At 66.7% G+C, this 170202-nt stretch carries 125 protein-coding genes, 2 tRNA genes and 2 pseudogenes (1 of these 129 running past the window's edge); 59 read left to right on the top strand and 70 right to left on the bottom strand.

Going from position 1 to position 170202, the window contains the following annotated elements; all coding sequences use genetic code 11:
- Positions 1–240 (bottom strand): annotated as a pseudogene (locus G474_RS0106155) (IS110 family transposase); the annotation flags it as partial.
- A gap of 147 nt (positions 241–387) precedes the next feature.
- On the opposite strand from G474_RS0106155, the gene G474_RS23245 reads away from it, so the two are divergent.
- The 5 genes from G474_RS23245 (at position 388) to G474_RS0106140 (ending at position 3864) form a co-directional block, all read left to right on the top strand.
- Positions 388–696, top strand: coding sequence for a hypothetical protein (locus G474_RS23245; RefSeq protein ID WP_156919176.1), 309 nt, complete (start codon positions 388–390; stop codon positions 694–696).
- 820 nt (positions 697–1516) lie between these two features.
- Complete coding sequence (locus G474_RS0106150; RefSeq protein ID WP_026686203.1) at positions 1517–1951, top strand: hypothetical protein; 435 nt, start codon at positions 1517–1519, stop codon at positions 1949–1951.
- Between the two features lie 101 nt (positions 1952–2052).
- A complete protein-coding gene (locus G474_RS0106145) occupies positions 2053–2271 on the top strand; it encodes a hypothetical protein (protein WP_026686202.1) in 219 nt (72 codons plus the stop codon).
- Positions 2272–2501: 230 nt separating this feature from the next.
- Positions 2502–3071: an ankyrin repeat domain-containing protein gene (locus G474_RS22640; protein ID WP_084513596.1), complete on the top strand. Its 570-nt coding sequence runs from the start codon at positions 2502–2504 to the stop codon at positions 3069–3071.
- Between the two features lie 256 nt (positions 3072–3327).
- The gene (locus G474_RS0106140; protein WP_026686201.1) at positions 3328–3864 is read left to right on the top strand and encodes a DUF2058 domain-containing protein; all 537 of its coding nucleotides are present in this window, start codon (positions 3328–3330) and stop codon (positions 3862–3864) included.
- Positions 3865–3924: 60 nt separating this feature from the next.
- Here G474_RS0106140 and G474_RS0106135 read toward each other — a convergent pair whose 3' ends face one another.
- Positions 3925–4656 (bottom strand): helix-turn-helix domain-containing protein, encoded by a 732-nt coding sequence (locus G474_RS0106135; RefSeq protein WP_026686200.1) that lies wholly within the window; start codon positions 4654–4656, stop codon positions 3925–3927.
- A 165-nt stretch (positions 4657–4821) separates the two neighbouring features.
- On the opposite strand from G474_RS0106135, the gene G474_RS0106130 reads away from it, so the two are divergent.
- Positions 4822–9666 carry a BadF/BadG/BcrA/BcrD ATPase family protein gene (locus G474_RS0106130; protein ID WP_026686199.1) on the top strand — a complete coding sequence of 1615 codons (4845 nt, stop codon included), beginning with the start codon at positions 4822–4824 and terminating at the stop codon, positions 9664–9666.
- On the opposite strand, the gene G474_RS0106125 is transcribed toward G474_RS0106130, so the two are convergent.
- Entirely contained in the window at positions 9667–11550 is a 1884-nt protein-coding gene (locus G474_RS0106125) for an SEL1-like repeat protein (RefSeq protein WP_026686198.1), read from the bottom strand.
- Positions 11543–13141, bottom strand: a complete 1599-nt coding sequence (locus G474_RS0106120; RefSeq protein WP_026686197.1) for a M48 family metallopeptidase — start codon at positions 13139–13141, stop codon at positions 11543–11545. The genes G474_RS0106125 and G474_RS0106120 overlap by 8 nt, the downstream gene beginning before the upstream one ends.
- A 150-nt stretch (positions 13142–13291) precedes the next feature.
- On the opposite strand from G474_RS0106120, the gene G474_RS0106115 reads away from it, so the two are divergent.
- The 5 genes from G474_RS0106115 (at position 13292) to G474_RS0106095 (ending at position 19519) form a co-directional block, all read left to right on the top strand.
- Positions 13292–14035 carry a hypothetical protein gene (locus G474_RS0106115; protein ID WP_026686196.1) on the top strand — a complete coding sequence of 248 codons (744 nt, stop codon included), beginning with the start codon at positions 13292–13294 and terminating at the stop codon, positions 14033–14035.
- A gap of 177 nt (positions 14036–14212) precedes the next feature.
- A complete protein-coding gene (locus G474_RS21915; protein ID WP_051281962.1) occupies positions 14213–16330 on the top strand; it encodes a methyl-accepting chemotaxis protein in 2118 nt (705 codons plus the stop codon).
- A gap of 117 nt (positions 16331–16447) precedes the next feature.
- Positions 16448–17743, top strand: coding sequence for a thioredoxin family protein (locus tag G474_RS19790; protein ID WP_051281961.1), 1296 nt, complete (start codon positions 16448–16450; stop codon positions 17741–17743).
- 86 nt (positions 17744–17829) lie between these two features.
- Positions 17830–19260, top strand: a complete 1431-nt coding sequence (locus G474_RS0106100; protein ID WP_026686195.1) for a permease — start codon at positions 17830–17832, stop codon at positions 19258–19260.
- A gap of 19 nt (positions 19261–19279) precedes the next feature.
- Positions 19280–19519: a thioredoxin family protein gene (locus tag G474_RS0106095; RefSeq protein ID WP_026686194.1), complete on the top strand. Its 240-nt coding sequence runs from the start codon at positions 19280–19282 to the stop codon at positions 19517–19519.
- Positions 19520–19746: 227 nt separating this feature from the next.
- Here the strand turns inward: G474_RS0106095 and G474_RS0106090 are convergent, their stop codons facing one another.
- The 9 genes from G474_RS0106090 to can all read right to left on the bottom strand — a co-directional run bounded on the left by G474_RS0106090 (position 19747) and on the right by can (position 26926).
- A complete protein-coding gene (locus tag G474_RS0106090) occupies positions 19747–19977 on the bottom strand; it encodes a thioredoxin family protein (RefSeq protein WP_026686193.1) in 231 nt (76 codons plus the stop codon).
- A gap of 11 nt (positions 19978–19988) precedes the next feature.
- On the bottom strand, positions 19989–21029 hold the full coding sequence (locus G474_RS0106085; RefSeq protein WP_051281959.1) for a permease: 1041 nt from the start codon (positions 21027–21029) through the stop codon (positions 19989–19991).
- Between the two features lie 74 nt (positions 21030–21103).
- Positions 21104–21652 carry a sigma-70 family RNA polymerase sigma factor gene (locus G474_RS0106080; RefSeq protein ID WP_043463360.1) on the bottom strand — a complete coding sequence of 183 codons (549 nt, stop codon included), beginning with the start codon at positions 21650–21652 and terminating at the stop codon, positions 21104–21106.
- The gene (gene arsA, locus G474_RS0106075) at positions 21645–23390 is read right to left on the bottom strand and encodes an arsenical pump-driving ATPase (protein WP_043463358.1); all 1746 of its coding nucleotides are present in this window, start codon (positions 23388–23390) and stop codon (positions 21645–21647) included. The genes G474_RS0106080 and arsA overlap by 8 nt, the downstream gene beginning before the upstream one ends.
- 9 nt (positions 23391–23399) lie before the next feature.
- Entirely contained in the window at positions 23400–23762 is a 363-nt protein-coding gene (gene arsD / locus G474_RS0106070) for an arsenite efflux transporter metallochaperone ArsD (protein WP_026686189.1), read from the bottom strand.
- Entirely contained in the window at positions 23749–24834 is a 1086-nt protein-coding gene (gene arsB, locus G474_RS0106065; RefSeq protein ID WP_026686188.1) for an ACR3 family arsenite efflux transporter, read from the bottom strand. Before arsB ends, arsD begins: the two co-directional genes overlap by 14 nt.
- A complete protein-coding gene (locus G474_RS0106060; protein WP_043463356.1) occupies positions 24831–25334 on the bottom strand; it encodes an arsenate reductase ArsC in 504 nt (167 codons plus the stop codon). Before G474_RS0106060 ends, arsB begins: the two co-directional genes overlap by 4 nt.
- Positions 25331–25669, bottom strand: coding sequence for an ArsR/SmtB family transcription factor (locus G474_RS0106055; RefSeq protein WP_026686186.1), 339 nt, complete (start codon positions 25667–25669; stop codon positions 25331–25333). Before G474_RS0106055 ends, G474_RS0106060 begins: the two co-directional genes overlap by 4 nt.
- 114 nt (positions 25670–25783) lie before the next feature.
- Complete coding sequence (gene can / locus G474_RS0106050) at positions 25784–26926, bottom strand: carbonate dehydratase (protein ID WP_026686185.1); 1143 nt, start codon at positions 26924–26926, stop codon at positions 25784–25786.
- A 180-nt stretch (positions 26927–27106) separates the two neighbouring features.
- On the opposite strand from can, the gene G474_RS19785 reads away from it, so the two are divergent.
- Positions 27107–27793: a hypothetical protein gene (locus G474_RS19785; RefSeq protein ID WP_051281956.1), complete on the top strand. Its 687-nt coding sequence runs from the start codon at positions 27107–27109 to the stop codon at positions 27791–27793.
- Here the strand turns inward: G474_RS19785 and G474_RS0106040 are convergent.
- From G474_RS0106040 to G474_RS0106025, 4 genes are all read right to left on the bottom strand, one after another.
- Positions 27786–28925 carry a methyltransferase gene (locus G474_RS0106040; RefSeq protein ID WP_026686184.1) on the bottom strand — a complete coding sequence of 380 codons (1140 nt, stop codon included), beginning with the start codon at positions 28923–28925 and terminating at the stop codon, positions 27786–27788. The genes G474_RS19785 and G474_RS0106040 overlap by 8 nt on opposite strands.
- A 66-nt stretch (positions 28926–28991) precedes the next feature.
- Positions 28992–29489 carry a NuoB/complex I 20 kDa subunit family protein gene (locus G474_RS0106035; RefSeq protein ID WP_026686183.1) on the bottom strand — a complete coding sequence of 166 codons (498 nt, stop codon included), beginning with the start codon at positions 29487–29489 and terminating at the stop codon, positions 28992–28994.
- A gap of 32 nt (positions 29490–29521) precedes the next feature.
- Positions 29522–30202, bottom strand: coding sequence for a helix-turn-helix domain-containing protein (locus tag G474_RS24405; RefSeq protein ID WP_281171706.1), 681 nt, complete (start codon positions 30200–30202; stop codon positions 29522–29524).
- A 289-nt stretch (positions 30203–30491) separates the two neighbouring features.
- Positions 30492–31424: a DMT family transporter gene (locus G474_RS0106025; protein WP_026686181.1), complete on the bottom strand. Its 933-nt coding sequence runs from the start codon at positions 31422–31424 to the stop codon at positions 30492–30494.
- Between the two features lie 106 nt (positions 31425–31530).
- On the opposite strand from G474_RS0106025, the gene G474_RS19780 reads away from it, so the two are divergent.
- The 5 genes from G474_RS19780 (at position 31531) to G474_RS23240 (ending at position 37603) form a co-directional block, all read left to right on the top strand.
- Positions 31531–32406 carry a LysR substrate-binding domain-containing protein gene (locus tag G474_RS19780; RefSeq protein ID WP_051281954.1) on the top strand — a complete coding sequence of 292 codons (876 nt, stop codon included), beginning with the start codon at positions 31531–31533 and terminating at the stop codon, positions 32404–32406.
- 144 nt (positions 32407–32550) lie between these two features.
- Positions 32551–33843, top strand: coding sequence for a Fic family protein (locus G474_RS19775; protein ID WP_051281953.1), 1293 nt, complete (start codon positions 32551–32553; stop codon positions 33841–33843).
- Between the two features lie 84 nt (positions 33844–33927).
- Complete coding sequence (gene ada, locus G474_RS0106010) at positions 33928–35001, top strand: bifunctional DNA-binding transcriptional regulator/O6-methylguanine-DNA methyltransferase Ada (protein WP_026686180.1); 1074 nt, start codon at positions 33928–33930, stop codon at positions 34999–35001.
- Between the two features lie 98 nt (positions 35002–35099).
- Positions 35100–36005: a DNA-3-methyladenine glycosylase 2 gene (locus G474_RS0106005; RefSeq protein ID WP_026686179.1), complete on the top strand. Its 906-nt coding sequence runs from the start codon at positions 35100–35102 to the stop codon at positions 36003–36005.
- A gap of 329 nt (positions 36006–36334) precedes the next feature.
- Positions 36335–37603 carry a hypothetical protein gene (locus tag G474_RS23240; protein WP_156919174.1) on the top strand — a complete coding sequence of 423 codons (1269 nt, stop codon included), beginning with the start codon at positions 36335–36337 and terminating at the stop codon, positions 37601–37603.
- Positions 37604–37676: 73 nt separating this feature from the next.
- Here the strand turns inward: G474_RS23240 and G474_RS19770 are convergent, their stop codons facing one another.
- Positions 37677–39875, bottom strand: coding sequence for a YgiQ family radical SAM protein (locus tag G474_RS19770; protein ID WP_211228067.1), 2199 nt, complete (start codon positions 39873–39875; stop codon positions 37677–37679).
- 195 nt (positions 39876–40070) lie between these two features.
- On the opposite strand from G474_RS19770, the gene G474_RS19765 reads away from it, so the two are divergent.
- The 3 genes from G474_RS19765 to G474_RS19760 are packed head-to-tail and all read left to right on the top strand — an operon-like array spanning position 40071 to position 43533.
- Positions 40071–40415, top strand: a complete 345-nt coding sequence (locus G474_RS19765) for an STAS domain-containing protein (RefSeq protein ID WP_051281951.1) — start codon at positions 40071–40073, stop codon at positions 40413–40415.
- Positions 40415–41383, top strand: a complete 969-nt coding sequence (locus tag G474_RS0105985) for an MBL fold metallo-hydrolase (protein ID WP_026686177.1) — start codon at positions 40415–40417, stop codon at positions 41381–41383. Before G474_RS19765 ends, G474_RS0105985 begins: the two co-directional genes overlap by 1 nt.
- A complete protein-coding gene (locus G474_RS19760) occupies positions 41383–43533 on the top strand; it encodes a CHASE2 domain-containing protein (protein WP_051281950.1) in 2151 nt (716 codons plus the stop codon). The genes G474_RS0105985 and G474_RS19760 overlap by 1 nt, the downstream gene beginning before the upstream one ends.
- Here the strand turns inward: G474_RS19760 and G474_RS0105975 are convergent.
- The gene (locus G474_RS0105975) at positions 43520–44107 is read right to left on the bottom strand and encodes an OmpA family protein (RefSeq protein ID WP_026686176.1); all 588 of its coding nucleotides are present in this window, start codon (positions 44105–44107) and stop codon (positions 43520–43522) included. The two genes, G474_RS19760 and G474_RS0105975, sit on opposite strands and share 14 nt — an antisense overlap.
- Positions 44108–44111: 4 nt before the next feature.
- Entirely contained in the window at positions 44112–44561 is a 450-nt protein-coding gene (locus tag G474_RS0105970; RefSeq protein ID WP_026686175.1) for a FecR family protein, read from the bottom strand.
- Here G474_RS0105970 and G474_RS0105965 point away from each other — a divergent pair.
- Genes G474_RS0105965 through ettA form a run of 5 tightly spaced genes read left to right on the top strand, consistent with a single transcriptional unit; the run spans position 44560 to position 49921 of the window.
- Positions 44560–45003, top strand: a complete 444-nt coding sequence (locus G474_RS0105965) for an ATP-binding protein (protein WP_084513592.1) — start codon at positions 44560–44562, stop codon at positions 45001–45003. The two genes, G474_RS0105970 and G474_RS0105965, sit on opposite strands and share 2 nt — an antisense overlap.
- A gap of 25 nt (positions 45004–45028) precedes the next feature.
- On the top strand, positions 45029–47641 hold the full coding sequence (locus G474_RS19755; RefSeq protein ID WP_043463355.1) for a glycosyltransferase: 2613 nt from the start codon (positions 45029–45031) through the stop codon (positions 47639–47641).
- A gap of 55 nt (positions 47642–47696) precedes the next feature.
- Entirely contained in the window at positions 47697–47927 is a 231-nt protein-coding gene (locus G474_RS0105955; RefSeq protein WP_026686173.1) for a type II toxin-antitoxin system CcdA family antitoxin, read from the top strand.
- Positions 47927–48238 (top strand): CcdB family protein, encoded by a 312-nt coding sequence (locus G474_RS0105950; protein ID WP_026686172.1) that lies wholly within the window; start codon positions 47927–47929, stop codon positions 48236–48238. Before G474_RS0105955 ends, G474_RS0105950 begins: the two co-directional genes overlap by 1 nt.
- Positions 48239–48256: 18 nt before the next feature.
- On the top strand, positions 48257–49921 hold the full coding sequence (gene ettA, locus G474_RS0105945) for an energy-dependent translational throttle protein EttA (RefSeq protein ID WP_026686171.1): 1665 nt from the start codon (positions 48257–48259) through the stop codon (positions 49919–49921).
- Positions 49922–49964: 43 nt separating this feature from the next.
- Here ettA and G474_RS0105940 read toward each other — a convergent pair whose 3' ends face one another.
- The gene (locus G474_RS0105940; RefSeq protein ID WP_026686170.1) at positions 49965–50375 is read right to left on the bottom strand and encodes a winged helix-turn-helix transcriptional regulator; all 411 of its coding nucleotides are present in this window, start codon (positions 50373–50375) and stop codon (positions 49965–49967) included.
- 85 nt (positions 50376–50460) lie between these two features.
- Here G474_RS0105940 and G474_RS0105935 point away from each other — a divergent pair, with 85 nt between their 5' ends.
- Positions 50461–51312: an SDR family oxidoreductase gene (locus G474_RS0105935; RefSeq protein WP_026686169.1), complete on the top strand. Its 852-nt coding sequence runs from the start codon at positions 50461–50463 to the stop codon at positions 51310–51312.
- Between the two features lie 3 nt (positions 51313–51315).
- On the opposite strand, the gene G474_RS19750 is transcribed toward G474_RS0105935, so the two are convergent.
- The 3 genes from G474_RS19750 to G474_RS22635 form a co-directional block, all read right to left on the bottom strand.
- The gene (locus tag G474_RS19750; RefSeq protein WP_084513590.1) at positions 51316–52065 is read right to left on the bottom strand and encodes a penicillin-insensitive murein endopeptidase; all 750 of its coding nucleotides are present in this window, start codon (positions 52063–52065) and stop codon (positions 51316–51318) included.
- Between the two features lie 34 nt (positions 52066–52099).
- Positions 52100–52471 (bottom strand): lysozyme inhibitor LprI family protein, encoded by a 372-nt coding sequence (locus G474_RS23750; protein WP_169729499.1) that lies wholly within the window; start codon positions 52469–52471, stop codon positions 52100–52102.
- 203 nt (positions 52472–52674) lie between these two features.
- On the bottom strand, positions 52675–52956 hold the full coding sequence (locus tag G474_RS22635) for a hypothetical protein (protein ID WP_084513588.1): 282 nt from the start codon (positions 52954–52956) through the stop codon (positions 52675–52677).
- Positions 52957–53185: 229 nt separating this feature from the next.
- Between G474_RS22635 and G474_RS0105915 the strand changes: the two genes are divergently transcribed.
- The 4 genes from G474_RS0105915 to G474_RS19745 all read left to right on the top strand — a co-directional run bounded on the left by G474_RS0105915 (position 53186) and on the right by G474_RS19745 (position 56952).
- A complete protein-coding gene (locus tag G474_RS0105915) occupies positions 53186–53530 on the top strand; it encodes a TfoX/Sxy family protein (RefSeq protein ID WP_026686167.1) in 345 nt (114 codons plus the stop codon).
- Complete coding sequence (alkB, locus tag G474_RS0105910; protein ID WP_026686166.1) at positions 53527–54180, top strand: DNA oxidative demethylase AlkB; 654 nt, start codon at positions 53527–53529, stop codon at positions 54178–54180. Before G474_RS0105915 ends, alkB begins: the two co-directional genes overlap by 4 nt.
- Before the next feature lie 91 nt (positions 54181–54271).
- A complete protein-coding gene (gene glk / locus G474_RS0105905) occupies positions 54272–55237 on the top strand; it encodes a glucokinase (protein WP_026686165.1) in 966 nt (321 codons plus the stop codon).
- A complete protein-coding gene (locus G474_RS19745; RefSeq protein ID WP_043463352.1) occupies positions 55234–56952 on the top strand; it encodes an ABC transporter ATP-binding protein/permease in 1719 nt (572 codons plus the stop codon). Before glk ends, G474_RS19745 begins: the two co-directional genes overlap by 4 nt.
- A 15-nt stretch (positions 56953–56967) precedes the next feature.
- Here the strand turns inward: G474_RS19745 and G474_RS0105895 are convergent, their stop codons facing one another.
- The gene (locus G474_RS0105895) at positions 56968–58086 is read right to left on the bottom strand and encodes a glycoside hydrolase family 5 protein (protein WP_026686164.1); all 1119 of its coding nucleotides are present in this window, start codon (positions 58084–58086) and stop codon (positions 56968–56970) included.
- A gap of 85 nt (positions 58087–58171) precedes the next feature.
- Positions 58172–59065, bottom strand: a complete 894-nt coding sequence (locus G474_RS0105890; RefSeq protein ID WP_026686163.1) for an alpha/beta hydrolase — start codon at positions 59063–59065, stop codon at positions 58172–58174.
- Positions 59066–59188: 123 nt separating this feature from the next.
- On the opposite strand from G474_RS0105890, the gene G474_RS0105885 reads away from it, so the two are divergent.
- Positions 59189–59452 carry an acyl carrier protein gene (locus G474_RS0105885; RefSeq protein ID WP_026686162.1) on the top strand — a complete coding sequence of 88 codons (264 nt, stop codon included), beginning with the start codon at positions 59189–59191 and terminating at the stop codon, positions 59450–59452.
- Between the two features lie 7 nt (positions 59453–59459).
- On the top strand, positions 59460–61418 hold the full coding sequence (asnB, locus tag G474_RS0105880; protein WP_026686161.1) for an asparagine synthase (glutamine-hydrolyzing): 1959 nt from the start codon (positions 59460–59462) through the stop codon (positions 61416–61418).
- Here the strand turns inward: asnB and G474_RS0105875 are convergent, their stop codons facing one another.
- The 19 genes from G474_RS0105875 to fabD all read right to left on the bottom strand — a co-directional run bounded on the left by G474_RS0105875 (position 61419) and on the right by fabD (position 115986).
- On the bottom strand, positions 61419–62171 hold the full coding sequence (locus G474_RS0105875) for an enoyl-CoA hydratase/isomerase (RefSeq protein ID WP_026686160.1): 753 nt from the start codon (positions 62169–62171) through the stop codon (positions 61419–61421). It abuts the gene before it with no gap.
- Positions 62172–62326: 155 nt separating this feature from the next.
- Complete coding sequence (locus G474_RS22630; RefSeq protein WP_169729498.1) at positions 62327–62977, bottom strand: SMI1/KNR4 family protein; 651 nt, start codon at positions 62975–62977, stop codon at positions 62327–62329.
- Between the two features lie 4 nt (positions 62978–62981).
- Positions 62982–63455 carry a GFA family protein gene (locus G474_RS21910; protein ID WP_051281946.1) on the bottom strand — a complete coding sequence of 158 codons (474 nt, stop codon included), beginning with the start codon at positions 63453–63455 and terminating at the stop codon, positions 62982–62984.
- 20 nt (positions 63456–63475) lie between these two features.
- On the bottom strand, positions 63476–63694 hold the full coding sequence (locus G474_RS22625; RefSeq protein WP_084513586.1) for a DUF2199 domain-containing protein: 219 nt from the start codon (positions 63692–63694) through the stop codon (positions 63476–63478).
- Positions 63695–64318: 624 nt separating this feature from the next.
- Positions 64319–64597, bottom strand: coding sequence for a hypothetical protein (locus tag G474_RS23235; protein WP_156919172.1), 279 nt, complete (start codon positions 64595–64597; stop codon positions 64319–64321).
- A gap of 66 nt (positions 64598–64663) precedes the next feature.
- Positions 64664–65191 (bottom strand): hypothetical protein, encoded by a 528-nt coding sequence (locus G474_RS23230; RefSeq protein WP_156919171.1) that lies wholly within the window; start codon positions 65189–65191, stop codon positions 64664–64666.
- Positions 65192–65407: 216 nt separating this feature from the next.
- Positions 65408–65707, bottom strand: coding sequence for a DUF705 domain-containing protein (locus tag G474_RS21905; RefSeq protein ID WP_051281944.1), 300 nt, complete (start codon positions 65705–65707; stop codon positions 65408–65410).
- Positions 65708–65787: 80 nt separating this feature from the next.
- Positions 65788–66048: a hypothetical protein gene (locus G474_RS23225; protein WP_156919170.1), complete on the bottom strand. Its 261-nt coding sequence runs from the start codon at positions 66046–66048 to the stop codon at positions 65788–65790.
- Between the two features lie 672 nt (positions 66049–66720).
- On the bottom strand, positions 66721–67263 hold the full coding sequence (locus G474_RS24560; RefSeq protein WP_084513585.1) for a DUF3916 domain-containing protein: 543 nt from the start codon (positions 67261–67263) through the stop codon (positions 66721–66723).
- Between the two features lie 89 nt (positions 67264–67352).
- Complete coding sequence (locus G474_RS23220) at positions 67353–68144, bottom strand: DUF5984 family protein (protein WP_156919169.1); 792 nt, start codon at positions 68142–68144, stop codon at positions 67353–67355.
- Positions 68145–68494: 350 nt separating this feature from the next.
- On the bottom strand, positions 68495–69694 hold the full coding sequence (locus tag G474_RS0105845; RefSeq protein WP_051281942.1) for a beta-ketoacyl synthase N-terminal-like domain-containing protein: 1200 nt from the start codon (positions 69692–69694) through the stop codon (positions 68495–68497).
- Positions 69675–69920, bottom strand: coding sequence for an acyl carrier protein (locus G474_RS0105840; RefSeq protein ID WP_026686157.1), 246 nt, complete (start codon positions 69918–69920; stop codon positions 69675–69677). Before G474_RS0105840 ends, G474_RS0105845 begins: the two co-directional genes overlap by 20 nt.
- A 28-nt stretch (positions 69921–69948) precedes the next feature.
- The gene (locus G474_RS0105835) at positions 69949–71214 is read right to left on the bottom strand and encodes a hydroxymethylglutaryl-CoA synthase family protein (RefSeq protein WP_026686156.1); all 1266 of its coding nucleotides are present in this window, start codon (positions 71212–71214) and stop codon (positions 69949–69951) included.
- Positions 71211–72452, bottom strand: coding sequence for a cytochrome P450 (locus G474_RS19740; RefSeq protein ID WP_051281940.1), 1242 nt, complete (start codon positions 72450–72452; stop codon positions 71211–71213). The genes G474_RS0105835 and G474_RS19740 overlap by 4 nt, the downstream gene beginning before the upstream one ends.
- A gap of 12 nt (positions 72453–72464) precedes the next feature.
- Positions 72465–73271: an FkbM family methyltransferase gene (locus tag G474_RS0105825; protein ID WP_026686155.1), complete on the bottom strand. Its 807-nt coding sequence runs from the start codon at positions 73269–73271 to the stop codon at positions 72465–72467.
- 85 nt (positions 73272–73356) lie between these two features.
- A complete protein-coding gene (locus G474_RS23215) occupies positions 73357–91293 on the bottom strand; it encodes a non-ribosomal peptide synthetase (protein ID WP_026686154.1) in 17937 nt (5978 codons plus the stop codon).
- An 18-nt stretch (positions 91294–91311) separates the two neighbouring features.
- Complete coding sequence (locus G474_RS0105815; RefSeq protein WP_026686153.1) at positions 91312–92613, bottom strand: flavin-containing monooxygenase; 1302 nt, start codon at positions 92611–92613, stop codon at positions 91312–91314.
- Complete coding sequence (locus tag G474_RS24400) at positions 92610–113642, bottom strand: SDR family NAD(P)-dependent oxidoreductase (RefSeq protein ID WP_026686152.1); 21033 nt, start codon at positions 113640–113642, stop codon at positions 92610–92612. Before G474_RS24400 ends, G474_RS0105815 begins: the two co-directional genes overlap by 4 nt.
- A gap of 4 nt (positions 113643–113646) precedes the next feature.
- A complete protein-coding gene (fabD, locus tag G474_RS0105805) occupies positions 113647–115986 on the bottom strand; it encodes an ACP S-malonyltransferase (protein WP_026686151.1) in 2340 nt (779 codons plus the stop codon).
- A 410-nt stretch (positions 115987–116396) separates the two neighbouring features.
- Between fabD and G474_RS21900 the strand changes: the two genes are divergently transcribed.
- Positions 116397–117176, top strand: coding sequence for a 4'-phosphopantetheinyl transferase family protein (locus G474_RS21900; protein ID WP_156919168.1), 780 nt, complete (start codon positions 116397–116399; stop codon positions 117174–117176).
- A complete protein-coding gene (locus tag G474_RS0105795; RefSeq protein ID WP_026686150.1) occupies positions 117173–118051 on the top strand; it encodes a thioesterase domain-containing protein in 879 nt (292 codons plus the stop codon). Before G474_RS21900 ends, G474_RS0105795 begins: the two co-directional genes overlap by 4 nt.
- An 18-nt stretch (positions 118052–118069) precedes the next feature.
- On the opposite strand, the gene G474_RS19730 is transcribed toward G474_RS0105795, so the two are convergent.
- From G474_RS19730 to G474_RS0105770, 5 genes are all read right to left on the bottom strand, one after another.
- Positions 118070–118987 (bottom strand): ADP-ribosylglycohydrolase family protein, encoded by a 918-nt coding sequence (locus tag G474_RS19730; RefSeq protein ID WP_051281936.1) that lies wholly within the window; start codon positions 118985–118987, stop codon positions 118070–118072.
- Positions 118988–119135: 148 nt separating this feature from the next.
- Positions 119136–120905 carry a PHA/PHB synthase family protein gene (locus tag G474_RS0105785; RefSeq protein ID WP_084513584.1) on the bottom strand — a complete coding sequence of 590 codons (1770 nt, stop codon included), beginning with the start codon at positions 120903–120905 and terminating at the stop codon, positions 119136–119138.
- Positions 120906–121046: 141 nt separating this feature from the next.
- Positions 121047–121439, bottom strand: a complete 393-nt coding sequence (locus tag G474_RS0105780; RefSeq protein WP_043463349.1) for a Fur family transcriptional regulator — start codon at positions 121437–121439, stop codon at positions 121047–121049.
- A gap of 79 nt (positions 121440–121518) precedes the next feature.
- Positions 121519–122127, bottom strand: coding sequence for a hypothetical protein (locus G474_RS0105775; RefSeq protein ID WP_156919167.1), 609 nt, complete (start codon positions 122125–122127; stop codon positions 121519–121521).
- Between the two features lie 476 nt (positions 122128–122603).
- Positions 122604–122696, bottom strand: a tRNA-Ser gene (locus tag G474_RS0105770).
- A gap of 11 nt (positions 122697–122707) precedes the next feature.
- Between G474_RS0105770 and mltF the strand changes: the two genes are divergently transcribed.
- Positions 122708–124192, top strand: coding sequence for a membrane-bound lytic murein transglycosylase MltF (mltF, locus tag G474_RS0105765; RefSeq protein ID WP_169729496.1), 1485 nt, complete (start codon positions 122708–122710; stop codon positions 124190–124192).
- Here the strand turns inward: mltF and serS are convergent.
- Positions 124176–125465, bottom strand: a complete 1290-nt coding sequence (gene serS / locus G474_RS0105760) for a serine--tRNA ligase (RefSeq protein WP_026686145.1) — start codon at positions 125463–125465, stop codon at positions 124176–124178. The genes mltF and serS overlap by 17 nt on opposite strands.
- A gap of 175 nt (positions 125466–125640) precedes the next feature.
- Between serS and G474_RS19725 the strand changes: the two genes are divergently transcribed.
- Both G474_RS19725 and G474_RS0105750 read left to right on the top strand, forming a co-directional pair.
- A complete protein-coding gene (locus tag G474_RS19725) occupies positions 125641–126534 on the top strand; it encodes a M14 family murein peptide amidase A (protein WP_051281932.1) in 894 nt (297 codons plus the stop codon).
- Positions 126535–126590: 56 nt separating this feature from the next.
- Positions 126591–127778: a phospholipase A gene (locus G474_RS0105750; RefSeq protein WP_051281929.1), complete on the top strand. Its 1188-nt coding sequence runs from the start codon at positions 126591–126593 to the stop codon at positions 127776–127778.
- A gap of 6 nt (positions 127779–127784) precedes the next feature.
- Here G474_RS0105750 and G474_RS21895 read toward each other — a convergent pair whose 3' ends face one another.
- Together G474_RS21895 and G474_RS0105740 are read right to left on the bottom strand one after the other, a co-directional pair.
- Positions 127785–128252 carry a hypothetical protein gene (locus G474_RS21895; RefSeq protein WP_026686143.1) on the bottom strand — a complete coding sequence of 156 codons (468 nt, stop codon included), beginning with the start codon at positions 128250–128252 and terminating at the stop codon, positions 127785–127787.
- 1 nt (position 128253) lies between these two features.
- Complete coding sequence (locus G474_RS0105740; protein ID WP_026686142.1) at positions 128254–129576, bottom strand: replication-associated recombination protein A; 1323 nt, start codon at positions 129574–129576, stop codon at positions 128254–128256.
- 361 nt (positions 129577–129937) lie between these two features.
- Between G474_RS0105740 and G474_RS0105735 the strand changes: the two genes are divergently transcribed.
- Positions 129938–132226, top strand: a complete 2289-nt coding sequence (locus G474_RS0105735) for a TonB-dependent receptor (protein ID WP_026686141.1) — start codon at positions 129938–129940, stop codon at positions 132224–132226.
- Positions 132227–132296: 70 nt separating this feature from the next.
- On the opposite strand, the gene G474_RS0105730 is transcribed toward G474_RS0105735, so the two are convergent.
- Positions 132297–134069: a SagB/ThcOx family dehydrogenase gene (locus G474_RS0105730; RefSeq protein WP_043463408.1), complete on the bottom strand. Its 1773-nt coding sequence runs from the start codon at positions 134067–134069 to the stop codon at positions 132297–132299.
- Between the two features lie 129 nt (positions 134070–134198).
- Between G474_RS0105730 and G474_RS23205 the strand changes: the two genes are divergently transcribed.
- Both G474_RS23205 and G474_RS0105720 read left to right on the top strand, forming a co-directional pair.
- On the top strand, positions 134199–134522 hold the full coding sequence (locus G474_RS23205; RefSeq protein ID WP_026686139.1) for a thiosulfate sulfurtransferase GlpE: 324 nt from the start codon (positions 134199–134201) through the stop codon (positions 134520–134522).
- A complete protein-coding gene (locus G474_RS0105720; RefSeq protein ID WP_026686138.1) occupies positions 134519–134902 on the top strand; it encodes a hypothetical protein in 384 nt (127 codons plus the stop codon). The genes G474_RS23205 and G474_RS0105720 overlap by 4 nt, the downstream gene beginning before the upstream one ends.
- Before the next feature lie 88 nt (positions 134903–134990).
- On the opposite strand, the gene rlmF is transcribed toward G474_RS0105720, so the two are convergent.
- Positions 134991–135962 (bottom strand): 23S rRNA (adenine(1618)-N(6))-methyltransferase RlmF, encoded by a 972-nt coding sequence (rlmF, locus tag G474_RS19715; protein WP_051281927.1) that lies wholly within the window; start codon positions 135960–135962, stop codon positions 134991–134993.
- A gap of 158 nt (positions 135963–136120) precedes the next feature.
- Between rlmF and G474_RS0105710 the strand changes: the two genes are divergently transcribed.
- From G474_RS0105710 to G474_RS23165, 15 genes and pseudogenes are all read left to right on the top strand, one after another.
- Positions 136121–137815 carry an AAA family ATPase gene (locus tag G474_RS0105710; RefSeq protein WP_026686137.1) on the top strand — a complete coding sequence of 565 codons (1695 nt, stop codon included), beginning with the start codon at positions 136121–136123 and terminating at the stop codon, positions 137813–137815.
- A 67-nt stretch (positions 137816–137882) separates the two neighbouring features.
- Positions 137883–138716, top strand: coding sequence for a class I SAM-dependent methyltransferase (locus G474_RS0105705; protein WP_026686136.1), 834 nt, complete (start codon positions 137883–137885; stop codon positions 138714–138716).
- 472 nt (positions 138717–139188) lie between these two features.
- Positions 139189–140895: an AIPR family protein gene (locus tag G474_RS22440; protein WP_156919165.1), complete on the top strand. Its 1707-nt coding sequence runs from the start codon at positions 139189–139191 to the stop codon at positions 140893–140895.
- A gap of 84 nt (positions 140896–140979) precedes the next feature.
- The gene (locus G474_RS23200; protein WP_156919164.1) at positions 140980–141372 is read left to right on the top strand and encodes a hypothetical protein; all 393 of its coding nucleotides are present in this window, start codon (positions 140980–140982) and stop codon (positions 141370–141372) included.
- Entirely contained in the window at positions 141365–142111 is a 747-nt protein-coding gene (locus G474_RS0105700; protein ID WP_156919163.1) for a hypothetical protein, read from the top strand. The genes G474_RS23200 and G474_RS0105700 overlap by 8 nt, the downstream gene beginning before the upstream one ends.
- Before the next feature lie 315 nt (positions 142112–142426).
- Entirely contained in the window at positions 142427–142681 is a 255-nt protein-coding gene (locus tag G474_RS0105695) for a hypothetical protein (protein WP_026686134.1), read from the top strand.
- Positions 142682–142767: 86 nt separating this feature from the next.
- On the top strand, positions 142768–143253 hold the full coding sequence (locus G474_RS23195) for a hypothetical protein (RefSeq protein WP_156919162.1): 486 nt from the start codon (positions 142768–142770) through the stop codon (positions 143251–143253).
- A gap of 33 nt (positions 143254–143286) precedes the next feature.
- The gene (locus G474_RS23190) at positions 143287–144018 is read left to right on the top strand and encodes a hypothetical protein (protein WP_156919161.1); all 732 of its coding nucleotides are present in this window, start codon (positions 143287–143289) and stop codon (positions 144016–144018) included.
- An 84-nt stretch (positions 144019–144102) separates the two neighbouring features.
- Positions 144103–144552 (top strand): DUF6756 family protein, encoded by a 450-nt coding sequence (locus tag G474_RS23185; protein ID WP_156919160.1) that lies wholly within the window; start codon positions 144103–144105, stop codon positions 144550–144552.
- Between the two features lie 512 nt (positions 144553–145064).
- Positions 145065–145519 (top strand): annotated as a pseudogene (locus G474_RS19710) (transposase); the annotation flags it as partial.
- Between the two features lie 214 nt (positions 145520–145733).
- Positions 145734–146033, top strand: a complete 300-nt coding sequence (locus G474_RS24555) for a YHYH domain-containing protein (protein ID WP_084513580.1) — start codon at positions 145734–145736, stop codon at positions 146031–146033.
- Positions 146034–146163: 130 nt separating this feature from the next.
- Positions 146164–147027 carry a hypothetical protein gene (locus G474_RS23180; protein ID WP_156919159.1) on the top strand — a complete coding sequence of 288 codons (864 nt, stop codon included), beginning with the start codon at positions 146164–146166 and terminating at the stop codon, positions 147025–147027.
- A gap of 129 nt (positions 147028–147156) precedes the next feature.
- Positions 147157–147465 carry a hypothetical protein gene (locus G474_RS23175; RefSeq protein ID WP_156919158.1) on the top strand — a complete coding sequence of 103 codons (309 nt, stop codon included), beginning with the start codon at positions 147157–147159 and terminating at the stop codon, positions 147463–147465.
- 120 nt (positions 147466–147585) lie between these two features.
- Positions 147586–147975 (top strand): hypothetical protein, encoded by a 390-nt coding sequence (locus G474_RS23170; protein ID WP_026686130.1) that lies wholly within the window; start codon positions 147586–147588, stop codon positions 147973–147975.
- Between the two features lie 17 nt (positions 147976–147992).
- On the top strand, positions 147993–148238 hold the full coding sequence (locus G474_RS23165) for an Imm32 family immunity protein (RefSeq protein ID WP_026686129.1): 246 nt from the start codon (positions 147993–147995) through the stop codon (positions 148236–148238).
- 19 nt (positions 148239–148257) lie between these two features.
- Here G474_RS23165 and G474_RS23160 read toward each other — a convergent pair whose 3' ends face one another.
- From G474_RS23160 to G474_RS0105635, 7 genes are all read right to left on the bottom strand, one after another.
- A complete protein-coding gene (locus G474_RS23160; RefSeq protein ID WP_211228062.1) occupies positions 148258–148767 on the bottom strand; it encodes a L,D-transpeptidase family protein in 510 nt (169 codons plus the stop codon).
- Positions 148764–149513 carry an SIMPL domain-containing protein gene (locus G474_RS23155; RefSeq protein ID WP_026686127.1) on the bottom strand — a complete coding sequence of 250 codons (750 nt, stop codon included), beginning with the start codon at positions 149511–149513 and terminating at the stop codon, positions 148764–148766. The genes G474_RS23160 and G474_RS23155 overlap by 4 nt, the downstream gene beginning before the upstream one ends.
- A gap of 112 nt (positions 149514–149625) precedes the next feature.
- Positions 149626–151782 (bottom strand): ABC transporter substrate-binding protein, encoded by a 2157-nt coding sequence (locus tag G474_RS0105655; protein WP_026686126.1) that lies wholly within the window; start codon positions 151780–151782, stop codon positions 149626–149628.
- A 25-nt stretch (positions 151783–151807) separates the two neighbouring features.
- Positions 151808–153262, bottom strand: coding sequence for an efflux transporter outer membrane subunit (locus G474_RS19705; RefSeq protein WP_051281925.1), 1455 nt, complete (start codon positions 153260–153262; stop codon positions 151808–151810).
- Positions 153263–153290: 28 nt separating this feature from the next.
- Positions 153291–156386, bottom strand: coding sequence for an efflux RND transporter permease subunit (locus tag G474_RS0105645; RefSeq protein ID WP_026686125.1), 3096 nt, complete (start codon positions 156384–156386; stop codon positions 153291–153293).
- Positions 156383–159499, bottom strand: coding sequence for a multidrug efflux RND transporter permease subunit (locus G474_RS0105640; RefSeq protein ID WP_026686124.1), 3117 nt, complete (start codon positions 159497–159499; stop codon positions 156383–156385). Before G474_RS0105640 ends, G474_RS0105645 begins: the two co-directional genes overlap by 4 nt.
- 4 nt (positions 159500–159503) lie before the next feature.
- On the bottom strand, positions 159504–160715 hold the full coding sequence (locus G474_RS0105635) for an MdtA/MuxA family multidrug efflux RND transporter periplasmic adaptor subunit (RefSeq protein ID WP_026686123.1): 1212 nt from the start codon (positions 160713–160715) through the stop codon (positions 159504–159506).
- A 381-nt stretch (positions 160716–161096) separates the two neighbouring features.
- Between G474_RS0105635 and fabI the strand changes: the two genes are divergently transcribed.
- Positions 161097–161894, top strand: coding sequence for an enoyl-ACP reductase FabI (gene fabI / locus G474_RS0105630; protein ID WP_026686122.1), 798 nt, complete (start codon positions 161097–161099; stop codon positions 161892–161894).
- Positions 161895–161984: 90 nt separating this feature from the next.
- Here fabI and G474_RS0105625 read toward each other — a convergent pair whose 3' ends face one another.
- A complete protein-coding gene (locus G474_RS0105625; RefSeq protein ID WP_026686121.1) occupies positions 161985–163859 on the bottom strand; it encodes a SurA N-terminal domain-containing protein in 1875 nt (624 codons plus the stop codon).
- Between the two features lie 63 nt (positions 163860–163922).
- A tRNA-Asp gene (locus tag G474_RS0105620) sits at positions 163923–163999 on the bottom strand.
- A 194-nt stretch (positions 164000–164193) separates the two neighbouring features.
- Between G474_RS0105620 and G474_RS0105615 the strand changes: the two genes are divergently transcribed.
- From G474_RS0105615 to G474_RS0105605, 3 genes are read left to right on the top strand one after another with little or no spacing between them, the layout of a single operon-like run.
- Positions 164194–164631 (top strand): DUF2846 domain-containing protein, encoded by a 438-nt coding sequence (locus tag G474_RS0105615; protein ID WP_026686120.1) that lies wholly within the window; start codon positions 164194–164196, stop codon positions 164629–164631.
- Between the two features lie 10 nt (positions 164632–164641).
- Positions 164642–165103 carry a hypothetical protein gene (locus G474_RS0105610; protein WP_026686119.1) on the top strand — a complete coding sequence of 154 codons (462 nt, stop codon included), beginning with the start codon at positions 164642–164644 and terminating at the stop codon, positions 165101–165103.
- Between the two features lie 46 nt (positions 165104–165149).
- On the top strand, positions 165150–165419 hold the full coding sequence (locus G474_RS0105605; RefSeq protein ID WP_245589310.1) for an MbtH family protein: 270 nt from the start codon (positions 165150–165152) through the stop codon (positions 165417–165419).
- Between the two features lie 121 nt (positions 165420–165540).
- Here G474_RS0105605 and G474_RS22425 read toward each other — a convergent pair whose 3' ends face one another.
- From G474_RS22425 to G474_RS0105580, 6 genes are all read right to left on the bottom strand, one after another.
- Positions 165541–166239 carry a hypothetical protein gene (locus G474_RS22425; protein ID WP_084513579.1) on the bottom strand — a complete coding sequence of 233 codons (699 nt, stop codon included), beginning with the start codon at positions 166237–166239 and terminating at the stop codon, positions 165541–165543.
- Entirely contained in the window at positions 166232–167506 is a 1275-nt protein-coding gene (locus G474_RS0105600) for an AAA family ATPase (protein ID WP_211228061.1), read from the bottom strand. The genes G474_RS22425 and G474_RS0105600 overlap by 8 nt, the downstream gene beginning before the upstream one ends.
- 175 nt (positions 167507–167681) lie before the next feature.
- Complete coding sequence (locus tag G474_RS0105595; RefSeq protein ID WP_026686116.1) at positions 167682–168437, bottom strand: class I SAM-dependent methyltransferase; 756 nt, start codon at positions 168435–168437, stop codon at positions 167682–167684.
- Positions 168438–168486: 49 nt separating this feature from the next.
- A complete protein-coding gene (locus G474_RS0105590; RefSeq protein ID WP_026686115.1) occupies positions 168487–168780 on the bottom strand; it encodes an RNA polymerase sigma factor in 294 nt (97 codons plus the stop codon).
- On the bottom strand, positions 168780–169133 hold the full coding sequence (locus G474_RS0105585) for an STAS domain-containing protein (RefSeq protein WP_051281924.1): 354 nt from the start codon (positions 169131–169133) through the stop codon (positions 168780–168782). Before G474_RS0105585 ends, G474_RS0105590 begins: the two co-directional genes overlap by 1 nt.
- Positions 169130–170202: the 3' portion of a SpoIIE family protein phosphatase gene (locus G474_RS0105580; protein WP_169729495.1), read on the bottom strand. The gene runs 1345 nt beyond the window's last position; 1073 of the gene's 2418 nt are visible here — the last part of the coding sequence; the start codon falls outside the window, past its right edge — the gene reads right to left on this strand; its stop codon occupies positions 169130–169132. Before G474_RS0105580 ends, G474_RS0105585 begins: the two co-directional genes overlap by 4 nt.

The raw sequence follows: 170202 nt of genomic DNA, 5'->3' as shown, positions 1-170202 counted from the left end.
TCGGATGTAGGCCGCCGGCAGCAACTTCACCGGGATGCCCAGTCGATTGAGCCAGCGCCCCCAGTGGTGGGCGGAGCCGCAGGCTTCCATCACCACCAGCCCAATGCTCCGGTTCTGGAACCAGCGCTCGAACTGGTGTCGGGTCAGCCGCTGCTGCTCGACAAGCTTCCAATTGCCATCTGCAATAGCGATTTGGAATACACTCTTGGCCAGATCCACTGCAACGGTAGTAGCATGCATTTCGGACTCCTTTCGTCGAAACCCGATCCCCATCCCCATGAGCACCGGAGGCGCTTATTCCGCGCCAAAAAGACGGGGGAGTCCATCCCATCATTCCGACCTGCGCGAAAAGCCGCGCAGGCCTGTGAATTCAGACGTTAGGTAACCATGAATCTGCCCCTGTTTGCTGCTGGAGCCTTAATTCTGGTTGTGGCGACGATGAACATCGTTGCGACTGTTCGCCTTGTTCGTGCGCCGTGGTTCTCGCGGAATCAAAAAGTCGCGCAGCTCGTATTTCTTTGGCTCATGCCTGTTGTTGGCTTTGCCGTCGTATGGCACTTTCTGAATGAAATGGCTCCACCAAGAGTTACAACCGATCTCCGCACATGGCTAGAGTCAGATGACATCGCTCGTCGCTTGTCCAATGTTAAGCGCGAAGAAAACATACGCAACAGTGATCATGGAGGTGTCGATTGATGGCGCATTGTTCAGAGTGGAGTTGTTACCTAAACGATTAAGGTTAGGCACTCATGAACTCGAAGCGCCCCGACCGCGATTACTACCGCCGACTTCGCAGGAGAGCCGACAGTTTCGGTGTCGATCTCGCGGCGAAGCGATGGTGCGATTTGTGGCACACGCATTTTGATTGGGAGGGTTTCGGTAATCTTGGCTGGGTGCATCGTCGTCGGCATCTCAACGCTCTGCTAAGAGCGCTCGGTCGCGCACGAGCCGAGTTGGCTACTGTCTCCAATCCGCATCAGCTGTTTGCACTTGTGCATCCTGGCAGTTCCGCTGACGATGCAATCTACGTCCACACGCCAAACCCCAATGGGACTGAGTTTCCCTGCGCATTTTCCCACGCTGTGCCCGTTTCGGAATTACCGCCTTTGCTTGTCGGCCGCGTAGACTTGTCGAGGTATTCTGTTCTCCTGCAAAGGTACGGCAGCGCGGTGTCCTATGTTATTCAACCCCGTGCCTAATCGGGTAGCCGGGGGTTTCTCCTATCTCTGGAAACAATGGGGACCGGCCGGCTACCGGGAACTGCGCAAGCGTGGCGTTACCGTCCGTGAAGCGTGGAACACCAGCAAATCGGCGCATGGTCCGTGGCAGCTGCCCAAGACACCGGCATTGGCCTTTGCGTTACCATTACGCTACTTCAATAACTTGGGACTACCCAGCCTTGCGCCACGGTAGGAATTCAATTCATCGAACCGCCGGATACGTGACCCGTTCGTCCGGTGGTGTGGGAGGGAGGGGCCGTGAGGCTTCTTCCTATCCCGATTAGCCATCGCCAAGCATGGAAGCCTTTTTCCGCCAATACGCCTTTCTTATCGTGGGTTCAGTCCTTGGCATAGCTTCCCTATTTTTGTTCCTGCGTCGTGTCTTGCCTGCGTGGCGTGCGGCCCGAATGCAACGTACCTCATCGCCTTCCTTTTCTTTTCAGCTTCCTATTTCGGCACTACTCGGGTTCTCTCTTGACATTATTGTCATGCCGTTCTTGAGTGAAGGTGCTTTGCTTGCTACGGTTTTCCTGCTCATGCTGCTCTCTATATTGCTTGGCTGGGTGCTCATCATTACCAACCGTGCTGTCCGGCTTGCGGGCTGGCAAAAACTCGTTCCTAGCCGCATGGTTAAGCCGCTTCCAGCATCAATGGTTTCTCTGGCACTACTTTTTTTTGCTAGCGGCATCGCGGGCATTGCCATCAGAATTCTTATTCTGACCAATGGCTAACATTGCGCTCAACCCCGTTCGCTTCGCTCTCTGTATTCTGCGCGATAAAGCCGCGCAGCGCCGGTAGCTCTACGTTAGAGCCCCAACACTCGGAGACCATAATGTCGCTGACCGAGCTCATCAAAAATCTACTTCTCCCTACCCTCTTCGCCATTACCTTTGCATTTCTTGGCGCGGAGGTCTTTTACCAAATTCAGGGTTACCGGCTGTCGCTGGGCTATTGGTTCGGAATGTTGTTTGTCTGTGGCTTTGTTGTCGTCCCAGCAATCCTGCGGAGGCTTTCTCGCGCCAAACAGCCCGACCGGGGTAGCGACGCATGATGAGAAACCAATCCCACAGCAGGTCCGTCACACGCCGAGCGGAGCTTCCTCTTGCGGTCAGCGTAGTCCATCGGTGTGGCACTCAACGAGCATGCCGGGGCTCTAACCCGCCGCTACAGGGGGACGTCCTGCCGGCCATGCCGGCAGGTTCCCTCTGAGCTAGCACGTTATGCATTCTGAGAGCGCCTATGGACTTCTCTAGGAAACGCAAAACCATTACCCAAACAACCATGAGCGAACTACAAAGCTTGATCGAAAACGCCTACGCAACGGCGAAAACCGGCGATTGGGATCGCCTTCTATCGGAGTGGGAGAACTCCCCTGTCCTCGCCAAACGCTGCAGTCGCTACATAAAGCCCGGTTCGTCGTGGCGCTTTCTGCATCAGGCAGCGTACTTTGGCCACGAGCAAGCATGTCGTGCGTTGATTGGCCTTGGCGCATCGACCGAGGCACAGACCCACGACTCGCTGACCCCGGCAGATGTTGCTGCCCAGAATGGGCATCACGAAATCGCGACATTCATCAGGAACGCATCGACCGGCAAAGGCACACTATGGGAACCGCCTATTGATCCCGACGTTCTGCCCAGCAGCAACCGTTGGAGTGAGGCCACGGAATTGAGAGCCCGCACTGAGTTGTTTGTTGCGTATGGTGGTGGGCTGGTCAGAATTCCCAAGGGCGCAACGTACTTCACGGACTCACTTTCTCGTATCTTGGTTGGTTGGCATGGGACATTCAACCCGCCCCGTGGCATGGATTGTGAGTCGTTGCTTTCTCGACCGCTACAGAATCTCGACTGAGTTAACCACGTAATCTCATTTCATCTGACCAGGCGATATCGACGTGTTGACTAGGTGACGACAGACGTTCCTGAAGGTCCGCTTATCAAGAACCGGCAACTGCCGCTTAGAGTCGCTAACTGCCCTCCAACCTGCCCCCCCCACCAAAGCCAGTCCAGCCCGGCTCCCCCGCGCCAACTCAACCTCCCCCCGAAGCTTTGCTATGCTTGCGGCCGTCCCGGGCCCGGACAGGGTCCTTATTTACACGGAGCAGCCCATGGCCTCTTTGCAGGATCAATTTTTGAAAGCCGGCCTGATCGACAAGAAGAAGATCAACAAGGCCAAGCAGGACAAGAGCATTCAACAGAAGGTGGAACGCCAGACCGGCACCAAGAGCGTCGATGAGGCCCGGCTGGCGGCCCTGGAGGCCCAGCGCAAGCAAGCGGAGCGGGCCCGGGAGCTGAATGCCCAGCGGGATGCGGCGGCTCGGGAAAAAGCGATCCAGGCGCAGATCGTCCAGATGGTGCAGCAGAGCCGCCAGAGCAAGGGCGGGGGCGACATCGCCTACAACTTCACCCACGACAACAAGATCAAGCGCGTGCATGTGTCGGCCAAGGTCCAGGCGGAGCTGGTTGCCGGGCGCCTGATGATCGTCTGCCTGGATGGCGGTACCGAACTGGTGCCGGCGGTCATTGCCGAGAAGATCGCCGAGCGGGACCCGTCCCTGGTGGTGCGGGTCTCCAGGAGCAGCACCCAGGTGGATGAAGACGATCCCTACGCGGATTACAAGATTCCCGACGACCTGATGTGGTGATGCCCCGGGTCCGGCCTGCTGTCGGGTCCGACACCAGGCCTCGGGCGGGCTACCCTGCCCTCAGCGGCTGAGCCGGTCAAAGACGTCGGCCCGCCAGGGCCGGAGGGCGATCAGCAGGCTGTAGCCATGCCGCTGGACATAGGGGAGCTGCCGGTCCTCCTGGTTCAGTTCGGCAAACTCCGCCGCCAGCTTCTCCAGCTTCTTCCGTATCACCTCGTTGCTGCTGCGGGAAAGCATGCCGGGGAGGAACATCAGTTTCTCGTCGGCATTGCAGAAGGGGCAGGCCAGGAACTCCTCCAGCAGGTGGGAGATGAAGTAACGCTGGATGGGCCCATTGGGACGCCAGGTGAAACGGGAAGACACCCGCAGGCGGATGCGGTTGCCCGGCATCAGCTCGATCAGCCCGAGCCGGTCCAGACGGGTGAGACAGCCCAGGAGCGCCGGCTCCTCCAAGCGGAAACGCTGCAGGATTTCCCCGTAGGTCCAGCCGTGGATGACCACGAAGGCCACCAGCAGCAGGACTTCGTCGGCCACCAGTTCGGCCTCCTGGGTCTCGCTCAGGGCGCTGAGCTGGCGCTGCTCCCGTTCCATTTCCTGGACCAGGTCGGCAAAGCCCAGGTCCATCAGGGCGCAGATTTCCCCCAACCGCTCCAGGGAAAAGGACTCGGCTGCGAACCAGCGTTTGACGCTGGCCTCGCTGGCGCCCAGCTGACTGGCCAGCTCCCGGTAGGTGATGCCGCGGCTGCGCAGGATTTTTTTCAGGGCGCCCACCAGGGCGGAAGTCTGAGACATGGGCGCTCCAGGCCAGGAAAAAGTATCGCTGCATGATACCTGACAGCCCATTTGCTACAACTTTGTTGCAATTGCTTGAACAAGCGCATCCCATGAGGATAAATGACGGGGTCAAACCCGCTGCTGCACTCCGGCGCCGGGTCGTCACCGCAAGGAAACAGCCCCATGAAGACCGTCCAGCCCCTCTGGTATCGCCATCCCCTCCCTGCTTCTGCGCCCACTTCCGCAAGCCCCCCGGCACCGGCCCGGGACCCTGCCGCCGCCCAGCTGCAGCTGTTCGTGGATGCCGGGGTCGGCCACATCCGCTTCCTGACCCTCGATACTGACGGCCGCATCCATGGGGACGAATGCTTCCCCAGCAACACCGACCTGCCGCAGCTGCTGCGTGAGCGCAAACTCGGCGTGCATTTCGGCGAGGGCGCCGCCGCCCGCATCTACATCGCCGGCAAGCTGGCGCCCCTGGTGCATGAGGCGCTCGGTTACGGCAAGACCTTCCTGTCGAGCGCCACCGCCTGGCTGGCCGCCAGCCGCCTGCTGGCGCGGGAACCGCGGGCCGATATCCGCAGCCAGGCGGTGGTGGAACTGTCCGCCTCCGGCTATCTGGTGGTCGGTGTCGACCGCGACGGCCAGCTGCAGGACGACTTGCTGGTGGTGAATCCCCGCTGCGGCGCCGGTTCCGGCGTCAATCTCGACCGGGTGCTGCAGAAGCTGGGGCTCGGCCGCGAGGACGTGGATCGCATCCTCGCCGGCTATCTGGGCGAGGAACACCGCGAGAAGCGCCTGCAGGTGAGCACCCGCGCCGACCGTTGCGGGGTGTTCAGCGCCTCGGCCACCATTTCCGACAAGAACCAGGGCATCCCTTTGGCGGTGGCGCTCGCCACCACCCTCAAGTCAGAGGTGCAGAAAGCCTGCCGCAAGTTGCCCACCGGTTTCCAGCAGGTGTGCCTGACCGGCCGCGTCTTCCACTGGCAGTTCGCCCGCGATTGCGCCGAGGACCTGCTGCGCGAGCAGGGCGTGCAATCGATCCAGTGGGACCCGGACAACACCGAAGCGCTGCTGGCGTTGCAGGAACTGGTGCAGCGGGTCGGCCACGACGGCATCGCCCAGCCCGAACACCGCCTGCTGCAGCCGGAGACCGAACAGACCTACCCGCCTTTCGCGCAACTGCGCCGCAGTTACGAGGCCGACCTGCGCTTCACCCGCCAGGACAGCGAGGAAGGGCGCGGCAGCCTCGTGGCGCTGGCCGGGCGGCGGCTCGACATCGGCCTTGACGTCGGTTCGACCATGGCCAAGCTGCTGGTGAGCGACGCCGACAGCGGCGAGGTGCTGGCGGTGCGCGCCTGCAGCAATGCCGGCGACACCATGGAGACGATCAAGCGCATCTGGCGCGACTTCCAGGAAGCCGGCCTCGCCGAGGTGCGCATCCACGGCATCGGCATCACCGGCTCGGCCCGCTATCAGGTGCAGCAGGCGCTCGAACGCATCTACCCGGAGCTGGCCGGCCGCGTACCGGTGCTGGTGGAGAACTACGCGCACGCCCGCGGTTCCATCCGCCTTGCCCGTGAGCACGTGGCCAGGCTGGCGGCCGACGGCGTGGCGGTGAATCAGGACTTCTGCGTGCTGGTGGATATCGGCGGCGAGGACACCAAGATTTCCACCATCGCCCTCAAGGAGGCCGAGCTCTTCAACAACGCCATGAACCTCAAGTGTTCGGCGGGTACCGGCAGCCTCATGGACACCCTCGCTGCGTTGTTCGGCATGGACGGCGTCGCCGCCGCCTGTCAGGAGGCCTACGGCGCCGCCCGCAGCCGGGCGATCAACGCCACCTGCGCGGTGTTCCTGATGGAAAACGCCCGCAAGCTGCAGGCGCGCGGCGTCCCCCGTGCAGAAATCCTCGCTTCCGCCAACTGGGCCATCGTCGAGAACATGGCGCGCACCCTCTGGAATCAGGTCGAGCTGCCCGCCAACACGGTGGTGCTGCTGCACGGCCAGACCATGCTGTCCGACCCGCTGCCCCTGGCGGTCACCCACCGCCTGCAGGACAGCCTCGACGGCCAGGCCTACGCGCTGGTGCCGCCGCATCCCGGTCATCGTGCCTGCTACGGCCTGATCGGCAGTCTCGCGCAGACGGTGCCGGAGGGCGAAGCGTTGGTTTCCCTCGAAAAATTCCTGGCGGCCAGCTTCGAGAAACGCATCATCCAGTGCAAGGGCGCGGCCTGCGGCGACGACGCAGCGGTCTGCAACCGCACCATGCTCACCTGCCGCAAGGAGGACGGCAGCAAGCTGCTGTCCTTCAGCCTCGGCGGCTGCAGCGCCATCAACGAACTGGTGGCGAAGAAGCAGCACAAACAGGCCGTGAGCAAGCCGGTACGCGACACCTACAAGGAAATCTGGGACTTCGTGGACAGCCGTCAGCCGCGCAGCGAGGCGCCCGACCGGCTGGTGATCCCGCGCAGCTTCGCCGTCTCCGAATGGGCCTACCTGTTCGCCAGCCTGTTCCAGCGCCTCGGTCTGCCGGTGCATGTGGACAATGTGCAGGCTGCCGACCTGGGCAGCGCCCAGCCGCATTTCAATATCGACAGCTGCGCCCCCCACATGGGCGCGGTCGGCCAGTACGCGCGCCTGGCGGCGCAGCCCCACGGCCTGATCCTGGCGCCGCAGATCGAGTTCCTGCCCACCGACGGCAAGAGTCTGGGCCGCACCTGCACCTTGAACCAGGGCGGCGTCGCCGTCGCCCTCAACCTCGCCCGCCTTGAGCATCCGGACGCGCGCTTCGCCCTCTTCAACATCGATCTCTCGGTGCTCGATGGGGAAACCCTGCGCAGCCAGCTGCAGGAACGCCTGCAGCCGGTGTTCGCCCATTACGGCCTGCAGCCCGACGCCGCCACCCTGGGCAGCGCGATTGCCGGCGCTCTGGAGGATCATTTCGCCCTGCGCCGCCAGCTCGCCGATTTTGCCGCCGACCTGGCCGAGGAAGCGCTTGCCGAGGGCACGCCCCTGTCCCTGGTGGTGGGCCGCGAATACATCCTCAATCCCGGCATTTACGACAGCCACGTGCGGCGTCTGCTGCGCGACAAGCAGATGGCGGTGCTGCCCTCCTACGTCCTCGACGTGGACCTCAACCCCGACTACGGCCATCTCTACTGGCGCAATCCCCACGCCATCGTCAGCATCCTCGACGCCGTGTCGCGCAAGACCCTGCACCAGCGTTTGCGCCATCCGCGCCTCAAGGCCGTGTTCGCACAAATCGAAAGCGGTCACGAACTGCTGCCGGTGGTGCAGATTTCGACCTTCTGCTGCGGTCCCGACAGCTCCATCCAGCCCCTGATCGCCGAGATCATGAAGCAGCGGCCCTTCCTGCTGATCCAGTCGGACGCCATCATCCAGGAGCTCGCGCACCTGGAAAACCGGGTCAATACCTACGTCAAGCAGCTCGAACTGGGGCTGCACGAAGAGCTGCAGATCGGCAGCGCCCAGCCCTTCGACGTCCGCTGTCTCGACGAACTGACCCAGCAGGAACCGATAGACCGGGAACGGGACGTGATCTACGTGCCGACCATGTCCGACAACCGCACCCTGACCGCGGTACTGCGCAGCGCCGGCTTCACCTGCATCGACAACTACCGCGAACATCAGGACCTGCAACGGCTGGTACAGGAAGGCCGCCAGCACACCGGCGACAGCTGCTGCGCGCCGCTCGCCGGCGTCTATGCCGACCTGGAACGGGCGCAGGAAGACTTCCGCCGCCGCCAGCAGGCCGGCGATCCCCTGGTGGCCGGCAAGCGCCGCCTGCTCTACTTCGACAACAAGGGCACCGGCCCCTGCCGCCAGGGCCAGTACGTGCATGTGCACCAGCTGCTCCACCATCGGGGACGCAGTGCCCAGAGCGCCCGGGACGAGCTGCCTGGCCAGGGCGTGCTGAAATTTCTGGTGGGCCAGGAGCAGGAGGGTTACAACGTGGGGGTCGAGGAATGGGTGCTGGCCCGGGCCCACCAGGCGCTGATCCTCCAGGGCCTGCTGCACAGCCTGCTATTTACCGGCGGCGCCGCCTGCCGGGATTACGAGGAATACCAGGCCTTCCTGGCCGATTACCGGCAGTTGAAGCAGGACGTGGTACGGGCGCTGGAATCCTACCCCGGGCCGGGGGCCCTGGCCCGCCGCCTGCTGGGCTGGAGCCGCAAGGTGCCGGCCCTGGAAGCGCTCTTCAAGTACCGGGCCTACGGCCTCCATGGCGGCGAGCTGCAGCCCCTGCTGCGCGCCTTTGCCCGCCGCTGGATCACAGGCCGTACCCCGGCCGACGCCCTGCCCCTGGCCATGACCGGCGAAGCCTACATGCGGGTGGCCCAGAGCGAGGACCTGTTCCGCCAGCTCCTCGCCCACCTGGGGTTCGGCCGCTTCAAGCTCAACCACAATCCCTGCTGGAGCTACATGGAGTGGCTCTGCGAGGAAGCCGCCCAGGTGGAGGAAGACCAGCTGCAGCGGCTTCAGAACCAGGCGGCACCGGATCCGGCCGCCCTGCGCGCCCGCCAGTCCCGGCGGAACCGGGCCCGGCGCCTGCAGCAGGTGATGCGCCAGTTCCTGGCGGGGCCCCTGTACCGGGCCGCCGGCATTCCCCTGCCCCCCAGCTGCCAGCGTACCGCCAGCCAGAGCCGGGAACTGCTGCCCACCCTGCGCCCCCTGAGCGAGATCAGCACCTATATCGGCGAGGTGCTGGAGGAACTGCGGCACGGGGCCCGGATGGTGTTGAACGTGGCCCCCACCGGCTGCATGGTGGCGAGCATGGGTGAGGTGCTGACCCCGGCCATCCAGCGCCAGAGCGGCAGCACCGGGCGCATCCAGCATCTCTTCTCGGCGGACGGGGAGATCAATGAGGAGTTGCTGACCCTGGCGCTCCTGAAGACCATGGGCCCCGAGGCTTTCTACCGCCGTCCTGGGGCACTTCCGGCCACCGCCGGGAGCCGGGACCGGGCCATGCCCGGGCTGGCGGTGCCGCTGCCGGAACCGGCCTGATCAGGACCAGAGGTTGTCCGGCACCCCGGGCTGGGGCAGCCCCTTCCAGTCCAGTCCCCAGAACTGGAACCCCAGCCAGGAGCCGGGCAGCACCGCCAGCATGCGCCGGGCGGACTGGCCCTGGAGGGTGTGGTCCGCGTACTCCTGCAGGCAGTTTTCCAGGACGCCCCGGAGCTCCTTGACCGAGCCCCAGTTCTGCTTGATCAGGTGGGTGCTGAGGGCGGAAAGGAGCATCACCAGCAGGTAGCAGGGCTGGCCCCAGCGGTGCTGCTTGCGGATCGAATGCTCCAGGACCTCGGTGGCGCGGCGGCTGTCCTGCTCCCCGAACCAGCCGTTGCAAAGCCCGTAGGCCAGGGCAAAGGCGGCCCGGGAATCCTCCAGTTCATCGTCCTCCTGGACCGCCTGCCAGAGCAGCTTTTCCGCCTCGGCGGGGGTCCCGTGATGGAGTTCCAGCCCCGCCAGGCGCCGCAGGGCGTCAGGATCGCCCCGCTCCGCCGACTGGCGCAGCAAATCCTTCTTGGTTTCCAGGTCCGCCCGGGCCCCCAGGTCGTCCACCACCCGGTGCACGTACTGGTAGAAAGCCTGATCGTGCCCGGCCTCGCCGGCCTTCAGGATCCAGCGGTTGGCCAGTTCCTGATCCTCCAGCCCGTATTCATTGCAGCGGTAGATGTTGGCCATGGACAGATAGCCCTGGGCCAGGCCCAGAGCGATGGCCCGCTCGAAACAGGCAATGGCCTGGGCCACGTCCCGCAGCGCCGGGTCAAAGAGATAGCAGAAGCCCAGGCCGTCGTAGCACCAGGCCAGCATTTCCTCGTTGTCCAGGTCCTGGTACTGGCGGATCGCCTTTTCCAGATACTGGCGGGATTTGCCCATGTCCCGCTCCAGGCCCATCTCCCGGTCCCGCCAGGCCAGCCCCAAGGCGTAGGTGCACCGGGCTCCTTCATCGTCGTCGCAGGCGCTGCCCTCTTCCAGGCAGGCCAGGGCCTCTTCCGGCCGGTCCAGTTGATAACGCAGCTGCTGGTAGGCCTGCCAGTAGTAGAGCCCCACGGGATAGAGCTCTGCCGCAGCCATCCAGGCCGTCAGGGCCTGCTCGGGACGGCCCTGGGCCTGGTAGCACCAGGCACATTCCTCCTGGATGCTGGCCCGGATGTGGTCGGTGGCCTGCAACTCCCGGGCCGGCTCCAGGAGCGCCAGGGCGCCGGCATGATCATCCTGAAAGCGGAACAGGTAACCCCCCAGGGCCAGGGCAAAGCGGGCCTCCAGGCGGGACTGGCAGCCGGGATCGGTGAAGTGCTGGCGCCCCAGTTCCAGAATGGCGCGCATTTCCGGCTCGCTGCCGCCCCAGCGGGGGTCCTTGATGCAGATCATGTTCTCCCAGCAACCCAGCCAGTGGGGGTCCAGCTCCTGGGCCCGGTTGAAGATGAGCTCGGCCTGGTGCTGGGTGCCGATCACCTGCTGCTCCCACATCAGCCAGACCAGCAGGTGGCCGGCGGGTCCCCCCCCCGCCAGGGCATGCTCGGCCAGGGCCCGCCCCTGCTCGCAGTGTTCCCGCAGGGCCTGCCAGTCCGCCTCGCTCACCAGATGCGCCAGGGCACCGCCCCGGTGCCGCCAGGCCTGACGGAAATGCAGGGCAGCGAGGCAGAAACTGGCGTAGGGATCATCCGGGGCCTGGTCCCGCCAGGCGGCCAGGATCTGGCGCCGGGCCGCCTCCTCCTTTTCATTGCTCTCCAGTTCGCCGATCACCTGGACCAGCGCCTCACTGCTTGCCAGGCAAGGGGCAGCCAGATAGGCGGCATGGGCCTCTGCCAGGGCCAGGCGGACGGCGGCAAAGTCCTGCTGTTCCAGGCGCTCAGCCAGGGAAGGATGGGGGGCGGAATCAGTCATGGCGGGTCTTGTCCGTGCTGGAGGGGGCAAAGCCCCGGTTGAACATCACCTGATAGAGCTGGGCCCGTTCCGGGTCCGTGTCCTGATAGAACTCCACCAGGGTTTTCCTGATCTTCGGCATCAGCCCGGGATTCAGGTCCAGGGCCCGGTGCAGATGGCGCAGGGCGCGCCGGTCGTCTTCTCCCAGCCAGCGCCGGCCGGCGGCATAGTGGGCCGGACTGTGGGCCGGATGGCGGCGCAGATAGGCGTCCACCGCCCCGTCCGCATCCTCCAGCTCCCCGTCATCAATGCGCATCAGCAGGAGGTCCCAGGCTTCGCCGGCATCCAGTTCGGCCCGGGCCGCCAGGGCTTCCTTGCGCGCCCGCCGCGCCTCGGCTTCCCGCCGCGCCTCCTGGCGGTACTGGTGCTGCTCCTGCCACCAGGAGGCCACGTCGCTTTCCCAGGCCGCATCGAGGCTGAGCAGGCAGCCCTGGAAATCCCCAGAAAACCATTGGGACAGGGCCGTTTCGGGAGCCCGGTGGGTGATGCTGATGCCGTCCCTGAGCATGGCTTCGGGGGAAAACCCCAGGGCCTGGATGCGTTCCGCCAGGCTGGGGTGGGTATCCCGCTCATCGGCTTCGCCCTGGAGCTGCTGGCGCATCAGGCGCATGCACTGATCGGGATCGGCGGGGGCGCAGGGTTGCCGGGCCAGTTCCGCCAGTTGCCGGTAGGGCTGCCCCTGGACCCGGGGACTGTCTTCCACCCGGGCGTAGATTTCCGGCCAGAAGCATTCGTCCAGGTACTGGCGGGCCAGCTGGAAGCGGACCAGGGACCAGACCGCCACCTCCGGGGACACCACCTGGACGCTCAGGGCATCCGCCCCGTATTCGTTTTCCCGGCAGTAGAGGAAGGCCAGCCGGTCGTAGTGGGCCACGAAACGGTGCACCGCCCGGGCCAGCCAGGCGGACAGCCGGTCGCTCCAGTCCCGGGCCTCTTCCTGCAGTTCCAGCAGGGCTACCCGCAGGTTGTGGAACAGGGCTCCCCAGCGATGCGGGTAGCCGGCCAGATGGCCGTATTCGTGGGCCACCACCGCCAGGGCCTCCTCGGCCGAGAGGGTGGCCAGCATGGGCAGCCCCAGGCTGATGTAACCGTGCCGCCGGGGCATGAACCAGAGATCGAACCAGCGCCGCCAGACCGCATAGGCATTCATGTCCCGGTTGATGGCGACGCCCCGGATCGGCGGCCCCTGGAAGCGGGCCTGCATCTGTTCCAAGGCGGCAAACAGCTCCGGCGCCTGGTCCCGGCGCAGCCAGACCTCGTCGTGGGTGGGCCGGCGGAACAGCACCAGCCGCTCGGTGAGACGCCGGGCCAACAGCAGGAACAGCACCAGGAGCGCCAGCAGGGGGACCAGGGACCAGGCGGAAAGCCGGTCTCCCTGGTGCACGAGCAGGGACAGCAGGCCCAGGACGGCACCCCAGGTGCCGAAAACCAGGACCAGGAAGATCACCAGAGCCAGGAGGGTGAAGCGCACCAGGGCCCAACGCTCGGCACGCCGGTAATGGCCAGCCGGGCCGGAGCGTTGCAGGCGGTTGAAATGACGCAGGCGGGGCACGGAAGCAGCTCAAAAAATGAGAATGGCATTGTCGGGGCTGAATGCGGTTTTGGCAATGCCGTAGTCATCAGCACTGCCGGATGGCTGCCTGGCACTGCCCGGCCCGGGGCAACAGGCTAGAATGCCGCCTTTTCCCGCCTTTCGCCCCCCATGAGCACGGATAACCCGATCTGCACCGACAGCCTCCTGCCCCACATCGACCAGGACACCCAGCGCCTGGCGGCCCGCATGGCCCAGGAGATTTTCGCCACCTGTTTCCGGGAGTCCGTGGAAGCCGACAGCCTCCCGCAGCTGGCCGAACTCACCAGCCGCTGCCGCAACTGGTGTCAGGCCGGCCACGGGGAAGAAGCCAGCACCCTGCGGCTGGTGCTGCTGATCAGCGGCCTGGACCAGTGGGGGCTGGCCTACTGCCAGGCTTTCGGCATCACCGCCCTGCCCGCCCTGTCGGCCCTCATCGGCGCCCTGCGCACCGGGCTGGACAGCCGCGCCGACGCCCGCTTCCAGCGCTTTTTCGGGCAGCTCGAGCAGGTGGAAGCCGACGCCATCGACTTCAAGATCGAACTGCGCCGCCAGATCCATCTGGCCCTGTGGCACGCCATGGCCGCCTGTGACGATGCCGCGGCCAGCCAGCCGGTGCTGCAGACCCTGGGCAGCCTGATGCTGGCCCTGAACGAGCGCATGCCCGAGCTGGGCTGGCGCCTGGTGGCCGATGCCCTGGCCCACATCCAGATCCGCCTGCTGAGCGACACGGACCCGGGCCCCCAGGCCCAGGCCGGCACCCAGACCCTGTTCGCCGCCCTGCGCGGCGCCCTGCCTCAGGAACGCCACCAGGCCATCCAGGCCCACGCCACCCAGGCCGTACTGGCCTGGCAGCAGGCCCGCCGCCAGGCCTGAGGAACAACCGGGGCGGCGGCTGCCACTGCGGCCCCGCCCATCACCGTCCGCTTCCGGCGGGCGGGCGCGTTTCGTGCTTGACGTCCGGATAACGCTTCCCCGCCCCTACATTTTGTCGCCTTTGCGCCAGGACGGCTGTTGCCGCTTCCCGGCCGGGCGTCAGGACCCGCCGGAACCATGAAAACCAACCTGCCCGTCAGCAACCGCGAAGTGCTCATGGACGATGGCACCACCATCGTCACCAAGACCGATCTGCGCGGCTGCATCACCTACGCCAATCCCGACTTCATCCGCATCTCCGGCTTCAGCGAAGCGGAGCTGCTCGGGCAGAGCCACAACATCGTGCGTCACCCGGACATGCCGGAACAGGCCTTTGCCGACCTGTGGCACACCCTGAAGCAGGGCCGTCCCTGGAACGGGCTGGTGAAGAACCGCTGCAAGAACGGCGACTACTACTGGGTCAATGCCCACGTGGCCCCCCTGGAAGAAGACAGCCAGCTGGTGGGCTACACCTCCATGCGCACCAAGCCCAGCCGGGAACAGATCCTGGCGGCCAGCAGCCTGTACGAAGCCCTGAAAAAGGGCACGGCCACGGTCCGCCTGGAAGGGGGCCAGGTGGTGAGCAAATCCCTGCTACGCCGGCTCAATGTCTTCCGCCATGTGCTGAACATGTCGGTAAGCCGCCAGCTGCGCCTGCTCATGGTCGCCTTCCTGCTCAGTTTCGTGGTCGCCGGCCTGGTGGTGTACGACGGCCTGGGCAAGGTCCAGGTGAATGGGCCCATCTACAAGCGGGTGGTCCAGGGCAAGGACCTGATCGCCGACATCCTGCCGCCGCCGGAATACCTGATCGAATCCTACCTGGTGGTCCTGGAGATGCTGCGGGCCGACCCCGCTGCCCTGCCCCCCATGGTGGACAAGAGCAAGAAGCTCAGGGAGGAATTCCAGCTCCGGCACCAGGTCTGGGTCCAGGAGCTGCCCCCGGGGGAACTGAAGACCCTGATGGTGGAGGACGCCTACCAGCCCGGCATCGCCTTCCTGGACCTGCGCGACCAGCGCTTCATTCCTGCCCTGCAGGCGGGGGACCGGGCCAGCGCCGAAGCCCTGCTGCCCCAGCTGGCAGAACAGTATGCCCGGCACCGGGCCGTGATCGACCGGGTGGTGGAGCTGGCCAATGCCCGCAACGGGGAAGACGAACAGGAGGCCGCCCGCATCATCCGCGACAACTACCTGCTGCTCGGCGGCCTGGGACTGGGATTGACACTGCTGGTGGGTCTCCTGGGGGGCACGGTGATCCGCAATCTGAACCGGCTCCTGGGCGGCGACCCCCGCTACGCCTGCGACATCACCCGGCATGTGGCCTCCGGCAACCTGGGCCTGCGCATCGACGTGGATGCCCTGGACCGGAGCAGCCTGCTAGCCTCCATCAAACATCTGCGGGAAATGTTCCGGGAGATGGTGCGCGACATCCAGCGCAATGCCGCCCAGGTGGCGGACAGCGCCAGGCTGATGGCCACCGCCGCCGACCAGGTCACCCAGAGCTCCCGGGAACAGAGCGAGTCCACGGCCGACATGGCCAGCGCTGCGGAACAGATGGGCGCCAGCATGGCCCAGGTGGTGGACAATGCCGCCGCCGCCCATGACCTCTCGGTGAGCTCCGGCCAGACCTGCGAAAACGGCGCCCGGGTGATCCAGAACGCGGTCCGCAGCATGGAGGAAATCGCCGCCACGGTGCGCCAGTCCACCGCCACCATCCTGACCCTGGGAACCCAGTCGGAACGGATTTCCTCGGTGGTCCAGGTGATCCGGGAAATCGCCGACCAGACCAACCTGCTCGCCCTCAACGCCGCCATCGAAGCGGCCCGGGCAGGGGAAACCGGGCGGGGCTTCGCGGTGGTGGCCGACGAGGTGCGCAAACTGGCGGAACGGACCTCCGCCGCCACCGGGGAAATCGCCGCCATGATCCAGGCCATCCAGGGCGGCATGCAGAACGCCGTGAGCACCATGGAAACCGGGGTCGCCCAGGTGGATCAGGGGGTGGCCCTGGCCAACGAAGCCGGCCTGGCCATCCAGCGCATCCGCGACAGCGCCGCCCAGGTGGTGGCGGTGGTGGCCAGCATCTCCAGCGCCCTCCAGGAACAGGGGGTGGCCACCGGGCACATCGGCGAACACGTGCTGCGGATCGCCCGGCTCTCGGAAGAAAACAACGCCGTGGCCGAAACATCCTCCCAGGGCGCCCACCACCTGCTGGACACGGCCACCACCATGCAGAACACCGTCAGCCGCTTCGCGGTCTGACCCCTTTCCCATCTGCCAGCCCCGGCTCTGCCCGGGGCTTTTCATGCCCTGGATTTGCCTGCCGGCCCAGGAGGACGCATCATCTCCAGATGCCCTCTCATCGAAGCGGGAGATGCCATGTCCCACCAGGCTTCCTTGCACCGCCTCCTGCACCAGTTCGGAATGCTCCTGCTGGTTCTGCTGGCCTGTGCGGCCGGGGCCCAGGCCGTGCAGGCCACACAGGCCACCTGGGTGGACCAGGGACCGGATGGGCAGCCCCGGGTGCATCTCTATTTCTTCTGGTCGGCAAGCTGTCCCCATTGCCAGGAAGCCCGCCCCTTCGTGGAAGCCATTCCCCAGAACCGACCCTGGGTGGAACTGCATAGCCTGGAAGTCTCCCGCCACCGGGAAAACGCCATCCGGTTTGCCGAGCTGAGCGCCGCCGTGGGCCAGCAGCCGCAAGGCGTACCGACCCTGATCCTGTGCGGCCAGATGGAGGTGGGCTGGCAGGACGCGGCCAGCAGCGGCGCCCGGCTGCTGGCCGCCCTGGACGCCTGCCGCAGGGGGGAACTGGCCCCGGCCGGGGCGGCAGCGCCGCCCCCCCTGACCCTGCCCTTGTTCGGCGCCCTGGAGCCGGAGCAGCTCTCCCTGCCCCTGTTCACCCTGATCCTGGCCGGGCTCGATGCCTTCAATCCCTGCGCCTTCTTCGTGCTGCTGTTCCTGCTCAGCCTGCTGGCCCATCAGCAAAGCCGGCGGCGCATGCTGCTGATCGGCGGGGTATTCGTCGCCACCTCGGGACTCATGTACTTCGCCTTCATGGCGGCCTGGCTCAACCTTTTCCAGCTGCTCGGCAGTCTCGGGGGCATCACCCTGGGGGCCGGGCTGCTGGCCATCCTGGTGGGACTCATCAACCTCAAGGATGTTCTGGCCCCGGGCCAGGGACCCAGCCTTTCCATCCCGGCCAGCGCCAAGCCCGGCATCTATCGCCGGGCCCGGGCCATACTCCAGTCCACCAGCCCCCTTGCCATGCTGGGCGCCACCGTTTTCCTGGCCGTTACCGCCAACTTCTACGAACTGCTGTGCACGGCCGGCTTCCCCATGGTCTATACCCGGGTGCTCACCCTGCAAGAAACCTCGGCCACCGCCCGCCTGGCCTGGCTGGCCCTCTACAACCTGATCTACGTGCTGCCCCTGTTGCTGATCGTGCTCACCTTCGTCACCACCCTCTCGGCCCGCAAGCTGACGGAACGAGAAGGCCGGCTCCTGAAGCTCATGTCCGGTACCCTGATGCTGGCCCTGGGCCTGCTGCTCACCTTTGCCCCCGCCCTGCTGAACAGCCTGGCCGTCAGCGCCGTCCTGCTCGCCCAGGCGCTCCTGGTCGGCTTCCTGGCCCCGAAGCTGAACCCAAAGCTGAGCCGCAGGCCCCCGGACTGAAACCCCGGAGCTGCGTCCTTTTCCCCCTGAGTTCGTCTACCAGATCAGAAAACCATTGCAGCGGATGAAGCCCGGAGAAAAACATCATGGAATTCCTGATTGCCGCCCTGCAAAGCGGTCTGGCCAGCCTGGCCTCCTATCTCGCCGCCCATGTCCTGCTCTGCCTGGTGCCGGCTTTCTTCATTGCGGGGGCCTTGTCGGCGCTGCTGCCCCAACAGGCCATCATCCGCTTTCTCGGCCCCGATGCGCCCAAATGGGTGTCCTATCCTGCCGCTGCCGGGGCCGGCAGCTTGCTGGCAGTCTGTTCCTGCACCATCCAGCCGCTCTTTGCCGGCATTTACAAGAAGGGGGCCGGGCTGGGGCCGGCCATCACCTTCCTGTTCTTTGCGCCTGCGGCCAACATCCTGGCCCTCTCCTATACCGGCGTGGCGCTGGGTGCCGATTTCGCCCTCGCCCGCATCGTGCTGGCGCTCTCCTTCGGCATCGGAATCGGCATGATCATGGCAGCCATTTTCCGCCGTGATGATGTGGCCCGGCTGGCGGATGGCCAGCCCTTTGCCCCAGGCGAAAGCATTCCGCGCAAGAACCTGTGGTTCCTGGGCACCCTGGTGGCACTGCTCCTGGCCGGTACCCTGAAGCTGGATTTGCTCCAGACCGGACTGCTGGAGTTCCGTTTTGCCGCTGCCCCGGCCATTCCGGTGCAACAGCTCCTCGACCACTGGGTGCCGGCCGATGCCGCCACCGGGGCAGAAGGCCTGAGTCTGCAGGGCGCGGTGCTGGTGCTGTTACTGACCGCCATCGCTCTGTGCGCTTGGCAAGGTCTGGGCAAGGTGGAAGCGGGGTTCAGCCGGATGACCTGGATCAGCCTGCTGATGATTGCCGCCACCCTGGTTTTCGCGGCGCTCACGATCAAGCTGCAGGACTCCGAACTGGTCCTGATCCTGACGGGCAGGACACTGGCGGTGGCGACCCTCTGTATCCTGCTGCTCCCCCTGTCCCGCTGTTTCGATGCCTGGGACATGCAGCAGTGGCTGTGGGAAACCTGGCGTTTCGTCCAGCAGATATTCCCCTTGCTGATCGTCGGGGTCTTTCTGGTGGGGGTCATCCGCATCTTCATCCAGCCCGCATGGATAGAAGCGGTCGCCGGCAGCAACACCCTGCTGGCGAACCTGGCCGGGGTGGCCTTCGGGGTCTTCATGTACTTTCCAACCCTGGTGGAAGTCCCCATCGCCAAGATGTTCCTGTCCCTGGGCATGCATCCCGGCCCCCTGATCGCCTACCTGATGGCCGATCCGGAACTCTCGCTGCAAAGCATCCTGATCACCACCGCCATCATCGGCAAACTGCGGGCCTGGACCTATGTGGGGCTGGTGGCCCTGTTCTCTACCCTGGCGGGCCTGACCTACGGGGCCTGGGTCGACGGCACCTCACCCCTGCTGCTGGCCGGCTACATGGCCGGCATCGTCGGCACGATCATCGCCAGTACCCATCTGCTGGCCCGCCTGCACGCCCGATAACCCGAAGGAGGAAATCATCATGCTGATCAAGATTCTCGGCAGCGGCTGCGCCAAGTGCAACCGCCTCGAACAACTGACCCGGGAAGCCGTAGCCGAACTGGGCCTGACGGCTGATTTCGAGCACGTTCGCGACATGGAGCAGATCATGGCCTACCCGGTCATGACCACTCCGGCCCTGGTCGTGGATGAACAGGTCAAGGTCGCCGGGCGCATCCCCAGCAAGGATGAACTGCTGAGCTGGCTGCGGGCGGCCCCGTAAGCGACGGGCTGAACCGGATCAATCCTCCGGGCGCGGGCAGGACCAGGCACCTGCAAGGAGGAGCCTGGGCGCTCGGCCAGCAGTTCTGTGGCTGGCCATGTCGTCATGTGCCTGCAGCAGATGCTCGCTCCCGAGCCCTAGAGAACACGGACGAAGAACCCGCCCTTGCATGGCTCCTGATCTCTGGGCACAGGAATTCAGGGAAAGCAACGAGGATAGCCGTACGCTTAAAACCAGCTGGTGATCTTCGCCCGGTCCGGGATGCCGCCAGCGTGCACCACCTTGCCATCGACCACGACTCCCGGTGTCGACATCACCCCGTATTTCATGATTTCCGGCAGTTCCTCGACCTTGGACAGCGTGATGGCGACACCCTGCTCAGCGGCGACCTCCTCGATCAGCCTGACAGTGTTGCGGCAGTTGGCACAGCCGGTGCCGAGAACCTTGATGTCTTTCATGCGTAGTCTCCTTAGAGGACGAGGTTGAATACGTAACCGACCAGCAGGATGCCGGTGGCGACGACGCCAGCGAAAGTGGCGATGAGGGTGGGCTTGAGCGCCTTGCGCAGGATGATCATCTCCGGCGCCGAGAGCGCGATGACGCTCATCATGAAAGCGAGCACGGTGCCGAGCGCAGCGCCCTTGCCGATCAGCGCCTCGACCACCGGGATGATGCCGGCGGCGTTGGCGTACATCGGTACGCCGAGCAGGACGGCGGCCGGCACCGCCCACCAGGCATCCTTGCCCATGAACGAGGCCATGAAATCTTCCGGCACGTAGCCGTGGATGCCGGCGCCCAGTGCAATGCCGGCGAGGATGTAGGGCCACACTTTGGCGACGATCTCGCGCACATGACGCCAGCCAGCGGCAAAGCGTGCCGGCCAGCCGCCAGCCGGGTCGCCGCTCCAGGTTGCCTCGCCGCGCTGGATCTGCTGCACCCAGTCTTCCAGATGACGTTCCATCTTCAACTGGCCGATGACCAGCCCGGCGACAATGGCGATCAGCAGGCCGAGTCCCAGGTAGAGCGCCGCCACCTGCCAGCCGAACAGGCCGAAGAGCAAGGCCAGCGCCACTTCGTTGACCATCGGCGCCGAGATCAGGAAGGAGAAGGTCACGCCGAGCGGTACGCCGGCCGACAGGAAGCCGATGAACAGCGGCACCGCCGAGCAGGAGCAGAACGGCGTGACGATGCCGAGCAAGGCCGCAAGCACGTTGCCGACCCCCTGACGGCGCCCGGACAGCAGGGCGCGGGTGCGTTCCGGCGCGAAGAAGGTCTGCACCACCCCCATGACGAAGACGATGCCGGTGAGCAGCAGGAGCACCTTGGGGGTGTCGTAGAAGAAAAAATGCAACGCTTCGCCGAAGCGTGTGCTGCGGTCAAGGCCGAGGAAACCGGTCAGATGGTCGGCAAGGGGGCTCAGGTTCAGGTAGAGCGTCAGCCAGAGGGCAGCACTGGCGGCAATCAGGAGGAGCCAGACAGGGGTGGTGGCGGGGCGTCGCAACAGGGGCATGGTTTTTCCAGAATGAAACATTCGGCCGTGTAGACGACCGACTCTGGAAAAAGACGCAGGTCGCTGGCCGGCACTTACTCCGGTGGCGGGCGCGGCACGAAACCGGCCACCAGCCCGGCTTCGTCGAAGCAGACCTGGCAACCCTCGACCAGTCTGGCACGCAGCCGCAGACGGGCCCGCTGCAGCCGCGACTTGGCACCGGACAGCGAGATGCCGAGACGCTCGGCGAGCACCTGCTGCGACTGGCCGGCGATGTCGCACAACTCGATCGCCAGGCGGTCGGCCGCCGACAGTTCGGCGAGGACCCGCGGCAGACACTGGCTCAACTGGTCGACCGGCGCCAGCGGCTCGCTCTCGGCGGCGGCCAGCTCGTCGCCCAGTTCGACTTGCGGGCGGCGGGCGCGCAGGCGGTCGGTCAGCGCGTTGCGCGCCACCTGGAACAGCCAGGCGCGCGGGTTGTCCAGGGCGCAGAAAGCATCGCCCTGGCGCAGCGCGCGCAGGAAGACCTCCTGCAGCAGGTCGTCGGCCTCGGCGTCGCCGTCGAGCCGGTGGCGCAGCCAGCCGTGCAGCTCGCCGCGCGTTTCGCGCCAGGCGCGGGTCAGGCAGGGGCGGTCGTCAGGCATCGAGCTGGCGCAAGCCTTCGCCGCCGACCGGCGCCACCGCCAGCCACGGAACCAGCGCGCAGCGCGGGGCCAGCGTATCGGCAACGCGGCGGATGAACGGGATTTCGTAAGCTCCACGCAGTGACAGCAGCGGATCGCGGCTGCCGCTGGCGAGCAGGCTCTGTTCGATGACCCAGGCCCACGGCTTGATGCCGGCGCGGGCGAGGTCGCCCTGCAGGCGTTCGGCCTCGTGCACCGGTGTTGCTTCCGGTAGCGTGACGACCAGAACATGGGTGAAGGCCGGGTCGCGCAGGCGCGGCAGCAACTGCGTCACGGCTGCCGGCATCTCGCCGCGGGTGCGCAGCACTTCGCGGTGGTAGGCTTCGGCGGCGTCGAGCAGCAGGATGGTGTGGCCGGTCGGCGCGGTGTCGAGAACGACGAAACCGTCACTGCCGCGATCGACCTCGCGGGCGAAGGCGCGGAAGACGGCGATTTCCTCGGTGCACGGCGAGCGCAGGTCTTCTTCGAGCAGCGCCAGCGCGCTGGCGTCGAGCGTGCCGCGCGCCTTGCTCAATACTTCTTCGGTGTAAGCGGCCACTTCGGCGGCAGGGTCGATGCGGCTGACCGAAAGCCCGGGAATTTCGCTGCCGACGGCAGCGGCGACATGGGCGGCCGGGTCGGTGGTCGATAGATGCACCTGGTGTCCGCGCCGGGCCAGGGCGATGGCGACGGCCGCAGCGACGGTGGTCTTGCCGACGCCGCCTTTACCCATGGTCATGACCACGCCGTGGCCGGCGCTGGCCAGTTCGTCGATCAGCGCGCCGAGGCCGCCGGGCAGCGGCGTGTTGGCGTCGGCCGGGCGCGTCGGCGTGGCGACGGCGGCCGGATCGACGATGGCGCGCAGGGCGTCGAGCCCGACCGTGCCGCGCGGCAGGAAGGGGACGACCTGCCGCGGCAGTCCGGCCAGACCGGGCGGCATGGCGAGCAGGGCAGCGCTGCTGCGCTTGTCCATGGCCAGGGCGATGGCGTCGTCCGAACGGGCCGAGAACAGGCCGTTGACGATCAGGTGCAGGTTGCCGACGCCGAGTTCGGCCAGTTCGTGACGCGTGCGTTCCGCTTCGCGCAGCGCCGCGCTGTCGGCCCGGGCGACCAGGACGACGCGCGTCTGCGCCGGGTCGGACAGGCGGTCGACCGTCGCCGCGTACAAGGCCTTCTGCTTTTCCAGCCCGGCCAGCGGGCCGAGGCAGGAGGCGCCGCCCTGGTTGCTGTCGATGTAGCCGCTCCACGCCGACGGCAGGGTCAGCAGGCGCAGCGTGTGGCCGGTCGGCGCGGTGTCGAAGATGACGTGGTCGAAGTTTTCTGTGGCGACGGCATCGCCGAGCAGCTTGGCGAACTCGTCGAAGGCCGCGATCTCGACCGTGCAGGCGCCGGAGAACTGTTCTTCCATGCTCTGGATCGCCGCCGCCGGCAGGAGGTTGCGGTAGGGGGCGACCATCCGCTCGCGGTAGGCGGCGGCCGCCGCCTCCGGGTCGATGTTCAGCGCCGACAGGCCGGGCACGCCGCGTATCGGTGTCGGCGTGCCGGCGAGCGCCGTTTCCAGCACTTCATCGAGATTCGATGCCGGATCGGTACTGACGATCAGCACCCGTTTCCCCTGTTCGGCCAGCGCCAGCCCGGTCGCGCAGGAGAGCGAGGTCTTGCCGACGCCGCCCTTGCCGGTGAAGAAGAGGTAACGCGGTGTACCGTTCAGTTCGATCATGGCAATTCCTCAGCAGCAGCCGGATTTCGGCGAGCAGCAGGATTTTTTCGGCGCTTCTTCGTCGCTGCTCAGCGTCAGGCCGAGCTTCTGCGCCAGTTGCGCGCGCGAGGGGTAAAGGCCGGTGGTGACGATCTGGCCGTCGATGGCGATGATCGGCAGGCGGTCGATGCCGGCTTCCATTTCCTTGACCACCGCCGGGTTGGCGGCGAAGGCCTGCGGCTCCTGGCCGAGGTTGTAGCGCTGGACGGCAACGCCCTGCTCGCCGACCCAGGCGAGATCGGCGGCGAACTGGACGAGCACCGGATCGACATCGACGCCGCAGACGCCGGTCGAGCAGCACATGGCGGGATCGTAGACTTCAAGCTTTTTCATGATGGACTCCTTTTTCGTACCAGCCCTTGCTGGCATTGACGACCTTGACGACGAGCAGCATTACCGGGACTTCGATCAGCACGCCGACCACGGTCGCCAGGGCGGCGCCGGACTCGAAGCCGAACAGGCTGATGGCGGCGGCAACCGCCAGTTCGAAGAAGTTGGAGGCGCCGATCAGCGCCGACGGGCAGGCGATGTTGTGCTTCTCGCCGAGCGCCCGGTTAAGCCAGTAGGCGAGCGCCGAGTTGAAGAAGACCTGGATCAGGATCGGCACCGCCAGCAGGGCGATGACCAGCGGCTGCTTCAGGATGGCCTCGCCCTGGAAGGCGAACAGCAGCACCAGCGTCGCCAGCAGGGCGGCGATCGACCACGGGCCGATCTTCGCCATGGCCGCGTCGAAGTGCGCCTGGCCCTTGGTCAGCAGCGCCTTGCGCCAGAACTGCGCCAGGATCACGGGGATGACGATGTAGAGGACGACCGAGGTCAGCAGCGTCGCCCATGGCACGGTGATCGCCGAAATGCCGAGCAGGAAGGCGACCAGCGGCGCGAAGGCGAAGACCATGATGCTGTCGTTGACCGCTACCTGCGATAGGGTGAACAGCGGATCGCCGTCGCTCAGCCGGCTCCAGACGAAGACCATCGCCGTGCACGGCGCGGCGGCGAGCAGGATGAGGCCGGCGATGTAGCTGTCGATCTGTTCCGCCGGCAGCAGCGGGGCGAATAGATGGCGAATGAACAGCCAGCCGAGGAAGGCCATCGAGAAGGGCTTGACCAGCCAGTTCACGAACAGCGTGACGCCGATGCCGCGCCCGTGCTGGCGTACCTCGTGCAAGGCGGCGAAATCGACCTTGACCAGCATCGGGATGATCATCACCCAGATCAGCAGGCCGACCGGCAGGTTCACCTGCGCCACCTCCAGGCGGCCGATGGCCTGGAAGACGCCGGGCATTGCCTGGCCGAGCGCGATGCCGGCGACGATGCAGAGGAAGACCCAGACCGTCAGATAGCGCTCGAAAACGCTCATCGGCGCTCCGGCGGCCTGTTTCGCGGCGACGCCGCACTGGGCGCTCATGCTTCGCTCTCCTGATGAATCCGTTTGGCGGCGGCGGCGATTTCCGCTGCACTCAGGGTCTCCAGCGGTAGCGCGACGAAGGCCTCGATGCGTTGGCACAGCTTGCGGTAGGCGTCCTCGAAGGCGGTACGGCGCGCCGCCAGCGGCTCGACGTGGGCCGGGTCGGCGATGCCCCAGTGGGCGGTGGTCGGGTGGCCCGGCCAGATCGGGCAGGCTTCGCCGGCCGCCGAGGCGCAGACGGTGAAGATGAAATCGATGGCCGGTGCGCCGGGGGCGGCGAACTCGTCCCACGACTTGCTGCGTGCTTCGGGCAGCGGCACGCCATGGCTGGCCAGGGTTTCCAGTGCAAGCGGATTGACCGTGCCGGTCGGCTGGCTGCCGGCCGAGAAGGCGCGGATACGCCCAGGGTTTTCCTGATCGCCAAGGTGGTTGAACAGGGCCTCGGCCAGGATGGAGCGGGCAGAATTACCGGTGCACAGCACCAGGATGTTGATGGTCATGACGGGTTCTCCAAATTGGTACAGCCATGGACTACCTCGCCGCAGGACTCCCCGGCGCAGCAATGCTCGGTCAGGTAGGCCAGCAGATCGTTCATGACCGGGTAGTTGGCCGAATAGAAAATGAAGCGGCCGGATTGGGTGGCCGTCACCAGCCCCGCCCGCACCAGCTCCTTCAGGTGAAAACTCAGGCGGCCATTGGGCTCGGTGTCCAGCTTGTCGGCGATACGGCCCACGGAAAGCCCCTCCGGCCCGGCCTGGACCAGCATGCGGAAGATGAGCAGACGGGTTTCCTGAGCCAGGGCCCCCAGGGCCGCCAGGGCAATTTTTATTTCCATGTTTCAATAATAATTGAAATGTTAGTCGAGCCACAAGCTGTTTCCGGATGCTCCTCCATCAGGGACAAGCGGATCAACCAGCGCGCCCGGGCCGGGGGCCCGGGCTCCGTGGTGTCAGGCGGACAGGGCGCCCAGGGCCGCGGTGTAACGGGGCAGCATGTCTTCAGGGCAATTCACGGTCATGCCCAGGTCCCGCACCAGGCCGTCCTTGAGGCCGTAGATCCAGCTGTGGATGGTGAGGTTCTGGCCCCGCTTCCAGGCATCCTGGACCACATAGGTCTGGCAGATGTTGGTCACCTGCTCCAGCACGTTCAGCTCACAGAGCCGGTCGTGGCGCTGCTCCACGGGGAGCTGGTCCACCGCTTCCAGATGCTTCTGGTGCACGTCCTGGACGTGGCGCAGCCAGATGTCCACCAGGCCGGCCCGGTCCTTGTTCAGGGCTGCCTTGACGCCGCCGCAGCCGTAGTGCCCCACCACCATGATGTGCTTCACCTTGAGCACATCCACGGCAAACTGGATCACCGAAAGGCAGTTCAGGTCCGTATGCACCACCACGTTGGCCACGTTGCGATGCACGAACACCTCACCGGGCAGCAGGCCGACGATCTGGTTGGCCGGCACCCGGGAGTCGGAACAGCCTATCCACAGGTATTCCGGGTTCTGCAGCTGGGAGAGCTTGTCGAAGTAGCCGGGGTCCACAGTCTGCATCTGGCGCGACCAGGCCCGATTGAAGTCGAACAGGTGGGACAGGTTTTCATTGCGCACCTCCTCCTCGGACCAGTTTTCCAGGTCCAGGGAAAGGAAGATGGTGCCCTCGATGGGTGAGGGGTAATAGGCCGGGGCCTCGTGAAAGCCCAGTTCCCGGTACATCTTCACGGCCATGCGCATGGTGGGCATGGTGTCCAGCATGATGCGCCGGTAGCCCATTTCCTTGGCCGCCCGGATGGCCGCCAGGGCCAGCTGGGTGCCGACCCCGTGGCCCCGTTCTTCGGGGCTCACGTACAGGCGCTTCATCTCGCACATGCCGTCGGAGAGGGAGCGGATGCCGACGCAGCCGGCCGGCCGGCCCTGGAGCTCGGCGAAGAACAGCCGCCCCTGGGGGGCGCTGTAAGCCCCGGGCAGGGAGGCCATTTCCTGGTCGAAATTCTGGAAGGAGAGATCCACCCCCAGCCAAGCCGCGTAGTTGCGGAAGAACTGGCGGACGTGCGCGATGGCCGGATCGTCGGCGGATTGGATGATGTGCAGTTTTACCGTCATGCTGTCGCTCTTTTCCCCGCCCCAGGAGAGGGTATCCCCGGGGGCCTGATTTTCTGGTTTGTTTTCCCGGGCGCAAGGATACGTTGAACCCCCTCATTCCCGCCAGTTTTCCCGCCTGCTGCCTTCAGCCCCGCCCCCCTGTGGCAGAATGCGGGGCCTCGTTTCTCTCCGGTACCGCCCATGAAAGCCGCCCTGTCCGTCATCGCCCTGGTCCTGCTGGCCCTGATCCTGCCCTTTTTCCTGCCTTCCGGCGGCCCGGACAAGGCCAACATGGAGCAGAACCTGCCCTGGCAGATCAGCGTGGACGAGCAGGGCCGCAGCCAGGTGTTCGGCCTCACCCTGGGCAGCAGCACCCTCGCCGATGTCCGCCAGCACCTGGGCCAGGAACTGGAAGTCGCCATCATCGCCGCGCCGGACGAGGTGGGCAGCCTGGAAGGCTATTACGCCCAGCTGCCCCTGGGCTTCATCCTCGGCCGCCTGATCCTGACCCTGGAACAGGACCCGGACAAGATCAACGCCATGCGCGAACGGGCCCTGAAAGCCGAGCACATGGAGAGCACCACCAAGAAGATCACCCTGCATCCGGAAGACCTGGCCCGGGCGGAACAGACGCCGGTCCAGGCCATCAGCCTGATTCCCAGCGTGAACCTGGATGAGGCCACCCTGATCCAGCGCTTCGGCCAGCCGGCGGAAAAAATCCAGCTCTCCGAGACCCTGACCCACTACCTCTACCCGGCCAAGGGCCTGGACATCGTCCTCGACACCAAGGGCAAGGAACTGCTCCAGTACGTGCAGCCCCGGGAATTCGAAAGCCGCATCCGGGCGCCCCTGCTGGCCCGCCAGAAAGAGGCAGCCCCGGCTAAATAGCCCCCAGCCGCCAGAGGGAAGTGACTTCCGCCGCCCGGGCCTGGTGCAGGGGATCGTCCGGGTCCATGGCCTTGGGGTGGCGGGGGCGGATGTCATGCTTTTGCAGCACCCTGAGGCCGGCGGCGGCGATCCACCCCAGCAGTTCCTCCCGGCTGCGCAGGCCCAGGTGCTCGGCCAGATCGGAAATGATCAGCCAGCCCTCCCCGCCCTCTTCCATGTGCGCCGCCAGACCGGCGAGAAAACCCTTCAGCATGCGGCTGTCCGGGTCATAGACCGCGTATTCGATGGGAGAACTGGGCCGGGCCGGCAACCAGGGGGGGTTGCAGACGATCAGGCCGGCCCGGCCCGGGGGAAACAGGTCGGCTTCCCGCAATTCCACCCGTTCCGCCAGTTCCAGCCGCACCAGGTTCTCCCGGGCGCAGGCCAGGGCCCGCTGACTCATGTCCGTGGCCACCACCTTCGCCACCCCCCGCTGCGCCAGCAGCGCCGCCAGCACCCCAGTGCCGGTGCCGATATCGAAAGCCACAGCACACGCAGGTAAAGGCGCCGCCGCCACCAAATCCAGATACTCGCCCCGCACCGGGGAATAGACCCCGTAATGGGGATGAATGCGGGCCCCGCCCAGGGCGGCCAGCGCCACCCCCTTCTTGCGCCACTCGTGGGCGCTGACCAGGCCCAGCAGTTCCCGCAGGGAGATCACGAACGCCCCCCGCTCCGGCCCCAGCACCTCGGCGCAGGCCACCACCACCTCCGGCGCCCGGCGCAGAGGAATCCGGTAGCCGGCCTCCACCTGGATCAGCAACATGCCCAGAAGGCGGGCCCGCTGGGACTGGGCCAGGCGGTGCCGGTTGAAGGCATCCCGGGGCGCCAGGGCAGCTTCGGCCTTGCCATTGCGCCCGGGCTTCTTCTCCAGCCGCCGCCCCAGAGCCTGGAGCAATTGCCGGGCATTGTGAAAATCCCCCCGCCAAAGCAGGGCCGTGCCCTGGGAAACAAGCCGGTAGGCCGCGTCGGCGCTCAAGGTGTCATCCGCCAGCTGCACCTTCTTCGGCGGCGGCAGGCCGGCTTCGGACTGCCAGGGGGCCGCCATGGGCTGGCCCTGTTCCTGCCATTGCATCAGTACGGCTTCGCTCACGGGAATCCAACTCCTGGCTATCGGGCCCGGGAAAGTACTGCAGCTTCACGGGCGACGCAAGGCGGATCAGCCCCGTTGTATCTCTCCCCTGGCCAGCAGGCCGTCTCGGCGCACCCGGTTCTGCAGTTGCAGGATTCCGTAGATCAGGGCCTCGGCCGTGGGCGGACAGCCGGGAACGTAGATGTCCACGGGCAGGATGCGGTCACAGCCGCGCACCACCGAGTAGGAATAATGGTAGTAGCCGCCGCCATTGGCGCAGGACCCCATGGAAATCACGTAACGAGGCTCCGCCATCTGGTCATAGATCTTGCGCAGGGCCCGGGCCATCTTGTTGGTCAGCGTACCCGCCACGATCATCAGGTCAGCCTGGCGCGGGCTGGCCCTGGGCATGACCCCGAAGCGGTCCAGGTCATAGCGGGAAGAGGCCGCGTGTATCATCTCCACGGCGCAGCAAGCCAGGCCAAAAGTCAAAAACCACAAGCTGTTGGTACGCACCAACTGCGCCAGATCATCCAGACGGGTCAGGAAATACCCTTCCCCTTGCAAACCGCCATCCAATGACATCACCACCTCCCGGAATTGGAACGGCGGTCAGTCTAGGTACCGGGAAACAGGCTGGATTGTATGGAGGCGACATCATCGGGCAAAAACAGGGCCCGAAAATCACCGCGCTTGAAACGGTAAAGCCAGTAAGCCGGGTCATCCCCGGCTGCAGCCGCCAGGATTCCGGAAGGAGAGAGGCCGGCCAGGGCCTGGAAATCCCTGTCCATGTGCGCCAGATCGTAATAACCATAATCCTGGGCCAGGCGTGCCACCCCGCCCCGTCCCCGTGCCCTGCCGGCACACAGGGCCGCCAGGGCAAATCCGAACCGGGTGGTGCGCCGCAGATCACGGATGTTGAGTCCGAAACTGCGCTTCACCCGGCGCTCCAGTTGCCGCTCGCCCAACCCCAGCTCCTTTGCCATCCGCTCCAGGGGCAAAAACAACCCGCCCCGGGAAAGCCGCCACTGGCCGTAGGCCCGGGCCAGGGCATCCTGGCGCAACCGTTCCAGCACCAGCCCCTGCAGGGCCGCCACCCAAACGGCTGGACTTGCCTGCTCGTCCACCTGCTCCAGCAACCGGGCCACCGGCCCCTCACCGAAGAACTGCTCCAGGGGCAAAATCTGGCCGCGGAATTCATGTACTCCGGGGCCCAGGGCGCTATCCAGACAGCCCGGAGTAAACATCAGGCTGATGCTGACCGTCCCCGGGCAGGCCCGGGAAACCCGGGGCTCCATGGTAGGCCCGCACAGGCAGGCCCGAGGCAGAGGCCCTACACCAGGAAGAGAGAGCCCGCCCCGAGCCATGACCAGGATGCCGGGGCTCAAGGTGGCCGGCAGCGCCGAGCTGCATCCATCCAGTCCCATGACCAGAATGGGCTGAATCAGCCCGGAAAGTTCCGGTCGGGGCGGAAAGGCGGTAAATGCCAGCCCCCCTCCTCCCGGTTCCTCGCTGCCACTAACCATGACGCCCTCCTCCATGCCGATGGGTTCGCATGCTAAAAGCCCCACCCTCCCTCGGCAAGGGTCAGCCGCGCCGGGGCAGCAGCACCAGCCCCAGGCCGGCGATGATGGGTAGCGCCCCGAGCAGGTCCGAAAACGGCACGCTTTCCCCCAGCAAGCCCACAGCCAGCAGGGTACCGAACACCGGGTTGAGCAGGTGGAAGCCGCTGGCCTTGGCCGCGCCCCCGTGCCGTACCAGCCAGAGCAGCATCAGGGTGGTACCGATGGACACCACGGTGGCCTGATAGACCAAACTACCGAAGAAGGCGGCATCCGGCACGATGGCCAGCCCTTCCCGCCACCAGGCCAGGGGCAACAGGGCCAGACCGCTGGCGGGCAGTTGGATCAGGGCGATGCGCCAGGGATCGAGCCGGCCCGCCACCTGCCGGTTGAGCAGGGTGGCGGCAGACAGGGCCACGGTGCCGATCAGGATCAGGGCCACTCCGTAGCCATCCGCCGGGGCGCCCAGGGCCCGCTGCCCCATGATCCAGACCACCCCGGCAAAACCGGCCGCCAGCCCCAGCAGGCCCCGCCAGCCAAAACCTTCCTTCAAGCACCAGGCCGCCAGGGCCGAAGTCAGCAGCGGGCTGGTGCTCACCAGGATGGCCGTGAGCCCGGCCGGCACCGTCAGCATGCCCACGTAGGTGAGCCCCAGATAGACCCCGTTGGTGAGCAAGCCCGCCGCCAGGGCGATGAGGAGCAGCCGCCCCTGACCGGGCGCCGCCCTGCCGCTGACGCCCCAGCCCAGACTGCGCCCCAGCAGCCAGATCAGGGCGCCAGCCAGGAGAAAGCGCAGGCTGAGCAGGGTCAGGGGACCGGTGCTGCTCATGCCCACCTTGCCGGCGATGAAGGCGGAACTCCAGACGAAGCTGAACAGGGTGCCCACCAGGGCCAGCCGCAGGGGAGAAACAGCAGCGGCGGCGGGAGGGGGCAAGGCAAGGCTGGCGCCAGAATTCATGGAAGTCTCCGGTGGTGAAAGGGTGTCCGAAGCTTAAGCAGCACCGCTACATTTGAAAAATTGATATATTTCAGATCAAGATTTAGTTTTGAAATGTAGAGTCCCCATGCAACGTAACCTGGACATGGACCTGCTGCGCACCCTGGTGGCAATCGCCGACGGGGGCAGCTTTTCCGGTGCCGCCGCTCAGCTGGGGCGGACCCAGTCGGCCATCAGCCTGCAGGTCAAGCGGCTGGAAGAACTGGTGGGCCACCCCCTGCTGGAGCGCACCCAGGGCCGGGTCACCGGCCCCACGGAAGAAGGCCGGGTGCTGATCGACTACGGCCGCCGCATCCTGCGCCTCAACGATGAGGCCTACAGCTGCTTCGCCCAGCCCAGCCTGAGCGGCCAGCTGCGCCTGGGCCTGCCGGAAGAACTGATGGAAAGCACCTTCGCGCCGGTGCTGGCCGGCTTCTCCCGGGCCTGCCCCCGGGTGGAACTGAGCGTCCGCTGCGATCTCTCGGTGCGCCTGAACGGCGCCCTGGAAACGGGTGAACTGGACCTGGCCATCCTCAAGCGGGTGGCCAGCGTCCCCGGCCAGGAACCGGACGGCTGGCACCTGCTGAAGCGGGAACCCCTGGTCTGGCTGGCTGGCGAACAGGGCAACCCGGTGCACCAGCGCCCCCTGCCCCTGGCCCTGTTCCACGAGGGCTGCGTGTTCCGGGTCGCGGCCCTGGCCGCCCTGGCCCAGGCCGGCATCGCCGCCAAGACCGCCTTCGTGGGCAACAGCTATACGGGCCTGCGCCACGCGGTCATGGCCGGCCTGGCCCTCACCCCCCTGCCCGCCAGCCTGGCCGGCTCAGGCCTGACCCAGATCCGCGACGGCCTGCCCCGCCTGCCGGAAGCCGAAATCGTCGCCCGCTTCGGCCGCCACGATCCTCCGGCCTCCGCCCGGCTGCTGCTGGAACTGTTCGAACAGCAACTGAACAGCCGGCCGCTCTGAGGCATACCGCCAAGCCCCCCGTAGCATCATCGGCAGTCATATCGGCAAAAAACACCGATACTGAACACATATCCACATGAAAAACAAAGACTATAATCGGCAAACAAATCGGCAGAAAACCCCCTGCTTACGCCCCGGAAGAAAATGAAGATGGTCGATCTCTACGACAGTCCGGCCCAGATGGAGCCCCTGATAGTTCACGACGCCCGGCCCCTGTACAAGCCCCTGCTTGGGCTGGCCCACGAACTGTCGGAGGCCTCGGCATGCCTGGATGCCGCCCTGGCACCCGCCACCGGGCGCAGCCTCGCCCGGCTCGTCGAAGAGATGAACTGCTACTACAGCAACCTCATTGAAGGCCACCATACCCTGCCCCTGGAAATTGCCCAGGCCCGGCGGGAGCAATCGGACACCCACCTGAAAAGCCTGGCCGCCGCCCACATCGAGGCGGACAAATGGGCCAGGATGCGCCCCCTGGATACCGACCAGCTACTGCCCTCCATCCTGGCGATTCATCACCAGTTCTGCACCCGGCTGCCCGAAGCCATGCTGATCCTCCCTGATGGTTCCCGGATGCCCCCCGGGCAGTTCCGGCAAAGGGAAGTCAGCGTCGGCATCCACATCGCGCCCGCCGCCCACAAACTGCAGGATTTCCTGGAACGCTATGCCGCCTTCTATGGTCAGCGCCTGGCCTGGGCCGCCCGGGGGGGGCACAGCAAGCTGGACGGCATCATCGCCGCCATGGCCAGCCACCACCGCCTGGTATGGATACACCCCTTTCCCGACGGAAACGGCCGGGTCGCCCGCATCATCCTGGATGCCATGCTGCGCAGCTGCGGCATCAACGGCACCTCCCTGTGGTCCATGTCCCGGGGTTTTGCCAAGACGGAAGCCGATTACAAACGCGCCCTGGCCCTGGCAGACCAGCCACGCATGGGGGACCTGGACGGGCGCGGCAACCTGTCGGAACAGCGCCTCGCCGAGTTCTGCACCTATGCCCTCGGCACGGCCATCGACCAGGCCCGGTTCATGGCGCAGCTGTTTTCCCTGGAGCATTTCCAGGCCAGGGCCCGGGGCTACTTCCACCGGGTGCGCTTCGACCTCAAGCCCGAATCCTTGTACCTTTACCTGCAAGCCTTCAGCACCGGGGAATTCGAGCGCATGGAAGCCGGCCGCATCACCGGCCTGCCGGAACGCACCGCACGCAACGTGCTCACCGCCATGCTGGACGAAGGTCTGCTGGAGTCCGACTCTCCCAAGGGTAAAGTGCGCATCGCCTTCCCCGTCCACGCCCTCGGCTCCCTGCTGCCCAACCTGTATCCGGCTGGCGATGTAGATATCCTGCCGCCCGGCGCAACGGCAACGGGAAGCCGGCGCCCACGCCGGCAGCCTAGCCGGACAAGCCCGGCCGGCAAACCGCCGCGGAAGGACAGGGGCTAGGGAATTCAAAAGCAAGCAGCGGAGTGTCAGCAGCGCGAACAGGGCCTAGAGTATCCCCATCCCATCGTGATCAAAGGCCGGAACATGAGCAGGCAGACTGAAAAACACGCCCATCAGGTGTTGTCCGATCCCCGCTGGACCCAACTGGTGGCCCGGGACCCGGGGGCAGAGGGGCAGTTCGTCTACGCGGTGACCAGCACCGGCATCTACTGCCGTCCCGGCTGTGGCTCCCGCACGCCCCGCCCGGAAAATGTCCGCTTCTTCCTGACCGCCACAGCCGCCGCACAGGCGGGGTTTCGTCCCTGCCAGCGCTGCAAGCCGGATCAGCCGCCCCTCCAGGTTCAGCACGCGGAACTGGTGGCCGGCCTGTGCCGACAGATCGAAACGGCCGGCACGCCCCCCAGCCTGGAAACCCTGGCCCAGTCCGCCAGGATGAGCCCCTACCACCTGCACCGGGTCTTCAAGGCCGTCACCGGCTTGACGCCCCGGGCCTACGCCGCCGCCCACCGGGCCGGCAAACTCAGGGAAGCGCTGCTGCAGCACGAGCGGGTCACCGATGCGATCTACGCATCCGGCTACAACTCCCACGGCCGGTTCTATGAGGAATCCCGGCACCTGCTGGGCATGACGCCCACGGCGTTCCGCGCCGGCGGCACCAAGGCCGCCATCCGCTTTGCCATCGGCCAATGCAGCCTGGGCGCCATCCTGGTTGCCGCCAGCGACAAGGGGGTCTGCGCCATCTTCATCGGGGACGATCCCGAGGCCCTGGCCCGGGAGCTGCAGGACCGTTTTCCCAAGGCCGAACTGATGGGCGGCGACGCCGGCTTCGAACAGTGGGTTGCCCAGGTGGTCGGCCTGGTGGAAACGCCGCAACGGGGACTGGACCTGCCCCTGGACATTCGCGGCACCGCCTTCCAGCAGCGGGTCTGGCAGGCCCTGCGGGAAATTCCGGCCGGAAAGACGCTGAGCTACACGGAGCTCGCCCAGCGCATCGGCGCCCCCGAGGCCGTGCGCGCCGTGGCCGGCGCCTGCGCCGCCAACATGCTGGCCGTGGCCATTCCCTGCCACCGGGTGGTCCGCCAGGACGGCAGCCTTTCCGGCTATCGCTGGGGCGTGGAACGCAAACGCGCCCTGCTGGAGCGGGAGGCCGAGGCGTGAGCCTCAATGCCGCCCCAAGGGACAAAGGCAAAGGGACAAAGTCACAGGAGCACAGTAAAAGGCAGACCTGCCGCGAACAGACTTGATCAACACCGACCATGGCCCACCGATATTCTCTGACGCTTCCCCTGCCCCCTGGGTACCGCCCCGCCGACATCCTCGCCTTCCACCGGCGCGACCCCCAGCAGCTTGCCGAGCAGGTGGGGGAATCCTGCTTGAAAAAGGGCATCGTCTGGCAAGGGGTCCCCGCCTGTCTGAGCGTGCACTTCTCCCCGGGACAGGCAGAAGCCCATCTGGACCTGGACGGCGGCCAAGAGGATGACGAAGCGCAGGGCTTCGCCGCCCTGGTCCGGCGGATGCTCGGACTCACCCAGGAGGTGGAAGCCTTCGAACAACGCCACGGGGAACATCCCCAGCTAGGCCAATTGATCGCCCGGCAACGGGGCTTGCGGGTCCCCGCTGCCGCGAGCCCTTTCGAAGCCCTGAGCTGGGCCATCACCGGCCAGCAGATCAGCGTCCATGCCGCCGTTTCCCTGCGCCGCAAGCTGATCCTGGCGGCCGACCTGCGCCACAGCAGCGGCCTGCTGTGCTACCCGGAAGCCCCCCAGGTGCTGGCCCTGCCGGAAGAAGCCCTGCGCCAGGCCGGCTTTTCGCGCACCAAGGCCAGCACCCTGCACACGCTCGCCCGGCAGGTGTGCGGCGGCGACCTGCCCCTGGAGGCCTGGACCCGGGATTTCCCGGGGGCGGAAATCCTGCGGCAGCAGTTGCTGGCCGTGCGCGGCATCGGCCCCTGGACGGCGGACTACGCCCTGCTGCGCGGTTTCGGCTGGCTGGACGGATCCCTGCACGGCGACGCCGCCGTGCGGCGCGGCCTGCAAACCCTGCTGGGCGCCCCGGACAAGATCGACGAACACGCCGCCAGAACCTGGCTCACCCAGTTCTCCCCCTGGCGCGCCCTGGCCTGCGCCCACATCTGGGCCGCCCAGTCTTCCCTGGCTTATTGAATTACGGCGTCTGGGAGATCAATCGTCGGGCGACGGGAAATATAGCCATTGGGAATTCAGCCGTGGCCAGCGGGGATTTCCACGACGAGGACTCATCACCGTGTTAATTGGTTGCAGCACGAAATATAGTGAATGCAGCCAACCATTCATGTCGGCGACAAAATGAGCAGAACCGCCAAGTCAAGAAGATTGTTACCGAACCCTTGCCCCGCAATGACAAAGATATATAAACTGCCTGCCATCAAAAAAATTGCGCTCCCCTGCCACCATGCAAGGAAGTCATTTGCCATGCCCTAAATCTAGGCAAGCAGAACACCATAGGAGTCAAAATGAAACTCTCTAGTTATTTTGCTACCACATTAGCAACACTTTTTATAGCCGGATGTATGGCTTCTTATCCAGTAACCCCTGAAGGACAGGCCTCCCACCACGTCACCCAAGCCAAAGCAGGATATGCAAAAGGGAATCTTCATTTTGCTTTTGGCCACGCGGACAGCGCGCTAGACAAGACAACAGGCGGCTCAAAGCTACGCGAATGGTTCGATGCCGAGCCTGGAGCCCAGAAAGCTTACGTCAGCTCGATAGAGGCTGAAATCCACAACCCATCCCATTCGGCTTGGTCACTGGAGATTCTTGAAGAGAAAATGCTAAAACTGAAGGCAAGCGGTGCCTTACCTGTAGCTGCAACCGATTCTCTTCAAAGAGATTTTGACGCTTTGATAGGCAGAAGCATATTGGATGGGTCAATACCGTTAGACTTGGGCAGTAAAATCAGTCAGAGAAAAGAGTTTCAGGGGAGTGCCTACAAACAAGCTCTCTTCAGAAATTCATTGAAAAACCTCAGGGATCAGAATGATAGCGACACAACCTTGCCAGCTCTGCTCAAGTATGTTGAATCACAAGGCCCGAGATCAGCAGAATGGAAAATGCTGGAAGCCCAGCTACCCGACTTGAACGTCAAACGAAAGGACCTGGATACCGTCAGTCTTCTTTTCCCAAAATTTGCAGAGCAGAGAAAGGCAAGCATCACTGTCAAGGCAGTGCTTGAGGTAAAAGCCGACCGCCTACTTTACGATGACATCAAGCAGCTACTCGCCAAAAAAACCAATCAAGGCGTTATCTGGACAGATTCTTCCGACCAGCAAGCAATAACCGTCTCCGTCGAGCGAATTCGCCATGACGAAAAGGTAAAACCAGAGAGCACCCAGACCATCACATATGCCCAGCACGAGGTTAATCTGTTGGGAGCAGCCCTACTGATGCCCCAGAACGCCTCGTATCTGTACGAGCTGGTTTCAGGCGGTGCAGAGATCGACTATGGGTACGTCGTCTCAGCGTACAGAAAGGGGATCAAGATTCATGATCAAGTTGTCAGAGGCAGAGTCGGAGGGGATTACGCCCGCTGCCAAAACCCGCGCATTCAAAATGTTTTCGGGGGAGTTTCATCTGCGGGTTTCGTAGCTAATGAAGACATGGAACGGAGGTGCAGTACAACGAGAACCGTATCTATGGATAGATTGCGCGCAGAGGTACAGGAAAAAATCACAGAGGAGATACTGAGGGTTTCCCCCATCAAAACAGCACGGGAATTGAATTAGAAAGCTGAAAAGCCACTGCTACAGGTCGCGAGGCAGGGAAAACGAGCAACCAATCCCTGCCTTGTCGTCGCCCTCACTTCCGCCCCTTCCCTCCCCCGCCCTGACGCGTCCCCGCCGCTTTTCCAGAACCTGCACGGCTCCCCGGCTGGGCATTCCTGGCCTGGGTTCCGGCCCGGCCGTTGCTCTGGTTCCTGGCCGGGGGCTGGATGCGGTGCACCAGGTCCCGCTCCTGTCCACGCTCCTGGCGCCCGCGGGGGGCGCCTTTGAGGCCGAAGCCGCCTTTCAACCCCGTGCCGGCGGGCTGGAAGCTGGGGATCAGGTGTTTCTTGCCATTGCCGATCAGGTCGGCCCGGCCCATGTCCTTCAGGGCCTCGCGCAGCAGGGGCCAGTTTTCCGGGTCGTGGTAGCGCAGGAAGGCCTTGTGCACCTTGCGCTGGCGACCGGCCCGGGCGGTTTCCACGGCTTCAGTGTCGCGCCCTACCCGCTTCAGGGGGTTCTTGCGGCTGTGCCACATGGTGGTGGCGAGCGCCATGGGCGTGGGCAGGAAGGTCTGCACCTGGTCCAGGCGGAAGTTGTTGGCCTTCAACCACAGGGCCAGATTGAGCATGTCCTCGTCGCTGGTGCCCGGGTGGGCGGCGATGAAGTAGGGAATCAGGTACTGCTCCTTGCCCGCTTCCCGGGAGAACTTCTCGAACATGCGCTTGAAGTTGTCGTAGGCGCCCATGCCCGGCTTCATCATTTTGGAGAGGGGACCTTCTTCCGTGTGCTCGGGGGCGATCTTCAGATAGCCGCCCACATGGTGGGTCACCAGTTCCTTGACGTATTCCGGGGAGCGCACGGCCAGGTCGTAACGCAGGCCGGAGCCGATCAGCACCCGTTTCACGCCGGGAATGGCCCGGGCCTTGCGGTACAGGCTCACCAACGGCGCGTGGTCGGTGTTGAGGTTCTCACAGATACCCGGATAGACGCAGGAAAGCCGCCGGCAGGAGGATTCGATCTTCGGGTCCTTGCAGGCCAGCCGGTACATGTTGGCCGTGGGGCCGCCCAGGTCGGAGATGGTGCCGGTGAAGCCCGGGGTCTTGTCGCGGATTTCCTCGATTTCCTTGAGGATGCTGGCTTCCGAGCGGCTCTGGATGATGCGGCCCTCGTGCTCGGTGATGGAGCAGAAGGTGCAGCCGCCGAAGCAGCCGCGCATGATGTTGATGGAGAAGCGGATCATCTCCCAGGCGGGAATCTTGGCCTCCCCATAGGCGGGATGGGGTGCCCGGGCATAGGGCAGGCCGTAGACCCCGTCCATTTCCGTCGTGGCGAGGGGAAAAGGCGGCGGGTTAAGCCACACGTCCCGCTCTCCGTGGGACTGCACCAGGGCCCGGGCGTTGCCGGGGTTGGATTCCAGGTGCAGGGTGCGGGAGGCGTGGGCGTACAGCACCGGATCGTCCTTGACCTGCTCGTAGGCGGGCAGGCGCACCACGGTGCGGGTGCGGCGCTCCTTGCGCAGGGCCACCCGGGCCAGGGTCGGCATGAATTTCAGCTCGGCGGTGCCGGGCCGGCTTTCCGGGGCCTGGGCCACGGGGCCGCTGTCGTTCATGGCGTAGGGGTCGATGTGGGGCTCCACCTTGCCGGGCAGGTCCACCTCGGTGGAGTCCATTTCTTCCCAGTCGTCCCCCGGTTTCCAGCCCTTGGGCACCATGAAGGCGGTACCACGCAGGTCGCGGATCTCCTGGATCTTCTCGCCCTTGGCGAGCCGGTGGGTGAGTTCCACCAGGGCCCGTTCCGCGTTGCCGTAGAGCAGCATGTCGGCCTTGGAGTCGGGCAGCACCGAGCGGCGCACCTTGTCGCTCCAGTAGTCGTAATGGGCGATGCGGCGCAGGCTGGCCTCGATGGAGCCGACGATCACGGGAATGCCCGAGTAGGCCTCCTTGGCCCGCTGGGAATACACGGTCACGGCCCGGTCCGGGCGCTTGTCGGGTTCGGCGTTGGGGGTGTAGGCGTCGTCGGAGCGGATTTTCCGGTCCGAGGTGTAGCGGTTCACCATGGAATCCATGTTGCCCGCCGTGATGCCGAAATAGAGGTTGGGCTTGCCCAGGCGCTTGAAGTCCTCCGCCGAGTGCCAGTCCGGCTGGCTGATGATGCCGACCCGGAAGCCCTGGGCCTCCAGCAGCCGGCCGATCAGGGCCATGCCGAAGCTGGGATGGTCGATGTAGGCATCGCCGGTCACCAGGATCACGTCGCAGGAATCCCAGCCGAGCTGTTCCATCTCGGCGCGGGACATGGGCAGGAAGGGGGCCGGACCAAAGCGGTGGGCCCAGAACTTCTTGTATGAAAAGAGCGGCTTGGCCGCGTTGTGGCTTGAAGTCATAATTTTTTCCGGTGCGGATTGTACCTGAGGCCGGCCTGGCCGCCCGCGCACCGGGCTGCCGTGGGTCCGGCGCATCGTGGCATAATGCAGCCGGCAAGGAGATTTCTCATGGAACTGGAAGCAGTCGTTCACCCCAAGGCAAACCTGGTCATGGTGCGCGGTCGTATTGACCACGGTTCCTCCATGACGTTCTCGGAACTGCTGCATCCGCACCTGGAAAAATGCAAAAAGGGGAATCCTCCCCTGATTCTCAATTTTTCCGGAGTGGATTACATCAGCAGCGCGGGCCTGCGCGCCCTGATGATCGCCACCCGCTTCGCCAGGAACCAGGGCGGTCGCCTGGGGATCGCCGAATTCCAGCCCCTGGTGCGGGAAGTCTTCGGCATCAGCCGCTTCGACCTGGTGATTCCCTGTTTCGACACCCTGGAGGCCGCCCTGGGAGAACTGGCCTGATGCAGGTCCAGTTCTGGGGCACCCGGGGTTCCCTGCCCGTCTCCCTCAATGCCGAGCAGCTGCGCCAGCGCCTGCTCTCGGTCCTGGAAAAAGCTGCCCACGCGCCCGCCGGCACCCTGGATACGGCCGTAGGCCGGGCCGGCTTCGTGGATTCCCTGCCCTTTGCCATGCGCGGTACCTACGGGGGCCAGACCCCCTGCGTCGAACTGCGCGGCAAGGATGACGCAACGCTGATCTGCGATCTGGGCAGCGGCGCCCGGGGCCTGGGCAATGCCAAGCTGGCCCGCTTCGGCCCCGGCCAACCCCAGACCTACCACATCTTCATTTCCCACCTGCACTGGGACCACCTGATGGGGCTGCCCTTCTTCGGCCCCCTCTACATTCCCGGCAACCGCCTGGTGATCCACGGCTGCCACGCGGAGCTGGAAGCCGCCGTGCGTCTGCAGATGTCCGCCCCGGGCTTTCCCGTGGATTTCTCCCTGGTGCAGGGCCAGGTGGAATTCCGCCTGCTGGAAACCGGACGCGCCTATGACATCGCCGGCTTCCGGGTTGAAGCCATGCGGCAGACCCACGGGGGCGACTCCTACGGTTACCGCTTCGAGCAGGATGGCAAGTGCTTCGTCTACGCCACCGACTCGGAACACAAGCTGGACCAGGAGGAGCAGTGGGCGGCCTGCATCGAATTCTTCCGGGAGGCCGACCTGATCGCCTTCGACGCCATGTACTCCCTCTCGGAAATGGTGTCGGTGAAAGCTGACTGGGGCCACTCGAGCAACATGATCGGGGTGGAGCTGGCCCTGGCCGCCGGGGCCCGGCGCCTGGCCCTGTTCCATCACGACCCCCTGAATGACGACGCCAGCCTGGACCGGCTGCTGGAAGACAGCCGCCGCTTCGAGGCCATGAGCCGTTCCCGGCGCCCGCCCCTGGAAGTGATCTCCGCCCATGACGGGCTGACCGTCCAGCTCTGATGCTGCGCCGCCTCTGGACCCTGGCTTTTGCGCCCCTGCGGGCCCGCCGGGGCAGGCCGGCCGCCCTGCTGGCCCTGGCGGCCGGCTGCCTGGCCCTGGTCTTCATCGAACACACCCCCCTCACCCTGCTGCAGAACGCCCAGTTCGACCGCATGCAGCGCCAGTCCCCCCGGGACCGGAGCGAGATGCCGGCCCTGGTGGTGGCGGTGGACGAAAAAAGCCTGGCCGCCCTGGGCCAGTGGCCCTGGCCGCGCCAGACCCTGGCCCGGCTGATCGAGAAAATCGGCGCGGCGGAGCCCCTGGCCATCGGCCTGGACATGATCTTTCCCGAGCCCGACCGGCTCGGGGCCGCCAGCCTCAGGAAGCTCTATCCCCAGCTGCAGGGAGCCCGCCTGGAAGACCCGGACGAGCGCCTCTCCCGGGCCCTGGAGCGCACCCCCAGCGTGCTCGGCATGGCAGCCACCAACGGCCTGCCGCCCGGCGCCCGCACCGCCCTCAAGGTCACCCCGGTGCTGAGCCGGGGCGGCGATGCCCGGGACGGGGCCGGCCGCTTCGCCGGTGCCCTGGCCAGCCTGCCGCTGCTGGAAGCGTCCGCCCGGGGCCAGGCCCTGCTCAACGCCCAGGCTGACCCGGCCCTCCTGGACCCGGAACGGGGAGTGCTGCGCCGGGTGCCTCTGATGGCCAGCGTCGCCGACCTGCCGGTGGCCTCCCTGGGGCCCGAAATGCTGCGGGTGGCCCTGGAAGCCCCCGCCGTGCAGGCCTGGGTCCGGGGCAGCGAGATCACCCGGGTCGGGGTCGGGGAATACAGCCTGCCCACCCGGGACAACGGAGAACTGATCCTGCATTTCGGCCCCTTCCAGGCCGACCGCTACCTTTCCGCCGTAGACGTCCTGGAAGACCGGGTACCTGCCGAACACCTGCGCCAGCGCTTCGTGCTGCTGGGCTTCACCGGCACCGGCCTGCAGGACCGGGTGGTAACGCCGCTGGGGGAAAAGGTGCCGGGGGTGGACATCCATGCCCAGGTCCTGGAAAGCCTGCTCTCCGGCGAGGCCCTGACCCGGCCCCACTGGATCCGGGGCCTGGAGGGGCTGGTGCTGGTGCTCCTGGGACTGGGGCTGATCGCCGCCGTGCCGCGCATCCGCCCCACGGTGGCGGTGAAGCTGGGGCTGATGACGGCGGTACTGCTGTTCGGCCTGGGCTATGCCGCCTTCCACCTGGGCCGCCTGCTGTTCGATGCGGCTTCCCTGGTGACCCTGCTCAATCCGGTGTTCTTCATCCTGATCGGCAACACCCTGGTGGAATCGGATCGCCAGCGCCGCCTGGCGGAAGAAGCCCTGCAGGCCAGTCGCGAGTCGGCGGCCCGGGTGGCGGGGGAACTGGACGCGGCGCACCGGATCCAGATGGGCCTGCTGCCCGACCCGGCCAGCCTGTTCGCCGGAGAACAGCGCTTCCAGGTGGCCGCCCACCTGGAGCCGGCTCGGGAGGTGGGGGGCGACTACTTCGACTGCTTCATGCTGGGGGAGGACCACCTCTGCCTGGCCATCGGCGATGTCTCCGGCAAGGGCCTGCCCGCCAGCCTGTTCATGGCGGTGTCCAAATCCGTGGCCGGCGCCCTGCTGCGCCAGCATCCGGAAGACCTGGGCGCCGCCCTGGCGGAAATGGATGCGGCCCTGTCCCGGGACAACCGGGAATACCTGTTCGTCACCACCTTCGTGGCGGTCCTCGACGTAAACGACGGGCGGATGGATTACGTCTGCGCCGGCCACGATGCCCCCTGGGTGGTGCATGGCGCGACGGTGAGCCGCATCCCGGTGGCCCCCGTGAGCGGCCCGCCCCTGTGCGCCTGCGAAGGCTATCCCTACCAGCGGGGCAGCGCCCGGCTGGCCCCCGGGGACCGGCTGGTGCTGACCACGGACGGGGTGAGCGAGGCCACGGACGGGCGGGAGTGGTTCGGTAATGAGCGCCTGGCCCATCTGCTGGAGCAGCATGGCCAGGAAGGGGACGCCGTCAGCCTGGCGGAAGCCCTGCGCCGGGAAGTACGCCAGTTCGAAGCGGGTGCCCCTCCAGCCGACGATCTGACCCTGCTGGTATTGCAATGGTGGGGCCCCGGGGCCCGGCCCCAGGACCCGCCGCCCCTCAGCGGACGTTGATCACCACCCGCCGGTTCCTGGGCTCGGGCACCTCGTCGGCGGTCTTCACCAGCAGTTCCCGTTCCCCCCGGCCGGCCACTTCCACCGTCCCCAGTTCCATGCCCTCGGCCTGCAGGGCGGTACGCATGGCCTCGGCCCGCACTAGGGACAGGGCGTCATTGGCGCGCAGCTCCCCCACCGTATCCGTATGGCCGACGATCAGGATTTCCGCCACTGGCCGGCTGGAGAGGGCCTGGCGCAGGGCCTGGAACTGCTCCCGGGATTCGGCGGTCAGCTCGCTGCTACCTTCGAGAAAGTACAGGGTGAACCGCTCCGGCCGGGGCGGCAGCTGGGCCAGGGTGGCCCCGAACCGTTCCTGCACCTCCGCCGCCGGCATGGTCGTGGCCGCCAGACTGCCCCCCCGGCGCTGGGCCGCCGCATAGGGTTGCTGCAGCACCTGCTCCTCGCCGCCGGAGCGGACCACCAGGGCCGTGGGCCGGCCATCGGGCTCGGGCAGCAGCACCACCCGCTCGCTGACGCAGCCCCCCAGGCCCAGGGCCAGGAGAAGTGCCAGGGGCAGGGCCCGGATTTTCATGATCTCATTCCCCATGACCGGCCACCTCCAGGGCGAATTCGGTGCCCCGCACCCCGAGGATGCTGTCGGGGGTGCGGAATTCCACGTTCTCCGGGGCAGACTTGGCCAGCTTGCCCGTCGCCACCGCCAGCTTGCCCCGCTTCAGGGTGGCCTGGAGCTTGCCCCCATGGGTGGTCTGGTCAAAACTGAACTGGTCCAGGACCAGGAGGGAGTTGGCCCCCGCTGAGAGCAGGGTCTCATCCCGCAAGGTGATGCCCACGGCGCCGTCGGCCCCGGTGCGCACCTGGTCGGCCACGTACAGGGCCATGCCCGGCGCCGCCTTGAGCCGCTCGCTACCCCGCTCCACCTGCACATCGCCGCTCACGCGCTTCACCGTTCCCGCCGAATCGGCCGCCAGCAACGGACTCGCCGCCAATCCGATCACGGCTGCCAGCAGCCATTGTGGTTTAATCATGCCTGTAACCCTCCCCATGCTTATGCAATTGAGCCAACAAGAACACTTCAGATTGACCGCCCGGCCGGAGCAGCTCGCGGCAGCCATGGAATGGCTGGAGTATAGCGGCAGCAAACTGGGTCTGGACTCACAACTGCAGCTGCGCCTGCAGCTGGTTCTGGAAGAATTGTTCCTGAATACCCTGCAGCACGGCCACGGCCAGGCCTGCGACGGGGAGATCGACCTGGATCTGGAGGTGGAACAGGGCCTGGCCTGGCTCGTCTACACCGACCATGCACCCTGCTTCGACCCGCGCCAGACGCCCCCGCCCTCCCCTGTGCCGGAGGAAGCCGGAGTGGGTCTGGCGCTGATTCAGCAACTCCCCGCCAGCCTGGACTACCAGCCCCTGACCCCCGGAAACCGCATCCGCCTGGGCTTCACCGCCACGCCTCAGGCCAATTGAAGGAGCGGCTCCGCCACGGATTCCCATGAAACGTTTCGTCCAACTGTTGCTACGCCTGTTTACGGCCCTGGTCATTGCCGGTTTTGTCGCCTTCGCCCAGTACGCCCTGTGGGAATGGGCCAACCGCAGCGCTTACATCACCGATGCGGAACAGGAGGTCAAGGGCTTTGCCTACGCCGGTTACCAGCGCCACCAGAGCCCTCTGACCGGCAGCTACCCGAGCGAGGCAGAGCTGGCCGGGGACGTGGACCTGCTGGCCAACTACACCAACCGGCTGCGCACCTACAGCAGCCTGGACTACCCGGCGGTCGTGCCCCTGGCCGGATTTCGCGGCCTCAAGGTGACCAACGGCATCTGGCTGGACCGGGACGAGGAGAAAAACGCCCGGGAGGTGGAAGCCGGCATCCAGCTGGCCCGCCAGTACAAGCACGTGGAACGGATCATCGTCGGCAACGAAACCATCCTGACTAACATGATGAAGCCGGAGACCCTGATTCCCCTGCTGCAGCAGGTGAAGAAGGCCACCAGAAAACCCGTCTCCACCGCCGAACCCTGGCATGTCTGGCTCAAGTACCCGGAACTGGTGAAGCACGTGGACTTCATCACCGTGCACCTGCTCCCCTACCACGAAGGGGTGCCGGCAGATAAGGCTCTGGAATACGCGATGCAGCGTTACGACGAGGTGGCGGCCGCCTTCCCGAAGAAGAAGATCCTCATCGGCGAAATCGGCTGGCCCAGCCGGGGCACGGTCATTGGCGGCGCAGTCCCCTCCCGGGCCAACGAGGCCCAGTTCATCCGCAATTTCCTGGCTTCGGAACGGACCCTGAAGCTGGACTACTTCATCATGGAGGCCATAGACCAGCCCTGGAAGGTAGAAACTGAGAGCTGGGCCGGGGCCTACTGGGGCGTGTTCAACGCGGAGCGGGAACTCAAGTTCTCCCTGGAGGGCGCCGTGCCCCGGGACATCCGCTGGCAGGAGAAGGCTTACAACGCCTCCCTGTACGCCTTCGTGCCCATGCTGCTAGTGGCCCTCATCCTGGGCAGCTGGAGCTTCATAGGCCGCCTCTGGCTGGCCATCCTGATCCAGGCCTGCGTCACCACCGTGGTACTCGGCATCAACATTCCCGCTGACTATTACCTGAGCCAGCGGGACCTGATCGCCCTGGCCCTGCTGATTGCCGCCACCCTGATCACCATCTCCGTGCTGCTGGCCCACGGCTACGAATTCGGGGAAGTGCTGTTCAAGCACGTCTGGAAGCGCCGCTTCACCCCCCTGCCGCCCCTGCCGCCGGAACAGGAGCCCTTCGTCTCCATCCACCTGGCCTGCTACAACGAGCCGCCGGAGATGGTGATCGAAACCATAGACAGCCTGGCGCGCATGAATTACCGCAATTTCGAAGTGCTGGTGATCGACAACAATACCGCTGACGAAGCTCTGTGGAAGCCGGTGGAAGCCCACATGGCCACCCTGGGCCCCAACTTCCGCTTCTTCCACCTGCGCCCCTGGCCTGGCTTCAAGGCCGGAGCCCTCAACTTCGCCCTCAAGGAAACCGATCCCCGGGCCCAGGTGGTCGGGGTGGTGGATGCCGATTACGTGGTGGACCCGGACTGGCTGTCCACCCTCATCCCCCACTTCGTGGAAGCCCCGGACGTGGCGGTGGTGCAGGCGCCCCAGGCCCACCGCAACTGGGAGAAGCAGCCTTTCCGGCGCATGTGCAACTGGGAGTTCGACGGCTTCTTCCGCATCGGCATGCACCACAGGAACGAGCGCAACGCCCTGATTCAGCACGGCACCATGACCCTGGTGCGCAGGAAACCCCTGGACGACCTGGGCGGCTGGTCCGAGTGGTGCATCTGCGAGGATTCCGAACTGGGCCTGCGGCTGCTGCGCCAGGGCTTCGACACCCGCTACGTGGACCATGTGCTGGGCAAGGGCCTGACCCCCGCCGATTTTGCCGCCATCAAGAGCCAGCGTTTCCGCTGGGCCTTTGGCGCCATGCAGATCCTGAAAGCCCACCTGCCCGCCCTGCTGGGCCCCAGCAAACTCAACCTGGCCCAGCGCTACCACTTCCTCACTGGCTGGTTCTCCTGGTTCGGGGACGCCCTGCAGCTGGTATTCACCTTCGCCTCCCTGGTCTGGACCATCCTGATGCTGCTGGCCCCCAAGTCCTTCGGCCTGCCGGTGGTGCTGCTGGTGGTGCCCATGCTCGGCTTCATGGCCTTCAAGGCGGCCCTGGGCCCCATTCTCTACCGGCGCACCATGGACTGCCCCTGGATGGACATCGCCGGGGCATCGCTGCTCTCGGCCGGGATATCCCACGCCATCGCCCGGGGCATCTTTGCCGGCATCGTCAAGAAGAAAGGTACTTTCGTAGTCACCCCCAAGGGCTGGAAGGCCAAGGGGGGACTGGCCTTCTTCTCCCCGATCCGGGAGGAAATGGGCCTCCTGACCGCCCTGCTGCTGAGCGCCTGGATCACCGCCCTGACCCTGGGCACCCACGACCCGGCAGCCAAGGCCTGGATCGCCGTGCTGCTCCTGGAAACCATTCCCTACTGGGCTGCCCTGGGTTGCCAGATCGCCGCCTACTGGCCGGAAAAAGAGCCGAAGCCCACCCCTTCCGCCCCGGTCCAGATTTGACGCACCCACTGGATGCGCGCACCATATGCGCATTCATGATGCACAGGAGCCTGCCATGACCTCCCCCGCCAAGAAAGCCACCAACCTCAGCATCCGGGTGGACCTGCTGGAAGAGGCTCGGGCCCGCAAGATCAACCTGTCCCAGACCCTGGAAAATGCCCTCCTGGCGGAACTGAAGAAACAGCGGGAAGCCGAGTGGCTGGACCAGAACCAGGCGGCCATCGAAGCCTATAACCGGGAAAATGCGGAACACGGTCTCTGGAGCAAGGACCAGAGGGCCTTCTGATGCATCAATTCGATGTCTATCCCAACCCCAATCCGGACAGCTGTGAACGACTGCCCTATCTGGTCGTCCTGCAAAGTGATCTGCTGGAACGCCTGGACAAGGTGGTGGTCGCGCCCCTGCGCAGCCACCGGGAAGGCAAACCCATCCTCCGGCTCAATCCACTGGTCCAGGTGGCAGGTGACAACTATTTCGTACGGGTCCAGGACCTGGCCGCGATGCCGGTGCAAAGCCTGCACCAACCCATTTGCAACCTATCTGCAGAGCGGGAAGCACTGCTTGCCGCCCTGTCCCTCCTTTTCACCGGTCTCTAACTTTTCGAGAAAGCACCCATGGCCCAATACGTGATGTCCATGCTGCGCGTCAGCAAAATCGTCCCGCCCAAGCGGCAGATCATCAAGGATATTTCCCTCTCCTTCTTCCCCGGCGCCAAGATCGGCCTCCTGGGCCTGAACGGCGCGGGTAAATCCACCGTGCTGAAGATCATGGCCGGGGTGGAAAAGGAGTATGACGGGGAAGTCCAGTGGCAACCCAACATCTCCATCGGCTACCTGCCCCAGGAGCCCCAGCTGGACCCGGAAAAAACCGTCAAGGAAGAAGTGGAATCCGCCCTGGGTGAGGTCACCTCCGCCCAGGCCAAGCTGGAAGCGGTGTACGCCGCCTACGCCGAGCCCGATGCAGACTTCGACAAGCTGGCCGAAGAACAGGCCCGCCTGGAAGCCATCATCGCCACCTCCGGCAGCGATGTGGAACACCAGATGGAAATCGCCGCCGACGCCCTGCGCCTGCCCCCCTGGGAGGCCAAGATCGGCGTCCTCTCCGGCGGCGAAAAGCGGCGCGTCGCCCTGGCCAAGCTGCTGCTGGAAAAGCCCGACATGCTGCTCCTGGACGAACCCACCAACCACCTGGACGCGGAATCCGTGGAATGGCTGGAGCAATTCCTGGTGCGCTTCCCCGGCACCGTGGTGGCCGTCACCCACGACCGCTACTTCCTGGACAACGCCGCCGAGTGGATTCTCGAACTGGACCGGGGCGAAGGCATCCCCTGGAAGGGCAACTACTCCTCCTGGCTGGAACAGAAGGAAGCGCGCCTGGAGACCGAGAACAAGCAGATCGACGCCCACATGAAGGCCATGAAGCAGGAACTGGAGTGGGTGCGCTCCAACCCCAAGGCCCGCCAGGCCAAGTCCAAGGCCCGTCTGGCCCGCTTCGAGGAAATGTCCAGCCACGAATACCAGAAGCGCAACGAAACCCAGGAAATCTTCATCCCCGTGGGCGAGCGCCTGGGGGATCAGGTCATCGAATTCAATGGCGTCACCAAGTCCTTCGGCGACAAGCTGTTGATGGACAACGTCAGCTTCACCATTCCCCCCGGCGCCATCGTCGGCATCATCGGTCCCAACGGGGCGGGTAAATCCACCCTGTTCAAGATGATCACCGGCCAGCAGCAACCCGACTCCGGCGAGGTGAAGATCGGCCAGACCGTGAAGATGGCCTACGTGGACCAGTCCCGGGATTGCCTGGACGGCAGCAAGACCGTGTTCGACGAACTGGCCGAAGGCCGGGACATCCTGCAGATCGGCAAGTTCGAGATGCCCAGCCGGGCCTACATCGGCCGCTTCAACTTCAAGGGCGGCGACCAGGGCAAGCTGGTGGGCAACCTCTCCGGCGGCGAGCGGGGCCGGCTGCACCTGGCCAAGACCCTGATGGCCGGCGGCAACGTGCTGCTGCTGGACGAACCCTCCAACGACCTGGACGTGGAAACCCTGCGCGCCCTGGAAGACGCCCTGCTGGAGTTCCCCGGCTGCGCCCTGGTGATCTCCCACGACCGCTGGTTCCTGGACCGGATCTGTACCCACATCCTGGCCGCCGAGGGCGACTCCCAATGGACCTTCTTCACCGGCAACTTCCAGGAATACGAGGAAGACAAGAAGCGCCGCCTGGGCGAAGAAGGCGCCAAGCCCAAGCGCATCCGCTACAAACCCATCAGCCGCTGATCCGGCTCCCTCCCTCGCAACCCGCGCCCCGGCGCGGGTTTTTTCATTCTTCCGGCGTAGTACGGCCCGCCCGGGCCGCCAGGATGGCGGGCAGATTCACTTCTATCCAGTCCGCCAGGGCCTCCACCTTGCGCCCCACCTCCTCCCCCAGAGGCGTCAGCCGGTACTCCACCTTGGGCGGAATCACCGGATAGGCCTGCCGCTCCACGAAACCATCCGCCTCCAGCCACTGAAGGGTCTGGGCCAGCATCTTCTCGCTGATCCCATTCACCTTGCGGCGCAGGTCGCTGAAACGATGGGTGCCTCCCAGCAGGGCCACCAGAAGCAGCACGCCCCAGCGGCTGGTCACGTGGTTGAGGATTTCCCGGGACGGGCACTGCTCCGCAAACAGGTCGCCCCGGGCCATGGCTGCGGCCAGGATGCCGGATTCAGGGGGCTCTGCAACTTCATGCATTTCACACTTACCTTTCGGTGCGTACTTACTTTTGGTTAGCGACAACGCTATTCTGCCGCTTCCCCACAACAAAGGAAACCCGATCATGATCACCATCACCGGTGCCAATGGCCAGCTCGGCCGCCTGGTCATCCACAATCTGCTGCAACAGCTTCCCGCCCGGAACATCGTCGCCGCCGTGCGCCGCCCGGACCAGGCTCGGGACCTGGAAGCCCTGGGTGTGCAGCTGCGCCAGGCCGATTACGACCGGCCGGAAACCCTGGCCGCCGCCTTTGCGGGCACGGAAAAGCTGCTGCTCATCTCCAGCAGCGAGGTGGGACGCCGCCTGCCCCAGCACGAGGCCGTCATCGACGCCGCCCGCCAGGCCGGGGTGGCACTGCTGGCCTATACCAGCCTGCTGCATGCGGACAGCTCCCCCCTGCCCCTGGCCGCCGAGCACAAGGCCACCGAAGCCCGGCTCCAGGCTTCCGGCCTGCCCCACGTGATCCTGCGCAACGGCTGGTACACCGAGAACTACCTGGCCAGCCTGCCGGTGGCCCTGGAACACGGTGTGCTGCTGGGCTGCGCCGGCCAGGGACGGATCGCCTCGGCCGCCCGGGCCGACTACGCCGCCGCCGCAGCAGCCGTGCTCACCCGCCCCGACCAGGCCGGCCGCATTTACGAACTGGCGGGGGACAGCGCCTACACCCTGGCTGAACTGGCAGCAGAAATCAGCCGCCAGGCCGGCAAGCCGGTGCGCTACCAGGACCTGCCCGAGGCCGATTACCGGGCCGCCCTGCTCGGTGCCGGCCTGCCGGAAGGCCTGGCCGTCCTGCTCGCCGAGTCGGACAGCGGCGCTGCCCGGGGCGGGCTCTACGACGACAGCCGCCAGCTGAGCCAGCTGATCGGCCGCCCCAGCACTCCCCTGGCCGCCCAGGTGGCCCAGGCCCTGGCCTGAAAACTAGCCCCGCCCGGAGCCGCCGGCACCGGCGCTCCGGGGCATGGGCTTGCAGGGCACGGCAAAATCCACGTGGTAGTGCTCGTCGTGGCGGATCCAGGCCGGCTTCTTCATGAAGCGCAGCCGGGCGCGCAGGTAGGGCCCCCGGGGGGGGGACAGCAGGGCGGGCAGGTAGGCGGGCTCGAAGATCACCTGGGCAATGCCGACCCCCTGGGCCTGGGCGGCCCGGTGCAGCTGGTAGAGATGCTCGGCCAGGGCGGCGAAATCCAGCCGGTACTCTCCGTAACGGCCCTGCCCGTCGAACTCGATGCCGTAGCCGAACTGGTTCCCCACCCCGCCGGGCAGGGGCACGGAATGCCCCTTGCCATCCACCACCGGCACCATGAAATCCACCGACAGCCCGTTCTGATGGGTGCGATGGGGCTTGAAAGGTCCTCCCTCGGCCCAGCCGGTTTCCCCATACACGAATACCTTGCCCGGGCTGGCCTGCTCCAGGGCCCCGTAGGCGGCCAGCACCACCCGGGCCACGCGGGAATGGACGTAGGTCCGCCCGAGCACCGGGGCCAGGGCACTGTAGGCGCTGAAATTGGCGCCCGAGGCCGGCAGCCGCACTCCGTTTTCCAGCCGCCCCTGGGCCGTCCGGCCATAGCAGGTACTCTCCACCTCCGCCCGCAGGCTCCAGGGGAACAGCAGGGCCATGGCCAGGCACAGGGCCCGTCCGGCAACCCCGAGCTCCAGGCGAGGCCGGCCCATACCTGTCAGCATCGGCACACCGCCCTGGGCTGACTTACTTGTTGGTGAGGGGCGCAAGCTGCTGCAGGCACCGGTTCTGGTCCCAGACCCGCTGTTCCGGCGGCATGTTCGACACGCAGCGGAAGGCGGAACGCACCCGGCGCAGGCGCTGCTCCGTGTGATTGAGCTTGCACCGGAGCGCATAGGTGGAAGGCCAGCTACCACCGGCCCCCGTGAGGGCACCGATCAACTCGCATTCCTCGCCTCGATAGTTGAGCCACGCCGCCTGCTGGGCGCCGAGGGCGTTGAGCAGCCGGCTATCCCCATGGGCCGAAACCGTCACGAGTTTTAGCAGCGCATCATGTTGGCGTGCCAGGAGCGCTTCAGCCTGCTCCAGCTGCCTAGCCAGCAAAAGCCCGGTGTGCATGGCGCTCCCTTCCGGCCAGCACTCCGGTCTATCGGTGCACTCGACTTCTGCCTGGGCCACGAGGGGGATAGAAAGAACCAGGAAGACCGGGAGGATGAATTGGCGCATGAAAGAGCAAATCCAGTTATTAACCCCGGCCGTGCCCATTCGCATTGCCGGCTGGAATGGCCCAGGCAAGGGGAAGCGATGCATCAGCATGCAGCTCATCGACTGGAACCGGAGAAAAACTGCCAGGATGCGGCAAGAAGACTAGCGCCCCCCAGCACCAGATAAAGGATCAGGTCTCCCGAAGGACCGAACTGCTGCAAGAAAAGGTTGTGCAGCCAAGCCCAGCGGCCGGTTGCCGGTTCAGACGGCAGCGAGAGGTACGAAGCGACGGCCAGAGAAAAAAACACACCGGAAAGACCCGACCACATTCTCCCCTTTTCCCTGGGGGTCATTTCGAAAACTGATGTGGCGGCATTCCGGTAGTTCGTCAATTTCATGAGCAGAGATTCTTGATGACCAGGAGAACAGCATTCATCCGCCCATGGATACGAGTTCGAAGAAGGCAGGATGTCCTGTCCGCATGCGAGGGGACACGGGATTGTAGGTCGGGCCGGACCGAAGTCAATCGAACGGCATGAAACGAAGCGGCGGCCAGTTCCCCGACCCGGACAGGGAAAGCCGGAGCCGGCTATCATCCGTCTTTTGCTACGGCTACCGCCCTCCCCCATGGCCAGCGACGAATTCACCCTTTACCTCTGCGACCGGCTGCGGCCCCTGGGCCCCCTGCAGGTGCGGCGCATGTTCAGCGGCCATGGCCTGTTCCAGGAGGGTGCCATGTTCGGCCTGGTGCTCGACGAAGTCCTCTACCTGAAGGCCGATGCCGGCAACCTGCCCCTGTTCCAGGCCCGGGGCATGGAGCCCTTCGTCTACCAGCGCCAGGGCCGCCCGGTGCGGCTCAGTTTTCTTGCCCCGGATGCGGAGGCCATGGAAGACGACCAGACCCTGCTTGCCCTGGCCCGCCTAGCCCTGGCGGCTGCCCATCGGGCCCGGGCCGGGAGCCGGACCCCATGACCCCGGACCTGTTCGCCGGACTGCCCGTCACCCCGGAACGCCTGGACCCGGCCCCCGGGGTGGTGCTGTTCAAGGCCCGGCTCACCGCCCCGGCGGCTGCGCTCCTGGCCCAGGTGGACGAGGTGCTGGCCCAGGCGCCCCCGCGTCACATGCGCACGCCGGGAGGCCAGAGCATGTCCGTGGCCATGACCAACTGCGGCCCCCTGGGCTGGGTCACCGACCGGCAGGGCTACCGCTACGCGGCCCGGGACCCGGAACGGGAGCAGCCCTGGCCGCCCATGCCTGAGGCCCTGCGCCAGGCGGCAGTGAGCGCCGCGGCTGCAGCCGGCTTTCCCTGTTTCGCGCCGGACGCCTGCCTGATCAACCGCTACGCTCCAGGCGCCCGCATGGGCCTGCACCAGGACCGGGATGAGGCCGATTTCAGCCAGCCCATCGTCTCCTTCTCCTTCGGCCTGCCGGCCCTGTTCCTCCTGGGAGGGCTGGCGCGCAACGAGCGGACCCAAAAGCTGCTGCTGGAACATGGAGATGTGCTGGTCTGGGGCGGCCCGGCCCGGCTCCGCTTCCATGGGGTGCAAGCCATCCAGCCCGGCTGCCATGACCTGGTGGGCGAATGCCGCTTCAACCTGACCTTCCGCCGGGCCGCCCCGTAAACCGCCACCACCGAACCCAACCCTTCATGCCCGACCACACCGCCCCCATGCCCTACCCCAGCGCCCTGCACCCGCCCCACGGAGAGCCGCGATGATCTTTCTGGCCGCCGACATCGGCGGTTCCCGGGCTCGCCTGCTGCTGGGAGAAACCCGCCCCGGGGGCTGGCGCGAGCTGCGCCGGGTGGTCTGGAACAGCCCGGACTTCCCCGACCTGGAAAGCCTGCTGGCCGCGTTTCTGGCCCCCGGGGAACAGCCCACCGCCGCCTGCCTCGCTCTGGCCGGCCCGGTGCAGGGGCGGCAGGTGCCCATGACCAACCTGCCCTGGGTGCTGGATGCCGACGCCCTGGAAGCCCGCTTCCAGATCCAGGAACTGTGCTGCATCAATGATTTCGAGGCCCAAGCCCATGGGCTGCCGCTGTTGGCTGAAACCGACCTGCGCACCTTGCAGCCGGGCCAGCCCGATCCCCACGGCCCGCGCCTGCTGATCGGTGCCGGCACGGGGCTGGGCATGGCGCTCCTGGCCGGCCCGGAGCACGCCCCCCTGATCCTCCCCAGCGAGGCCGGGCACATGGACTTCGCCCCCCGGGATGAGCAGCAGCTGGCCCTGCTGCGCCACCTGCAGCCCCGGCACGCCCGGGTCAGCCTGGAACTGCTGCTCTCCGGACACGGGCTGGAACGGCTCTACGGATTCCTGGCCGGGCTGCCCGCCGGCACCCTGCCGGCTCCCCGGGCGGCCCCTTCCATCAGCGCTGCCGCCCTGGCCGGCGAACCCCAGGCCGCCGCGGCCGTGGACCTGTTCGCCCGGCTGCTGGCCGCAGCCGCCGGCAACCTGGCCCTGGCCAGCCTGCCCCGGGGCGGGGTGTACCTGAGCGGCGGCATCGCCCCGCGCATCCTGCCCTTCCTGCTCCAGCCCGCCGTGCGGGCCGCCTTCACCGACAAGCCGCCGATGCGCACCCTGCTGGAACAGCTGCCCCTGCAGGTGGTGCTGAACGAATACCTGGGCCTGCTGGGCGCCGCCAGCGTCGCCGCCCGTCTGACCGGGGAGGCGCGCCCATGAGCCCCACCTTCACCCCGGGAGCCGGCCGGCAGTTCGCCGCCATGGCCCGGACCTACTGGAACGACGGCAACAAGTGGAGCGTGCGCGGCGCCGTGCTGCTGCTGATCCTGCTCACCCTGGCCCAGGTGGCCCTGGCCATCTGGATCAGCTACTGGCACCGGGACCTGTTCGACGCCCTGGAAGCGCGGGTGTTCGCCGAGCTGCCCTACCTGACCCTGGTGTTCGCCCTGATCTTCCTCCTGACCATGGGGGTCACCGCCCTGCACCTGCACGTCAAACGCTGGCTGCAGCTGGACTGGCGGCGCTGGATGACCGAGCTGCTGCTGGAGCACTGGATGGCCCAGTCGCACCACTACAAGCTGCAACTCCTGGGCGGCGAGCACGACAACCCGGACGGCCGCATTGCCGAGGACATCCGCATCGCCACCGAGGTGGCCGTGGCCCTGGCCCATACCCTGCTCTACGCCCTGCTGATCCTGGGCAGCTTCGTGGAGATCCTGCTGGCCGTCTCCGGCAGCGCCCCCCTGCCCGGCACCGGGGTGCAGATTCCCGGCTACCTGGTCCTGGCTGCCTTCCTTTACGCCGGCCTGGGCGCCGCCCTGGGACTGCTCCTGGGCCGCTCCCTGATCCGCACCACCAACCATCTGCAGGCGGTGGAAGCCAGCCTGCGCTTCGGCCTGGCCCGGGCCCGGGAACACTCGGAGGCCATCGCCCTGATGCACGGGGAAGGCCACGAACGGCGCAGCGCCCGGCGCCTGTTCGCTGACGTGAGCCGGGGCTGGAACCGGCAGACCCTGGCCTACCTGGGCATCGTTTCCTTCTCCACCGGCTACGGCACCCTGCTGCCGGTCTTTCCCATCCTCATCGCCGCGCCCCAGTACATGGCCGGCGCCATGTCCCTGGGCATCCTGATGCAGGCCGCCCAGGCTTTCCAGCGCCTCACCTCGGCTCTCTCCTGGCCGGTGGACAACCTGGGAGAGCTGGCCCGCTGCCGGGCCTCGGTGGACCGCATCGTCGCCCTGTACCGGGACATGCAGACCCTGGAACGGGAGGAACAGGCCAGCGCCCCGAACGAAACCCGGGTGCACCTGCAGCCCTCTCGCCAGACCAGCCTGGAGTTCCGCCAGCTGGCCCTGGACACACCCGCCGGCCAGCCCCTGCTGGGACCCCTGGACCTGCACGTGCACCACGGGGAGCGGCTGCTGATCACCGGAGACCCGGCCCTGACCATTGCCCTGTTCAAGGCGGTGGCCGGCCTGTGGCCCTGGGGCCGGGGCGAAATCCGACTGCCCGAGGGCAGCGAGATGATGTTCCTGCCCCAGCATCCCTTCCTGCCCCAGGGCAGCCTGCGGGCCGTGCTCAGCTATCCCCACGAGGAGCGCCGCTACAGCGAGGCCAGCCTGCACCGGGCCCTGGAATGCGCCGGCATCGCCTGGCTGGCGCCACGTCTGGATGAAAGCGAGGACTGGAGCCGTGCCGTGCCCCTGCGCACCCAGCAGCGCCTGGGGCTGGCGCGGCTGTTCCTGCAGCGCCCGGCCTGGGTGTTCATCGAAGAGGCCACCGACGCCTTCGACCTGAAGGACGAGGCCAGCACCCTGGAGCTGCTACACCACGAGCTGCCCGACACCACGCTGCTCCACATCAGCCAGCACGACGGCCTGTCGCGCTGCTACCACCGCCGGCTGGAGCTGCGGCGCCCCGTCCCAGCGGCCTGAGACCGGGGGGCCGGATCAGTCGAAGCGGGAGGGCAACCAGCCCCGCTCGACACAATCCCGGAAGCACCAGGCCGGGGTGGTTTCCGTCTTGTAGCTCCAGAAGAACCAGCCCAGGTACTTTTCGAAGCTGAGCAGCTGGGCGGCGGCGTAAGCCCGGTAGGCCAGATCCTGCTGGAAGCCGTCCATGTGCTCCAGGGCGTGGTTGTAGGGTCCCTCGGCCCACAGGGAGACCACTTTCAGGTCCAGCCCCAGGCTCCACTCGCCGCAGATGGCCGGCAGGCCCAGGGCGGCGTTGATGGAATCCGCCTCGTCCCGCCATTCCCCTGCCGCCTTGTGCAGGTGGCCGTAGATGTCGCTGTCGATGTCGCGCCGGTCGAAACACTGGTAGCGGTGCAGGTCGAAGATCACGTTCTGCCACTGGGGCGGTTGCATGAAACCGAGGAATTCCCGGTAGGAACGGAATCCGTCGTGGAACACCACCGCCACCTGTTCCGCCGGGCAGTGGCGGCGGATGCGCTCGTAGGCGGCCAGGTAAAAGGCTTTCAGGTAGTCGGTGGGCACATCCCAGCGGGGCTCGTTGAGCACCTCGATGGCAGCCAGGGCCCGATGCCCCCGGTAACGCCCGGCCAGGCGCTCCAGCACAGAGAGAGTGTGCTCCAGGTACTCCACCTTGGTGTGCCATTCGCACACGTCCTTGATGCCGCCGTTATCAAAGCCGTTCTGGCAGCCCGGGGCCCCGTGCAGGTCCAGCACCACCCCCAGGCCGAACTCCCCGGCCCAGTCCATGGCCCGGTCCAGCACCTGGATGCCGCCGGTCACGAAGGGATGGGGATTGGCCCCGTACTTGGGGTGGTAGGGATAGTCGGGCCCGAAGATCCAGTGGCCCACGGGGATGCGCACCGCGTTCAGGCCCCGGGCGGCGATCCAGGCGAAATCCTCCCGGGTAATGAAGCTGTCCCAGTGCCGCCGCAGGCGCTCCGGGGCGGCCTCGCCCAGTTCGGCGCACCAGGTGGTCTCGTCGGTGGCTTCCAGGCCCTCGAACAGGCTGGGCACCATCCATTTTTCCAGCAGCAGCCAGCTGCCCAGATTGACCCCGCGCAGCTTGCGCCGGCTGTTTGACTGTTCCGTGCCCATGGCGGGCCTCCTTGTCGAAAAGGGTTTGATGGCGACAGCTTACCGCCCCCCCGGGGCAGACTCCAGCCCTGGGACTGGCCGGGTCTCAGGCCCGGGGCGGCCCCAGATGCTGGGCCAGGAACGCCAGCAGGCGGGGCAGATGGGCTTCCAGGGCGGCGAACTCGTCATGCCCCCCGGGCAGCTCCAGCAGCTCCACCCGCCCTTCCCGGCCGGCCGCGAGGATGGCCCGGGCATCGGCCAGGGGCACCGTGTCGTCCGCATCCCCATGCACGAGCAGCACTGGGCAGGCCACCCGGGCCACGGTGTGCACCGGGGCAATGGCATCGAAGCGGTGGCCGATGGCGTGCTCCACGTAGCGGAGCATGTACCAGCCCAGCGGCAGATAGGGAATGCCCATGCCGGCCAGCCAGCGGCGCATCATGCTGCGCGGATGGGCGAAGGCCGACAGGCTGACCACGGCGCCCACGCCCGCTTCCCGGGAGGCCGCCAGGAGCACCGCCGCGCCCCCCACCGAATGCCCCACCAGGCCGATCCGGGACGCATCCACCCCGGGCTGCTGCCGCAGCCAGGCCAGGGCCTGGGCCAGGTCCTCGGCAAAGCGGGGCATGGAGCTGAAATTGTCCGCCTCGCTCATGCCGTGGTTGCGGGCATCGACACACAACAGGGTGTAGCCGGCCAGGTGCAGGGGCGCCGCCAGGGGCAGCATCATGGCGCTGTTGCCGCCCCAGCCGTGCAGCAGGATCAGGGCCGGAGCCCCGGGGTCGGCCGGCAGCAGCCAGGCCCCCAGCTTGCGCCCCCGGCAGGTGGGAATGCTGACCTGCCGGTAGGCCAGCCCCAGGTCGGCGGGCGTGGCGTCCGGTTCCACCCGGGGCGCCCGCAGCCCCCGGCGAATCAGGACGTTGAGCCCGAGCAGCAGCAGGCCGCTGGCGGCGAGGGCCAGCCCGACCCCCAGAAACCCGTCGGCAAACCAGTGATCCATGCAATCCTTTCCTGTCCGGGCCGGCACTCACAGCCCGGCGCGGCCGCAGCATAGCACCGCGCATTGCCGGCGGCATGAAGAGGAAGGTATATTGCCTCACCCCCTGACACCTGCCGAGGTCCCATGAGCGACAAAATCCGTGACTACATCGAGCAGCAGTTCCTGATCCAGTTCGACGAAGATTTCCCCGAAAACACCGACCTGTTCAAGGAAGGGGTGATGGATTCCTTCGGGTACGTGCAGCTGTGCCGCTTCCTGGAAAAGGAATTCGGCTTCCGCTTCACCGAGCAGGAGATGACCGGCAACATCCTCACCAGCCTGAGCCGCATCCGCGCCTACGTGCAGCAGAAAACCGCCCAGGGGGCCGGCGGCCCCGGCGCCATCTGAACCGCCCATGTGCGGCATCGCCGGTTTTCATCACGCCGCCCTGCCTGGAGAGGATTACCCGGCCCTGATCCAGGGCATGCTGGGGGCCATCGCCCACCGGGGCCCCGACGCCACCGGCCATGTGCTCACGCCCGGCAGCGCCCTGGGCTCCACCCGGCTGGCCATCATCGACATCGAGGCAGGCGTCCAGCCCCTCTCCGACCCCAGCGGCCGCTACTGGCTGTGCTACAACGGCGAGATCTACAACTACCTGGAACTGCGGGCCGAGCTGGAAGCCGCCGGATGCAGTTTCCAGACCCATTCCGACACCGAGGTCCTGCTCCAGGCCTGGCTGCACTGGGGCCCCGACTGCCTGCCCAGGCTGAACGGCGGCTTTGCCTTCGCCCTCCTGGACCGGGAAAGTGACGAACTGATCCTGGCCCGGGACCCCTGGGGCAAGCGCCCCCTGTTCTACGCCCCCCACGGCCAGGGTCTGGTGTTTGCCTCGGAGATGAAGGCCTTCCTGGCCCTGCCCGGTTTCAGCTTCGAGCATGACCCGGAGCAGCTCGCCTCCATCGTCGCCGTCTGGACTCCGCTTCCGGAACAGACCGGGTTCCGCCACATCCACAACCTGCCCGTGGGCAGCTGGATGCGGGTCCGGGGCCAGGAGCGCCGGATCACCCCCTACACCCAGCTGGATTTCCAGGCCCGCACCCGGGTGGACAGCGAGGCCGAGGCCCTGGACCTGATCCGCGAGCGGCTGCGCCAGAGCGTCGCCCTGCGCCTGCGCAGCGACGTGGAAGTGGGGGTATACCTGAGCGGCGGCGTGGATTCTGCCGTGGTGGCCCTGCTGGCCCGGGAACTGAGTGCCCATCCCCTATCCACCTTCTCGGTGGAGTTCGCCGATCCCCAGTACGACGAATCGGCCCAGCAGCGGGAGATGGCCGCCTTGCTGGGCAGCCGCCACCATCCCCTGAGCATCCGCCACGCGGACATCGTCGAACACTTTCCTGCCGCCGCTTGGCACGCGGAGATACCCGCCTTCCGCAGCGCCTTCGTGCCCATGTACCTGCTCTCCCGCCAGACCCGGGCCGCCGGCATCAAGGTGGTGCTCTCAGGCGAAGGGGCGGACGAAGCCTTCCTCGGCTACGACCTGTTCAAGGAAACCCTGCTGCGCCGGGAATGGGCCGCCATGGACGAGCAGCGGCGCCAGGCCTGCCTGGCCCGCCTCTATCCGCACCTGGGCCACTACGGCTCCCAGGACCTGGCCGCCCTCACCGGCCTTTACCAGCAGTTCGCCGAAGAACGGCTGCCGGGCCTGTTCTCCCACGAACTGCGCTTCCAGAACGGCCGCTTTTCGGCCCGCCTGATCAAGGGGGGCGGCGATCCCTTCCAGGCCGTTTCCGCCCTGGTGGCGGCGGCTCCCGGCTACGACGCCATGAGCCCGGTACAACGGGCCCAATGGCTGGAATTCCGCACCCTGCTGGCGGGCTACCTGCTTTCCACCCAGGGCGAGCGCATGAGTCTCGCCCACGGGGTGGAAAACCGCTGCCCCTTCCTGGACCCCGCCGTGGTGGAACTAGCCGCCGCCGTGAACCTGCGCTTCGACGACGGCATGGAAGAAAAACGCCTGCTACGCCAGGCCTTCCGGGAACAGCTGCCGGACAGCATCCTGCACAAGCGCAAATTCCCCTACCGGGCCCCCGACAGCGCCGCCTTCGCCGACTGCCGGCCCGACTACCTGGACGCCCTGCTCTCCGCCGACGAACTGGCCAAGATCCCTTTCCTGGACGGCAAGTTCGTGGCCGCCCTGAGCCGCAAGATCATGAACACCCCGGCCCCGGAGATCAGCACCAAGGAAAATCAGGCCTTCATCTTCCTGCTCAGCATCGCCCTGCAGCACCGCTACTTCGTGCAGCGGGCCGCCCCACCGGTGGCCCCCACCGTCTCGCCCCTGGGCCGGGCCGTGGACCTGCGCCCCCGCTGATCAGGCTTCCCAGGGAAACTTGCCCTCGGCCACGTAACGGCGGATATGCCCCTGCACCACCGGGTCCCCGAACAGGGCCCGGTTGGCCTCCAGGGCCGCCGGCTTCAGCGCCTCCAGTTGCCCCGCCACGCCCGCCAGATAAGTTTTGTAGCGGGCCACCGCTGCCGGCGAAAGCCGCTGCAGGCGCAGCAGATGGCGCCGCCACAGGGCCTCCAGGTCATCATCGAGGGCATCCACCAGCCCCATCTCCAGGGCCTCCCCGGCCAGGAAGGGGCGGGTCGAGAGAGTCAGGTAATGGGCCTTCTGCAGGCCGATGCGGCGCACCAGGAAAGGCAGCACACAGGCGGGAAAGATGCCGAACAGCAGCTCCGAAAGGCTGAAGGCCGCCGACCGGTCCGCCAGCACCATGTCGCAGGCGGCCACGAACCCCACTCCGCCCGCATTGACCCGCCCCCGCACCAGGGCGACACTGACCCAGGGCCCGGTCGCCAGACGCTGCCAGAGTTCATAAAGCGGCGCCGGATCAGGCACGGCGCTGGACGCCGCCAGGGCCTCGAAATCCCCGCCGCTGCAGAACACCTCAGGCGCACCCTCCAGCACCAGCACCCCGCAACCCGCCCCGGCGCACCGGTCCAGCACCTGCGCCAGCTCCAGGATCATCCGCCCGTCAATGCTGTTACCCGCCTCCGGCCGATGCAGCGCGATGCGGCAGACGCGCGTGTCGAAACTCACCTTAAGGGTCTGGTAATCCATGTCATCCCGCCCGGTCCGGGCATCCTCGTCATTCAGTCAGAAGCCATTGTGCCCCAAGGCAGCACCTTCGATGCCGCGCCCCTACAGGCGACGAGCTTCCAGATGCGCCGCCCTTCCTCGTGCAGCATTCATGTCATTGCAAAAAAATAACTCTGTCAAATCAATCCCCTACACCTAAACAGCCTAAGCAACTCTCTACCTTTTTCAGACAACTCAAGCTTTCTAAGCTGAATAGAAATTGCATCCGGACTTTGCTTAAAAAACAAAGCCGGGCAATTAAAATCATCCTCTATATCCTCATCATCAAATGGCAAAGACGGATTTTCATAATCATCAAACGCACAAAAATCGTCAGAATCATTATTTTCAGAAATAGATTCAAAAAATTCAGAAAAACTGTTAGAAACCTTCAGCAAATCTGTATTCTGAGGTTTATAAGAATTGGGGCAACCGGGGTCGAAATACAAGTCATTAACATCTCTCCTCCAGACATAAACCCCACCATCTTTTCCAAGGCAGACATAATCACCGTCATTGACATGGCAAATAGGAATATAGCCATCAGGAATTCTATTTTTATAAGCACGAAAAACCTTCACTAAATCTTCACTTGGATCATTCGACCTCCCCCAAAAAAAATCAACATCAAACTGTTCGCCACCAACAAAAAAGCAAGCCGGAACAATGGGAGCTGCAACATTTTTATCATTTAGAAAAATCAAGTAAGCCGAATCAAAACAAAACCCATCAAAAAGATTCGCATAACCAGAATCCATACAAGGAGAGTTTTTAGAATAAAATTTCATCGCATCATCCATGTATTAAAACAGAAGCACTTCCTCTATGAGGAAACGCATCGTGGACCGATCGCAACAGGGTGAGCAGCTCTGAAAAATCAGGCAGTGCGCCATAGCACTTTCCTTGAAGAGGCAAGATATTCCAGGAGGCTTTTGAATCCACGCACAAATGAGCCACGATCTCCAGGCCATCACCGCCTTCGAGCAAACCGGCAGGGACCCATAAATACGGATAATTCCTGAGTGGATTTGGCACAGGCGAACCACAGACCGAGCAAAAATCAGTGCGGAACCCTGACTCCTTTTTCCAGGATGAAATCAGTTCACGACCGCCAAGCCAGCGAAAACTTTCTTCCGGCACGATGGTGGCAGCGTTGGACAATGAGCCACTCCGCCTTCTGCAAAGCGAGCAATGGCATTGATATAGCTTGAAACGGTCACCCTCAATTTCAAACCGCACTTTTCCGCAAAGACAACATCCGCGCATTTAATATTCGGCCCTGAAATTCACACAAATGGACCAGGCCCATCGATAACCGGAAGAATAATGCGGCCAAGGACAAAAAAATACTGGTCATCCAGTACACACTGATCGGATGTAAGCTCACCACGAGCATTGCGCTCGGCCTCGGGCAGCGAAAGCCAGAGCTCAGGCGCGCTGGCACCAAAGCACAAAGGCAGTTCATCGTGATACTGCCCGCAAGTGGAACAAACAAAGCCGCTCATCGAGACCTCCGCAAAAAAGCAAGCGAACCATTACCTATCCAGGACCCACTAATCAATTGACCCAGACATCAGCACAGGCTTTCAGGGCTTCAATGTCTGCGGACACGATAATATTCTGGTGTTTTGTAATTTCCTCAAGGGCCAGAATGCTTTCCTGCGTGAAACACTCCTTGATCACCTTGACCGGATTACCATTCACTGCTCAGATGAATAGATGAATAGAAAGTAGGCAACGCTTGCAGGTTTATAATCAATGATATGCAAATTCCAATATCCTGAGTGCTTCCCTGGCAAAGCAGGCCTTCGAGATGTTATCTAGAAAAGTCATACCCAATTATTTCCCCTGAATTTTTGTCGACTTTTAATACAGGCTGAGGAAATCCAGTTCTTGAGCCCCGAAACCCTTCTGGTTTTCCCATGTCAACAAACGAAATGGTATAACTTAATTCGGTTTCGCTAATACATAGCTCATATTTTCTAATGTCTATACCAAAAAATTTCGCCACGCCGCATGCAGAAGCTATCGCCATGGCCTCCTTTCCCATTAATTGCATTTTATTAAAACCTCTCCTTGCCACGAACCAGCAGACCCCTTGGAATAGCCACTGAGCCAATTTAAAAAAATCAATACTTTTTTAAAATCCGCAGGCTTCTAAAAGTCCCGCAATCCACAATTTCAATTACATCAGGTTTTGCCCCACCGAGGACTGCTACTGACTGACAATCGGCGTTTTCACTGGAAAAATATTCACCAGCGGTTCTATACATGCTCACATTGGCCGCCAGATAACCTTCTGCGCGCCCCTGGGCATACCAATTACTTTTCACGCGTGGGCATAAAACCAGCATGAATACAAGGGAGGCCAGAACAAAACCACCCAGCATCGAAGCAAAGTATCTCATGAAACCTTTCCCCAAAACCGAGTTCATAAAACCCGCAAGCCCAAGCCATCGATCCTCCGAAAAGACTCAAGAACAAATCGACCCAAATCTGAATATCGGCGAATAAAGAGCACCAATCACCAAAAGCAGAGCCACAAACTCAAGCCCGGATACCAGCAAAAAATTCATGGCTAGACAAGAACCGTTTCTGGAAAACACTCTTATAAAGGCAACAATAAGCACAGGCAGCCACAACACATTTCTAGTCGCAAAAACAAATTTTGTTTGGGAAGGCAATTCAAATCCAAACGGCAAAAAAAATTTTTCAAACTCAGGAACCACAAAAGCCCCTATTCCCGCCAGTGCCAAAGCCAACAGCAGCGCCATCACAAAAGCCGCCGGATACAAGTCAACATCCGGGAAATTACGTCTTTTTATCCATCCCCCTAGCCACCCCAGAGAGGCAGCCAACAAAACCACAAGCACCGAGAAAACAACAAAAAAATTAATACTCCATTCGCCCTCTTGCTGAACACAGGCACGAGCACCCTGTACCAGGAAAAACAAGCCTGCCGCCAGGAGAATTTTCGACATGGATGGAAGAAAGTAGCTCATGGAAAATTTCTCAGCCCTCACAGCCAACCTTGAAATTTCAAGAAAAATCCGGCCCGACAAAACGGAACTCCAGGCATTAGATTCCCCAACATGATTAATTCCATGGGGCAATTTCATAAAACTGCTCTAAAGACTTAAACAAACTGGCGAACAATTATTGACAGCGGCCACCAAGCGGAAGCAGAAAAAAACGACTCAAGGACAGCTGACCGCAGGTCAAATATTTTGAGCATTATTTGGGAGAACATGTTTACAGTAGCGCCACTCGTGCACTGCCTGGTCATCAAGATAGACATCTGGCTTCGGCAGAAAGCCCATGAAGCAGTTTTCAATGCCTAACTCAACTACGGAACTGCGCGCATATTCAGCACCACCAGAACTCCAGAGATACATTTCGACTTCTGTCCTGCTTAACTCACGAATTCGAGAAATTACGCTGGGCATGGGAATACGCTTGTGCCCAACTGTACGAACCAAAGTGTCGTCAACATCAACAAAAACAATACGTTTCACCATGAAATTTAACCCGGGTCAATTAAGCGCTCAGCAAACAACTTGTTCACACTTATTACTATTGATATCTCGAGGCTAACCGCTCAAATATACAAAACAAATACGAAAAACACCAGAATTGCAAAAACAACAAAAAACAATTTCGCTGCACCAGCAACGGAAATATCAGCGACCTTGCTCTGAGGTCTACAAGACACGCATATCGGTTCAGATGCCGAAGGGGAGAAATGATCGAGACAGAGAAGGCGGCCACACTGGCGACACTTCCCGCCTTCAGCAGGATGGAAATCACGGCCGCAAGCTTCGCACTTGAAAGGCACGATGACATCAGCTTGAGGCCCCATCTTCTTGCTCCTAGTTACGCTAAAAAATCGGCTTTTGCCGATTAATGGTTAATTTTCTCCATTGTGGTCTGTCTACAGCATCCACATTTGACGTGAGGAGGAACCACCGCTTGCGGCCATCCATTTCGGTTAATGTTTAAGTTGCACTGTTGGGAGGAAGCATGGGTTCCATAACGCTGGCTCCGCAATTGATGCAAGTATCGCTATACGTGCGGCCGCACTCTTCCCCGAAGAAGGGCATGCCACACACGATGCAAGGATGCTCGTTGGAGTGCGGCTCACCCGTTTGAGGAAGATATCGCACAGAGTTTGGATCAAAACGAGTAACCCACTCGCCCAAGGTACCCGCCGGGTTGGTTCTCGACCTGTCAAAATGGATCGTTGCCTCACACTCGATGTCATTCGGCTCGAACAAGACAACTGCCATGCCCTCGAGCAGTCGCAGGCGTTGCCTTGCGAGGCTCGATAACGTGCCAAACCCCGTGAGAGGCATCTCCGCGAACGAAGCACCGGGAGGGTACTCAATTGCATTGAAGTCAGCGTAGACGCGAGGTAACGGCATTTCTGCAACCTACCGAATGGTGAAGCTCATGTAATTTCAGGAACGAGGCGCTTGCGTGGTGCTTTATCACGCAGCGCCCAGCGATCAGAAGGAGCTGCCTTGAGGGGTTGTTAGTCATCGATTTCACCGTACAACCATCGCTCTCCTTGGAAAGCATCTGAGCCGTCATCGTAACCAGAAAATGTAATTTGAGTCCCAATTTCAGAAATTCCGCTCGGAAGCAATAAGCCCCATTCCTTCGCCAAGCTTCGACCTGTAATTCGCTCTGAATGCACTCCTTGCGAACTGACACCGCAGTCAGTATGACTCCTGAAATAATCCTCATCAAGGTATATACAGATTTCACTGGTAAACATATCTGGAACGCAAATTACGCAGGTAACTCGATAGCTATTTGCAGCATTTGGTTTTGCTTTAACTAGGCGATGACAGGCGTCTATGAGGCATTGAGCACACTTGACCTTAATTTCCTGTGAAGTGTGCCGACCTTCAATCAGATTTCGCAGAACTGGAATTTTCCAGTTGCAATATCGGTTTGTGGTTTGCAAACCTTCTGGGAACCATCCTTGAAATTGAGTTGCCCATTTTTCAAGCGATCGTATTTGTCGCGAAACTCCACGAGGCTTCTTATTGGATAGCGATAATCGACGCATAAAGTGGATAGCGTTTAGCCTGAAGGGCGGGCAAAACCCGAAAGTCAGAGGGCTGCCAGCACAGCTTGCAAGCCATCCCCTCGTGATGTTTATACATCGAAGGTATTTCTTTCAATTTCATGGATAGCCTCGGTAACAGACTGCCAATTGGTGGGGACAACAAGTTCTTTCAAAGCGGTCTCGATCGAACGAAATCGTTCGCTTTGCTCTCTCTGAAGACCAGAAAAATCGACTTGTACTTCAGGCGGCAATGCCCCAGCGAGGACTTTCTCAACTCGCTCACTCATCTTTTTCATAAGCCGAGTGTGAAAAGAGAGCACCTCCGCCAAAAATTTTGCGCGGCTAAGACAGAAGATGCCACGGCTAGCAGACCAAGCTGGAGAGCCTTGAATCAGTTTTTCTGTGTTATCCCACTCAACATGCACGAGCGACTGATCTGACCACATGCGTATCTTGGTAGAAGGAGAAAGATAGCCGGTGTCCAGAGTTCGACTGCCAATCCATGCTGAAGCATCGTCAGCAATCGCCCAAAACCGGTCACGTTCGCAGCCTTCGGAATACCACGATGAAGCCTTTTCATCCCATGCGCGCCCCATGTCTCCGGACAAGTATTTAACGAGCGATGAAGGAACTGGCTCTAGGACATGAGGCACCATCTCAAGGACATCTTCGTAGAGCCGAACCACATGGTAGTCACAATATCTTGATATGCCGAGTAGGCCACGGGCATTTTCGCTGTACTCAAACAGCTTATTGGCGCCAACTTCCATCCAGTATTGCCCATCGGTCAGTCCAAACCAGTGCAAGCAATACTCGCCAGGTTCTCCCCATGGCTGGATGAGCTCAAGTGGAGTTAGGGTGAACTGGAACAGCGCCGGCATGAGAGGCCTATTGTGTCTTTGGAAAGTAGTAGGAGTGGTGCTTGAAGCCGGCCATGGCAGCAACCTATCGCGATGCAAAACATATAAAAATGGATACCACCCGGCTTGAGCACAAAGCTAGACATAGCCGTCATGCTAACTCCCACGGGCGATCACGACGGCCGCCACACAACCTCGCCCCTCTCCCCCCCCAGACAAAACATCCCCCTGCAAACCAGAACAATCCTGGCGTTCAGCAGGTGCTTCAAAACATCTCTGGAAATAGGTGGCGGTCTGGGTGGCGCTGGATTAATAAAGTGGAGATTGTGCCAGCCGCATTCCCTTTTGTCATAGCGACAAGCCCCCTCCCCTCACCGTCCCAGCACTAGCGCGCCTTCCATGCCGCCGAAGCCGAAGGAGAGTTTCAGGGCGTGGGTCGGTTGGTGGTTCAGGGGGGCGCCCCGGACCCAGTGCAGGTCGGGCTGCACCGGGTTTTCCAGGTGCTGGCAGGGGTGCAGCCGGCCGGCCTGCATCTGCAGCAGGGTCATGGCGGTTTCCACGGTGCCGGCAGCGCTCAGGCCGTGGCCGATCAGGGACTTGCCGGCGTTGATGGGGGCCTGGCCGAGGCCGGCCTGGGCCAGGGCGGCGGCTTCGGTGTCGTCTCCCTTGGGGGTGCCGGTGCCGTGGGTGTTCACGTAGTCGATCTGGGCCGGGTCCAGGCCGGCGGAGGCCAGGGCGCTGCGGATCAGCCGCAGTTCGCCTTCAGGGGAGGGGTCGGGGCCCCGCTGGCCGTTGCTGTGCCAGGCGCTGCCGAGGATGTGGCCGTAGTGTTTGAGGCCCAGGTCGGCGCGGCAGATCACCAGGGCGGCGCAGGCTTCGGCGAACAGGAAGCCGTCGTGGGCCTGATCGAAGGGACGGCAGCGGCTGGAGGGGCTCAAGGCGCCCAGGTTGGCCAGGGCCTGGAGTTCGAAGCTGGAGAGGTCCTGCAGGGCGCCCAGGGCGATGCAGGCATCCACCCGGCCGCTGCGCACGGCGTCGGCGGCCTGGAGCACGGCCAGCAGGCCGCTGGCGGAGGCGCCGCCCAGAGTGCAGCTCATGCCCCGGATGGGGAAGGTGGAGGTGCACAGGCCGCACAGGTCGGTGTCGAAGGCCGTGTAGCCGTGGCTGGGCAGCAGGTAGGCCATGCGCCCGGCGTAGGCCTCCCGGGCCAGCCCTTGCTCGCGGGGGTTGAGGTTGCTGCCGCCCACCACGAGGCCGATCCGTTCCGGGGCCAGGGCGTCCAGGCCCGCGTCGCGCCAGGCTTCGTCCAGCACGGCCACGGCCACCCGGCCGCCCAGGCTGGTGATGCGGGCCACCCGGGGCGGCAGCAGGGCCGGAGGTTCGGCCAGTTCCACCCCCAGGAAGGGCGTGGCCCGGCCTTCGAGCTGGCGGCCCGGGCGTTGCAGCACGCCGCCCAGGGGCCGGGGGTTCCACATGCCGTCGAGCAGGGCTGCCTGGCCGTAACCCAAGCCGGTGGCTACGCCTATGCCCGCCACCCGGGGCGGGGCGGGATCAGGCCGGGAGCTTGCCATGCAGCAGCTCGGCCAGTTCGCCGATGTTGCGGGGGCCGAAGAGCTGCACCATGGGCAGGTCCAGGTTCAGGGCTTCCATGGACAGGATCAGCACCTCCTGGCGGGAGACGGAATCCACCCCCAGGTCGGCCATGGAGTCGCCGGGGCCCATGGGCTGGTTTTCCAGCTCGGGCACCACGGTGCGGATTTGTTGCAGGATGATGGCCAGTACGGCGTCGCGTTCCAAATCGTTCTCCTCGTCAAAATTTGCGGGTTCAGCCCGGCTCTCCGGCCCAGCGGTATTCCCGGTGGTAGGCTTCGACCCGGTCCAGGACCAGGTGGCGGCCGGCTTCAAAGGCGGGCCAGACACTGGGGATCAGTTGATGGTTGAGGCGGGCGTCCCGGGTGCCGAAGCGGATCACCTCGCCGCCCTTGAGCAGGGTCTCATATTCTTCCATGCTCAGGCGCTGGCGCCGGTCCAGGGCGGCGGGAATGCCCTGGCGGCGCAGCAGCTGCTGTCCCCCCGCGTCGGCCACGCCGCTGAAGAATTCCGAACAGCAGCCGGAGCCGTAGGAAAACAGGCCCAGGCGCCGGGGGGCGCTGAAGTCCCCGGCCTCCAGGGTGCCGGCCAGGGCCAGCAACACCGAAGCCCCGGCAGTGTTGCCCAGGCGCTGGCCGAACAGCAGGCTGGGCACCAGGCGGCGCTCGAAATCCGCGTCGATCTCCTGGGAGCTGGCCTTGCACACCTTGCGCAACAACTGGCGGTGGGCCCCCTTGACCATGCCGCCGAAGGGGGTGTGGAAGCACAGGTAGTCGAAGCTGTGGCGCAGGTCCGCCCCTTCCACCCGCCGGGCGTAGTCCCGGTAGGCCTGCTCGCAGCAGTCCAGGTAGGCCATCAGGGACAGGTCGGCGTCGCCGGCCTCGTTGTCCGGCCCGGGGCGGCAGGTGTCCATCACCTCGAAGGCGTGGTTGCCGTAGGCCCCCGGGTCCACCCGCCACAGGCGCGGCCGGTCGCTCACCAGGACGGCCACGGCCCCGGCGCCGGAACTGGGTTCCGAGTAGGCCCACTCCCGCACTGCCTCGGCATCGGCCAGGGCGAACCGGGAGATGTCGGTGGCGATCACCAGGGCCTTGGCCCCCGGGGAGGTGCCGGAGAGGATGAAGTTGATGGCCATCTGCAGGCCGGCGCTGCCCGAGTAGCAGGCCTGCTTGATCTCGAACAGGCGGCAGTTGGGCTTCAGGCCCAGGAGCTTGTGCACATAGGTGCTCAGGGACTTGCCGAAATCTATGCCCGACTCGGTGCAGGTGATGACCATCTCGATCCGCTCCCGCTCCGCCTCCTCCAGGGCCTGTACCAGGGGCCGGGCCGCATTGACGGCGAAGCTGACCGGGTCCTCGTAAGGCAGGGCCACGGTCTTCTCGCGCATCAGCAGCTTTTCGAAGCGGGGCATGTCCAGGCCCCGGTAGGTGCACAGCTCGCGCACATCCACGTAGGCGCAGCCGCCATAGACGTTGAGGGCTTCGATGCCGGCAGCGATCACGCCGACCTCCCCAGGCGCACGGGCAGGCACTGGAGGCTGCGGGCATTGACCCGGTCCAGGCGCCACAAGGCCTCGCCGGCCAGTTCGATATGGTCAAAGCGGTCCAGCAGGGCGTTGAAGGCGATCTTGCCCTCCAGACGGGCCAGGGCCGCTCCCAGGCAGGTATAGGCGCCGGCGCCGAAGGTGAAATGGGGGTTGCTGCTGCGCCCCACGTCAAAGCGGTCCGGGTCCTCGAACACCGCCGGGTCCCGGTTCACCGCGCCGATCAGGCCCAGCACCAGGGCGCCGGCGGGAATCACCGTGTCCGCCACCGGGAAGTCCTCGATGGCCACCCGCAGGATCATGTTGCCCCCGGGCTCGAAGCGCATGCTTTCCTCCACGGCCCCGGGCACCAGCTCCCGGTTGGCGCGCAGCCGCTGCAGCTGCTCCGGGTAACGGAGCAGGGACAACAGGCCGTTGCCGATCAGGCTCACCGTGGTCTCGTGGCCGGCAATCAACATGGACACCAGATTCATCACCGCCTCGTCGTCGCTCAGGGTGCCCTGGTCGTTGGCGGCCACCAGGATGTCGAGCATGGTGTTGCCCGGCCGGGCCCGGCGTTCGGCGATCAGGCTGCGCACGTAGGCCTTGAATTCCTGCAGGGCGGCCATGGCTTCCAGGCGCTGCTCCTGGGTGGTGATCACGTCCAGCACCCGGATCATGGCGGCGCTCCAGCGGCGGATGGGCTCATCCATGTCGCTGGGGATGTCGAACAGCTTGCACACCACCCGCAGAGGCAGGGGCGCCGCATATTCCCGGATGAAGTCCAGCTCGCCCCCCTCGCCCATGGCGTCCAGGAGCTGGCTGGCCTCGGCTTCTATCATGGGCGCCATGGCCGCGATGGCAGCGGGCCGGAAAGCCTCCTCGAACACTCCCCGCATGCGCTGGTGGTCGGCCCCGTTCACGTTGATCATCTGGGGCTGGATCTCGGAAAACAGCTGGTAGGCCAGGGGATTCTGCTCCCGGGCCTCGGGGGAAGCCCAGCCGTTGCGCCACAGCCGGGTATCCCGGCCCATCTTGGGGGAGCGGGCCAGCTTGGCGAACTCCCTGTTGCCCAGCACGAAATACATGTCCGAAGGGGCGTCGTAATGGACCGGCCCCTGGTCCAGCCAGGCCCGCAGCTGCCCATAAGGCTCCCGGATGAAAGCCTCGTCCTTGATCGTGCTCCACCAGCTTTCCTGCCCAATGTCTGTGCTCATGAGTCTCTCCCTTCAGATGGCGCGTCGCGCATAAATGTGAAAAACCGCTGCCCCGCCGTTGGCCAGGGGGTGCCGGCCCCGGGAAGTGCGGTAGCCCCGGGCCTGGAGCTGCTGCTCCATGATGTCGGTCTCCGCCTCGCCCAGGTGCACCTCCACCACCAGCTGCCGGATCAGGGGCCAGTCTTCTTCCGCCAGACCCGCCAGCACCTCCTTCTCCGCCCCTTCGGTATCGATCTTGAGCAGGTCGATGCGGCTCAGGCCCAGGGTCCGGATCTGGTTCGACAGGGTGTCTATGGGGGCCTCCACCTGGCGGCTGGTGAACAGCTGTTCGATGAATTCCGACTCCCCCGCCCGGGCGCTGGCCCCGGTGCGGTCCAGGATATCGGCCACCTCCTGGTCCGCCGGAGCAGCGGCCAGCAGGCGGCGCAGGCCCCGGGCCATCTCCTCGCTCACCGCCCCGTGGCAGGAAGAAAGGGCTGTGATCCCGGGAAAGTAGGAAAAGCTGGCCGTCCCCGGCGCCGCCCCCAGGCCCAGGGCCAGGGCCACGGCCCGCCCTTCCAGGTTGCGCGCCAGGGCCCCGTGAGCCTCGGGCATGGGCTCGTAGGCAAACACCCGGGCGGCGGGGCAGAGGTCCAGGAGATGCAGGGAAAACAGGCCGATGTTGGCCCCCACGTCCAGGAACACCCCGTCGGCGGGCAGCTCGATGCCGTGGGCCCCCAGGTCGTCGTTGAAGATTTCATGGACCGAGAAATCCACCTCGTAGGGATTGACGCAGTGGATTTCGCGGCCGTCGGGGAGGCGGGTCAGTTGCAGGTTCATGGGAAAAGATCCGGATGGGCGATGAGGAAAATACCGGCCGGGCGCGGCGCCCGGCAGACGTGGTTCAAGTAGGCAGAACAGGGCTTCATTTGGCGAACAGGCTCCCGTCCCCCAGGCAGGTGGACAGCAGTTCCGCCAGCCGGGCCACCTGGGGCGGCTGCAGCAGGCCGTAGTGGTCCCCGGGCAGCTCCCGCACCGTCAGGGCGCCCTGGACCAGCGGGCCCCAGCCGCGCCGGGCGTCTTCGGGGCTGGCGCCGGCGCAGGCCAGCAGGGTGACGGGACCCGGACAGGGGGCGGGCCGGTAGCCGGCCAGGGCCTCCCGGTGGGCCCGGAAGACGTCCAGCAGCAGGGCCAGTTCGGCCGGGTCCAGGGCCACGGGGGCGCTGGACTGCCCTCCCCCGTCCTGGCCCGGTTTCAAGTCCGGCTTCAAGTCCAACTCCTGGGCCAGCTCCTGCCTCAACCCCGCCTCATCCAGTTCCGGCAGCAGACCCAGGCGGGCCAGCAGGGCCGGCGGATAACTGTCGATCAGGACCAGGGCCGCCACCTCTTCCCCGGCCGCCCGCAACTGGGCGGCCATCTCGAAGGCGAGCACCCCGCCCATGGACCAACCGGCCAGGTGGTAAGGCCCCCGGGGCTGGACCTGGCGCAAGGCCTCCAGCAGCGGCGCCGCCAGGGCGGCCATGGTCCGGGCCGGCTGGGCCCCGCCCAGGGCCGGGGACTGCAGCCCATACACGGGCCGCTTGCCGTTCAGGAGGCCGGCCAGGGCCCGGTAGCAGCCGACGCCGCCGCCCAGGGGATGGATGCAGAACAGGGGCGGCCGCTGTCCCCCTTCCTTGAGCCGCAGCAGGGGCGACACCGGCCCCCCGGGCGCCGGGGCCCGCAGCAGGGCCGCCTGCTGCCCCAGGGAGGGTGCCGCCAGCAGGGCGCCCATGCTCAGCTCCCGGCCGAATTCCCGGCGCACCTCGCCCATCAGGCGCAGCACCAGCAGGGAGTGGCCGCCGCAGAGGAAGAAATCGTCCGTCGCCGCCACCTGCGCCCGGCCCAGGAGCCGGCCCCAGATTTCCGCCAGCCGGGCTTCGATGGGGTCATCATGAACCAGGGCCGGCGCGCTCCCGGCCCCCGGGGGCGGCAGGGCCTGCCGGTCCAGCTTGCCCCCGGAGGTCAGAGGCAGGCGCTCCAGAAACAGGTAGTCGGCGGGGGCCATGGCCAGGGGCAGGCGTTCCGCCACCCAGCGGCGCAGCCCGGCCTCATCCAGGGGACTGCCGGCCACGTAAGCCACCAGGCGGGCATCTCCGTCCGCCCCGGGCAGGGCCAGGACCGCCACCTCGCCGACCCCGGCCTGACCCAGCACCGCCTCGATTTCCCCCAGTTCGATGCGGAAGCCGCGGATCTTCACCTGGTGGTCGCCCCGGCCGTGGAAGGCGATCAGCCCCCCGCTGCCGGGAATGAAGCTGGCCAGGTCGCCGCTCCGGTAGACCCGGCCCCCGGGCTCCCAGGGATCGGGAAGGAAGCGTTCCGCCTCCAGCTCCGGCTGGCCCCGGTAGCCCAGGGCCACCCGGGGACCGCCAATGTACAGCTCGCCCCGGACCCCTTCGGGCACGGGCCGGCCGTCCCGGTCCAGGATGTAGACCCAGCCCCCGGGCAGGGGCCGGCCTATGGACAGGGCCGTTTCCCCCGCCCCGGCCTGCACTTCATGGACGGTGGCGGTGATCGTGGTCTCGGTGGGACCGTAGGCATTCAGGAAGCGGGCTCCGGCCAGGGGCCCGCTCTGCCAGAGCTGCAGCAGCTCCCGGGTCAGGGCCTCACCCCCGACGATGAGGAGGCGCGGGCAAGGCAGCGCCACCGGCTCCGCCTGCCAGGCCTGGAGCACGTCGCGCAGGTAGGCGGGCGGCAGGTCGGCAACGCTGACCTGCTGCCGGGACAGCACCCGGGCCAGCTCCCGGGGCGACCAGATGGCGTCGCCGCGCAGCACCAGGCAGGCCCCGGCCGCCAGGGTGGGCAGAATCTGCTCCAGGGCCGCATCCACGTGATGGGCGGCGAACTGCAGCACCCGGTCCGCCGGCTCCAGGCCGTAATGGCCGATCACCGCGGCCGAGTGGCTGGCCAGGGCGGCACGGGACACGAGCACCCCCTTGGGCAGGCCCGTGGAGCCCGAGGTGTGGATCAGGTAGGCAGGCGCCTCCGGCGCCAGCCCGGGCCATTCCCTCCCGGCGGGAGCCGGCTCCAGGCTGCCGGGCCGATCCAGCAGCAGCACCGGCAGCTCATCCACCGGCAGCCGGCCCAGGTGGGCGGCCACGCTCACCACCAGGGCCGGGGCCAGCTGGGCCAGGATCAGGGCCAGACGCTGCTCCGGATAGTCGGCATCCAGGGGGGCCCAGATGGCCCCCATGCGCAGGCAGGCCAGCAGGGTGACGAGGCTCTCGGGGCCGCGCCCCAACAGCACCGCCACCGGCTGCCCCGGGGCCACACCCCAGGCCAGCAGGGTGGCGGCCAGGGCATCGGTCCGCTGCAGCAGCTCCCGGTAGGAAAGCTGCACGACCTCCTGCTCTCCGTCCTGCTCCAGCACCAGGGCCGGGGCATCCGGGTCCTGCCGCCCCCGGGCCAGGATCGCTTCCAGCAGCCCGGGGCCGGGATCGGGCCGGGGCGCCAGGCGGCCGCTCCAGTCCTGCAGCAGCCGGGCGGAGGCGGCCTGGTCCAGCAGCTCCAGCTCCGCCACCGGGGCCTGGGGCCGGTCGCAGACGGTAGCCACCAGGGCCAGGTAATGGTCGATCAGGGCCTCGACCCGCTCCGCCGCGAAATGGCTGCGGTCGAACACCGCCACCAGGCGCAGGCCCGCCCCCTCGCCGTAGAACTCCAGGGCCAGGGGCACATCCCCTTCCTGGCGCAGCCAGGCCAGGTACCGGACCGGGGTGCCGGCCAGGGCGCCCAGGTCGTCCCCAGGCAAAAAGTTCTGCCAGGAATACAGCACTTGGAACGGCGGCCGTCCGCCCCCCTGGGCCAGGGCCGGCGCCAGCCTGGCAAAGGGCCAGGCCCCGTGCCCCAGGGCCTCGCCCATTTCCCCATGGACCCGGGTCAGCACCGCCGCCGCGCTTTCCTCCCCCCGCACCCGGCCGCGCAGCAGCAGCAGGTTGGCGAAGTAGCCCAGGGACTGTTCGAAACGCCGCTCCGGACGGCCCAGGACGGGCATGCCCAGGAGCAGCTCCGGCGCCCCGGTGAGCCGGTACAGGAGGCACTGCAGCACCCCCAGGAAGAAGGCGGACAGGTGGATGCCCAAAGCCTCGGCCTGATCCCGGGCCTGCTCCAGCAGCGCTCCGGGCAGAGGCCGCGCCAGGCTCGCCCCCTGGGGCGGCTGCCCGGCCGGGGGATGCAGCTCACCGGGCAGGTCCAGCACCGGCAGCTCCCCGGCCAGCCGGGCCTGCCAGTAGTCCCGGTCCGCCGCTCCGGCAGGACTCTCCAGGTAAGCCCGCTCCCAGGCCACGAACTCGGAAAAATCCGCCCCGGCCGGGGCGGGCGGCAGGGGCCGGCCGGCGGCCAGTGCCCCGTAGCAGGCCCAGAAATGCCGGCTCAGCAGCCCCGCCGCCAGCCCGTCGAGGACGATGTGGTGCACCAGGATCAGCAGCACCTGGGCCGCCTCCCCCTGGATCAGCTCGAAGCGCAGGGGCGGCCCGGCCTCCAGGTCCAGGGGCTGGCGGGCGCGCCGGGCCAGGGCCTGCTCCAGGCTTTCTCCGGGCGCCGGGGAGAGCCGCTGCAGCAGGGGCCCGGCCGGGACCTGGTGCTGCCAGACGGCCCCCCCGGATTCGTCCCCGGATTCAACGATGCGGCAGGCCAGCAGGGGCCAGGCCGCCAGCAGGGCCTGACAGGCCTGTTCCAGGGCCGGCAGCCGGACGTCCTCAAGCTCGAAGGCCATGGGCAGGTTGTAGACGGGGGAATCCGGATAGAGCTGCTGCCAGCGCCAGAGCCCCTGCTGCCCCTGGGAGAGGGGAAAATCCCCGGGCCCGATCCGGGGCGCCGGCCCTGCCTCTACCCTTGCCCCGGTCTCCGGCATTGCCTCGCCGCCCGCCGGCCCCGGGGGCGGTTGCGGCGGCAGCAGCGCTGCCAGGGCCGCCGCGTGGGAAGCCAGCAAGGCCCGGGTCAGCAGGGCCAGGGAGGGATGTTCGAAGAGCAGGGTGCGGGGCAGGCTGCCCAGGTCCTGCTCCAGGCGCTCGGTGAGCTGCATGGCCAGCACCGAATCCACCCCGTAACGTTCCAGGGCCTGCTCCGGGGCCAGGGCCTCAGGAGCCATGCCCAGGACCTGGGCCAGGTGCCCGGTGAGCCAGGCCAGCACCCGGGCTGCCAGCCCCTCGGCGCCAGGCTCAGGCGGCTGGCCCGGGGCGCTGTCGGGCAGGTCGGCGGAATTGCGCGCCGTCACCGCCGCAGGGACAGGCTCCGAAGCCGGCGCTGGCGCCGCCCCGGCCGGGGCGGCCAGCCCCAGCAGAGCGGCCAGACGCCCGGTCTGGCCGGCCAGGATCAGCACCTGCTCCCCCTGCGCCCGGGCAGCCCAGGCCAGGTCCAGGGCCCGGAAGGCGGCGGCGCTGCGGATGGGTTCGGCCCCGCTGGCCGCCGTCATGGCCTGGATCTGCCGGGCCTCCAGGCGCATGCCGCCGGCTTCCCAGTAGGGCCAGTCCAGGGCCAGGGTGGCGCCCTGGCGCCGGCCTGCGGCCACCTCCCGGTTACGCCAGCCGGCAAAGGCATCGAGCCAGGCATTGGCGCAGGCGTAGTCGGCCTGGCCCGGGTTACCCAGGGCCCCCGAGGCGGAGGCGAAGAGCAGGAAGCACTCCAGGGGGCAGGCGGCGCTGGCCTGATCCAGCTGCCACAGGCCGTCCACCTTGGGTGCCAGGACCGCCGCCAGTTCCGCCCCGTCCTTGCGGAGCAGGAGCTTGTCCCGGGTGATGCCGGCAGCGTGCACGATGCCGTGCAGCGCCCCGGACCTGGCCTCGATCTCCTGCACCAGCCGGCGGCAGGCCCGGGCATCGGTGATGTCCGCCTGGAGGTAGCCGACCTGGCCCGGCAGGGCCGCCAGCCGGGTCTGCAGCGCCGGGGTCGGGGCGGAACGGCCCACCAGCCAGAGCCGGGGCTGACGCACCCGGGCGCAGATGTGTTCGGCCAGCTGCAAGCCTATGCCCCCGGCTCCGCCGCTGATCAGATACACCCCCTGGTCCCGCCAGGGGCCCGGCCCGGCCTCCGGGGCCGCCGCCAGGGGCTGCCAGCCGCGCACCAGGCGGCGTCCCCCCTGGTAGCGCACCTGGAGATCGGCGGCGGCCTGTTCGGCCAGGATCAGCGCCAGGGGATCGGGGCTGCCCGGTTCCAGGGCCAGGAGCTGGCAGCGCAGGCGGGGATGTTCCAGCACGGCGGTGCGCAGCAGGCCGGCCAGCCCTTCTGCCAGGGCGCTGTCCCCGGCCAGGGGCAGCACCACCTGGACCAGGGCGCTGGCCGGGTGCCCGGCCAGGACTTCCTGGAGCAGTTCCAGCAGGGTCTGGGCATAGGCCAGGTAGCGCCGGGGCGGGGTTTCATGGGCCAGGTCCAGCACCCGGCACTGGGCCGGGGCCAGCCGGGCCGCAGCTTCGGCGGCCCAGGGACCGGGCTCCAGCAGCAGCACCCGGCGGCATTCGGGCACCGGAACCTGGTTCGGGACCCCGGCCTGCCACTCCGGCCGACAGAGCAGCAGGCCGCGCTCCTCCGCCTCCCGGACCCCGGGCGGGGTCAGGCCGGGCACCCAGTAGGGCTCCCGGGCAAAGGGATAGCTGGGCAGGCCCAGGGGCGGCGGCAGGGTTCCCCCCCAGAGGGCGCGCCAGTCCACGGCGGCCCCGGTCAGCCAGCGGCGGGCCAGCTCCCCGGCCGGCCCCGGTAGCTGGCCTTGCAGTTGGCCGGCGGCGGAAGGCGCCGCCAGCAGGGCCGCCAGGCCGGCCAGCAGTTCCTCCCTGTTGGCGGCCAGCACCACTGCTCGAGCCTCGAAGGCTTCCCGGCCCAGCTGCAGGGTGCGGGCCGCGGCGGCCAGCTCCCCCTCCTCCAGGCGCTCCAGGGCGGGCAACATGCGCCGCAGCAGCTCACCCAGGCGCTCCGGGTCCCGGGCCGAGAACGGATAGACCCCGGGGTAGGTACCAGGATAGGCCCCGGCGCTCGGATGTGCCGGACGGTATTCCTCGATCAGCAGATGGGCGTTGGCGCCCCCGGCCCCGAAGGAGGACAGGGCCGCCAGCCGGGGCGCGCCGCCGGGCCCCGGGGGCCAGGGCTGCAGCTGCTGCTGAACCACGAAGGGGGTGGCGGCAAAATCGATGTGGGGATTGAGCCGGGCGCTGTGCAGGGAAGGCACCAGCTGCCCGTGGCGCAGCTGCAGCAGCACCTTGGTGAGCCCGGCGATGCCGGCGGCGCTTTCCCCGTGGCCGATGTTGGATTTCACCGAGCCGATGGGACAGCGCCCCGGCTCCAGGTCCCCGTAAGCCCGGCTCAGGGCGGCGATTTCGATGGGGTCCCCGAGGCTGGTGCCGGTGCCATGGGCTTCCACGTAGCCGATCTGGGCCGGCGCCACCCCGGCCCGGGCCAGGGCCCGGCGGATCACCGCTTCCTGGGCCTGGGGATTGGGCACCGCATAGCCATTGGTCTTGCCCCCGTGGTTCAGGGCCGAACTGCGGATCACCCCGAGGATGCGGTCCCCGTCCCGCTCGGCGGCAGCCAGGGGCTTCAGCAGCACCGCCCCCACCCCTTCCCCGGGCACGTAGCCGTCCCCCCCCTGGCCGAAACTCTCGCACCGGCCGGTGCTGGAGGTGAAGCGCCCCTGGGCCAGGGCCAGGTACTTGTTGGGATGCAGGGTCAGGTTCACCCCGCCGGCCAGGGCCAGCTCGCAACTGCCGGCCCGCAGGCTCTCGCAGGCCAGGTGGATGGCCGTGAGGGAGGAGGAGCACATGCTGTCCACGGCCAGGCTGGGACCGTGCAGGTTGCAGAAATAGGAAACCCGGTTGGCGATGGAAGCGGCGCTGCCGGACAGGGCCAGGGGTTCCCCCTGGAGGCTGCGCTCGGCGCCGTAGAGCTGGTACTCCTCGTACATCACCCCGACGAACACGCCGACGCTGGCCCCGGCCAGGGGCGGTTCGGCCCGGGCCAGGCTGGCCCGGGTGTAGCCCGCATCCTCCAGGGTGGCCCAGGCGCACTGGAGGAACAGGCGCTCCTGGGGGTCGAGGTAGCCGGCCTCCCGGGGCGCCATGTTGAAGAACAGGGGATCGAAACCGTCGCAGCCGTCGATGAAGCCGCCCCATTTGCTGTTGGTCCGCCCCGGAGTGCCTCGCACCGGATCGTAGTAGCGGCTGTGGTCCCAGCGGCAGGCGGGCACCTCGGTGATGCAGTCGCGCCCGGCGGCCAGGTTGGCCCAGAAAGCCTCCAGATCGTCGGCCCCCGGGTAGCGCCCGGCCAGGCCGATGATGGCGATGCCCTCCGCCCCGGCCGCCGGAGCGGGGGCGGCCATCGACAGCGCAGCAGCCGGGACGCTGGCCGAGGCCCCGGGCGCCGCCCCGCTCCCGGGCGTGACCAGGGCGGCCAGCCGCTCCCCGTGGGCGCTGACGAAATGCCCGGCCAGGGCGGCCAGGGTCTGATGATCGAAGAACAGGGTGCGCGGCAGGGGGCCGAAATCCTGCTCCAGCCGGTCCGTCAGCCGGTTGATCATGATGGAGTCTATGCCGTAGGCCTCGAGGGCCGCCTCCGGGTCGATGGCGGTCGGGGCCAGGCCCGCCTCCTCGGCCACCAGGGCCGCCAGGAACTGCTCTGCCCCGGCCTGCAGGGCGCCCGCATCCCGGGCGGACGGCGCAGTTTCCCGGCTACCGGCGGGGGCTTTGCCCCCCCGCTCGGCGCCACTGCGCTGCAGGCGCACCGAGAAGCCGCGTACCTGGACGCAGACCCGGCCCGAAGCATCGGCCAGGTCCAGGTCGATGCGGCGCACCGCGCCCTCCCCGGCCGCCAGCCGGCCATGAACCCACAGCCGGGCCGGGGTCGGGTGCAGGAAATTCAGGGTTTCCAGGACGAAGGGCAAGGCCGCCTGGCCTTCCTCCGCCCCCTCCAGGAACAGTCCCATGCAAGCCTGGAAGGCCCCGTCCAGCAGCACCGGATGCAGGGCGAAGCCGCCGCCGGCCACCCCTGCCACTTCAGGCAGCTGCAGCCGGGCCAGGAATTCCCCCTGCCCCAGGGCCAGATCCGCCACCACCCGGAAGGCCGGGCCGTAATCCAGACCCAGGGCCTGGTAACGGGCATAGAGCTGCTCCGGTTCCAGGGCCCCGGGGCAGCGCCGGGCCAGGGCCTCCAGGTCCAGGGCGGGCACTGCCTGCTGGGGCACCCGGGCGCCGACCCGGCCCTGGACGCAGAGGGGCGCCCCGGCGCCGCTACCGCCCAGGAGCCGGAAACCCCGGCCCTCCTCCTGACCGGCCGGGTCCAGCTCCAGGCGCAGGGCGTCGGGCAGCCGGCTGCCCCGCACCGGCTGCAGCCAGACCACCTGCCCCAGGCTCACGGGCCGGGGGGCCTGGGGCCCGGGGTCCAGCAGCTCCCAGGCCTGGCGGGCCAGCTCCACGGCCATGGCCCCGGGCAGCAGGGGCTCACCCCCGACCCGGTGGTCGCGCAGGTAGAAATGCCCGGGGTCCAGGGGCCATAGAGCAGCGCCGTCTGCTGTCGCCACCAGGGCAGGCTCAGCTGCCGCTTGCACCGGGGTGCTGCCGGACTGCCCTGCCGTTCCCGTGCGGCCCGGAGGCAGGCTGCCGGGGGGCACGATGCGGTATTCCTCCCGGGCAAAGGGGTAGCCGGGCAGATGCAGCCGGCGGCCGTCGGGACGCTCCGGCCAGGTCACGGGGGCGCCCCGCACCCAGCGGGCCGCCAGCCCGGCGAGGCTGGAGTCGGCTGCGTCTCCCTCCTCCTGGGCGTTCCCGGCCTTGCCGGCCAGGGCGATGCCGGGACGGCCGGCCAGCCAGTCCTCCAGCCCGGCCTGTAGTTCCTCCAGGCTGGAGACCACCAGGGCCAGGCGCTGCTTCATGGGCTCCCGGCCCACCTGCAGGGTCCAGGCCAGGTCGGCCAGTTCCCCCGCCCCGTAACGGCCCGCACCCAGGGCCTGCGCCAGTTGCCGGGCCTGGTCCCGCAACCGGGCCTCGTCCCGGGCCGAAAGGGGCACCAGGACGGGAACGGTAGCGGCCAGTTCCGCAGCCGGCGGCGCCTCCCAGGCTTCCAGCACCACGTGGGCATTGACCCCGCCGAAACCGAAGCTGCTCACCCCGGCCCGGCGCGGCTGGGGCCGACCGTCCTCGTCCACGGGCGCCGGCCAGGGGCGGCCTTCCCGGACGATGAAGAAGGGACTGGCGTCCAGGTCGATGTAGGGATTGATTTCCTGGCAGTGCAGGCTGGGCACCAGGCGCCCGGCGCGCATCTGCAGCAGCACCTTGATGATGCCGGCCATGCCGGCGGCCAGCTCCAGGTGGCCGATATTGGTCTTCACGGCGCCGATGCCGCACTGGCCCCGGGCCGGCGCCCCCAGCTCCCGGAAGGCGGACTTGAGGGCGTTGATTTCCACCGGGTCCCCCAGGGGGGTGCCGGTGCCATGGGCCTCTAGGTAGCCGGCGCTGGCCGGGTCCACCCCGGCCCGGGTCCAGGCGGCCTGGATCACCTGGGCCTGGGCCGCCGTGTTGGGCGCCGTGAGGGAGTTGGCCCGGCCGCCATGATTGACCGCCGTACCGCGCACCAGGGCGTAGATGGAATCCCCGTCCCGCTGGGCGTCGGAAAGGCGGCGCAGCACGATCATGCCCACCCCCTCGCCCCGGGCGTAGCCGTTGGCCCGGGCCGAGAAGGTGTGGCAGCGGCCGTCCGGGGAGAGCATGCCGGCCTTGGCGAAGTTGATGTGGGCCTCGGGGGTGACGATGGTATTGACGCCCCCCACCACGGCCATGCTGCAGTCGCCGTTCTCCAGGGCCTGGAGTGCCCGGTGCAGGGCCACCAGGGAACTGGAGCAGGCGGTTTCCACCGGCTCGCTGGGACCATGCCAGTCGAGCAGGTAGCTGACCCGGTTGGGGCCCACCGAGGGCACGGCGCCGGTGGCCACGTAGCCTTCACCGCCGGTGTCCTCACCTATCATCTCCCGATAGCCGCTCGAGGAGGTGGCCACGAACAGGCCCACAGCCTGGCCGGCGAAGGAACGAGGGGCGTGGCCCGCATCCTCCAGGGCCTTCCACACATGCTCGATCACCAGCCGCTGCTGGGGGTCCATGAGCTTGGCTTCCCGGGGGGAAATGCCGAAGAACAGGGGATCGAACTCGAACACCCCGTCCATGAAGCCGGCCCAGCGGATGTTGGTCTTGTTGGGCTCCCGCTTCGGGTCCCCGTACACCTGGCGCCAGTCCCAGCGGTCCGGGGGAATCTCGCTGATGCAGTCGCGCCCTGCTTCCAGGTTGTTCCAGAAGTGCTCCAGATCGGGGGCCATGGGGAAACTGCAGCTCACCCCGACGATGGCGATCGGGTCCTGCTCCCGCCCCTGCTCCGGCGCGCCGCGCCAGATTTCCCGGCGCTGCTCGGCGGGCCGGGCGGCCGCAGCGGCCGGCCGGGGCGGCGGCGCGGGCCAGGCTTCCGGGGCCGCAACCGGGGCGGCGGCTGCAAACGGAACGGCAGCCTCAGTGGCCTCAACAGCCCCAGCGGTCCCAGCGGCGAAGGCCGGCAGGCCGGCCACATGCCGGGCCAGACGGCCCAGGGTGGCGAATTCAAAGAAATCCGCCGGGGTCAGGGAGAGGCCCAGGGCCTCGTTGGTGCGGCTGGCAAAGCCGGTCATGGTGATGGAGTCGAAGCCGTATTCCCCCAGCTCCGTGTCGGGCTCCAGGACCTGGGGCTCCACTTCCAGCACCCGGGCGGCGATGGCGGTCAGGGCAGCCAGGGCCCTGGCCTCGGGGGGTTCCCCGGCGGCCGAGGCAAGCGGGGAGACTGCAACGGCCGGAACCGGCCCGGTTTGCGCCGGGGCCGGGGCAAGGGCGGGCTGAGCCGCATCCGGGGCTTGCGGCGCCTGGACCGCGGGCGCGGCCGGCACCTGGGGGCTGTCCGGCGGCAGGGGCCGGGTTTCCACCCACCAGGTCTTGCGGGCAAAGGGGTGACCGGGCAGACAGAGACGGGCCAGGCCGGCCCGTTCCGGGTAGAGCTGGCGCCAGTCCACGGCCAGACCCCGGACCCAGAGCTGGAGCAGGCTGTCGTGCTTGCCCCGGGCCGGCAGGCTGGCCACCGCCCGGCGCATTTCCTCGTCCCCTTCGAGCAGGGCCAGGGTGTCCCGGTGGGGCTTCACCTGGCCCTGGTGCAGGCCCTCCCCGGCCTGCCCGTCGGCAAAGGCCAGCAGGCGTTGGCGCAGTTCCCCGTGGTCCCGGGCGGTGAAGGCCAGGCGATGCTCCAGGGCATCCCGGCCCACCTGCAGGGTCCAGGCCACGGCCTCCAGGGGCATCTCGTCCGCCACGGCGGCGGCCAGCTCCCGGGCGGCCAGGCGCAGCTGCTCCTGGCCTTTGGCCGAGAGCAGGATCAGGGCCGGCCCCGCCTGGGCCGGCAGCGGCGGCCGGGCCCCGGCGGGCAGGTATTCCTGCAGCACCAGATGGGCATTGCTGCCGCCGAAACCGAAGCTGCTCACCCCGGCCCGGCGCGGCAGTTCCTGGCCCTGGGCGTCCCGGGGGCGAGGCCAGTCCCGGGCCTGCTGCACCACCTGGAAGCGGCTGCCGTCCAGTTTCAGGTAGGGGTTCAGGGTGTCGCAGTGGAGGGTGGCGGCAAGCCGGCCATGGGCCATCTGCAGCAGCACCTTGGCCAGGCCGGCGGCGCCCGCCGCCAGCTCCAGGTGGCCGATGTTGGATTTCACCGAGCCCAGGCCGCAGGGCTGGAGCGGCAGGGGGCCCCAGCGGCTTTCGGCCTCCCGCTCCAGGTCGGCAAAGGCGCTTACCAGGGCTTCCACCTCGATGGGGTCCCCCAGGGGAGTGCCGGTGCCGTGGGCTTCCAGGTAGCCCGCCGTGCGCGGGTCCACCCCGGCCTGGCGCCAGGCCTGGCGGATCAGCTCCGCCTGGGCCCGGGGGTTTGGCGCGGTCAGGGAGCTGGCATGCCCCCCGTGGTTCTCGGCGCTGCCCAGGATCACCCCGAGGATGTGGTCCCCGTCCCGCTCCGCCGCCCCCAGGGGCTTGAGCAGCACCAGTCCCACCCCTTCGCCCCGGGCATAGCCGTTGGCGGCAGCGGAAAAAGGCTTGCAGCGCCCGTCCGGGGCCAGCATGCCGGCCTTCTCGAAGCCCACGAAGGCTTCGGGCAGCAGCAGGGTGTTGATGCCCCCGGCGATGGCCGCGTCGCAATCCCCGGCATGCAGGGACTGGACGGCCCGGTGGATGGCCACCAGGGCGCTGGAGCAGGCGGTTTCCACGGCCATGCTGGGACCGTGGAAATTGTAGAAATAGCTGATCCGGTTGGGCCCCAGGGAAGGGGCCAGGGCGGCCATGGAATAGCCTTCCACCCCCTGGCCGGCGGCGGCGCTCAGGCGGCCGTAGCCGGTGTCGGCAGTGCCGATGAACACCCCGGTGCGGGAGCCTGAGAGGCTGCGCGGCCCGTAGCCGGCCCGCTCCAGCAGGCGCCAGCTCTGGGTCAGCAGGAGCCGCTGCTGGGGGTCCATGGCCCGGGCCTCGGGGCCGGAAAGGCCGAAGAAGGCCGGGTCGAATTCCCCCAGGCCGTCGATGAAGCCGCCCCACTTGATCCGGGTGCGCAGCGCCCCCTCGGCCGGGTCCCCCCACCAGGCGCGCCAGTCCCAGCGCTCCGGAGGAATCTCGCTGATGCAGTCGCGCCCGGCGGCCAGGTTTTCCCAGAAGGCCTCCGGGTCCCGGGCCTGGGGAAAGACGCCGGTAAGGCCGATGATGGCCACCGGCTCCCGCCCGGCCGGGCCCGCAGCGGGGGGCGGCGGCAGGGGCCGGCGCAGCACGGCCGGCGCGGCGGGGGGCGCAGTCTCGAGGGCCGCCACGGGCGCCGGTGGGACGGGCGCGGACAACGGCGCGGGCGGGCTGAGCTCCAGCCCCAGGCGGGCGGCGATGGACTCCCCGTGGCGCTCGGCCAGGCCCCGGGCCAGGGCCGCCAGGGTCGGGCAGTCGAAGAACAGGGTGGGCGTGATCTCCAGGCCGAAACGGTCATTGACGGCATTGGCCAGCTGGGTGAAGCCGATGGAGTCGAAGCCGTATTCGCTCAGCTCCACCTCCATTTCCAGATCGGCCCGGTCCACCTTCAGGAGCTGGCTGACCGTATCGGCCAGCTCTTCTTCCAGGCGCCGCAGCAGGACCGGGGAAATGGCCCCATCCGGGGCCGGGGCCCGGGGCTGAGCCAGGGCCAGTACCTGGGGCTGGTTCAGGGCGGCCACCCGGCGCTCCAGACGTTCCCCGTCGCCGGCCAGGACCAACAGGCGGCTCCCCTGGGCCGGGGGCCGGGCCAGGATGTCCAGCCCCGCCCGGGTCTCCAGCAGACCCAGGCCGGTGCTGCGCTGCATCAGTTCCAGGGCGGCCGGGTCCATGCCCATGCCCCCCTCCCGCCACAGGGGCCAGGCGATGGACAGGGTGCGTCCCTGGCAGCGCCCCTGGCGGCGGCGTTCCTCCCGGGCCTCGGCAAAGGCATCCAGGGCAGCGTTGGCGGTGGCGTAATCGGCCTGGCCCGGGTTGCCGAATACCCCGGCCACGGAACTGAAGAGCAGGAAGAAATCCAGGGGCGCCTGCCCCAGGGCCTGATCCAGGGCCTGGGCCCCGAGCACCTTGGGGGCCAGCACCCGGGCCAGGGTGGCGGCATCCTTGTCCGCCAGACGCTGGTCCTGGAGCACCCCGGCCCCATGGCAGACCCCGTCCAGCCGCCCATGCTGTTGCCGCAGCCCTGCCACCAGCCCGGCCACCGCTGCGGCGTCCCCCAGATCCACCTGCCGGTAGGACAGCCGGGCGCCCCGGGCCTGAAGCCCGGCCAGCCAGGCGGCCCGCTCCCCGCTCAGGGGCGAACGGCCGGCCAGCACCAGGGTGATCCCCGGCAGCCGGGCCTGCAGGTCTTCCACCAGCAGCCGGCCCAGGCCCCCGGCCCCGCCGGTGAGCAGATACACCCCGTCCGCCCGCCACAGGTCGGTTCCCTCCCCGGCCGGGCAGGCCTGCCAGAGGGGCTGCCAAAAAGGCTGCAGCCAGCTGCCGGCCTGATGGCGCAGTTCTCCCAGATGGGCCAGCGCCTTGGCCTGGCCCAGGGCTGCCGCCCCCAGGGGGTCGGGACTGCGCAGCAACTGGGGACGCAGCCAGGGATATTCGAGCTGGGCGGTCCGCAACATGCCCCCTAGGCCGGCCAGGGCCTCGGCCTCCCCTTCCAGCACGAGCTGCAGCAGCAGGCTTCCCTCGGGCCGGGGCGCCGCCGCCAAGGCCTGGAGCCGGGCCAGCAGGGCGGCGGCCGCCGTCGTCAGGGCCGTGGCTGGCGTTGCGGCCAGGGCTTCGACTTCCACCCCGGGCAGGGCGGCGGCCAGCTCGGCGAGCCGCTCCGGCCCGGCCCCGGCGGCGAGCAGCAGATGCCGGGCAAACACGGGCGCCGGGGCCGGGACTTCCGTCACCGGAGTCCAGTCCCCCAGATAGCCGCGCACCTGGGCGGCCGGAGCGGCCGCATTCAAAGCGGTGGCCAGGGGACGGGTGGTGAAGCCCCCCAGACGCAGGCGCAGGCCCCCCTGCTCGTCCAGGAGCTCCAGTTCCAGGGAGCGGATGCCGCTGGCGGCAGGCCGGTCAGCCTGCAGCGGGCTGGGGCGCACCCGCACCCACATCCGGGCCGTGCACGGGCCATACATCTCCACCCGATCCAGGGCGAAAGGCAGCGCCGTGCCCGGGGCCTCGCCGGCCGCCAGGGCCATGCCCAGGGTGGCCTGGAAGGCGCCGTCCAGCAGTGAGGGATGCAGGCCGAAGGCCTCCAGCCCGGGCAGGGGCGGGGCCGGCAGCTGCAGTTCCCCGAGCACCCCCGGGGCTTCCCCCGCCGGGCTCAGGGCCAGGCTCACCAGGGCCCGGTGAGCCGGGCCGTAATCGATGCCGATGGCGGAGAAGCGGGCGTAGATTTCCGCCGCTTCCAGACGCCGGGGATGACCGGCCTGCAGGCGGGCGAGCAGCGCTGCCCTGCCCTCTTCCTGCTCCGGCGGCGTCCCGGCGGCGCCCAGGCGAGCCTGGGCGTGCACCCGCCGCTGGCCTTCCGGGTCGCGGCTGGCGAATTCCAGGCGCGGCCAGCCCCCCGGGTCCTCCAGGACGCTGATTTCCAGCACCAGGGGGGCCCGCACTTCCAGGGGCTGCTGCCAGATCACCTGGCGCAGGGCGAAATCTTCCAGGCCCCGGGCCTGGGCCACCCGGCGCCCCAGCTCCAGGTACATCACCCCGGGCAGGACCGGCACGCCCCGGACCCGGTGATGGTCCAGGAAAGCTTCGCTACCCGTCAGGCGCAGGCGGAAAGTGTTGCCCTCCTGCGCCAGTTCCAGCCCGGGAGCGGGAGCCGGCGCGGCCGGGGCCGTCCCTTCCGGCAGCCAGAAGCGGCGGTGCTGAAAGACCTGGGGCGGCAGTTCCAGGCGCCGGGGCCGGCCGGCGGACCAGGCCCGGGCCCAGTCCACGGCAGCGCCCTCCACCCAGCGCCTGGCCAGTTCAGCAGCCGGCTGGGCTGCGGGGTCCAGGGGCGCGGCGCCGCTCCGTTCCCGGGCGGCCTGGCCCCAGTGGTACAGGCTGCCTTCGTCCTGGCCCGCCAGGAAGGCGGCCAGGGCCCGGGCCAGCTGGCCTCCGTCGGCGGCAGGACAGGCCAGGCGCCAGGCCATGGCGTCACGCCCGGTCTGCAGGGTCCAGGCCAGGCGGGCGAAGGTCTCCGGCGCCAGGGGCCGGCGCGCCTCCAGCCAGGCCTGCAGGGCCCGGGCCCCGTCTTCCAGGGCGGCACGGCTGCGGGCCGAGAGGGGGATCACCGGGGTCTGCCCGGCGGCCAGCCGGGGCTCCGGTTCCGGGGCAGGCAGGTATTCCTCCAGCACCAGGTGGGCGTTGGCGCCCCCGGCCCCGAAGGAGCTCAGGGCCGCCCGCCGGGGCAGTTCCCGGCCATCGATGCGGGGCCGGGGCCAGGGCTGCTCTCGCTCCAGCAGCATGAAGGGGCTGCCTTCCAGCGCCAGCAGGGGATTGGGCTGGTCGCAGTGCAGGCTGCGGTAGCGCCGCCCGTCCTGGAGGGCCAGCACCAGCTTGATCAGGCCCGCCACCCCGGCGGCGGTTTCCGCATGGCCGATGTTGGATTTGACCGAGCCCAGGCCGCAGTAGGGCGCGGCCGGGGGCGGCAGCCCCAGGTCCTGGTGACGCTGGGCGAAGGCTTCCTTCAGGCCCTGGACCTCGATGGGGTCCCCCAGCCGGGTGCCAGTGCCGTGGCATTCCACCAGGGTGATGCTGCGCGGGTCCACATCCGCCTGGCGCTGGGCTTCCAGGATCAGGGCGGCCTGGGCCCGGGGATTGGGGGCGGTGAGAGAGCTGGCGGTGCCGCCATGGTTCACCGCCGAACCCCGGATCACCGCCAGGATGGAATCCCCGTCCCGCTCGGCCAGATCCAGCCGCTTGAGCAGCACTGCGCCCACCCCCTCGGCCCGGGCGTAGCCGTCGGCCGCAGCACCGAAGGCCTTGCAGCGGCCATCCCGGCTCAACATGCCCACCTTGGCGAACATCATGTGCTGGGTGGGAGTGAGGATCAGGTTGGAGCCGCCGGCGATGGCCATTTCGCAGCCCTCGTGGCGGATCGCCATGACGCCCCGATGCACCGCCACCAGGGAGCTGGAACAGGCGGTGTCCACCACCTCGCTGGGGCCGTGCACGTCGAACAGGAAGGACAGGCGGTTGGGACAGAACACATGGCCCAGGCCGGTCATCTGCTGGGCTTCCATGATGCCCCGGCGGTTGGCCAGGTCCACGTAATCGAGCAGGTTGATGCCCAGGAAGATGCCCACCCGGCGCCCGGACAGGCTGCCCGGCGCCAGGCCGGCCCGCTCCACCAGCTGCCAGGCGCATTCCAGGAACAGCCGGTGCTGGGGGTCCATCAGTTCCGCTTCCCGGGGAGAAAGCTTGAAGAAGGCCGCGTCGAACTGGTCGTGCCCCTCCAGGAAGCCCCCGTACTTCACGTCGCACCAGGGACCCTGGCGGGGGTCGCCCCAGATCGAGCGCCAGTCCCAGCGTTCCGGCGGAATCTCGCTGATGCAGTCATCCCCCTGGCGCAGGTGCTGGCGGAAGGCCTCCAGGTCGGGGCTGCCGGGGAAACGGCCGGACATGGCGATGATGGCCACCGGAGCCGCCCCCTGCTCCGGCTCGGGTCTGGCCGGGGTGGCTGCAGTCGGGGAAGCAGCACTGGACGGCGCGGCGACGCTCACCTCGCCAGCCGCGGCGGGGCTGACCCGGCGCAGCCCGTGGGGGGCAAGCCAGGCATCGATGGCTGGCCCGGCCCCATCACCCGGAGCGGCGCCAGGCGCCGGGGTGGACGGGACAAACCCGGCAGCGGCGGCAGGGCCGCTTGGCGCCGGGACCGGCGCTGTCGGCAGCGGCCCGTAATGGGCCTCGATGGCGCGGCCATGGCGGGCCCGCAGGATGGCACACAGCTCCTCCAGGTGGCGGGCCTCGAAAAAGGTGGTGGGCGCGATGGAAATACCCAGGCAGCGGGACACCTGGGCCATCAGTTCGGTGATGGCGATGGAGTCGGCCCCGTAGCTGGCCAGGTTTTCCCGGGGGTCGAAGCGTTCCCGGGGCACCCCCAGGGCGGCAATGGCCAGGCGGGTCACGTCTTCTTCCAGCCGCCGGTCCTCGGGGATGGCGGGCTGGGGGGCAGCGGCGGCAGGGGCAACGGCCTCGGGAGCCGGCGCGCCAGCCTCGCTGGCGGCGGCAGCCGGGGGCGGGACAGGACGGCGCCCGGCCGCCCGGCCCATGAGTTCCTGCTCCAGAAGCATGCGCATGCTGTCGCGCAGGCCCTCCCCGGTCTTGTTTTCTGCCGCCATCAGCCGCTCCCCTCGTTTCTACTGTTCCAGCATGTCCCGGTACTTGCGCATCTGGGCCAGCAGCTTCCACAGATCCGCCTCCCACTGGTGCCGGTAGGACTGGACGAAATAGGCCTGGCCCAGGTCCGGCTTGTCGCGCCGCTTGGCTTCCAGGAAAGCCTGCAGCCCCGGCGACCTGGCCGCGTAGGCCTTGGCGTAGGCGCGCACGAAAGCCCCCTGGGTTTTCAGGCCATCCCCCAGACCGCCGGCGGCATTGATGAAGCCCATGCACAGCAGGTTGTCGTGGTTGCGCGGCACCCCGTGCAGGAACAGGTCGGGTATGCCCGAACTGCTCCACTCCAGCAGCTGCGGGTCGAGGAAGGACAGGTCCCGCTCGTAGCCGGTGGAATAGAGGATCAGGTCCACCTCGGCGCTGCTGCCGTCCACGAAGCGCACTTCCTTGCCGGAGAAGGACGCCACGTCCCCCTTGGGCTCGATGTCCCCATGGCCGATGTAGTACAGCAGCAGGGAGTTCATCACCGGATGGGCCCCGTCCAGGGGGTGGTCGGGCTGGGGCAGGCCGTAGTCGGTGCCGTCGTAGCCGGCCAGCTTGAACACCTGCTCGATGTAGGCCAGGGTCTCTTCCTTGCTGCCGAACTTGCTGCCCAGTTCCATCATCCACTGGGGCGTGGGCTTGCCGGCCACGAACTTGGGCTGGTAGTAGTAGCCGCGCCGGGTGCTGTGCAGGACCTGGCTGGCCGCGTGGACCGCGTCCACGGCGATGTCGCAGCCGGTGTTGCCGCCGCCGATGATCAGCACCCGCTTGCCGCGCAGCTGGTCCGGGGATTTGTAATCGACACTGTGCAGCACCTCGCCGGTGAACTGGCCGGGATAGGCCCGTTCCGGGTAGTGGGGCTTGTTCTGCAGGCCGTTGCAGATCACCACCAGGGGATACCAGGCGCTCTGGCCCTCGCCCCAGTGCAGACGCCAGCCGCCGTTTTCCGGCTCCAGGCGCTGGATCCGGGCATTGAACACGGCATGGTCATAGACGCCGAAGTGGCGGGCATAGCTGCGGATGTAGTCGAGCATCTGCCGGTGGTTGGGATAGACCGGAAAATCCTCCGGCATGGGAAAGTCCTGGACCTGGGTGTTGAACTTGGGGGAAATCAGGTGCAGGGAAGGATAGGTGCGGCCGCAGGGGGCCTCCCCGTGCCAGACCCCGCCGAAATCGTCGCAAGCCTCGTAGATGTCGTAATCCACGCCCCCTTCGCCCAGTTCCCGGCCTACCCCTATGCCCGTGGGTCCGCCCCCGATCAGGGCCACTTTCATCGCTACGCTCATGGTTGTTGTTCCTCCCGTTCAGATCGCAATTCAGCCAGGGCTTCCAGCCGTTCGCCGAGCCAACCCGACAACGCCAGGCACGGCCTGCCCTCCAGGTCCTGCACCAACACCGACATGCCCGGAAGGTCACCCTCCCGGGACCACAACCAGATCCAGCCCGCTTCGGGACCGGCATCCGCAAACTGCAGGCTGGACAGGGCCAGGGGGAAGCGCGGGCCGGGCAGGCCCCGCTGCTCCTCGCCCCAGGCCACCAGCTGCCAGACGGCCTCCAGCAGCAGCCCCGGGGCGTTTTCCCCCGGGGGCCGGCTCCAGCGGCCCCGCCAGACTTGCGGCTCAGCCGCCCCCCGCCAGACGGCGCTGAGGCCCCGGGCCCAGGGCCGGGCCCGGCGGAATTCCAGGGTGGCCTCCTGGAGGCCGTCCCCGGCCGGGGCCTCGGGCCAGGGACCTGCGGCCCCGACACAACGGCCTGCCAGGCAGATTTCCCCGGCCTCGCTTTCCAGGCGGAACAGGCCCGACGCCGCCTGATAGTGCAGGCGCAGCGCCAGGGGACTGGCCCCGGGCACCAGGGGCCGGCCCCAGACCAGCTGTTCCAGGCGGGCGGCCGGCACCCCGGCTGCCGCCAGGGCGGCCCGCACCGGCTCCAGCCAGGCGGCACCGCCCACCCGGGCCAGACCCTCCACCAGGGTGAGGCCCAGCCCTGCCTCGTCTCCCCGCAGCAGTCCTGTCCAGGGGCCCCCGGCCGGGCCCTGCAGGCGGAAACCCGCGCTGCCGGCCGCCGGCTGCCGTGCGGGCGCCGCACTCAGCCAGTGCCGGTCCCGGGCAAAGGGATAGCCGGGCAGGCGCAGGCGGCGGCGGGCGGCGCTGCCGGGCAGGCGGCTCCAGTCCAGGGCCAGGCCCTGGACCCAGAGCCGGGCCAGGGGTTCGAGCCGGCCCCCGGCCAGCCATTTGTCCAGCAGTTCCCGGGCGTCCCCGTCCTCCGGGTCGAACAGCCCCGGGGCCCGGGGCCCGGCATTGCTCAGGATGCGCGCATCGGCGCGGCCGGCGGCCAGGGCGTCCAGGCATTCCAGCATGGCTTCCCGGCTGCTGACCACCCAGGCGGCCCGGCATTCGAAGGCCTGTCTGCCCTGCTGCAGGGTCCAGCAGCAGTCGGCCAGATCCAGTTCCGGATGGGCGCGCAGGTGCCGGGCCAGCTGCCCGGCCAGGGCGGCCAGCTGGGCGCTGCTGCGGGCCGAGAGGGGCAGCAGCAGTGGCACATCCCCGGCGGCCGGGGCCGACGCCGCCGGCCGGGGCCAGGCTTCCAGCACCAGGTGGGCGTTGGTGCCGCTGAAGCCGAAGGCGCTCACCGCCGCCCGCCGGGGAGTGCCCGGGGATTCGGGCCAGGGCTCCAGCCGGGTCTGGACCCGGAACGGGGTCTTGTCCAGATGCAGATGCTCGTTTTCCTGGTGGAAATGGATGCTCGGGGGCAGCTCGGCGTGCTCCAGGGCAAGCATGGCCTTCAGGGCACCGGCCACCCCGGCGGCGGCCAGCAGGTGGCCCACATTGCTCTTCACCGAGCCCAGGGCCACCCGGGTGCCCGCCGCCAGGGGGCCGAAACCGGCCTGCAGGCCCTCGATCTCGATGGGGTCTCCCAGAGGGGTGCCGGTGCCGTGGGCCTCCACCAGGCCTATGCTTTCCGGGGCAATGCCGAAGCGGCGGTAGACGCTGCGCAGCAGTTCGCCCTGGGCCAGGGGATTGGGGGCGGTGATGCCGTTGGTGCGCCCGTCCTGGTTGGTGCCCCAGCCCCGGATCACGGCCCGGATCGGGTCCCCGTCCCGGCGGGCGTCGGCGAGGCGCTTCAACAGCACCACGCCCACCCCTTCCCCGGGGACGAAGCCATTGGCGCCCTGGTCGAAGCTGTGGCAGCGGCCGTCCGGGGAGAGCATGCCCACCTTGCAGGTATCCACGTGCATGCGCGGCCCCAGCATCAGGCTGGCGCCCCCGGCCAGGGCCAGGTCCGTATTGCCCAGGCGCAGGCTGTCGCAGGCGCTGGCGATGGCCACCAGGGAGGTGGAACAGGCGGTGTCCAGGGCGATGGCGGGACCGCGCAGGTCCAGGAGGTAGGCCAGCCGGGCGGCCAGGATGGAACTGGCGCTGCCGCTCAGGCTGTAGGCATTGGTTTCCGGGATCAGGTCCCCGTAGCCGCTGTCGCCGCTGCCTACGAAGATGCCGCAGCGGCAGCCCGCCAGCCGGGAGGGATCGATGGCCCCGTCCTCCAGGGCCAGCCAGGCCTGCTCCAGGAACAGGCGCTGCTGGGGATCCATCAGCTCCGCCTCCCGGGCGGTGATGTTGAAGAAGGCCGCATCGAAGCGGTCCACGTCGGTCAGGGCCCCCATCCACTTGCTGTAGGACTTGCCGGGCGCCTGGGGATCCGGGTCGTAAAACTCCTCCAGGCGCCAGCGGCTGGGGGGCACTTCCTCGATGCAGTCACGCCCCTGGCGGATGTTGTCCCAGAAGGCCGCCAGGTCCCCGGCCTGAGGGAAGCGGCCGGCAGCGCCGATGATGGCGATGGCGTCCCCGTCCGCCGTCTCAGCCCCATCCGCCGCGCTTGGCAGGCGGGTGAGGGTATTCACAGTGGGGGCCGGGCTTGCCGGCGGCGGCGCCACCGGAAGCCCCGCCTCGGCCTGGACAACCACCGGGCCGGCGTCTGCCTCCCCTGCCCGCTCAGTTGTCCGCTCAGTTGTCCGCTCTGCTGCCTGTTCTGCTGCCCTTGCGGGCGCCGCAGCAGCCGGGCCGGCGGGCAGGCGTTCCTGCAGCTCCGCCAGCAGGGCTCCGACGCTGGGATGGGCATAGACGCAGGTGGCGGGCAGGTCCAGGCCCAGCCGGGCGTTCAGCTTGCGGATCCAGGTCACCGCCAGGATGGAATCCAGGCCCAGGGCCAGGAAGCTGCTGCCCTCGCCGATTTCCGCCGGGTCCAGCAGCAGTTCCTCGGCCAGGGTCTGCCGCAGCACCTGGCGCAGGGCCTGCCGGGCCGCGCCGCGCTCCTGAGCCGGCTCAGGTGTCACCTGAGGGACAGGCTCGGGGGCCGGCGGGGGCGGCACCGGTGCGCTGGCGGGCGGCGGGCTGGGCAGGCGGCCCAACAGCTCCGTCAGCAGGGCCCCGACGCTGGGATGGGCATAGACGCAGGTGGCGGGCAGATCCAGGCCCAGCCGGGCGTTCAGCTTGCGGATCCAGGTCACCGCCAGAATGGAATCCAGACCCAGGGCCAGGAAGCTGCTGCTTTCACTGATTTCCGCCGGGTCCAGCAGCAGTTCTTCGGCCAGGGTCTCCCGCAGGGCCCGATGCACGGCTTCCCGCCCCAGGGAGGGCGCAGGAGCCGGGGCCGGAGCCGGCGGCAGACCGGCGAAGTGCTGCTGGATGCGCTCCAGGACCAGGGGATTACCGATGAAGGTGGTGTCGTGCATGGCCAGTTCCTGTGCCAGTACTGCTTCCAGCCGCTGGCGCAGGGGCGCGGCGGCGGCGGCCTTGGCGGCCTCCAGATCGGCCCGGGACTGGCGGGCCAGCCGGTGGGCCAGGGCCAGGGCCAGGGGCAGCACCTGCTCCCGGGGCCGGGCGCTCAGGTCCGGGCAGCGCCCGGCCAGTTCCCGCCCCTTCCATTCCCGGGCGGAGAACAGCACCTCCCGGCCCAGGTCGTCCCCCAGACGGCGGGGAAACACCAGGGTGGCCCCGGCCCCGGGAGTGAAGCCGAACTGCAGGTAGTTGCTGTGATAGACGCTGTCGGCGGCGTACAGGGCCTGGTCGCAGAACAGGCCCAGGGACCAGCCGGCGCCGATGGCATGCCCCTGCATGGCGGCGATCACCGGCAGGGGAAATTCCAGGGGCAGGCTGTAGATGCGCTGGTCGGTGAAATGGCTGTCCCCCCGCTGCAGGCTTTCCAGCCCTTCCCGGGTGCCGCCGCAGGCGAAGTAGGCCCCGTGGCCGGTGAGCACCAGGACCTTGCAGCCGGGCAGGCGCTGCAAGCGGGCGAACACCTCCTCCAGACCGGCCATGAAGGCCGGGGTGAAGCAGTTGCGCTGCTCGCGCTCCTGCATCTGCAGCAGGGCCACCCCGTCCGGATACAGTTCCAGGCGCATCACCGGGGAATCCAGGGCGATGGGCTGGCCCTGCCCCCAGGCGGTGCTTTCCTCCGGCCCGGCGGGCCCGGCTGCAAGTTCCGCCGCGCCCAGGGCGGGGCCGGGCAGCCCCTCGGGCACCTGGGGCCCCCGGCGCATGTGGGCCTTGAGGGCCAGCAGGGCGCCCCGGGGCGCGGCCGCCACCTGGCGCGCCAGGGCCAGGGCCTGGCTTGCCTGCAGCCCCGGTTCCACGACCAGGGCGCCCCGGGCCAGGGTCCCGGCATCGATGTTTTCACCGCCAGCGGCCCCGCCCGGCAGGGGGCCGAAACGGCGGGCCAGCAGGACCAGAGTCAGGGGATCGGCGGCGGCCGGGCGGCGGTAGCTCCCCGCCCTGGCCAGCACCAGGAAATCCGCCCCGGCCGCCAGGGCCAGGCCTTGCGCCCCCGTGGGCGCAGCGATCACGGGCAAGGGGCAATCCAGCAGCAGGGCGGCGCCCGCATCCCGTTCATCCCCCTGCCAGTTGCCCTGCAGCAGCAGGACATGGACGTCGGGCGCGGCGGCTGCCTGCTGCAGCGCCTGGGCCAGGGCCGCCAGCAGGGGCTGGTCGAGGACCCCGTCCAGGAGCAGGCGGCGCACCCCTGCTTCATCCTCCAGGCGCTGCAGGGTTCCCCCCGGAGCCGCCGCAGCGCCCCCCAGGGGCGCCAGAGACACGGGACGCCAGACCGACGGCGCCGGCCCGGCTTCGTCCCAGGCCCGGACCGGGGCCAGACGGATGGGGAAGGCCGGCGCCGCTTGCCGGGGCGCTGCCGGCGCCAATCCGGGCGCTGCTTCAGGGATAGGCTCCAGGGCCAGCTCCCGGCGGCTGGGTCCGGAAACGGCGGCGGCCCGGCTGGCCGCAGCGGCGCCCGGGGCCGCGCCATCCTCCCCGGCTGCCTCCCCGGCAAACTCTACGCCTCGCGCGCTGCCGCCGGCAGCACTCCCTCCGCGCCCTGCCAAACCGCCCCTGCCCTGCCCGACCCAGTAGGACTTGCCCATGAAACGGGTGCCCGGCAGGGAAATGCGGCTGGGCGCCAGGTCCGCCAGGGCCAGGCCCGGCGCTTCGTCATCCCCGGCCAGGAAGGCCTGGGCCAGGGTTTCCAGGGCGGCCCGGTAACGCTCCGGCTCCGCTTCGATCAGCCGCCGCAGTTCTGGCAGATCGGGCCGTGCGGCCGGAGCCGGGCTGGCGCCCCGGACCCCCTCATGCACTCCGGCCGGGGCCTGCCCCTGCCGCCAGGCCAGCAGCGCTTCGGCCAGTTCCTTTGCCCCGGCGGCCAGCACCGCTAGCCGCTGTTCCCCGTGCCGCCGCCCCAGGGCCAGGGTGCTGGCCAGGGAGGCCGGCGCCACCGGCCGCTCCTGGAGCCAGGCGGCCAGGTCGTCGGCCTGCCCGGCCAGGGCCTCGGCCGAGATGGCCGAGAGGACGAACAGCCAGACCGGCCGCTGGACCTCCCGGACCGGCGAGGACGGGGCCTCCTGCAGCACCAGGTGGGCATTGGTGCCGCCGAAACCGAAGGAGCTGACCCCGGCCAGACGCGGCGCCCCGGGCCGGCGCGGCCAGGGCCGGAGCTGCCCGTTCAGGTAGAAGGGGCTGTGCTCCAGGTCCAGGGCCGGGTTGGGAGGACTGGCGTGCAGGGTGGGAGGAATCTCCTCGTGCCCCAGGGCCAGCAGCACCTTGACCAGGCCGGTGATGCCGGCCGCCGTGGTGGCATGGCCCAGGTTGGACTTGACCGATCCCAGGGCGCAGTAGCCCCGTGCCTCGCTCCAGCCCCGGAAGGCCCGGCTCAGGGCCTCGTGCTCGATGGGGTCGCCCAGGGGAGTGCCGGTGCCGTGGGCCTCCAGCAGTTCGATGCGGCCCGGGTCTATCCCGTACTGGCGGTACACCTGGCCCAGGAGCTGTTCCTGGGACTGGGCGCTGGGGGCGGTGATGCCGTTGGTGGCCCCGTCCTGGTTGATGCCGGTGGCGACGATCAGCCCGTGGATGGTGTCCCCGTCCGCCAGGGCTTGAGACAGGGGCCGCAGCAGCACGGCGGCCACGGCCTCCCCGGGCACGATGCCGTCGGCCCCGGCCCCGAAGGCGGCGCAGCGGCCGCTGGGGGAAAGCATCCGGGCCTGGTTGGCGTACAGGTAGAAACGGGGCGAGGACTGGATGAACACGCCCCCGGCCAGGGCCAGCTCCGATTCCCCCTGCCAGAGGCTGTGGCAGGCCAGGTGCACCGCCACCAGGGAGCTGGAACAGGCGGTATCCACGGCCACCGCCGGGCCCTTCAGGTTGAGGTAGTAGGCGATCCGGGCCGGGATCAGGGAGCAGGTATTGCCCCAGAAGGCCTGGCCCGGGGGCTGTTCCTGGAACAGCTCCTGGTAGTCCCCGTGGGCGCAGCCGACGAACACGCCGCAGGCCCGGCCGGCCATGTCCGCCCCGGCGTGGCCGGCATGCTCCAGGGTGCGCCAGGCCTCTTCCAGGAACAGGCGCTGCTGGGGGTCCATGTAGGTGGCTTCCAGCCCGGAGATGTTGAAGAAGCGGGCATCGAAGCGGTCCACCCCGTCGATGAAGCTGCCATGACCGCACCAGCTGCCCGGCGCCTGGCCCCGGTAATGGGGCGCCAGGTCGAAGCGGCTGACCGGCTGCACCAGGTCCCGGCCGGCCCGCAGATGCTGCCACAGGGCCTCGGGCCCCTCCGAGCCGGCAAAGCGGCCGCTGTAGCCGACGATGGCGATGGGCTCCCGCGGCCCGGCCGCCGCGCCGATGCTGACCACGGCGCCGCCCACGCTGGCCGGCACCTGGAGCGGCGCAGGCTCGCTGCTGCCCGTGACCACCGGAGCCTGCGCCTCCCCGGCCCCGACGGGGGGTTGGGCGCCACGCTGCTCCAGGAGGGCGGCCAGCTGCTCCAGATTCGGGTAATCGAACAGTTCGGTCTGCTGCAGGGACACCCCCAGGCGCTGGCGCAGGCGGTGCACCAGCTCGGCCCCGAGGATGGAATCCAGGCCGTAGTCGGCAAAGGAAAGCCGGGGATCGATGGCGGCCGGAGCCAGATTCAGGGTGGCCGCCAGGGTTTCCAGCAGCAGGCGGCGCAGGTCCCCGGCCGGAGCCTGCAGGGTCCGCGTTGCGGCGCCCGCTCCGGCCGCCGGCTGCGCCGGCCCGGCCACTGGTGCCGGGGCAGGCTGCAGAACAGAGGGTGCAGCGGACGAAGCAGCGGCCTGAACAACGGGCTGAGATGCGGACCTGGAAGCGGGCCGGCCAGGGCGGCGGGCGGCCCAGAGCTGCTGCCCCAGGGCCTGCTCGGCGGCCGGGCTGGCGGCCACCCATTCCAGCCCGGCGGCTTCCACCAGACGGTGCCAGCTGCCGGTTTCCAGGGCCGGGGCGCCGGGAATGCGGCATTCGGGATCGGTGAACCGCCACCAGCCTTCGAGCAGACCGAAGGTGAGGTGGGTGAACAGGGTGGCGCAGCTGGTCTCGTTGACCAGCAGCAGCCCTCCCGGGGCCAGCAGGGAACCCACCCGGGCCAGGGTGTCGGCCATGCTGCGGGTGGCGTGCAGGACATTGGCGGCGATCACCAGATCGTAGGCCCCGGTGGCCAGCCCCTGACGCTCCGGGTCCTGCTCCAGGTCGAACAGGGCGGTGCGCAGGTAGGGGGCGCCGGCCTGGAACTGGCGCTCCCCGTGGATCAGGAAGGCCCGGGACAGGTCCGTGTAGCAGTATTCGGCAATGCTGCCGGCCAGGGGCGCCAGGGCCTCCAGCACCTGCACCGTGGTGCCGCCGGTGCCGGCCCCCACTTCCAGGATGCGCAGACCGCCCTGCCCCTGCCGGGCCCCGACCCAGGCTGCCGCCGCCCGGGCCAGCTGCAGGCTGAAGCGGGCCGCCACGGGATTCTGCTTGTACACCGCCTCCACCTGCTCCAGGCGGCCCCCGGGGAACATCACCGCGGTGGCGGGCAGGCGGCCGGCGAGGATTTCCGGCAGGGCCGCGAGCACCCCGTCCACCAAGGCGGTCTGGGCCTGGGCCGGACCCGGCCGGGCCCGGTAGGCCTGCCAGGCGGCCCGGGCCGCGGCAGCCTCCCCGGACATGGCCCGGGGATGGGCGGCGAGCAGCCGCTCCAGGGCGGTGCGCCAGGCGGGCCAGGGGGCGGCGCTGCTCAGTTCCAGCCCCTGCAGCAGGGTTGGCACCAGGCGGGCCAGCTGCTGCTCCAGTTCCTGCTGGGCCGCCAGCAGGGTTTCCCGGCCCTCGGGCTCGTCCTGCAGCACCCGGGCCAGGGGCCCGCTGCCGGCGGGATCGGGCAGCCAGTAGGTCTCCCGGGCGAAGGGATAGGTGGGGGCGCTGCAGGGCCGGCCGGGCCGGGACCTGGGCAGACGGCGCCAATCCACGGGCAGGCCCTGGACCCAGAGCCCCAGGACCCGGGGCAGCTCCCCGGCTTCCAGCCAGCGCCCGGTGAGGGCCTGGATGTCCGGTTCCTGGGCCAGCAGGCCCAGGGTCCGGCGGCCTTCACCCACACTGCCGCGCCAGACCCGCTCCGGCTGTTCCCGGCCCGCCAGCCAGGCTTCCAGACGGGCCGCCAGATCGGCGGGGCTGTCAGCCAGAATCGCCAGGCGCTGTTCCATGGCCTCCCGGCCCAGCTGCAGGGTCCAGGCCAGATCCGTCAGGTCCACCGGGCCGGCCGCCGGGGCAGCGGCCCCGCCCGGCGGCAGGGCGGCCGCCAGGCTCCCGGCCACGGCGGCCAGGTCGCGCCAGCAGGCGGCCGCGGCCGGGTCCAGGGTCAGCCCGTAGCGTTGTTCCAGGGCCCGGCGCAGGGCCTGGCGCTGGACCGGGTCGAAGCCGTAGCTGTCCAGTTCCTCCCCGGGCTCCAGTTCTTCCGGGGCGACGCTGCAGAGCTCCCCGGCCAGCCGGGTCAGCTCGGGCAGCAGCCCCGCCGTCCCGGAATCCGCCGCCCCGACCGAAGCCGAGGCCAGGAAGGCGAGCAGCTGCCCGGCGGCGGCCCGCAGCCCCCGCTCGTCCCGGGCCGAGAGCAGGATGGCTTCCGGGCCGGCAGCCGTTGCAGGCGCCTCTGCCTGGGGCCAGGCCTCCAGCACCAGGTGGGCATTGGCGCCGCCGGCACCGAAGGAGGACACCCCGGCCAGCCAGGGGCGGCCGCTCCGGGGCCAGGGTTCGAGCCGGGTCTGCAGGCGGAAGGGGGCAGCCGCCCAGGGAATCAGGGGATTGAGGGTTTCCCCGTGCAGGCTGGGGGCCAGCTGCCCGTGGCGCATCTGCAGCAGCACCTTGGTGACCCCGGCGATGCCCGCCGCCGCTTCCAGGTGGCCGATCCCGGATTTCACCGAGCCCAGGGCGCAGCTGCCGGCCGGCAGGGGGCCGAAGGCCTGGCAGAGGCCGGTGAATTCGATCGGGTCCCCCAGCTCCGTGCCGGTACCGTGGGCCTCCAGGTAGCTGATCTGCTCCGGCGCCACCCCGGCCTGGGCCAGGGCCTCCCGGACCACCTGCCCCTGGGCCCCGGGACTGGGCACCGTGTAGCCGGCGGTCTTGCCGCCGTGGTTGATGGCGCTGCCCCGGATCAGGGCGTGGATGCGGTCTCCGTCCGCCAGGGCCCGGGACAGGGGCTTCAGCACCAGGCAGCCCACCCCTTCGCCGGGCACGAAGCCGTTGCCGCCCGCCCCGAAGCTGCGGCAGTGGCCGTCAGGGCTGAGCATGCGGGCAGCACACAGCTCCACGTACTGTTGCGGATGCAGGTAGAGGTTCACGCCCCCGGCCAGGGCCAGTTCGCACTCGCCCCGGCGCAGGTGGGCGCAGGCTTCGTGGATGGCCGTGAGGGAGGAGGAGCACATGGTATCCACGGGCAGGCTGGGGCCTTTCAGCCCCAGGTGGAAGGAAACCCGGTTGGCGACGCTGGCGAAGGAAGTGCCGGGGCGGATGCGGGCCCCGCCCTCTTCCACCCAGGCCGGATGCAGGCCGTAGCCCTGCTTGGTGACCCCCACGAACACCCCGACCCGGCTCCCGTGCTGGCTTTCCAGCCGCTCGCGGGAATAGGCGGCATCCTCGCAGGCGGCCCAGGCCTGCATCAGGAACAGGCGTTCCTGGGGATCCATGGCCGCCGCCTCCCGGGGGGAAATTCGGAAGAACAGGGGGTCGAAATCGGCAAAGCCCTCCAGGAAGCCGCCCCGGCGGCAGTAGCTCAGCCCCCGGGCCACGGCCAGGTCCGGGTCGGGCTCGAAGAAGTCCGCCAGGGACCAGCGCTCGGGGGGAATGTCGCCGATGCACTCGCGCCCGGCGGCCAGATTGGCCCAGAAGGCCTCCAGATTCCCGGCCCCCGGATAGCGGCCGCTGATGCCGATGATGGCGATGGGCTCCCCGGCCTGGGGCACCGGGATCGGGGACGGCGCCGGCAGGGCGGCGCTGATCCTGTCCGGCCCGGCCGCCGCTGCGGTTTCAGTGACAGTACCGGTCCAGGCCCGGCAGGCCTCGGGCTGGGCTGCGGCCAGATGGGCCGCCACCTGGGCCAGGCTGCGGTGCTCGAAGAACAGGGTCTGGGATAGCTGCTGGAAATGGCTCCCCAGGGCCTGGTTCAGGCGCTTGATCATGAGGGAGTCGATGCCGTACTGCTCCAGGGGTTCGCCGGGCTGGATGGCCGCCGCCGGCAACCCGGTCAGTTCCCCCAGCAGGGCCCCCAGGCGCCCTTCCACGGCCCGGACCAGGGCGGTGGCAGATGCCGCCGGCAGGGCTTCTGCCTGCGCCGCCTCCCGCCCGGGCAGCATTGGAGCCCCCCGGAAGAAGGCGCGCATGGCCTCCAGTTCTCCCCCCAGCACCGCCACCTGGGCGCGGCCGCTGGCCAGGCCGGCTTCCAGGGCTTCCAGGCCCGCCCCGGTCTCCAGGGGGCGCTGCCCCATGCGGGCGAAGAAGGCGGCTTCCCCGGCGGCATCCACCTGCATCCCGCCTTCGCGCCAGAGGGGCCAGTCCAGGGCCACCAGAGGCGCCCCCTGCTGTTCCGCCAGGGCATCCAGGAAACCGTTGGCCGCCGCGTAATCCACCTGGCCGGCATTGCCCACGGCCCCGGCCAGGGAGGAAAACAGCAGGAACACTTCCAGCGCCAGCCCCTGGCAGGCCTGCAGCAGGGCTTCGGCCCCCTGCACCTTGGGCGCCAGCACCGCCAGGAATTCTTCCGGCGTCTTGCGCAGCAGGCCCCGGTCCCGGTGGATGCCGGCGCAGTGGATCACCCCGTGCAGCCCCCCGTGCACGCTCCGGCAGTGCTGCACCAGGGCGGCCACGGCGGCCGGGTCGGCCGGATCAGCCATATCCACGGCCAGGTAGCTGGCCCGGACTCCCTGCTGCTGCAGCCGGGTCAGGGCCTGCTGCCGCTCCGGGTCCAGGGGACTGGCCCCGGCCAGCACCAGGGTGGCGCCCGGTGCCAGGCGGGCCACATGGGCCGCCACCTGGCGCCCCAGGGCCCCCAGCCCGCCGCTGATCAGATACACCCCATCGGCCCGCCAGCGGGACGCCGGGGCCGCCGGCCGGGCCAGTTCCTCCCAGCCGCGCACCTGACGGCCGGCCCCGTCGGGTCCCTCGTAACGCACCCGGCGATGCCGGCCGCCCCTGGCCTCGGCCCGCAGGCAGTCCAGCAGCTTGGCCTCCGGCCAGCCGGCCGGCAGTTCGAGCAATTGGCAGCTGAGGCGCGGATGTTCGGCCATGGCGCTGTCGAGCAGGGCCCCCAGTCCGGCGTACAAACGCCCTTCCCGGGTGGCGGGCAGGGCCAGCTGGAACAGCAGGTTGCCCCGGGGCTCACGCCCCAGGAACTGCTGCAGGGCCTCCAGGAGTCGGGCGGCCAGGGCGCTGTAGCAGGCCGCCGGACTGCCCGCCAGGACGGCCGGCGGCAGTACCTGGGGCGCGTTTTCGCCGGGCGCCAGGGCCAGGCCCCAGGCCAGCACCTGATGGGCCTGGAAGGCCGGCCCCGCCCCGGGTTCCAGGGCGGCCGCCGTCCAGCGGGGGGCGAACAACAGCACCCCGTCGGCACCGGATTCGCCGGCCGCCGCCTCGGGGCCGGGCAGCCAGTAACGGCTGTCGGCGAAAACCCGGGGCGGCAGGGGCTGGCGCCGGCGGCGGCCTTCACCCCGGTATTCCTCCAGCACCAGGTGGGCATTGCTGCCGCCGAAGCCGAAGCTGCTCACCCCGGCCCGGCGCGGCAGTTCCCGCCCGTCGGCATCCCGCCCCCGGGGCCAGGGCTGACGCTCCCGCACCAGGTGGAAGGGCGTGCCGCTCAGGTCGATGTAGGGGTTGATCCGGGCACAGTGGAGGGTGGGCGGCAGCTCCCCGGCCTCCAGGGCCAGCAGCACCTTGAGCACCCCGGCCAGGCCGGCCGCGGCTTCCAGATGGCCGATGCTGGACTTCACCGATCCCAGGCCGATGCGGGCCGGCGCGCCGCTGCCGGCCAGGGCCCCGTAGGCCAGCTTGAGGCCATTCACCTCCACCGGGTCCCCCAGGGGAGTGCCGGTGCCATGGGCTTCGATGTAGCCGATGCTGGCCGGATCGATGCCGGCCATGGCCCGCTGCACCAGTTCCGCCTGGGCCCGGGCGCTGGGAGCGGTCAGGGCCCCCGCGTGGCCGCCGTGGTTTTCGGCGCCGCCGGCCACCAGGCCCCAGATGGCGTCCCCGTCCCGCTCGGCAGCGGCGAGCTCCTTGAGCAGCAGCACCACCACCCCCTCGCCGCGCACATAGCCGTCGGCGGCGCTGGAAAAGCTGCGGCAGCGGCCGCCGGGGCTGAGCATGCCGGCCTGCCAGGGACCGGCGAAACCTTCCAGGGCCAGGGCCAGGTTCACCCCGGCCGCCAGGGCCATCTCGCTGCGGCCGCTGCGGATGCAGTCCACGGCCCGCAGCAGGGCCACCAGGGAGCTGGAGCAGGCGGTGTCCACCGCCTCGCTGGGGCCGTGCAGATTGAACTGCCAGGACAGGCGGTTGGCAGCCATGGCCAGGGAGTTGCCGGTGGCCACGTGGGCATCGGCGGGCACCCCCAGGTCCTGGAGCAGGCTGGCGTAATCCCGGCCGCTGATACCCACGAACACGCCGCAGTCGGCGGGCAGGTCCCCGGGCCGGTAACCCCCGTGCTCCATGGCCCGCCAGGCGGTTTCCAGCAGCAGCCGCTGCTGGGGGTCCAGGCGCTGGGCCTCGTGGGGAGAAGTCTTGAAGGCCGCCGCGTCGAAGCGGTCGATGTCGGCCAGGAAGCCCCCCAGGAGGGGGAAGCCGGCGGCCTCCATGCGGGCCCGGTAGGCGGCCGGATACCGCGCCAGGGGCAAGGGACCCACCAGGTCCCGGCCCTCCAGCAGGTGCTGGAAGAAGCTGGCCGCATCGGGGGAGCCGGGCAGGCGGGCGGCATAGGCCACGATGGCCACCTGCCGCCCGGCCGCCGGCGCCCCGGAGACGGCCAGGGCCGGAGCGGCAGGGAGAGGTTGCGTGGCCCCGGCCGCCGGGCCGGCGGCGGCGTCACCCGCAGCCGGATCGGCAACAGCCCTGGCGCCCCGGGCGGCGAGCCAGTCGGCCAGGGCGGCCAGGTGCTCGCATTCGTAGAAGATGGCCGGGCTCAGGTCGGTGCCATAGCCGGCATTGATCTCCCCGGTGAGCCGGGTGAGGGAGATGGAATCGAAGCCCAGATCGTGGAAGGAAGCACGGGGCTCGATCTGGGCCGGATCGAACTTGAGCAGCCCCGCCACCAGCTCACGCAAGCCCGGCAGCAGCGCCGCCCCGGGGGCCGGCGCGGGCGCTACAGCCGCTACGGCTGCCGTGGCAGGGGCTTGGGCTGCGGGGTTGGATGTGAGGTTGGGTGCGGGGCCGACTGCAGCGTTGGCAGGCATGCCGGCCGCCCCGGGCAGTTCCAGCTGCCGCCGGTCCGGGCTCAGGGCTGCCGCCCGGGCGGGCGCACTGCCCTGCCCGGTTTCCAGCCCCGCGCCTTGCCCCGCACCTTGTCCAACAACGGCGGCTGGAACTGGAACAGGGGTAAGTCCGGGGTCCGCCTCCAGGCGCCGGGGGGCTTCCAGGCCCAGGCCCCGGAGACTGGCCAGCTCCTGCCCGGCCTCGTCCAGCACCAGGACCTGCCAGTCCCCGGCGGCCTCGGGCTGCAGCAGCACCCAGGCTGCGCTCAGGGCGTCCGCCCCGGTCAGTTCCAGGGCCGCCAGCCGGCCCGGCTCCAGGAGCGGGCCCGTCTGGGCCAGGCAGAGGGCCTGCCAGATGCCGCCCAGCACCTGGGGCGGCAGGCTGAGCTGGCGTGGGAAATGGTCCTGGCGCGGCGGCTCCCGGCGCAGGGCGCCGAGCATGCCCCCCTGGGGCAGCCGCCACAGGCCCTGCAGCACTTCCTGGTAGGGGCCGAAACCCAGCTGCCGGGTCCCCAGGGCCCGGTAGAAAGCGGCCCGGTCCAGCTGTTCCAGGGCGGAGGCCTGCAAGGCGGCCAGGTCCTGCTGTCCGTGCCGGCCGGCCGGCGCCAGCAGCCGGGCCCGGGCGAAAACCTGGGCCGGCCCGTCCGCCGCCAGGGCCGTCAGCTGCACCAGGGGCTGGCCCGCCGCTTCCAGGACCCGGGCTTCCAGCAGCCGGCCGGGCTGCCATTCCAGGCCCAGGAGCCCCGCCTCCAGATCGGCCAGACCGCTGCCGGCGGGGAAACCCGCCGCCCGGGCCACGCCCAGGAGCATTTCCAGGACTGCCGTGGGCAGCAGCCGGGGCTGGCGGCTCTGGCTGTAGACGTAGTCCAGGAGCTCGTTCAGGTAGATGGAGGTGCGGTAACAAAGCCCGTGCCGGTCCGAATGGTTCTGGCCCACGAAGGGATGCAGCTTGAGGCCGGCCCCCAGGGGATGCAGCACCGAAGGGGCGTCGGGATATTCCTGGTACCAGCAGCGCACCGACTCGAAGGGATAGCTGGGCAGGGACAGGCGCTGCCGGGCGGCGGCCCCGGGCTGCTGCTCCCAGGGCACGGCCACCCCGGCGCACCACCAGGCGCCAAGTTCGGCCCAGCGGCCGGCGGCCAGGGCCTGGTCCACGGCCCCGGGGGCGGGCTGCAGGTCCCGCTCCAGGATGCTGGGCACGTATTCCAGACCGGCCACCGCCTCCCCGGCCAGGAAGGCCAGCAGATTCCGCCGGGCGCTGGCGGCATCCGCGGCTACCAGGGCCAGGCGGCAGGGCAGCTCGTTGCGCCCCACCTGCAGGGTCCAGGCCAGGTCGGCCAGTTCCACCTGCGGCTGCTGCTCCAGCCAGGCGCAGCAGCGCTCCAGGACGAGCCGCAGCCGCTCCGGGTTCATGGCCGAGAAGGGCAGCAGCACCGGACCGCCGGGCGCTGCCGGCGGCCGGCGGGGCGGCGCCTCTTCCAGGATCAGGTGCACGTTGATGCCGCCGGCACCGATGGAAGTGACCCCGGCCCGGAGCGGCAGCTCCCGCCCGGCGCCATCCTGACGCCGGCGCCAGGGCTCCAGCTGGCGCTGGACCCGGAACGGGGTGTCGGCAAAGGGAATGTTGGGGTTCAGGGTGTCGGCATGCAGGGAGGGCACCAGCTGGCCCCGCTGCATCTGCAGCAGCACCTTGACGATGCCCGGCAGGGCGGCGGCCCCGAGCAGGTGGGCCACGTTGGACTTGACGGTACCGATGGGACAGGTGAGCGCCTGGCCCATGGCCTTGCCGTAGACCTCGTTCAGGGCCCGGATCTCGATGGGGTCCCCCAGGGCGGTGCCGGAGCCATGCCCCTCGATGTAACCGATGCTGGCCGGATCCACCCCCGCATCGGCCAGGGCGGCGCCGATGGCAGCCGCCTGCTGGTGCGGGTTGGGCACGGTGAAGCCGTTGCGGATGCCGGCATTGCTGATGCCGCCGCCCTTGATCACGCCGTAGATGTGGTCCCCGTCCCGACGGGCGTCTTCCAGGCGCTTCAGCACCAGGGAGCCCACCCCTTCCCCGAGGATGGTGCCGTCCGCCCCCAGGCCGTAGCCCCGGATCACCTCGGCGGTCTTGCTGGTGAAGTGCTCCTGGGAGGTGGCGATCAGCTTCTGGGGATGCAGCAGCAGGCTGATGCCCCCGGCCAGGACCATGGGCACCCGGCCGGCGCGCAGCATGTGCACCGCCTCCAGCACGCAGGTGGCGGCGGCGGAGCACATGGTGTCGAGGAAGTAGGAAGGCCCGGTGAAGCCGTAGTAGTAGGACACCATGTTGGGCACGGTGCCCGTGTAGCTGCCGCTGGCCAGGGCGCCCCGCTGCAGCATGTTCTGGAAGCCGTACAGGTTGTAATCGTTGGTCATGGTGCCGACGATCACCGCCACCTGGCCCCCGTAGCGGCGCTGCAGGGTCTCCCGGGAATAGCCGGCGTCCTCGAAGGCCTCCACGGCGCTCTGCAGGAACAGCCGCACTTCCGGGGACATGAGCTCGGCTTCGGCCTGGGAGATGCGGAAATAGCGGGGATCGAAGCGGTCCAGGTGGTCCAGGAAGGCGCCGCTGCGCACCACGGTCTTGCCCAGCACGTCCCGTTCCGGATGCACCAGGCTGTCGTGGGCCCAGCGGCTTTCCGGCAGGGGCCGGAACTGGTGCCGGCCCTGGGCCAGCATGTCCCAGAAGCTGTCCTGGTCATCGGCCCCGGCCACGTGCAGGGAGAGGCCGACGATGGCGATGTCGTGGGCGTCCCCGGGCGTTTCCACCCGGGGGCCGGCATCGGTCTCGGGCTCCGGCTCAGGGCTGGCGGCAGGGGCCGGGGCCTCCGCCTCGCCGCCGGCAAACAGGGCCGCCAGGGCGGGGCCCTGCTCCGCCACCAGATGCCCGGCCACCCCGGCCAGGTCCACGTATTCGAAGAACAGGGTCTTGGACAGGGGGCCCAGGGCCTCCTCCATGCGCCCCGTCATTTCCACGATGACGATGGAGTCGAGGCCGTATTCCTCCAGGCGCCGCCGGGGATGGATCTTCTCCGGGGCCATCTGGATCAGCTCCCCGAGCAGGTCCCGCAGCCAGGCGATGGTGCGCGCCTCCAGGGCTTCCGGGCTGTCGGGAACAGGGGCGCTGCGCTGGGCCCCCGGGGCCGGGGCGGCGGCGGCCCGAAGCGGAGCGGGAGCAGCGCCGTAGCCCGCCAGGACCTGCTCCAGGCGCTCGGGGCGGCCGTAATGAACGGTGACGGCCGCCGGCCCCCGGGCTGCCAGGATGCGCTCCAGAGCCTCCAGGGCCCGGGCCGTGGGCAGGGGCGCGGAACCGAAACGGCGCTGCAGGGCGGCCCGGGTGGCGCCCTCCACCTGCATGCCCCCGGCCTCCCACAGGGGCCAGGCGATGGCGATGCGGCCGGCCCCCTCCCGAGCCCAGGCCTCCATCCAGGCATTGGCGGCGGCGTAGTCGCTCTGGCCCGGGTTACCCAAGGTGGCGGCGATGGAGGAGCAGAGGACGAAGAAATCCAGGGGCTGGTCCCGGGTGACCTGCTCCAGGTGCTGCAGCCCCAGAACCTTGGGGGCGAACACCGCGGCCAGGTCTCCGGGAGCCTTCTGCTGCAGGTAGCCGTCGCGCAGGATGCCGGCCCCGTGGATGACGCCGCGCAGGGGGCCCAGCTCGCGACTGATCCAGTCCGCCACCTGGCGCACCTGGGCGGCATCGGTGACATCGCAGGGGCGCTCATGGACCTGGCAGCGTCCGCCCGGTCCCGCCGTCCAGTCCCGGGGCGCTCCGCTGCGGCTGGAGAGCACCACATGGGCCGCGCCCCGCTCCGCCAGCCAGGCGGCAAAGTGCTGCCCCAGGCCGCCGGCGCCGCCGGTAACCCAGACCACGCCGGCCCCGGCGTAAGGGGTGGCCGGCGGCAATTCCAGGAGCCGGGGCCGGCAGACCCGGCGCTGGCCCTCAGGGTCGTAGTCGATCTCGCTGTAGCCATCCTCCCGGAGCGCTTCCGCCGCCAGCAGGCTTCCCACCTGGCCCGGCGTCAGGCCGGGGTCCAGGGTCAGCACCGCCCCGGACCAGCGGGGCTGCTCCGCCGCCAAAGAGCGCAGCAGGGCCCCCAGGGCCGCCGCCGCCCGGGGCTGCCAGCCCCGGGGCAGAAGGATCAGCCATTGCTGCCGCCCGGGCTCGGCCCGGGTGGCCAGCAGCCGCTGGCAGAGTGCTTCGCACCAGGCCTGGGCCGGGTCCTGGCCGGCGGGGACCGCAGGCAGGGCTTCCAGTTGCAAGTCCGGCCGCCCCGCCTCTTGCAACTGCTGCTGCCAGGCGGCGACGGAGGCGGCTGCGAAGCCCCCGTGCAGGACCCGGGTCCGGGGCCCTTCCCGGGCCGGGTCGGGGGGCGGCAGGGGCGCCGCCTCCCAGGTAGGGGCCGAGAACAGCAGTGCTTCCTGGCCGGCCTCGGGGGCCACCAGGCGCAGGGCCAGGTCCTGGAAGCGCAGCCTGACCCGCCCCTCCCCGTCCGCCAGGGTGATGCGCAGGCGGCGCAGGCCCTCCTGCCCCCCGTCCAGGGGCTGCAGCAGGGCCCAGAGCGTGTCCGTACAGGGGCCCAGCACCTCCACCTGGCGGCAGGAAAACGGCACGGCGGCGCCGGACAGGGGCCCTTCGGGCTCCAGGCCTATCCAGGGCTGGATCGCCGCATCCAGCAGGATGGGATGCAGGGCGTAGGCCCCCAGGGTGGGCCCCAGGCGCCGGGACAGCTTGAGGCGGGCCAGCAGGTGACCCTCGCCCCGGTACAGGGCCGTGACCGCCTGGAAGGAAGGGCCATGGTGCATGCCGGTGGCCGCCAGCCGGGCATAGAGGGCGGCGGGTTCCAGGGTCTGGGTGCCGGCGCGCCAGTGCGCCAGGTCCAGGAACGCCTCCTCCCCGGCCGCCAGGGGCCCCACCTGCCCTTGCACCAGCAATGCGTCCGGGTCTTCCTGGGTGGCGATCTCGAAGCCCAGCTTTTCCCCTTCCCGGGGACTGAGCCGGATTTCCAGCCGGGTGGGGGCCTCCCCGGCCTGGATGGGGCGGCGCCAGACCACCTGCTCCAGGCTGCAGGCCGGCTCCTGGGCCCGGCCGGCGGCCAGGGACCAGGCGGCCCGGGCCATCTCCAGGCAGACCACCCCGGGCAGCAGCTGGCGCTCGCCCACGTGGTGCTCGGCCCAGAAGAACTCGTTGCCCATGAAGCTGGAGCGGTAGCACTGCAGGCCCAGGCGGGACTGGTTGCGGTGCAGCAGGGGATGGGGGGCGGCGCCGTCGTCCCGGGGCCCCAGGGAGGCGTCCATCCAGTGGCGTTCCCGGGCGAAGGGATAGGTGGGCAGATGCAGGCGCCGGGCCGGAACGCCCTCGCTCAGGCTCTGCCAGTCCGTCGCCGTCAGGCCCTCCCCCGCCAGCCAGCGGGCCGCCAGCCGGGCGGCCGGGTCCGTCCCTGCCCCGGGCGTAAACAGCAGGGGGGAATCCATGCCCCGGACCAGGAAATCATCCAGGGCCGCACTGAGCGCCGGCAGGGAGTCCACCTGCCACAGGACCCGGGCCGCCAGGGCTTCGCGCCCCGCCTGCAGGGTCCAGGCCAGGTCCGCCAGGCTGAGGCCGGCATCCGCCTGGGCCAGCCAGTCCCGCAGCTGCGCCGCCAGGGCCGGCAGACGCCCGGCGTCCCGGGCCGACAGGGGCAGCAGCCAGGGGCCGGTCGCCAGGTCTGCTCCGGCTTCCCGGAGCGGCGCTTCTTCCAGCACCAGGTGGGCATTGCTGCCGCCAAAACCGAAGGCGCTCACCCCGGCCCGGCGCGGCCGGCCGGGCTGCCGGGGCCAGGGACTGGCCTGCTGCTGGATGCGGAAGGGGCTGCCTTCCAGGTCGATCAAGGGATTCAGCGCGGCGAAATCCACATTGGCCGGCAGGCACTCGTGCCCCAGGGCCGCCAGCACCTTGACCACCCCGGCCACCCCGGCCGCCCCTTCCAGGTGGCCGATATTGGTCTTCACCGAGCCGATGCCGCAGCTGCCGGGCCGGGGCTGGCTGCCCGCCTCCTGGTGCAGCCGGGCGAAGGCCTCCTTGAGGCCGCTGATCTCGATGGGGTCCCCCAGGGGGGTGCCGGTGCCGTGGGCCTCGATGTAGTCGATGCTCTCGGGCCCCAGTCCCGCGTCCTTCAGGGTGCTGGCGATCAGCTCCGCCTGGGCCCGGGGATTGGTGACCGTGAGGGAATTGGTGCGCCCCCCGTGGTTGACGCCGCTGGCCCGGATCACCCCGCGGATCGGGTCCCCGTCCGCCAGGGCCTGGTCCAGGGGCTTGAGCAGCAGCATGGCGCCGCCCTCGCCGCGCACGTAACCGTCGGCCCGGGCATCGAAGGCCCGGCTGGCCCCTTCCCGGGAGAGCATGCCGTTCCTGGAGAAGGTGACGAAGTGGTTGGGGGACCAGATCAGGTTCACGCCCCCTGCCAGAGCCTGGGTGCAGCGGCCCTCCTGGAGGGCGGTCACGGCTTCGTGGATGGAGGTGAGGGAGGCGGCGCAGGCGGTGTCATTGGTGACGCTGGGGCCGCGCAGGTCGAAGAAGTGGGACACCCGGTTGGCGATGATGGAAAAGGCGATGCCCGTGGGCGCATAGGCATCCAGCCGGGTCAGGTGCTTTTCCAGCAGCTCGGCGTAATCCCAGTGGCACACCCCCATGAACACCCCGGTATTGCTGCCGGCCAGGGCGCTGGCCGGACAGGCGGCATCCTCGATGGCCTGCCAGGCCAGCTCCAGGGCGAAGCGCTGCTGGGGGTCCATCCAGGCCGCTTCCCGGGGGGAGATGTTGAAGAAGGCGGCGTCAAAGGCATCCGCGTCGGCCAGGAAGCCGCCCCGGATGCGGCCGCCCGGCCCGCCCCGGGCCAGCTCCGCTTCCAGGGCCCGGCTGTCCCAGCGCCGAGCCGGCACTTCGCTGATCAGGGAGCGGCCGGCGGCCAGATGCCCCCAGAACTGCTCCAGGGAGTCGGCGCCGGGCAGACGCACCCCGACGCCGATGATGGCGATGGCTTCCCGCTCCGGCGACCGGCGCACGGCTTTAGTCCCCCGCCGCCTGCATGGCGGCGAAACGGCGGCCCAGGAGCGCCGCCGTGGCCTGCATCAGGTTGAGGCCGATGCGGTCCACCCGGCGCTGGCGCCAGTCGGCCAGTTCGGTGCCCGCCACCCACTGGTTGAAGGCCCCCAGGGCCGGACCGCAGTGGATCTGGAAATCCACCTTGCGCGCGGCCTCGCCGCTCAGGGCCCAGCGGCTCGCGTCCCGGAAGTAGTGCCGGAACACCAGGGCCATGCGCTGCTTGGGATGCTGGGCCAGACGCTCCTGCTCGGCGGGGGAACAGCCGGCCCGGACTTCTTCATAGACGGCTTCCAGGCTGCGCTGGAAGTAGCGCTCCTCCAGCTGCCGGCGGCTCTGGGCATCGAGCTGCTCCAGGGATTCGTACTGGCGGTAAAGGCTGGCCAGCTTGGCGGCCCGGGCCGGGAAGAACACCCCCTTCTTCAGCACCTGGACCCGGGACCCCATCTCGAACATGTCGCCGGAGGGGGCGTAGTCGGTGTCATGGACCTGCATCTCCTGGAGCATGTCCTTGACCAGATCGCTGGTGCCCGCCTCCACGGTGCATTGGTTGATGGAGCCGGTCATGATGAAGTCCACGCCCATGACGAAGGCCGCCGCCGCCGCTTCCGGGGTGCCGATGCCGCCGGCCGCCCCCACGTGCAGCCGGTGCCCGGGGAACTCCCCCTGGACCTTGTCGCGCAGGGCCAGGGCGGCGGGAATCAGGGCGAAGGGCATGCGCTGATCCGTGTGCCCGCCGGAATCCGCCTCCATGCACAGGGCGTCGGCCATGGGCACGGCGGCCAGCAGTTCGGCCTCTTCCGGGCTGATGGCGCCGGCGGCCAGGAGCTTGTCCACCAGGCGCCTGGGCGCCGGGGAAAAGAACTGGGCCCCCAGGTCGGGACGGGACACCTTGGCGATGATCCGGTTACGGACCTCCACCCGCCCGTCCGGCCCCCGTACCAGCCCCTTGGCCCGGTAGCGCACCAGGGCCGAGGTCACCTCCATGAAGGCGGAAGCTTCGATGGTGCGCACTCCGTGGATCAGCAGGAGCTCGGCCAGCTGTTCCTCCCGCTCCGGGTGCAGGGTGTGGGCGATGAAATTGACCCCGTAGGGGGCGCCGGGGGGAATTTCCTCCTGGATGCGGACGATGGCGTTCTCCACCGTTTCCAGGTCCAGGCCGCCGACCCCGAAGAAGCCCATCAACCCGGCCCGGGCCAGGCTGACCACCAGCTCCACCGAAGCCACCCCCTGGTACATGCCCCCGGCCAGGTAGGCGTGGCTGAGGCCGAAACGGCGGCGGAACTCCGCATCCCCCAGGCGGCTGGCATGAAAGCCGCCGGCCCCGGGCGTAGCGCCCGGGCTGAGGCTTTCCCCTGCTTCCCCGGCACTAGCGGGTGCCGCCTTGGCCGCAGCGGCTTCCTGCTCCCGGGCCGCGGCCTCGGCCGCCAGCTGGGCCGGGTCCAGGGGACCGGCCTCGTTCAGGGTGCGCATCACCATGGGCTTGACCACGGCCATGCCCTGGGGACCGATCTCGTCGAAATCCACCACCGCCAGCCCCTGGGCCAGCAGGTAGCGCAGGCTCTCGGCCCAGCGCACCGGGGCGGTGATCTGCTCCACCATGCGCGCCCGGATGCTGGCCGGCTCATGGGGCCGGGCAGTGACGTTGGCGATCACGGGAATGCCGGGGGGCGCGAAGGAAATCCCGGCCACGAAACTGGCAAAAGCATCCCGGGCCGCCGCCATGAAGGGGGTATGGAAGGCGCCGCTGACCTGCAGCAGCTTGAAATAGCTGGCCCCGGCCGCCATGAACAGGGGCTCCGCCGCCGCCACCGCCTCCCGCCGCCCGGACAGGACGATCTGCCGGGGGGTGTTGAAGTTGGCGGCAAAGACATCCCTGAGCCCGTGCTGTTCCAGGACCTGCCGGACCTGTTCCTCATCCAGCCCCAGCACGGCCGCCATGCCGCCGCCCCGGGCCTGGGCCATCAGCTCGCCGCGCCGGCGCACCAGGCTGAGGCCGGTCTCGAAATCCACCACCCCGGCGGCGAACAGGGCCACGTATTCGGACACCGAATGGCCCAGGAGGAAGTCCGGCCGGGGCCCCTGGGCGATCCGCTGCAGATAGGCCAGGCTGTTGACCACGAACAAGGCGGGCTGGGTGAATTCGGTCTGGGTGAGCCGCTCCAGGGGACCTTCCAGGCAGAGCTGGGCGACGGAATAGCCGAGCACCTGGTCGGCCTGCTGCACCAGCTCGGGAAACGCGGCGAACAGTTCGGCGCCCATGCCGATGCGCTGGGCACCCTGCCCGGGAAACATGAAGGCTTTCATGGGGCCCATCGCTCCTTGCCTGCTGGCGCCACCGGGAAGCAACCGCGACGCGGCAGCACGGGCGCATGGAAGTTTGCAAAATGATGACGAACCGGGAAGCTGCCCTGCCCCACCCCGGGAAATGCAGCTTCCAGTCCCGGCGCCCCCGCCCCGGCCGAACATGGGCGGAGACCCGGAGCAAGCCGGGAGAAAAGCGCCGGGGCAGACGCAAGAGGCAGGCTAGGGATGTTCAGCGGGGTGTCCTCGTGATAAAACCGGCTTCAAGAAAAAACGGCAAGTAACAACGACGCCTCTCTCAACGACGCCCCTCTCGGGCCTATGGCTCCGGAGTATAAATGATCCCGGCCGCTGCAATGATGAATCACGGCAGCATTTCTCACAGCGACTTTCCCCTGACGCCGACGCCCCCCATGAGCGCTCCCCTCCCCGCCTCCTGCCCGCTCCCCGCGCCCTTCCGGATCGGGCCCGGGGAGTGCCATCTCTGGGACCTGGACCTGGAAGCCCCGCTCCTGCCGGGCCAGGAAGCCCTGCTGGACCCGGAGGAGCAGGCCCGGGCCGCAGCCTTTCGCGTCCCCCTGCCGCGCCGGCAGTTCAGCACCACCCGCAGCGCCCTGCGCCTGCTGCTGGGCGCCTACCTGGCGCAGCCCCCCGGGTTGCTGCGCTTCTGCCTGGCCCCCCATGGCAAGCCGGGGCTTGCCCCGCCCTATGCTGAAGTCGGGCTGCACTTTAATGTGAGCCACGCGGGCCAGCGGGCCCTGATCGCCCTGACGGCCGACCATCCGGTAGGCGTGGATATCGAAGCCCACCGCCCTCTGGGGGAGGACGGCGCCGGACTGGCGGCGATGATCTGCCACCCCCGGGAGCTGGCCGCCTGGAAAGCCCTGCCCCAGGCTGGGCGGCTGCACGACTTCTACCGTATCTGGACTGGCAAGGAGGCCCTCTCCAAGGCCCTGGGCCTGGGTCTGGGCCTGGATTTCCGGCAGCTGGAACTGGATGCCCCCGGCTTCCCGGGGCTGCCGCCCTCCCAGCCATCCCTGCCCGGTGGCTGGCAGTTGCACGTCCTGGAAGCGCCGGCCGGCTACAGCGCCGCCCTGGCCCTGGCGGCGGGCACCCGCATCAGCCGCCATTCCTTCCATGCCGCCGCCTTCCCGGCAGCGGTCCCCTGGCCAGCCACCGGAAACCGTCCATGAGCCTGCCCCACGCCCTCTGCATCCGCCCCGGCAAGGGCCGCCCCCTGTTCCTGATCCACAGCATCGCCGGCGAACTCACCTGGGTGCGGCACATGGCCAAATACCTGGAGACCGGGCATGCCCTGTACGCCTTCGCGGCCCCCGGACTCAACGCCGAAGCGCCCTTCTTCTACCGTCTGGAAGCCATGGCCGCCGCCTATCTCCGGGACCTGCGCCAGGTTCAGCCCCGGGGGCCCTACCTGCTCGGGGGCTATTCCATGGGCGGCGTCCTGGCCTTCGAGATCGCCCGGCAGCTCCAGGCGGCCGGGGAGCCGGTGGCCCAGCTGATCCTGATGGATGCCTTCGCCCCCCGGGCGGAGCTGGGACAGCAGATCTGCCACTGGAGCCGCAACGGCCTGCTGCTCCAGGTGATCACCAACCAGCTGGCCCTGCAGTGGCAGGCCCGCCAGCTGCTGCCCCCGGAAGCCCTGCCCCGCCTGCCCTTCAACGCCCAGAGCGGACACGGTGCCCGGCACCTCCTCGAACATTGCCGGGTACCGCACCAGGAACAGGCCCTGGCCGCCTATCTGCGCCGCTGCCAGATCCTGATGCGGGTGCACGCCCAGCTGCTGGCCGACTACCGCCCGACGCCCCTGGCACCCGGGCCCCGGGTCGTGCTGTTGCGGAACACCCTGGGCCTGATCGGCCAGCCCAGCGCCCTGGCCCTGCCGCAACTGCCGGAACCGGAACGCAACCCCGCCCACGCCTGGGAAGCCCTGCTCCCCGCGCCTCCCACCACCCTGCCCATGGCCGGCGAGCACTTCATGCTCGGCGGCGAAGCCCCGATGGCCGAACTCTGCCGGATTCTGGCGCCCGAGCTGGAGCCGGACGGCTGAGGCTGAGCCGCTGCAGGCTCAGGCGGCAGCGCAGCGCCCCGAGTACAGGGCCCGGGACAGGGTCGAAAGCCGGCTTGCCTGCTCCAGGCGGCGCAGCTTTTCCAGGGGCAGCCCGGCTTTTCCTCGTCTTGCTCCCCAGACGGCCCCCGCCATCGCCCCCAGGGTGTCCGTGTCGCCGCCGCATCGGGTGACAAAGTCCAGCATCTCATCAAAGGGTCGGTCCGCAAAGCTCAGGGCGACAAAGAGGGCCGTCACGCAGGACCTGGCCGCTGCGATCCCGTTCCCCAGCTCCGCCGCTACCTGCCGAGGCTTGGGCAGGACTCCGGCGGCCAGCCAGGTGGCGGCGATGTCGATGCTCCGGGTGAACTCCACATGCCGGGAACAGGCCCCCGCAGCCAGCAGGATTTCCAGCGGGTCCGCCTGCCGCAGGGACAGCAGGGTGGCCGTCGCCACGAGCAGCGCCCCTTCGACGCCCCGGGGATGGGCATGGGTGATGAGGGTGACCTGCTCCACGGCCTCAAGCAGCGCATCGGGGCGCCGGGCGTAGAAAAGGGCAAGCATCGGCGCCCGCATGGCGCCGCCGTTGCCATAGGAGCCTTCCGGATAGACGGATCTGTTGGCCAGCTGCCAGTCCTGTCCGGCGGCGATCTTCTTCAACACCCTTGCCGCCCCCGGCCCATACCCCCGGCTCCAGCGGTAACTCCGGGCAAAGCGCCGGGCCAGGTCGTCGGCATCCACCGCTCCACGGGCAAGCAGCGATTCCGCCACATCGACCGACATCTGGGTGTCGTCCGTCCAGCGCATCTCTCCCGCCCTGGTCGTGCCGATCAAGCGCCACAGGAGACGCTCGACCGCCCCCCCTTCAAAGGGCGCTCCCAGGGCATCGCCAAGTGCCAGGCCCAGCACACAACCCTCGAACTGATCTTCGGATTCCAATTACGAAACGCCTCCTCTGGCCTTATCCGGCCTGGCCCCGGCAGCCCCATGAACAGGGCCTGTCACCTCCGGAATTTGCCTCCGGGGTGACAGGCCCTGTGTTCTCCAGCTGAAAGCCTCCGGCCCCCCAGGGCGCCGGAGACGGCTGTCACTTTTCCAGTACGTAGGTGCCCGGGGCGTCCATGAGCGGGGCGTAGCCCTTTTGGGCCGCACCCAGGCGGGGCGGCTTCACTGGGGCGCCGGAACGGGCCTGGAGCCAGGCGGACCAGGCCGTCCACCAGGAGCCTTCATGGCGGGGGGCCTGCTGCAGCCAGTCGTCGGGGGAAACGTAGTTGCCCCCGGCCGGCCGTTCCTGCATCTGGTAGTCCCGGCGCGGCCGCCCCGGTTCGCTGACGATGCCGGCGTTGTGGCCGCCCTTGGTGAGCACGAAGGTGATTTCCGCCGGGGTCAGGTAATGGAGCTTGTACACCGAGCGCCAGGGGGCCACATGGTCGGTCACCGTGGCGACGCAGAAGGTGGGGGTACGGATGTCCGACAGCACCACCGGCTTGCCCCGCACCGGGTAACGCCCTTCCGACAGGTCGTCATTGAGGAACAGGCGGCGCAGGTACTGGGCGTGCATCAGGGCCGGCATGCGGGTGGCGTCGGCGTTCCAGGCCATCAGGTCGTTCATCCGCGCCGGTTCCCCGAGCAGGTATTCGTTGACCATCTTGGACCAGAGCAGGTCGTAGGAATTGAGCAGCTGGAAGGCGCCCACCATCTGGCCGGCAGTGAGATAGCCGGTATCCCGCATCTGGGCTTCCAGCATGGCCAGCTGGCTGTCGTCGATGAACAGGGCCAGCTGACCCGGTTCGGTGAAGTCGGTCTGGGCGGTAAACAGGGTCATGGAGGCCAGGCGTTCCTGGCCGTCCCGGGCCATGGCCGCATTGGCGATGGCAAGCAGGGTTCCCCCCAGGCAGTAACCGGCGGCATGGACCTTCTGCTCCGGCACGATGGCATTGATGGCATCCAGGGCCGCTTCCACCCCCAGGGCCAGGTAGTCGTCCATGCCCAGGGAGGCTTCCGCTATGCCGGGGTTCTTCCAGGAAATGCAGAACACCGTGTGGCCCTGGTCCACCAGGTACTTGACCAGGGAGTTGTGGGGCGACAGGTCGAGGATGTAGTACTTCATGATCCAGGCCGGCACGATCAGCACCGGCTCCGGGTGCACCTTTTCGGTACTCGGAGCGTACTGGATCAGCTCGATCAGGGCGTTGCGATACACCACCTTGCCCGGGGTGACGGCCACATCCTGGCCCACCACGAAGTTCTCGGTGCCCGCCGGGGGATGGCCGTTGGTCTGGCGCTCCAGGTCCAGGATGAAATTGCGCATGCCCTGGGCCAGGTTGGCGCCCCCGGTCTCCAGGGTCTTCTGCAGCACCACCGGATTGGTGAGGGGATAGTTGCCGGGAGAAAACAGGTCGAGCATCTGCCGGGCCATGAAGGACATCACGTGCTCATGGTGGCGGGACACCCCGGGAATGCCCGTGGTGGCCGCCTGCCACCAGGCCTCGTTGGCCAGGAAGGCCTGACTGAGCAGGTTGAAGGGCCAGGTCTGCCAGGCAGGATCGGCAAAACGCCGGTCCGGCCGCCCTGCCGGGGCCCCGTCCTGGTTGCGGGCTTCCTGCCACAGGGCCTGGGCCTGGACATAGGCCATGCTGAGCAGATCAAGACGCTTGCCGGGGGCCCAGGCCAGGTGCCCAGCCCAATCGGCCATGGCCAGGAACAGGGACATGGGGGAAACCGAGCCGGTCAGCCGCGCCACATTGGCCAGGACCTTGATGTCCAGCGGCGTCTTGCGGATGGCCGGATTGGGCGTTTCGGTCGCCGGGTTGGGGCTGACGGCAGCAGCCGGAGCCGCCTCTTTCGCGTTCGTCATGATGTTGCTCTCCTGTGGATATCATTCCTGGCCAGCCAGGAAGATCATTGGACAAGCCCGTCAAGATACCCCCAGGACTGCGCCAAAGCCAGCCCTGGGGCATCGGCCATCATGCCTTTGTGTGGGAGTTTTCGCCCGGCCTCAGGCGCCTGCGGTGGCCCGGCACTCGCCGCACACCCCGTACAGGGTCAGCTCGTGGCCATCCACCAGGAAGCCCGGCGGCGCCAGGTTTTCCAGGGTGCCGGGGCAGCCGGGAATATCGAACACCCGGCCGCAGGTCCGGCACTGGAAATGGTGGTGGTGGGGCCGGTCCCGGAGCTCGTAGCGGGGATTCTCGCCGGGCAGATGGACGGCCTCCAGCCATCCTTCCGCCACCAGGCTCTTGATGTTCCGGTAGACGGTGGCAATCCCCAGCCTCGGACTGATCCTGCTGGCCAGCTGCTGGACATCCCCGGGCAGCATGGGGTGGGGGTGATCGCGGAACACCGCCATGATCGCGGCCCGCTGCTGGGTTGAACGTTCTGGTTGTGACATGGCGCTATCCTAGCATTCCTGTCCTGATAATCCTGTTGCCCCCATGCCGGCGATGGAGCAAGGGCTAGGGCAATCCCGACTATGCGGGTTCGGGCGGCGTCATGGTGGCGATGACGTAGAACTCGAAATCACCATCGCCACGAATCCTTACCTCCTGAATGCACACATAGTCAGCCCCTACCTTCCAGAAACTGGCCTTGCCAGAGTCCCCGTTGTCGTAATAAGCGCCGGTCTCGTAGCTCTTGAGGCGAAGCACCTCGTCATCGGCATCCGGCCTGATCCGCTGCTGCAGAGGCAGGCCAGCCCCAGTGGTGCTCAGCGCCGGACCATACTTGGCGGCCATGTGCTTGCACAGGACCGCATAGCATGCGCCGATGGCTTTCTCCATGGCGAACTCCATGTCCTCGTTCATATGGCGGTCATTTTCATAGTCCCCCGACTGCTGCAGGAATAGAGCCGTCTTGCGGCGCGGGGTGGCCACGAGGTGTCGATCCATGGACTCTCGCCCCATGCCCGCCAGGGGCGAACTGGTCACGCGCTTCGGGTAAGGCCGGGTGATCATGTCCTGCAAATCCTTGAACCATTTCTCCGCCTCGGCTTTCGAACCCTGTCCCCAGGCTTTTCCAGCCGACATAAGGAGAAGGGCAACTAAAGACAGAGCGGAATTGAATTTTCTTCGTGAGAGCATGGGCCGACCAGAAAAACGGGATTCGGGACAGGGGCAAAAACCCCATCATCATACATGGGTATAGCCGGTGCTCCGGAACGCCTTACGCAGAGGCTCGCGACAAAGACTGATGGCCCAGAGACCCACATCACGCGCCAGGAAGCCACTGCGCTGGTCGCGGAGAGGTGGCAAAAACCGCTCCTGCTAGAATCCGGGAAATCCGCCTTCCGGCCCAGCCCCGATTTACCCTAACGTCATAGGATGTACAATCCCGGGCACCAGGGCCATGGCGGATCGCAGGTACAACAAGCAGGTAACAATAATCAGGAGGACGGGGAATGTTCACAGGGTTGCGCACGACGCCTATCCGGCACCGGGAAAGCCGTCGGCCTGGGCTGGCCACGGGCCTTGCCGTCGGCTGCCCGGAGCCCCGGCCTGAGCGGGTCGCAAAAAAGCCGCTTGGGGAAGCGGCTGATGGCCCAGGGGGAGAAAGGGGCTGGCGGAGAGGGCGGGATTCGAACCCGCGTGCCGGTTTTACCCGACCATCCGATTTCGAGTCGGCGCCGTTATGGCCACTTCGGTACCTCTCCGGAAGGCGCGGATGATAGCACGATTGACCGCCCGCTTCACCCTCGGAGGGCGTCTGGCGTTGCTGGGCGTGGGCCTGGCGGCGCTGGTGCTGGCCGGCTGCGGGCGGCCCCTGCCCTTTCCCACCCCGGGCCAGGAGCTGGTGGTGCTCACCCATCCCGGCCCCCTGACCTACGAGAGCGGTGCCGAAGGAGAAGAAGCCAGCGGCCTGGAGCACGACCTGGTGCAACTGTTCGCTGCCGAGCTGGGGGTAGCGGTGCGCTTCGTGGTGGTGCCCCGCCACGAGATCCGGGAGCGCCTGGCCCGGCATGAGGGCCACCTGGCCGCCGGCTGGCTCACGCCGTCGCCGGATACCCAGTTCAAGTACAGCAATCCCTATTTCACCAGCACCGACGTGCTGGTGCGGCACGAGGCGGCCCTGCCGATCCGCAACCTGGAAAGCCTGGAAGGGCAGACCGTGGTGGCCAGCAAGGGCAGCCGCCAGTACCGGGCGCTGCAGGAGCTGCAGGGCAAGGTTCCCGGGCTGAAGATTGAGGCCTATCCCTCGGAAACCCCCCTGGACTTGCTCGAAGCCCTGGCCCGACGGCAGGTGGAAATCGTCCTGGTGGACCGGGCCATCCTGGACATGGGCCTGAACTTCTACCCGATGCTGCAACCGGGCCTGGAAATCGGCGCCGCCCATCCCATCGCCTGGCTGTTCCCCGCCGACGGCAATCCGGAAGTTTTCGACCGGGCCCAGGCCTTCATCGCCAAACTCACCCAGAGCCCCACCCTGACCTACCTGCGCGACCGCTACCTGGGCCACCTGGAACGGCTGCGGCAGATGGACGTGGTGACCTTCATCAACCGCATCAGCGCCCTGCTGCCCAAATACCGGGCGTTCTTCAAGCAGGCGCAGCTGGAAACCGAGATCGACTGGCGCCTGCTGGCGGCCCTGTCCTACCAGGAATCCCACTGGGACCCCTTGAACACCAGTCCCACCGGGGTACGGGGCATGATGATGCTGACCGAGGAAACTGCGGACCGGCTCAAGGTCTCGAACCGCCTGGACCCCAGGGAGAGCATCCTGGCCGGAGCCCGTTACGTGAATCTACTCAAGAGCTACATCCCCGAGAGCACGCCGGAGCCGGACCGGACCTGGCAGGCCCTGGCCGCCTACAACGTGGGGCCCGGCCATTTCAATGCGGCGCGCACCATAGCCAAGCAGGTGGGCGCCGATCCCGACTCCTGGTTCGAGATGAAGAAGGTCCTGCCGCTCCTGTCCCGCCCCGAGTACTACAGCCGCCTGAAATCCGGCCGGGCCCGGGGGGGCGAGGCGGTGGTGATGGTGGAGAACATCCGCATGTTCTACGACATCCTGCTGCGTCACGAACTGCCCTACCGCCCCCTGGAAGACATCCAGGAAGGCATGGGCGAGAGCGGCAATCCAAAAGGAAAGGCCAGCCCCGGCGGGACTGGCCTCAAGCTGAGCAAGAAGGAGATCAGGCCAGCGGGCTGATCAGCTCGGCCCCGCCCATGTAGGGCCGCAACGCCGCCGGGATGGTGATGCTGCCGTCGGCGTTCTGGTAGTTCTCCAGGATCGCCACCAGGGTGCGGCCCACAGCCAGACCGGAACCGTTCAGGGTGTGCACCAGCTCCGGCTTGTTCTTCTCGTTGCGGTAACGGGCCTGCAGGCGGCGGGCCTGGAAGGACTCGAAGTTGGAGCAGGAGGAGATTTCCCGGTAGGTGTTCTGGGCCGGCAGCCAGACTTCCAGGTCATAGGTCTTGGCGGAGGAAAAGCCCATGTCGCCGGTGCACAGGGTCATGCGGCGGTAGGGCAGCTCCAGCTTCTCCAGGATCACTTCGGCGTGGCGGGTCAATTCCTCGTGGGCTTCCCAGGACTTTTCCGGATGGACGATCTGCACCAGCTCCACCTTGTCGAACTGGTGCTGACGGATCATGCCGCGGGTGTCCCGGCCGGCGGAACCGGCTTCGGAGCGGAAACAGGGGGTGTGGCAGACCAGCTTCAGGGGCAGGACTTCGGCGGCCAGGATTTCATCCCGGACGATGTTGGTGACCGGCACCTCGGCGGTGGGGATCAGGTACAGGGGCGCGGCCTCCTCGCCCCGGGGCACCTTGAACAGGTCTTCCTCGAACTTGGGCAACTGGCCGGTGCCGAACAGGCTGTCGGCATTGACCAGGTAGGGGGTGTAAACCTCGGTGTAGCCGTGCTCGGCGGTGTGGGTGTCCAGCATGAACTGGGCGAGGGCCCGGTGCAGACGGGAAAGCTGGCCCTTCATCACCGAGAAGCGGGCCCCGGCGATCTTGGCGGCGGCGGCGAAATCCAGCAGGCCCAGGGATTCGCCCAGGTCCACGTGATCCTTGACCGGGAAATCGAAGGCCCGGGGCGTGCCCCAGCGCTTCACTTCCACGTTGCCGGTCTCGTCCGCCCCCAGGGGCACGGACTCATGGGGCAGGTTGGGCAGGGCCGCCAGGATGGCGTTGAACTGCCCCAGCAGTTCCGTCAGGCGGGCTTCGGCGGCTTCCAGTTCGGCCTTGATCTCGGCCACCTGGGCCAGGACGGGCGCGGCATCCTCCCCCTTGCCCTTGAGGACGCCGATCTGCTTGGACAGGGTGTTGCGCTGGTTCTGCAGCTCCTGGGTCCGGGTCTGCAGGGTCTTGCGCTCGTTTTCGAGGGCGGTGAAGCCGCTGAAGTCGATGGCCTTGCCCCGGGTGGCGAGGCGCTGGGCCACGCTATCGAGCTGGCTGCGGAGAAGTTGGATATCGAGCATGGGAATCTTCTGATGGAGGCTGAACGGGCCAAGACGGCGCCAAAGGGGCGATTATACGCGAGCCCGGCACGCCGGACCGGCTGCCGCAAAAGGTAAAAACGGACCCAGGAGGTTTCCCTGGCAGGTCCCAGGGCTTATCCTTACGGGCTTTCCCGCATTCCCGTCCCGATTGCCGATGTCCTGCCGCCTGCCCGAACGGATCGCCGCCACCTTCCTGCTCGCCAGCCTCGCCCTGCCCGCCCTTGCCCAGCATCCGGAAACCCTGAGCTGGTGCGACACCCTGGCCCAGCGCCTGCGGAGCGTGGAGGCGGAATCCTGCCGCAAGCTGGGCCTGGAGCCCGGCAACATGCGTTCGGTCCAGGGCCGGCCCCTGATGATCCGCGACGTGCCCGCCGCCCCCCTCAAGCTTTCCGCCCTCAAGACCAACACCGGCAAGCCGGTGCAGCAGCGGCCGGCGCGGATCTTCGTGATCGGCGGCATCCACGGGGACGAGCTCACCTCGGTCTCCATCGTCTTCCGCTGGATGGACTGGCTGGGAGAAGCCGAAGCCCGCCAGTACCACTGGCGCATCGCCCCCCTTTCCAATCCCGACGGGCTCCTGGCCCGGCCCTCCCGGCGCACCAACGGCAACGGGGTGGACCTGAACCGCAACTTCCCCACCCCGGACTGGTTTGCCGACGCCCTGCCCTACTGGAAGCAGCGCACCAAGGAAGACCCGCGCCGCTTCCCTGGCACCAAGCCCATGTCGGAACCGGAAACCCGCTGGCTGCACCAGGAAATCGAGCGCTTCAAGCCGGATGTGATCGTCTCCATCCACGCCCCCTACGGCATCCTCGACTATGACGGCCCGGCCCAGGAGCCCCGCCGCTTCGGCCGCCTCAACCTGAACCGGTTGGGGGTCTATCCCGGCTCCCTGGGCAATTTCGGCGGGGTACACAAGAACATTCCGGTCATCACCATCGAACTGCCCAACGCCACCGCCATGCCGGCCCCCAAGGAACAGCGCCAGATCTGGGACGACATGCTGGCCTGGATCAAGAAGCACATCGTGCCCCAGACCCTATCCTGAGCCATCCTGAGTTACCCTGGGTTCCCCTGAATTCCGGACCCCTTGCGAGGTTTTCCATGCGCCCCACCCTGTCCCGCCGCCCGGCCCCCCTGCTGGCGCTGCTGCTGGGCCCGCTGCTGGCCCAGCTCCCCGGTACTGCCCAGGCCGGCCAGGACTGGCTGATCGCCACCCCCAGGGCGGACATCCGCCCCGGCCAGCTGCTGGAACTGGAAGTCATCCCCCCCGACGGGGCCGGCCCCTGGCCCGAGCAGCTGGAACTCCAGCTGCACCGGTCAGACGGCAGCATCAGCCACCTGCCCCTGCAGGCGGCTGACCCGGGCACGCCCCAGCGGCGCCGCTACCAGGCCCGGCTGCCGGCCCAGCTCCAGGGCGTGCTGCGCGCCAGCCTGGCGCAGCAGCCCTCGAACCAGCTGGCCCTGCTGGCCGCACCAGCCCCGGAAACCACGCCGCCGCCCCGGGAAGACGCCCTGCAGCAGCTCAGCGGCCCGGCTCCCGCCCGGCCGGCAGCGCCCCTGGACCCGATCCCGGAGGACGAACCCGCCCTCTCGGCCCACGAACCCATGTACTTCGTCCTGGGCGGCCGGGAGGGCCTGGATGCCCGCTTCCAGCTCAGCTTCAAGTACCGGCTGTTCGACCGGGAATCCCTGCCCGCCCGGCTGCTGCCCCTGCTCGGGAGCATGCACCTGGGCTACACCCAGACCTCCCTCTGGGACCTGCACGGGGAATCCAAGCCCTTCCACGACACCAGCTACCGCCCCAGCCTGTTCTGGCAGGGCAAGCTGGAGCCGGCCCATGCCCTGCTGCCCGGCTACTGGCGCGGCGGCTACGAACACGAATCGAACGGCAAGGACGGGCTCAGTTCCCGCAGCATCGACACCCTGTTCATCCAGCCCGTGTGGCGGCGGGACCTGGCCGACGGCAGCAGCCTGATCTTCGCGCCCAAGTTCTACAACTATCTGGAAAAGGAAGACAACCCGGACATCGCCCGCTACCGGGGCCACGCGGACTGGATCCTGCGCTACGGCCACGAACGGGGCTGGATGCTGGGGGCCCGTCTGCGCCAGGGCACGGGCGGCTATGCCAGCGGCCAGCTGGACCTCTCCGTCCCCCTGCGGGAACCCCTGTTCAGCCGCACCGGCGGCTTCCTCCACTTCCAGCTCTTCAGCGGCTACGGGGAAAGCCTGCTGGACTACAACATCCGCCAGGACCCCACCCTGCGGGTCGGGTTTTCCATCGTCCGCTAGCCGCGGCTAGCGGCTGCTCACCGCCAGGAGCTCGGTCACGGGCAGGGGCAGCCCCTGGAAATGCACCGTGGGCGTGCCCTGGCAGAGCTGCTTGCTGATCACCGCCCGGTCCTGTTCGATCACCAGGCCGCTGTCCCGGTCCTTGACGTTGAACACCACGAAGCGGGTCCGGTCCATGGTGAAACGCAGGTAGCGCCCCGCCTTGCCCCTGTAGAACAGCTCCCCCTGGCTCACGTGGTGGCGGGGAAAGGAGGCTTCGGGCCAGACCAGCTCCACCGCCTCGGGCTGGCCATAGCGCAGCTGCAGGTAGCCGGCCGACTCGCTCAGGCCCCGGGAAGCGCACACCGACACCAGGCGTTTGCCCGTATGGCAGGCAAACAGCACCTGCTCCTGCTCCAGACACAGATCCTCGGCTGCCCATCCCCCCAGGGACCAGAGCAGCCCCGCCAGCAACAGCGGCAAGCGGCGCCCCATGCTAGTCCTCCTTCCCGGCGGCCCGGTCCAGGGCGCGCAGATGGGCCAGCTTGTCGGCGATCTTCGCCTCCAGCCCCCGGGGCACGGGCTGGTACCAGCCGGGTTCGCCCATGCCCTCGGGCAGGTAGTTTTCCCCGGCGGCGTAGGCCTCCGGCTCGTCATGGGCGTAGCGGTAGGTCTTACCGTAGCCCAGTTCCTTCATCAGTTTCGTCGGCGCATTGCGCAGGTGCTCGGGCACCGGGCGGGACTTGTCCTTGCCCACGAAAGCCCGGGCCGCGTTCCAGGCCATGTAGCCGGCATTGGACTTGGGTGCCACGGCCAGATAGATCACCGCCTGAGCCAGGGCCAGCTCCCCTTCCGGCGAGCCCAGCCGCTCGTAAGTGTCGGCCGCATCCAGAGCCACCCGGGCGGCCCGGGGATCGGCCAGACCGATGTCTTCCCAGGCCATGCGCACCAGGCGCCGGGCCAGGTAGCGGGGGTCGGCGCCCCCGTCCAGCATGCGGGCGAACCAGTACAGGGCCCCGTCCGGACTGGAGCCCCGCACCGACTTGTGCAGGGCGGAAATCTGGTCGTAGAAGGCATCGCCCCCCTTGTCAAAGCGGCGCAGGTTCTGGGCCAGGGCCGAGGCCACGAACTCCCCGTCGATGTCGCTGATGCGGGCCCCACGGGCGGCGATGCGCAGCTGCTCCAGCAGATTCAGGAGCTTACGGGCATCCCCGTCGGCCACGCCGATCAGGCGTTCCCTGGCCTCCCCGGCAAAATTCAGGTCGGCCAGGGCCCGCTCCCGGGCCCGGTCGAAGAGCTGGCCCAGCTCCGTTTCATTCAGGGGTTTGAGCACATACACGGCGGCCCGGGACAGGAGCGCCGAATTCACCTCGAAGGAGGGGTTCTCGGTGGTGGCGCCGATGAAGGTGATGGTGCCCGACTCCACATAGGGCAGAAAGGCGTCCTGCTGGGACTTGTTGAAGCGGTGCACTTCATCCACGAAGAGGATGGTGCGCCGCCCCAGGCGCTGGCTGGCCTCGGCCTGGGCCATGGCCTCGCGGATTTCCTTGACCCCGGAAAAGACGGCGGAAAGGGCGATGAATTCGCAGTCGAAACCATCGGCCATGAGCCGGGCCAGGGTGGTCTTGCCCACCCCCGGCGGCCCCCAGAAGATCATGGAATGGGGCTGGCGCGCCTCGAAGGCCAGCCGCAGGGGCTTGCCCGGCCCGAGCAGGTGCTGCTGCCCCACCACCTCGTCCAGGCTGGCCGGACGCAGCTGCTCCGCCAGGGGCTGAAAAGCGGACTTGGGCGGCTCGGCGGCGGCGAAGAGATCGGTCATGGCGGGCGGGGCAGACGGCGGGAGGGGCATCTTCAGAGAAATGCGGGGTTTTGGCAACCCGCTGGAGCACTCCGGACCCGGTGCCGGCCCCCAGGCAGCGACGCTGCCGCAGCGCAGGAAGTCGGCCCCGGCAGGCAGGCAAGGGCCGGACACTGCCCCTGTTTCAGACCAGCGCCGGGCTGCGGCGATTTGCCACTTTCCCCCCGCCCGGCCCATGGGCGGGGGGCTGCGACAACTTGTCGCATTCCCGGGGCATATCCCCGTGGATAGCATGCGCGCCCAACCGGGACTGGCTCCGCCAGCAGGCCGCCAGCAAGCGCTCCGCCCCGGGGGCCCATCAATCGAAATCTGGAATCCACTCATGAACACTGTTCCGACCCCAGGCAAATTCCCGGGCAAGCTGCGTCCCCTGGCCCTGTGCACCGCATCCGTCCTGAGCTGCCTGGCGCCCCTTGCCCAGGCCGAGCCGGGCGAATCCGAAGCGGTATTGCCGGTGGTCATTACCACGGCCACGCGTACCGAGATCAAGCTGGAAAATGCCCCGGGCAGCGTCTCGGTGGTCAGCCGCAAGGATATCGAGAACACGCCGCGAGCCAGCCTGAAGGAACTGGTGAGCGGCCTGGAAGGCGTGGTCACCGGGCAGCTGCGCGGCCAGTCCGACATGGTGCCGGGCATGTCGATCCGGGGCGTATCGGGCAGCGGCAGAACCATGGTGCTGGTGGACGGCGTCCCCATTTCCACCAGTTATGCCGGGGAAAACCAGGTGCTGGGCGGCGTCAATGTGGAGGACCTGCAGCAGGTGGAAGTGGTGCGCGGCCCCTTCTCCAGCCTGTATGGCAGCAGCGCCATGGGCGGGGTCATCAACTTCGTCACGGCCATGCCCGACAAGGAGGAATACCGGGCCAGCTTCGGCTACGGGGAGGCCTTCGAGGATGGACGCGCCCAGAAGGCCCTGATGCGCGGCTATCTCTCGGCCGCGAAAAAGTTCAACGATGTCCTCAAGGTGAAGGTTTCCTACGGCTGGATGAACTCGGACGGCTATCGCTCCGACATGGTCATGTCCACCGGGAACCCGAACGTGGGCGGCGTCACCGGGGCGGAGCGCGTCAGCAGCCCCACCGGGGGCATCCGTTACCTGGTCGGCAACACCGGCCGGGGCGAACAGGAAAAGCAGGACCTGGGAATTCGCGCCGAACTGCAGGCCACGGATCGGGACAGCGTCCATTTTTCCTATACCCGCTCCAACATCCACAACCAGTATCAGGACCCCGAATCGCAGCTCCGCGACAGCGCGGGCAAGACCCTTTATGGCACCACGGTGGTGCCGGTATCCAGCTTCTCGAGCAGCATCAACGACATGACCAACGAGGTGGCGACACTGGGGTGGAAGCACCGCTTCGCCAACTCCCGCCTGTCGCTCCGGTATGCCGGAATCCGGGTGGACGAGTGGTACACCACCGCCAACCGGACCGTCCAGGCCGGGGCAACCAGCCCCCTGGATGGCGGCGCCGGGGTGCTCACCCCCCGCTATTCCGAGAATCATCTCTTCGACGCGCTGCTCGAACAGCCCCTGGGGGACACCATCCTCCTGCTCGGAACCCAGCTCAAGACCACCAAGAGCGTTGCGGACACCTACAACCTCGGCAACTACACCCAGGAAGGCAGCAGAACGGGCGGCAAGACCACCACTTCCGGCGGACAGGAGCGCGTCATTGCCCTGTTTGGCGACTGGCAGATTCCGGTCAGCAGCAAACTGTCCGCCTCTCTGGGGGCCCGCTATGAAAACTGGCATTTCCACGACGGCTTCACCTATGACCGGAGCACCCCGGCCAATGCCGCCAACCCGGCCCTGAACAAGGCCCATCCCTCCAGCACCAAGGACAACATCTCCCCCAAGCTGACCCTGGGCTATCAGCTGCTGGAACGGACCATGCTCAAATCCTCCTGGGGCACCGCCTTCAATGCCCCCAACATCCGGGACCTGACGCGGAACTACTCGCGCAACGTCGGCGGCGTGACGACGACCTATCAGGGCAACCCCAATCTGAAACCCGAAACCAGCCAGACCATAGACCTGGGTATCGAGCAGGGTACGGCCAACCAGGGGCTGATGAAGGCCTATGTCTTCCAGACCGAAATCTCCGACATGCACTCGACCATGACCACCGTGGTCAACTCCACCACCAGCGTCGTGGACCGGGTCAATGTGGGCAAGGCCAGAATCCGCGGCCTGGAACTGGCCTTGACGCAACCGCTCACCCCCTCCCTGCGGCTCATGGCCAACTACACCCACCTGGACACGAAGATTCTCAGCAACAAGGGCGATCCGGCCTCGGAAGGCAAGCAGCTGACTTCCGTGCCCCGCCACATGGCCAACCTGGCCCTCAACTACGATGATTCCCGCTACTTCGGCACCCTGGCCTACCAGTACGCTTCATCCCGCTATTTCAACTCCGACAACTCCGATGACGTGCGCGGGGTCTATGGTTCCTACGACGCCTATCGTCTGGTGCATGCCAAGCTCGGCTACCACGTCAATCGCAACCTGGATCTCAGCCTCGCCATTTCCAACCTGACCGACGAGCGCTACTACAACTCGGTACTCACCGAAGGGCGCGCCTGGTTTGCCCAGGCCAGCCTGAAATTCTGATCCCGCCGGCCGCAGAGCCCGGCCTGCCCTCCTGCCCGACTCCCGGGAAGAAAACGACAGGCCCCGGGCTTCATGGGTTTTCCTGGGAGCGGGAAGGATAGGCGGGCAGGGTTTCGATGCGGGTATCGGGCACCGGCGCCCCGACGGTGAAGTGGTAGATGCTCTGCCAGCGGGCGTCCTGAAGGCCCAGGGTCTGGCGCACCGGTTCGTCGAAGAAACAGCCGATGCCGGTGCCGCGCACCCCGGCGGCTTCGGCCTCCAGGTACAGGGCCTGGCCGATCAGCCCCGCTTCCCGCAGCAGGCGGCGATAGGCATGGCCTTCCGGGCCCAGGCGGGAAAAGTCGGCCAGCATGGCCAGGGAAAAGGCACTGGTGGAGGCGATGTCCTGGTGGCAGGAAAGGGCCCGGGCCAGGCGCTGGAGCTCCTGCAGCTCCAGCCCGGCCAGCAGTTCCAGGCCCAGCTGGGCCGGGCAGTCAGGGTCCAGTTCCGGCACCGGCCGGTGGCCGGCAAAGCGTCCATCGCCGGCGGCCAGCTCCGCCAGCAGCTCGGTCCCGCTCCGGGGTTCCCGGGGCAGCAGGTAGAAGCCGGGCGGCAGGCCCCGGACCCGTTGCACGAAGAGCAGCAGATGCACGGCCGGGGCGGCCTCCTGGCCCAGGAAAGGCGCCCGGGCCCGGGGCAGGAGGGCATCCAGGATGCGGTAGAAGTCCGGCGCCGCCAGGGACTGGCGCGGGTCGAAGCGCTGGGCGCTGCGGCGCTGGCGGATCAATGCGGCAGCGCCCGGCCCCGGGCCGGGAATGCGGGGAACGGCCCCGGAGCCCGGGCCGGGAATCGCGACTGGAGCCCCTGCCCCCGGGCCGGAAAGCACGACGGCGACCTCGGACTCCGGGTCGGAACTTGGGCTGAAATCCGGGCCAGAATCCGGTAAGCGAGGCGGCAGCGCCTCCCCTGCCCCGCCGGAAATCCCATGATCGGGAGCGCGGCTGGCGGCGGCGGCTGCGGTGATCACCGGCCAGCGGTAGCCGGGCGCCGGATCCACCCGGCTGGGGCGGCCCTGCCAGAGGGCTCCCTCCAGCCAGGCTGGCCAGTCCCCGGGCGGCGCCTCCAGCCCCGGGCCCTGGAGGGCCAGCAGGATTTCCGGCTCCTCCGCCTCCGTGTAGGCCAGCCGCTCCGGGGGAAAGTCCGCTTCCCGGTCCAGCCCCAGCAGGCTGGCCAGGGTGCCTCCGGGACAGGCCAGGGGCGCCAGGCGCCAGCCCAGCAGGGCGGCGGCGTAACCCAGGGCGCCGATGCCGTGCCCCACATCCAGCTGGCAGTAGCGGAAGGCCCGCTCCCCGTATTTCCAGGCCTCGCGCCACATGACGCTGCTCAGGCCGATGGCGAGCCAGGGCCGGGCCGGCGGGCCTTGCACCCGGGCCCGGGTTTCCAGCACATGTTCCCGGGGCTCGTAGTGATGCACCCCGTCGGCCACCCCGGGCAGGCCGGCGCAGAGCAGATAGGCTTCCAGGGGATGCAGGTTGCCCGAGGAGGGATTGCAGCGCAGGGCCCAGCGGTTGCCACCCCAGCTTTTCCAGGCGGAAATGCCGAAGCTCAGCTCCAGCAAGGCGCCCAGGCTGTGCAGGTCGGGGAGGACCGGCGACGGGTGCGGCTGGTCCAGGGTAGCGAAGGGGCGTTCGTAACGGTCCCCGGTCAGGGGCAGGGAAAGCCGGGGCGCCCCGGCATAGTGGCGGAAGGGATCGGGCTGGGCGTCCCAGTCCAGCTGCCCGGGCCCCTCGGCGTAGGCCTCGAAATGGTGCCGGGTACGCTGGTGGTAGGCCAGCAGGGGGGAGGCTTGTGGGAAATCCGACATGAAACGGCCTTGGTTGGAGGGGTGAATCCCCATTGGACCGCCAGCAGCAAGGGACGTGCCCGGATTTTTCCGGCGCTTCGCCCCTGGCATCATCCCTGCATGGCCGGAGAAAACCCCAGGAGCCCTGCCATGACACAGCCAGCCTACCTATGCATCCCGGGCGCCGAAGCCGCCCGCCTGATCCGGGACGAACCCGGCCTCACCCTCTTTGACGTGCGCGACGCCCGGAGCTACCGGAGCGGCCACGCCCCGGGAGCCGCCCATCTGGATGAAACCCGGCTGGCCGCCTGGATGCAGCGCCTGCCCCGGGAAAACCCGGTGCTCATCTATTGCTACCAGGGCCAGAGCAGCCAGGCCTATGCGCGCATGTTCGCGGACTTCCGCTACAGCCGGGTGTACAGCGTAGACGGCGGCTACCCGGCCCTGCTCGCCGCCCTGGCGGCCGACGCATGAAGCAGGAACAGGTGGCGGCCTGGCTGGCCGCCCATCCCCTGGAGCCCGGCGAGGTGGATTGCGCCACTGCAGTGATGCTGAAGATCCTGGACGGCAAGTGCAAGATGGCACCCGGAGAAAAGGAGCGCATGACGGCCCTTTACGACGCCCTGGAGGTGCAGCGCGGCCAGACCCCGGGCCTGCGCTTCGGGGTGGAGCTGCATGCCCTGATCGCCCGGGCCCGCCAGACGGCGGACGACAGCCTGAAGGAGCTGCTCTACGAGCGCCGGGTCCTGGCCGAAAGCGCCATTTCCCGCCCGGTCATGAAGGCCTTCAAGGCGCGGCTGCGGACCCAGGGCCTGCTGCCGGAACAGGAGGCCGACGCGGGACTGGAGCCCTGACAGGGCGGCGCGGCCTGGCCTCCCGGCGGCCCGTTTCAGCCCCCCCAGCACACCTCAGCCCTCTGCGGACCTCAGCCCCCGGGCGCACCTAGCCCTCTGCCGCCCTGCCCTCCCCGGCCGCCGGGCTGCTCCAGCGCTCGCGCCGCCATTTTTCCCTTTCCCCGTTGCCGCAGAAGGTCCAGGCCACCACCCGGCTCTGTTTCTGCCCCTGGGCCATGGGCAGGATGCGCGACTCCACCACCCGGGCCTGCTTCAGGGCCGCCTCGATGGGCACCAGGTTGTCGGCCTTGGAAACCAGGGTGGTGAACCACAGCACCCGCTTCGGAATCCGGGCGCTTTCCTCGATCATGGTCCTGATGAAGGCCCGCTCGCCCCCTTCGCACCAGAGCTCGGTGCCGCCGCCGCCAAAGTTGAGGCGGGGCTGGGCCGCCCCCCGCTTCGCCCCCGGCTTGCCCAGCTGGTTCCACTTGCGCTGGCTGACCGCCAGCACCTCGTCGGGAGAGCCATGAAAGGGCGGATTGCACAGGGAAAAGTCGAAACGCTCCCCGGAGCGCAGGATGCCGGTGAAGATATGCTCCCACACCGGCTGGTGGCGCAGCTCGATGGCCGCGGCAGCAGCGGGATTCTTCGCCAGGATTTTCCCGCCATTGGCCAGGGCCGCCGCGTCGATGTCCACGCCCAGAAAGGACCAGCCGTATTCGGCCTGACCGATAAGGGGATACACCAGGTTGGCGCCGGTGCCGATGTCCAGCCCGCGCAGGCCGGGGCCGGTGGGTATGTGCTGCTTGTTGCAGCTGGCCAGCAGGTCGGCCAGCACATGCAGGTAATCGGCCCGGCCGGGAATCGGCGGGCACAGGTAACCCTGGGGAATGTCCCAGCCCTGGATGCCGTAGTGGTGCAGCAGCAGGGCCCGGTTCAGGGCCTTGACCGCCGCCGGGTTGGCGAAATCCAGGGTCGGCGTCCCGGCCGGGCTGGTTTTCAGGTACTTGGCGAGGGCCGCCGAGGTGGCGCACAGGGCGGCCAGGTCATAGCCGTCGGCATTCTTGTTGCGCGGGTGCATGGGGGAGGTTTCCGGAAACGGGGGGCAATTGTCCCATGTGTCGCAAGCCCGACAAAGGTGCAGGCGGGCAATCCATTGTTTTCCATGGACTTTCCATGAGAACCAGGAAGGCATGAAACTGGCTTTCCCCGCTCCATCGCCCTCCGGAAGCCGCACCGATGAAGCTGCAGATCGATCGTCCCCACGCCGAAGCCATGCTGCAGGCCTTTCCCCGCCTGGAGTTCCTGCGAGAACAGCTGCGCTTTGGCAACCGGGTGGAAATCCCCTTCGCGGCGCTCCAGGCCGGGGAGCTGGACCTGCTGCAGCAACGCTATGAAAAAGGCAACGGGGAGGAGCGGGCCCGGGCCGCCCAGATCGCCACCCTGCGCCAGGCACTGGCCACTCCGGGACACCGGTTCCAGGCCGAGGAGCTGGAAATGGCGGTGCCAGCCATCGCCCGCTACCTGGCCGAGGACGCCACCCGGGGCTGGCTGTTTTCCGCAGCGATCACCGGCAAGCCCCTGGCCTGGGTGGTGGCGCGGCTGGACTACACGCCCCCGTCCGAAGAGGAAAGCGGCCGGATTCACCTGGAGCTAAAGGCCAACTCCCGGGCCCGCATGGCGGCGGTGACCCTGCGCATTTCCGGCCCCGACATCGCCGGCCGCAGTGTGGCCGAACTCCTCGCCGCCAAGGGCTACGTCAAGGAGACCCCGGCCCTCCTGGCCAGCTACGAAGAAAACGCGGCCCGCTACTTCGACTGGCGGGCCCGCTACGGGGCCCAGTTTTCCGGCACCGGCACCGGCTGGTTTGCCGAGAACCCGAACGCCACCCACCGGGATACCGACTACGCCCGCAAGGATCAGGTGATCCTCTCCTCCACCGGCAGCCCGGCGCGGCTGGTAAACGACGAGGGCATCCTGGGTGAGCGGGTGCTGAGCATGGACGCCACCGGCGACATCCTGGCCAGGTTCGTGCGCCGGGTGCAGCGCAACGCCCGGCTCTCGGGCAAGGAAGAGGCGGAGGTGGAAGACACCCGGGACGGCATCGCCAAGGGCCTGTTCACCGAACTGCCCGTGCATTTCTACATCCTCATGTTCCACCTGGACCTGCACCACTACGTCTGGGTGCATGTGGACGACATGGCACCCTACGCCTACCAGCCGGAATTGAAGGACAAGCTGGTGCTGCCGCCGGAACAGACCGACCTGATCGATATCCTCACCGCCGAGATGGACGTGCTGATGGACGACATCGTCGCCGGCAAGTCGGGCGGCACCACGGTGCTCTGCGCCGGGCCACCGGGGGTGGGCAAGACGCTCACTGCCGAGGTGTACTCGGAGATCATCCGGCGGCCCCTCTACCGGGTGCACTCCGGCCAGCTCGGCCTCAATGTGGCGGAGATGGAAAAGACGCTGAAGGAGGTGCTGACCCGCGCCCAGCGCTGGGGCGCGGTGATGCTCATCGACGAGGCCGACGTGTACATCAAGCGGCGCGACGACAACATCACCATGAACGCGGTGGTCGGCGTCTTCCTGCGGGTGCTGGAATATTTCAACGGGCTCCTGTTCCTCACCACCAACCGGGTCGATGACATCGACGAAGCCATCGTCTCCCGCTGCATCGCCCTGATCCGCTTTCATCCCCCCAGCCGGGATGACCGGCTGCGGATCTGGGCCGTCATGGCCGCACAGTTCGGCCTGGAAATCGCCCCGGCGCTGCTCCAGCGCCTGCCCGACATCTTCCCCCAGGCCTCGGGCCGGGACATCAAGGGCCTGGCCAAGCTGAGCGCCAAATACTGCAACCAGAAACAGCTGCCCCCCACGGAAGAGGTGTTCCGCCGCTGCGCCATGTTCCGGGCCCTGGAACAGGCCTGACGCCCCCGGCTTGGGCATTGGCGCCCCAGGGCCTAGAATGCCGGCTTTGCCCCACTGCCGGTTGCCCATGTCCAAGGCTGCGCCCCCCATCCCCGAAATCCGCCCGGAACAGTCCATCGAACTGCTCAAGGCCCTGCACATCCTGACCCGGGACGGCAAACTCAACCAGGACACCCGGCGCAAGCTGAAGCAGGTGTACCACCTCTACAACTTCATCGAACCCCTGCTCGCCGAACTGGCCGCCGACGGCCAGGACTACTGCGTCGCCGATCACGGCGCCGGCAAATCCTACCTGGGCTTCATCCTCTACGACCTGTTCCTCAAGGCCAGGGAGCAGGGCCACATCCACGGCATCGAAACCCGGCCGGAACTGGTGCAGAAATCCCGGGAACTGGCGGAAAAACTCGGCTTTGCCCGCATGGGCTTCCTCAACCTGAGCGTCGAGGAATCCATCGCCACCCCGGAACTGCCGGCCCAGGTGGACCTGGTCACCGCCCTGCACGCCTGCAACACCGCCACCGACGACGCCATCCGCTTCGCCCTGGCCAAGCAGGCCCGCTTCATCGTGCTGGTCCCCTGCTGCCAGGCCGAAGTGGCCGCCACCCTGCGGCAGCACAAGAACGAATCCTTCAGCAAAACCCCCCTCTCTGAACTCTGGCGCCACCCCATCCACACCCGGGAATTCGGCAGCCACCTGACCAACGTGCTGCGCTGCCTGCTGCTGCAGGCCCGGGGCTACCAGGTGACGGTAACGGAACTGGTGGGCTGGGAACACTCCATGAAGAACGAGCTGATCATCGCCAGCAAAACCGGCGGCCCCCGCCGGGACGCCCGGGAACGGGCCGAAGCCATCCTGCAGGAACTGAACCTGGAAAGCCTGCGGCACCGGTTCATCTACTGACAAGCCCCCCCCGCCCACCCCAGGGCGGCACCAGCCCGAAAACCCCACCCCGCCAGGCCCTCCCTGGCAACGCACCCACTCGACATAAGAACGCGCCATCCTTATGCTGTCGCGCTAGCGGCAAATCACGCCCCGAAGACGCCCCGGCAAAGTCGCGGATTGATTTGCTTCCGTGTCATACCCAGCGTAAATAAAACCCTTCACCCATGACCAGGAGCTCTGGAGGCATCATGTTCCCCAGCGTATACGGCGGCAAACCAGAATGGATGGCGATGACGCCGCATATCCCCGCAGCACGCCATGTTCTGCCGCCATCTATCCTTGGAAATAATTCGTCCCCCATTCCAAAGCCACACAGCCGCCAGACTGCACCTGAAACATCGGCAAGGATGGATGGCAGCACGGCGGAATCTGCATCAATAATGAAATCGACTTTACGTTAGCCTCAGCAAGAGTTATTCGGAGAAAAATTGTGCATAGAATCGTCGCTGCGTTACTACGCGATTTTGTAGATAGCTACCAACTCCAAGAAATGGACGAGGCTGATCAATTTGAGCGCCTAGTAAATCATTGTGTAGTGACCCCGGAGGTCGTCGAAAGCTATGATTTGGCTGATATAACAACAACTACCGGAGATGACGGGCTAGACGGCGTTGCAGTAATAATCGATCAAGAAGTTATGCTTTCCCGTGAAGACTGCGAAGAGATATTAGCTGATGGAAGACGAAATCATGACGCGAAGGTAATTCTTGTCCAAGCAAAGACTTCCGAAAACATCGATTTAGGCGAAATTTTGAAGTTCCATGCCGCAATAGAAAGATTTTGCCACAACTTCAGAGATGCGCCAAAGGACGCGATTGAAGCTAATGCCAAGGATGTCTACATGGCTGCGGTAGATAAGGCCGGGTCTATTCGCGACGGAAAATTGGGTCTTGTTATTCGGTTTTCCTACACCGGAAGATATCTAGCGCCAGAGGAAGTCGAGCGGGCAAAGACTGAGCTAATAGCCAGACTTGTTGACGAGGGATACTTTTCTTCGGTTGATTACGAAATTCTTGATAGAGAGGGTATCGGGCGCGCGTTTCAAATGACGGCTGCGCCTATTGAAGCAAGAGTGGATGCATTTTCGGTAGCCGCATTGCCAAACATCGCGGGTGTTGAGGAAGCGTATCTCGCGGTGGTGCCAGCGAAGAAGTTTGTAGACAATATGCTCTCCGATGAAACGGGGCGGCTTCGAATGCACGTATTCGAAGAAAACGTAAGAGCATTTCTTGGGCCAGACAACCCTGTCAATAGCGCAATTGGGGAAACAATTAGAAGTGATGAATCGCATTCGCGTTTCCCTGTTTTAAATAATGGGATCACGATTGTTAGTCCGGATGTCAGGGTTCAAGGGTTGAGCATTACATTCGTTGATTTTCAAATCGTTAACGGTTGTCAAACATCGAATGTTCTGTGGATTAATAAGGATAACCTTAGTGATGACATGATGGTTTCTTTAAAGGTTATTGAGACTGATAGCGAAGACGTTTTCACGGACTTAGTGCGCGCAACCAATAGCCAAACAAAGATTGATGACGACCAATTTCTTTCTCTACAACCTGTCGCGCGCAGGATTGAAACGTATTTCAATTCTTTCACCGAGGATGAAAACCGTCTCTATTTCGAACGTAGAGATAGGCAATACGTGGGCCAAGGCGTTCCTGGTGTAAAGGTATTCGATCTAAAAATTCTCGCACGCTGCGTTTCTGCCGTGTACCTTGATCGGCCCGATCTTTCATACCGTTTTCCGCGAAAAATATTTTCTGACAGAAGCATATCTAGCACCGCATTTAGCGAAGAAAATCGAGAAATTATTTATTATACAAGCTGTTTGGTGTACTACAGAATGGCGATGCTGTTCAGTAATAAACAGATTCCGCCGGAGGCGCGAAGATTTAAATGGCATATTATGTCGCTGCTGTCACATAGAATTGCTGGCTCACCCCGCCCGGCGTTACGAAACAGGAAGATTGAGCAGTGGTCACAAAAAATCATAGATATGGTGATTGATAAGCCAAGAGAGTTTAAGGCGTTGGTTCTTGCATGCTGCGAAACATATCGTGATCTAGGCGAAGTAAGCGAAGATCGCTTAAAGCGACAGTCGATTTATGAGCAAGTACTCAGAGCAGAAGGCTAACAACGCCATCCACTCGGACGCGCAAAAGTTCCGCTGCGCTCCGCGTTTGCGCGCCGGTGATGGCGAACCACAGGCATCCAGCCAATGAAACATCAACCAGTTGTGGAAGAACTTCAGCGCCTGGGTGTCGAGCACAAGCAAGCTGAATCTATCGTCAATGATCTTTCAGGGTTCGACGCCCATTCTCTGTTATCTGAGTTGCTAGTACGTGGCCTTTGGAGCCTGGTCGTTGACGAGACGAACCTCTCGCAATTGCCGGTAATAGGCGGTGATGCAGTTCTGAGACTCCTAAACAAGGGAATCGACCCCGATGACTTGATGGATGTTATTCGCGAGGCCCAAGTGGACACTATCTACAACGTTGCCCAGCTAATTGATGGGCCAACTAGCGAAACTCACTTTGAAGAAGTTCCTGAACTCCCCAAAAACACGACACATACATGCCAAAGCCATAATTCACAGGTGCCCCATGCGTAAACGGCTAGGGTTCATGTTCATACCGGCACTGTCTGCCCTCATTGCCAGCCTTATTATGGTATCTCTATACGGATATAAAGAAACCGGACGCTGCTACCGAAATGGTTCAATGCTTAGCGCAGAAGAATTGCGCACACAGACTATTAAGAGTTTGCTCACCGCTGAAATGGAATCATCTAGACGCAGCAATAAATACAAGACCTATGTGAAGACTTTCTTAATTCAGCAGAGCTGGACATCAGACGATGTCAAAGATGCCGTCCTTTCAAAGTCCATCTCCAACCTTCAAAAAGAAGCGATCTACCCCATAAATTCGGATCAAGACATTGAGAGAGTACCCAACACGTTCCTGCAGAGCGAATTCTCAATCATTCAATATGGCGCCGGAAATGTACGAATAATTCCGAGCAGAAGCATCGAAGCTATCGACATCAATATCGCAAAGAAAAACATTGCTCCAGAAAGAAAAAAACCGTTCAAACTAAATATTTTTGAACGGGCTCTTGGCTATGGCAACAAATATTTCACAGTGGAAGTTTTCGCATTCATCGACCTAGCCTGTTGCGAGGAAATTTACATCAAATACCCCAAGGCTGGCAAGGCTCCAGAATGGTATGCAGGGCGAATCATCGACTCCATCATCACCGGCGAGCAGCCAATTCGCCGCCATCTCATTACCTCAAATTGTGGAGACATATTACATCGCAGTGAAGACGACTACGTTTGGTACACATTCTAATATCTAATAAAATTTCTCTAGAAAAAAACCATGCCAAACCTCAAAAAATCATTTGCCTTTATTTTTGTTACCCCCTAGCGATCTTCAATAACCCTCTGAACAACCTGAGGTTTTTACAGGGCATCATGAAACAAATTGGAAACAGGCGATTTCAGACCATTGGCCGTGAAAGTCTTGGGTTTTACCAGTATTTTCCGGTTTCACGTACGCGCCTTATTTGGCCGCTTTCCGTAATTGGCAATTTCAGTATTATGAATTTCAGAACAACCGTGGGTTGCAATAGAAAAGTGACAACCTTCCAGGTGCAGGAAAAACATGACGGAACCGAAGCTATGTAAGCGCTGCAACAAGCCAGTCGTTGTCAGCGCCGAGCAATATGATTTGTTCGAGCAAATGCATTGGCTCTGCTTCCATTTAGAGTTCGAACACGAAGGAGACCCGGATACGCCGTGCCAAGACTCCAGCTGCCCTTGGTGGCATATCGAGGTATTTAAAGCCAAGCTCAAGGAAATGGGCGTCGATACAGAAGCGGTGATGAAGGAAGCAATTCGTGAGAGGTGGGGGCTTTGATACAGCAACCCAATCAGGAAGCCAGAGGTTTCTCTCCCCCGGTTCTCGTAACGCGTTCTAGCGATTAAGGTAGGCAGGCAACTCCCATGCACGACGTAAAAGCGCTTATTGCCAAATCCGATTACCTTCAAAGCCATGTGCGGTCTTTGAAGGAAGCTGCGCTGTGTCAGCTTCCCCAAGGACTCGCACTACTTCCCGTCACCCACGCATTGGCGGTCGAACTGGATTCTCACCCAGGCAATGCACGGCCAACCATACTTGAAGAACTAAGTGCTGGCACAGCAGCACTCGCGACAGATATCTCGCGCGCTACTCCTGTCGCCTTTGTTACGACGTTCTACTTCGGAGGCCAAGGAGGTCAGGATGCCATGGTGTGGTTTGGGGGCGAATTAATATTTTCACCTTCCTCAACACCCTATTCTGGTGTATGGCCAAATTCTCCGATTAGCCGAGCATTGCGTATCTTGGGTGTTACCCCTGAAGATGGAAAGGACGAGTTTGACACCGTCGGTCTCGGAAACTTCCGCACTACAGAAAAATGGGCTGAATCTTCCCGTACAAAAGCCACCTGACCCGCCGGCCCCTCACCTCGCACATTAAACCTCATGAAACTCCCCCTCTGTCCAATTTGTGCAAGTTCACTAGAAGAGCGTGCCGTTGCTCCATGTTTCGATTGCGGACACTCTCCCTCAGAGCTTGAAGAATTCGAGAGAGGTGAGCACGAATATCATGTCTTTTCGATCTGGGGTCACGAGTTGGTGCTCTGCGATTTTTGCGATGCGGATTTTGGCTCGTACCATCCGGATTATTTTGGCCTTCCAGCAGGGCCACATCCAGATTACCCACTCCAACTCATTCAAAAAGTAGAACAACCTAGCCTTGCCAAAGATTTTTACTGCCCAAACTGTAAACATCGTTTGGCATTTCTAATTTTCCTCTCCAAGGTGCGCGCAAAAATAAATTGTGACATGCCACCTGATCTGAGAGGCATAGAGTTTGACTGGTTTTCCCTCGATAGCGAAGGCAACATTGCCTTGTTTGCAACTGCTGGCGAGGGCTTTTATTCCGATTCAGTTGCAAATAACCATATTCAGCACACCGCCATTTCTGAAAACATACTTACCCCTCATCTCGGCACAGCAAACATCTGGGAAGACTATGCAGCCATTGGCCTTTATGTCTTCGATTGGGCTCTCCCAGGAGGGCCATACAAAAAAGTGGCATCCCCAAAAATAACTGCCAACCCTTGGTTGTTTGAAAATATCAGTGCAATTCATGATATCCCTCGGTTTCCCAGGTCGTTTCACGATACCTGCACGATATCATCATGGCCTTGAGGAACAGCATTGCTCACATAAAAAAATAAAAAACAAAAGCATCCAAATAAATAACATTTTTCCCTCACATAAAACACCAGCCCCATGACCATCGCCGACGAAATCACATCTACCATTTGTGAATTAGGGCTGGAGTCGAGTGTTCGCCTCCTGCCACCCGCAGAGGCTGAACGAAACATTTACATGGTTCAAGAAAGGTTTGTCGCGGAGCCAACAGCTCGATGGTGGTGGGATTCTTTGAGAAAAGATCTGTCTTTTGTAACTACCGACCCAATCCACCAAGGCTACCGTTATTTGCCCAGTCTATGCCCAGACATGGAGACATGGCTTTTTGCGTCTGATGATGAATTCGCTCCCTGGCCAGTCTTTTCTGGGAATCCATCAGTATTTTCCGCCATTATTGCGGAATGTCGATATTTCGAATATGCGATTGCCAGCCCATCACTGGACTGGATCATCTTTGATAACCATCACAGCATACTGATTGCCACAGGAGAACCCGTTGCCTCGCGTCTTCAACAATTTTTAGGCTAGTTCCACGAGGTCACATTTACTGCCAGCCCGATGTAAAAAATGAAATCCACTCTCACCCCATACACCTGCTTCAAATGCCTCAGAACTTTCAAACGGCCATTTGAGAAAGATGTTTTTTATCGCACCTGTCCGAACTGTGATGGGCAATCTGTACAAATGGATATTCGCTTCCGCCCCCCAAAGAAGTCAGACGCAAAGCAATGGGATAAAGTTAGATTTCTGGTCAACCACGGATTCATATTTCAAAAAATATATAGCAAGGAAGGATACATATGGTGTCGTGAGCGATACCCCGATAATCTAGAACAAGCCAGAGACTTTGTGCAACGATTCAAAGCACAAGCACTGCCAATCCGGATTCCTGAATAATTAATTCATGTACAAAAGCCCGATCCACGCAACATTCCTCCGCCAAATCACCCGCGGGGTCTGCACATGAAAACATTCCATTCAGCATCAATGGGAATCCTGGCCCGAGCCTCAGGCACTGGCGGCCGAGATTGACTTGCTCCGAGACCGGCACAGCCAGCACACACGACAGTCAGCACTTCGACAAGGTTCTGGCCCCCAGAACACGAGCCGGGATGTCCATGGCAACCGGGGCTATCCCTCCGAAGAGCATGAAGCAAGGTTGAAGGCAAACGGCTTCCGTAACCGGATCCAGAGGAAGGGCGCGCGCAACAAGCCGCTGTCCGAGTGCCAGCAGCGGCGTAACAAACGCATCGCCAAGACACGTGCCCGGGTCGAGCATCCGTTCGCGGCGATTGCGTAGATGGGGGGCAAAGTGATCCGCACCATCGGTCAGGCGCGGGCGAGCTTTGCGATGATGATGATGGTGGCCTGCTACAACCTGAAGCGGCTGTTGTATTTCCAGGAGGCCGGAATCAAGGGCAACACCGCAGAGAAAAGCGGTGATTTGCCGAAGAAGTTGAACTGGGTTCGATTGTTCTGCAGCCGGATTAACTGAAAATCTCGGGTTATTCGATGCGCCCTATAGTCAGCCGATCCATTTTGGATGACAATACAATAATTCATTAAAATATATGGGGGTCCAATGGGAAGTTTCTCAATTTGGCACTGGCTGACGGGCGCGCCCCTCCTGCTGCTGCTCACCGCGATCTTTCTAGTATTGTATTTCGTCCTTCGGAAGCACCTGCCGTCGGCCACTCAAGCTATTTCCCATGCATAGAAAATCGATCCTTGTCGCTCTTGCTGCCCTCGTGAGCCCCGTGGCATTGGGACACCCCGGAGGAATAGATGCAGATGGTTGTCACACCAATAGAAAGACCGGTGAATATCACTGTCATCACAGTGGCACAGCAAAACCTAATACTTCCAAATCAACAGAAACTCCTAACATCCAATCCACGCACGTATCACCGCAATCCTCTCGCTCTCTTCCTCCTGGCTGCTATGTTGGCCCTCGTGGCGGAACCTATACGATCACCAAAAGTGGAAAAAAGAACTATGGTGGCTGCTGATCGCTCCCATTGGCGGCATCCAAAGCGGACTTCCGTGCCCTCCATCATTCCACCGGTCCTGATTGAAAAGCTGAGCAGATTGCTCTCCTCCAGGTTAGCTCTTATGAAACCGATTTGCGGAGAAAATACCATGCGTAATGCCGCCACTGTGATGGTCTGTTCGCTTTTAGCTGCCTGCGCTACTCAAGTCACACGCATGGAGGACTTTGCGCACCAGGAGAATTGGGCTGCGGCATTCGAATCCATGCAATACCAGCTTTCAAAGGAAACGCCAGATGCTTTTTCTCGAGCGCGCAGCTTGGTGCAAAACTATCCTAAGGTCCTTCAGTTCGGCTTTGAAACGTTTGCCCCTGACAAACTGAAGAAGTACGGCGATCACGTGGGTGAAGTGGAATGGCACAAGATTCGCCTCAAGTATTTCTGCACCGTTGCCACAACCGAGCAGTGTATTCAAGCAAAGCAGAACGTCGACGAAGCCGAACGTAACATCCGGCCATTGATTGTCGTTCTCCAAGAGTTCTATGAACAACTATCGCCTGCGGAAAGACAATTACTGGATAAGCGACATCGAATCATTATGATCACGAGCAGCGAGGTCGGCGTAGTAACAGATCGTCAGTTGCAGGACATATCTACCCTAGGCCGTACCACTAGCTCACAGCTAGGTGAAGCAGTTGGTTCAGCCGCCTATGTTGACAAGGCATTTTCGGGAAGTCCATCAAACTGGAATTACTCGGTATCAGGTCATATTGGCGCACAGTTCGCCGGTGCGGTAATCGGAAGTATCCTAGGGAAGCAAATTGCGGAGGAAAGCTACCGCATTCAGTACACCATTCGTTACCTAGACGGTCACATCGGCCACGTGGAACAGGTATCAAGTTTCCCAATTGGCCATTCTATCGGCGTATGTTTACGGACAACAGACCTTACCATTCTTAATGATTCCATGTGTAATGGGAGCGTTGAGACGTTCAGGAACTCTCTCAATCTTTGAAAAAGATGTACTGCGAAATTCTGATCGTGCTCGAATAATCTGATGGGGGCTAGCCATCCGCGACTGGTATGCCAGCCTCAATTGTTATACGCAACATTCCTCCGCCAAATCACCCCGCGGGGTCTGCACATGAAAACGTTCCATTCAGCACCAATGGGAATCCTGGCTTTTTTCCCAATCATTTCCCTCTATGCAATTTCACTACCACCAATGGAGATTTTTATTGCTCCTCCGGGAGCGGGAAGATTCCTGGAGCTATTGGCTGAATGGTGGTTTTTTCTGTACTTTATAACAGAATTTTCAATCACCCTGTTTTTCTCCGCACACGCATTCCGGCACACCCATGATAGTGCCTGGAAACGAACGGCATGGATCACTGGATTCTGGCTGATTGGCCCGGTAGTATTTCCTGCTTACTGGTGGACTCATAAAAATTAAAAAAGCAAATCTTGATTAACGCCCCCCAACATGCCCCACCAAAACCCTGCTGAGCACATAAAATCAATCGCACGCCGAACAACCAGACTATTTTTTTGAACCTCATTAGCAGAGAAATTAATGAAGCCTATAGAGGATATGATGCGATGGTTTTTAGTGCTCCTATTTACTGCCGGATCGTTCATTTTCCTTGCCTGCATCGATGGGAAATGGGTTGCTCTGACCATTGCATTTTTTCTTCTTTTGACGGCGATAGGTCTTGCTCGACGACTGCTCTGGGGGCGATGGCTGGCTACAGCAATTCTTCTCCCCTTGGTGCTGATCTTTGTTTTCCCTTCCTTCGGTGATGGCACAGGAAACACCTGGGGAATGGCGCTCGCCTACCTGTTCTGGAGATCTCCACCGCTTTGGGCCATGTGGTTAAGTGTGATCAGCACGTTTGGCATTCTCCTGTTGCCCCTGGCTGTAATTTCCGGAAAATCCTCTGTTTTTCGAAATGGGCTCTGGTAAAGACTCCGCCCAAAAAAATGAAAATTCACGGTTATGCAGACCAAGGTCTGAAAATTGAAGAAATCGTGCCAGCTGAACTGGCCGAAATAACCCTGGTTGCCACACCGGAGGAACTACGCCGGATTGCCAGGTTCCTGGAGCGCTGTGCCGACGGAATGGAGTGTCGAGGCCAGTCATGGGAGCATGCGCATCTGGCTGACCAGGACCGCTACTTCAGCAACGCTCCCCACCTGGTCGTCTGCAACCCGGACTGGGGCTCCTGAGCGGGCCTCTCCCCCGCAACTACGGCAGCAGTTCCACCGGGGTGCCGGTCGGGACCTGTTGCCAGACCTGTTCCATGTCCTCGTTGCTGAGGGCCACGCAGCCGTCGGTCCAGTCGAAGCGCTGGGTCCAGGGGGCCAGGGCGCCCAGGCCGTTTTTCTGGCCGTGGATCATGATCTGCCCGCCGGGGGCGACGCCCCGTTTCCTGGCGGCGGCCAGGTCCGCCCCGTTCGGGTAGGAGATGTGAATGGCCTTGTAGAAGGCGCTGTCGGCCTTCTTGTAGTCGAGCAGGTAGCGGCCTTCGGGGGTACGCCGATCCCCTTCCTGCTGCTTGTGGCCCAGGGGATTGCCCCCCAGGGCCACGGGAAATTCCCGCAGCACCTGGGTCCCGGCCAGGAGTTGCAGCTTGCGCTCCCCTTTCAGGACCCGCACCAGATCCACTTTCGCCTCGGCGGCCAGGATGCCGGAGGCGCCCAGACCCAGCAGCAGCCCCCCGGCCAGTCTCCGCCAGGCCCGCCGGGTAGCCATCATTCGATACCGTAGTCTATGGTCACCACCACCCGGGCCTTCTTGGCGATGGTGCTCTTGTCGTAGACGCCGCCGTAGTCGCTGGCATCGCTGTTGGCGCTGGCGGGGAGGATGTAGAAGGCTCCCTGGGAGGCCGAGCGCATGGTGCCCACCTGCACGTTGCCCACCTGGGCAAATTCCTCGGCCCGCTGGCGGGCGTTGCGGGTGGCGGCGCCGATCAGGGACATCTTGATGCTTTCCAGGTCGGAAATCAGGTAGCGGGGCGCATCGTAGGTGACCGGGTGGCCTTCGGCGGCGAGCTGGATGATGGCCTTGTGGGCCTGGGTCACCCGGGCCAGGTCCTGGCTGCGCAGCAGCAACTGCTGGCTGGCCACGTAGCCCCGCTGCACCATGCGGAAATCGCCCCGGGCGTTGGCTTCTTCCACCATGTTCGGCACCACTTCCTCGGGCCCCTCTTCCAGGCCGCTGGCGGGAAAGCCCTGGGTGGCCAGGAATTCGTTCAGCACCGGGCGCAGCTTGCGCATCTTTTCCAGGGCCTCGGCAAACTGGGCTCCTTCCACCCGCAGCCCCAGGGACCATTCGGCCAGGTCGGCCTGCACGGGTTTTTCCGCCAGCCCCTTGACGACGATGCTCTGGCGATTGTCTCCCAGGGTCTTGAACTTGCCTCCCAGGATGAAGGCGGCGGCGCTCATGCCTGCCGCGAGTAAGACGCCCATCAGCACCAGGGCCCAGCCATTACGGTTTTCCATGTGGATATCCCATGTCAAAAGCATCGATTATCCATGGCTGCAGCTTTCATGACCATGGGTCCAGGTGATTTCCGGCAGGAAGTTGGGCCGGCGCCGGGCCGGCGGCCGCCGTTTACAAGGCGGCGCGGCGCTCCCGGCGGCGATAAAGCCAGAGAGCGGGAGCGCACAGCAGCACCAAGAGCACCGCCATAGCCAGCAGGGGCCAGCGCCGGGGCGGGTTCCATTCGGCCCGGCGCTGTTCCCGTTCCTGGTAGTCCAGACGCTGGTACATGAGGGTGTTGTTGCTCACGTCCGCCGGCTTGCGGTTCTTCAGCCAGCTGTGGGCAAGCACGTAGCTCTTGGGGTGGAAGGCGTAGATCCAGGGCGCGTCGTGCTGCACGATGCGGTTCATGCGGCGGATCAGCTCCAGGCGCTCCGGGGAGTTTTCCATGGCCTTCATCTGCAGGAACAGGCGGTCGAATTCCGGATTCTCGTAGTTGGAGGAGTTCTGCCCGCCCTGGTGATGGGCCCGCCCCTCCTTGCCGTGCAGCAGGAAGAAGAAGTTCTCCGGGTCCGGGTAGTCGGCATTCCAGCCCAGGAAGTAGAGCTGCACCGTGCCTTTTTCCAGCTTGTCCTGGAAGCGGTTGAAGTCCGTGGCCCGCACCACCAGCTGGATGTCGATCTTCTGGAACTGGCGGGTGAGCCAGTCCAGCCGGGCCTTGTCTCCCATGCCCCCGACCGTGGTATCCAGGTTGATCACCAGGGGTTCGCCGGTCCTGACGTGGCGGCCATTGGGCCAGCCGGCTTCGGCCAGGAGGCGCTTGGCCTCCGCCACGGACTTGCGCCGGGGCTTGCCGTCCACCCAGTCATAGACATAGGGGTTGATGCCCCGCTCCCCCGCCTCGAAGCCGAACAGGCCGGGCGGCAGGGGGCCCATGCCGGGAATGCCCCGGCCGTTCATGAACACGGAGATGAATTCCTCCTGGTCCAGGGCGATGGAGAGGGCCTGGCGCAGCTTGGCCGAGGCTTCGTCCATGCCGCCCACCACCGGGTCCTTCATGTTGAAACCCATGTAGAACAGGGAGGAACGCACGGTGGTGAGAAGCCGGATGCCCCGGGCCTGCATCTCCTCGGAGACGGACACGTCCCCACCCACATCGACGCGCACGGCCTGGTCGAAACTGTCGGAAGAAATGCCGGAAGCGTCGTAGTAGCCCTGGAGGAACTTGTTCCAATAGGGAATGGCTTCCTTTTCCCGGGTGAACACCGCCTGGTCGATGAAGGGCAGCGGCTTGCCGCAGTCGGCCAGGAGGCCGGCGGCCTGGTCGCCGGCCTCACCCTCGCAGGGGTAGGTGGCGCCCTGGAAATGGGGGTTGCGGGACAGCACCATGCGCCGGTTGGGGTCGTTCTCGCTGAGCATGTAGGGGCCGGTGCCCACGGGCCACCAGTCCAGGGTCAGGTTCTTTTCCGACATGCCGGGCTGGCTGAAGAAACGATCCACCTCCCGGGGCACCGGGGCGAAAAAGGGCATGGCCAGCCAGTAGGCAAACTGGGGATAGCGGCCCTTGATGCGGATGCGCCAGGTGTAGTCATCCACCTGCTGCACTCCTGCCAGGGGAAAGGCATCCAGGTCCAGCCAGGGCTGCTCCGGATTGGCCTTGTGGGCGGCCTCCAGGGCCTGCCCCAGCTCTTTGAGGCCGACGATCTTCTCCGCCATCATGCCGAAGATGGGCACGTTCAGGCGCGGATGGGCCAGGCGCTTGATCTGGTAAATGTAATCCTCGGCCCGGAGCTCCCGGGTGCCGGTTTCGGGAAAGTCGCCGATCACGTACTTGTCGGCCAGCTCCGCCCGGCTCATCTCCAGGTAGCGGGGCCGGCCCGCCGGGTCCAGGGCGAAGGCGGGATGGGGCTGGTAGCGGATGCCGGGCTTCAGCTGCAGCTCATAGACGCTCTCGGCCACCAGCCCGGCGGGGGCATTGGCCGGCAGACGGCGGCCGGCGGCGTCGTAGAGCTCCGGCTCCGGCACCTGGCGCACGGTGGCGGGTTCCAGGGTGTAGGGGCGTTTCAGGTAGTGGTACTGGAGCGGCGGCTGGTAGATTTGGCCGGTGAACACCGATTCTTCCTCGGTGTAGGACTGGGCCGGGTCCAGGTGCTTGGGGCGCTCGGTGAAGGCCGTGTAGAGGATGTTGGCGCCGCTCTCCGCCAGGGGGTAGGGATCATTCCAGACCTGGCCGCAGGCGGCGAGGAACACGGCCAGGGCCGGCAGCAGCAGTTTGACGGGATTCGGCATGGGCGAAAGTGTAGCCCAAAGCGGATCAGGATTTTTCCCGGTCCGCCACCGCTTCTGCACCGGACGCACCGGACTCCCCTGCCCCGCCCAGGCCCGGCCAGCCGCCGCCCAGGGCGGTCACCAGGCGCATGCTGGCCTGGAGCCGGTCGCGCCGCACGTCCAGGGCGGCCCGCCGGGCGGCCAGGGTGGCATTCTGGGCCACCGCCACTTCCAGGAAGGAGACCAGCCCTTCCCGGTAGCGGTTGGTGACCAGGCGTTCGTTCTCCTCGGCCAGGGCCACCACCTTCTCCTGCTGGCGGGACAGGTCTTCCAGGGCCCGCAGCCGGGCCAGGGCGTCTTCGGTCTCCTGCAGGGCCGCCAGCACGGCGGCCTTCCAGGCGGCGGCAGCCTCTTCCTGAGCAGCTTCGGCCTGATCCACCTGGGCGCTGCGAGCGCCCCCGTCGAACAGGGTCAGGGCCAGGGCCGGACCCACGGCCCAAACCTTGTTGGGGGCATCCAGCCAGCCGCTGGCCTGGCCGGCCCGGTAGCCGCCGGAGAGGTTCAGGGTCAGGTCCGGCAGCCAGGCGCTCATGGCCACGCCGATGCGGGCGTTGGCGGCGGCCACCCGCCGTTCCGCCGCCGTCAGGTCAGGGCGCCGGGTCAGCAGGGCCGCCGGCACCGCCGCCGGGGCGGCGGGCAGTTCCGGCAGGCTGGCGTCGGCAGCGATGTCCAGGGCGGCGGGGGGCCGCCCGGCCAGGACGGCGATGGCGTTTTCCGCCCGGGCCCGCTGGTCCACCAGCTCCAGCAGCTGGGCCCGGACGTTTTCCAGCTGGCTCTGGGCCTGGACCACGTCGGCCCGGGCCGCCATGCCGGCTTCGTACTGGTTGCGGGTCAGGGTGAGGGAGCGCTCGTAGGCAGTGATGGTCTCCTGCAGCAGGGTGCGCTGGCGGTCCAGGATGCGCAGGGTGACGTAGTTCTCCGCCAGGCTGGTCTGCAGGGAGAGCCGCAGAGCGGCGGTTTCGGCTTCGGCGGCCTCCAGCTCCGCCCGGCCCGCCTCGGTCTGGCGCCGCACCCGGCCCCAGAGATCCGGCAGCCAGCTCAGGGCCAGCCCCAGGTCGTGGCTCTTGCTCACCTGCCCGGCACTGCTGCTGCGGTTCACGGCCACATTGCCCTGCACCTGGGGGAAGAGTTCCGCCTGCTGCCCCTTCAAGGCTGCCTCGGCCTGGCGCAGCCGGGCCCGGGCCTGCTCCAGCCCGGGATTGGCCGTCGCCAGTTCCAGGAGCAGCCCTTCCAGGCGGGCATCGGCGAAGGGCCGCCACCAGGCGGCATCCCCTCTTTCCGTCCCGCCGCCGGGGGTGGCCGGCAGCCAGCCGGCCCCGTGCTTGAAGCTGGCCGGCATGCTGTCCAGGCGGGAGGGCTGGTGCTCGGGGCCGATGGCGCAGGCGCAGAGTCCCAGAACCAGGGGCAGCGCGAACAGGGAGCGAAGAGGCAGGGGTTTCATGGGCACAAGGAGCAGGTGAAGGTGGGCATCAGCCGGCCAGGGCCGGGTCGGCGGGTTTGCGGCGCCGGGCCAGCAGTTGCTGACGCAGGCGATCCAGGGTCAGGTAGATGACCGGGGTGGTGTACAGGGTGAGCAGCTGGCTCACGGCCAGGCCGCCGACGATGGCGATGCCCAGGGGCCGGCGCAGTTCGGCGCCGTCACCCATACCCAGCACCAGAGGCAGGGCCCCCAGGAGGGCGGCCAGGTTGGTCATCAGGATGGGGCGCAGGCGCAGCAGGGCAGCCCGGCGGATGGCGGCGGCCGGCGCCAGCCCCTGGCGCCGCTCTCCCTGCAGGGCGAAGTCGATCATCATGATGGCGTTCTTCATCACCACCCCGATCAGGAGGAACAGGCCCAGGAGGGCGATCAGGCTGAATTCCGTGCCGGTAGCCAGCAGCGCCAGCAGGGCGCCGATGCCGGCGGACGGCAGGGTGGACAGGATGGTCAGCGGATGCAGGTAGCTCTCGTAGAGGATGCCGAGCACGAAATACACGGTGATCAGCACCCCCAGGATCAGCAGGGGCTGGGACTGGAGGGTGGTCTGCAGGCCGCCGGCCTGGCCCCAGTGCTTGGCATGCACGGCGCTGGGCAGCATCAGCCGGGCCAGGGCCTGGTCGATGGCCGCCATGGCCTGCTGGGCATGGACGCCCGGGGCCAGGCCGTAGCCTATGCCGGCCACGGCGAACTGCTCGAAGTGGTGCACCCGGTCCCCGGCCAGGCTGTAGCGCCAGGTGGAAAAGGTGGACAGGGGCACCCGTTTGCCCTCGGCGGTGATCACCTGGAGCTCCTCCAGCACCTGGGCGGTCTGGGTGTAGCGGGGGTCGAGCTCCATCACCACCCGGTACTGGTTCAGGGGATCGTAGAGGGTGGCCACCTGGCGCTGGGAGAAGGAGTTGTTCAGCACGCTGCCCACGGTCTGCAGGTCCACCCCCAGGCGGCGGGCGGCTTCCCGGTCGATGTCCAGGGTCACCTGCTGGGTTTCCTCGCCCCCGAAGCTGTCCACATCCACCAGCTCGGGCAGCTCCTTCATGGCCGCCGACACCTGGAGCGCCGCTTCCTTCAGGGCCCCCAGCTCGGTGCCCATGAGCAGCACCTCCTGCTCGCTGGAATTGACCGGCGGCGCCAGGTGGATGTCCTGGGCCACCCGCATGAACAGCATGCCGCCGGCCACCGGCGGCGCCTGGCGGCGCAGACGGTCGATCACCTGCCGGGCGCTGTCCTGGCGCTCGCTCCTGGGCTTGAGCCGCACCATCAGCCAGGAATTGCTGATGCCGCCGCTGCCGCCGCTGGTGCCCACCACGTCGGCCACGGCCGGGTCGGCCAGTATCTGCTGGCGATAGACCTCGATCTTGGGCTGCATGACCTGGAAGGAAAAGCCGTCGTCGCCGCGCACGAAGCCCTGGAGCTGGCCCGTGTCCTGTTCGGGCAGCAGGCCCTTGGGAATCACCAGGTAGAGGTAGACGTTGAGGCCCAGCACGGCGGCAAACAGGCCCAGGACCAGCAGCCGGTGCCCCAGGGCCCAGTCCAGGCTGCGCCCGTAGAAGCCCTGCAGGCGATGGAAGTTGCGCGCCGAGGTGCGGGCCAGCCAGCTTCCGCCCGACTCGGCCCGGGGCCTGAGCCAGTGGGCGCAAAGGCTGGGCGTCAGGGTCAGGGACACGGCCAGGGACACCAGGATGGCGGCGGCCAGGGTGATGGTGAATTCCCGGAACAGGCGCTCGATGATGCCGCCCATGAACAGGATGGAGAGGAACACCACCACCAGGGAAAGGTTCATGGCCAGCAGGGTGAAGCCCACTTCCTGCACCCCCTTGATGGCGGCCCGGTAAGGCCCCATGCCGTTGGCGATGTGCCGTTCGATGTTCTCCAGCACCACGATGGCGTCGTCCACCACCAGGCCCGCCGCCACGATCAGGGCCATCAGGGACAGGTTGTTGAGAGAGAAGCCCTGGAAATACATGATCACGAAGGCGCCGATCAGGGAGACCGGCACCGCCAGGCTGGGAATCAGGGCCGAACGCAGGTCCCCCAGGAAGGCCCAGACCACCAGCACCACCAGGATGGCCGCGATCCACAGGGTCAGGTGGGCCTCGGCCAGGGTGGCGCGGATGCCGGGGCTGCGGTCCACCACCACGGTCAGCTCCGTATCCTCCGCCAGCAGGGCCCGCAGGCCCGGGAGCTGGGCGTTGATGGCATCCACGGTGGCGACGATGTTGGCCCCCGGCTGGCGGTACACCTGCAGCAGCACCGCCGGATGTTCGTTGTGAAAGCCGCTGCTGTAGCGGTTTTCCACGCTATCGCTGACCTGGGCCACCTGCCCCAGGCGCACCGGAGCCCCGTTCCGGTAACGTACCACCAGCTGGCGGTAGTCCTCGGCCTGGCGCAGGGTTGGGCCGGTGCCCACCTGCCAGCGCCTGTCCTCCAGCTCCAGCACCCCCAGGGGCAGCAAGGCGTTGGCCTCGGCAATGGCCTTGCGCACCTCGTCCAGGGCCAGACCGTAATGGGCCAGGGCCCCGGGGTTGAGCTGCACCCGCACCGCCGGCAGGGCGCTGCCGCCGATGTTCACCTCCCCTACCCCGTCGATCTGGGCGATCTTCTGGGCCAGGATGGTGGACGCCATGTCGTACAGGTGCCCCGGCGCCAGGCTGGGGGAGCCCAGGGCCAGCACCATGATCGGCGCCTGGGAGGAATTCACCTTGCGGTAGCTGGGATTGCCGGGCATGCCCGCCGGCAGCTGGCCGCGCACGGCGTTGATGGCGGCCTGCACGTCCCGGGCCGCGGCATCGATGTCCCGGCCGATGTCGAACTGCAGCCGCACCCGGGTCGCCCCCTGGGAGCTGGAGGATGTCAGCTCCGAGACCCCGGCGATGCTGCCCAGGGCCCGCTCCAGGGGCGTCGCCACCGTGGCCGCCATGCTCTCGGGACTGGCCCCGGGCAGGGTGGCGCTCACCTCGATGGAGGGGAATTCCACCTCGGGCAGGGGCGCCACCGGCAGCAGGCGGTAGGCGAGCAGACCGGCCAGCAGCAGGGCCAGGGCCAGGAGGCAGCTGGCCACCGGGCGGCGGATGAAGAGGCTGGCAAACTTCACCCCTGTGCCTCCGCCCCGGCCGGCCGCCGGGTAGCGAGGCGGTCAAAGAACAGATACACCACGGGGGTGGTAAACAGGGTCAGGACCTGGCTCAACAGCAGCCCGCCCACCATGACCAGGCCCAGGGGCTGGCGCAGCTCGGCGCCGGAGCCGCCGGCCAGCATCAGCGGCAGGGCCCCCACCAGGGCCGCCAGGGTGGTCATCAGGATGGGCCGGAAGCGCAGCAGGGCGGCCCGGTGGATCGCCTGCCGGGGCGTCAGCCCCTGGTGCCGCTGGGCCTCCAGGGCGAAGTCCACCATCATGATGCCGTTCTTCTTCACCAGGCCGATCAGGAGCACGATGCCGATCACCGCCACCATGTCCAGGGGCCGGCCCGCTAGGTGCAGGGCCAGCAGGGCGCCGACGGTGGCGGAAGGCAGGGTGGACAGGATGGTGACCGGGTGAATGGTGCTCTCGTAGAGGATGCCCAGGACGATGTACATGGTGACCACGGCCGCCAGGATCAGCCACAGGGTGTTGTCCAGGGAAGCGCGGAAGGCCTCGGCGGCCCCCTGGAAATGCAGCTCCACGGCCGGGGGCAGCTGCTCGGCCCGGGCCGTGGCCTCGATGGCATCCACCGCCGCTCCCAGGGAAGCCCCGGGGGCCAGGTTGAAGGAAATGGTGGCGGCGGGGAACTGCCCCTGGCGGGCAAGGGCCAGGACTGCCTGGCGCTGGACCACGCGGGCCACAGTGGAGATGGGCACCGGGGTACCGCTGGCGCTGGGCACATAGGTGGTCTCCAGGGCCGCGGGGCCGCCGGCGTGGCGGGGGTCCACCTCCAGCACCACCCGGTACTGGTTGGCCTGGGTAAACAGGGTGGCGATCTGGCGCTGGCCGTAGGCCGTGTGCAGGGCGTTGATCACCTGGGTGGCGCTGATGCCGAGCCGGGCCGCCGCATCCCGGTCGATCTCCACGTAGGCTTCCAGGCCCTGGCGCTGCAGGTCCCCAGCCACCCCCGCCAGTTCCGGCCGCTGGCTCAGGGCCGAGACCAGGCGCCCGGTCCATTCGGAAAGCAGGGCCTCGTCGGGAGTAGATAAGGTGAACTGGTACTGGGTGCGGCTCACCCGGTCCTCGATGGAAAGCTCCTGCACCGGCTGCAGCCACACGGAAATGCCCGGCACCTGGCCCAGGGAATCCGCCAGGCGCTGCTGGATCCGGTCTGCCCCGGCGCTGCGCTCCCCGTGGGGTTTCAGGTTGATCAGCATGCGGCCGCTGTTCAGGGTGGCATTGCTGCCATCGACACCGATGAAGGAGGACAGGCTCTGTACGTCCGGGTCCTCCAGGGCCACCCCCACCAGGGCCTGCTGGCGCTCGGCCATGGCGGCGAAGGAAATGGACTGGGGCGCCTCGGTGACCACCTGGATGACGCCGCTGTCCTGGACCGGGAAAAAGCCCTTGGGCACGGTTACGTAGAGCAGGCCCGTGAGCACCAGGGTGGCCAGGGTCACCAGCAGGGTGGCGGTCTGGTGCTCCAGCACCCAGTCCAGCCAGCGGCCGTAGCGGCCGATGATGCCGTCCAGGAAACCGCCCTGCTCCCCCTGGGCCGGAGGCTGATCCAGCATGCGCGCCGCCATCATCGGGGTCAGGGTGAGGGAGACCAGCAGGGAGATGAGGATGGCCACGGCCAGAGTCACGGCGAATTCGTGGAACAGGCGACCCACCACGTCCCCCATGAACAGCAGGGGAATCAGCACCGCGATCAGGGAAACCGTCAGGGACACCAGGGTGAAACCGATTTCCGCCGCCCCCCGCAGGGCCGCCTGCAGCGGTGAGGCCCCGGCCTCCCGGTGCCGGGCGATGTTCTCCAGCATCACGATGGCGTCATCGACCACGAAGCCGGTGGCGATGGTGAGGGCCATCAGGGACAGGTTGTTCACCGAGAAACCCGCCAGGTACATGACCCCGAAAGTGCCCACCAGGGACAGGGGCACGGCCACCGAGGGAATCAGGGTGGCGGCGGCCCGGCGCAGGAACAGGAAGGTCACCAGCACCACCAGCAGCACGGCGAACACCAGCTCCTTCTGCACGTCCCGCACCGAGGCGCGGATGGAAAGGGTGCGGTCGGTGAGCACCGTCACATCCACCGCCGCCGGCAGGGTGGCCGTCAGCTGGGGCAGCAGCTGGCGCACCCGGTCAGCCACCTCGATGACGTTGGCGCCCGGCTGACGCTGGATGTTCACCAGCACGGCGGGCACCTGCACCGGGGTGGCACAGGCCCCCGTGCTCCCCTGCCCGCCCTGGCAGTATCCGGCCCAGGCCGCCTGGAAACGGTCCTCGGTGCCTTCCTCAATCCGGGCAATGTCGCCCAGGCGCAGGGGGGCGCCGTTCTTCCAGCTCACCACCAGGCGCTCGTATTCGGGCACCGACTTGATCTGGTCGTTGGCCTCCACCATCACGAAGCGGTAGGGGCCGTCCAGGCTGCCCTTGGGCTGGCTGGAGTTGGCGGCGGCAATGGCGCTGCGCACTTCCTCCAGGCTCAGGCCATGGGCGGCCAGGGCCTGGGGATTGATCTGCACCCGGATGGCCGGACGCTGGCCGCCCGCCAGGCTGACCATGCCCACCCCGGGAAGCTGGGCCAGCTTCTGGGCCATGCGGGTGTCCACCAGGTCATGGACCCGGGGCAGGGGCAGGCCCGCCGAGGAGACCGCCAGGGTCAGGATGGGCGCGTCGGCGGGATTCACCTTGCGGTAGATGGGCGGGGTCGGCAGATCGTTGGGCAGCAGGCTGGAGGCGGTGTTGATGGCGGCCTGGACCTCCTGCTCAGCCACCCCCAGGTCCACGCTCAGGGCGAACTGCAGGGTGATCACCGAAGCGCCGCCGGAGCTGCTGGAGTGCATCTGCTTCAGGCCGGGAATCTGGCCCAGGCGGCGTTCCAGAGGCGCGGTGATGGTGCGCGCCGTGACCTCGGGCCCGGCCCCGGGCTGGAAGGTGAACACCTGGATGATGGGGTAATCCACCTGGGGCAGGGCCGCCACCGGCAGCAGCCGCCAGGCCAGCAGCCCGGCCACCAGCATGGCCAGCATCAGCAGGGTGGTGGCCACCGGCCGGGTGATGAAGGGGCGGGAGATGTTCATGAAACTAGCCGCCCCGGCCCGGCCTGCCCTGGCTCGCCGGTTTGGCGGCGGGCTGGGTGGCCGGCTTGTCCCCATCTTCCAGCAGGATCACCTCCTTGCCCTCGCGCAGCCGGTCCAGCCCTTCCAGGACCACGGGCTCGCCCCCCTGGAGGCCTTCCTCCACCACCACCCGGCTGCCGTCCGAAGCGCCCAGACGCACCTGGCGGATGCTGGCCTTGCCGTCCTGGACCACATACACATAGGTGCCCTTGTTGCCGTGCTGCACCGCGTCGGCGGGGACGGTCACCACGTCCTTCAGGGTGCGCACCAGCAGGCGGGTGTTTACGAACTGGTTGGGGAACAGGGCCTCGTCCTCGTTGGCGAATTCCGCCTTGAGGCGCACGGTGCCGGTGGCGGTGTCGATCTGGTTGTCGTGGGTGAGCAGAAAACCCGCAGCCAGCAGGCGGCGGTCTTCCCGGTCGTGGGCTTCCACGGTGAGGCGGCGGCCGGCGGCCATTTCCTCCCGCACCAGGGCGAGCTCCTGCTCGGGAATGGTGAAGATCACGGCAATGGGTTTCACCTGGGTGATGCTCAGCAGGCCCTCGGCGTCCCCGCTGCTCACCAGATTGCCCGGGTCCACCCGGCTCAGCCCCACCCGGCCGGAAATGGGGGCCTCGACACGGGTCCAGCCCAGCTGCAGGCGGGCCTCGTCCACCTGGGCCTTGTCACTTTTCAAGGTGCCCTTGAGCTGGTTCACCAGGGCTTCCTGGGCTTCCACCTGCTGGCGGGCAATGGAATCCTGCTCGAAAAGCTTACGGTAGCGGGCCAGCTCGGTCTCGGCGTTACGCAGCTGGGCCAGGTTCTGCTGCTGCTGGCCTTCGGCCTGATCCAGCTTGACCCGGTAGGGGGCCGGGTCGATTTCCATCAGCAGCTCACCTTTATGCACGAACTGGCCGTCCTTGAAGCTGCGCCGCAGCAGTTCCCCATCCACCCGGCTCTTCAAGGTCACGGCGGCCAGGGGCGTTACCGTACCGATGGCCCGCAGGCGCAGTTGCAGCTCCCCCTTCTGGGCCTTCACGGTCTGCACGGGCACCGGCCCGGCCCAGGGGCCTCCATGCTTCCCGGCCGAAGCCGGGGCCGTTTCCCCCTGGAAAAGATACCAGGCGGCTCCTAGCGCAGAAATCCCGATCAGGCCGGCAAAAATCAAGACAAGCCGTTTGGAGGCAAGGCGAAACATGGTTGATCCCGTTCAAGAAATGACAGATTGACAATGACGATCCCGGCCCCGGCAAGGGCCCGGCCGGCTGCCGGAAAAGCGCTCCGGCCCTGGCATCCGGCCGGTGCCGGGGGGCACTTTCCCGACACCGCAACGGCCCGGGCCAAGGCCCCCGTTCCCGGATTTTTTGTCCCGGACCGAATTAAGCCGAACAAAACCGCCATTCAAGATCGATTCTCACAATCTTTTACACTTTATCAAGCCCGACAGAATTGGACCAGAGGCCGAACCCCGCCTCGGACGGCCCCGGCGGCAGGCAATGGGGAAAGAGTTTCCTTGCAGCGCAGCATAGCATTCCGATTCCGCTATAATCCGCCGGTTCGTCCTGACAGGGAGTTACATATGGGCTTTCTCGCCGACAAAAAAATACTGATCACCGGGGTGCTTTCCAAGCATTCCATCGCCTATGGCATTGCCAAGGCATGCCACCGGGAAGGTGCCCAACTGGCCTTCACTTTCCAGAATGAACGTTTCGAAGAGCGGGTGCGCAAGTTCGCCAACGAGTTCGGCAGCGACCTGGTCCTGCCCTGCGATGTGGCCAGCGACGAGCAGATCACCGCCCTGTTCGAAACCCTGGGAAAGAACTGGGACGGCCTGGACGGCCTGGTGCATTCCATCGCCTACGCCCCCGCGGAAGCCATCGAAGGGGATTTCCTCGAAGGCATCAACCGGGACGCCTTCCGTATCGCCCACGAAATTTCCTCCTACAGCTACCCGGCCCTGGCCAAGGCCGCCCGCCCCATGATGCTGGGCCGCAATGCCGCCCTGCTGGCCCTTTCCTACCTGGGCGCCGAGCGCACCATGCCCAACTACAACACCATGGGTCTGGCCAAGGCCAGCCTCGAAGCAGCCACCCGCTACCTGGCTTTCTGCCTGGGGCCCCAGGGTATCCGCGCCAATTCCATCTCCGCCGGTCCCATCAAGACCCTGGCGGCTTCCGGCATCGGCAACTTCAGCAAGCTGCTGGCCTACAACTCCCATAACGCGCCCCTGCGCCGCAACGTCACCATCGACGAAGTGGGTAACGCTGCGGCCTTCATGCTTTCCGATCTGGCCAGCGGCATCACCGGCGAAATCCTCTACGTGGATGGCGGCATGCACTCCACGGCCCTGGGCAACGCCGACCCCCTGCCCGCCTGATCCCGGCCCCCGGGCCCAGCAAAAAGCCGACCCTCGGGTCGGCTTTTTTTCGCCCCGCCGTCTTGGCGACGGCAGGGGTGGGGAAGTCGCTTACTCCTTGGTGGCCAGGGCCGCCTTGTTGATTTCCACCTTGTAGCGCTGGCGCAGGGAGGCCATGTAGGCCTCCACCTGGGCCCGGGCGGCGATGCTGGAGAGCTGCTGCCCCAGGGCCTGGGCCAGGGCCGGGTCCACCTGGCCGGCCTCCACCTTGTTCACCTTGTAGAGGGCGTAGCCCACTCCCGGCAGTTCCACCCCGGCGAAGCCCGGTAGCTTGCCGGCATCCACCTGGAACACGGCGGCCAGGGCCGGGCTGTCCAGCTTGCCGGGGGCCATGCGGGAAACATTCTGGCTACCGCCCCAGCTGACGCCTTCCTGCTTGCCCGACTTCAGGGCCGCCAGCTTGCCCTCGCCCTGCTCCACAGCGGCACGCATGGCCTTGGCTTCTTTCAGCTGATTCTCGATCTCCGCCTTGACGGCATCGAAGGGGCGCAGGGTGGAAGGCTTGTGTTCCAGCAGGCGGGCCGCCACCAGGGTGCCGGGACTGACTTCCAGGGCGGCGGTGTTGCGGCCGTTCTTGATCACCTCGTCGCTGAACAGGGCCTCCATCAGCTTGGGATGGTTGAGCACCCCGGCAGCCGCACCGCCCTGGCGGGTCAGCCAGCCGGACTGCTGCAGGCTCAGCTTGTAGTGCTCGGCCGCAGGCTTCAGGCTGTCGGACTGTTCATAGACCATATTGGTGAAGCCCTCGGCGGCTTCGGCAAACTGGCGGGCGGCGCTCTGGCGCTTCAGGTCCGCCTCGATCTCGCCCTTGACCTCGGCAAAGGGCTTGGGCTGGGCGGCCTTGACGCCGGTAACCTTGATGATGTGGAAGCCGAAATCGGTTTCCACCAGACCCGACAGCTCCCCTTCCTTGAGGCCGAAGGCGGCATCCTCGAAAGGCTTGACCATCATGCCCCGGGCGAAGAAGCCCAGGTCGCCCCCCTTGGCGGCAGAGCCGGGATCCTGGGAGCGCTTCTTGGCCAGTTCGGCAAACTGGCCGGGATTCTTCTGCAGCTGGGCCAGCAGGGCTTCCGCCTCGGCCTTGATCTTGGCCTTGTCGCCGCTGTCGGTGGACAGCAGGATGTGGCTGGCCCGGCGCTCTTCGGGCAGGGCATACTGGGCCTTATGCTCCTCGTACCAGGCCTTGACCTCGGCATCGCTGACCTTGGCCTCCAGATTCTTCTGGGACAGGACCAGGTACTCCACCTTGACCTGCTCGGGCAGGGTGAAACGGGCCTGGTTTTCGTCGTAGAACTTCTGCAGTTCCCCGGCTTCCAGCTTCACCCCGGCCTTCAGGGCCTGGGCGGAGATCAGGGACTCCTGGACCTGGCGGCTCTCCACCTGCAGGGCCACCACCCGGTCCACCACGGTCCGGGGCACAAAGGCGGATTCGCCCACGGCGCCAATCAGGGCCTGCAGGGCCATGTCCCGGCGCAGCTGGGCTTCAAAGCCAACGGGGCTCATGCCCTGGCTCCTCAGGGCTTCTTCATAGCGCTTCTGGGAAAACTTGCCGTCTTCCTGGAAAGCGGGAATGTTGGCGATCATCTCCTGCAGGGCGGCCACGCTCACCCCCAGGCGCTGCTTGTTCACCTCCTGGAGCAGCAGTTGCTGGTCCACCAGGCCGTTCAGGACGCTCTCGCGGATGGCGGGAGAATCCAGCAGCTTGGCATCGACCCCGGGAAACTGGGAGCGCATCCGGTCCTGCTGTTCGCGCATGGCCTGCTGGAACTGGTTCAGGGTGATCTTGGCATCCCCCACCCGGGCCACCTGGGCCGCGCCGCCGTCGCCATTCATGTAGGAATCCAGGCCCCACATGGCGAAAGGCACGGTGATCAGCAGCAGGAAGACCTGGACGATGCGTTTGTTGTTGCGGACGGCGTCAAACATGGCAGGATTTTCAATGTTCGTGGGATAAACGAAAAAGGCGAACCAGGTTCGCCTTTCGCTGCATGGCGGAGTGGACGGGACTCGAACCCGCGACCCCCGGCGTGACAGGCCGGTATTCTAACCGACTGAACTACCACTCCGCGGCCAGGAGCCGGATACTACCACAGGCCGGCCAACTTGCCCTCCCACCCCGGGCCGCCTCCCCGCATTTCCCTGCCGCCAGCCACAAAATCTGCCGCTCCAGCGATCCTTTTTCCGCCATCGGTTACAGATGCTCCAGATCATCCGTGGGCGCCGTCCCGGATGCCAACCCTGCAAACCTGGAGAATGAACCATGCTGAACAAGACCCTGTGCGCACTATTCATCGCCGTCGGGCTGGTGGGCTGTGCCTCGGTTCCCATGGGCGATGCCCAGAAGGACCAGCAACTGAAGTCCTTCGCCGCCAAACCCGACAGCTCGGGCATCTACATCTACCGCAACGAATCCATGGGCGCCGCCGTGGGCATGAACGTGACCGTAGACGGCTACCTGCTGGGCAAGACCGGCGCCCACACCTATCTCTACAAGGAAGTTCCCCCGGGCAAGCACGTGATCACCTCCGCGGCGGAAAACACTGATAGCATCGAAATCACCACCGCCCCCGGCAAGCTCTACTACATCTGGCAGGAAGTGAAGATGGGCCTGCTCTACGCTCGCACCAAGCTGCATCTGGTCGGCGAAGAAGAAGGCCGCAAGGGTGTCCGGGAAAGCGCTCTGGCCGAATCCCGCTGACGGAGGTCCCATGCCGCACCACCCCACCCGCCTGATCCCCCTCTTGCTCCTGGCCGGCACCACCCTGCCCGCCCTGGCCGCCCCTGAATGTGTTGCCCCTGCCACGCTGGTATTCCAGTGCCTGACGGCCAAGGGCAAGCAGATTCAGGTGTGCGACAGCGGCAAGACCATAGACTATTCCTTCGGCAAGCCCCAGGCGGCGCCGGAGATCGTCGTGCGCGCCCCCCGCGGGGAAGTCAGCACCTTCCAGTGGCAGGGCATCGGACGCTACATGACCTACGCCCTGGACATTCCCAACGGCAACACCGTCTATAGCGTCACCTGGAGCGTGGACAAGATGGCCCCGGACCAGGGCCCCGAGGCCGGCGTGGACGTGGAGGTCAACGAAAAGCACGTGGCCTCGGTGAAATGCGCCAGGAATGGCCGCATCATCCAGGCCATCGAAGGCATGGACGTGAAACCGAGAAACTGAACCCAGGGGGAAGCCCCGGGCTTCCCCTGGCAAGGAAAGGCATCCCATGAGCACCACCCAGAATTCCCCCCAGCAGCTCCTGGAACTGAGCGAAGCGGAACTCAACCAGGTATCCGGCGGCATGGAAGACACCACCCAGTACATGGTGGTGGTGAATCACGAAGAGCAGTACTCCATCTGGCCCGCCAACCGCGAACTGCCCCTGGGCTGGAACAACGCCGGCTTCTCGGGGGACAAGAGCAGCTGCCTGGGCCATATCCAAACCGTCTGGACCGACATGCGGCCCCTGTCATTGCGCAAGGCGATGGGGGGCTGATGTCAGCAGACCGCGTCATTCCTGAAATTCTCTGCTCACTGAAGAGACGCAGAAAACTGGTCTGACCACTTTTATCCCGCTCAAGATAAATGTGGATAAAACACCAACCGGCTCATAAAAACTATGAAACTGCGCTTATCACTGCCAACTCGAACACTGCTGCCTGAAGACAAATGTTCTTGACCGCAGCCCAGTTTGAAGTCAGTTTCACGGCATGCTTGCGGTAATCAGACGGGTTCTTCTTGATCCTCTGCCCTTTTGGCAAGATTGCCAGCTGGTTTTCCAACTCGAGCCGGCATTCCGCCCCCTGCAACCAAGGACTCTCTGGCGGTAACACCGCACAGGCAAGCCATGCACCAGTCGACTGAGCCGGAATGCAGAAAACGGTTCGTGCATCTGCAACAACCGATCCAAGCCAGCCAGATAAAACCTGCGCCAAAGCAGCACAGGTATCCGCTGCCGGCGGGCAAGGCTGAGCGCATGGCAGCGCTCGCCAGCCACTTCCTTGTGCCAGGGCCGCCAAGTCACTCCCGTAATCGGTATAAGCAGACGTCGCCACATCGGCATCGACATGCAGGATGATCAGATCAAATAGCGACAGCGTCGGATCCTGGCTCAAGGGGCCGGTGTGGCGGAGGCTTGTATCGTGACACCATTTGAGCACCCCACCCCATCCTCCACCGAACCTCGGTCTGGTAACTTCAGGATGCAGCAAGGTCATATGAAACGGCTGCGGCAACACCGCCAACAAGGCCGCATGGATCAACTCGTAGTCGGTTGGCCCCTCGGCCACCAAGGCAATTCGTAGCGGCTCAGACATTCGGCACCGCTCCCAGATGTCCCATCAGCCAGAGCCTGGACAAGGGATATTGGGCATTCAGTTCAAGCAATTTCGGGCTCATGATCAGGCGCCGCACCCGGGTCATGCCCTGACTATCCCGCTCGACGGCGAAAAGACACACTTCAGGATCAGACAAATCCAGGCCGTCGAGCACTGCAGGGTTGTGGGCAGTAAAGAGCAACTGTCGGTCTTCACCGTTCATCCGCAACCAACCCGCCAGCCGCGAAACCAGGCGCGACAGCAAGCGCGGATTCAGCGCCTGATCGAGATTATCGATGGCCAGCAGCCTGGGGGCATTCGGCAACAAGCAGAGGACTGCACAGAAAATGACATACAGAGCGCCCTCGCTGGCATCGTATGCGGTCAACTCATTACGGCTCTTGTTCATGTAACGGTCGGTGAACTTGAGCATCAGTTTGGTTCGGGCCACCTTGGGCGACAATAGGTTCGCCCCGTGGGTCGTGGTATCGATATCATCCACCCAGTCGATCAGCTCCAGCACCTCGTCCAGTGGTGTGCTCGCCGCATCCGGATCCGCGTAGCGGAGACGCAAGGCGGCAAAGGCCTCGGCCAGTTGACCTCCGCTCAAACCCACCGGCGCACGCGATTGCGGATCGGGCACCATGCCGCGCAGCGCCGGAGTATTGGGGCAATAGATGGCGTAATTCTGCAGGCACAGCATCAGCCGCGCTGCCACATTATCCGGGGCGACTTCCACCAGGCGCAACGCCGCCAGCCCTGCCTTAGGATTGAGGTTCTTCTTGTTGCGCACCCCATCGGAAACAATTTCCTCGATACCATCAGTCAGCACTTCGGTCTTGTAAGACCAGGCAGGCTCGGGCGAATCTAGCGGATTGAGCAGGGACACCCGGTAAGCCGAACCATCCGGCCCCTCAGCCTTGACTCCGATGTGGGCCGGGGTGCGCTCCGCAGCGAAGGAACTCTTGAATAGACGCGGCAAACCCGCGCGAACGCCCCGCCGCAATAGGGCTTCGTCATCAACCATGCCATTGGCAGCGGCCCCCAGCACACCGATGGCTTCCAGCACGTTGCTCTTACCCACACCATTGGCACCGATAAAGCAATTGACCCGGCCCAGTTCAATCTTCTCGGCATGAATCGATTTAAAACCATTGATATGAATCTGTCGAATAATCATGTAGGTAAGTACCTTGTTGAACCGAATAAAACTTCGAGAACGCTTTTTCACAAGCCTAACATCAACAAGTGTGTTGCTGTCAGCCATGGCATCTCTGATTAACGAGATGGATCTCGGGCCCCCTCAGTCAGCGGCACGGACCAGATTTTTCGAGATATTGGCCCCTGGCCAATATCTCTCGTTGGCCTAGTTGCAGATGTAATCATGCGGAATCAAGGGAGGCTGAGAATTCTACATAAAGCCAGCCCCCGGGGGCCCCCCCTCACACCCGGCCGACCCGCATGTGGATCGGCCAGCGGATGCGGCGCTGGCGGCTGGGGGGGCCCCAGGACTGGCGGAGGGCCTCGCCATAATCGCGGAGCAGGTTTTCCCGGCCCGCCTCCCGGGCCTGGCGTACGGCGGACCAGGTGGAGAGGTAGCCGAGCAGCCCCGCCAGGTCCCATTCCAGGCTGATTGCCAGGGGCGGCGCGGCCAGTTCGGCGAAGGGAAAATCCAGGCTGGCGTAGCCCTCGTCCACCAGTTTCCGTTCCGCCGGCCACCAGGGGCCGATTTCGTCCCGGTAGAAGGACTTGAAGCGCCCGTCCAGTTCGGGTTCCAGATCCGGCACCCCGTAGCTGATCAGCGCCAGCACGCCCCCCGGGCGGCAGACCCGGCGCACCTCTGCATAAAAGGCGGGCAGATGGAACCAGTGGGCCGCCTGGGCCGCCGTCACCAGGCTGGCCTGCCCGGCTTCCAGGGGCAGCTGTTCCGCCGGAGCGCACTGGTAGCGGATGCCCGGGTGGAGCTCGGCATGGGCGAGCTGATCGGCGCTGGGGTCTACGCCCAGCACGGCCTGAAAATGCCCGGCCAGGAGGCCGGTGAGCTGACCGTTGCCGCAGCCCACATCCACGGCCAGACGCCGGTCAAAAACCAGGCCGGCCAGGAAGGCCGCCAGGGCTTCCGGATAGTGGGGCCGGTACCTGGCATATCCCTGCCCGCCCTGGTCGAACCAGTTGCGATACTCCAATGCTTCTCCCATGCCGTGCTCCCTCCAGTGGGCCGGAGCTCACTGTAGCAGCAAGACGGCCTCAGGGCTCCCCCGGGCCCGCCAGCCGGCGGCGTCCGAGCTCGAAGCACTTGCGGGCCAGGGCTTCGGAGATGTTCAGCCGCAGGGCGATATCCCCGTAGGACAGCCCTTCCACCAGACGCATGTTGACCGTATCGCGCAGCAAGCCCGCGGGCAGGCCATCCAGATTCAGGCCGCCCACCACTTCTTCCATCCGGGCGCAGGACAGGGCCTGGGCCGGGAGAGCGGCAGCTGCCTCGGCTGCATCCTGGTTGCCCCCCGGCTCCGGCGGATGGCCCTGGGCCGGGGCGCTCATCAAGCCGCCTCCGCCAGCTGGGCCAGCCCCAGTTCCCGGGTTGCGGCCACGTCGAGAATCTTCAGGAAGCCGCTCATCTCGAACACCTCCGCCACCCGGGGCTGCAGGGCGCAGAGGAGCAGCCGGCCCCGGCCCCGCAGGGCGCGCTTGGCGGCCATCAGGATGATCCGCAGACCGGCGCTGGAGATGTAATCCAGGGCCTGGAAATCCACCAGCACCCGGGCTTCCGCCCCGTCCCAGAGGCCCAGCAGGGCCTGCTCCAGCTGCGTCGCCGTGAGGCTGTCCACCCGGCCCTCCAGGCGCAGGCAGTGGCGGTTTTCCCCCAGGGTTTCCAGGGTTGTTGCCAGGGTCATGGTCTGTCCTTTCCGTCGTTGAATCTCTTGTAGAGTTCGATCCAGGTGCCCAGGGCATCCACCCGGGCCTCGCAGCGGTCCATGCAGCAACGCACCAGATGCAGGCCCAGGCCGCCCACGGGCCGGGCCGCCACCCCCAGGCTCAGGTCCGGGGCCGGGGCGGCGGCAAAGGGGTCTAAGCGCTGCCAGGGGATGTGAAGCTGCAGCGCCAACCCGACGCTGTCCAGGCGCGCCCCGAGCCGGAACGGGGCAGCCCCGTCGGCAGGCTGCCCGTGGGTGATGGCGTTGGTGAGCAGCTCGTCGAGACTGAGATTGGCCGGGTAGGCCAGCCCGGCGGCCGCCGCTCCCCGGGCATCCAGCCAGATTTCCAGCGCCCGGGCCAGGACGCCGATGGATTCCAGCCGAGGCGGCAGTTCCCAGCACTGCCAGGCCCCCGGGGCCGGGTCGGTGAGACTCAGGCACAGCAGGGTCACGTCATCGGCCGCCTCTCCCGCCTCGTACTCGCCCAGCTCCTGGAGCAGGTCCCGGCAGCAGTCCCCGGGATCGGCGCCCGGGGCCCGCGCTGCCAGCCACTGCTGCAGGCGGACTGCACCGAATTGTTCTCCTTGCGGTGAACAGGCCTCGTCCACCCCGTCGGTGCTGAGCAGGAGCAGGTCCCCGGGGCCCAGCTGCAGGGTGAATTCCTGGTAATCCGCCCCTTCCAGCACCCCCAGGGCCAGGTCGCAGGCGGTGGGGCCGGCGCTCACCCAGCCCGGGGCCCGGCGCAGCAAGGGCGGATGGTGGCCGGCGCTGGCGTAGGTGAAGCGGCCCCGGGCCGGGTCGAAGACCCCGTACAGGACGGTGACGAAGAAAGCCAGGGGATTCCTGGCGCAGAGCAGCTCGTTGGCTCGGGCCAGCACGGCCCCGGGGGCTTCCAGCTCCCGGGCTGCCTCCTCCAGCAGGGTGCGGCAGACGGCCATGAAGAAGGCGGCCGGCACCCCCTTGCCGGATACGTCGGCCACCACCAGCCCCAGGCGCCCCCCTGCGAGGGGGATGCAGTCATAGAAATCGCCCCCCATCTCCCGGGCCG

Origin of the sequence: Azovibrio restrictus DSM 23866 (genome assembly GCF_000429665.1) — a bacterium.
Taxonomy (GTDB): Bacteria; Pseudomonadota; Gammaproteobacteria; order Burkholderiales; family Rhodocyclaceae; genus Azovibrio; species Azovibrio restrictus.
Note: the sequence above shows the minus strand (reverse complement) of the source record. Positions and strands in the feature narration are given on the sequence as shown.

Excerpts from the sequence above, each read along its gene's own strand:
- G474_RS23245 (WP_156919176.1), top strand. The coding sequence starts at position 388 with ATGAATCTGCCCCTGTTTGCTGCTGGAGCCTTAATTCTGGTTGTGGCG.
- G474_RS0106150 (WP_026686203.1), top strand. The coding sequence starts at position 1,517 with ATGGAAGCCTTTTTCCGCCAATACGCCTTTCTTATCGTGGGTTCAGTC.
- G474_RS0106145 (WP_026686202.1), top strand. The coding sequence starts at position 2,053 with ATGTCGCTGACCGAGCTCATCAAAAATCTACTTCTCCCTACCCTCTTC.
- G474_RS22640 (WP_084513596.1), top strand. The coding sequence starts at position 2,502 with ATGAGCGAACTACAAAGCTTGATCGAAAACGCCTACGCAACGGCGAAA.
- G474_RS0106140 (WP_026686201.1), top strand. The coding sequence starts at position 3,328 with ATGGCCTCTTTGCAGGATCAATTTTTGAAAGCCGGCCTGATCGACAAG.
- G474_RS0106135 (WP_026686200.1), bottom strand. The coding sequence starts at position 4,656 with ATGTCTCAGACTTCCGCCCTGGTGGGCGCCCTGAAAAAAATCCTGCGC.
- G474_RS0106130 (WP_026686199.1), top strand. The coding sequence starts at position 4,822 with ATGAAGACCGTCCAGCCCCTCTGGTATCGCCATCCCCTCCCTGCTTCT.
- G474_RS0106125 (WP_026686198.1), bottom strand. The coding sequence starts at position 11,550 with ATGACTGATTCCGCCCCCCATCCTTCCCTGGCTGAGCGCCTGGAACAG.
- G474_RS0106115 (WP_026686196.1), top strand. The coding sequence starts at position 13,292 with ATGAGCACGGATAACCCGATCTGCACCGACAGCCTCCTGCCCCACATC.
- G474_RS21915 (WP_051281962.1), top strand. The coding sequence starts at position 14,213 with ATGAAAACCAACCTGCCCGTCAGCAACCGCGAAGTGCTCATGGACGAT.
- G474_RS19790 (WP_051281961.1), top strand. The coding sequence starts at position 16,448 with ATGTCCCACCAGGCTTCCTTGCACCGCCTCCTGCACCAGTTCGGAATG.
- G474_RS0106100 (WP_026686195.1), top strand. The coding sequence starts at position 17,830 with ATGGAATTCCTGATTGCCGCCCTGCAAAGCGGTCTGGCCAGCCTGGCC.
- G474_RS0106095 (WP_026686194.1), top strand. The coding sequence starts at position 19,280 with ATGCTGATCAAGATTCTCGGCAGCGGCTGCGCCAAGTGCAACCGCCTC.
- G474_RS0106090 (WP_026686193.1), bottom strand. The coding sequence starts at position 19,977 with ATGAAAGACATCAAGGTTCTCGGCACCGGCTGTGCCAACTGCCGCAAC.
- G474_RS0106085 (WP_051281959.1), bottom strand. The coding sequence starts at position 21,029 with ATGCCCCTGTTGCGACGCCCCGCCACCACCCCTGTCTGGCTCCTCCTG.
- G474_RS0106080 (WP_043463360.1), bottom strand. The coding sequence starts at position 21,652 with ATGCCTGACGACCGCCCCTGCCTGACCCGCGCCTGGCGCGAAACGCGC.
- arsA (WP_043463358.1), bottom strand. The coding sequence starts at position 23,390 with ATGATCGAACTGAACGGTACACCGCGTTACCTCTTCTTCACCGGCAAG.
- arsD (WP_026686189.1), bottom strand. The coding sequence starts at position 23,762 with ATGAAAAAGCTTGAAGTCTACGATCCCGCCATGTGCTGCTCGACCGGC.
- arsB (WP_026686188.1), bottom strand. The coding sequence starts at position 24,834 with ATGAGCGCCCAGTGCGGCGTCGCCGCGAAACAGGCCGCCGGAGCGCCG.
- G474_RS0106060 (WP_043463356.1), bottom strand. The coding sequence starts at position 25,334 with ATGACCATCAACATCCTGGTGCTGTGCACCGGTAATTCTGCCCGCTCC.
- G474_RS0106055 (WP_026686186.1), bottom strand. The coding sequence starts at position 25,669 with ATGGAAATAAAAATTGCCCTGGCGGCCCTGGGGGCCCTGGCTCAGGAA.
- can (WP_026686185.1), bottom strand. The coding sequence starts at position 26,926 with ATGACGGTAAAACTGCACATCATCCAATCCGCCGACGATCCGGCCATC.
- G474_RS19785 (WP_051281956.1), top strand. The coding sequence starts at position 27,107 with ATGAAAGCCGCCCTGTCCGTCATCGCCCTGGTCCTGCTGGCCCTGATC.
- G474_RS0106035 (WP_026686183.1), bottom strand. The coding sequence starts at position 29,489 with ATGTCATTGGATGGCGGTTTGCAAGGGGAAGGGTATTTCCTGACCCGT.
- G474_RS24405 (WP_281171706.1), bottom strand. The coding sequence starts at position 30,202 with ATGGAGCCCCGGGTTTCCCGGGCCTGCCCGGGGACGGTCAGCATCAGC.
- G474_RS0106025 (WP_026686181.1), bottom strand. The coding sequence starts at position 31,424 with ATGAATTCTGGCGCCAGCCTTGCCTTGCCCCCTCCCGCCGCCGCTGCT.
- G474_RS19780 (WP_051281954.1), top strand. The coding sequence starts at position 31,531 with ATGCAACGTAACCTGGACATGGACCTGCTGCGCACCCTGGTGGCAATC.
- G474_RS19775 (WP_051281953.1), top strand. The coding sequence starts at position 32,551 with ATGAAGATGGTCGATCTCTACGACAGTCCGGCCCAGATGGAGCCCCTG.
- ada (WP_026686180.1), top strand. The coding sequence starts at position 33,928 with ATGAGCAGGCAGACTGAAAAACACGCCCATCAGGTGTTGTCCGATCCC.
- G474_RS0106005 (WP_026686179.1), top strand. The coding sequence starts at position 35,100 with ATGGCCCACCGATATTCTCTGACGCTTCCCCTGCCCCCTGGGTACCGC.
- G474_RS23240 (WP_156919174.1), top strand. The coding sequence starts at position 36,335 with ATGAAACTCTCTAGTTATTTTGCTACCACATTAGCAACACTTTTTATA.
- G474_RS19770 (WP_211228067.1), bottom strand. The coding sequence starts at position 39,875 with ATGTCCCGCGCCGAGATGGAACAGCTCGGCTGGGATTCCTGCGACGTG.
- G474_RS19765 (WP_051281951.1), top strand. The coding sequence starts at position 40,071 with ATGGAACTGGAAGCAGTCGTTCACCCCAAGGCAAACCTGGTCATGGTG.
- G474_RS0105985 (WP_026686177.1), top strand. The coding sequence starts at position 40,415 with ATGCAGGTCCAGTTCTGGGGCACCCGGGGTTCCCTGCCCGTCTCCCTC.
- G474_RS19760 (WP_051281950.1), top strand. The coding sequence starts at position 41,383 with ATGCTGCGCCGCCTCTGGACCCTGGCTTTTGCGCCCCTGCGGGCCCGC.
- G474_RS0105975 (WP_026686176.1), bottom strand. The coding sequence starts at position 44,107 with ATGAAAATCCGGGCCCTGCCCCTGGCACTTCTCCTGGCCCTGGGCCTG.
- G474_RS0105965 (WP_084513592.1), top strand. The coding sequence starts at position 44,560 with ATGCCTGTAACCCTCCCCATGCTTATGCAATTGAGCCAACAAGAACAC.
- G474_RS0105970 (WP_026686175.1), bottom strand. The coding sequence starts at position 44,561 with ATGATTAAACCACAATGGCTGCTGGCAGCCGTGATCGGATTGGCGGCG.
- G474_RS19755 (WP_043463355.1), top strand. The coding sequence starts at position 45,029 with ATGAAACGTTTCGTCCAACTGTTGCTACGCCTGTTTACGGCCCTGGTC.
- G474_RS0105955 (WP_026686173.1), top strand. The coding sequence starts at position 47,697 with ATGACCTCCCCCGCCAAGAAAGCCACCAACCTCAGCATCCGGGTGGAC.
- G474_RS0105950 (WP_026686172.1), top strand. The coding sequence starts at position 47,927 with ATGCATCAATTCGATGTCTATCCCAACCCCAATCCGGACAGCTGTGAA.
- ettA (WP_026686171.1), top strand. The coding sequence starts at position 48,257 with ATGGCCCAATACGTGATGTCCATGCTGCGCGTCAGCAAAATCGTCCCG.
- G474_RS0105940 (WP_026686170.1), bottom strand. The coding sequence starts at position 50,375 with ATGCATGAAGTTGCAGAGCCCCCTGAATCCGGCATCCTGGCCGCAGCC.
- G474_RS0105935 (WP_026686169.1), top strand. The coding sequence starts at position 50,461 with ATGATCACCATCACCGGTGCCAATGGCCAGCTCGGCCGCCTGGTCATC.
- G474_RS19750 (WP_084513590.1), bottom strand. The coding sequence starts at position 52,065 with ATGGGCCGGCCTCGCCTGGAGCTCGGGGTTGCCGGACGGGCCCTGTGC.
- G474_RS23750 (WP_169729499.1), bottom strand. The coding sequence starts at position 52,471 with ATGCACACCGGGCTTTTGCTGGCTAGGCAGCTGGAGCAGGCTGAAGCG.
- G474_RS22635 (WP_084513588.1), bottom strand. The coding sequence starts at position 52,956 with ATGAAATTGACGAACTACCGGAATGCCGCCACATCAGTTTTCGAAATG.
- G474_RS0105915 (WP_026686167.1), top strand. The coding sequence starts at position 53,186 with ATGGCCAGCGACGAATTCACCCTTTACCTCTGCGACCGGCTGCGGCCC.
- alkB (WP_026686166.1), top strand. The coding sequence starts at position 53,527 with ATGACCCCGGACCTGTTCGCCGGACTGCCCGTCACCCCGGAACGCCTG.
- glk (WP_026686165.1), top strand. The coding sequence starts at position 54,272 with ATGATCTTTCTGGCCGCCGACATCGGCGGTTCCCGGGCTCGCCTGCTG.
- G474_RS19745 (WP_043463352.1), top strand. The coding sequence starts at position 55,234 with ATGAGCCCCACCTTCACCCCGGGAGCCGGCCGGCAGTTCGCCGCCATG.
- G474_RS0105895 (WP_026686164.1), bottom strand. The coding sequence starts at position 58,086 with ATGGGCACGGAACAGTCAAACAGCCGGCGCAAGCTGCGCGGGGTCAAT.
- G474_RS0105890 (WP_026686163.1), bottom strand. The coding sequence starts at position 59,065 with ATGGATCACTGGTTTGCCGACGGGTTTCTGGGGGTCGGGCTGGCCCTC.
- G474_RS0105885 (WP_026686162.1), top strand. The coding sequence starts at position 59,189 with ATGAGCGACAAAATCCGTGACTACATCGAGCAGCAGTTCCTGATCCAG.
- asnB (WP_026686161.1), top strand. The coding sequence starts at position 59,460 with ATGTGCGGCATCGCCGGTTTTCATCACGCCGCCCTGCCTGGAGAGGAT.
- G474_RS0105875 (WP_026686160.1), bottom strand. The coding sequence starts at position 62,171 with ATGGATTACCAGACCCTTAAGGTGAGTTTCGACACGCGCGTCTGCCGC.
- G474_RS22630 (WP_169729498.1), bottom strand. The coding sequence starts at position 62,977 with ATGAAATTTTATTCTAAAAACTCTCCTTGTATGGATTCTGGTTATGCG.
- G474_RS21910 (WP_051281946.1), bottom strand. The coding sequence starts at position 63,455 with ATGCGCGGATGTTGTCTTTGCGGAAAAGTGCGGTTTGAAATTGAGGGT.
- G474_RS22625 (WP_084513586.1), bottom strand. The coding sequence starts at position 63,694 with ATGAGCGGCTTTGTTTGTTCCACTTGCGGGCAGTATCACGATGAACTG.
- G474_RS23235 (WP_156919172.1), bottom strand. The coding sequence starts at position 64,597 with ATGAGATACTTTGCTTCGATGCTGGGTGGTTTTGTTCTGGCCTCCCTT.
- G474_RS23230 (WP_156919171.1), bottom strand. The coding sequence starts at position 65,191 with ATGAGCTACTTTCTTCCATCCATGTCGAAAATTCTCCTGGCGGCAGGC.
- G474_RS21905 (WP_051281944.1), bottom strand. The coding sequence starts at position 65,707 with ATGGTGAAACGTATTGTTTTTGTTGATGTTGACGACACTTTGGTTCGT.
- G474_RS23225 (WP_156919170.1), bottom strand. The coding sequence starts at position 66,048 with ATGGGGCCTCAAGCTGATGTCATCGTGCCTTTCAAGTGCGAAGCTTGC.
- G474_RS24560 (WP_084513585.1), bottom strand. The coding sequence starts at position 67,263 with ATGCGTCGATTATCGCTATCCAATAAGAAGCCTCGTGGAGTTTCGCGA.
- G474_RS23220 (WP_156919169.1), bottom strand. The coding sequence starts at position 68,144 with ATGCCGGCGCTGTTCCAGTTCACCCTAACTCCACTTGAGCTCATCCAG.
- G474_RS0105845 (WP_051281942.1), bottom strand. The coding sequence starts at position 69,694 with ATGGCAAGCTCCCGGCCTGATCCCGCCCCGCCCCGGGTGGCGGGCATA.
- G474_RS19740 (WP_051281940.1), bottom strand. The coding sequence starts at position 72,452 with ATGAGCACAGACATTGGGCAGGAAAGCTGGTGGAGCACGATCAAGGAC.
- G474_RS0105825 (WP_026686155.1), bottom strand. The coding sequence starts at position 73,271 with ATGAACCTGCAACTGACCCGCCTCCCCGACGGCCGCGAAATCCACTGC.
- G474_RS23215 (WP_026686154.1), bottom strand. The coding sequence starts at position 91,293 with ATGGCGGCAGAAAACAAGACCGGGGAGGGCCTGCGCGACAGCATGCGC.
- G474_RS0105815 (WP_026686153.1), bottom strand. The coding sequence starts at position 92,613 with ATGAGCGTAGCGATGAAAGTGGCCCTGATCGGGGGCGGACCCACGGGC.
- fabD (WP_026686151.1), bottom strand. The coding sequence starts at position 115,986 with ATGAAAGCCTTCATGTTTCCCGGGCAGGGTGCCCAGCGCATCGGCATG.
- G474_RS21900 (WP_156919168.1), top strand. The coding sequence starts at position 116,397 with ATGAGCGCTCCCCTCCCCGCCTCCTGCCCGCTCCCCGCGCCCTTCCGG.
- G474_RS0105795 (WP_026686150.1), top strand. The coding sequence starts at position 117,173 with ATGAGCCTGCCCCACGCCCTCTGCATCCGCCCCGGCAAGGGCCGCCCC.
- G474_RS0105785 (WP_084513584.1), bottom strand. The coding sequence starts at position 120,905 with ATGACGAACGCGAAAGAGGCGGCTCCGGCTGCTGCCGTCAGCCCCAAC.
- G474_RS0105780 (WP_043463349.1), bottom strand. The coding sequence starts at position 121,439 with ATGTCACAACCAGAACGTTCAACCCAGCAGCGGGCCGCGATCATGGCG.
- G474_RS0105775 (WP_156919167.1), bottom strand. The coding sequence starts at position 122,127 with ATGCTCTCACGAAGAAAATTCAATTCCGCTCTGTCTTTAGTTGCCCTT.
- mltF (WP_169729496.1), top strand. The coding sequence starts at position 122,708 with ATGATAGCACGATTGACCGCCCGCTTCACCCTCGGAGGGCGTCTGGCG.
- serS (WP_026686145.1), bottom strand. The coding sequence starts at position 125,465 with ATGCTCGATATCCAACTTCTCCGCAGCCAGCTCGATAGCGTGGCCCAG.
- G474_RS19725 (WP_051281932.1), top strand. The coding sequence starts at position 125,641 with ATGTCCTGCCGCCTGCCCGAACGGATCGCCGCCACCTTCCTGCTCGCC.
- G474_RS0105750 (WP_051281929.1), top strand. The coding sequence starts at position 126,591 with ATGCGCCCCACCCTGTCCCGCCGCCCGGCCCCCCTGCTGGCGCTGCTG.
- G474_RS21895 (WP_026686143.1), bottom strand. The coding sequence starts at position 128,252 with ATGGGGCGCCGCTTGCCGCTGTTGCTGGCGGGGCTGCTCTGGTCCCTG.
- G474_RS0105740 (WP_026686142.1), bottom strand. The coding sequence starts at position 129,576 with ATGACCGATCTCTTCGCCGCCGCCGAGCCGCCCAAGTCCGCTTTTCAG.
- G474_RS0105735 (WP_026686141.1), top strand. The coding sequence starts at position 129,938 with ATGAACACTGTTCCGACCCCAGGCAAATTCCCGGGCAAGCTGCGTCCC.
- G474_RS0105730 (WP_043463408.1), bottom strand. The coding sequence starts at position 134,069 with ATGTCGGATTTCCCACAAGCCTCCCCCCTGCTGGCCTACCACCAGCGT.
- G474_RS23205 (WP_026686139.1), top strand. The coding sequence starts at position 134,199 with ATGACACAGCCAGCCTACCTATGCATCCCGGGCGCCGAAGCCGCCCGC.
- G474_RS0105720 (WP_026686138.1), top strand. The coding sequence starts at position 134,519 with ATGAAGCAGGAACAGGTGGCGGCCTGGCTGGCCGCCCATCCCCTGGAG.
- rlmF (WP_051281927.1), bottom strand. The coding sequence starts at position 135,962 with ATGCACCCGCGCAACAAGAATGCCGACGGCTATGACCTGGCCGCCCTG.
- G474_RS0105710 (WP_026686137.1), top strand. The coding sequence starts at position 136,121 with ATGAAGCTGCAGATCGATCGTCCCCACGCCGAAGCCATGCTGCAGGCC.
- G474_RS0105705 (WP_026686136.1), top strand. The coding sequence starts at position 137,883 with ATGTCCAAGGCTGCGCCCCCCATCCCCGAAATCCGCCCGGAACAGTCC.
- G474_RS23200 (WP_156919164.1), top strand. The coding sequence starts at position 140,980 with ATGAAACATCAACCAGTTGTGGAAGAACTTCAGCGCCTGGGTGTCGAG.
- G474_RS0105700 (WP_156919163.1), top strand. The coding sequence starts at position 141,365 with ATGCGTAAACGGCTAGGGTTCATGTTCATACCGGCACTGTCTGCCCTC.
- G474_RS0105695 (WP_026686134.1), top strand. The coding sequence starts at position 142,427 with ATGACGGAACCGAAGCTATGTAAGCGCTGCAACAAGCCAGTCGTTGTC.
- G474_RS23195 (WP_156919162.1), top strand. The coding sequence starts at position 142,768 with ATGCACGACGTAAAAGCGCTTATTGCCAAATCCGATTACCTTCAAAGC.
- G474_RS23190 (WP_156919161.1), top strand. The coding sequence starts at position 143,287 with ATGAAACTCCCCCTCTGTCCAATTTGTGCAAGTTCACTAGAAGAGCGT.
- G474_RS23185 (WP_156919160.1), top strand. The coding sequence starts at position 144,103 with ATGACCATCGCCGACGAAATCACATCTACCATTTGTGAATTAGGGCTG.
- G474_RS24555 (WP_084513580.1), top strand. The coding sequence starts at position 145,734 with ATGCATAGAAAATCGATCCTTGTCGCTCTTGCTGCCCTCGTGAGCCCC.
- G474_RS23180 (WP_156919159.1), top strand. The coding sequence starts at position 146,164 with ATGCGTAATGCCGCCACTGTGATGGTCTGTTCGCTTTTAGCTGCCTGC.
- G474_RS23175 (WP_156919158.1), top strand. The coding sequence starts at position 147,157 with ATGAAAACGTTCCATTCAGCACCAATGGGAATCCTGGCTTTTTTCCCA.
- G474_RS23170 (WP_026686130.1), top strand. The coding sequence starts at position 147,586 with ATGAAGCCTATAGAGGATATGATGCGATGGTTTTTAGTGCTCCTATTT.
- G474_RS23165 (WP_026686129.1), top strand. The coding sequence starts at position 147,993 with ATGAAAATTCACGGTTATGCAGACCAAGGTCTGAAAATTGAAGAAATC.
- G474_RS23160 (WP_211228062.1), bottom strand. The coding sequence starts at position 148,767 with ATGATGGCTACCCGGCGGGCCTGGCGGAGACTGGCCGGGGGGCTGCTG.
- G474_RS23155 (WP_026686127.1), bottom strand. The coding sequence starts at position 149,513 with ATGGAAAACCGTAATGGCTGGGCCCTGGTGCTGATGGGCGTCTTACTC.
- G474_RS0105655 (WP_026686126.1), bottom strand. The coding sequence starts at position 151,782 with ATGCCGAATCCCGTCAAACTGCTGCTGCCGGCCCTGGCCGTGTTCCTC.
- G474_RS19705 (WP_051281925.1), bottom strand. The coding sequence starts at position 153,262 with ATGAAACCCCTGCCTCTTCGCTCCCTGTTCGCGCTGCCCCTGGTTCTG.
- G474_RS0105640 (WP_026686124.1), bottom strand. The coding sequence starts at position 159,499 with ATGAACATCTCCCGCCCCTTCATCACCCGGCCGGTGGCCACCACCCTG.
- G474_RS0105635 (WP_026686123.1), bottom strand. The coding sequence starts at position 160,715 with ATGTTTCGCCTTGCCTCCAAACGGCTTGTCTTGATTTTTGCCGGCCTG.
- fabI (WP_026686122.1), top strand. The coding sequence starts at position 161,097 with ATGGGCTTTCTCGCCGACAAAAAAATACTGATCACCGGGGTGCTTTCC.
- G474_RS0105625 (WP_026686121.1), bottom strand. The coding sequence starts at position 163,859 with ATGTTTGACGCCGTCCGCAACAACAAACGCATCGTCCAGGTCTTCCTG.
- G474_RS0105615 (WP_026686120.1), top strand. The coding sequence starts at position 164,194 with ATGCTGAACAAGACCCTGTGCGCACTATTCATCGCCGTCGGGCTGGTG.
- G474_RS0105610 (WP_026686119.1), top strand. The coding sequence starts at position 164,642 with ATGCCGCACCACCCCACCCGCCTGATCCCCCTCTTGCTCCTGGCCGGC.
- G474_RS0105605 (WP_245589310.1), top strand. The coding sequence starts at position 165,150 with ATGAGCACCACCCAGAATTCCCCCCAGCAGCTCCTGGAACTGAGCGAA.
- G474_RS22425 (WP_084513579.1), bottom strand. The coding sequence starts at position 166,239 with ATGTCTGAGCCGCTACGAATTGCCTTGGTGGCCGAGGGGCCAACCGAC.
- G474_RS0105600 (WP_211228061.1), bottom strand. The coding sequence starts at position 167,506 with ATGGCTGACAGCAACACACTTGTTGATGTTAGGCTTGTGAAAAAGCGT.
- G474_RS0105595 (WP_026686116.1), bottom strand. The coding sequence starts at position 168,437 with ATGGGAGAAGCATTGGAGTATCGCAACTGGTTCGACCAGGGCGGGCAG.
- G474_RS0105590 (WP_026686115.1), bottom strand. The coding sequence starts at position 168,780 with ATGAGCGCCCCGGCCCAGGGCCATCCGCCGGAGCCGGGGGGCAACCAG.
- G474_RS0105585 (WP_051281924.1), bottom strand. The coding sequence starts at position 169,133 with ATGACCCTGGCAACAACCCTGGAAACCCTGGGGGAAAACCGCCACTGC.